This window comes from Nonomuraea sp. NPDC049419 (assembly GCF_040676995.1).
GTDB classification, from domain to species: domain Bacteria; phylum Actinomycetota; class Actinomycetes; order Streptosporangiales; family Streptosporangiaceae; genus Nonomuraea; species Nonomuraea salmonea.
Genome location: NZ_JBFAQB010000002.1, coordinates 170,619 through 396,694, shown reverse-complemented (window position 1 = coordinate 396,694; position 226,076 = coordinate 170,619). Strand labels below are relative to the sequence as shown.

General features: G+C 71.6%; 204 protein-coding genes, 7 tRNA genes, 2 pseudogenes and 1 riboswitch (2 of these 214 cut by a window edge). Of the genes and pseudogenes, 116 read left to right on the top strand and 97 right to left on the bottom strand.

The features are described from left to right. The 4 genes from AB0K12_RS07145 to AB0K12_RS07130 all read right to left on the bottom strand — a co-directional run. Positions 1 to 320 carry the beginning of a biotin carboxylase N-terminal domain-containing protein gene (locus AB0K12_RS07145; protein ID WP_364556362.1) on the bottom strand. 1,546 nt of this gene lie to the left of the window's left edge, so only the first 320 of its 1,866 coding nucleotides appear in the window; it begins with the start codon at positions 318 to 320; its stop codon lies beyond the left edge, outside the window. Further along, positions 317 to 1,852: a carboxyl transferase domain-containing protein gene (locus AB0K12_RS07140; RefSeq protein WP_364557727.1), complete on the bottom strand. Its 1,536-nt coding sequence runs from the start codon at positions 1,850 to 1,852 to the stop codon at positions 317 to 319. Before AB0K12_RS07140 ends, AB0K12_RS07145 begins: the two co-directional genes overlap by 4 nt. 132 nt (positions 1,853 to 1,984) lie before the next feature. Next, a complete protein-coding gene (locus AB0K12_RS07135; protein WP_364556360.1) occupies positions 1,985 to 4,555 on the bottom strand; it encodes a protein kinase in 2,571 nt (856 codons plus the stop codon). Between the two features lie 168 nt (positions 4,556 to 4,723). Next, positions 4,724 to 6,085 carry an FAD-linked oxidase C-terminal domain-containing protein gene (locus AB0K12_RS07130; protein WP_364556358.1) on the bottom strand — a complete coding sequence of 454 codons (1,362 nt, stop codon included), beginning with the start codon at positions 6,083 to 6,085 and terminating at the stop codon, positions 4,724 to 4,726. A 52-nt stretch (positions 6,086 to 6,137) separates the two neighbouring features. Between AB0K12_RS07130 and AB0K12_RS07125 the strand changes: the two genes are divergently transcribed. After that, complete coding sequence (locus AB0K12_RS07125) at positions 6,138 to 6,710, top strand: hypothetical protein (protein WP_345386892.1); 573 nt, start codon at positions 6,138 to 6,140, stop codon at positions 6,708 to 6,710. On the opposite strand, the gene AB0K12_RS07120 is transcribed toward AB0K12_RS07125, so the two are convergent. After that, positions 6,707 to 7,918 (bottom strand): aminotransferase class I/II-fold pyridoxal phosphate-dependent enzyme, encoded by a 1,212-nt coding sequence (locus AB0K12_RS07120; RefSeq protein ID WP_364556356.1) that lies wholly within the window; start codon positions 7,916 to 7,918, stop codon positions 6,707 to 6,709. The genes AB0K12_RS07125 and AB0K12_RS07120 overlap by 4 nt on opposite strands. Positions 7,919 to 8,191: 273 nt before the next feature. Between AB0K12_RS07120 and ctaD the strand changes: the two genes are divergently transcribed. The 8 genes from ctaD to AB0K12_RS07080 all read left to right on the top strand — a co-directional run bounded on the left by ctaD (position 8,192) and on the right by AB0K12_RS07080 (position 17,213). Continuing rightward, positions 8,192 to 9,835: a cytochrome c oxidase subunit I gene (gene ctaD / locus AB0K12_RS07115; protein ID WP_364557724.1), complete on the top strand. Its 1,644-nt coding sequence runs from the start codon at positions 8,192 to 8,194 to the stop codon at positions 9,833 to 9,835. A 32-nt stretch (positions 9,836 to 9,867) separates the two neighbouring features. After that, complete coding sequence (locus AB0K12_RS07110) at positions 9,868 to 10,101, top strand: hypothetical protein (protein WP_364556355.1); 234 nt, start codon at positions 9,868 to 9,870, stop codon at positions 10,099 to 10,101. 5 nt (positions 10,102 to 10,106) lie between these two features. After that, entirely contained in the window at positions 10,107 to 11,840 is a 1,734-nt protein-coding gene (frdA, locus tag AB0K12_RS07105; RefSeq protein WP_364556353.1) for a fumarate reductase (quinol) flavoprotein subunit, read from the top strand. Beyond that, positions 11,833 to 12,615 carry a succinate dehydrogenase iron-sulfur subunit gene (gene sdhB / locus AB0K12_RS07100; protein ID WP_364556351.1) on the top strand — a complete coding sequence of 261 codons (783 nt, stop codon included), beginning with the start codon at positions 11,833 to 11,835 and terminating at the stop codon, positions 12,613 to 12,615. Before frdA ends, sdhB begins: the two co-directional genes overlap by 8 nt. Beyond that, on the top strand, positions 12,612 to 13,019 hold the full coding sequence (locus AB0K12_RS07095; RefSeq protein WP_364556349.1) for a hypothetical protein: 408 nt from the start codon (positions 12,612 to 12,614) through the stop codon (positions 13,017 to 13,019). Before sdhB ends, AB0K12_RS07095 begins: the two co-directional genes overlap by 4 nt. Next, positions 13,016 to 13,357, top strand: a complete 342-nt coding sequence (frdD, locus tag AB0K12_RS07090; protein WP_364556346.1) for a fumarate reductase subunit FrdD — start codon at positions 13,016 to 13,018, stop codon at positions 13,355 to 13,357. Before AB0K12_RS07095 ends, frdD begins: the two co-directional genes overlap by 4 nt. Before the next feature lie 187 nt (positions 13,358 to 13,544). Beyond that, positions 13,545 to 16,226: an immune inhibitor A domain-containing protein gene (locus AB0K12_RS07085; protein WP_364556345.1), complete on the top strand. Its 2,682-nt coding sequence runs from the start codon at positions 13,545 to 13,547 to the stop codon at positions 16,224 to 16,226. Positions 16,227 to 16,274: 48 nt separating this feature from the next. Beyond that, positions 16,275 to 17,213 carry a diacylglycerol kinase family protein gene (locus AB0K12_RS07080; protein ID WP_364556343.1) on the top strand — a complete coding sequence of 313 codons (939 nt, stop codon included), beginning with the start codon at positions 16,275 to 16,277 and terminating at the stop codon, positions 17,211 to 17,213. A 90-nt stretch (positions 17,214 to 17,303) separates the two neighbouring features. On the opposite strand, the gene AB0K12_RS07075 is transcribed toward AB0K12_RS07080, so the two are convergent. Further along, the gene (locus tag AB0K12_RS07075; RefSeq protein ID WP_364556341.1) at positions 17,304 to 18,083 is read right to left on the bottom strand and encodes an SWIM zinc finger family protein; all 780 of its coding nucleotides are present in this window, start codon (positions 18,081 to 18,083) and stop codon (positions 17,304 to 17,306) included. Positions 18,084 to 18,085: 2 nt separating this feature from the next. Further along, positions 18,086 to 21,040, bottom strand: a complete 2,955-nt coding sequence (locus tag AB0K12_RS07070) for a DEAD/DEAH box helicase (protein WP_364556339.1) — start codon at positions 21,038 to 21,040, stop codon at positions 18,086 to 18,088. Between the two features lie 174 nt (positions 21,041 to 21,214). Here AB0K12_RS07070 and AB0K12_RS07065 point away from each other — a divergent pair, with 174 nt between their 5' ends. From AB0K12_RS07065 to AB0K12_RS07020, 10 genes are all read left to right on the top strand, one after another. Further along, complete coding sequence (locus AB0K12_RS07065) at positions 21,215 to 21,391, top strand: hypothetical protein (protein WP_364364290.1); 177 nt, start codon at positions 21,215 to 21,217, stop codon at positions 21,389 to 21,391. 79 nt (positions 21,392 to 21,470) lie between these two features. Further along, a complete protein-coding gene (locus AB0K12_RS07060; RefSeq protein ID WP_345386864.1) occupies positions 21,471 to 21,851 on the top strand; it encodes a phage holin family protein in 381 nt (126 codons plus the stop codon). Further along, on the top strand, positions 21,848 to 22,741 hold the full coding sequence (locus AB0K12_RS07055; protein WP_364556337.1) for a DUF3618 domain-containing protein: 894 nt from the start codon (positions 21,848 to 21,850) through the stop codon (positions 22,739 to 22,741). The genes AB0K12_RS07060 and AB0K12_RS07055 overlap by 4 nt, the downstream gene beginning before the upstream one ends. A gap of 49 nt (positions 22,742 to 22,790) precedes the next feature. Continuing rightward, on the top strand, positions 22,791 to 23,246 hold the full coding sequence (locus AB0K12_RS07050) for a protease inhibitor I42 family protein (RefSeq protein ID WP_364557721.1): 456 nt from the start codon (positions 22,791 to 22,793) through the stop codon (positions 23,244 to 23,246). Between the two features lie 10 nt (positions 23,247 to 23,256). Next, entirely contained in the window at positions 23,257 to 23,973 is a 717-nt protein-coding gene (locus AB0K12_RS07045) for a DUF1838 family protein (protein ID WP_364556335.1), read from the top strand. Then, positions 23,970 to 24,374 (top strand): HIT family protein, encoded by a 405-nt coding sequence (locus AB0K12_RS07040; protein WP_364556334.1) that lies wholly within the window; start codon positions 23,970 to 23,972, stop codon positions 24,372 to 24,374. Before AB0K12_RS07045 ends, AB0K12_RS07040 begins: the two co-directional genes overlap by 4 nt. 27 nt (positions 24,375 to 24,401) lie before the next feature. Continuing rightward, a complete protein-coding gene (locus AB0K12_RS07035) occupies positions 24,402 to 25,583 on the top strand; it encodes a histidine kinase (protein WP_364556333.1) in 1,182 nt (393 codons plus the stop codon). A 33-nt stretch (positions 25,584 to 25,616) separates the two neighbouring features. After that, entirely contained in the window at positions 25,617 to 26,366 is a 750-nt protein-coding gene (locus AB0K12_RS07030; protein WP_355430791.1) for a LytTR family DNA-binding domain-containing protein, read from the top strand. Continuing rightward, positions 26,363 to 26,839: a hypothetical protein gene (locus tag AB0K12_RS07025; protein ID WP_364556330.1), complete on the top strand. Its 477-nt coding sequence runs from the start codon at positions 26,363 to 26,365 to the stop codon at positions 26,837 to 26,839. Before AB0K12_RS07030 ends, AB0K12_RS07025 begins: the two co-directional genes overlap by 4 nt. 28 nt (positions 26,840 to 26,867) lie before the next feature. Next, positions 26,868 to 28,355, top strand: a complete 1,488-nt coding sequence (locus AB0K12_RS07020) for a cation acetate symporter (protein WP_364556328.1) — start codon at positions 26,868 to 26,870, stop codon at positions 28,353 to 28,355. 15 nt (positions 28,356 to 28,370) lie between these two features. Here the strand turns inward: AB0K12_RS07020 and AB0K12_RS07015 are convergent, their stop codons facing one another. The 3 genes from AB0K12_RS07015 to AB0K12_RS07005 all read right to left on the bottom strand — a co-directional run bounded on the left by AB0K12_RS07015 (position 28,371) and on the right by AB0K12_RS07005 (position 32,697). After that, positions 28,371 to 30,584 (bottom strand): helicase-associated domain-containing protein, encoded by a 2,214-nt coding sequence (locus AB0K12_RS07015; RefSeq protein WP_364556326.1) that lies wholly within the window; start codon positions 30,582 to 30,584, stop codon positions 28,371 to 28,373. A gap of 157 nt (positions 30,585 to 30,741) precedes the next feature. Then, the gene (locus AB0K12_RS07010; RefSeq protein ID WP_364556324.1) at positions 30,742 to 31,542 is read right to left on the bottom strand and encodes a hypothetical protein; all 801 of its coding nucleotides are present in this window, start codon (positions 31,540 to 31,542) and stop codon (positions 30,742 to 30,744) included. A gap of 108 nt (positions 31,543 to 31,650) precedes the next feature. Continuing rightward, positions 31,651 to 32,697, bottom strand: a complete 1,047-nt coding sequence (locus tag AB0K12_RS07005; protein ID WP_364556322.1) for a LacI family DNA-binding transcriptional regulator — start codon at positions 32,695 to 32,697, stop codon at positions 31,651 to 31,653. An 11-nt stretch (positions 32,698 to 32,708) separates the two neighbouring features. Between AB0K12_RS07005 and AB0K12_RS07000 the strand changes: the two genes are divergently transcribed. The 12 genes from AB0K12_RS07000 (at position 32,709) to AB0K12_RS06945 (ending at position 47,098) form a co-directional block, all read left to right on the top strand. Beyond that, the gene (locus tag AB0K12_RS07000; RefSeq protein WP_364556320.1) at positions 32,709 to 33,866 is read left to right on the top strand and encodes a PLP-dependent aspartate aminotransferase family protein; all 1,158 of its coding nucleotides are present in this window, start codon (positions 32,709 to 32,711) and stop codon (positions 33,864 to 33,866) included. Positions 33,867 to 34,027: 161 nt separating this feature from the next. Further along, positions 34,028 to 35,188 (top strand): sugar ABC transporter substrate-binding protein, encoded by a 1,161-nt coding sequence (locus AB0K12_RS06995; RefSeq protein WP_364556318.1) that lies wholly within the window; start codon positions 34,028 to 34,030, stop codon positions 35,186 to 35,188. Beyond that, positions 35,185 to 36,069, top strand: coding sequence for a sugar ABC transporter permease (locus tag AB0K12_RS06990; RefSeq protein WP_364556316.1), 885 nt, complete (start codon positions 35,185 to 35,187; stop codon positions 36,067 to 36,069). The genes AB0K12_RS06995 and AB0K12_RS06990 overlap by 4 nt, the downstream gene beginning before the upstream one ends. Next, a complete protein-coding gene (locus AB0K12_RS06985; protein WP_364556315.1) occupies positions 36,066 to 36,908 on the top strand; it encodes a carbohydrate ABC transporter permease in 843 nt (280 codons plus the stop codon). The genes AB0K12_RS06990 and AB0K12_RS06985 overlap by 4 nt, the downstream gene beginning before the upstream one ends. Before the next feature lie 180 nt (positions 36,909 to 37,088). Continuing rightward, the gene (locus AB0K12_RS06980) at positions 37,089 to 37,418 is read left to right on the top strand and encodes a DUF485 domain-containing protein (protein ID WP_345386835.1); all 330 of its coding nucleotides are present in this window, start codon (positions 37,089 to 37,091) and stop codon (positions 37,416 to 37,418) included. Positions 37,419 to 37,435: 17 nt separating this feature from the next. Beyond that, complete coding sequence (locus AB0K12_RS06975; RefSeq protein WP_364557718.1) at positions 37,436 to 39,034, top strand: cation acetate symporter; 1,599 nt, start codon at positions 37,436 to 37,438, stop codon at positions 39,032 to 39,034. Between the two features lie 347 nt (positions 39,035 to 39,381). Then, positions 39,382 to 40,773, top strand: a complete 1,392-nt coding sequence (locus tag AB0K12_RS06970; RefSeq protein WP_364556313.1) for a hypothetical protein — start codon at positions 39,382 to 39,384, stop codon at positions 40,771 to 40,773. A gap of 1 nt (position 40,774) precedes the next feature. After that, entirely contained in the window at positions 40,775 to 41,707 is a 933-nt protein-coding gene (locus AB0K12_RS06965) for a sugar ABC transporter permease (protein ID WP_364556311.1), read from the top strand. Continuing rightward, a complete protein-coding gene (locus AB0K12_RS06960; protein ID WP_364556309.1) occupies positions 41,704 to 42,531 on the top strand; it encodes a carbohydrate ABC transporter permease in 828 nt (275 codons plus the stop codon). Before AB0K12_RS06965 ends, AB0K12_RS06960 begins: the two co-directional genes overlap by 4 nt. After that, positions 42,528 to 43,874: a GH1 family beta-glucosidase gene (locus AB0K12_RS06955; RefSeq protein ID WP_364556307.1), complete on the top strand. Its 1,347-nt coding sequence runs from the start codon at positions 42,528 to 42,530 to the stop codon at positions 43,872 to 43,874. Before AB0K12_RS06960 ends, AB0K12_RS06955 begins: the two co-directional genes overlap by 4 nt. A gap of 3 nt (positions 43,875 to 43,877) precedes the next feature. Further along, entirely contained in the window at positions 43,878 to 45,587 is a 1,710-nt protein-coding gene (locus AB0K12_RS06950) for a hypothetical protein (protein WP_364556305.1), read from the top strand. Beyond that, on the top strand, positions 45,584 to 47,098 hold the full coding sequence (locus tag AB0K12_RS06945) for an FAD-dependent oxidoreductase (RefSeq protein ID WP_364556303.1): 1,515 nt from the start codon (positions 45,584 to 45,586) through the stop codon (positions 47,096 to 47,098). Before AB0K12_RS06950 ends, AB0K12_RS06945 begins: the two co-directional genes overlap by 4 nt. 123 nt (positions 47,099 to 47,221) lie before the next feature. Here AB0K12_RS06945 and AB0K12_RS06940 read toward each other — a convergent pair whose 3' ends face one another. After that, positions 47,222 to 48,862, bottom strand: coding sequence for a beta-N-acetylglucosaminidase domain-containing protein (locus tag AB0K12_RS06940; protein WP_364556301.1), 1,641 nt, complete (start codon positions 48,860 to 48,862; stop codon positions 47,222 to 47,224). Between the two features lie 38 nt (positions 48,863 to 48,900). Between AB0K12_RS06940 and AB0K12_RS06935 the strand changes: the two genes are divergently transcribed. The 7 genes from AB0K12_RS06935 to AB0K12_RS06905 all read left to right on the top strand — a co-directional run bounded on the left by AB0K12_RS06935 (position 48,901) and on the right by AB0K12_RS06905 (position 59,186). Beyond that, on the top strand, positions 48,901 to 50,742 hold the full coding sequence (locus AB0K12_RS06935) for an MBL fold metallo-hydrolase (protein ID WP_364557715.1): 1,842 nt from the start codon (positions 48,901 to 48,903) through the stop codon (positions 50,740 to 50,742). Further along, positions 50,739 to 51,782: a LacI family DNA-binding transcriptional regulator gene (locus AB0K12_RS06930; RefSeq protein WP_355430662.1), complete on the top strand. Its 1,044-nt coding sequence runs from the start codon at positions 50,739 to 50,741 to the stop codon at positions 51,780 to 51,782. The genes AB0K12_RS06935 and AB0K12_RS06930 overlap by 4 nt, the downstream gene beginning before the upstream one ends. 347 nt (positions 51,783 to 52,129) lie before the next feature. Beyond that, on the top strand, positions 52,130 to 53,083 hold the full coding sequence (locus tag AB0K12_RS06925) for an ROK family protein (protein ID WP_364556298.1): 954 nt from the start codon (positions 52,130 to 52,132) through the stop codon (positions 53,081 to 53,083). Between the two features lie 115 nt (positions 53,084 to 53,198). After that, positions 53,199 to 53,765 (top strand): SIS domain-containing protein, encoded by a 567-nt coding sequence (locus AB0K12_RS06920; RefSeq protein ID WP_364556297.1) that lies wholly within the window; start codon positions 53,199 to 53,201, stop codon positions 53,763 to 53,765. Then, the gene (locus tag AB0K12_RS06915) at positions 53,762 to 56,341 is read left to right on the top strand and encodes a glycoside hydrolase family 38 C-terminal domain-containing protein (protein WP_364556295.1); all 2,580 of its coding nucleotides are present in this window, start codon (positions 53,762 to 53,764) and stop codon (positions 56,339 to 56,341) included. The genes AB0K12_RS06920 and AB0K12_RS06915 overlap by 4 nt, the downstream gene beginning before the upstream one ends. Beyond that, positions 56,335 to 58,266 carry a hypothetical protein gene (locus AB0K12_RS06910; RefSeq protein WP_364556293.1) on the top strand — a complete coding sequence of 644 codons (1,932 nt, stop codon included), beginning with the start codon at positions 56,335 to 56,337 and terminating at the stop codon, positions 58,264 to 58,266. Before AB0K12_RS06915 ends, AB0K12_RS06910 begins: the two co-directional genes overlap by 7 nt. A gap of 206 nt (positions 58,267 to 58,472) precedes the next feature. Next, positions 58,473 to 59,186, top strand: coding sequence for a TioE family transcriptional regulator (locus AB0K12_RS06905; RefSeq protein WP_364556291.1), 714 nt, complete (start codon positions 58,473 to 58,475; stop codon positions 59,184 to 59,186). A 111-nt stretch (positions 59,187 to 59,297) separates the two neighbouring features. On the opposite strand, the gene AB0K12_RS06900 is transcribed toward AB0K12_RS06905, so the two are convergent. Genes AB0K12_RS06900 through AB0K12_RS06885 form a run of 4 tightly spaced genes read right to left on the bottom strand, consistent with a single transcriptional unit; the run spans position 59,298 to position 63,109 of the window. Next, positions 59,298 to 59,885: an ATP/GTP-binding protein gene (locus AB0K12_RS06900; protein ID WP_345386809.1), complete on the bottom strand. Its 588-nt coding sequence runs from the start codon at positions 59,883 to 59,885 to the stop codon at positions 59,298 to 59,300. Next, positions 59,866 to 60,246, bottom strand: a complete 381-nt coding sequence (locus AB0K12_RS06895) for a DUF742 domain-containing protein (RefSeq protein ID WP_345386806.1) — start codon at positions 60,244 to 60,246, stop codon at positions 59,866 to 59,868. The genes AB0K12_RS06900 and AB0K12_RS06895 overlap by 20 nt, the downstream gene beginning before the upstream one ends. Next, positions 60,243 to 60,662 carry a roadblock/LC7 domain-containing protein gene (locus AB0K12_RS06890; RefSeq protein ID WP_364556290.1) on the bottom strand — a complete coding sequence of 140 codons (420 nt, stop codon included), beginning with the start codon at positions 60,660 to 60,662 and terminating at the stop codon, positions 60,243 to 60,245. Before AB0K12_RS06890 ends, AB0K12_RS06895 begins: the two co-directional genes overlap by 4 nt. Then, complete coding sequence (locus AB0K12_RS06885; RefSeq protein WP_364556288.1) at positions 60,659 to 63,109, bottom strand: nitrate- and nitrite sensing domain-containing protein; 2,451 nt, start codon at positions 63,107 to 63,109, stop codon at positions 60,659 to 60,661. The genes AB0K12_RS06890 and AB0K12_RS06885 overlap by 4 nt, the downstream gene beginning before the upstream one ends. Positions 63,110 to 63,301: 192 nt before the next feature. Between AB0K12_RS06885 and AB0K12_RS06880 the strand changes: the two genes are divergently transcribed. Continuing rightward, positions 63,302 to 64,342 carry a terpene synthase family protein gene (locus tag AB0K12_RS06880; protein ID WP_364556286.1) on the top strand — a complete coding sequence of 347 codons (1,041 nt, stop codon included), beginning with the start codon at positions 63,302 to 63,304 and terminating at the stop codon, positions 64,340 to 64,342. Here the strand turns inward: AB0K12_RS06880 and AB0K12_RS06875 are convergent. Together AB0K12_RS06875 and AB0K12_RS06870 are read right to left on the bottom strand one after the other, a co-directional pair. Further along, on the bottom strand, positions 64,339 to 65,928 hold the full coding sequence (locus tag AB0K12_RS06875) for a prenyltransferase/squalene oxidase repeat-containing protein (RefSeq protein WP_364556284.1): 1,590 nt from the start codon (positions 65,926 to 65,928) through the stop codon (positions 64,339 to 64,341). The genes AB0K12_RS06880 and AB0K12_RS06875 overlap by 4 nt on opposite strands. Continuing rightward, entirely contained in the window at positions 65,886 to 67,238 is a 1,353-nt protein-coding gene (locus tag AB0K12_RS06870; RefSeq protein WP_364556283.1) for a cytochrome P450, read from the bottom strand. Before AB0K12_RS06870 ends, AB0K12_RS06875 begins: the two co-directional genes overlap by 43 nt. A 427-nt stretch (positions 67,239 to 67,665) precedes the next feature. Here AB0K12_RS06870 and AB0K12_RS06865 point away from each other — a divergent pair, with 427 nt between their 5' ends. Both AB0K12_RS06865 and AB0K12_RS06860 read left to right on the top strand, forming a co-directional pair. Then, positions 67,666 to 68,688 carry a polyprenyl synthetase family protein gene (locus tag AB0K12_RS06865; RefSeq protein WP_364556281.1) on the top strand — a complete coding sequence of 341 codons (1,023 nt, stop codon included), beginning with the start codon at positions 67,666 to 67,668 and terminating at the stop codon, positions 68,686 to 68,688. A 65-nt stretch (positions 68,689 to 68,753) separates the two neighbouring features. Beyond that, entirely contained in the window at positions 68,754 to 69,683 is a 930-nt protein-coding gene (locus tag AB0K12_RS06860; protein ID WP_364556279.1) for an aldo/keto reductase, read from the top strand. Positions 69,684 to 69,773: 90 nt separating this feature from the next. On the opposite strand, the pseudogene AB0K12_RS06855 reads toward AB0K12_RS06860, so the two are convergent. Beyond that, positions 69,774 to 70,112, bottom strand: a pseudogene (locus AB0K12_RS06855) (STAS domain-containing protein); the annotation flags it as partial. A gap of 144 nt (positions 70,113 to 70,256) precedes the next feature. Here AB0K12_RS06855 and AB0K12_RS06850 point away from each other — a divergent pair. Beyond that, positions 70,257 to 70,724: a helix-turn-helix transcriptional regulator gene (locus tag AB0K12_RS06850; protein WP_364556277.1), complete on the top strand. Its 468-nt coding sequence runs from the start codon at positions 70,257 to 70,259 to the stop codon at positions 70,722 to 70,724. Here the strand turns inward: AB0K12_RS06850 and AB0K12_RS06845 are convergent. Next, entirely contained in the window at positions 70,710 to 72,203 is a 1,494-nt protein-coding gene (locus AB0K12_RS06845) for an MFS transporter (protein WP_364556275.1), read from the bottom strand. The two genes, AB0K12_RS06850 and AB0K12_RS06845, sit on opposite strands and share 15 nt — an antisense overlap. Continuing rightward, positions 72,200 to 72,805 (bottom strand): helix-turn-helix domain-containing protein, encoded by a 606-nt coding sequence (locus AB0K12_RS06840; RefSeq protein WP_364556274.1) that lies wholly within the window; start codon positions 72,803 to 72,805, stop codon positions 72,200 to 72,202. Before AB0K12_RS06840 ends, AB0K12_RS06845 begins: the two co-directional genes overlap by 4 nt. A gap of 148 nt (positions 72,806 to 72,953) precedes the next feature. Between AB0K12_RS06840 and AB0K12_RS06835 the strand changes: the two genes are divergently transcribed. Continuing rightward, the gene (locus AB0K12_RS06835) at positions 72,954 to 73,499 is read left to right on the top strand and encodes a helix-turn-helix domain-containing protein (protein WP_364556273.1); all 546 of its coding nucleotides are present in this window, start codon (positions 72,954 to 72,956) and stop codon (positions 73,497 to 73,499) included. Here the strand turns inward: AB0K12_RS06835 and AB0K12_RS06830 are convergent. Then, positions 73,437 to 74,492: pseudogene (locus AB0K12_RS06830) on the bottom strand (wax ester/triacylglycerol synthase domain-containing protein). The gene AB0K12_RS06835 and the pseudogene AB0K12_RS06830 sit on opposite strands and share 63 nt — an antisense overlap. Before the next feature lie 109 nt (positions 74,493 to 74,601). Continuing rightward, on the bottom strand, positions 74,602 to 75,648 hold the full coding sequence (locus AB0K12_RS06825; RefSeq protein WP_364556271.1) for a sulfite oxidase: 1,047 nt from the start codon (positions 75,646 to 75,648) through the stop codon (positions 74,602 to 74,604). Between the two features lie 322 nt (positions 75,649 to 75,970). Between AB0K12_RS06825 and AB0K12_RS06820 the strand changes: the two genes are divergently transcribed. Beyond that, positions 75,971 to 76,396, top strand: a complete 426-nt coding sequence (locus AB0K12_RS06820; RefSeq protein ID WP_364556269.1) for a YkvA family protein — start codon at positions 75,971 to 75,973, stop codon at positions 76,394 to 76,396. Positions 76,397 to 76,642: 246 nt separating this feature from the next. Here the strand turns inward: AB0K12_RS06820 and polX are convergent, their stop codons facing one another. After that, on the bottom strand, positions 76,643 to 78,322 hold the full coding sequence (gene polX / locus AB0K12_RS06815) for a DNA polymerase/3'-5' exonuclease PolX (protein WP_364556267.1): 1,680 nt from the start codon (positions 78,320 to 78,322) through the stop codon (positions 76,643 to 76,645). Between the two features lie 64 nt (positions 78,323 to 78,386). Continuing rightward, positions 78,387 to 79,355, bottom strand: a complete 969-nt coding sequence (locus tag AB0K12_RS06810) for an aldo/keto reductase (RefSeq protein ID WP_364556266.1) — start codon at positions 79,353 to 79,355, stop codon at positions 78,387 to 78,389. Positions 79,356 to 79,399: 44 nt separating this feature from the next. On the opposite strand from AB0K12_RS06810, the gene AB0K12_RS06805 reads away from it, so the two are divergent. Continuing rightward, positions 79,400 to 79,888, top strand: a complete 489-nt coding sequence (locus AB0K12_RS06805) for a carboxymuconolactone decarboxylase family protein (protein ID WP_364556263.1) — start codon at positions 79,400 to 79,402, stop codon at positions 79,886 to 79,888. On the opposite strand, the gene AB0K12_RS06800 is transcribed toward AB0K12_RS06805, so the two are convergent. Further along, positions 79,866 to 80,903, bottom strand: coding sequence for a zinc-dependent alcohol dehydrogenase family protein (locus AB0K12_RS06800; RefSeq protein ID WP_364556262.1), 1,038 nt, complete (start codon positions 80,901 to 80,903; stop codon positions 79,866 to 79,868). The genes AB0K12_RS06805 and AB0K12_RS06800 overlap by 23 nt on opposite strands. A 145-nt stretch (positions 80,904 to 81,048) precedes the next feature. Here AB0K12_RS06800 and AB0K12_RS06795 point away from each other — a divergent pair, with 145 nt between their 5' ends. Beyond that, on the top strand, positions 81,049 to 82,446 hold the full coding sequence (locus tag AB0K12_RS06795; RefSeq protein WP_364556260.1) for a glutamate--cysteine ligase: 1,398 nt from the start codon (positions 81,049 to 81,051) through the stop codon (positions 82,444 to 82,446). A gap of 177 nt (positions 82,447 to 82,623) precedes the next feature. Then, positions 82,624 to 83,538: a hypothetical protein gene (locus AB0K12_RS06790; RefSeq protein ID WP_364556258.1), complete on the top strand. Its 915-nt coding sequence runs from the start codon at positions 82,624 to 82,626 to the stop codon at positions 83,536 to 83,538. On the opposite strand, the gene AB0K12_RS06785 is transcribed toward AB0K12_RS06790, so the two are convergent. Further along, the gene (locus AB0K12_RS06785; RefSeq protein WP_364556256.1) at positions 83,533 to 84,261 is read right to left on the bottom strand and encodes a PaaX family transcriptional regulator C-terminal domain-containing protein; all 729 of its coding nucleotides are present in this window, start codon (positions 84,259 to 84,261) and stop codon (positions 83,533 to 83,535) included. The two genes, AB0K12_RS06790 and AB0K12_RS06785, sit on opposite strands and share 6 nt — an antisense overlap. A gap of 31 nt (positions 84,262 to 84,292) precedes the next feature. Here AB0K12_RS06785 and AB0K12_RS06780 point away from each other — a divergent pair, with 31 nt between their 5' ends. After that, the gene (locus tag AB0K12_RS06780) at positions 84,293 to 85,954 is read left to right on the top strand and encodes an acyl-CoA dehydrogenase family protein (protein WP_364556254.1); all 1,662 of its coding nucleotides are present in this window, start codon (positions 84,293 to 84,295) and stop codon (positions 85,952 to 85,954) included. A 12-nt stretch (positions 85,955 to 85,966) separates the two neighbouring features. Here the strand turns inward: AB0K12_RS06780 and AB0K12_RS06775 are convergent, their stop codons facing one another. Further along, a complete protein-coding gene (locus AB0K12_RS06775) occupies positions 85,967 to 86,872 on the bottom strand; it encodes a hypothetical protein (protein ID WP_364556252.1) in 906 nt (301 codons plus the stop codon). Positions 86,873 to 87,155: 283 nt separating this feature from the next. Between AB0K12_RS06775 and ligD the strand changes: the two genes are divergently transcribed. Further along, positions 87,156 to 88,355, top strand: a complete 1,200-nt coding sequence (gene ligD / locus AB0K12_RS06770; protein WP_364556250.1) for a non-homologous end-joining DNA ligase — start codon at positions 87,156 to 87,158, stop codon at positions 88,353 to 88,355. Positions 88,356 to 88,450: 95 nt separating this feature from the next. Here the strand turns inward: ligD and AB0K12_RS06765 are convergent, their stop codons facing one another. After that, entirely contained in the window at positions 88,451 to 89,869 is a 1,419-nt protein-coding gene (locus tag AB0K12_RS06765; RefSeq protein ID WP_364557712.1) for an FAD-binding oxidoreductase, read from the bottom strand. Positions 89,870 to 89,941: 72 nt separating this feature from the next. Further along, on the bottom strand, positions 89,942 to 90,835 hold the full coding sequence (locus AB0K12_RS06760) for an NAD(P)H-binding protein (RefSeq protein WP_364556248.1): 894 nt from the start codon (positions 90,833 to 90,835) through the stop codon (positions 89,942 to 89,944). A gap of 82 nt (positions 90,836 to 90,917) precedes the next feature. Here AB0K12_RS06760 and AB0K12_RS06755 point away from each other — a divergent pair, with 82 nt between their 5' ends. Further along, on the top strand, positions 90,918 to 92,678 hold the full coding sequence (locus AB0K12_RS06755) for a thiamine pyrophosphate-dependent enzyme (protein ID WP_364556246.1): 1,761 nt from the start codon (positions 90,918 to 90,920) through the stop codon (positions 92,676 to 92,678). 5 nt (positions 92,679 to 92,683) lie between these two features. Here AB0K12_RS06755 and AB0K12_RS06750 read toward each other — a convergent pair whose 3' ends face one another. Further along, a complete protein-coding gene (locus AB0K12_RS06750) occupies positions 92,684 to 93,430 on the bottom strand; it encodes an IclR family transcriptional regulator (RefSeq protein ID WP_364556244.1) in 747 nt (248 codons plus the stop codon). A gap of 80 nt (positions 93,431 to 93,510) precedes the next feature. On the opposite strand from AB0K12_RS06750, the gene AB0K12_RS06745 reads away from it, so the two are divergent. Beyond that, a complete protein-coding gene (locus tag AB0K12_RS06745) occupies positions 93,511 to 94,668 on the top strand; it encodes a 4-hydroxybenzoate 3-monooxygenase (protein WP_364556242.1) in 1,158 nt (385 codons plus the stop codon). A 111-nt stretch (positions 94,669 to 94,779) separates the two neighbouring features. After that, positions 94,780 to 95,091, top strand: coding sequence for a DUF6401 family natural product biosynthesis protein (locus tag AB0K12_RS06740; RefSeq protein WP_364556240.1), 312 nt, complete (start codon positions 94,780 to 94,782; stop codon positions 95,089 to 95,091). A 97-nt stretch (positions 95,092 to 95,188) separates the two neighbouring features. Here AB0K12_RS06740 and AB0K12_RS06735 read toward each other — a convergent pair whose 3' ends face one another. Both AB0K12_RS06735 and AB0K12_RS06730 read right to left on the bottom strand, forming a co-directional pair. Further along, a complete protein-coding gene (locus AB0K12_RS06735; protein ID WP_364557709.1) occupies positions 95,189 to 95,971 on the bottom strand; it encodes a hypothetical protein in 783 nt (260 codons plus the stop codon). A gap of 167 nt (positions 95,972 to 96,138) precedes the next feature. Next, positions 96,139 to 96,903: an aldolase/citrate lyase family protein gene (locus AB0K12_RS06730; protein WP_364556238.1), complete on the bottom strand. Its 765-nt coding sequence runs from the start codon at positions 96,901 to 96,903 to the stop codon at positions 96,139 to 96,141. A 77-nt stretch (positions 96,904 to 96,980) separates the two neighbouring features. Here AB0K12_RS06730 and AB0K12_RS06725 point away from each other — a divergent pair, with 77 nt between their 5' ends. From AB0K12_RS06725 to AB0K12_RS06715, 3 genes are all read left to right on the top strand, one after another. Continuing rightward, positions 96,981 to 98,135 (top strand): four-carbon acid sugar kinase family protein, encoded by a 1,155-nt coding sequence (locus AB0K12_RS06725; RefSeq protein ID WP_364556236.1) that lies wholly within the window; start codon positions 96,981 to 96,983, stop codon positions 98,133 to 98,135. Further along, on the top strand, positions 98,132 to 99,130 hold the full coding sequence (gene pdxA, locus AB0K12_RS06720) for a 4-hydroxythreonine-4-phosphate dehydrogenase PdxA (protein ID WP_364556234.1): 999 nt from the start codon (positions 98,132 to 98,134) through the stop codon (positions 99,128 to 99,130). The genes AB0K12_RS06725 and pdxA overlap by 4 nt, the downstream gene beginning before the upstream one ends. Positions 99,131 to 99,249: 119 nt before the next feature. Continuing rightward, entirely contained in the window at positions 99,250 to 99,996 is a 747-nt protein-coding gene (locus AB0K12_RS06715; protein ID WP_364556232.1) for a DeoR/GlpR family DNA-binding transcription regulator, read from the top strand. Between the two features lie 141 nt (positions 99,997 to 100,137). On the opposite strand, the gene AB0K12_RS06710 is transcribed toward AB0K12_RS06715, so the two are convergent. The 5 genes from AB0K12_RS06710 to AB0K12_RS06690 all read right to left on the bottom strand — a co-directional run bounded on the left by AB0K12_RS06710 (position 100,138) and on the right by AB0K12_RS06690 (position 102,638). Further along, positions 100,138 to 100,209, bottom strand: a tRNA-Val gene (locus AB0K12_RS06710). Between the two features lie 19 nt (positions 100,210 to 100,228). Next, positions 100,229 to 100,300: transfer RNA gene (locus tag AB0K12_RS06705), tRNA-Gly, on the bottom strand. A gap of 49 nt (positions 100,301 to 100,349) precedes the next feature. Beyond that, positions 100,350 to 100,420 (bottom strand) — tRNA-Cys (locus tag AB0K12_RS06700). Between the two features lie 15 nt (positions 100,421 to 100,435). Then, positions 100,436 to 100,507, bottom strand: a tRNA-Gly gene (locus tag AB0K12_RS06695). A gap of 106 nt (positions 100,508 to 100,613) precedes the next feature. Further along, positions 100,614 to 102,638 (bottom strand): N-acetylmuramoyl-L-alanine amidase, encoded by a 2,025-nt coding sequence (locus tag AB0K12_RS06690; RefSeq protein ID WP_364556230.1) that lies wholly within the window; start codon positions 102,636 to 102,638, stop codon positions 100,614 to 100,616. Positions 102,639 to 102,844: 206 nt separating this feature from the next. Here AB0K12_RS06690 and AB0K12_RS06685 point away from each other — a divergent pair, with 206 nt between their 5' ends. The 8 genes from AB0K12_RS06685 (at position 102,845) to AB0K12_RS06650 (ending at position 112,111) form a co-directional block, all read left to right on the top strand. Continuing rightward, complete coding sequence (locus tag AB0K12_RS06685; protein WP_345386706.1) at positions 102,845 to 103,120, top strand: hypothetical protein; 276 nt, start codon at positions 102,845 to 102,847, stop codon at positions 103,118 to 103,120. 18 nt (positions 103,121 to 103,138) lie between these two features. Next, a complete protein-coding gene (gene glmS / locus AB0K12_RS06680; protein WP_364556228.1) occupies positions 103,139 to 104,959 on the top strand; it encodes a glutamine--fructose-6-phosphate transaminase (isomerizing) in 1,821 nt (606 codons plus the stop codon). Positions 104,960 to 105,017: 58 nt separating this feature from the next. Then, a complete protein-coding gene (locus AB0K12_RS06675; RefSeq protein ID WP_364556226.1) occupies positions 105,018 to 105,776 on the top strand; it encodes an SAM-dependent methyltransferase in 759 nt (252 codons plus the stop codon). A gap of 97 nt (positions 105,777 to 105,873) precedes the next feature. Beyond that, positions 105,874 to 106,830 (top strand): tripartite tricarboxylate transporter substrate-binding protein, encoded by a 957-nt coding sequence (locus AB0K12_RS06670; RefSeq protein WP_364556224.1) that lies wholly within the window; start codon positions 105,874 to 105,876, stop codon positions 106,828 to 106,830. A gap of 4 nt (positions 106,831 to 106,834) precedes the next feature. Further along, positions 106,835 to 107,039, top strand: a riboswitch (cobalamin riboswitch). 105 nt (positions 107,040 to 107,144) lie between these two features. Beyond that, positions 107,145 to 109,304, top strand: a complete 2,160-nt coding sequence (locus AB0K12_RS06665) for a ribonucleoside-diphosphate reductase subunit alpha (protein ID WP_364556221.1) — start codon at positions 107,145 to 107,147, stop codon at positions 109,302 to 109,304. 14 nt (positions 109,305 to 109,318) lie between these two features. After that, positions 109,319 to 110,314 (top strand): ribonucleotide-diphosphate reductase subunit beta, encoded by a 996-nt coding sequence (locus AB0K12_RS06660; RefSeq protein WP_364556219.1) that lies wholly within the window; start codon positions 109,319 to 109,321, stop codon positions 110,312 to 110,314. 19 nt (positions 110,315 to 110,333) lie between these two features. Next, the gene (locus tag AB0K12_RS06655; RefSeq protein WP_345386694.1) at positions 110,334 to 111,395 is read left to right on the top strand and encodes a mechanosensitive ion channel domain-containing protein; all 1,062 of its coding nucleotides are present in this window, start codon (positions 110,334 to 110,336) and stop codon (positions 111,393 to 111,395) included. Positions 111,396 to 111,646: 251 nt separating this feature from the next. After that, positions 111,647 to 112,111: a TspO/MBR family protein gene (locus tag AB0K12_RS06650; protein ID WP_364556216.1), complete on the top strand. Its 465-nt coding sequence runs from the start codon at positions 111,647 to 111,649 to the stop codon at positions 112,109 to 112,111. 1 nt (position 112,112) lies between these two features. Here AB0K12_RS06650 and AB0K12_RS06645 read toward each other — a convergent pair whose 3' ends face one another. The 5 genes from AB0K12_RS06645 to AB0K12_RS06625 form a co-directional block, all read right to left on the bottom strand. Then, positions 112,113 to 113,096 carry a DUF2804 domain-containing protein gene (locus AB0K12_RS06645; protein ID WP_364556214.1) on the bottom strand — a complete coding sequence of 328 codons (984 nt, stop codon included), beginning with the start codon at positions 113,094 to 113,096 and terminating at the stop codon, positions 112,113 to 112,115. Between the two features lie 70 nt (positions 113,097 to 113,166). Then, positions 113,167 to 114,078, bottom strand: a complete 912-nt coding sequence (locus AB0K12_RS06640; protein ID WP_364556212.1) for a CPBP family intramembrane glutamic endopeptidase — start codon at positions 114,076 to 114,078, stop codon at positions 113,167 to 113,169. Between the two features lie 190 nt (positions 114,079 to 114,268). Beyond that, a complete protein-coding gene (locus AB0K12_RS06635) occupies positions 114,269 to 114,508 on the bottom strand; it encodes a hypothetical protein (protein WP_364556210.1) in 240 nt (79 codons plus the stop codon). Positions 114,509 to 114,526: 18 nt separating this feature from the next. Next, positions 114,527 to 115,270: an SDR family oxidoreductase gene (locus AB0K12_RS06630; RefSeq protein WP_364556209.1), complete on the bottom strand. Its 744-nt coding sequence runs from the start codon at positions 115,268 to 115,270 to the stop codon at positions 114,527 to 114,529. A 109-nt stretch (positions 115,271 to 115,379) separates the two neighbouring features. Continuing rightward, positions 115,380 to 116,336 carry a zinc-binding dehydrogenase gene (locus AB0K12_RS06625; RefSeq protein ID WP_364556207.1) on the bottom strand — a complete coding sequence of 319 codons (957 nt, stop codon included), beginning with the start codon at positions 116,334 to 116,336 and terminating at the stop codon, positions 115,380 to 115,382. A 171-nt stretch (positions 116,337 to 116,507) separates the two neighbouring features. On the opposite strand from AB0K12_RS06625, the gene AB0K12_RS06620 reads away from it, so the two are divergent. Then, positions 116,508 to 117,035 carry a GNAT family protein gene (locus AB0K12_RS06620; RefSeq protein ID WP_355427313.1) on the top strand — a complete coding sequence of 176 codons (528 nt, stop codon included), beginning with the start codon at positions 116,508 to 116,510 and terminating at the stop codon, positions 117,033 to 117,035. On the opposite strand, the gene AB0K12_RS06615 is transcribed toward AB0K12_RS06620, so the two are convergent. Genes AB0K12_RS06615 through AB0K12_RS06600 form a run of 4 tightly spaced genes read right to left on the bottom strand, consistent with a single transcriptional unit; the run spans position 116,996 to position 120,600 of the window. Further along, positions 116,996 to 117,955 carry a serine hydrolase domain-containing protein gene (locus tag AB0K12_RS06615; protein WP_364556205.1) on the bottom strand — a complete coding sequence of 320 codons (960 nt, stop codon included), beginning with the start codon at positions 117,953 to 117,955 and terminating at the stop codon, positions 116,996 to 116,998. The genes AB0K12_RS06620 and AB0K12_RS06615 overlap by 40 nt on opposite strands. Positions 117,956 to 118,001: 46 nt before the next feature. Then, complete coding sequence (locus tag AB0K12_RS06610) at positions 118,002 to 118,541, bottom strand: TIGR00730 family Rossman fold protein (protein WP_364556203.1); 540 nt, start codon at positions 118,539 to 118,541, stop codon at positions 118,002 to 118,004. Between the two features lie 10 nt (positions 118,542 to 118,551). Continuing rightward, entirely contained in the window at positions 118,552 to 119,661 is a 1,110-nt protein-coding gene (locus tag AB0K12_RS06605; RefSeq protein ID WP_364556201.1) for a zinc-binding dehydrogenase, read from the bottom strand. A 21-nt stretch (positions 119,662 to 119,682) separates the two neighbouring features. Next, positions 119,683 to 120,600, bottom strand: coding sequence for a LysR family transcriptional regulator (locus AB0K12_RS06600; RefSeq protein ID WP_364556199.1), 918 nt, complete (start codon positions 120,598 to 120,600; stop codon positions 119,683 to 119,685). A 68-nt stretch (positions 120,601 to 120,668) separates the two neighbouring features. On the opposite strand from AB0K12_RS06600, the gene AB0K12_RS06595 reads away from it, so the two are divergent. The 4 genes from AB0K12_RS06595 to AB0K12_RS06580 all read left to right on the top strand — a co-directional run bounded on the left by AB0K12_RS06595 (position 120,669) and on the right by AB0K12_RS06580 (position 128,631). Next, positions 120,669 to 122,126, top strand: a complete 1,458-nt coding sequence (locus AB0K12_RS06595; RefSeq protein ID WP_364556197.1) for a HAMP domain-containing sensor histidine kinase — start codon at positions 120,669 to 120,671, stop codon at positions 122,124 to 122,126. 162 nt (positions 122,127 to 122,288) lie between these two features. Continuing rightward, positions 122,289 to 124,178 carry a cellulose binding domain-containing protein gene (locus tag AB0K12_RS06590; RefSeq protein ID WP_364556195.1) on the top strand — a complete coding sequence of 630 codons (1,890 nt, stop codon included), beginning with the start codon at positions 122,289 to 122,291 and terminating at the stop codon, positions 124,176 to 124,178. Positions 124,179 to 124,471: 293 nt separating this feature from the next. After that, positions 124,472 to 127,939 (top strand): DNA-directed RNA polymerase subunit beta, encoded by a 3,468-nt coding sequence (gene rpoB, locus AB0K12_RS06585; RefSeq protein WP_364556193.1) that lies wholly within the window; start codon positions 124,472 to 124,474, stop codon positions 127,937 to 127,939. Positions 127,940 to 127,992: 53 nt separating this feature from the next. Beyond that, positions 127,993 to 128,631: an AAA family ATPase gene (locus tag AB0K12_RS06580; protein ID WP_364556192.1), complete on the top strand. Its 639-nt coding sequence runs from the start codon at positions 127,993 to 127,995 to the stop codon at positions 128,629 to 128,631. Here AB0K12_RS06580 and AB0K12_RS06575 read toward each other — a convergent pair. The 7 genes from AB0K12_RS06575 to argG form a co-directional block, all read right to left on the bottom strand. Then, entirely contained in the window at positions 128,628 to 129,833 is a 1,206-nt protein-coding gene (locus AB0K12_RS06575; protein WP_364556190.1) for an MFS transporter, read from the bottom strand. The two genes, AB0K12_RS06580 and AB0K12_RS06575, sit on opposite strands and share 4 nt — an antisense overlap. 440 nt (positions 129,834 to 130,273) lie before the next feature. Further along, positions 130,274 to 131,530 (bottom strand): amidohydrolase, encoded by a 1,257-nt coding sequence (locus AB0K12_RS06570; RefSeq protein WP_364556188.1) that lies wholly within the window; start codon positions 131,528 to 131,530, stop codon positions 130,274 to 130,276. 121 nt (positions 131,531 to 131,651) lie between these two features. After that, positions 131,652 to 132,830 carry a glycosyltransferase family 4 protein gene (locus tag AB0K12_RS06565; protein WP_364556187.1) on the bottom strand — a complete coding sequence of 393 codons (1,179 nt, stop codon included), beginning with the start codon at positions 132,828 to 132,830 and terminating at the stop codon, positions 131,652 to 131,654. Beyond that, on the bottom strand, positions 132,827 to 133,699 hold the full coding sequence (locus AB0K12_RS06560) for a sulfotransferase (RefSeq protein ID WP_364556186.1): 873 nt from the start codon (positions 133,697 to 133,699) through the stop codon (positions 132,827 to 132,829). Before AB0K12_RS06560 ends, AB0K12_RS06565 begins: the two co-directional genes overlap by 4 nt. A gap of 87 nt (positions 133,700 to 133,786) precedes the next feature. After that, positions 133,787 to 134,191 carry an ATP-binding protein gene (locus AB0K12_RS06555; protein ID WP_364556185.1) on the bottom strand — a complete coding sequence of 135 codons (405 nt, stop codon included), beginning with the start codon at positions 134,189 to 134,191 and terminating at the stop codon, positions 133,787 to 133,789. Positions 134,192 to 134,301: 110 nt separating this feature from the next. Further along, a complete protein-coding gene (locus AB0K12_RS06550) occupies positions 134,302 to 135,111 on the bottom strand; it encodes an SAM-dependent methyltransferase (protein WP_364556183.1) in 810 nt (269 codons plus the stop codon). Between the two features lie 321 nt (positions 135,112 to 135,432). Further along, positions 135,433 to 136,902 (bottom strand): argininosuccinate synthase, encoded by a 1,470-nt coding sequence (gene argG / locus AB0K12_RS06545; RefSeq protein WP_364556181.1) that lies wholly within the window; start codon positions 136,900 to 136,902, stop codon positions 135,433 to 135,435. 270 nt (positions 136,903 to 137,172) lie between these two features. Here argG and AB0K12_RS06540 point away from each other — a divergent pair, with 270 nt between their 5' ends. The 4 genes from AB0K12_RS06540 (at position 137,173) to AB0K12_RS06525 (ending at position 139,960) form a co-directional block, all read left to right on the top strand. Further along, positions 137,173 to 137,832 carry a TetR family transcriptional regulator gene (locus AB0K12_RS06540; protein ID WP_364556179.1) on the top strand — a complete coding sequence of 220 codons (660 nt, stop codon included), beginning with the start codon at positions 137,173 to 137,175 and terminating at the stop codon, positions 137,830 to 137,832. After that, positions 137,829 to 138,029, top strand: a complete 201-nt coding sequence (locus AB0K12_RS06535) for a ferredoxin (RefSeq protein ID WP_345386644.1) — start codon at positions 137,829 to 137,831, stop codon at positions 138,027 to 138,029. The genes AB0K12_RS06540 and AB0K12_RS06535 overlap by 4 nt, the downstream gene beginning before the upstream one ends. Next, positions 138,026 to 139,249 (top strand): cytochrome P450, encoded by a 1,224-nt coding sequence (locus tag AB0K12_RS06530; RefSeq protein WP_364556177.1) that lies wholly within the window; start codon positions 138,026 to 138,028, stop codon positions 139,247 to 139,249. The genes AB0K12_RS06535 and AB0K12_RS06530 overlap by 4 nt, the downstream gene beginning before the upstream one ends. A 75-nt stretch (positions 139,250 to 139,324) precedes the next feature. Further along, positions 139,325 to 139,960 (top strand): nucleoside/nucleotide kinase family protein, encoded by a 636-nt coding sequence (locus AB0K12_RS06525; protein WP_364556175.1) that lies wholly within the window; start codon positions 139,325 to 139,327, stop codon positions 139,958 to 139,960. A 36-nt stretch (positions 139,961 to 139,996) separates the two neighbouring features. Here AB0K12_RS06525 and AB0K12_RS06520 read toward each other — a convergent pair whose 3' ends face one another. Then, positions 139,997 to 140,419 carry a hypothetical protein gene (locus AB0K12_RS06520; protein ID WP_364556174.1) on the bottom strand — a complete coding sequence of 141 codons (423 nt, stop codon included), beginning with the start codon at positions 140,417 to 140,419 and terminating at the stop codon, positions 139,997 to 139,999. A 223-nt stretch (positions 140,420 to 140,642) separates the two neighbouring features. Here AB0K12_RS06520 and AB0K12_RS06515 point away from each other — a divergent pair, with 223 nt between their 5' ends. Then, positions 140,643 to 141,107 (top strand): hydrogenase/urease maturation nickel metallochaperone HypA, encoded by a 465-nt coding sequence (locus AB0K12_RS06515; protein WP_364556172.1) that lies wholly within the window; start codon positions 140,643 to 140,645, stop codon positions 141,105 to 141,107. Here AB0K12_RS06515 and AB0K12_RS06510 read toward each other — a convergent pair. Then, the gene (locus tag AB0K12_RS06510) at positions 141,095 to 142,387 is read right to left on the bottom strand and encodes an ArsB/NhaD family transporter (RefSeq protein WP_364556170.1); all 1,293 of its coding nucleotides are present in this window, start codon (positions 142,385 to 142,387) and stop codon (positions 141,095 to 141,097) included. The two genes, AB0K12_RS06515 and AB0K12_RS06510, sit on opposite strands and share 13 nt — an antisense overlap. A 155-nt stretch (positions 142,388 to 142,542) precedes the next feature. Between AB0K12_RS06510 and AB0K12_RS06505 the strand changes: the two genes are divergently transcribed. The 5 genes from AB0K12_RS06505 (at position 142,543) to AB0K12_RS06485 (ending at position 147,205) form a co-directional block, all read left to right on the top strand. Then, positions 142,543 to 143,274 (top strand): class I SAM-dependent methyltransferase, encoded by a 732-nt coding sequence (locus AB0K12_RS06505; protein ID WP_364556168.1) that lies wholly within the window; start codon positions 142,543 to 142,545, stop codon positions 143,272 to 143,274. 162 nt (positions 143,275 to 143,436) lie between these two features. Continuing rightward, on the top strand, positions 143,437 to 143,913 hold the full coding sequence (locus tag AB0K12_RS06500; RefSeq protein ID WP_364556166.1) for a hypothetical protein: 477 nt from the start codon (positions 143,437 to 143,439) through the stop codon (positions 143,911 to 143,913). Positions 143,914 to 144,028: 115 nt separating this feature from the next. Next, positions 144,029 to 146,272, top strand: coding sequence for a protein translocase subunit SecD (secD, locus tag AB0K12_RS06495; RefSeq protein ID WP_364556164.1), 2,244 nt, complete (start codon positions 144,029 to 144,031; stop codon positions 146,270 to 146,272). A 69-nt stretch (positions 146,273 to 146,341) separates the two neighbouring features. Continuing rightward, entirely contained in the window at positions 146,342 to 146,725 is a 384-nt protein-coding gene (locus tag AB0K12_RS06490) for a VOC family protein (RefSeq protein WP_364556162.1), read from the top strand. 108 nt (positions 146,726 to 146,833) lie between these two features. Beyond that, positions 146,834 to 147,205, top strand: coding sequence for a hypothetical protein (locus AB0K12_RS06485; protein ID WP_364556160.1), 372 nt, complete (start codon positions 146,834 to 146,836; stop codon positions 147,203 to 147,205). Here AB0K12_RS06485 and AB0K12_RS06480 read toward each other — a convergent pair. Together AB0K12_RS06480 and AB0K12_RS06475 are read right to left on the bottom strand one after the other, a co-directional pair. Next, positions 147,202 to 149,292, bottom strand: a complete 2,091-nt coding sequence (locus tag AB0K12_RS06480) for a SpoIIE family protein phosphatase (RefSeq protein ID WP_364556158.1) — start codon at positions 149,290 to 149,292, stop codon at positions 147,202 to 147,204. The two genes, AB0K12_RS06485 and AB0K12_RS06480, sit on opposite strands and share 4 nt — an antisense overlap. A 93-nt stretch (positions 149,293 to 149,385) precedes the next feature. Further along, complete coding sequence (locus tag AB0K12_RS06475; protein WP_364556155.1) at positions 149,386 to 150,066, bottom strand: TetR/AcrR family transcriptional regulator; 681 nt, start codon at positions 150,064 to 150,066, stop codon at positions 149,386 to 149,388. 99 nt (positions 150,067 to 150,165) lie between these two features. On the opposite strand from AB0K12_RS06475, the gene AB0K12_RS06470 reads away from it, so the two are divergent. The 4 genes from AB0K12_RS06470 (at position 150,166) to AB0K12_RS06455 (ending at position 154,766) form a co-directional block, all read left to right on the top strand. After that, a complete protein-coding gene (locus AB0K12_RS06470) occupies positions 150,166 to 151,395 on the top strand; it encodes an SGNH/GDSL hydrolase family protein (protein WP_364556153.1) in 1,230 nt (409 codons plus the stop codon). A 144-nt stretch (positions 151,396 to 151,539) separates the two neighbouring features. Then, positions 151,540 to 152,928 carry a xylan 1,4-beta-xylosidase gene (locus tag AB0K12_RS06465; protein ID WP_364556151.1) on the top strand — a complete coding sequence of 463 codons (1,389 nt, stop codon included), beginning with the start codon at positions 151,540 to 151,542 and terminating at the stop codon, positions 152,926 to 152,928. A gap of 94 nt (positions 152,929 to 153,022) precedes the next feature. Then, the gene (locus AB0K12_RS06460) at positions 153,023 to 153,562 is read left to right on the top strand and encodes a VOC family protein (protein WP_364556149.1); all 540 of its coding nucleotides are present in this window, start codon (positions 153,023 to 153,025) and stop codon (positions 153,560 to 153,562) included. Between the two features lie 226 nt (positions 153,563 to 153,788). After that, positions 153,789 to 154,766, top strand: a complete 978-nt coding sequence (locus tag AB0K12_RS06455; protein WP_364556147.1) for a winged helix-turn-helix domain-containing protein — start codon at positions 153,789 to 153,791, stop codon at positions 154,764 to 154,766. 126 nt (positions 154,767 to 154,892) lie between these two features. On the opposite strand, the gene AB0K12_RS06450 is transcribed toward AB0K12_RS06455, so the two are convergent. After that, the gene (locus tag AB0K12_RS06450) at positions 154,893 to 156,371 is read right to left on the bottom strand and encodes an Nramp family divalent metal transporter (protein ID WP_364556145.1); all 1,479 of its coding nucleotides are present in this window, start codon (positions 156,369 to 156,371) and stop codon (positions 154,893 to 154,895) included. Between the two features lie 172 nt (positions 156,372 to 156,543). Between AB0K12_RS06450 and AB0K12_RS06445 the strand changes: the two genes are divergently transcribed. Further along, positions 156,544 to 156,915, top strand: coding sequence for a hypothetical protein (locus AB0K12_RS06445; RefSeq protein WP_364556143.1), 372 nt, complete (start codon positions 156,544 to 156,546; stop codon positions 156,913 to 156,915). 262 nt (positions 156,916 to 157,177) lie between these two features. Here AB0K12_RS06445 and glgC read toward each other — a convergent pair whose 3' ends face one another. Then, positions 157,178 to 158,413, bottom strand: coding sequence for a glucose-1-phosphate adenylyltransferase (glgC, locus tag AB0K12_RS06440; protein ID WP_345386598.1), 1,236 nt, complete (start codon positions 158,411 to 158,413; stop codon positions 157,178 to 157,180). Between the two features lie 158 nt (positions 158,414 to 158,571). Here glgC and glgA point away from each other — a divergent pair, with 158 nt between their 5' ends. Next, positions 158,572 to 159,744, top strand: a complete 1,173-nt coding sequence (glgA, locus tag AB0K12_RS06435; RefSeq protein ID WP_364556141.1) for a glycogen synthase — start codon at positions 158,572 to 158,574, stop codon at positions 159,742 to 159,744. On the opposite strand, the gene AB0K12_RS06430 is transcribed toward glgA, so the two are convergent. Then, positions 159,745 to 160,149 (bottom strand): nitroreductase family deazaflavin-dependent oxidoreductase, encoded by a 405-nt coding sequence (locus AB0K12_RS06430; RefSeq protein WP_364556139.1) that lies wholly within the window; start codon positions 160,147 to 160,149, stop codon positions 159,745 to 159,747. It abuts the gene before it with no gap. 80 nt (positions 160,150 to 160,229) lie between these two features. Here AB0K12_RS06430 and AB0K12_RS06425 point away from each other — a divergent pair, with 80 nt between their 5' ends. Then, the gene (locus AB0K12_RS06425) at positions 160,230 to 166,337 is read left to right on the top strand and encodes a CHAT domain-containing protein (protein ID WP_364556137.1); all 6,108 of its coding nucleotides are present in this window, start codon (positions 160,230 to 160,232) and stop codon (positions 166,335 to 166,337) included. Here AB0K12_RS06425 and AB0K12_RS06420 read toward each other — a convergent pair. From AB0K12_RS06420 to AB0K12_RS06400, 5 genes are all read right to left on the bottom strand, one after another. Then, on the bottom strand, positions 166,229 to 166,531 hold the full coding sequence (locus AB0K12_RS06420; RefSeq protein ID WP_364556135.1) for a hypothetical protein: 303 nt from the start codon (positions 166,529 to 166,531) through the stop codon (positions 166,229 to 166,231). The genes AB0K12_RS06425 and AB0K12_RS06420 overlap by 109 nt on opposite strands. A 33-nt stretch (positions 166,532 to 166,564) precedes the next feature. After that, positions 166,565 to 167,020 (bottom strand): hypothetical protein, encoded by a 456-nt coding sequence (locus AB0K12_RS06415; protein WP_364556133.1) that lies wholly within the window; start codon positions 167,018 to 167,020, stop codon positions 166,565 to 166,567. Positions 167,021 to 167,131: 111 nt separating this feature from the next. Continuing rightward, complete coding sequence (locus AB0K12_RS06410) at positions 167,132 to 167,680, bottom strand: GNAT family protein (protein WP_364556131.1); 549 nt, start codon at positions 167,678 to 167,680, stop codon at positions 167,132 to 167,134. A 43-nt stretch (positions 167,681 to 167,723) separates the two neighbouring features. Continuing rightward, on the bottom strand, positions 167,724 to 168,431 hold the full coding sequence (locus AB0K12_RS06405) for a hypothetical protein (protein ID WP_364556130.1): 708 nt from the start codon (positions 168,429 to 168,431) through the stop codon (positions 167,724 to 167,726). A gap of 219 nt (positions 168,432 to 168,650) precedes the next feature. Next, positions 168,651 to 169,976, bottom strand: a complete 1,326-nt coding sequence (locus tag AB0K12_RS06400) for an MFS transporter (protein WP_364556129.1) — start codon at positions 169,974 to 169,976, stop codon at positions 168,651 to 168,653. A 104-nt stretch (positions 169,977 to 170,080) separates the two neighbouring features. Here AB0K12_RS06400 and AB0K12_RS06395 point away from each other — a divergent pair, with 104 nt between their 5' ends. Beyond that, positions 170,081 to 170,752 (top strand): GntR family transcriptional regulator, encoded by a 672-nt coding sequence (locus tag AB0K12_RS06395; protein ID WP_364556128.1) that lies wholly within the window; start codon positions 170,081 to 170,083, stop codon positions 170,750 to 170,752. A gap of 11 nt (positions 170,753 to 170,763) precedes the next feature. After that, complete coding sequence (locus tag AB0K12_RS06390) at positions 170,764 to 171,123, top strand: DUF2203 domain-containing protein (protein WP_364556126.1); 360 nt, start codon at positions 170,764 to 170,766, stop codon at positions 171,121 to 171,123. Positions 171,124 to 171,129: 6 nt separating this feature from the next. On the opposite strand, the gene AB0K12_RS06385 is transcribed toward AB0K12_RS06390, so the two are convergent. Beyond that, positions 171,130 to 171,897, bottom strand: coding sequence for a VOC family protein (locus tag AB0K12_RS06385; protein ID WP_364556124.1), 768 nt, complete (start codon positions 171,895 to 171,897; stop codon positions 171,130 to 171,132). Between the two features lie 177 nt (positions 171,898 to 172,074). Between AB0K12_RS06385 and AB0K12_RS06380 the strand changes: the two genes are divergently transcribed. Next, positions 172,075 to 172,704, top strand: a complete 630-nt coding sequence (locus AB0K12_RS06380; protein WP_364556122.1) for an alpha-ketoglutarate-dependent dioxygenase AlkB — start codon at positions 172,075 to 172,077, stop codon at positions 172,702 to 172,704. Positions 172,705 to 172,707: 3 nt separating this feature from the next. Here AB0K12_RS06380 and AB0K12_RS06375 read toward each other — a convergent pair whose 3' ends face one another. Further along, complete coding sequence (locus AB0K12_RS06375) at positions 172,708 to 173,562, bottom strand: serine hydrolase (RefSeq protein WP_364556120.1); 855 nt, start codon at positions 173,560 to 173,562, stop codon at positions 172,708 to 172,710. A gap of 154 nt (positions 173,563 to 173,716) precedes the next feature. Beyond that, positions 173,717 to 174,895, bottom strand: coding sequence for a glycosyltransferase family 4 protein (locus AB0K12_RS06370; protein ID WP_364556118.1), 1,179 nt, complete (start codon positions 174,893 to 174,895; stop codon positions 173,717 to 173,719). A gap of 296 nt (positions 174,896 to 175,191) precedes the next feature. Between AB0K12_RS06370 and AB0K12_RS06365 the strand changes: the two genes are divergently transcribed. Beyond that, positions 175,192 to 176,232 (top strand): LacI family DNA-binding transcriptional regulator, encoded by a 1,041-nt coding sequence (locus tag AB0K12_RS06365; RefSeq protein ID WP_364556116.1) that lies wholly within the window; start codon positions 175,192 to 175,194, stop codon positions 176,230 to 176,232. A gap of 83 nt (positions 176,233 to 176,315) precedes the next feature. Here the strand turns inward: AB0K12_RS06365 and AB0K12_RS06360 are convergent, their stop codons facing one another. Next, positions 176,316 to 177,809 carry an alpha-N-arabinofuranosidase gene (locus AB0K12_RS06360; RefSeq protein ID WP_364556114.1) on the bottom strand — a complete coding sequence of 498 codons (1,494 nt, stop codon included), beginning with the start codon at positions 177,807 to 177,809 and terminating at the stop codon, positions 176,316 to 176,318. A 275-nt stretch (positions 177,810 to 178,084) separates the two neighbouring features. Between AB0K12_RS06360 and AB0K12_RS06355 the strand changes: the two genes are divergently transcribed. Genes AB0K12_RS06355 through AB0K12_RS06345 form a run of 3 tightly spaced genes read left to right on the top strand, consistent with a single transcriptional unit; the run spans position 178,085 to position 181,175 of the window. Further along, the gene (locus AB0K12_RS06355; RefSeq protein ID WP_364556113.1) at positions 178,085 to 179,428 is read left to right on the top strand and encodes an extracellular solute-binding protein; all 1,344 of its coding nucleotides are present in this window, start codon (positions 178,085 to 178,087) and stop codon (positions 179,426 to 179,428) included. Next, positions 179,425 to 180,345: a sugar ABC transporter permease gene (locus AB0K12_RS06350; RefSeq protein WP_364556111.1), complete on the top strand. Its 921-nt coding sequence runs from the start codon at positions 179,425 to 179,427 to the stop codon at positions 180,343 to 180,345. The genes AB0K12_RS06355 and AB0K12_RS06350 overlap by 4 nt, the downstream gene beginning before the upstream one ends. Further along, positions 180,342 to 181,175 (top strand): carbohydrate ABC transporter permease, encoded by an 834-nt coding sequence (locus AB0K12_RS06345; RefSeq protein WP_364556110.1) that lies wholly within the window; start codon positions 180,342 to 180,344, stop codon positions 181,173 to 181,175. Before AB0K12_RS06350 ends, AB0K12_RS06345 begins: the two co-directional genes overlap by 4 nt. Before the next feature lie 171 nt (positions 181,176 to 181,346). On the opposite strand, the gene AB0K12_RS06340 is transcribed toward AB0K12_RS06345, so the two are convergent. The 4 genes from AB0K12_RS06340 to AB0K12_RS06325 all read right to left on the bottom strand — a co-directional run bounded on the left by AB0K12_RS06340 (position 181,347) and on the right by AB0K12_RS06325 (position 182,264). Continuing rightward, a tRNA-Val gene (locus tag AB0K12_RS06340) sits at positions 181,347 to 181,421 on the bottom strand. Between the two features lies 1 nt (position 181,422). Continuing rightward, a tRNA-Cys gene (locus AB0K12_RS06335) sits at positions 181,423 to 181,496 on the bottom strand. A gap of 18 nt (positions 181,497 to 181,514) precedes the next feature. Beyond that, positions 181,515 to 181,586 (bottom strand) — tRNA-Gly (locus AB0K12_RS06330). Between the two features lie 42 nt (positions 181,587 to 181,628). Further along, complete coding sequence (locus tag AB0K12_RS06325) at positions 181,629 to 182,264, bottom strand: ACT domain-containing protein (RefSeq protein WP_364556108.1); 636 nt, start codon at positions 182,262 to 182,264, stop codon at positions 181,629 to 181,631. Positions 182,265 to 182,346: 82 nt separating this feature from the next. Between AB0K12_RS06325 and dusB the strand changes: the two genes are divergently transcribed. After that, complete coding sequence (dusB, locus tag AB0K12_RS06320; RefSeq protein ID WP_364556106.1) at positions 182,347 to 183,459, top strand: tRNA dihydrouridine synthase DusB; 1,113 nt, start codon at positions 182,347 to 182,349, stop codon at positions 183,457 to 183,459. A gap of 256 nt (positions 183,460 to 183,715) precedes the next feature. Continuing rightward, the gene (locus tag AB0K12_RS06315; RefSeq protein ID WP_364556104.1) at positions 183,716 to 185,242 is read left to right on the top strand and encodes an alkaline phosphatase D family protein; all 1,527 of its coding nucleotides are present in this window, start codon (positions 183,716 to 183,718) and stop codon (positions 185,240 to 185,242) included. An 8-nt stretch (positions 185,243 to 185,250) separates the two neighbouring features. Here AB0K12_RS06315 and AB0K12_RS06310 read toward each other — a convergent pair whose 3' ends face one another. The 4 genes from AB0K12_RS06310 to AB0K12_RS06295 all read right to left on the bottom strand — a co-directional run bounded on the left by AB0K12_RS06310 (position 185,251) and on the right by AB0K12_RS06295 (position 190,346). Continuing rightward, positions 185,251 to 185,745: a DUF2087 domain-containing protein gene (locus AB0K12_RS06310; protein ID WP_364556102.1), complete on the bottom strand. Its 495-nt coding sequence runs from the start codon at positions 185,743 to 185,745 to the stop codon at positions 185,251 to 185,253. Between the two features lie 228 nt (positions 185,746 to 185,973). Beyond that, entirely contained in the window at positions 185,974 to 188,472 is a 2,499-nt protein-coding gene (locus AB0K12_RS06305; RefSeq protein WP_364556100.1) for a DUF3516 domain-containing protein, read from the bottom strand. Between the two features lie 55 nt (positions 188,473 to 188,527). Further along, positions 188,528 to 189,031 (bottom strand): N-acetyltransferase family protein, encoded by a 504-nt coding sequence (locus tag AB0K12_RS06300; RefSeq protein ID WP_364556098.1) that lies wholly within the window; start codon positions 189,029 to 189,031, stop codon positions 188,528 to 188,530. Positions 189,032 to 189,077: 46 nt separating this feature from the next. Next, on the bottom strand, positions 189,078 to 190,346 hold the full coding sequence (locus AB0K12_RS06295) for an acyltransferase (RefSeq protein ID WP_364556096.1): 1,269 nt from the start codon (positions 190,344 to 190,346) through the stop codon (positions 189,078 to 189,080). A gap of 186 nt (positions 190,347 to 190,532) precedes the next feature. Between AB0K12_RS06295 and AB0K12_RS06290 the strand changes: the two genes are divergently transcribed. Both AB0K12_RS06290 and AB0K12_RS06285 read left to right on the top strand, forming a co-directional pair. Then, a complete protein-coding gene (locus tag AB0K12_RS06290) occupies positions 190,533 to 191,780 on the top strand; it encodes a sensor domain-containing protein (RefSeq protein ID WP_364556094.1) in 1,248 nt (415 codons plus the stop codon). Then, positions 191,771 to 192,418 (top strand): response regulator transcription factor, encoded by a 648-nt coding sequence (locus AB0K12_RS06285; RefSeq protein WP_364556092.1) that lies wholly within the window; start codon positions 191,771 to 191,773, stop codon positions 192,416 to 192,418. Before AB0K12_RS06290 ends, AB0K12_RS06285 begins: the two co-directional genes overlap by 10 nt. Positions 192,419 to 192,686: 268 nt before the next feature. Here the strand turns inward: AB0K12_RS06285 and mihF are convergent, their stop codons facing one another. Then, positions 192,687 to 192,992, bottom strand: coding sequence for an integration host factor, actinobacterial type (mihF, locus tag AB0K12_RS06280; RefSeq protein WP_043641121.1), 306 nt, complete (start codon positions 192,990 to 192,992; stop codon positions 192,687 to 192,689). 603 nt (positions 192,993 to 193,595) lie between these two features. Next, complete coding sequence (locus tag AB0K12_RS06275; RefSeq protein ID WP_364556090.1) at positions 193,596 to 194,849, bottom strand: ROK family protein; 1,254 nt, start codon at positions 194,847 to 194,849, stop codon at positions 193,596 to 193,598. A gap of 23 nt (positions 194,850 to 194,872) precedes the next feature. On the opposite strand from AB0K12_RS06275, the gene AB0K12_RS06270 reads away from it, so the two are divergent. The 10 genes from AB0K12_RS06270 (at position 194,873) to rbsK (ending at position 205,735) form a co-directional block, all read left to right on the top strand. Then, positions 194,873 to 196,174, top strand: a complete 1,302-nt coding sequence (locus AB0K12_RS06270) for an MFS transporter (protein ID WP_364556088.1) — start codon at positions 194,873 to 194,875, stop codon at positions 196,172 to 196,174. Positions 196,175 to 196,355: 181 nt separating this feature from the next. Continuing rightward, complete coding sequence (locus AB0K12_RS06265) at positions 196,356 to 197,396, top strand: LacI family DNA-binding transcriptional regulator (protein WP_364556086.1); 1,041 nt, start codon at positions 196,356 to 196,358, stop codon at positions 197,394 to 197,396. Continuing rightward, positions 197,393 to 198,307, top strand: coding sequence for a sugar ABC transporter permease (locus AB0K12_RS06260; protein ID WP_364556084.1), 915 nt, complete (start codon positions 197,393 to 197,395; stop codon positions 198,305 to 198,307). Before AB0K12_RS06265 ends, AB0K12_RS06260 begins: the two co-directional genes overlap by 4 nt. Beyond that, entirely contained in the window at positions 198,304 to 199,122 is an 819-nt protein-coding gene (locus AB0K12_RS06255; RefSeq protein WP_364556082.1) for a carbohydrate ABC transporter permease, read from the top strand. The genes AB0K12_RS06260 and AB0K12_RS06255 overlap by 4 nt, the downstream gene beginning before the upstream one ends. A 9-nt stretch (positions 199,123 to 199,131) precedes the next feature. Then, positions 199,132 to 200,430 carry a sugar ABC transporter substrate-binding protein gene (locus AB0K12_RS06250; RefSeq protein ID WP_364556080.1) on the top strand — a complete coding sequence of 433 codons (1,299 nt, stop codon included), beginning with the start codon at positions 199,132 to 199,134 and terminating at the stop codon, positions 200,428 to 200,430. Next, complete coding sequence (locus tag AB0K12_RS06245; RefSeq protein WP_364556078.1) at positions 200,427 to 201,377, top strand: ADP-ribosylglycohydrolase family protein; 951 nt, start codon at positions 200,427 to 200,429, stop codon at positions 201,375 to 201,377. The genes AB0K12_RS06250 and AB0K12_RS06245 overlap by 4 nt, the downstream gene beginning before the upstream one ends. 5 nt (positions 201,378 to 201,382) lie before the next feature. Next, positions 201,383 to 202,393 carry an ADP-ribosylglycohydrolase family protein gene (locus AB0K12_RS06240; protein WP_364556076.1) on the top strand — a complete coding sequence of 337 codons (1,011 nt, stop codon included), beginning with the start codon at positions 201,383 to 201,385 and terminating at the stop codon, positions 202,391 to 202,393. Beyond that, positions 202,390 to 203,526 carry an ADP-ribosylglycohydrolase family protein gene (locus tag AB0K12_RS06235; protein WP_364556074.1) on the top strand — a complete coding sequence of 379 codons (1,137 nt, stop codon included), beginning with the start codon at positions 202,390 to 202,392 and terminating at the stop codon, positions 203,524 to 203,526. The genes AB0K12_RS06240 and AB0K12_RS06235 overlap by 4 nt, the downstream gene beginning before the upstream one ends. After that, positions 203,523 to 204,854: an ADP-ribosylglycohydrolase family protein gene (locus tag AB0K12_RS06230; RefSeq protein WP_364556072.1), complete on the top strand. Its 1,332-nt coding sequence runs from the start codon at positions 203,523 to 203,525 to the stop codon at positions 204,852 to 204,854. Before AB0K12_RS06235 ends, AB0K12_RS06230 begins: the two co-directional genes overlap by 4 nt. Next, positions 204,851 to 205,735, top strand: coding sequence for a ribokinase (gene rbsK / locus AB0K12_RS06225; protein WP_364556070.1), 885 nt, complete (start codon positions 204,851 to 204,853; stop codon positions 205,733 to 205,735). Before AB0K12_RS06230 ends, rbsK begins: the two co-directional genes overlap by 4 nt. Positions 205,736 to 205,826: 91 nt before the next feature. Here rbsK and AB0K12_RS06220 read toward each other — a convergent pair whose 3' ends face one another. Continuing rightward, a complete protein-coding gene (locus AB0K12_RS06220; RefSeq protein ID WP_364556068.1) occupies positions 205,827 to 206,321 on the bottom strand; it encodes an NUDIX domain-containing protein in 495 nt (164 codons plus the stop codon). Between the two features lie 42 nt (positions 206,322 to 206,363). Here AB0K12_RS06220 and AB0K12_RS06215 point away from each other — a divergent pair, with 42 nt between their 5' ends. Further along, positions 206,364 to 206,573: a hypothetical protein gene (locus AB0K12_RS06215; protein WP_364556066.1), complete on the top strand. Its 210-nt coding sequence runs from the start codon at positions 206,364 to 206,366 to the stop codon at positions 206,571 to 206,573. A gap of 50 nt (positions 206,574 to 206,623) precedes the next feature. Here AB0K12_RS06215 and AB0K12_RS06210 read toward each other — a convergent pair whose 3' ends face one another. Then, positions 206,624 to 207,325: an FCD domain-containing protein gene (locus AB0K12_RS06210; RefSeq protein WP_364557706.1), complete on the bottom strand. Its 702-nt coding sequence runs from the start codon at positions 207,323 to 207,325 to the stop codon at positions 206,624 to 206,626. Between the two features lie 176 nt (positions 207,326 to 207,501). On the opposite strand from AB0K12_RS06210, the gene leuA reads away from it, so the two are divergent. After that, complete coding sequence (gene leuA / locus AB0K12_RS06205; RefSeq protein ID WP_364556064.1) at positions 207,502 to 209,217, top strand: 2-isopropylmalate synthase; 1,716 nt, start codon at positions 207,502 to 207,504, stop codon at positions 209,215 to 209,217. 54 nt (positions 209,218 to 209,271) lie between these two features. On the opposite strand, the gene pyrF is transcribed toward leuA, so the two are convergent. Then, entirely contained in the window at positions 209,272 to 210,096 is an 825-nt protein-coding gene (gene pyrF / locus AB0K12_RS06200) for an orotidine-5'-phosphate decarboxylase (protein WP_364556062.1), read from the bottom strand. Between the two features lie 138 nt (positions 210,097 to 210,234). Between pyrF and AB0K12_RS06195 the strand changes: the two genes are divergently transcribed. After that, positions 210,235 to 210,711 carry a DUF2283 domain-containing protein gene (locus AB0K12_RS06195; protein ID WP_364556060.1) on the top strand — a complete coding sequence of 159 codons (477 nt, stop codon included), beginning with the start codon at positions 210,235 to 210,237 and terminating at the stop codon, positions 210,709 to 210,711. Between the two features lie 102 nt (positions 210,712 to 210,813). On the opposite strand, the gene AB0K12_RS06190 is transcribed toward AB0K12_RS06195, so the two are convergent. Beyond that, positions 210,814 to 211,341, bottom strand: a complete 528-nt coding sequence (locus AB0K12_RS06190; protein WP_364556058.1) for a hypothetical protein — start codon at positions 211,339 to 211,341, stop codon at positions 210,814 to 210,816. Between the two features lie 160 nt (positions 211,342 to 211,501). Between AB0K12_RS06190 and AB0K12_RS06185 the strand changes: the two genes are divergently transcribed. Further along, positions 211,502 to 212,305, top strand: coding sequence for an HAD family hydrolase (locus AB0K12_RS06185; RefSeq protein ID WP_364556056.1), 804 nt, complete (start codon positions 211,502 to 211,504; stop codon positions 212,303 to 212,305). An 89-nt stretch (positions 212,306 to 212,394) separates the two neighbouring features. On the opposite strand, the gene AB0K12_RS06180 is transcribed toward AB0K12_RS06185, so the two are convergent. From AB0K12_RS06180 to AB0K12_RS06160, 5 genes are all read right to left on the bottom strand, one after another. Continuing rightward, the gene (locus tag AB0K12_RS06180) at positions 212,395 to 212,808 is read right to left on the bottom strand and encodes a hypothetical protein (protein WP_364556054.1); all 414 of its coding nucleotides are present in this window, start codon (positions 212,806 to 212,808) and stop codon (positions 212,395 to 212,397) included. A gap of 68 nt (positions 212,809 to 212,876) precedes the next feature. Then, on the bottom strand, positions 212,877 to 213,422 hold the full coding sequence (locus AB0K12_RS06175; RefSeq protein ID WP_364556052.1) for a TIGR00645 family protein: 546 nt from the start codon (positions 213,420 to 213,422) through the stop codon (positions 212,877 to 212,879). A gap of 74 nt (positions 213,423 to 213,496) precedes the next feature. Then, positions 213,497 to 213,643, bottom strand: coding sequence for a hypothetical protein (locus AB0K12_RS06170; protein WP_364556050.1), 147 nt, complete (start codon positions 213,641 to 213,643; stop codon positions 213,497 to 213,499). Between the two features lie 96 nt (positions 213,644 to 213,739). After that, positions 213,740 to 213,946: a hypothetical protein gene (locus AB0K12_RS06165; protein ID WP_364556048.1), complete on the bottom strand. Its 207-nt coding sequence runs from the start codon at positions 213,944 to 213,946 to the stop codon at positions 213,740 to 213,742. 82 nt (positions 213,947 to 214,028) lie between these two features. Continuing rightward, entirely contained in the window at positions 214,029 to 214,379 is a 351-nt protein-coding gene (locus AB0K12_RS06160; protein ID WP_364556046.1) for a helix-turn-helix domain-containing protein, read from the bottom strand. 105 nt (positions 214,380 to 214,484) lie between these two features. Here AB0K12_RS06160 and AB0K12_RS06155 point away from each other — a divergent pair, with 105 nt between their 5' ends. Beyond that, complete coding sequence (locus AB0K12_RS06155) at positions 214,485 to 215,243, top strand: NAD(P)-binding domain-containing protein (protein WP_364556044.1); 759 nt, start codon at positions 214,485 to 214,487, stop codon at positions 215,241 to 215,243. Positions 215,244 to 215,349: 106 nt separating this feature from the next. Beyond that, entirely contained in the window at positions 215,350 to 215,721 is a 372-nt protein-coding gene (locus AB0K12_RS06150) for a hypothetical protein (protein ID WP_364556042.1), read from the top strand. Between the two features lie 56 nt (positions 215,722 to 215,777). Here the strand turns inward: AB0K12_RS06150 and AB0K12_RS06145 are convergent, their stop codons facing one another. After that, complete coding sequence (locus AB0K12_RS06145) at positions 215,778 to 216,434, bottom strand: endonuclease V (RefSeq protein WP_364556040.1); 657 nt, start codon at positions 216,432 to 216,434, stop codon at positions 215,778 to 215,780. A gap of 36 nt (positions 216,435 to 216,470) precedes the next feature. On the opposite strand from AB0K12_RS06145, the gene AB0K12_RS06140 reads away from it, so the two are divergent. Continuing rightward, positions 216,471 to 217,607 (top strand): alpha/beta hydrolase, encoded by a 1,137-nt coding sequence (locus tag AB0K12_RS06140; RefSeq protein ID WP_364556038.1) that lies wholly within the window; start codon positions 216,471 to 216,473, stop codon positions 217,605 to 217,607. Here AB0K12_RS06140 and AB0K12_RS06135 read toward each other — a convergent pair. The 4 genes from AB0K12_RS06135 to AB0K12_RS06120 all read right to left on the bottom strand — a co-directional run bounded on the left by AB0K12_RS06135 (position 217,588) and on the right by AB0K12_RS06120 (position 220,658). Then, complete coding sequence (locus tag AB0K12_RS06135) at positions 217,588 to 218,307, bottom strand: type 1 glutamine amidotransferase (RefSeq protein WP_364557703.1); 720 nt, start codon at positions 218,305 to 218,307, stop codon at positions 217,588 to 217,590. The two genes, AB0K12_RS06140 and AB0K12_RS06135, sit on opposite strands and share 20 nt — an antisense overlap. Positions 218,308 to 218,555: 248 nt before the next feature. Next, positions 218,556 to 219,383: a bifunctional 5,10-methylenetetrahydrofolate dehydrogenase/5,10-methenyltetrahydrofolate cyclohydrolase gene (locus AB0K12_RS06130; protein ID WP_364556036.1), complete on the bottom strand. Its 828-nt coding sequence runs from the start codon at positions 219,381 to 219,383 to the stop codon at positions 218,556 to 218,558. A gap of 119 nt (positions 219,384 to 219,502) precedes the next feature. Then, the gene (locus tag AB0K12_RS06125; protein ID WP_364556034.1) at positions 219,503 to 220,108 is read right to left on the bottom strand and encodes a cyclodeaminase/cyclohydrolase family protein; all 606 of its coding nucleotides are present in this window, start codon (positions 220,106 to 220,108) and stop codon (positions 219,503 to 219,505) included. Between the two features lie 28 nt (positions 220,109 to 220,136). Further along, positions 220,137 to 220,658, bottom strand: coding sequence for a hypothetical protein (locus AB0K12_RS06120; RefSeq protein WP_364556032.1), 522 nt, complete (start codon positions 220,656 to 220,658; stop codon positions 220,137 to 220,139). 158 nt (positions 220,659 to 220,816) lie between these two features. Here AB0K12_RS06120 and AB0K12_RS06115 point away from each other — a divergent pair, with 158 nt between their 5' ends. Further along, complete coding sequence (locus AB0K12_RS06115) at positions 220,817 to 221,734, top strand: superoxide dismutase (RefSeq protein WP_364556030.1); 918 nt, start codon at positions 220,817 to 220,819, stop codon at positions 221,732 to 221,734. 31 nt (positions 221,735 to 221,765) lie between these two features. Here AB0K12_RS06115 and AB0K12_RS06110 read toward each other — a convergent pair whose 3' ends face one another. The 4 genes from AB0K12_RS06110 to AB0K12_RS06095 all read right to left on the bottom strand — a co-directional run bounded on the left by AB0K12_RS06110 (position 221,766) and on the right by AB0K12_RS06095 (position 224,997). Further along, positions 221,766 to 222,398 (bottom strand): FMN reductase, encoded by a 633-nt coding sequence (locus AB0K12_RS06110; protein WP_364556028.1) that lies wholly within the window; start codon positions 222,396 to 222,398, stop codon positions 221,766 to 221,768. A 36-nt stretch (positions 222,399 to 222,434) separates the two neighbouring features. Continuing rightward, a complete protein-coding gene (locus tag AB0K12_RS06105) occupies positions 222,435 to 223,529 on the bottom strand; it encodes an LLM class flavin-dependent oxidoreductase (RefSeq protein WP_364556026.1) in 1,095 nt (364 codons plus the stop codon). Between the two features lie 78 nt (positions 223,530 to 223,607). Beyond that, positions 223,608 to 224,258: an NAD(P)H-binding protein gene (locus tag AB0K12_RS06100; RefSeq protein WP_364556024.1), complete on the bottom strand. Its 651-nt coding sequence runs from the start codon at positions 224,256 to 224,258 to the stop codon at positions 223,608 to 223,610. 10 nt (positions 224,259 to 224,268) lie between these two features. Next, complete coding sequence (locus AB0K12_RS06095; protein WP_355414248.1) at positions 224,269 to 224,997, bottom strand: helix-turn-helix domain-containing protein; 729 nt, start codon at positions 224,995 to 224,997, stop codon at positions 224,269 to 224,271. A 71-nt stretch (positions 224,998 to 225,068) separates the two neighbouring features. On the opposite strand from AB0K12_RS06095, the gene AB0K12_RS06090 reads away from it, so the two are divergent. Together AB0K12_RS06090 and AB0K12_RS06085 are read left to right on the top strand one after the other, a co-directional pair. After that, positions 225,069 to 225,437 carry a metal-sulfur cluster assembly factor gene (locus AB0K12_RS06090; protein WP_364373537.1) on the top strand — a complete coding sequence of 123 codons (369 nt, stop codon included), beginning with the start codon at positions 225,069 to 225,071 and terminating at the stop codon, positions 225,435 to 225,437. Continuing rightward, positions 225,434 to 226,076, top strand: partial view of an amidohydrolase family protein gene (locus AB0K12_RS06085; protein ID WP_364556021.1) — the 5' portion only. It continues 341 nt past the right edge of the window; the window shows 643 of its 984 coding nt (coding positions 1–643); the start codon lies at positions 225,434 to 225,436; its stop codon lies beyond the right edge, outside the window. The genes AB0K12_RS06090 and AB0K12_RS06085 overlap by 4 nt, the downstream gene beginning before the upstream one ends.

Genomic DNA, 226,076 nt, shown 5'->3' with positions numbered 1-226,076 from the left:
GGCGGCGGCCCCACCCACACCAGACCGGCGTCCAGCACCGCCCGCGCGAAGGAGGCGTTCTCCGACAGGAACCCGTAACCGGGATGCACCGCGTCCGCCCCGCTCGCCCGGCAGGCCGCGAGGATCCGCTCGGCGTCCAGGTACGTCTCGGCCGCCGACACGCCCGGCAGGCGTACCGCCAGGTCGGCCTCGGCCACGTGCGGCGCGTCCGCGTCGGCGTCGGAGAAGACGGCGACCGTGGAGACGCCGAGCGAGCGGCAGGTACGGAACACGCGCCGGGCGATCTCACCCCGGTTCGCGACCAGCAGGCGGGTGATCACGGCCGGAACACTCCATATCCCGCCGGCTCGGGCACCGGCGCGCTGTTGATCGCCGACAGGCACAGGCCCAGCACCGTCCGCGTGTCACGCGGGTCGATCACGCCGTCGTCGTACAGGCGGCCCGACAGGAAGAACGCCGCCGACTCGGCCTCGATCTGCTGCTCCACCATGGCCCGCATGGCCGCGTCCGCCTCCTCGTCGTACGGCTGCCCCTTCGCCAGCGCCGACGCCCGGCCCACGATGGACAGCACCCCGGCGAGCTGCGCCGGGCCCATCACCGCCGACCTGGCGCTCGGCCAGCTGAACAGGAAGCGAGGCTCGTACGCGCGCCCGCACATGCCGTAGTTGCCCGCCCCGTACGAGGCGCCCATGACCACGGTCAGGTGCGGCACGGTCGAGTTGGACACCGCGTTGATCATCATGGCGCCGTGCTTGATGATGCCGCCCTGCTCGTAGTCCTTGCCGACCATGTAGCCGGTCGTGTTCTGCAGGAACAGCAGCGGGGTGCGGGTCTGGTTCGCGAGCTGGATGAACTGGGTCGCCTTCTGCGACTCCTCGCTGAACAGCACCCCGCGCGCGTTCGCCAGCACGCCCACCCGGTAGCCGTGCACGCTCGCCCACCCCGTCACCAGCGAGGCGCCGTAGAGCGGCTTGAACTCCTCGAACACGCTGCCGTCCACCACCCGGGCGATCACCTCGCGCGGGTCGAACGGCACCTTGAGGTCCTCAGGCACGATGCCGAGCAGCTCGTCCGCCGGGTACGCCGGCTCGCGCACCTCCCCGTCCGGCTCGCGGCCCAGCTTGCGCCAGCCGAGCGAGGCGACGATGCGCCGGCCGATGCGTAAGGCGTCGTACTCGTCCTGCGCCAGGTGGTCGGCCAGGCCGCTCACCCTGGCGTGCATCTCCGCGCCGCCCAGCGACTCGTCGTCGGACTCCTCGCCGGTCGCCATCCTCACCAGCGGCGGCCCGCCCAGGAACACCTTCGCGCGCTCCCTGACCATCACCACGTGGTCGCTCATGCCCGGCACGTACGCGCCGCCCGCCGTCGAGTTGCCGAACACCAGCGCCACCGTCGGCACCCCCGCCGCCGACAACCGCGTCAGGTCGCGGAAGACCTGCCCGCCGGGGATGAAGATGTCCTTCTGCGTCGGCAGGTCCGCGCCGCCGCTCTCGACCAGGTTCACGTACGGCAGGCGGTTGCGCAGGGCGATGTCGGCGGCGCGCAGGGTCTTGCGCAGCGTCCACGGGTTCGACGCCCCGCCGCGCACGGTCGGGTCGTTCGCCGTGATCACGCACTCGACGCCCTCGATCACGCCGATGCCCGAGACCAGGCTCGCGCCCACGGGGAACTCGGTGCCCCACCCCGCGAGCGGCGACAGCTCAAGGAACGGCGAGTCGGGGTCGACCAGCAGCTCGACACGCTCCCTGGCGGTCAGCTTGCCGCGGGCGCGGTGCCTGGTGACGTACCGCTCGCCGCCGCCCGCCACCGCCTTCGCCTGCTCGGCGTCCAGCTCGGCCAGCTTGGCGAGCATCGCCTCCCTGCGGGCACGGTGGTCGGCCGAGCCGGTGTCGAGCCTGCTGATGATCACGGGCGCCCTCCTCGTACGGAGCCGACGATCATGCCCACGCTAACGCAGGCCCGCCTCCCGTCACAGCCCGCGGGCTCAGCTGCAGTGGCTCCACTCCGACTTCCACACGTACGAGTTCCACGCGCCGCCCCAGATCACGCACTTCTTCTTGGCGGGCAGCCGCACCGGGCCCGCGTAGGCGGTGAACGAACCGGGGTCGTTCGCGCTGGCGCCGCCCTTGACCTGGAGCATGGCGCTCATGTTCACCTTGTTCGGGTGGACGTAACGGGAGATCGTGACCACGCAGTTCATCCCGGCGCCGGCGTTGTAGAGCAGGTAGACCGTGGCGTGGCCGGCCAGCGCGTGCGAATTGATGATCGCGTACCCGGCGCCGCACAGCGACGTGGCGCTGGCCGTGTTCGCCTTCAGCGACTTGCTCGGCTTGACCTCTTTCTTGCGGGTCGTGGTCGGCTTCGGGGTCTTGCCCGGCTCGTCGTCCGGGTCCACGACCGTCGTCTTGCGCGTCGGCCTGGGCGTCGGGCGGATCGACGGCGCCGTCGTCGTCACCGTCGGCACCTGCGCGATCGGCTCCTTGGTCGGCTTCGGCTTCTTCGTCTTCTCCGGCTCGATGTCCAGCGTCGGGACCGGCGCGGGGGAGCCCGTCGGGGCCGGCGTGGGCGAGTCGGACGTCGTGGGCGCCTCACCCTGGCCGGAGCCGCCGCCGTCGGCGTCGGTGTCGCTGGAGGACTTGCCCACGGCGACCACCGGGACCTCCTTGCCGGCGTTCGCCTGCACGACCACCGCCCCGGCCACCACCAGCAGCGCCGCGGCGGCAGCACCGGACAACGCCAGCGTCAGCGTCCGCCGCTGCTTCGCCCGCGCCCCATCACCGTCCTGCCCAGGCCCACCAGGCCCGCCGCGCCCACCGGCACCATGCCCACCGGCACCATGCGCACCGGCACCATGTCCACCGGCACTGGGCCCGCCAGCTCCGGGCGCACCAGCGCCGGGCCCAGCTGGGCCGTGCCCGCCGGGCCCGTTAGTGCCGGCCGGGCCGTTCTGGAACGGGCCGCCGGGGCCGCCGTGCTGCTGAGGCATCCCGGGCCCGCCCTGCGCAGGCCCGTGCGGACCCTGAGCGCCGGCGTGCGGGCCCATCTGACCGGGAACGCCCGGCCCTTGCGGTCCGAACGGCATCCCGCCCGGCCCTTGTGGCGCGCCCGGCTGCCCCTGCGCCGGTCCGCCCTGTCCAGGAACGCCCTGTCCAGGAACGCCCTGTCCTGGGACGCCCTGACCGGGTGCACCGGCCTGACCGGGCATACCGCCGTGCGCCGGGCCTCCGGGCACGTTGCCGGGGCCGCCGAGCGGCAGGGGGCCGGTGGTCTGCGGCATGCCGGGGTGCGGAGCGCCGTGCGGCGGATTGCCAGGAACCCCGCCCTGACCGGGCACGCTCTGTCCGGGCACGCTCTGTCCGGGACCGCCCGCCACGCCGCTCTGGCCGGGAACGCCGGGCTGGGCCTGAGGGCCGGTCTGGCCGGGGAGGCTGGAGCCGAGGTGGGCGGTGGCGGCCAGATGGCCGTAGTCGCCGGTTTGGGGAGGGGCCGTGCCCTGGGGGCCGCCCGCGAGGTACGGGCCGGTGGGCTGCGTCCAGGGGCCGGGGTAGTGGTCCTGGCCGGAGCCGTCTCCGCCGGCCCCGAAAGCCCCGGTGGCCCCTTGAGCCGCGGCGGCGGCCTGGGCTCCCGCGGCGGCCTGGTCGGCGGCGGTCTGCGGGACGCCGGTCTGCGTGGCGCCGGGCTGGGCGCCGGGCTGGGCGCCGGTCGGGGTGGAGCCGGTGACCGGCTCGATGGCGGCCTTCGGAGCGGGCTGGCCGGTGAGGTGGACGATCAGCTCGTCGGCGGTGGGCCGCAGCGACGGGTCCTTGGACAGGCAGGCGGCGACCAGCTCGCCCAGCATGCCGTCCATCGTCCCGAGCTCGGGCTCCTCGTTGAGGATCCGGTTCATCACGACGGGGATGGAGTCGGCGCCGAAGGCGGGCTTGCCGGTGGCGGCGAACACCATGGTGACGCCCCACGCGAACACGTCCGCCGCCTCGGACACGGCGGCCCCGCTGAGCTGCTCGGGCGCGAGGTACGAGGGGGTGCCCATGGCCATGCCGGTCGCGGTGGCGCCGGGCGAGTCGAGGGCGCGGGCGATGCCGAAGTCGATCACGACGGGACCCTCGGGCCCCATCAGCACGTTGGCGGGCTTGAAGTCCCGGTGCAGGATCCCGGCCCGGTGGATGGCCGCCAGGGCGGTGGCGGTGCTGATGGCCAGCCGTTCGAGCGCCGCGCCCCGTCGCGGTCCCTCGTTGATGACCAGCTCGCGCAGGGACGGCCCCGGCACGTACTCGCTGACGATGTACGGCCGGCTCCCGTCGAGGTCGGCGTGCAGCACGGGCGCGGTGCAGAACCGCGCCACCCGCTGCGCGACGGCGACCTCGCGCAGGAAGCGGGTCCTGGCGTCGGCGTCGGCCACGAGGGCGTTGTGCAGCAGCTTGACCGCGACCTGTTCCCCGGAGTCGCTCTTGCCGAGATAGACAACGCCCTGGCCGCCCTCGCCGAGCCGGGCGACGATGTCAAACGCCCCCAGCCGCCGCGGATCGTCCGCCGCCAACGGCTGGAACTGATTCACGTCGGACCCCCATAACAACCCAATAGATGAGGCAAAACGCTACCAGCGCTACGCTTGAGGCGTCTGCCGGACGTGTCAGAAGTTTCAGGTTTTGACGAGCAAAGTCAGCGTTCCTGTGCAGGTCGTGTCCGCCGCGAACCCCAAGGTCACGGCTTGGTCAACCGAAGATCAGATCGCTTTGCCCGGGTTCAGGATGCCGAGCGGGTCGAAGACGGCCTTGATCCCCCGCTGGAGCTCGGCCGCCACCGGCCCCGACTCCAGCTCGAGCCAGCGCCGTTTGAGCAGCCCCACGCCGTGCTCGCCGGTGAGCGTGCCGCCGAACTCCAGCGCGCGCCTGAACACCTCGTCCGCCGCCGCCCACACCTCGGCGGGCGGTTCGAGCGTCCCGTGCTCGAAGATGAAGACCGGGTGCAGGTTGCCGTCGCCGGCGTGCGCGACGGTCGCGATGCGCACGCCGTGCCGCACGCCCGCCTCCTCGATCGCGGTGATCATGTCAGGCAGGACGGACCTGGGCACGCACACGTCCTCGACCAGGCACGCGCCCAGCCGCTCCTTGGCTCCGTACGCCAGCCGCCGCAGCCCCACCAGCTCCTCGGCCTCGGCCGGGCTGGAGGAGACGGCCACGAACGAGGCGCCGTTCTCGGTGCAGATCCGCTCCATGCGCTCGACCACCGCCTGCCCGTCGGGCACGTCGGACTGCCCGATGAGCATGGCCTGCGTGCTCGCCTCCAGGCCGATGTTGCGCCAGTCGTCGATGGCCTGCAGCGTGGCCCGGTCGAGCAGCTCCATGAGGGACGGCTGGCAGCCCGCCGCCATGATCGCCGAGACGGCCGCACCCGCGTCGCGCAGCGAGCCGAACTCGGCGGCGAACGTCGCGGGCGGCGCGGCCGGCGCGCGGCGCAGCCGTACGGTGGCGGCGGTGATCACGCCGAGCGTGCCTTCCGAGCCGACGAACAGGCCGGTCAGGTCGTAGCCGGTGACGCCCTTCATCGTGCGCCGGCCGGTGTTCAGCACCCGGCCGTCGGCCAGCACCACTTCGAGGCCGAGCGCGGAGTCCCTGGTCACGCCGTACTTCACGCAGCGCAGCCCGCCGGCGTTGGTGGCCAGGTTCCCGCCGATCGTGGAGATCTCGTACGAGGAGGGGTCGGGCGCGTACATGAGCCCGTGCTCCCTCGCGGCCCTGTCGAGGTCGGCGGTGATGACGCCGGGCTCGACGACCGCGATCTCGTCGGCGGGCGACAGCTCCCTGATCGCGGTCATCCTGGCCAGCGACAGGATGATCGTGCCGTCGCCGGCGACGGACGCGCCCGCGAGGCCGGTTCCCCCGCCACGCGGCACCACCGGCACCCGGTGCTCGCTCGCCCACCTGAGGGTCGTCACCACGTCGTCGCGCGTGGTGGCCAGCACGGCGCCGAGCGGCTTGCCCGGCGCCAGAAACGTACGATCCCGGGCATAGGAGTCGATCACATCGGGGTCGGTCACGACACGCGCTTCGGGCAGGGCGTTCACCAAGGCATCAATCGGTCTCACATCTCGAAGCCTATGGTTTGCGCAGCGCGTTCCTTAAGGCCAGACTGCCCGGATGAACGTCGAGTGCCCGGTGTGCTCCAAGGATGACCAGGTCGTCGCGGTCCCTGGAGCGGTCGCGGCCGGGACCACGTACAAGATCGGCCGGGTGCGGTTACCGGGGGCGCGCGAGGTCGCCGATCTGCCCACGGCGGCGGCGCTCGGCGCGTCCAAACACGTGATGAGCCGGACGCAGCTCGCGGTCTGGCTGTCGTTCCCCAGCCGCCACTACACCGCGTGGACCAGGAACCAGGGCTACGTGCTGCTGCTCGTCGCGGCCCTGATGCACCTGGTCATGTCGCTGATCATCGCCATGGGGCAGGACCCGGCGTGGGGCGAGGTGCTGCTCGCCCCGTTCTGCCTGACGGGCCTGTTCTGGGGGTTCGGGCTGCTGAACGTGCTCGGCTCGTACGGCGCGCGCAAGCGCGACCGCGTCGAGGCCCCGGCCAGGGAGAAGGCCCTGGCCGTGTGGGAGAGCCTCTGTTACTGCGCCCGCGACAACGTCGCCTTCGAGCCGGGGGTCGGCGTCCCGTTCCATCCGAGCGAGACGCGCGAGTACATCTTCGGCTTCAGGAACGGCCAGCGCTAGCCGCGCTCCTCCGCCACCAGGCGGACGCACACGGCCAGGCCCTCGATGGCCTGCTCCAGCTCGTCGAGCTCGGGGAAGGTGGGCGCGATCCTGATCGTGCGGTCGCCCGGGTCCTTGCCGTAGGGGTGTGTCGCGCCCGCCGGGGTGAGCGCGATGCCGGCCGCCTTGGCCTTGGCGACGACCTCGGCCGCGTGGGGCACCTCAAGGCTGATGAAGTAGCCGCCCTTGGGGCTGGTCCAGGTGGCCAGGCCGCTCAGCCGCTCGCTCAGCACCTTGTCGACCAGCTCGAACTTGGGCCCGATCAGCTCCGCGTGGCGGCGCATGTGGGCCTCGACGCCGGCCGGGTCGCGCAGGAACTCGACGTGGCGCAGCTGGTTGATCTTGTCGGGGCCGATCGACTGCTTCGAGGTGTTGCCGAGGAACCACTCCACGTTGGCCGGCGAGGAGCCGAAGAACGACACGCCTGAGCCGGCGAGCGTCACCTTCGAGGTGGAGGCGTAGACGAACACGCGGTCGGCGTTGCCGTGCTCGGCGGCCAGCGTGAGGATGTCGGCCAGCTCGTCGGGGGTGTCGGTGAGGTGGTGGACGGCGTAGGCGTTGTCCCAGAAGATGCGGAAGTCGGGCGCGGCCGTCGGCATGGCGGCCAGCCTGCGCACGGTCTCGTCGCTGTAGGTGACGCCGGACGGGTTGCTGTACTTCGGCACGCACCACATGCCCTTGACGCTCGCGTCGGAGGAGACCAGCTGCTCCACGACGTCCATGTCGGGGCCCTCGGAGGTCATCGGCACCGCGACCATCTCGATGCCGAGCCGCTCGCAGATCGTGAAGTGCCGGTCGTAGCCGGGCACCGGGCACAGGAACGTGACCTTCGGCTCCTCGACCCACCGGCGGGCGGCGCCGGGGACCTTGCTGAGCAGCGCGTGCACGACCGTGTCGTGCATCAGCGCGAGGCTCGCGTTGCCGCCGACGACCAGCTGCCCGGCCGGGACCTGCAGCAGCGGCGCGAACAGCTCGCGCAGCTCGGCCAGGCCCTGGAGGTTGCCGTAGTTGCGGCCGTCGGTGCCGTCGGCCGCACGGTAGGACGTGGGCAGTTTCAGCAGGTCGTTGGAGAGGTCGAGCTGGCGCGGCGACGGCTTGCCCCTGGTCAGGTCGAGCGAGAGCCCTCGCTGGACGAGGTCGGCGTAGTCACGCTGGGCGGTCACGAGCATCTCCTCCGATTCGGTTCGCCTACGCAGGATAGAAGATGCCGCCGGCAGCACCGGCCCGCTTTCCGCCATCTGGACACCTCCGGCGGCCGTTCCCGCAAAGCTTTCGGCGGCGAATCCCAAAGAACGACTTCACGAGCGGCGGTCGTTGGCGTGCAATGGGTAGATCGGGGCAGGCACAACTCCGCGTCGGAGGGAGCAGCCGTGACGACCGTGCGGGAGACCTCGATCGAGCAGGTCCGGCGCCGTCGCACCGGGACGGTGATCGTCTCGTGGATGTCCACGACCGACCACAAGGTCATCGGATACCTGTATCTGATCACCTCTTTCGGCTTCTTCCTGGTCGCCGGCGTCATGGCGATGATCATCCGGGCGGAGCTGGTCGCGCCCGGCATGCAGCTCGTCAACCAGCAGCAGTACAACCAGCTGTTCACCATCCACGGCACGATCATGCTGCTGCTGTTCGCCACCCCGCTGTTCGCGGGCTTCGCGAACGTGGTCATGCCGCTGCAGATCGGCGCCCCCGACGTGGCCTTCCCCCGGCTGAACGCGGTGGCGTACTGGCTGTTCCTGTTCGGCGGGCTGATGGTGGTGGCCGGGTTCTTCACGCCGGGGGGCGCGGCCGACTTCGGGTGGTTCGCGTACACGCCGCTGGCGTCCTCGACGTTCTCGCCGCAGATCGGCGGCGACCTGTGGATCATGGGCCTCGCGCTGTCCGGCCTCGGGACGATCCTCGGCGCGGTCAACTTCATCACCACGATCATCGGCATGCGCGCGCCCGGCATGACCATGTTCCGCATGCCGCTGTTCACCTGGAACGTGCTGCTGACCAGCATGCTCGTGCTGATGGCGTTCCCGGTGCTGGCCGCCGCGCTGCTGGTGCTGGAGTCGGACCGCAAGCTCGGCACGCAGGTGTTCGTCGCCGGCAACGGCGGGCCGCTGCTGTGGCAGCACCTGTTCTGGTTCTTCGGCCATCCCGAGGTCTACATCATCGCGCTGCCGTTCTTCGGCATCATCACCGAGGTCATCCCGGTCTTCAGCCGCAAGCCGATCTTCGGCTACATGGGGCTGGTCGGCGCCACCATCGCGATCGCCGGGCTGTCGATGACCGTGTGGGCGCACCACATGTTCCCCACGGGGCAGGTGCTGCTGCCCTTCTTCTCGTTCATGACGTTCCTCATCGCCGTGCCGACCGGGGTGAAGTTCTTCAACTGGATCGGCACGATGTGGCGGGGTCACCTGACGTTCGAGTCGCCGATGCTGTTCGCCGTGGGCTTCCTGGTGACGTTCCTGCTCGGCGGGCTGACCGGCGTCATCCTGGCCTCGCCGCCGCTCGACTTCCACATCACCGACACCTATTTCGTCGTCGCCCACTTCCACTACGTCGTCTTCGGCACCGTCGTGTTCGCCATGTTCTCCGGCTTCTACTTCTGGTGGCCCAAGATGACCGGCAGGATGCTGGACGACCGGCTGGGCAAGGTGCACTTCTGGACGCTGTTCATCGGCTTCCACACGACCTTCCTCATCCAGCACGTGATCGGGCAGCTCGGCATGCCGAGGCGCTACGCCGACTACGGCGCGGGCGACGGCTTCACCACGCTCAACCAGATCTCCTCCGTCGGGGCGTTCCTGCTCGGCGCCTCGACGCTGCCGTTCCTCTACAACGTCTGGAAGACCGCAAGGCGCGCGCCCAAGGTCACCCTCGACGACCCGTGGGGCTACGGCAACTCCCTGGAGTGGGCGACGAGCTGCCCGCCGCCGCGGCACAACTTCACGTTCATGCCGCCCATCCGCTCAGAGCGGCCCGCCTTCGACCTGCACTATCCGCGTGAGGAGACGGCCGAGAGCCCCGCGCCGGACGAGATCTCCGGCGGGGACGACGCCCCCGAGGTGCCGCCGCGCGCCGACGCACCTGGCTGACCATGACATCTCGCCATCTAAGGAGATCGGCGATGACCGGCAGCAAGATCCCGTTCGACCCCGAGACGGCCCCCTGCGGGAAGAAGTCGGGCGGTGAACGTCTCGTCGACGACGACGGTTACGGCCTCGTCATCAGGGACCAGCTCTTCGACTGCGGCTGCCGCAGGATCCGCCACGAGTACCACGACGGCAGCATCCACCTGTCGGCCGTCCGCCACGACGGCAAGCGCGTCAAGGACCCCATCGAACCGGACAGGGGGAAGTGAGCGCCATGATCGACGTGCTCATCGTGGGGGGCGGCGGCGCGGGGTTACGCGCGGCCGTGGCGGTCGCCGAGACGGACCCGGCGCTCAAGGTGGCGGTCGTGTCGAAGGTCTATCCGATGCGCAGCCACACCGTCTCCGCCGAGGGCGGGGCCGCCGCGGTGATCGGCGTGGACGACACGCTCGACGAGCACTGCTACGACACGATTTCCGGCGGCGACTGGCTGTGCGACCAGGACGCGGTGGAGGCGTTCGTGGCCGAGGCGCCGGCCGAGCTGATCAGGCTGGAGCACTGGGGCTGCCCGTGGAGCAGGGAGCGCGACGGGCGGGTGGCGGTGCGGCCGTTCGGCGGCATGAAGAAGATGCGCACCTGGTACGCCGCCGACAAGACCGGCTTCCACCTGCTGCACACGCTCTTCCAGACCACCCTGAAATATCAGGACATATTGCGGTACGACGAGTGGTTCGTCACCAAGCTCCTCGTGGACGACGGCCGCGTCCACGGCGTGGTGGCCGTCGAGCTGCGCACCGGCCGCATCGAGACCGTCCACGCCAGGACCGTGATCCTCGCCACCGGCGGCTGCGGCCGGGTCTTCCCCTTCACCACGAACGCCGCCATCAAGACCGGCGACGGCATGGCGCTGGCCTACCGGGAGGGCGCGCCGCTCAAGGACATGGAGTTCGTCCAGTACCACCCCACCGGCCTGCCGTTCACCGGCATCCTCATCACCGAGGCGGCCAGGGCGGAGGGCGGCTGGCTGCTCAACAAGGACGGCTACCGCTACCTCCAGGACTACGACCTCGGCAGGCCGACGCCCACGCCCAAGCTGCGCAGCATGGAGCTGGGCCCGCGCGACCGGCTCTCGCAGGCGTTCGTGCACGAGCAGCGCAAGGGCCGCACCGTGGACACCCCGCACGGTCCCGTCGTCCACCTCGACCTGCGCCACCTCGGGGAGGGCAGGATCGAGGCCCGCATCCCGTTCGTCCGCGAGCTGTGCCGCAGCTACCAGAACCTCGACCCGGCCACCGACCTCATCCCGGTGCGCCCGGTCGTGCACTACATGATGGGCGGCGTCCACACCGACCTGAACGGCGCCACCCCGATCGCCGGGCTGTTCGCGGCGGGGGAGACGGCGTGCGTGAGCATCAACGGCGCCAACCGGCTCGGCTCGAACTCGCTGCCCGAGATCCTGGTGTTCGGCCGCCGGGCGGGCGTCGCGGCGGCGGAGTTCGCCAGGGAGCACCGTGAGCCGCAGCCGGCCGTCGCAGGAGCCCAGGGGGAGGACGAGCGGCGGCGGCTGCTCCGCGCGCGCGAGCGGCACGAGGGCGGCGAGCGGATCGCCGGCCTGCGCGAGCGCATGCAGCACACGCTGGAGGAGGCGGCCGGCATCTACCGGACCGGCGACGTCCTGGCCAAGGCCGCCGACACGCTCGCCGACCTGCGCGAACGCGCCGAGTACGCGCGGGTCGAGGACGACAGCGGCCCGTTCAACACCGAGCTGATCAGCCTCCAGGAGCTGCGCGGCATGCTGGAGATCGCCCAGACGATCGTGGCCTGCGCGCTCAACCGGCAGGAGTCGCGCGGCGCGCACCAGCGTACGGACCACACCGCCAGGGACGACGCGACCTACCTGGCGCACTCACTGGTGCACCGCGCGCCCGACGGCACGCCGTCCGTCGGCCTGCTGCCCGTGACGATCACCCGCTGGCCTCCGGGAGAAAGGGTGTACGGCCGTGACTGAGACGAGGCGGGAGATACGGCAGGCGGCACGGCAAGCGGAAGAGCAGGCGGGCACCCGCACGATCAGGATGGAGGTCGCCAGGTTCCGGCCCGGCGAGCACGACGCGCCCGTCATGCAGGGCTACGACGTGCCGGTGCGGCCCGGCTGGGCGGTGCTCGACGGGCTCAACCACATCAAGGACCGGCTCGACGGCAGCCTGTCCTACCGGTGGTCGTGCCGCATGGGGGTGTGCGGCTCGTGCGGCATGACGGTGAACGGCGAGCCGCGGCTGACCTGCGGCACGTTCCTCACCGAGTACGGCGAAGGCCCGGTCAGGATCGAGCCGCTGAAGGGCTTCCCGGTGATCAGGGACCTGGTGGTGGACATCGACGGCTTCCTGGCCAAGCTGTCGTCGGTGCGGCCGTGGCTGATCAGGCAGGGCGAGGAGCCGCCGCTGACCGCCGAGTACGCCCAGACGCCCGAGCAGCTGGAGGCGTACAAGCAGTACAGCATGTGCATCAACTGCCTGCTGTGCTACTCGGCCTGCCCGGTCTACGTGCTCGACCCCGACTTCCTCGGCCCCGCCGCGATCGCGCTGGCGCAGCGCTACAACCTCGACTCGCGCGACATGGGCGACCGGTTCGACGTGCTCAGCCAGGACGACGCGGTGTGGGGGTGCACGTTCGTCGGCGAGTGCACGAAGGTCTGCCCGAAGCACGTGGACCCGGCGGAGGCGATCCAGCGTTACAAGCTGACGGCGGCGCTGCGCTCGGTGCTGCCCTGGAGCAGGAGATGAAGGCCGGTGAGGAGGTCACCCCGGCCGTCTACCGGCCCGGGCGCGACCGGCTGTGGTTCACCCGCAGCCGCGGCTACGCGGTGTTCGTGCTGCGCGAGCTGACCAGCGTCTTCGTGGCGTGGGCCGTGGTGTTCCTGCTCATGCTGGCCGGCGCGGTGCTCGGCGGCCGCCTCGCGGAGTTCGCGGCGCTGGCGGCCCGCCCGTGGATGGTCGCGATCAACGTGGTGGCCCTGGTGGCGACCGCCTTCCACGCGGTCACGTTCCTCAACCTCGCGCCCAAGGCGACCGTCGTCCGGCTGGACGGCTACCGGCTGCCGGCCTGGCTGATCCAGGGCGGCAACCACTCGCTCTGGGCGGTCGTGTCGGCGGTCGTCGCGTTCTTCGTGCTGAGGGGGTTCGGGTGAGACGCCGGCTGGAGCCGTACCTGTGGCTGCTGTTCAGCGGCGGGGGAGTGGTGGCGGCGCTGCTGCTGCCGGTGCTCGTGCTGCTGTTCGGGGTGCTCATGCCGCTCGGCGTGCTGGAGTGGCCGGCGCCGGAGCACCTGAGCGGCCTGCTCGGCCACGTGCTGGTACGCGCGGCGTTCGTGGTGGTCGTCGTGCTCTGTCTCTTCCACGCCGCCCACCGTCTCCGCTTCACCAGCGAGGAGCTGCTCGGCATCGGCCGCTTCGACGTGCTCATCGCGATCCTGTGTTACGGGGCCGCGGTCGCGGGCGGTGTCGTGGCTGTGACCTTGATGGTGTGATTGTCGTATTTTGATCACGTTTCAACAACGCACTTTACGATCCGTTGACGCAGGCTCTAGCGTCCGGCATTGCACACCCCATGGCCATGCGCCCGGCGACCCCGGGCAGAGAGGGTTCCTGGTGCCCAGCACAAAGCGCCTGTTAGCTACAGTCCCGGCGGTCGCGCTCCTGAGCGCCGCCCTGTTCGTGCCCCCGGCGGCTCAGGCGACCTCCGTCGCCACCTATGAGCCCACGGCCGCGGACTTCTACATCAACTACGCCCCGCCGCAGGTCGAGAAGGACGTCAAGGAGCCGTCCCTCACCGGCGCGCAGGCCCGCTCGCTCACCCCCGCGCAGAAGTACGACCGCAAGTTCAGCAGCGGCAACCCGGCGGCGGGCCGCGTGCTCGCCGCCCGTGAGAACGAGGCCATCAGGACCGGGCGCAACCCGGCTGAATGGATCTTCAAGAAGTCGAAGCAGGCCCGCACGGCCAAGCTCCTGACCGTCCTCGTCGAGTTCGACGACCAGGCCAACGACGACTTCTCCGGCTTCAACCGCCTGCGCACGGTGAACAGCGCCCCCGACGACTGCGTGGTCGAGCCGGCCGGCACCCTGCTCAACGGCCCGCTGCACAACAACATCCCGGACCCGGCGACGCTGCCGTACAAGGACAACAACTCCTTCTGGGTCAAGGACTTCAGCACCGACCACTTCAACAAGATGCTCTACACCGACAAGGGCATCACGCAGCGCGTGCGTACGGACCTGAAGGACCCCCGCGACGGCAAGCGCGGCATCGACATCTCCGGCTTCACGATGAAGAAGATGTACGAGGAGATGTCGAAGGGCGCCTACTCCGTCACCGGCTCCGCGGTCGGCTGGATCAAGGTGCCGCACTCCGAGGCCTGGTACGGCGCCGCGGCCTGCGGCGGCGCGCCCCAGGACATGTCCGGCCACCCCGACAACGCGCGCGGCGCCCAGCAGCTGCCCATCGACACCATCGAGGCCCTGGCCAAGGCGCAGCCGGACTTCCCGTGGGCCGACTACGACGTCGAGGACGTCTCCGACGCCGACGGCGACGGCGACTTCGCCGAGCCCGACGGCGTCATCGACCACCTGGTGCTGGTGCACGCCGGCAAGGACAAGTCCTCCGACGGCGGCGCCGAGGGCACGTACGCGATCTGGGCCCACTCCAGCGCGGTCGCCGGCGGCTACAGGATCCCGGGCACCGACAAGAAGATCTCCAACTACATCGTGCAGCCCGAGGACTCCGGCGTCGGCGTCTTCGCCCACGAGTACGGCCACGACCTCGGCCTGCCCGACCTGTACGACACCTCGGGTCAGGCCAGCTCCGCCGTGGACTTCTGGGACCTGATGTCCAGTGGCTCCCACTCCGGCCCCATCTTCCAGTCGATGCCCAGCCACATGGGCCTGTGGGACAAGTGGGTGCTCGGCTGGGCCAACCCGAAGGTGTTCGAGCCGGGCGACAGGGCCGGGCTCGTCACCGTCGGGCAGTCCTCGCGCACGCCCAAGCTCACCCAGGACGGCGTCCGGGTCAACCTGAAGTCCACCCCGCTGAAGATGATCGACCCGCACAGCGGCTCGAACGCCTGGTGGAGCGGCCTCGACCAGGACTGGGCCAACCTCACGCTGACCCGCGACCTGCCCGTTCCCGCCGGCGGCGACCTCAAGCTGTGGATGTGGAACAACTACGAGATCGAGTCCGACTGGGACTTCGGCTTCGTGGAGGTCTCGACCGACGGCGGCGAGACGTGGACCCAGCAGAAGATGTTCGACGAGGCGGGCAACGAGGTCACCACGCCTGACGACTACCCCGACCCGAACAAGAACCTCGTCACCTTCGGCAACAAGAAGTACGGCATCACCGGCGGCACGGGCGGCGCCTGGCGGCACGACTACGTGGACCTGACGCCGTACGCCGGCCAGACGATCAAGTTCCGGCTGACGTTCAACTCCGACGCCGCCTACCAGGAGCGCGGCTGGCACGTCGACGACTTCGAGCTCACCAACGGCGGCACCGCCGTCTGGAGCGACGACGTCGAGAGCGACACCGGCTGGATCGCCGTCGGCGGCACCTTCACCAACACCAGCGGCCAGGGCTGGACCCGCAACAACGGCGAGCGCGAGATCTCCCGCTTCTACCTCGCCGAGTGGCGCAACTTCGACGGCTTCGACAAGGGCCTGGCCTACACCTACGACACCGACTACCTCCGCGACGGGGCGTGGAAGGTGCAGAAGGTGAAGTACAACGCGCCCGGCCTGCTGGTCTGGTACCGCGACTCGACGTTCATCAACAACAACATCGGCAGCACCCTGCAGCAGACGCCGAGCGTCGGGCCCAAGGGCAGCCTGCTCGTCGTGGACTCCCACTACGAGCCGCTGCGCCGCACCGGCCGCGCCGCCGAGCTGGACCCGACCCTGAACAAGAACCTTCAGGGCCGCGTCCAGACCTCCAACGCCGCGTTCGGGTTCGTCAAGACGTACCCGTTCAAGGAGTGCGTGGAGGCGCCGGACGAGCCGGCCAGCTCCTACTGCACGGACTTCCCCGCGCAGAAGCCGGTCAAGTCCTTCACCGACGCCAAGACCTGGTACCCGGGCATCGAGGTGATCGACGGCGGCCTGTACTACCGCGACTTCGACGCCTCGGTGGTCGTGCCGTCGAAGGGCGACCAGTCCTACACCACGCGCGTCGTCCACCAGGACGGCACCCCGGCCACGGAGCTGTACGGCCAGGTGGCCGCCGGCTCTGTGCTCGGCACCGGCGACCCCGGTGACGAGGGCAAGGCACTCGGCGTGCAGTTCAAGCTGGTCAGCCCGCTGCCCGGCAACCTCGGCGCGATCGTCCACGTGGTCCCGCCGAAGAAGTGATCCACAGGGGGCCGCCGGGCGTCCGGCGGCCCCCTACCATTGATGACCATGGCCGAATTGCGCACCAAAGACGAGCACACCGCGGCGATCCGCAGAGATCGCCGGGTGGCGGTGGTGGTCAACACTCGCTCGCGCCGTGGCCGACGCCACTACTTCGAGGTGATCGAGCAGATCCACAACCTCGGGTTCGAGCCGCTGGCGGAGCTGTCGGTCTACAACCCCAAGCGGCTGCGCGATCTGCTCGACACCGCCCTCGCCACCGACCCCGACCTGCTCATCGTCGGCGGCGGCGACGGCACCCTCTCCTCGGCCGTCCGCCACGTCGCCCACCGCGACGTCGCGCTCGGCGTGCTGCCGCTCGGCACCACCAACAACTTCGCGCGCAGCCTCGGCCTGCCGCTCGACCTCGCCGGCGCGATCAGGGTGTTCGACACCGGCAAGGTGGCCGACATCGACCTCGGCCTGGCCGACGACCGGCCGTTCGCCAACCTGGCCAGCTTCGGGGTGTCGGTCGAGGTGGCCGGCAAGGTCAAGCCGTGGCTCAAGCGCATCGTGGGCCGGCCCGCCTACCCCCTCACCGCGCTGACGATCCTGCCGGGACACCGGCCGTTCCGCGCGTACATCACGGTCGAGGGCGAGCGCCACGAGCTGCTCACCCACCAGCTCAACATCGCCAACGGCCGCTTCCACGGCGGCTGGCAGGTGGCGAAGGACATCAGCATCGACAACGGCATGCTGGTGGCCTACCAGCTCGGCTCGGGCAAGAAGCTGCGGCTGCTCGGCGAGACGCTCATCAGGGCGACCACCGGGCGGTGGCGCAGCCTCGCGGGCGGGCCGTTCGTGATGGGCAGGGAGATGCTGCTGGAGACCGACCCGCCGATGGCCGCCGACGTCGACGGAGAGGTGCGGCTGCGCACCCCGATCAGGCTCCGCGTGGTCCCTAACGGGGTGCGCGTGATGGTGCCCGCCGACTTCGAGGACCGCTGAGTCAGCGGCTCACGCCCAGGAGAATCCCATGTCTCCGCCCTTTCGTCGCGACTGTCCGTACACCTACGGTAAACGAGAGATCGCGCTGCGTCACGATGTCTCCAGCCGCCGGTACGCCTCGATGAGCGGGGCCGCCACCTCGCCGGGCGGCGGGAAGACGCGGGGCAGCAGGCCGGGCGCGACGGTGCCCGGGCGGCGCTCCGGGCGGTGCGCCGAGGCGCCAGAGGCGTAGAAGTCGGCCAGCCGGTCGGCGAACGGCACGTCCTCCACGGCCGGTGGGCCCGCCGCCGGCTCCTCCGCCAGCGAGCCGAGCAGCTGCTCGCGCGTCCGCCCCCGCCAGGCCAGCACCAGGAACGGGTCGTCGTCGAACGACTCGGCCAGCAGATAGAGCGCCGCCGACAGGTGCTTGCACGGGAAACCCCAGTCGGGGCACGAGCAGTCCATGTCGAGGTCGCGCGGGAACAGGTCGATGCCCATCGCGGCGAACAACTCCTCGATCTCCGGCGGCATCTCGCCGGCCAGCAGCCGCGCCCGGTGCACGGCCTGCGCGGCGATGCCCTCCTCGATGGCGCTCCAGCGCGCCTCGTCGTACGCCTCGATCCTGATCGTCACCCGGTACGGCTGCGGGCGCGAGCCCTGCACCGACGCCCTGACCTCGCCCGCTTCGAGGTCGATCGAGACCACCTGGCCCTTGCGGGCGTAGGCCCGGCCGCGCGAGAGGCGGCCCTTGTCGCAGACGCGCTCCAGGATGTCGATGAAGCGCCGCGACCACCAGGTGGAGCCGATGCTGCCGCGCTTCGAGCGCGCCCTGATGCCGCCCTCGACCTCGATCGGGCCGGCGCTGTCGTACCAGCCGGGGCGTTCCGCCACGATCAGTCCACCCCCTCGGCGCTCAGCCTGAACACCTCGCGCAGCTCCTGCGTGGACAGGCCGGTCAGCCAGTCCTCGCCGGTGCCGACCACCCGCTCCGCCAGCGCCTTCTTGCGCTCGATCATCTCGTCCACCCGCTCCTCCAGGGTGCCCGCGCAGATGAGCTTGCGGACCTGCACGTTCTTGCGCTGGCCGATGCGGAACGCGCGGTCGGTCGCCTGGTCCTCGACGGCCGGGTTCCACCAGCGGTCCACGTGGACGACGTGGTTGGCGGCCGTCAGGTTGAGCCCGACTCCGGCGGCCTTGAGCGACAGCACGAACAGCGCGGGCTCAGGGTCGTTCTGGAACCGGTCGACCAGGCGGTCGCGCGTCTTCTTCGGCAGGCCGCCGTGCAGGAACAGCACCGGGTGGTCGAGGCGCTGGGCGAGGTACGGCTGGAGCATGGTGCCGAACTCCGCGTATTGAGTGAAGAGCAGCGCTTTTTCACCCTCCGCCAGGATTTCCTCGGACAACTGCTCCAGTCGGGTGAGTTTTCCTGATCGGCCGGCGAGGCGGGAGCCGTCCTTGAGCAGGTGAGCCGGATGGTTGCAGACCTGCTTCAGCTTCGCCATCGCCGACAGCACCAGGCCGCGCCGCTCGATGCCCTCGCTGTCGTCGATCCTGCCCAGCATGTCGTCCACCACCGCCCGGTAGAGCGTGGCCTGCTCGGTGGTGAGCGAGCACCACTCCTTGACCTCCAGCTTCTCCGGCAGGTCGGAGATGATCGAGGTGTCGGTCTTGAGCCGGCGCAGGATGAACGGGCCCGTCGCCCTCCTGAGCGCCCGCGTCGCCTGCTCGTCCTGGCGGGCCTCGATCGGCTCCTGGAAGCGCGTCCTGAACCTGGCCCGCGGGCCCAGCAGGCCGGGGTTCGCGAACTCCATGATCGACCAGAGCTCGGCCAGGTGGTTCTCCACCGGCGTGCCGGTCAGCGCCAGCCTCGTGCCGGTCGGGATCGAGCGTACGGCCCTGGCCTGCAGCGTGCCGCTGTTCTTGATCGCCTGCGCCTCGTCGCACACCACCCGCCGCCAGGCGGGCTCTTTGAGCGTCTCCAGGTCGCGGTAGGCGGTGCCGTACGTGGTGATCACCAGGTCCGCGTCCGCGATCCCGGCGGGGTCGCGGCCGCTGCCGTGGTGCACGTACACGCGCAGGGCGGGCGCGAACCTGGCCGCCTCCCGCTGCCAGTTCCCGATCAGCGACATCGGGCAGACCAGCAAGGTGGGCTCCACGTCCTGCGCACCGGCGCGCTCGTGGACGAGCAGGGCCAGCGTGGTGATCGTCTTGCCCAGCCCCATGTCGTCGGCCAGCACCCCGCCGAGGCCCAGCTCCGACAGGAAGCTCAGCCAGGCGAGCCCCCGCTCCTGGTACGGCCGCAGCGTCGCGTCCAGGCCGGGCGGCGTGGCCAGCGGAGCCAGCCGCCGCTCCGCCTGCCCCGACAGCAGGTCGCCGAGCACCCCGTCGGCGTCCACCTCCAGCAGCGGCAGCTCCTCGTCGTCCCCCTGCACGACGTGGCGCAGGATGTCGGCGGCGCTCGCCTCTCCCGTACGGCTGCCCTCCACCGCCCGCAACGCCGCCTTGAGCTGCCGGTCGTCCAGCTCCACCCACTGGCCGCGCACCCGGACCAGCGGTACCTTGAGCCGGGCCAGCTCGGCCAGCTCCGCCTCGCTGATCGTCTCGCCGCCGACCGCGAGGTCCACCCGGAAGTTCACCAGGTCGGCCATCCCGAACCCCTGGCTCGCCGCCGCCGACTGCTTCTTCGTCCGCGTCGTCAGCTTCAGCCCCAGCCGGGTACGGCCCGCCCAGCGCGGCAGCTGCACCCCGAACCCGGCCGCCTGGAGCAGCGGCGCCGCCTGCCGCAGGAACCCGAACGCGCCCGCCGTGTCCAGCGCCAGCTCGCCCGGCTCCGGCACCCGCAGCGCCCGCTCCAGCTCCGGATAGAGCCGCACCGCCCGCCCCAGCCCCGCCAGCAGGTCCCGCTCGGGCCTGCCGGGCAGCCCCGTCACCCCGCTCCACACGGTGGCGGCGGGCACGTAGAGGCTCGGATCGTCCACCGCCTGCAACGCCAGCTCGACCCGCCATCCGGCCTCGGCGGCCTCGGCGGGCTGGGCGGGCTCGGCGGGCTGGGCGGGCTGGGCAGGCTCGGCGGGCTCGATGAGCCGGAAGCACACGCGCGTCGCGCCCTCGGCCGCCGTCACCGCCGCGTGCCACCGCTCCAGCTCGGCCCGCAGCTCGGGCACATCGGGACAGGCCGGGTCGGGCCCGGTCAGCGCGGCCAGCCACCTCTCCGCGGGGCTCGCGGCCTCCTTGGTGAGCAGGGGAGCAGTGAGCGTCTCGCGGATGATCGCGTCCGTGACCACCTCCAGCGCCTCGGCCTGCACCTCCGCCGACGCCCGCTCGACCTCGCCGGTACGGCAGGCGGGCGGCATGGCCAGCGCCAGCTCACGGAAGTACGCGGCGTCGGCCCCGGTCACCACGGGCCGCCACACGGCCCGCGACATGGCCAGCTGCGGGATGACGCGGCCCCGGCGCACGAGGTCGCGGGCGAAGGCGGCGACGGCGGCCCAGTGGCGCAGGGTGGCCGTGTCCGCATGCTCCTCCAGCACCCGCAGCGCGTCGCCGGGGGAGGGGAGGACGGCGGGCACCCGCCACGGACGCAGCCTGGGCCGCGTCACCTCCGCCAGCCGCCCGGTCTCCGGTGACGGCAGCGGCTCCTTGGCCGACCCCGGCAGCAACAACGTCAGCACCCGCGGCTGCGTCTCAGGGGAGGAGTCGGCCGCGCGGAGGAAGGCGGAGAGGGCGGAGGCCGGGGCGGCGTGGGGGTGGGTGCGGGGGGTCGTGCGGGACGGCGGGGTGGCGGGTGGGTCGGTGGTCTCCGCCCAGAACGCGAGACCGTCGCCCGCCCAGACCCCGTGTACCAGCACGTCGGCAGGCTACCGCCACTGCGGCGTACATCGGGCCAGGCCGCGGCGAGGATGCAGTCAGGACCGTGCGCGCGGGCGGAGCGGCTGGAGGAGCCGGCGGGTCGCCGTGCGGACCCTCCTCATTTGCCGGCGCTTTCCCTAACATGGCCGAAACCCGAAGAGTAGGCTGAAGGTATGAACACTCCCGGATCGTGGTGTGAGCGGCCCAAGCCGCAGGCTCCCTCGTGCGAGCTGCCCTCCCCGTGGAGCAAGCCACAGCAGCCCGACAACTGGTGCAAGAGCGACAAGCCGGGCAAGGATCCGGTGGTGTCCGTGCTGGGCTTCCTGTTCAAGGCCGCGACCAGGCGGTAGCGCGGCGGCCCCGCCCACGGGCGCGATAGAAGGCCATATGTGTGGGTAGTCGCCTTCCTCAGCGGAGGAGGCGAACGTCGTGAACGACACCCACAAGCTGGTCACCGACCTCTCCGAGCAGGTCTCCAGGCTCGTGAGGGATGAGCTCCGCCTGGCCAGGATGGAGCTGACCGCCAAGGGCAAGCGCGCGGGTCTCGGCGCCGGCATGTTCGGCGCGGCGGGTCTCGTCGCGTTCTTCGGCGCTGCCGCCCTTGTGGCCGCCGTCATCATGCTGCTCGCCCTGGTGCTGCCGGGCTGGGCGGCCGCCGCCATCGTGGCGGTGGTGCTGTTCCTCGTCGCGGCGGTGCTCGCGTACGCGGGCAGGACCGAGGTCAAGCGGGCCAAGCCGCCCGTCCCCGAGGAGACCATCGCGAGCGTCAGGGCCGACATCGACATGGTCAAGGAGAGTGCACGGCGATGAGCGAGACCGACCCCGGATACAGCGGACAGCACGCCGGTGACGTCGGCGCCCGCAGAGCGACCGTGGGCACGCCGACGGACCGCGAGTCCATGAACGTCCCCCAGACGCGTCCTGGCGCGGCGGAGAACGCGCACGAGGCCGAGCTGAAGCGCGAGGCGCACGAGACGTTCATCCCCGAGACCCCCATACGTGACGAACGCGCCGAGGCCGATATGAGCCACGGCACCGAGGAGGCGTCGCTGCGCGGCTCACGCGGCGGCCGGGAGCGGCGTACGTCCTCCCGCATGAGCACCCAGGGCGCGGCACGCGGGGACGGCGCGCGCGAGCGGCGCTCCGGCGGCGCGACCACGGAGGACGAGCTGCGCCGCGAGATCGAGGAGACCCGGCGCGAGCTGGGCGCGACCGTCGGGGCGCTGGCGGCCAAGGTCAACATGAGGAGCCGGGCCGGCCGCGCCAAGGACCGTGCCAAGGCCCGCGCCAAGGACCGCGCGGGGCACGCCGCGGAAGCGGCGAAAATACGCGCGGGCCACGCGGCCGAGGTGGCCAAGGAGCGTGCGGGACACGCGGCCGAGGTCACCAAGGAGCGCGCGGGCCACGCGGCCGAGCTGACCAGGGAGCGCGCGGGACACGCCGCCGAGGTCGCCAGGGAACGCGCCGATGTCGTCAAGGGCCGGGCGTCGCACCTGGCGGACCGAGCCAGGGACAGCGTGCCCGAGCCCGTCATGGACGTGGCGAAGGGACGGCGTCCCATGGTGCTGATCCTGGCGGCGGGCGCGATGACCGCGTTCGCCCTGCGCCGGATGATGACCGGCAGGGCGGCCTGCCGCCGCCGCGTGATCGAGGTCGGGCGGCACGGCGACCGCATCAGGATCGTCGTGCGACTCCCCTGACGCCCCCTTCCAGGGGACGGAGGAGCAGGGCCGATAACCTGCCAGGGTGATGCGTGGAACGGTGGCCGCCGCCCTGCTCGTCCCGCTGCTGGCGGCCGGGTGCGGCGCCGGGTCGTGGGTGAGCGACTACGGGAAGGTCGCCAAGGGGGCCAAGGGCGCGACCGTCCAGGTCGAGGTGACGCCGGGGCAGCGGTTCTCGCTGGCCGTGCCGGAGAACCCGTCCGTGGGCGACAGCTGGGACCTGGTGGCGGTGCCCGACACGAAGGTGGCCTCGTTCATCAGCGAGGAGCGCGAGAGCCAGGGCGACGAGCCGGGCTCGGGCGGCACGGCGTACTTCGTCTTCAACGGCAAGCACCCGGGCACCACCGAGATCAGGCTGTACGACTGCTGGCGCTGCGGCCAGGACAGGACGCCCGCCACCGAGGAGAGCAGGCGGCAGTCGGGCGAGGCGGTCTTCCAGGTGACCGTACGCGAGCGGCCGTCCTCCGGCATACCCGGTGGCTAGGCTCCCCGGCATGGACTTCATCCGGGTACGCGCGTCCGCCGACGGCGCGGAGACGATCTCGTACTGGACCGGCGACGTCTACGGCTGGCAGGACGACGACGGGCCGCACCACCTGTTCGGCTTCGAGGGGCTCAACGTGGCCAGGGCCGTCGAGACCGATGGCGGATGGCGGCTGCTAACCCGGGAGGCGGCGCTCTACCTCGACCCCCGCGACCGCCGGGTGCTCGACACCTGGGCCAACCCGTTCACCGGGCGCGAGGCCGAGGTGCAGCACGTCTTCAACGACCCCGTCAACCAGCGGCTGGGCGCCTACAAGGTGCCAGAGACGCGGCTCGGCGGGCAGGTCGTCTACAACGTGGACGTCCGGCTGGCCTACCCGTCGCCGCTCAAGGTGGCCGACTACCCGGAGAACTCGGCGAGCGACACCTACCGGGCGCTGGAGCTGTTCCAGTTCTTCGCCTCCGCCGCCGACCTGGAGTCGGGCGTGCCGGACGTGCCGTGCGTGTTCTCGTGGTGCCGGGTCTCGCCGTGGCTGCCGTGGATGGCGATGGGGCGGCGCGGCGGCGGGCTGGTCTACCACTGCAGGGGCGCGAAGGTGCCCGAGGTGCCCGTACGCCTGCGCGAAAGGGTCGGCGAGCACTTCCTGCACGCGCCTGAGCAGTGGTCGGAGCCCAACATGACGAGCTGGACGGCCTTCGCGGCCAGGGCCGGTAGGGTCGGCCCGTGAGCACCGACCTGTTCTGCGAGATCATCGCCGGTGAGCGGAGCGCCCACATGGTGAGCTCCGACGACGTGGCGCTCGCCTTCCTCGACATCCGCCCGGTCTTCAAGGGACACGTGCTGGTCGTCCCGCGCGTCCACGTCGAGACACTCACCGACCTCGCCGACGTCGGGCCGTTCTTCGCGCGGGTGCAGGCCGTGACGCGGGCCGTGGAGGAGGGGCTGCAGGCCGGCGGCACGTTCGTGGCGATGAACAACCGCGTCAGCCAGAGCGTCGCCCACCTGCACGTGCACGTCGTGCCGCGCAACAAGAAGGACGGCCTGCGCGGCTTCTTCTGGCCCCGCACCACGTACGACTCCGCCGACGAGGCCGCCTCCTACGCCGCCCGCATCGCCAAGGCCCTGTGAGCTCCCTATGAGCTAGGCTCTGGCCGCGTGGAGTACCTCGTCGGCTCGGCCGTCGTCGCGGTGCTCGTCGGCGTGCCCGGCGTCGTGCTGTGGCGGCTCATGCGCGGGCGCAGGGAGCTGGGCACCAGCCCGGCCGAGCGAGCCACGTTCGAGACCCTGCACACCGCCTCCCTGGCCGGGCCGCCGCTGCGGGCCGGGCTGACCGCCGACGGCGCCGAGCGCGCCTCCCGCCACCTGCGCACCCTGCTCGGCTCGGCCGCCCTGGCCATCACCGACGGCGAACGCCTGCTCGTCTACGACGGCGAGGGCGACGACCACCACGCCGACCAGGCGTTCGAGCACGCCGCCGCCACGCTCCAGGACGGCCGCACCCAGGTGCTCACCATCGACTGCGACCTGCTCGAATGCCCCATCAGGCACGCCGTGGTGGTGCCGCTGACCACCGACGACCGGGTGGTGGGCGCGCTCGCCGCGTACGGGCAGACCGCCTCGGCCGGGCTCGTCAGAGCCGCCCAGGAGGTGGCCGGCTGGGTGGACTCGCAGCTGGAGCTGGCCGAGCTGGACCGGTCACGCACGCTGCTCATGGAGGCCGAGGTGCGGGCGCTGCGCGCGCAGATCTCGCCGCACTTCATCTACAACTCGCTCACCACGATCGCCTCGTTCGTGCGCACCGACCCAGAGCGGGCCAGGGAGCTGCTGCTGGAGTTCGCCGACTTCACCCGCTACTCCTTCCGGCGGCACGGCGAGTTCACCACGCTGGCCGAGGAGCTGCGCTCGATCGACCGCTACCTGATCCTGGAGCGGGCGAGGTTCGGCGACCAGCTCCAGGTGACGCTGCGCATCGCGCCGGAGGTGCTGCCGGTCGCGGTGCCGTTCCTGTGCCTGCAGCCGCTGGTGGAGAACGCTGTGCGGCACGGCCTGGAGAGCAAGAACGGCGTCGGCCGCATCACGATCATCGCCGAGGACGCCGGCGCCGAGTGCCGCATCAGCGTCGAGGACGACGGCCTCGGCATGGACCCCGACAGGCTGCGCCGCATCCTCGCAGGTGAGATCGCCCCGGCGGGCGGCGTCGGGCTGGCGAACGTGGACGAGCGGCTGCGCCAGGTCTACGGCGACGAGTACGGCCTCGTGGTCGAGACGGCCGACGGCGCGGGCACCAAGGTCAACATCAGATTGCCGAAATATCACCCAGGCGTCTCCGCCCGTTGACCTCGATCTTCGTTGTCGGTTTCATCACTGTCTATGGCACAACTCCGGGTACTCGCGGTCGACGACGAGTTGCCCGCTCTGGAAGACCTGTCGTACCTGCTGCGCGCCGACCCCCGCATCGGCGAGGTCGCGACCGCGCGGGACGGCGCCGCCGCGCTGCGGCTGCTCGACCGCGCCATCGCCGAGGGGCGGCCGATCGATGCCGTGTTCCTCGACATCAGGATGCGCGGCCTCGACGGCGTGGTGCTCGGGCGGCTGCTGTCGCAGTTCGCGAACCCGCCCAGGGTGGTGTTCGTGACCGCGTACGAGGAGCACGCGGTCGACGCCTTCGAGATCAAGGCCGAGGACTACCTGCTCAAGCCGGTGCGCCCTGAGCGGCTCGCGGAGGCGATCAGGCGGGTCGCGGTCTCGGCCGACGTGCCCGCGGAGGGCGGCGAGAGCGACACGATCCCGGTCGAGCTGGGCGGGGTGACCCGGTTCGTCTCCAGCGCGGACGTCATCTACGTCGAGGCGCACGGCGACTACGCCCGCCTGCACACCGCCTCCGGCAGCCACCTGGTGCGCATCCCGCTCGCCACGCTGGAGGAGCGGTGGGCGTCGGCCGGGTTCGTCCGGGTGCACCGCAGCCACCTGGTGGCCGTGAAACACATCGAGGAGTTGCACATCGACTCGGGCAAGTGCACCGTACGCGTCGGTGACACCGAGCTACCGGTCAGCCGCCGGCACACGCGGGAGCTGCGTGACCTGCTGGTGCGGCGGGCCAGGAAGGGCAGGCAGGAATGAGCTCCGAGCCGCGTCAGGGCCGGCGCTCGCCGCTGCCCCGGCCCGAGCAGCCGCGCCGGTCGTCCGACGGCTCCAGGCGGGTCTCGGAGGGCTCGCGGCGCGGAGCGGACGCGCCACGCAGGATCGCCGTCACCAGCCCCCGCACGGCCGCCGCCCGCCGGCCCCGCTACCCGGCCACGCGGGAGATCGACGAGCAGACCACGCTCGGCGAGGTCTACATGCACTCGCTGCTGCGCACCCAGTTCCGGCTGGCGCTGTTCGTCTGCACGGTGCTGGCCTGCGTCGTCGGCGGGCTGCCGCTGCTGTTCCTGCTCATCCCCGAGCTGCGCGAGGTGCACCTGCTGGGCGTGCCGCTGCCGTGGGCGGTGCTGGCCGGGCTCATCTACCCCGCGTTCGTGATCGGGGCGTGGCTGTACGTCCGGCAGGCCGAGCGCAACGAGCGTCACTTCGCCGAACTGGTCGAGCGCCGGTGAACGGCCCCTCCACGGGCGCGGGTGCCGCATGAGCCTGACCGCGGTCCTGGTCGTCATGGTGGCGGCCGTGCTCATCGGGGCGTTCGGGATCAGGGTCTCCCGGACGACCTCCGACTTCTACGTCGCCTCCCGCACGGTCAGCCCGCTCTGGAACGCCTCCGCCATCGGTGGCGAGTACCTGTCGGCGGCCTCCTTCCTGGGCGTCGCCGGGCTCATCCTGTCCTTCGGCGTGGACATGCTGTGGCTGCCCGTCGGCTGGACCGGCGGCTACCTGGTGCTGCTGGTGCTGGTGTCGGCGCCGTTGCGGCGGTCGGGGGCGTACACGCTGCCCGACTTCGCCGAGGCGCGGCTGGAGTCGATGACCGTGCGCCGCACCGCGAGCGTGCTCGTCGTGCTGATCGGCTGGCTCTACCTCATGCCGCAGTTCCAGAGCGCGGGGCTGGTGCTGCGCACGATCACCGGCGCGCCCGTCTGGGTGGGCGGCCTGCTCGTCGCCGTCGTCGTGGCGGTCAACGTGCTGTCGGGCGGGATGCGGTCGATCACGTTCGTGCAGGCGTTCCAGTATTGGCTGAAGCTGACCGCGCTGGCCGTGCCGCTGGTGTTCCTGCTCATCGCCTGGCAGGGCGACGGCGCGCCCGGCCTCAGCGCCGCCGACGCCGCCACCTGGCAGGTGCCGCTGATGGGCGGCAAGGAGTACGGGCTGTACTCGACGTACTCGCTGATCCTCGCGACCTTCCTCGGCACCATGGGGCTGCCGCACGTGCTCGTGCGCTTCTACACCAACCCCGACGGGCGGGCCGCGCGCCGCACCACGCTCGTGGTGCTCACGCTGCTCGGCGCCTTCTACCTGCTCCCGGCCGTGTACGGCTGGCTCGGCCGCCTGTACGCCCCCGACCTCGTCCGCACCGACACGGTCGTGCTCACCCTCCCCAGCCGCATGATCGGCGGCACGCTCGGCGACGTGCTGACCGCGCTGGTCACCGCCGGCGCGTTCGCGGCGTTCCTGTCCACCTCGTCGGGGCTGACCGTGTCCGTGGCGGGCGTCATCGCCCAGGACCTGCTCAAGGGCGGGGTGCGCTCGTTCAGGGAGGCCACGTTGATGGCGGTCGCGGTGCCGCTGGCCCTCGCGCTGTGGGCGCGGGCGCTGCCGGTGGCGGACGTGGTGGGGCTGGCCTTCGCGGTGGCCGCGTCGTCGTTCTGCCCGCTGCTCGTGCTCGGCATCTGGTGGCGGCGCCTGTCGACGATCGGGGCGCTCGCCGGGCTGTTCGTCGGGGGCGGGCTGGCCAGCGGCGCCGTCCTCGTCACGATCGTCGCCGGGCCCCAGGGCGGGCTGGCGGGGGCGCTGCTCGCCCAGCCGGCGGCGTGGACGGTGCCCATCGCCTTCACCGTGATGATCGCGGTGTCGTTCCTCACCCCGCACCGCGTGCCGGCCGGGGTGGCGCGGACGATGGTCCGCCTGCACACCCCGGAGAACCTCGACCTCGACCGCGGCGACTGGCGGCCCCGCTCGTCCTAGGTCACTCGTCCTGGTTCAGAGGAGGTACGCCTTACTGATGCCGGCCCGGGGAATCCGGTGGACGTCGTCGCAGTCGTGGCAGTAGCCGATGACCGTGTCAGGACCGAACTCCAGGCCGTCCATGTAGTGCTCGCGCCGCCGCCAGACGATCACCACCACTTCGCCGGTCATGACCGCCGCCTCGATCGCCTCCTCCGCCGGGCCGCGCGCGGCCCGGTCCCGGCCGGCGAGCATGCGCAGCGCCGCGGCCTCGGCGTCGAATTCGGGCTCGTCGGTGGCCTGCTCGACGGCCAGGAGCCGGCGCTGGGATCGTTCGGCCTGGATCGTGCCGTCCGCGGCCACACCGGCCGGGGCGTGGCCGGCCTGCCGCAGCAGGCGCAACGTCTCCGCGGGAGGCAGCGCGCCGAGCGCCACCGTCGGCGCGATCTGCCGCAGGCCGGCCTTGCGCAGTGCCTTGGCGGCGCACAGCTCCGTGATGACGGCCGGGTCTTCGGCGATCACGACGGACGGGCCGGCGGCGACCTTGATGGTGCCGTGCTTACGGGCGGTGTCCTTGATCAGGTAGTCGAGCGGCTGGGGAACCGCCTTGGCGGAGAAGCGGGCGAGGCCGGCGAGCAGCGTCTCGGCGTCGGTGCCCGCGTCCAGCGCCCTGCGCACGGTCGGCTCGGAGAAGCGCCACACGCTGGCCCTGTCGCGCGACTCGATGTCGGCGGCCAGGTCGAGGAGGGCGGCCAGGTCGGGGGAGGGAACGCCGGACACGATGGCGGTCAGGTCGTTCTGGAGGGTCACGGTCGTGGTGGGTGCGGGGAAGAGGACGTCCACGTCGCCGGCGTCGAGCAGCGCCCGTCCCAGCGTCGTGAGCGCGCCGCCGGCCACGACGCCGAGCCACTCGCCCTCGCGCAGGGCCGCGGCCACGAACTCCTCGGCCGCCTTGGGAACCTCCGCCATCGCCCGCGTGCGCCAGGCCACCGCCGCCAGCACCGCGGCGGCCCCCGCGTTCGCGTCCGCGCCGCTCTGCGCGCCCGCGCCCATGCCGGGAGGCAGGGTGCTCAGGGTCTGGAGGACGGCGCGCCGGATGCGGCCCGCCTCGCACGCGAACTCGTATGGCGGAGGCTGCGGCGTCATGTGCTCCTCGCAGCACCCCACGACCCGGTGCGTGGGCGCCTGCGGCAACCCCATCCAGCACGCGGCCAGCAGCCGCCACCTCCGCCCTGCGGGCTGCCGCGGCCAGTCGTCCAGGTGCGTGGTGCCGATCAGCCGCTCGCCCTGCTCCGAGCCGATCAGGTCGGCCGCGAAGGCGAGGTCCAGGAAGAGCACCACCTCCTGCTCCGTCCGGCCGAGCGCCTTGGCCAGCCGCCTGACCTCGCGCACGCCCACGCCGCCGGACTTCAGCTCGGCGACGGACTCCGTCGCGGCCAGCTCCGCCAGGGCGTGCACGCGCTCGATCGTGGCCAGCGCGGCGTCCAGGCCGTCGCTCTGGGGGCTCGGACCGGCGGGCACGCCGGGCTGCCCGGTCAGCGCCGGCTTCCAGCCGTCGCCGCGCAGGGCCAGCGCGATCTCCCTGGGCAGCTCGTGATCCCAGCCGTCGCGGATCAGGAACCCGGCCTGGGCCAGGCGCTGGACGGGCCGTGCACCGGGGAGCGAGCCGTAGCCGAAGGGCTCGCCGTTCGCCACCGGGGGCCCGGCGGCCAGGGACTCCAGCAGGGCACGCTCTTGGCTCCCCAGCCGGGACACGCGCGCTCGTACGCGTTCGCCGTCGTCCAGCAGTTCCTCGGCCTGTCGCATCAGGTCGGCCCTGCGCCCCGCGGGCTGCCCGCCGAACGTCCTGACGATCGTCTTCAGAGTCTCGGCCGTGACCGCCTTCCCGAACTCCCGCAGCGGCCGGCCCAGCCCGAACGGGTGCGCCCACAGGCCGGCGGGATGGCGTGAGCGCACGATCTCGCCGTCGACCGTGATCAGGCCGTGGCCCGCCAGCACGTCGAGCACCTCGCCGAGCCGGTCGTGCGGGTCGTGCAACCGATCCGCCAGCGCGGCGCGCTTGCTCTCACCGCCCGCCTCCTGGATCGCCTGGCTGACGACGTGGCAGTCGGCGTCGAGGTCGAGCAGGGCGGGGATGGCCAGCCGGGGTTCGGCCAGCAGCCGTTCGAGCAGGTCGACGGAGGGTGTCCCGGCCAGCTCCGGCCTGTGGCGGAGGAGCCGGGTGAGATCAGGCAGAGAAAGGGCCACCATCCGACTGTAGTGTCATGCGGGACGCCCTTCGCCAGTGTCATGCGAGACGGTCCCTCGCCGTCGTCGGCCCTCGTCGTCGTCCCCCGGGTCGGTGAGCGCGGCGGCCACGCGGAAGTCGATGCGGACGTCCCGGTAGGTGACGCCGGGCTCCACCTGGTCAGGTAGGTTCGTCCGGTCGCTGCCCGAGAAGCACTCGCCATCCGGCTCGGCATGCGCGTGCACCTCCACCTTGGGCCGGTCGTGGAAGCGCAGCTCCTTCGCCTTCGCCGTGGCGCTGATCTCCACGTCCGGCTCCTGTGGGTGTTCCGGCTTCGGCATGATGCTCCTCCTGGTCGTGCGGTGTCCCGGCGCCTCCGGGCGGTGCGACCTCGCGCACCGCGCCCGTGGCGTCGCGTACGGTGTCGCCGGCGCTCGCGCCCACCTCGCGCACGGCTCCTCCGGCTCCTGCGCCGACGTCCTGCACGGCGCCGCCCGCGCCCGCGCCGACGTCCCGCACCGCGCCCCCGGCGCCCGCTCCCACGTCGCGCACGGCCCCACCGGCACCGGCTCCCACGTCCCGCACCGCCTCGCCCGCGCCCGCGCCGACGTCGCGGACCGCGTGGCCGGCGCCCAGGCCGATGTCCTCGACCGCGCGGCCGACGCCCCTGGTGAGATGCTCGAGGAGCTGCGGGTTGGTGTCGATGGTCTGCAGGACCCGGTCGATGATGCGGGCCACGTTGTCCAGCCTCACCTTCAGCAGCGCCTGCGCCTCCACCCCCTTGATGGTGAGGTTGACGCTGCCGAGGAAGACGTCCGCGCCGACGTTCAGCTTGAGCAGGTCGAGCACCTCGGCCTGGAGCGACACCCTGGCCCGCAGGTCCTGGACGTCGAGGGTGATCTCGTCCACCTTGACCTCGGGCACGTCGAGGTAGACGTCCGGGTCGGTGGTGACCCTGGCCTCCTCGGCGCCCTCGGACATGCTCTGCTCCCCGTCGGTCGAGACAGGGGTACCCGCTCATCCGCCGGGCGTGCGGGGCTTGTGCAGACGTGACCGGGTTTTGAGTGTCATGCGGGCGTCACCGGGGCGTCACGGGGGCGGCAGCTCGCCCGAGCCGCGCGGCACCAGCTCGATCGGCACCTTGACCATGCGGCCCGTGCGCGAGGGGTTGAGCAGCAGGTCCACGGCGGCCCTGGCGAGCCGCGCGGTGTCGTAGCGGACCACGGTGACGCCCGGGTTGAACACGCCGGCCAGCGCGAAGTCGTCGAACCCCACGTACGCGGGCCGCTCGGGCCGCTCGCGCAGCGCCTGGAGGATGCCGATCGCGGCCCGGTTGTTGGTGGCGAAGAACGCGGTGGGCGGGTCGGCCAGGTCGAGCAGCCTGGCGACCTCGCGGGCCACGCGGGCGGGGTCGTACACCGCGTGCACCACGAGCGTCTCGTCGGCGGGCACCCCGGCGGCGGCCAGGGCCGTACGGTGACCGGCGGCCCGGTCGTGCACCGAGCTGATGTCCTCGTCGTCGGAGATGAGCGCGATCCTGCGATGGCCGTGGGCCAGCAGGTGCTCGGTGGCCACCTGGCCGCCCCGCACGTCGTCGAGCAGCACCGCGTCGGCGGTCACCAGGCCGGGCGGCACCCGGTCCACGAACACCGTGGTGAGCCCGGCGTGCCTGGCCAGCCAGCCGTGGTCGGCGGCCGACGGCACGACGATGAGGGAGTCGACGCCGCGGGCGTACATCGACTCGATGAGCATGCGCTCCTTGTCGGCGCTCTCCTCGTACGAGCCGAACACGACGAGCGCCTCGTGCTCGGCGGCGGCGGCCTCCACGGCGGCGGCCAGGCGGCCGTAGAACTCGTTGGAGATGTTCTCCATGACCAGCCCGAGCGTCAGCATGGAGGCGCCCCTGGCGAGCCGGGCGGCGGCCTCGTTGCGGCGGTAGCCGAGCGCGTCGATGGCGGCCTGCACCCGCTGCTGCAGCGAGGCCCGCACGTGCGGCTCCTGGTTGACGACCCGGGAGACGGTCTTGAGGCTCACGCCCGCGTGCCGCGCGACGTCGGCCATGGTGGGCTTGCGCGTGGCGGCCTCCTGACCGTCGTTCAGCGAGACCACGAGGTCGCCGTTCTCCCGCGCTGTCATAGTGTGCCCCCATGGATGACGAATGGATCTGTGGCCGGTTGGGTGAGGACGAGCCTTGGGTGCTGGGCGCGGTCAATCCGCCGGTGTTCGAGAACTCGCTGTTCACGTTCGAGACGGCGGAGGAGCTGGGCGCGGCCGTCAAGGACGAGGACGAGCGTTACGTCTACTGGCGGGGGACCAACCCGACGGTGGATCTCGCCCAGCGTAAGCTGGCGGCGCTGGAGCGGGGAGAGCGCGCGAAGTGTTTCGGCTCGGGCATGGGCGCGATCTCGGCGACCATCTCCTCGCTCGTGTCGGCCGGCGATCACGTGCTGGTGCTGGGCGCGGTCTATGGGCCCACCACGCAGTTCCTGCGCTATCTGGAGAAGTTCGGGGTGTCGCATACGCACGTCGACGACCTCGCGGCAGGTGATAGCGCTATCAGGCCCAGCACCCGAATACTTTACTTCGAGTCGCCGTCGTACATGGCCTACCAGGTCGTGGACATCACGGAGGTGACGGACTGGGCGCGCGAGCGCGGGCTGCTGACGGTGATGGACAACACCTGGTCCACGCCGCTGTTCCAGAAGCCGCTGACGATGGGGGTGGACCTCGTCGTGCACTCGCTGTCGAAGTACATCGGCGGGCACAGCGACCTCGTGGGCGGCGTCGTCGTGGGGCCGTCGCGGCTGGTCAGGCCGCTGGCGTTGCAGGAGTACCAGCTGTACGGGGCGGCCATGTCGCCGCACGACGCGGCCAAGGTGATCAAGGGCCTGCGTACGCTGCCGGTGCGGATGGCGGCGCACCAGGAGCGCGGGCTGGCGGTGGCGGCGTTCCTGGAGGGCCATCCCGCGGTGCGCGAGGTGAACCACCCGGGCCTGCCGTCGCATCCCGGTCACGCGATCGCGCTGCGGCAGATGTCGGGCTTCTCCAGCCTGTTCAGCCTCGTGCTGGACACCGAGTCGCGGGAGCGGGTCGGCCGGTTCATCAACCAGCTGCGGCATTTCCGTATCGGGGTGTCGTGGGGCGGCTTCGAGAGCCTGGTGAACGCGCCCGCGCTGACCACCGAGGAGAGCGTCCGCGTCACCATGGGCATTCCCGTCGGCCTCGTCCGCCTGTCCGTCGGCCTGGAGCCCGCGGACACGCTGATCAAGGATCTCGGTCTGGCGCTGGAGGGCATGTCCGCCTAACGTGAAGGACAGCATCGTGATTGACAGCGCTGTCTGCCCTTCGCGGGAGGCTCGTCGTGCGAAATCCCCTCCTAGCAGCCACGGTCGCCGCCACGCTCGTCCTCGCGGGCTGCGGCTCCTCCTCCGGATCCTCCGGGTCCGGGGGAGAGGTGCGGCTCCGGATGATCGAGAGTCTGACCAGTCCAGAACGTACGAAGCTCATCAAGTCCCTCCTCGACGGATTCGAGCAGGCCAACCCCGGCGTCACCGTCGAGCTCGTCTCCCCGCCGCTCGACAGCGCCGACCAGAAGATCACCCAGATCCTGCAGACGAAGAAGGACCTGGACGTGCTGGAGGTGCGCGACCACACCGCCAAGTCCTTCTCCAACAACGGCTGGCTGGCCGAGCTGCCCACGACCGGCTGGGCCGGCTGGGCGGACCTGACCGAGCTGGCCCAGAAGAAGGCGGTCGAGGTGGGCGGCAAGGCGTACCTCATCCCGTACGGCTTCTACCAGCGCACGCTGTTCTACCGCACCGACCGCGGCCTGACGCGGCCGCCCGCCACCTGGCAGGAGCTGTACGAGGCCGGCAAGGCCCAGACCACCGGCGACCGCTACGGCTACTCCTTCCGCGGCGGCAAGGGCGGCGCCGACTACGCGGTGATGATGATCAGCGCGTACAACGGGGAGGCGCTCGACCCGGAGAAGTCGTTCTTCCTCAAGGACAAGCGGACGATCTTCGCCACGCCCGAGGCGGCGCAGGCGCTCGACCTGTTCGTCAAGATCTACCGTGAGGCGTCGCCGCCCGACTCCGTGGCCTGGGGCTTCCCCGAGATGGTGCAGGGCTTCACCTCGGGCGTCACCGGCATGCTCATCCAGGACCCCGAGGTCATCAAGACGGTCGAGGAGAGCGGCCTGACGAATTGGGCCACCGCCCCCATCCCGAAGGGCCCCACCGGGTACGCCTTCCAGCCGGTCGGCTACGCCGGCTGGGGCGTCACCTCCTTCAGCGCGCACCCGGAGCAGGCGGTCAAGCTGGTGCAGTACCTGTCGGAGGCGGAGCAGAGCATCGCCTTCGCCAAGGGCAACTCGCTGATCCCCATCTCGAAGCAGGCCCAGAGCGACCCGCAGTTCTCGCAGGGAGCGTGGAAGGCGTACCTGGAGGCGCAGCAGGACCCCAAGCAGGTCATCACGATCAGGCCGGTGGACTATCCGGGCTGGAGTCAGTTCCTGGTCGACTCCGACCGTGACGTGCAGGCCCTGATCACCGGCAAGAAGAGCACGGCCGAGGTGCTGAAGGCATGGGACGCGTTCTGGGCCGACCAGGCCAAGAAGGTCTCTTGAGGACGTTCACCGTCCGGCGGGCCCGGTTCATCGCGCTGTGCCTGCTGCCGGGCGTGGTGTTCGTCGCGCTGTTCACGTACTACCCGATGATCAGGGGCGCGGTCATCGCGTTCCAGCGGTACTCGCTGTTCGACCTGACCGCGACCCCGTTCACCGGCCTGGAGAACTTCCGCGCGGTGCTGGCGGAGGAGCGGTTCTGGACGGCGCTGCGCAACACCGGGACGTGGGTGGCGGTCTCGCTGTTCTTCCAGTTCTTCCTCGGCTTCGGCCTGGCGCTGCTGCTGCGCAGGCACTTCCGGGGGCGCGGGCTCTACCAGGCGTGGGTGTTCTTTCCGTGGGCGATGTCGGGGTTCCTGATCGGGCTGCTGTGGCGGTGGCTGTTCAACGGGCAGTTCGGCGTGATCAACGACCTGCTGCTCAAGGCGGGGATCATCGACGAGCGCATCGGGTTCCTCGCCACGCCCGGCTGGGCGATGACGTCGGTGATCGTGGCCAACATCTGGTATGGCGTCACGTTCTTCGCCATCATGATCATGGCCGCGCTGCAGTCGGTGCCGGGCGAGCTCTACGAGGCCGCGGCCGTGGACGGCGCCTCACGGTGGCGGCGGTTCTGGCACGTCACGCTGCCGCACATCAGGCCCACCCTGGCGCTGATCGTGCTGCTGCGGATCATCTGGATACTCAACTTCCCCGACCTGATCTACTCCATGACCGGCGGCGGCCCGGCCGGCAGCACGGACATCGTCACCACGTTCCTCATCCAGCAGGTGATCGGCGGCGACTACGGCAGGGCGGGCGCGGTCGGCCTGCTCGTGCTGGGGCTGCTGCTGGCGTTCAGCGTGTTCTACCTCAACGCCACGAGATTCGAGAAGGCCCGATGACCGCGCGCATGCCTCTGCGGCGCCTCGCCACGGCCGCCAAGGTGCTCGTGCTGGGCGTCTGGCTGCTGATCACGTTGTTCCCGCTGTACTGGATCGTCGTCACCTCGCTCAAGCCGCAGCCGGAGATCTTCTCGGTGCCGCTGCGCTACTGGCCGTCGAAGGTGACGTTCGAGCACTACGAGGAGCTGTTCTCGTTCGCCGACTTCGGCACGTACCTGCTGAACTCGCTGCTGGTGTCGCTCGTCTCCGCCGGGGTGGTGACGGCGATCGGCGTGCTCGGCGGCTACACGCTGGCCCGCTTCGCCTTTCCCGGGCGCGGGGCGCTGATGCTGGCGTTCCTGGTCACCCAGATGATCCCGCTGTTCATCGCGCTCGGGCCGCTCTACCTGCTGATGTCCGACCTCGACCTGCTCAACCGGCTGGCCGGGCTCATGCTGGTGTACGTCGCCATGCTGGTGCCCTTCTCGACGATCATCATGCGCGGCTTCTACGAGCGGGTGCCGGTGGCGCTGGAGGAGGCGGCCCAGGTGGACGGCGCCTCGCGCCTCGCGGCGATGGTGCGCGTGGTGATCCCGGTCATGCTGCCCGGCATCGCCGCGACGTTCATCTTCGCGTTCGTGCAGTGCTGGAACGAGCTGTTCCTCGCGATCACGTTCATCGACAGCGAGGACGCCAAGACGATCCCGGTCGCCATGAACTCCTTCATCACCCAGTACGACATCGACTGGGGCTCGATGGCGGCCGCCACCGTCGTCTCGGTGCTGCCGACGCTCGTGCTGTTCGCCGCCGTCCGCCGCTACATCGTGGAGGGGCTGACGGCGGGCGCGGTGAAGGGATGACCGGTAAGGGGGTGAAAGGGATAACCGACCGCTCATCGTGCCAGACAGACCTTTCGCCGCAAGCTCGTTCCAACTAAGCGCGGTGCATCAGCGGCTCGCCGAACAACCCTCCGGGGCATCTCCACGACAGGTAGGTTGCGCTCTTACGTTGGGCGTGATCCGCATCACAGTGGAGGTCTCGTGACGACACAAGAACATGACGCATCGGTCTATGAGCAAGTGCAGGAGAGCAGTGAGTTCCAGGACCTGAAGCGGCGCTTCCGCCGCTGGACGTTCCCCATGACCGTGGCGTTCCTCGTCTGGTACCTGCTGTATGTGGTGCTGTCGGGGTGGGCGCGCGACTTCATGGGCATCAAGCTGTTCGGCGAGATCAACGTCGGGCTGATCTTCGGATTGCTGCAGTTCGTGTCGACCTTCCTTATCGCGTGGGCCTACTCCAGGCACGCCGAGAAGCAGCTCGACCCGATCGCTGACAAGCTGCGGCACGAGGTGGAGGAGAAGACTCAGTGAGCTCGACGACCCTGGGGATGATCCTCTTCCTCACCTTCGTGGCCGCCACCCTGGCGATCACCGTCTGGGCGAGCCGCCAGACCAAGACGGCCGCCGACTACTACGCGGGCGGCCGGTCGTTCAGCGGCGTGCAGAACGGCTTGGCGATCGGCGGCGACTACATGTCGGCCGCCTCGTTCCTCGGCATCGCCGGCATCATCGCCCTGTCCGGATATGACGGGTTCCTCTACTCGATCGGCTTCCTCGTCGCCTGGCTGGTGGCGCTGCTGCTGGTGGCCGAGCTGATGCGGAACTCCGGCAAGTTCACCATGGCCGACGTGCTGGCCTTCCGCATGAGCCCGCGGCCCGTCCGCACGGCGGCGGGCGTCTCCACCATCGTGGTCAGCATCTTCTACCTGCTGGCCCAGATGGTCGGCGCGGGCGCGCTGGTCGGCCTGCTGCTCGGCATCACCGGCGAGGCCGGCAAGGCGTGGACGATCATCGGCGTCGGCGCCCTCATGATCGTGTACGTCGTCTTCGGCGGCATGAAGGGCACCACCTGGGTCCAGATCGTCAAGGCCGTGCTGCTGATGAGCGGCGCCGCGCTGGTGACGCTGCTGGTGCTCGGCAAGTTCGGCTTCAACCTCTCGGCGCTGCTCGGCCAGGCCGCCGCGACCAGCGGCCCCTCGGGCAACCCCGGCAACTTCCTGATCCCCGGCCTGAAGTACGGCACCGACGCGCAGGGCCTGGCCGGCAAGATCGACCTCATCAGCCTGGGCCTGGCGCTGGTGCTCGGCACCGCGGGCCTGCCGCACATCCTCATCCGCTTCTACACCGTGCCCACCGCCAAGGACGCCCGCAAGTCGGTGCTCTGGGGCATCGGCATCATCGGCGTCTTCTACCTGCTCACCCTGGTCCTCGGCTTCGGCGCGGCGGCCCTGGTCGGCAAGGACGCGATCGCCGCGGGCGACCCGGCGGGCAACACCGCGGCGCCCATGCTGGCACAGCGCATCGGTGAGGAGATCTTCGGCTCCGTCGGCGGCACGATCCTGCTGGCGCTGATCGGCGCGGTGGCGTTCGCCACGATCCTGGCCGTGGTGGCCGGCCTGACGCTGGCCTCCTCCTCCAGCTTCTCGCACGACCTGTACGCGCACGTCTTCAAGCGCGGCCAGGCCACCGAGCGGCAGGAGGTCGTCGTGGCCCGCATCTCCGCCCTCGTCATCGGCGCCATCGCGATCGGCCTGGGCATCCTCGCCCAGGGCCAGAACGTGGCGTTCCTGGTGGCGCTGGCGTTCGCGGTGGCGGCGTCGGGCAACCTGCCGGCGATCCTCTACAGCCTGTTCTGGAAGAGGTTCAACACCGCCGGCGCGGTCTCGGCCATCTACGGTGGTCTGATCTCCGCCCTGCTGCTGGTCATCTTCTCGCCGGTGGTCTCCGGCAGCAAGACGGCGCTGTTCCCGGGTGCCGACTTCGCCTGGTTCCCGCTGAGCAACCCCGGCATCGTCTCGATCCCGCTGGGCTTCCTGTGCGGCTGGATCGGCACCGTCCTCAGCAAGGAGTACAACGCCGCCAAGTACGCCGAGATCGAGGTCCGCTCGCTCACCGGCGTCGGCGCGGAGAAGGCGAGCACGCACTGATCCGGGGCTGACCCGCACGGGGCTTTCCCAGAAGGGCGCCCGACCCCCTGCCCCAGGGCGCCTGCACCAGAGGGCCCGGCCGATCGCTTCGGCCGGGCCCTCGCGCGTGTACGGGATCCCCGGCGGGGAAGGGGCTGTGGTCGTTCCCGACAGGTGTCCCAGTGGGGCGTCCCACACCCTTGGAGTTGTTAACGTCACCGAAACGCAGTGGATGGAGTGGTTGACGGGATTTCAGCGGTATGGGTACGTTCTCAGATGTGTGAACGTTGCCACACTGGCCTGGCGCCACGTGGCCGTCATCAGCATGCCTGATGCCCCGCTTGATCAGTGTGGAGGCGAAACCCCCAATGAGAACCCCACTTGTCCGCTGGTCCGTCCTGTCCGTGTCGCTCGCGCTGGCACTCACCTCGTGTGCCAAGGGCACCGGTGGAGCGGCCGACCCGACCCCGTCGGCAGGCCAGTACAACCCCAGTGCCTCCTATCAGGGCACGATCTCGGCCATGGGCTTCGGCGCGACCGACGAGATCGGGACCACCCGCGTCGATCTGGCCAAGAAGACGCTCGGCGGCGCCGACGTGAAGCTGATCGAGGGTGACCTGGACATCCAGCAGTTCCTGTCCTCGGTCGCGGCCGGCGACCCGCCGGACATCATCTACGCCAACCGCGACCAGATCGGCACTTTCGCCTCACGGGGTGCGATCATCCCCCTGACCGCCTGCATCCAGGGCGAGCAGATCGACACCTCCATGTACAACCCGAACGCCCTCGCCCAGGTGACCTTCGGCGACGAGATCTGGGCCATCCCCGAGTTCAACCAGGTCCAGATCACGATGGCCAACGCCGACCTGCTCAAGGAGGCCGGCCTGACCATCGACGACGTCAACGGCTCCAGCTGGGAGAAGATCACCGCCGCGACCAGGAAACTGGTCAAGGCGCCCGGCGGCAAGCTCAAGGTGATCGGCTTCGACAGCAAGCTGCCGGAGTTCCTGCCGCTGTGGGCCAAGTCGCTCGGCGCCGACCTGCTCTCGGCCGACGGCAGGACCGCCCAGCTCAACAGCCCCGAGGTGGTCAAGGCGCTGCAGTTCGCCGTCTCCATCTACGACGAGCAGGGCGGCTTCGCCAAGGTCAAGGCCGTGCGCGACTCGGCCGACTTCTTCGGCAAGGGCAACCAGTACGCCAAGAACGCCCTCGGCGCCATGCCGATGGAGCAGTGGTACGTCAACGTGCTCAACGACGTCTCACCCAAGGCGCCGATGGCCTTCGACACCTTCCGCACCCCGGAGGGCAAGGCGCTGGCCTACTCGTCGGGCTCGTCGTGGGCCATCCCCAAGGGCGCCAAGAACCCCGGCGCGGCCTGCCGCTTCGCCAAGGCCATGACCCTGGTCGACACCTGGAAGGCCGCCGCCCAGGCCCGCCTCGACAAGCGCAAGGACGAGGGCAAGCCGTTCACCGGCATCCTCACCGGCAACGTCAAGGCCGACGCCGAGATCGAGAAGATGCTCACCTCCGGCGGCGCCACCTGGGACGCCGGCGTCAAGGCGTTCTACGAGGCCAACAAGAACACCTTCAGCCTCCCCGCCAACCCGGCCGACAAGGAGTTCAAGGACGCCTGGCAGAACGCCGTGAACCGGGTGCTCAACGGCCAGGACGAGCCGCAGGCCGCCCTCGACAAGGCCCAGCAGGACGCCCAGGCGGCGTTGGACAAGGCATGGGCCGGCTGGACGAAGCGTACGAACTGAGATGTCCCCTTCCCGCACCCGAACACCACGACGGCGCAGCGCGCGCTTCATCGAGACCAGGGCGGCGCTGCTGTTCATCAGCCCCTGGATCATCGGCTTCGTCGTCTTCACCGCGTGGCCCGTCATCAACAGCGCCTACCTGTCGCTGACCGACTACGACGTCATCAATGACCCGAACTACGTTGGCTTCGACAACTACGTGCAGCTCTTCGAGGACCCGAAGGTGGGCCTGGCGCTGTGGAACACGTTCGTGTTCGCCGTGCTGTCGGTGCCGACCCACCTCGTCGTCGCACTGGGGCTGGCGCTGCTGCTCAACAGCGCCAGCAAGGCCACCGGCTTCTTCCGCACGGCGTTCTTCCTGCCGAAGATGACGCCGCCGGTCGCGATCGGCATCCTGTTGCTGCTGCTGTTCAACGGCCAGGACGGCCTGATCAACGCCTTCCTCGGCGTCTTCGGCATCGACGGCCCGGCGTGGACCACCGACCCGAACTGGGTCAAGCCGGCCCTCGTGCTGATGAACCTGTGGACGGTCGGCTCCTCGGTGGTCATCATCCTGGCCGCGCTGCGCGGCGTCCCGCAGGAGCTGTACGACTCCGCCCTCGTGGACGGCGCCGGCTGGTGGAAGCGGCTGCTGCGGATCACCGTGCCGATGATCAGCCCCACGCTGTTCTTCCTGTTCATCGTGGACAGCATCAACGCCCTGCAGTCGTTCACCGAGGCGTACACCGCCTTCTTCGGCGCCGGCAACACCACCTACAGCAACGACGCCGCGCTGTTCTACGCGATCTACCTGTTCCAGCAGGCCTTCGAGTTCCTGCACATGGGGTACGCCTCCGCGCTCGCCTGGCTGCTGTTCATCGTCATCATGGCGATCACGGCCGTGCAGATCGTGGTGACCAGGCGCTACGTCCACTACGAAGGGGGTAACCCATGAGACGCGCCGCGAAGATCCTGACCTGGGTCGCGCTGGGCGCGTTCACCGTCGCGTTCATCTACCCGTTCATCTGGCTGCTCAGCGCGTCCTTCAAGCCGCGCAGCGAGGTCTTCGACAACCGGCTCATCCCCGAGACGTTCACCTTCGACAACTACATCCAGGTGTGGCAGGAGGCCCCGCTCGGCCTCTGGATGGCCAACACGCTGCTGGTGACGGTGCTGGCGGCGGTGGCCGTGACGATCACCAGCGCGATGGTGGCCTGGGGGTTCGCCTACTTCCGTTTCCCCGGCAGGAACGCGTTGTTCGGCGTGGTGCTGGCGACGATGATGCTGCCGGGCGCGGTCACGATGATCCCGGTCTTCCTCATCTGGAACTCGCTCGGCGCGGTCGGCACGCTGACGCCGCTGTGGGCCCAGAACCTGTTCGGCAGTGCCTTCTACATCTTCCTGCTGCGGCAGTTCTTCATGGGCCTGCCGCGCGAGCCGTTCGAGGCGGCCAAGATCGACGGCGCGAACAACTGGAAGATCTTCACCCGCATCGCCCTGCCCTTGTGCAAGCCGGCGGTCGTGGTGACCCTGCTGTTCGAGTTCCAGGCCGCCTGGACCGACCTCATGCGGCCGCTCATCTACCTGCGCGACTCCGAGACCTTCACCGTGCCGCGCGGGCTGAAGGCGCTGCTCGACCAGTTCGGGTTCGGCGGTGAGTGGCACTGGGAGATCGTCATGACGGCCAGCGTCATCACCACCATCCCGATGATCATCCTGTTCTTCCTCGGCCAGAAGCACTTCATCAAGGGCATCGCGACGACGGGAAGCAAGGGATGAGCTTTCCTGACGGGTTCCTCTGGGGCGCGGGCACCTCGGCCTACCAGATCGAGGGACATCACGGCCGGGGCGAGTCGGTGTGGGACGCGTTCTGCCGCCGCCCCGGCGCGATCGAGGGCGGCGGCGACGGCTCGCGGGCCTGCGACTCGTACGTGCGCTGGCGCGAGGACATCGAGCTGATCAGGGAGCTGGGCCTGACCGCCTACCGCTTCTCGACCGGCTGGTCCCGCGTCATGCCCGGCGGCGCGCACCCCGACCCGAAGGCGCTCGACCACTACGAGCGGTTCACCGACGCGCTGCTGGAGGCGGGCGTCGAGCCGGTGCTGACGCTCAACCACTGGGACATGCCGGCCGGGCTGAGCTGGGCGGACCGCTCTTCCGTAAACGCTTTCACCGCGTACGCGCAGGCCGTCGCCGACCGCCTGGCCGACCGCGTCACCTGGTGGATCACCCAGAACGAGCCCTGGATCATCGCGCTGCTCGGCTACCAGCTCGGCCTGCACGCGCCCGGCGTCGCCGACCTCGGCACCGCTGTCAAGGCCGGGCACCACGTGCTGCTCGGCCACGGCGCCGCCGCCGACGTGCTGCACGCCCACCCCGGCGTCAAGGCCGGCTGCGCGCTCAGCCTCTTCCCCTGCGACCCCGCGACGGACAGCGACGAGGACCGCGCGGCGGCCGCCGGCTCCGACGGCTACGTCAACCGGTGGTACCTCGACCCGCTGCTCGGCGACGGCTACCCCGCCGACATGCGCGAGCACTGGGAACGGGCGCTCGGCCACCGCCTCGACTTCATCGCCGACGGCGACGAGGCCGCCATCGGCGGGCGCAGCGACTACCTCGGCATCAACTACTACACGCGCCGCGTCATGGCCGCCGCGCCGCCGGGCCCGTTCCCCTGGAAGGTGCTCGGACCGAGCGGCGACGTCGCGCGGACCGACGAGGGCTGGGAGATCAACCCCGGCGCGCTGCGCGACCTGCTCATCGGCCTGTCCCGCCGCTTCCCCGGCGTCCCCCTCATGATCACCGAGAACGGCGGGGTCTTCGGCGACGCCCCCACGCACGACGGCCGGGTCCATGACAACCGGCGCATCGCCTACCTGCGCGACCACGTCGCAGCCGTCGGCGCCGCCATCGACGCGGGCGCCGACGTGCGCGGCTACCTGCACTGGTCGCTCATGGACAACTTCGAGTGGGCCCTGGGCTACCGGCCCAGGTTCGGGCTCGTGCACGTCGACTACGCGAGCGGCGTGCGTACCATCAAGGACTCCGGGCGCTACTACGCCCGGCTCATCGCGGCGGGCGGCACGGCGCCCGCCACACCCAGGATCGAGGCTTTCGGCTAACCCATGCGGATCACCACCACGGACACCGCCCACTACGTGGACAGTGGCCACTACCGCCTGACCGTCTCCCGCACCGACGCCAGCGCCGAGCTCGAAGGGTGGCTGTCGGTCAACCTGCTGGCCTCGGTCAACACCAGGGGCGGGCGGGACGAGACGTACGAGACGCTGCCGCCCGTGCTCGCGGAGCGCGACGGCGTGGCCGTCTTCGACTTCCCCCAGCGCACCACCGAGTGGCAGAGCAAGACGGTCCGGCTGACCTGCACGCCCGAGACCATCGCGGTCGAGGTGCGGGTCGAGGGCGACGGCGTGCTCAGCGACGTGACGCTGCTCGGCGGCCGGGCCGTGCTCAACACCAGGGCGGCCGGCACGTTCCGCTCCGGGGTGCACGCGCGCGGCGTGTTCAGCCCCACGCCCGCCCATCCGGTGAACGTGGTGCGGCCGGTGTCCGCGCCGGTCGCCCTGACCGTCGTCGGCGACGCCTCCCCCGGGCGGCTGCACGCGGTCTTCTCGCCGCCGCCGCTGGTGCTGGCCTTCTGCAAGGACGCGCCCGCCGGGCCGACCGCGGTGCCGGACGGGCCGTGGCTGGGCGCCTCCGTACGCGCCGGGATCGCCGGCCTGACCTTCACCGAGCTGACGTACGAGCCGCTCGACGGCGGCGCCCTGCTGCGCTTCGACTACGAGGGCCACACCGAGGTACGCGGCTCGTGGACCTCGCCCGCCGTCGTGTTCCGCCTGGCCGGCTCGCCCTGGGAGGCGATCGGCCAGCACCGCGCCGACCTCGTCGAGCAGGGCCTCGCACCCCAGGGGCCGACGGGGGAGCGGGCCGCGTGGTGGCGCGAGCCGATCTTCTGCGGCTGGGGCGCCCAGTGCGCCAGGGCCGACGGCGTCTCGCCGGTCACGCTGTCCCGCCAGGACCTCTACGACGAGTGGCTGGGCAGGCTGGAGGAGCACGGCGTGGTGCCGGGCACGATCGTCATCGACGACCGCTGGCAGCTCACGTACGGCGACCTGGAGACCGACGAGGACAAGTGGCCCGACCTGCGCGCGTGGATCGCCGCCAGGCACGCCCGCGGGCAGCGCGTGCTGCTGTGGTGGCGAGCCTGGTCGGCCGACGGCCTGCCGGTCGAGGAGTGCGTGACCGACGCGGGCGGCCGGGCCGTGGCCGCCGACCCGTCGAACCCCGCCTACCGGCAGCGGGTCCGCGCCATCATGGAGCGCCTGCTCGGCGACCTCGACGCCGACGGGTTCAAGATCGACTTCACGCAGTGGTCGCCGAGCGGCTCCCACCTGAAGACGTACGGCTCCACCTGGGGCATCGCCCTCCTCCACGAGCTGCTGGCCGCCATGTACGACGCGGCCAAGCAGGTCAAACCCGACGCCCTCATGATCACCCACACCCCGCACCCGGCCTTCGCCGACGTCAGCGACATGATCAGGCTCAACGACGTGCTGGAGGTCGACGCGGCCGGCGACCCCGTGCCCGCCGTCGACCAGCTCCGCTACCGCCACGCCGTCGCCGCCGCCGCCATGCCGAACCACCTCATCGACACCGACCAGTGGCCGATGCCGAGCAGGGCCGACTGGCTCGCCTACGCCGAGGCGCAGCCCGGGCTGGGCGTGCCCGCGCTCTACTACGTCGAGTCCATCGACAGCAGCCGCGAGCCGATCACCGGCGACGACCTGCGGCGGATCGCCGCGTGGTGGCGGCGATGAGGCAGGCCGAGGTCGTCGTCTACGGCGCCACGTCGGCCGGCGTGTGCGCCGCCGTGGCCGCCGCGCGGCGCGGCCTGGACACCGTGCTGCTCGACCCGGGCAGGCACGTCGGCGGCATGACCTCGGGCGGGCTCGGCTACACCGACATCGGCGACGCCCGCGTGCTCGGCGGCATGGCGGCCGAGTTCCGCCAGGCCGTCGCCGACGCCTACGGGGTCGCGCCGGGCCACTACGCGGGCCCCGAGCCGCACGTCGCCGAGCGGATCTTCCTGTCCTGGCTGGAGCGGGCCGGGGTCGAGGTCGTCTTCGGCGCCGCCCTGCGCACCGTCGTCACCTCCGGCGAACGGATCTTCTCCGCCGCCACCCTGCGCGGCGACTACGCGGGCGGCGTCTTCGTGGACGCCAGCTACGAGGGCGACCTGATGGCCGCCGCGGGGGTGAGCTACCGGGTCGGCCGCGAGGACAGGGCCCTGCACGGCGAGCGGTTCGCCGGGCGGCGCGAGGTGGTGCCCGGCATGCACAACTTCCCGCCGTACATCTCGCCGTTCCGCGCCGACGGCACGCTGCTGCCGCAGGTCGCCGACGGCCCCATGGCCGAGGTGGGTGAGGGGGACGGCGGCGTCATGTCGTACGGCTACCGCGTCTGCATGTCCGCCGCGCCCGACCGCATCCCGTTCTCGCGACGGCCCGGCTACGACGACGAGCACTGGGAGCTCGGCCGCCGGCTCTTCCGCCACTGGCGCGAGCAGGGTGTCTCGCCGCGGGCCGGGCGGCTCGTCGGGCTGGAGCCGAACCTGCCGAACGGCAAGGCCGACGGCAACTCGCTCGGGCCGTTCTCGCTGAGCGTGCTCGACCGCTCCGCGTGGGCCTACCCCGACGCGGGGCCCGAGGAGCGCGAGCGCATCCGCCTGCACCACCTCCACCACGCCCAGGACCTGCTGTACTTCCTCTCCCACGACCCCGAGGTGCCCGCCGTCGTGCGGGCCGAGCTGGGCCGGTGGGGGCTGCCCGCCGACGAGTTCGCCGACACCGGGCACCTGCCGCACCAGCTCTACGTCCGCGAGGCGCGGCGCATGCTGGGCGAGGCGCACCTCACCGAGCACGACCTGGTCGAGGGGCGGCGGCATACCGACGTGGTCGCCATGGGGTCGTACCACCTCGACATCCGCGAGGTGCAGCGGACCTGGCGCTGGGTCTACGAGCATCCCGACCCCATCCCCATGGTGGTCACCGAGGGATACCTGTCGGTGGGGGTGGCGCCGTACCAGATCCCCTACCGGGCGCTGGTGCCGCGCAGGGAGGAGTGCGCGAACCTGGTGGTGCCGGTGTGCGTGTCGGCCTCGCACGTGGCGTTCTCCTCCATCCGGATGGAGGTCCAGTACCAGATGCTCGGCCACGCCGCCGGCCTCGCCGCCGCCCAGTCCGCGGCGACCGGCAAGGCGGTCCAGGACGTGGACGTCGCAGCCCTCCAGGAGACCCTGAAAAGCGCCGGCCAGGTCCTCTCCCTCTGACCCCGGCCCCGGGCCTTCCGGCCTGCGGCTCTGACCCTCCGGCCCCAGGCCCCTGCCCCCACCCCTTCCGAGGCCAGTGCGTGCCCGCCCCGGGATCCCTCTCCCGGGGCGGGCGTTCGCGTGTCAGGCCGAAGCGTCGGCGCGGGCGAGGACCTCGCGGACGAAGGGTGGGATGACGCGGCGCAGGACGTTCGCCTCGTGGGCCTCCGCGCGGGTCAGCGCCTCCGTCACCTGGGCAGGAGTGCGGTCCTGCACCCCTTCCAGCAGGTCCAGGGCGGCCAGGCCGGCGGCGGCCATGTCGTGGGCGGCCGGCACCCAGCGGGCCAGCTCACGTGCCGCGGCGCCAGGCACATCCGCGGGCAGAGCCGCCAACCGGCCCAGCTCCCCCCTCAGCCGGTCAGCGGCCCCGCCTTCGAGGACGGCTGTGCACAGGGCGGTCAGTTCGGGGCTTTGGTCGGCGCTCGGGGGCCAGGAGGAGCATGCCTCCACCAGGGGCAGCAGGTCGGCGGCTCCGGGCACCAGGCGTACCGCGCGCTCATGCGAGCGCGCCGGGTCGTACGCCGCCAGATGCCAGGCGTAGTCGGCGACCGTGGTCAGCGCGATGCGTGAGGCCGCCGCCTGCACCATGGGGTTGGCGGTGATGCCTTCGAGCGGCACACCGTCCAGCTCCGTCGAGCGCCCGATCAGCGGCCCGAGGAAGACCCGGGCGAAGTCGAAGTCGTTGACGGGGAAGTTGTCCCACAACGCCACCCGATGCCCGTAGGAGGCCGCCGCGGCCCGCATGTCGTCGGCGGAGATCGCGCCCACGACGATGTCGGACCCCGTCCACCAGACCAGCACGTCGGCGGGCAGCTCGGCCGCCAGCCGGTCGCGGTAGGCCGAGCGCGCGGTGCCCGCGTAGTCGGTGGGCACCATGGTCAGCGGCCGGTCGGCGCCGTGCGGGGCGAGGAAGTGCTCGGCGAAGTCGCGGCACACCGCCGCGTGGGCACTCGCGCTCGCGCCCTCAGCCGTGCCGAACGCCGCCTTGTCGGGCTCGTGGCCCAGCTCGGGCGGGATGTCGTCGAAGAGCAGCGCGTACTCCCTGACGCCGATCTGCCACACCTGCTCGGCCTTGGCCCGCAGCGCCGCCAGCTCGGCCGGGTCGGTGTAGACCATCGACAGGCCGGGGCTGAGCGCGAAGACGAACCTGACGTGCTGCGCCGCCGCCTCCGCGACCAGCTCGCCGAGCCTGGCCAGCTCCTCCTCCGGGTACGGCTCCCGCCACCGCTCCCGGTGGAAGGGGTCGTCCTTGGGCGCGTACACGTAGGTGTTGAGCTTGTGCCGCCCGGAGAAGCGCAGGTGCTCCATGCGCTCGGCGTGGCTCCACGGGGTGCCGTAGAAGCCCTCGATCGTGCCCCGGAGCGGCAGGTCGGGCCAGTCGCGCACGTCGCACTCCGGCACGCACCGCTCATGCGTCTCGCAGGGTGCGGCGGCCAGCGCGAGCAGGGTCTGCGCGCCGTAGAACGCCCCGGCGGGGCCGGCGCCGGTGATCACCACGCCGCCGGGTCCCGCGCTCAGCGTGTAGCCCTCCGGTGGCAGTCCGGCGTCCAGGCGTACGTCGATGGTGAGGGAGGCGGCTGCCGCGTCGCCCAGGGCGGTGGTGAGGGCGGCGACGGCGCGTACGGCGGCGGGGTCGCCCGTGATCCGGCAGGCGCTCAGAACCAGATGCTCGCTACCGATGGTGGCCTTTTTCGGACAGGGAACAATCCACTCCAGGGCATCCATTGTGGGAACGATACCGGATAGACTCCTGGCCCGTGGGTATGGAAGTAACCGAAGTCGCGCCCGGGGTGCTCCGCGTCGAGGACACCTGTAACGTCTACGTCATCAAGGCCCCGGGCGAGCCGGGAGAGCCGCGCACCGGCATCGCGATCGACTTCGGTTCCGGCCGGGTGCTCGACCTGCTGGGCGAGCTCGGCCTCGACCGCATCACCGACGTGCTGGTCACCCACCACCACCGCGACCAGGTGCAGGGGCTGCATCGGGCGGTCGAGGCGGGCGTCGCGATCCACGTGCCGCCGGTCGAGCGCGACCTGTTCGACAAGGTCGACGAGCTGTGGTCGGGCCGCCAGATCTCCAACGACTACGACCTGCGCGACGACCGGTTCTCGCTGCTGGAGCCGGTCGAGATCACCGGCGTGGTGCCCGAATATCGGACGGCCCGATACGGCGGCGTGGACGTACGCGTGCTGCCCACCCCCGGCCACACGCCCGGCTCGGTGACGTACGTCGTCGGCAGGACGGCCTTCACCGGCGACCTGATCTACGCGCCCGGCAAGGTGTGGTCGCTGGCCGCCACCCAGTGGTCCTACACCGAGAACGAGGGCCCCGCCATGGTGATCGTCAGCGCCGAGCTGCTCCAGCGCGAGGACCTCGATGTGCTGCTGCCCTCGCACGGCGACCCGATGACCGAGCCGCAGGACGCGCTGTCCAGGCTCTCGTCCGCCATGCAGCGGTATGTCGACTTCCGCCGCCCGCGCCCCTGGGACGTGCGCGGCCTGCTGGAGAACCCGTTCATCGAGGTCACGCCCCACCTGCTGATGAACAGGAGCAGCCAGTCCTACAGCTACGTGCTGCTGTCGGAGTCGGGCGCGGCCATGGTCTTCGACTTCGGCTACGACATGTGCACCGGCCTGGTGAAGAGCACCGCCCGCGAGGCGCGGCGGCCCTGGCTGGCCTCGCTGCCCGCGCTGCGCGAGCACTACGGCGTCACCGCCGTCGAGGTGGCCGTGCCGACCCACTACCACGACGACCACGTGGCCGGCATGCCGCTGCTGCGCGACGTCGAGGGCACGGAGATCTGGGCACCTTCCCACATCGCGCCCATCCTGGCCACGCCGCTCCACCACGACCTGCCGTGCACGTGGTTCGACCCCATCCCCGCCGACCGGGTGCTGGGGCTGGGGGAGAGCGTGCGGTGGCGGGAGTACGAGATCACGGTCCACGACCTGCCCGGGCACACGATGTTCGCGGCGGCGTACGCGTTCGAGGTGGACGGGCACCGGGTGCTGGTGACCGGCGACCAGCAGGACGGATTGGGCGTTCCGGGCGAACGACAGGAAATCCTGAATTTTCAGTACAAGAATAGGTTCCGGATCGAGGACTACCGGAAGAGCGCCGCGCTCTACAACCGGCTGCGCCCCGACCTCATGGTCAGCGGCCACTGGCGCCCCCGCTGGGTGGACGACGACTATCTGCACATGCTGACCGAACGAGGTGAGGAGCTGATCGCGCTGCACCACGACCTGCTCCCGTCCGGGCGGTTCGATCTCGGTGCCGACGGGGTGCTGTGCCGCCTGACGCCGTACTATACGAGCGTCCCCGCGGGCGGCGAGATCACGCTGACGGCCACCGTGCGCAACCCGTGGCCGGACAAGGCCGTGGCCACCATCGAGCCTGTGGTGCCGCCCGGCTGGCGGCGCGAGCCCGGATCTTTGACGCTTAGGCTGCCCGGAGGGGGTATGGAGCAGGTGCATCTGCGGCTCGGCGCGCCCGCGGAGCCGCGCCGCCGCGTACGCCTGGCAGTCGATCTGACCATCGGCGACCTGCGCCTCGGACAGCACGCCGAGGCGCTGGTCGACGTGGTCGTGGAAGGGAACCGATGACCGTAGAACGGCGCAGCACCCCCGTCAGCCGTTCCCGCCGTCCCACGATCAAAGACGTCGCCGAGGCCGCGGGCGTCTCGCGCTCCACGGTCTCCCGGGCGCTCACCGGGCGCGGTTACGCGGCCAGCGACGTACGCGAACGCGTGCTGCGCGCCGCCGAGGAGCTCGGCTACGTGCCCGACGTCATGGCCCGCACGCTCAAGCAGCAGGTCAGCCGGTCGGTCGGGGTGCTGGTCAGCGATCTGCGCAACCCGTTCTACGCCGAGCTGGCCGCCGGGGCGAGCAGCGCCGCCCGTGAGCGCGGCTACACCATGGTGCTGGCCGACACCAGCCTGTCCGGCGAGACCGAGAGCGAGGCCGCCGAGGCGCTGGTGGCGCTCCGGGTGGCCGGGGTGATCGTCACCCCCAACTCCTCCGCCGTGTCCACCTACCTGTCCTCCCACGGCATCCCGGTCGTCGAGGTCGACCGCCAGTTCGCGGCCGGCTCGACCGACGGGGTCGTGGTCGGCAACCGCGTCGGCGCCCGCACGGCCACCGCCCACCTCGTCAAGCTCGGCCACCGCCGCATCGCCCTGTTCATCGACGAGACCGACTGGACCACCGGTTACGAGCGCTACCAGGGCTACCTCGAGGCGCTGACGGCCGGGGGCATCACCGTCGACCCCGAGCTGGTCGTCTCCTCCGGCTGGGACGTCGCCGACTCCCGCCGCCGGGCCCTCGACATGCTGAGCGGCCCCGACCGTCCCACCGCCGTGTTCGCCGCCAACAACGTGCTCGCCGAGGGCGTCTGGCGGGCCATCCGCGAACGCGGCCTCGCCGTGCCGAGCGACATCAGCCTGGTCGCCTTCGACGACGCGCCCTGGATGAGCATGGTCTCGCCCCAGGTCACCGCCGTCTCCCAGGACACCTTCAACCTGGGCGCGACGGCCGTGCGCCGGCTGCACGAACGCATCGAGATGCCCGAGTCCGACTCGGTCACCACGGTGCTGAACGTCCACCTCATCGAACGCGAATCCACCACCCACCCCCCGGCCCTCTGACGGCGCTGAGGGTCCGGCGACTCTCGCGATCCGAAGACGCCGCCGCCCGGCGACCCGCCTCACGCCGGCACCGCAGACACGCTCACCGTGGCGGGCGCTCGGCGACCCGCGCCCGCGTCGCGCCCCGCGCCCCGCGCCCGCGTCAGACGCCCCGTGACCTGGTCGCGCCGGCCTTTCGCGACCTCCGGGATCCGCCGCATCCACCTCCGGAGCCCCCTGCGATCTGACATTTCTCCCGTGGCGTGCGTTGACCCGCGGGGAAAACTCGCCCTAGGATCCAGATGTGGGAACGATGTCATAGGCATGTGCGTCAGTCGTTCCCAGTCGGAGGCCCAATGGAGCACGATTTGCCCCCCGTTCTGTCGCTCGACATCGGCGGCACCAAACTCGCCGCGGGCGTGGTCACAGGCGATGGCCTGATCCACGGCTGGCAGCTCGCCCCCACCCACAGGGAGGAGGGGCCGCGAGCCGTCCTGACCAGGCTGTTCGACCTGGGCAGGAAGGCGATCGCGGAGGCCGGCCTGCCCGAGGTGGCCGCCGTGGGCATCTCCTGCGGCGGGCCGCTGAACACGGTGACCGGCGTGCTGGAGTGCCCGCCGCACCTCCCGGGCTGGGTCGACATCCCGATCTGCGCGCTGGCCACGGAGGCGTACGGCCTGCCCGCGGTCCTTGAGAACGATGCCACGGCCGCCGCGCTGGGCGAATTCCGTTACGGCGCGGGACGCGGCACCAGCACCATGCTCTACCTGACGATCTCCACGGGCGTCGGCGGCGGCTCGGTCATCGGCGGCCGGCTCCACCGCGGCGCGGCCGGCAACGGCGGCGAGCTGGGCCACGTCATGGTGCGTCCGGGCGGTCGCCGCTGCTCGTGCGGCCGGATGGGCTGCCTTGAGGCGTACGCGTCCGGCACCTCCATCGCCGAGCGCGCCAGGGAGGCGCTGGCCGCCGGCCGCGCCTCGTCCCTGTCCGCCATCGAGCGACCGACCGCCGAGGACGTCTCCCGCGCCGCCGAGGCGGGCGACCCGCTCGCGGCCGAGATCTGGGACGAGACCACATGGGCCCTGGGCAGCGCGCTCACCGACCTGGTGAACGCGTTCGAGCCGGAGCTCGTCGTGCTCGGGGGCGGCGTCACCCGTTCCGGCGCCCGGCTCCTCGACCCCGTCGCCGCGGCGGTCGCCAGAGACGCCATGCCGCCGGCCGCCCGCAGCGCGCGCATCGAGCTCGCCATGCTCGGCGCCGGCGTGTGCGTGGTCGGCGCCGGCGCCGTCGCCCACGACCTCGTCACCGGCGCCGCCCGCTGACGCACACCCAAGGCGAAGGCCCCGCCCCCGGAAGGACCGACAGGCCCTCGCCCCGACGGCGCCCGAACTGCACAGACCTAGCACCAGGAAAGACCAAATGCCCGACGTATCTCCCATGCCCGAGCTATTGGCGCAGCACGTCGACGGCCATCTCGCCGCCGCGCGCGGCATGGCGGCGCTGCTGCCCGCCGTCGAAGCCACCGCGGACCTGCTCATCGAGACCTTCACCCGGGGCGGCACCCTCTACACGGTGGGCAACGGCGGCAGCGCGGCCGACGCCCAGCACCTGACCGGTGAGCTGATCGGCCACTACCGGCGCGACCGCCGCCCGCTGCCCGCCGTGACGCTCACCACCGACGCCACGGTCATGACCTGCATCGCCAACGACTACGTCTACGACGACGTCTTCGCCCGCCAGGTCCAGGCGCTGGCCAGGCGGGGCGACGTGGTGGCCGCCTTCACCACCAGCGGAAACTCCCCGAACGTGGTCGGCGCCCTGCAGGCCGCACAGACCAATGGAGCGGTGACGGTACTCTTCGGCGGCGGCGACGGTGGCAAGGCCGCCGCGTACGCCGACCACCTCCTCCTCGCCCCCAGCACCGAGACCCCGCGCATCCAGGAGATCCACACACTGATGCTGCACATGATCAGCGACAAGGTCGACGCTTGGGCGGCCGCATGACCAGGCGTCCCTCCAGGCCGCGCGCCCCCATGGCGAACGCGCCCTCCGGCCCCCAGCCGCGCGACCTGCCCCGCGCACCCCGTCCGGTGGCCACCCCTGGCCGTACCCTGCACATGATCGGCAACGCCCACCTCGACCCGGTGTGGCTGTGGCCGTGGCAGGAGGGCTACCAGGAGGCGCGGGCCACGTTCTGGTCGGCGATCCACCGCATGGACGAGTACCCCGACTTCGTCTTCACCTGCGACCAGGTCGTGCTGCTCTCGTGGGTGGAGGAGTCCGACCCCGAACTGTTCGCCAGGATCCAGGAGAAGGTGGCCGAGGGCCGCTGGGTGATGACCGGCGGCTGGTGGGTGGAGCCCGACTGCAACATGCCCTCGGGCGAGTCGTTCGTCCGCCAGGGCCTGTACGGCCAGCGCTACCTCAAGGAGAAGTTCGGCGTCACCGCCACGGTCGGCATGAACGTCGACCCGTTCGGCCACAACGCCATGCTCCCCGCCATCCTGCGCGGCCAGGGCATGGACTCCTACACCTTCCTGCGCCCGGCCCCGCACGAGAGCGAGCTGCCCGGCACGATGTTCTGGTGGGAGGCGCCGGACGGCAGCCGCGTGCTGGCGTACCGCATCCCGTTCGAATACTGCAGCCCGCCCGGCGACGTCGGCGGGCAGACCGAGAAGGCGCTCGCCCAGCTCGACCGCTCGCTCGGCGACCTGATGATCTTCTACGGCGTGGGCAACCACGGCGGCGGCCCCACCAAGGCCAACATCGAGTCCATCCACCGCTACGACCGCATGGGCACGTACGGCGAGCTGACCCTGTCCTCGCCGCGCCGCTACTTCGACGAGATGGTCAAGCGGCTCGGCGAGCAGGGCCTGGCCGAGCTGCCCGTGTGGCGCGACGACCTGCAGCACCACGCGGCCGGCTGCTACTCGTCGCACTCCGGCATCAAGGCGTGGCAGCGCCGCGCCCAGGCGGCGGTGCTGTCGGCCGAGCGGTGGGCCGCGATCGCCGGCCACGACGCCCGCACCGACCTGGAACGGGCCTGGAAGCAGGTGCTGTTCAACCAGTTCCACGACGTGCTGCCCGGCTCGGCCATCGAGCCCGCCTACGACGACGCCCGCGACCAGCTCGGCGAGGCCGTCGCCATCTCCAAGCGCATCATCACCAGGGCGCACAACGTGATCGCCCGCGACGTGCAGGTGCCCGAGGAGACCGGCACCCAGCCGGTGATCGTGTTCAACCCGCACCCGTGGCCGGTCAGCACCCGCGTCGAGCTGCAGTACGGCGTCGCGCCCAACGGCGTGCACGTCGTGGACGCCGACGGCGCCGACGTGCCGTGCCAGCGCACCCAGTCCGTCGCCACCACCGACGACAAGGGCCGCGGCGCCACCGTGTTCAAGGCCGAGCTGCCGCCGCTGGGCTACCGCCTCTACCGGCTGCGCCAGGGCCCCGGCATGAACCCCGGCGGCACCCTGGAGGCGTCCGGGCACCACCTCGAGAACGACGTGCTGCGCCTGGAGCTCGACCCGGTCACCGGCTGGCTGTCCAGCCTGGTCGACAAGCGCACCGGCGTGGACCTCGTGGCGGGCGCGTCCGGAGAGCACACGCAGATCTGCGAGGACCCCACCGACACGTGGGGCCACCGCGTCGTCTCCTACGACTGGCCCGGCCAGCCCATGGCCGTCACCGACATCGTGCTGCGCGAGCACGGGCCGCTGCGCGCCCGCATCCGCGTCGAGCGGGAGTGGGGCCGCTCCACCATGGCCGAGGAGTTCATCCTCGGCGCCGGTGACGACGACGCGGTCGAGGTGCGGGTCACGCTCGACTGGCGGGAGCAGGCGCACCTGATGAAGCTGCGCTTCCCGGTCGGTCTGGAGAGCCCGGTGGCGACGTACGAGATCCCGTTCGCCCACCTCACCAGGCCCATCGACGGGGCCGAGGAGCCGGCGCAGTCGTGGGTGGACCTGTCGGGCTCGGTCAACGGCACCCGCGCGGGCCTCGCCGTGGTCAACAACGCCAAGCACGGCTACGACGTCGCGCCTCCCGGGCCCGGCCGCAGCCACAGCATCGGCATCACCGCCGTGCGCAGCCCGGTCTACTCCTGGCACGACCCCAGGCTGCTCGACCCCGACGGCTTCTACTCCTTCCAGGACCAGGGCGTGCAGCGGTTCTCGTACCTGCTGGTGCCGCATGCCGGCGACTGGCGCGCGGCCGGGCTGACCCGGCGCGCGGCGCTGCTCGGCTCGCCGGTGCGGGCCATGCTGGAGAGCTTCCACGACGGTCCGCTGCCCGGCTCGCGCGGCTACCTGGACGACGGCGGCGGCCAGGTGATGGTCACCGCCGTGAAGCTGCACGAGGACGCGCCGCGCGACCTGGTGGTCAGGGCCGTCGAGACCACCGGCCAGGCCGGGACGGCGACGCTGAACATCCCGGTCGCCGGCATCCGGCTCACCGCCGACTTCGGCCCCAGCCAGATCCGCACGTTCCGCATCCCGCTGGACGACCCGCTCTCGGCGGTGGAGACCGACCTGGTGGAGCTGGAGACCCGCAAGGGCGCGTTCACCGTGGAGCCGTGGTGACGAGCGCTTGCGACCCCGCCGGAGCGGCGGGGTCGCCGGCCCCGGGCGCCTCAAGCCTGATCGCCGTCCCCGATGGGGGAGAGGTGCGGGTCGAGGTGCTGGGTGCTGGGCCGTTCACGGTCGCGTACGGCTGGGGTGAGCGGCTGGCGAGCGGGCGGCGCGAGCTGCGGCTCGACGTCCGGTACGACGGCGCCGAACCCGCCGCCGCGACCGTGCGCGTCAGCAGGCCGGTCCCGTCGGAGGACGAGCCGTGGTGGCTGATCCCCGGCCTGTTCTACGGAGAGAACCGGCCGGCCGGCTGCCACCGCGTCTTCCCCCGCTTCGAGCCGGGCGCCGACCGTCCCGACGAGATGGTCTCGGCGTCGTGGGGCTTCCGCGCCGACCGGGCCGCCACCCCCGCCGTCCTGGTGTGGGGCGACGACGGCGGCGCCGCGCTGATCGCCGACGAGGTCTCGCCGCTCGGCATCACCGGCCTGGAGCTCTCCTACGACGACGGGCGGGCGACGGCCGCGCTGCTGTTCCCGTACCGGGAGCACCCGGTCACCTACTACGGCTCGGCGGACCCGCTCCCACCCCAGGCGGCCACCCACGTCTGGCAGCCGGGCGAGGCGCGCACGCTGACGCTCGCCACCGCGCCGCTGCCGGCCGACCGGCACGCGTACGCGCCGCTGCTGCGCGAGGATTGCGACCTGAGGCTGCCCGATGCGCCGATCGAGCCGTGGGAGGACGTCACCACCGCCGCCGACATCGCCGCCGAGGGCCTCTACCGCTGGCACTACGACCCCGACCCCGGCGTGCTGCTGGAGACCGTCGGGTTCGACAGGGAGGTGAGCGGCGGCGACGGGCAGCGCGTGGACCGGCAGGCCATGCACGTCGGCTGGGTGAGCGGCATCCCGTGGGCGGCGGCGCTCCTGGAGCACGGCCTGCGCACCGAGCGTCCCGAGCACGTCGCCGCCGCCGAGCGCGTCATCGGCTTCATCTGCGCGAACCTGTCGCCGTCCGGGACGTTCTGGGGCACCTGGTACCGCAAGACCGGCTGGGCACAGAGCTGGAGCCCGGTCAAGGGGGCGCTGCACGCGCGCACGCTCGGCGAGGCCACCCTGTTCCTGCTGCGCGCGCTGCGCCTGCGGCCGAACGCCGAGTGGGCGGCCGCAGCCCGCTCCAACCTGGACGTCATGGTCGCCCGGCAGCGCCCCGACGGCAACCTCGGAACCCTGCACCACGCCGCCACCGGCGAGGTGCTGTCGTGGTCGGGCGCGTCCGGCCTGACCTGGGTGGCCGCGCTCGCCGAGTCCGGCGACCCCGGCGACCTGCGGGCAGCCGAGCGGGCGGGGGAGTACTACGCGAGGTTCGTCGAGGACGAGTTCATCTACGGCGCGCCCGAGGACGTGGACCTCGCGCCCACCTCCGAGGACGGGTACGCGGCGGTGATGGCGTACATGGCGCTGCACCGGCGCACCGGCGCGGCCCGCTGGCTCGATCTCGCCCGCCGGGCCGCCGACTGGATGCTCACCTTCCGCTACACCTACAACGTGCGCTTCGGGCCGCGCACCCCGCTCGGCGTGTACGGCTTCGCCACCCGGGGCGCCGACCAGGCGTCGCCGTCGAACCAGCACCTGCACGCGTACGGGCTGGTGTGCACGGCGGAGCTGGCCGAGCTGTCGGAGGCGTTGGGGGATCCCTACTACGCGGAGCGGGCCGAGGAGACCCTCGACTGCTTCCGCCAGCTCCTCCCCGCGGCCGACGGCGACCTCAACGCCTACCGCGGCATGATCACCGAACGCTACTACCAGACGGACTGCTTCCAGCCGAAGGGCATGTACCTGACGCTGTCGCACGCCTGGAGCGCCGGCGTGCTGCTGCTGGCCTGCGAACAGGTCCTCGCCGCCAAACCGGGCGACGCCTACCGCGCGACCCCCGCCTGACGCCGGCCGCCCGGCGATCCGCCCGACGCCCGATGCCCGCCTGATGGCCCGATGCCCGCCCGACGCCGGACGCCCGCCCGACCCGGGGTGTCCGGCGCTCCCGGCCTCCGCTCGCTCGACGGTAGGGTTGGACGTCAGTTGAAGCTCTGACCCGGTGCCGCGCCGCATGGCGGTGCGGCACCCTCAAACGCGGCGAGGTGGCGTCGATGCCCGGTGGCCGACTGCGGCCGGTGGACCTGGCCCGGCGGCACGGCCTGTCCACGCAGGCGGTGCGCAACTACGAGGAGGCCGGCATCCTGCCCCCGGCCGCCCGCACGGAGAGCGGCTACCGGGCCTACACCGAGCGCCACGCCCAGGCCCTGGCCGCGTTCATCGCGCTGATCCCCGCCCACGGCCACCGCACGGCCACCGCGATCATGCAGGCGGTCAACAGGGGCGAGACGGACGCGGCGCTCAAGCTCATCGACGAGAGCCACGCCCAGCTCCTCGACGACCGCCGCACCCTCCAGGCCGTGGAGGAGGCGCTGCGCGCGCTGGTGCCCGCCAAGCCGGTCGCGTCAGGGGTGACGTTCATCGGCCCGCTGGCCAGGAAGCTCGGCATCCGTCCCGCCACCCTGCGCAAGTGGGAGCGCGCGGGGCTGGTACAGCCCGGCCGCGACCCGCGTACGGGCTACCGCGTCTACACGGGGGCCGACGTCCGCGACGCCCGGCTCGCCCACCAGCTCAGGCGCGGCGGCTACCTGCTGGAGCAGATCGCCCCGCTGATCGCCCAGGTCCGGGCGGCGGGCGGCCAGGAGCCGCTGGAGAGCGCCCTGCACGAGTGGCGCGGCCGCCTCTCGGCCCGCGGCCGCGCGATGATCAAAGGCGCCGCCGCCCTCGACGCCTACCTGACCGGCCACGTGGAGAAGCCCACCCCCTGAGCCCGCCCGAGACGCGAACGGGCGGACTCAGAGCCGGGCCCGCCGAGCGGGCCTGCGGAACGAAACTGAACCGGGGGTCGGCCGGAGCCGGCCGGGGGCCGGTGGGGTGGGTCAGCTGCCGACCGGCTCGGCGCGGAGCCGGGCCGAGTGCTTGACCAGCGTGATCAGCACCTCACGGCTGGAGTCGCGCTTGCGCGCGTCGCACATGATGATCGGCACGTCAGGCCCGAGCTGCAGCGCGAGGCGCACCTCTTCCAGCTCGAACGTCGGCGCGCCCTCGAAGCAGTTGACCGCCACCACGAACGGCGTGCCGCGCCGCTCGAAGTAGTCGACCGAGGGGAAGCAGTCGGCCAGCCGCCGGGTGTCGGCCAGGATGACCGCGCCAAGCGAGCCCTCGGCCAGCTCGTCCCACACGAACCAGAACCGCTCCTGGCCGGGCGTGCCGAACAGGTACAGGACGTAGTCGTTGCCGAGCGTGATGCGGCCGAAGTCCATCGCCACGGTGGTGGTGCGCTTGGCCTCCACCGAGGTGAGGTCGTCGACGCCGATGCCGCGATCGGTCAGCACCTCCTCGGTGCGCAACGGCCGGGTCTCGGAGACCGCGCCCACCATCGTCGTCTTGCCCGCGCCGAAGCCGCCCGCGATCAGGATCTTGATCGCCGTCGGGAGGCGCGGACGCTCAGAGCGAGCGAAGGCCATCGAGCACCGCCCTGTACATCTTCATGTCGTGCATGTCCACCTCGGATCGGGGTTCCTGGGCAGAGACGAGTTCGCGATCGAACAGGTCACCGAGCAGCACCCGGATCGTGCCGGCCGGCAGATCCAGGTAGGCGGCGATCTCGGCGACGGACTTGGGCTCGCGGCAGAGCTGCAGGATGCGCAGGTGCTCGGGGTCCAGCCCGGCGTCGGGCCCTGGCGGCGGGCCCACCGCCAGGGCCATGGAGATCAGGTCGAACCTGCCGTGGGCAGGCTGGGTACGGCCACGGGTCACGACGTAGGGGCGGATGATCTCCGGATCCACCCAGTGTTCGTCCGTGGGCTCGCCGTCCGGGGCTCTCACCGGTCGCTCCTGGCGACGGCCTCGGCGTTGCGGGCGCCGGAGGTGAGATATTGGCCGACCCTGGCGACCAGCATCGCCATCTCGTACGCCACCAGGCCGATGTCGGCGTGCTGCCCGCACAGGACGGCGAGGCAGGCGCGCTCACCGGCGGTGGTCACGATGAGGAACTGGCTCTTCCACTCGACGACCGTCTGCCTGACCTGGCCGCCTGAGATGTGGTCGGAGACGCCCTTGGCCAGGCTCTGGAGCCCGGAGGCGACGGCTGACAGGTGCTCGCCGTCGGTGCGCTGCAACGCGGCCGACGAGGCCATCAGCAGTCCGTCGGACGACAGCACGATGGCGTGCTCCGCATCCTTGATGCGGCCGACGAGGTCGTCGAGCAGCCAGTTGAGGTCGGTGCCGGCCGTGGGACTCATTCCTCACCTCCCGTGTGCTCATCCAGCATCTTGGCCGCGTCGGAGCGGCCGAGACGGGTGCCTGACTGCAGGGATCCCATCATCGCGCGGATCTCCTCCGGCGATCGCTCGTCATCGTCCTCCTCGATGTCGGGCTGCGTGGGGGTCTCGTCACGCAGCGCTGGCGCCAGGTTGGCCTGGGGCACCCGGAAGGGCAGCCCCGACGGTGTGAACTCGGTCACGGATTGCTGCTCCGGATCGGCCGGCGTTTCGGTCCGGGGTGGTTCTGGGGCGGGCTCGCGAACGGGCCTGCTCACGGGCTCGGGCCTGCTCGCGGGCTCCGGCCTGGTGGCGGGCTCCGGCCTGCTCGCGGGCTCGGGCGCCTTGCGGGGCTCCTTGACCTCGCGCACGGGGGTGGGGGCCGCGAGCGGGGCGGCCGACCGCGCCGACTTGAGCGTGCGGACGTTCTCCGCCATCGGCCTGGTCGCCGTGGCGACGCCCGCCTCCCTGCCGTTCTCCCTGCCGTTCTCGCGCCCGGGTTGCCGACGGGGCAGCCGCTCGCGGCCGTCGTCGCGGGGCTCGGGCGACGGGTCGAGCTGGACGAGCTCCTGCGGCAGCAGCACCACGACGGTCGTGCCGCCGTACGGGGACGACTTGAGCACCACCTGGATGTCGTGCCGCTTGGCGAGCTGGCTGACCACGTAGAGGCCCAGCTGGGCGGTGCCGGAGAGGCGGAACTCCGGCGGGTCGGCGATGCGCTCGTTGGCAGCGTCGAGGTCCTCGGGCTTCATGCCGAGCCCGCGGTCCTCGATCTCGATGACGTAGCCGTTGGCCACGAGCTGGCCGCTCACCTGCACGTTGGTGTAGGGCGGCGAGAACGACACGGCGTTCTCGATCAGCTCGGCGAGCAGGTGGATGACGTCACCGACGGCCCGGCCGGCCAGCACCACGTCGCCCATGGGCATGAGCGAGACGCGGGTGTAGTCCTCGACCTCGGCCAGGGCGCCGCGGACGACGTCCACCATGGGGACCGAGCGGCGCCACGTACGGGCGGGGGACGAGCCGGACAGGACGATGAGGTTCTCGGCGTTGCGCCGCATCCGGATGGCCAGGTGGTCGAGCCGGAACAGCTCCTTCAGCTCCTCCGGGTCGGTCTCGCGGCGCTCCATCACGTCGAGGACGGTCAGCTGGCGGTGCACCAGGCCCTGCGTCCTGCGGGCCAGGCTGAGCAGGATGTCGCGGATGCTGCGGCGCAGCTCGGCCTGCTCGGCGGCGACGGCGATGGCGGTGCGCTGCACGGTGTTGAACGCCTGGCCCACCTGCCCGATCTCGTCGTCACCGAAGTCGAGCGCGGGGGCCTCTCTGGCGACGTCGACCTTCTCGCCGCGGCCGATGCGCTCGACCACGCTCGGCAGGCGGTCGTCGGACAGCTCGTGCGCGGCGTCGCGCAGCTTCTGCAGCTGGGCGAACAGGGCGCGTGCGGTGGTGATCGACAGGATGATCGAGGCGATGACCGCGATCAGGCCGAGACCACCGGCCAGGACCAGCCGGACGATGACGTTGACGGCGACCGGGACCGAGCGGTCGACCAGGCGGTCACCGGCGCCGAGGACCATCGTGTTGAGGTCGTTGAGCGCGCGGTCGGTGGCCTGGCGCCAGGTCGAGGCGCTGAACGGCACGCTGCCGGTGTCGGGGCCCTGCTCGGCGACGAGCGTCTCCAGGTTGCGCAGCCGGGTGAACGACTGGCCGTTGATGACCTTCTCGTACTCGCCCTGGTCGAAGTCCGACAGCTCGGCGCCGGCCTGGTCGGCCACCACCTTCCATGCGCCGGTCGTGGCGACGAACTGCGCGTGCTCGGAGGCCGAGAGCCGTCCGTTGACCAGCGCGCCGGACAGCAGCGCGTCCTCCTTGGAGATGATGTCGCGGGCCCGGCTCAGCGCGAGCAGGTTACGGATGTCGCCGGCCAGGACCTTGTCGTCGAGCGTGGCCAGGGCGCCGTAGAGGTTGTAGATCGAGTCGATGACTTCGCTGTAGGCGTCGGTGGTCGACACCCGGTTCAGCCGGCCGGCATCGACGGCCTGGCGGGTCTGCTTGATCGTGTCGAGGCGGCGGAAGACCTCGTTGAGCCGCTCGGAGCCCTCTTCGTCGGTGGCCCAGCCGACGAGCGTGGCGGTGGCGGCCTCCTTGAAGGTGGCGAGCGTGCCGTCGGAGCGCTTGCGCTGGGCCTCGAGGTCCTTGCGGGAACGTGAGGTGGGGTCGCTCAGGTGGACGGCCGAGATCCGGCGCTCCTTCTGCAACTCGACGAGCAGAGGCTCACTGGGATCGACCACGCTGTCGTTGACCTGGGTGACCCACAGGAGGTTGACGCCCTCGCGTAGAGTGACCCATGCCGCGAAGACCCACAGCGCCGCCAGGGAGAGTAGCAGAGCCGTGACTTTGGTCCGCAGTCTCGTATTGCGGAAGCCCATTTTACCCACCCTGAGAAAGTGTTAATCGAGTGCTGGCCACCAGCTCGCTCGGCGGTGGCAACGGACGGTGTCGATCACGAAACTGTAGCGCAGGACAAAGTGCCCCTCAAGCAACTCCAAACCCTTTGCGCACAAATATCCGATTTTTGACAGATTTAGTCAGAAATCGTGCAAAATGGATATCCTGCGCGGGTGAGTGACCCTTCCTCCGCATACTTCGACATTCGCAATGACCTCGCGGATCGCCTGCTCAAAGCCTCCCACCAGCTCGCCGGGGTGCCCGAGCGCGACCGTGCGGCCGTCCTGACGGCAGCGCTCGACGCCGTGCCGGAGGCCGACCGGTTGCTGCGCCCCCACACCACCCTGTTCGCCGACGGCGACAGCGCCTCCAGCAGGCTCGCCTTCAGCTGCCTGTCCGCCGCCGCCACCTTCCCCGCCGCCACCCGCGACCAGATCGCCGACCTGGGCGCGCTGACCGCGGTCCTGTTCGGCATGGACGACATCGCCGACAGCATCGCGGGCGACTGGTCCGACGCCGACGTGGACGCGTTCTTCAGCCGCATCAAGGGTGTCCTGTCCGGCTCCGAGCCCGGCGGCGCCACCGGAGACGCCGGCCCGATGGCGGCCGCCCTGAGCGCGTGGCGGGCATGGTGCGCGCGCTTCCGCGCCCACCCGGGCGCCGCCGCGCACGCCCCCTCGCTGCTCGGGCAGCTCGACCTGGCCGGCGCCGCCATGGCGCTGGAGCGCCGGTGGGCGATCGGTGGCGAGCCGTGGCCCGGCTACGACCGCTACCTCGCCAACGGCGGCCTGACCATCCTCTACCGCACCTGGTGGGCGGCCGCCCTGGGCGTCTGCGGCCCCGAGCCGGCCCGCACCGAGCACTGGGCCGCGATCGAGCCGGCCACCGCGCTCGGCGCGGAGTGCATGCGCCTGGCCAACGACCTCAGGACGTTCGAGCGCGAGCGGCGCGAGGGCAAGCCGAACTCCGTGCTCATCCTCGAACGCGCGGGGACGCGCACGGAGGCCGCCGTGGAGCGGGTGAGCGCGCACATCGCCGAGCTGAACGCCGCGTTCGACGCCGAGCTGCGGCGGCTGCCCGCAGAACTGGCCGGCGTCGTCGAGGGACAGCGCAGGAGCGTCGCGTTCAACGGCGCCTGGTACATGGCCAGGGACACGCACGCCTACACCGTGCGTGAGCTGGCCGAGGACGCCAGGACGGAGTCGCACGGCTAGGACACCACGGCCGTCCGCGTCGCCAGGTACGACGAGGCGATGATCGCCGCGCGGGTGATGGCGAACGGCGCGTACAGGTCCTTGTCGTGCCAGAGCGGCGGGTGCTCGCCGCCCGTCGAGCCCACCAGGTAGGCGAGCCCCCGGTCCGCGGCCGCGACGCGCCGCGGATCGGCCCGCCCCTCGGTCAGCAGCAGCACCTGCATGGCGTACGCGGTCTCCTCCGCGGTGCCCTCCCAGCGGCCCCACGACCCGTCGGGCCGCTGGGTGGCCAGCACCCACTCGGCCGCCTCCGCCACGGCCGTCGCCACGGCGGGGCCGCCGAAGGCGTCCAGCGCCAGCGCGCAGCTCGCCGTGGCGTAGTAGGGCGAGGCGTGCCACCGGTCGGTCCAGCTCCCGTCGGGCTCCCTGCGCTCGGCGATCCAGGCCGACAGGTCGGCGATCGTCTCGGCGTAGCGGGGCGCGGCGTCGGGGCGGCGGGCGACGTACTGGCCGAAGGCGTCCAGAACGTGAGCGTTCACACTGACGGACGTGCCCTGCTCGCCCGGCCAGGTGGCGAAGTGCGTGCCGGAGCGGAAGCGCCACAGGCAGTCCGGCTCGTACGGCACCCCCGCGAGCGCCAGCGTGTAGAGCGCCACGGAGGTGGTGTCGGCGTCGGGCGGCAGGCCGTATCCGGCGGGCGTTCCCTCGGGCCCGATGGCGGCCCTGATGTCGGCCAGCATCTCGGGCGGCACCTCGACGGCCACCCCGGCGCGTACCAGCCAGCTCAGCACCCAGCTCCGCTCGAACACGGTGATGGGCAGCCCCACGGGCACCGGGCCGCCGTGCAGCCGGACGACGTCCTCCAGGTGCCGCCTGGCGGACTCGCCGTCCGCGCCGGTCTCCGAGCGGCCCAGCCAGGCGGCTGTGGCGGCGGGGGAGGCGCCGATCGTGCCGATCACCGTCGGGCGGATGCCGGGCGCGCCCGCCGCCTCCGCGCCGGCGATCTCCAGCGCGTGCAGCAGCTTCTCCGGTACCTCTGCCCCCGACCTGACCCACTCCCTGACGAGCGTGAGCGTGTCGTAGTTCATGCCCTCGGGCAGCGGCAGCGGCGCGTGACCCGCGCCGAGCGCGCCGAGGTGCTGGTTGATGAGCGCCACCAGCGACGGCACGATGTGCTCGATCGCCGGCATGTCGGGCAGGTCGAGCCGGCCCGCTAACCAGCCGCCGAGCACCGACAGGCCGCGCTCGGCCGTCTCCAGCAGCCGGGCCCGGTCGATGCCGGGGTCGCTCCGGGTGAGCGCGGCCAGGACGCCCTCGGTGGCGCTGAGCGTCGGCACCAGGCCGTAACCGTCGGGCGCGCCCCAGGAGCCGTCGTGGCGCTGGGTGCGGGCGAGGTAGCCGATGCGCTCGCCGTGGCCGGTCAGCCAGGGGGCGAGGGAGACGAGGCGGCCGGTCTCGTACACCGAGGGCGAGACCTGGCCCCAGGGACGCAGCATGAGGCTGGTGATCAGGTCGTTCGCGACCGCGGTGAGACCTTCCGGTCCGGTGGAGAGGTCCGCGGGGTTCACGCCGCCCGCCGCCGTTCGACGGGATGCAGGCGCAGCCACAGCTTCTCCTTCGGCCGTACGGACGCGCCCGGCAGCGGGGTGAGCCGCCGCGGGTTGGTCAGCTCCGGCCGGTAGCGGCTCAGCACGTTGGCGATGACCAGCGGCGCCTCGACGTAGAACAGGTGCTGGCCGAGGCACACGTGCGGGCCCGCGCCGAACGGGATGAAGGAGTAGCGGTGCTTGACCGCGGCCTTCTCGTCGGCCCACCGGTCGGGGTCGAACACCTCAGGCCGGTCCCAGAACTCCTCCAGCCGGTGTGTCGTGTACGGGCTGACCAGCACCTGTGAGCCGGCCTTGATCCGCATGCCGCCGATCTCGACGTCGTTGACCGCCTGCCGGGGGATGATCCAGGCCGACGGATAGACCCGCAGCAGCTCCTGCAGCACCATGCGCAGGTAGGGCAGCCGGCCGACGTGCTCGGGGCGCACCGGCTCGCCGCCCACCACGCTGTCGATCTCCGCGCGCAGCCGGGCGTTGACGTCCGGGTGGTCGTGCAGCACCGACCACAGCCAGGTCAGCGACATGGCGGTGGTCTCCGACGCGGCGCCGTAGATGCTGACCAGGTCGTCGCGCACCTGCTTGAGGTCGGCCTTGCCCTCCTGCTCCAGGCGGGCCGACAGCAGCTTGGAGACGACCTCCTTGCTGGAGGTGTCGCCCTCGCGCTGCGCCTGCTCGATGAGCGGGTAGACGATCTCGTCGATCTTCTGCGCCGAACGCAGGAAGGCCCGGTCGCCGGGCACCTTGACGGAGTACGGGGCGAAGGGGAACAGCAGCCGGAACCCGATCGACGTGGCGCACGTGGCGAACTCTGGAGCCAGCCGCTCGGCGGTGTCGCGCGAGATCCGGCCGCCGAACAGCACCTTGATGACGGCCTGGTTGACGATCGTGGTCATCTGGTGCCCGCCGTCGATGGGGCGGCCCGTGGCGGCGAAGTCCTCCAGCTCGACGATGCACTCGTCGATGATGTCGGCCATGTCGTCGGCCAGCGACGCGATGTAGCGCGAGGTGAACAGCGGCGCGAGGATCTTCCTCGTGGACGCCCACGTCTCGCCTTCGCCGAGGATGCTCTGGCCGGTCACGCGGTGCAGCGGCCGCCAGAACATGCCCTCACGGGCGAAGTTGGTCCAGTCGGTTTTGAGCACCTGCTCCACGTGCTCCGGATGGGAGACCAGATACGGTCGGAACGGGCCCAGATTCACCTGGACGATCCGGCCCTTGGCCTCGGTTCCCATGTTGGCCAGTTCCGTCACCGGGTCTTTCACCAGCCTCGGGAGGGCCCGGTAGAAGGGGACGACGTGGGGAGTGGACACGGAGGTTTCCGTGGGGTGCGGCATGGCGGCGATCCCCGATCAGAGAGCGTTATATAGCTAGAAGTCGGCTATGTGAGGATTTCTCACTCATTGAGTGATTATCGTACGAAAGTGCGTGTATGATCAAGCTTGGGCGAATGGTGAGATGTTGCCCATCTTGTTCATTCACGGAGGAATGATGGTGGTCGGTTCCACTCGTACTCCGGCTTCTGGCTCCCTCACCGACGTTCTCGACCAGTCGTTTCTCCCGGGTGCGATCGTGTGCGCCACCTCAAGGCCGCCTGTGCCGGCGGTGCTCGGGGCACGGGTCGGCTCTGTGGACATCCGTCTCACATAACGGACATGTAATGACGGATGTCAAATCCACAGTGGAGTATCACATGCTTCTGCATGGATTTTCAAGATCAACCGGAGGTAGGAGCACCCGATGAACGTCAGCCGGCCGGGCGTTCTGCCGCAGGGCGCCGACTCCCTGGCGCGCTACCGGAGCCTGCTCGAACCCGCACTGCGCGAGGCCGTCGGCGCGCTGCACCCCTGGGGCGCCAGCATGGCCGCGTTCACGCTGGGCTGGTCAGACGTGGACGGCAGCCCGCGGCAGGGCGGCGTCGGCAAGGGCGTCAGGCCCGCCCTGGTCATGCTCAGCGCCGAGGCGGTCGGCGGCAGCGCCGAGTCCGCGCTGCCCGGCGCCGTCGCGGTGGAGCTGGTGCACGCCTTCTCCCTGGCGCACGACGACATCATCGACCGCGACGAGCTGCGCAGGCACCGGGCCGCGCTGTGGAAGGCGTACGGCGTGGGGCCCGCGCTGCTGACCGGCGACGCGCTGCTGGCGCTGGCCGTCGGCCAGCTCGCCGGACGTCCCGAGGCGATGCCCTACCTGTCGGCGGCCCTGATCGAGCTGGTCCAGGGGCAGACCGCCGACATGGCCTTCGAGAACCGGCCGTGGCGGGGGCCGGGCGAGGTCACCGTGGACGAGTACGCCGAGATGGCGGCGGGCAAGACCGGCGGCCTGCTCGCCGCCGCCGCCGCGGCCGGCGTGGCCCTGGGCGGCGCGCCCGAGCTGGCCGGGCGCATGTGGGACATGGGACGCGACCTCGGCGTCGCCTTCCAGATCGCCGACGACATCCTCGGCATCTGGGGCGACCCGCGCATGACCGGCAAGCCCGTCCACAGCGACCTGCGGCGCGAGAAGAAGACCCTGCCCGTGCTCGCCGCGCTCGCCGGCGGCGGTCCCGCCGCCCGTGAGCTGTCCGACCTGCTCGTCTCCGGCGTGGACGGCGAGGAGTCCGCACGGCACGCCGCCCACCTGGTGGAGGCGGCCGGCGGCCGGGCCGGCGCCGAGGACCTGGCCCAGCGGTACGTCACCGCCGCGCTCGGCGTGCTGGACGAGTGCCTGCCGGACGCCGCGGACCTGCGCGCCCTGTGCGGCTCCCTGGTGCACCGGGCCAGCTGATCGGCCTTTGATCGGGTCAGGGGGCGGGTCGTTCCGCGTGGATGCGGCCTGACCATAATGGCGGGATGAGATCCATCGGCAATTCCGACCTGTCCGTTTTCCCGATTTCGCTCGGCACGAACGTGTTCGGCTGGACGGCGGACAAGGAGACCTCGTTCGCGGTGCTGGACGCCTACGTCGAGGGTGGCGGCAACTTCCTCGACACCGCCGACGTCTATCCGGCCTGGGAGACGGGGGAGTCCACGTCCGAGATCATCATCGGGGAGTGGCTGGCCGCGCGCGGCAACCGCGAGTCCGTCGTGCTGGCCACCAAGGTCGGCATGCTGGAGGGGCGCAAGGGCCTGGCCGAGGGCACGATCAGGGCGGCGGTCGAGGACTCGCTGCGGCGGCTGCGCACGGACTACATCGACCTCTACTGGGCGCACGTCGACGACCAGGAGACGCCGCTGGCGGAGACCCTGGGCGCCTTCGACGCGCTGGTCCGCGAGGGCAAGGTCCGTCACGTCGGGGCCTCCAACTACACCGCTCCCCGGCTGGCCGAGGCGCTCAAGATCTCCGACGAGGAGGGCCTGGCCAGGTACGTGGCGCTGCAGCAGCCGTACAACCTGGTCGAGCGCGGCTACGAGGGCGAGCTGCGGGACGTCGTGGCCCGCGAGGGGCTGTCGAGCACCCCGTACGCGGGGCTCGCCCGCGGCTTCCTGACCGGCAAGTACGCGCCGGGCGTCACCGTCGACAGCCCCCGCGCACCGAGGGCGGCCGAATATCTGGACACCCCGCGCGGCCCCAGGACGCTGGAGGCCCTGACTCAGGTGGCGGAGGGTCGCGGCGCGGCGCCCGCGACGATCGCGCTGGCCTGGCTGGCCGCCCAGCCGACGGTGGCGGCGCCGATCGCCAGCGCGCGCACCGTCGAGCAGTTGCGGCCTCTGCTGGCGGCGGCCGGGACGACGCTGACCGAAGAGGAGCTCACGCTCCTGGACGAGGCCTCACGTCCCTGACCGCCCGCCCGCTCAGGACAGGCCGTGCTCCCCGCACCATGCCTCGACACCGCCGGCCTCGCCCTCGACGACCTGCTTCCAGTGCGGGTCGGCGGTGATCGCCTCGCTGACGGAGGAGTGGGAGGCGAAGACGGCGGTGAGCCCGGTGATGCGGAAGATCTTGGAGATGCGCTCGGTGGTCATCACCAGCGCCAGCGAGCCGTCCAGCGTGCGCAGCCGCTTCAGGCCGCCGACCAGCACGCCGAGGCCGGTCGAGTCGAGGAACTCCACCGTGCTCAGGTCGGCGACGATGTGCACGACGCCCTGGCCCGCGAGGTTGACCACCTGCTCCCGCAGCTTCGGAGCGGTGAACACGTCGACCTCACCGGCGATCTTGAGCACGGCACAGTCGCCGACCGGTCCTACCACTTCGATGCGGATGTCTTGCATGTCGCGCCTCACCATCGGCCGTATCAGTCGGCCTGTCATCGGCAACATTGACGGGGAACTCTGTACATTGACGGTACTGCCGCGATCGCCCCGCCGTCAACGCTTGACTGTCGGTGTCATCGTGCAGAATGACACCTCGAAGGGGTGATCACATTGCGGGTCGAAGAGGCCATCGGCCGCCAGATCGCACGCCTGCGCGCCGAGCGTGGCATGTCACTGACCGAGCTGGGCGAGGCGCTGGGCCGCTACCTCGACCGCCCCTGGAGCCGCCAGGCCGTCCACCAGGCCGAGCGCGGCCAGCGCTCCTTCACCGCCGCCGAGCTGACCGCGCTCGCGCTCGTCCTCGACACCTCCGTCCCGGTGCTGTTCCGCGCCGAGAACGACCGCATCGAGCTGCCCGGCGGCGCTGTGTCCCCTGAGGACTACCGCGGCGTCCTGCTCAACCGAGAGCCCGACATGCCGCTCGACGGCGTCGAAGAGCTGATCATCGCCCTCCACGACATCGGCGAGGTCCTCTCCCGCCCCGCCCTCGCCCGCCTCGCCCGCATCGGCCGCGTAGCCGACCAGGTGGCCGGCCCCGACCCCACCTCTGACGGCTCAGTGACCGGCTGACACGTCCAGGTGGCGGGGGGTGAGGAGCCAGACCGCCACCGTGCCCGCCAGCATCAGCACGGCGCCCGCCGCGCTCGTCACCACCAGCGACTCGGTGAACGCCGCCCGCGCCTGCTCGGCCAGCGCCGCGCCCGCCGCGCCCAGTTCCCCGGCCACGCCGAGCGCCCCGCCTAGCGACTCCCTGGCCGCGGCGCCGGCCCCGCCGAGCGCGGGCGCGTCGAGCCCCGCCCGGTAGACGGCCGCCGCGACACTGCCCAGGACGGCCACCCCGAGCGCGCCGCCCACCTCGTAGCTGGTCTCCTCGATGGCCGCCGCACTGCCCGACTTCGCGGGCGGCGAGCCCGACATGATGGCCGCCGAGGCGATGGCGAGAGAGCCGTTCCCGAGGCCGATCAGCGCCAGCGCCACCGCGACCGGCCAGTAGCCGAGCGGGCTCGGCGCGGCGTACAGCAGCAGAAAGGCCAGCCCGGTCAGCGCCAGCCCGCCCGCCAGCACCGTACGCGCGCCGACTCGCCCCGCCAGCGAGGGCGCCAGCGGCGAGGCGACGACGGCGGCGAGCGCGGCGGGCAGCAGGCGTACGCCGGTCTCCAGCGGCCCGTACCCCTGCACGAGCTGCATCCACTGGGCGAGCAGCAGCAACACGGCCGCCATCGCGATGGACGTGGTCAGCGCCGTCACGACGCCCGCGGAGAACGGCGCGCTGCGAAACAGCCGCAGCTCAAGCAGCGGGTCGGGCCGCCGCAGGCAGCGCAGAGCGAACCACCCGAGCATCACCGCCGCGACCGCGCTCGCCGCCAGGGCGGGGGGCGCGGCGAGCCCGTCCTTGCCGAACGTCTTGACCGCGTACACCAGCGCCACCATGCCCGCCATCGACAGCACCGTGGCCAGGGCGTCCCACCGGCCGGGGGCGGGGTTCGCCGACTCGGGCAGCAGGAACACCCCGGCGCCGATCGCGACGGCCATGACCGGCACGTTCACCAGGAACGCGGCCTGCCAGCCGAAGTGCTCGAGCAGCAGCCCGCCGACGATCGGGCCGAGCGCGGCGCCGGTCGCCGCCATCGCCGCCCACACGCCCAGCGCCTTCGCACGCTCGCCCGGGTCGGTGAACAGGTGCCTGATCAGCGAGAGCGTGGACGGCATGATCATCGCGCCGCCGACGCCTAGCAGCGCCCGTACGGCGATCACCTCCGTCGCGCCGCCGGCGACGGTGACCGCCAGCGACGCCAGCCCGAACGCCGCGAACCCGGCGAGCAGCATGCGCTTGCGCCCCCACCGGTCGCCCAGCGCGCTCGCCGTGACGAGCAGTCCGGACAGCACCAGCGAGTACGCGTCGACCATCCACAGGAGCTGCACCGAGTCCGGCCGCAGCTCCTCGGAGATGGCGGGCAGCGCCACGTTGAGCACGGTCATGTCCATGACGACCATCAGCACGGACGCCGACAGCACGACGAGGGCGGCCCACCGCCGTCCCCGGCTCATCCCCGGCCGCCTTCCACCCGCTCACCCTCGCCCCCGCGGCCGTCCGCACCGGTGCCGTGCAGGAGCGTGGTCCGCAGCAGGCGGTGCACGTCGCGCCGGGCCACGTCGCCGCGGCGCAGGCTCTCCCTTACGGTCACCATCAGCCCGAACACCGTGTTGCTGACCCAGCGCACCGGCAGGTCGGCGCGGAGCACCCCGGCGCGCTGGGCGGCGGCGTAGAACGCCAGCTCGCGCTCCTCCAGCTCGTCGGCGCGCCGCCGCAGCTCGGGCTCGATGACGAGGGTGTAGTCGGTGAGGCCGAAGCCGTATTCGTCGGCGATCTCGACCATGCCGGCGACCAGCGCGTCCAGGGCCTCGGCGAGCGCGCCGGGGTCCCGCGAGCCGGTCGCCGCGACCAGCCCGCAACGCTCCTGCACGTGCTCCCACTGGTCGTGTGCGCGGTGCGCGAGCGCCAGCATCAGCTCCTCGCGGCTGCTGAAGTGGCGGTGCAGGGTCGCCCTGCTGACACCGACGGCCTCGGCGAGCTGGGCCATGGAGGCGATCGGGTTCTCGTTGAGGTGATGGATGGCGGCCTTCATGATCTGGTCGCGCGTCACAGCCATGGCGAAGCACCTGCGTTTCAAATGAGACATACTTGTCTCATAGGCTACATGACGGTGTCGCGTGTCGCGTACCGAGTGACACGTGCGACACCCCTCTCGTCCCGACGGCATGGCGAGGCACTTCCCCCCGGCATTAGGGTGCTGAGCTGTGGTGATCGGTGACGTCCGCACGCGCATCCTGGACGCGGCGGAGGAACTGTTCGCGGGCCGCGGCTACGAGGCGACCACGACCGCGGTCATAGCGAAACTTGCGAAAGTGCCCAAGCGGCTGATTGCTCAACACTTCCCCGACAAGATCGATCTGCTGGTCGCTCTCGTCAACGAACGCGCCGTCATCGAGGAGGGCCGCGAGGTCGACGCCGTGCCGGGCGACCTGGCCGGCACCCTCGCCCGGCTCGCCCGCGCCCTGCCCCTGCGGGCCTCGCCGGCCATGCGGCGCATCCTCTTCCGCGAGGCCGAGACCCACCGTTCGGTCAAGGAACGGCTCGGGCGGCTCAACGGCGAACTCGTCAGGCGGGCCAGGTTCGCGCTGGAGCTGGCCACGCCCGGGGCGCGCGGCGACGCGGTCAGGCTGGAGGTGGCGGCGGCCATGTTCGCCGCCGCCCTGCTCTACCAGGAGAACCTGTGCCAGCTAACCGGCCACCAGATCGACCCCGACGCCGTCGCGGAACTCATCGCCCACTCGCTCGTCTGACAGCTCGTCCAGCGCCGTGCGCAGGTGGCCGAGCAGGCTCCACACGTCGTCCACCCGCTCGGGGCAGGCGACGATGCCGAAGTCGAGCATGCCGTCGTACGAGAAGCAGGTGATGGTCAGGCCGCCGCTGACGTCGGTCAGCACCGACAGCGGGTAGTACGACAGCACGGCCGCCGCACAGGTACAGCGGGAACTGCGGGCCTGGCACGTTGCTGACGATCAGGTTGACCGGCGGGAAGGCCATGCCCGCCAGCCGGAAGATGGCGGGCGTGGCCAGGCTGGTGACCGGCGCGGGCAGCAGCGAGCACAGCTCGCCCGGCCACGTCGCCGGCGCCGGCGCGAACCTGCGCTTGGCCCGGCCCATCACCGCGCCCATGACTCGCAGGCGCTCCTTCGGGTCGGGGACGTTCGTCGGCACGGGCGCGATCATGGCCGAGATCTGGTTGCCGATGAGGCCCTTGCCGCCCGGCCCGCGCACCGCGACCGGCACCGCCACGATGAGCGGCTCGTCGGGCAGCGCGTCCCGCTCCCGCAGCCACGAGCGCAGCGCGGACGCGCACAGCGTCATCACCACGTCGTTGACGCTGATGCCGTTGGCCTTGGCGACCTGCTTGACGTCCTTGAGCGGCAGCGACCCGAATGACAGGTGACGCCGGGCACTGATGGGCCCGTTGAACGGCGTCCGCGGCACCGCGAGGCGGGGCAACTCCGGCCGATGCCGCCTGCCTCCGGGTGCACGCCCGGCTTCGCCTTCAGGCGTCGACCCGCTTGCGGGGCGGGAGGGGGCGAGGGGTGGCCCTGGCCGATGCCGTTCGGGGGGAGGTGGCCGTCCGGGGTGAGGTCGAGGAGGGCGGCGAGGGTTTCGGCGCCGGAGACGCCGTCGATGGCCGCGTGATGCACCTTCGTGTAGACCGCCACCCGCCCGCCCCGCAGGCCCTTGATCAGGTGCATCTCCCACAGCGGTCGCGTCCGGTCGAGCCGGCGGGCGTGGATCTCGGCGACCGCCTCGGCGAGCCGGCGGTCGTCGCCCGGCGCGGGCAGGGCGCGCCGGACCCGGCCTTTCCCGTAATCAAGGACGAGGCCGGGGATCGTTGCCTTTTCCCTAGTCGAGGACGACGTGCACGGGATGGCGCACGACCGCGTCGAAGTGGTAGCCGAAGGGGTGACGGGGCCGGCTGAGCGGCTGCGTGGCGCCGGTCTCGTCGGTGGCGCGGGCCATCAGCAGGCGGGTGCCGGTGTGCCGGGGCGTCCACTCCACGTGCCACGGCAGCCAGGCTTTCGCCAGGTGGTGGCCATGGTGCTCGGCCACGCGCCAGGTGAGGCCGCCGTCCATGCTCACCTCGACGCGGACGATCCTGCCCTGCCCCGACCATGACCGCCCGCGCAGGATCCGCGTCCCCGACAACGGCATTCGCGCATTCCACGCCACCTCGAAAGCACTCTTCACCGGCTGCGTGGTGACGTCCGGGTAAAAGACGGTGTTCCACGGAGTGAAGAGCGGAACGGTGGAGACTTCCAGCTCCCCGAGCCATTTGATGGACGCGATTCCCACCCATCCCGGCACCACCAGCCGCACCGGAAATCCATGGTCGGGAGGAAGCGGCACGCCGTTCATTTCGTAGGCCACGAGCACGTCGTCCATCGCCTTGTCGATGGGCAGCGGCCGGCGTACGTGCCCGTGCTCCTCGAACGGCGCGTCGAGCCCGATCGCCAGCACGTCCACCGCCTCGGGCAGCACTCCGACCTCCTTGAGCAGCTGCTTCAGCGGCACCCCGCGCCAGCGCGCCACCCCGATCCCGCCGAGGCCCCACTGGGTGCCGGGCGCGCCGTCGTGCTGCTGCGTCCGGTAGAAGCGCCGACCGTTGCCGGCGCACTCCAGCGCCACGTCATACGTACGGGACGGCATGGCCCGCAGCTCGTCATAAGTGAACGCCCGTGGCCGCCGCACCCCCGGGCCGTGCACCTGCAGCCGCCAGGTGGTGACGTCGATGAGGGGGGTGGAGGTGTGGTTGCGGACGAAGAACCGGTCGTTCGGCGTGTGGTAGCCCAGCCCGGCCATGGCCTCCCACCGCATCTCGGCGCTGTTGCCGTGCACCCGGAACAGGTGGTCGGGCAGCGGCTTGATGATCGGCGCCGTGGCTTGCCTCATGCAGCATCACCTCGTTGTGACTATTTCCTACCTGGAAACCATTTAATCTCCTGCGGCCGGCTCCGCGCGCCCTTCCTTGCCGAAATCTGCCTCACCTGGACCGGAACGTTCCACCCCCGGACACCTACCCGCCCCCACATCCCCCCACCAACCCTCACTGACAGGGACCTTCCTCTGATGTGCCGCCGATGCGTAACGACTGCACCGTCAGGGGTGGCCGTGTCGTCGATGGGAAGGTGAGGAAGCTTGCGGAGTTGCCGTCGATGCCTAGCGGCTGCACCGTAAGGGGGCCGGGCTGGTGAGCGGAGGGTGCTGAGCGGGCGTGAGCGAGGCGTGGTGGTGGGAGCTGCTCATAGGGGTGGCGGTGGCCGTGGTGGTTTCGTGGGCGGCGCTCGTGGTCGCGCTCGCCGTCGTCCGGCCGCGCGGCGGACTGCTGCGGGAGTCGTTGCGGCTGCTGCCTGACATGTTGCGGCTCGTCTGCCGCCTGGCCGCCGACCGGGACCTGCCCCGCGGCGTACGGGTCCGGCTCTGGCTGCTGGTGGCGTACCTGGCGATGCCGATCGACCTGATCCCGGATTTCATCCCGGTCCTCGGGTACGCCGACGACGCCATCATCGTCGCGGCCGTCCTGCGTTCGGTGGTGCGCCGGGCCGGCCTCGACGCGGTGAGGAGCCATTGGCCCGGCACCCCGGACGGCTTCACCGCGCTCACCCGCCTCACCGGCCTCCCGGCCGAGCGACCCCGGTAGCGAAAGGGTCAGCCGCGCCAGGGCTGGAGGCGGTCGCGCCACACCTACAGCCCCCTTGCGCTCACCCTCCTTTGAGCCGCACCCAGGGCTCGGGCCCGCGGCCCCACCGCGACGCAGGCGCAGGTGGCGCGGACGGGCTTCGTGGACGGGCTTCGTGGACGGGCTCCACGGACGGCGGCAGCTCCGCCCGCTTGTCGCTTGTCGTAGGTCGTGCCGGGCCCCGTACGGACGGGAGCCGGCCGTGCGTCACCGGCCCAGGAAGGCGAGCAGGCGATCGAGGGGCCAGGTGTTGATGACGTCGTCCGTGGTCAGCCAGGCCCGCTGCGCGATGCCGACCCCGAACCGCTGGTGGGCCAGGTGCGGGATGGCATGGGAGTCGCTGTCGATGGAGAACTTCACCCCGTGGTGCCGGGCGAGCCGCACGAGGTCGGACGGCAGGTCGGAGCGGTCGGGGTAGGAGTCGATCTCCATGGCGGTGCCGGTGCGCGCGGCGGCGCGGAAGACGGCGTCCCAGTCGGCGTCGACGGCGGGCCGCTTGCCGATCTTGCGGGTGGTGGGATGGCCGATGATGTCGACGTAGGGGTTTTCGCAGGCCGCGATGAACCGCCGGGTCATCTCGTCGCGCGACATCGTGAAGTGGGAGTGCACCGAGGCCACGCACACGTCGAACTCCCGCAGGATCTCCCCGGGCCAGTCGACCGAGCCGTCGGGCGCGATGTTGAGCTCGGTGCCGTGGAGCAGCCGCATGTCCGGATAGCGCGCCTGCAGCTCGGCCACCCGCCCCCGCTGCTCCAGCGCCTTGTCCAGGGTCATGCGCTGCATCGCGAGGTCGGGCGCGTGGTCGGTGACGGCGTAGTAGGAGTAGCCGCGGGCGTGACCGGCGGCCACCATGTCCTCCAGGCTCGCGATGCCGTCGGTGAGGTCGGTGTGGGTGTGCAGGTCGCCCTTGAGGTCGCTCAGCTCGACCAGCACCGGCAGCTCGCCCGCGAGCGCCGCCTTGACCTCGCCGCCGTCCTCGCGCAGCGGCGGTGGCACGTAGTGCATGCCGAGGGCGTGGTAGATGTCCTCCTCGGACTCGGCGGCGATCACCCGGTCGCCCTCGAACAGCCCGTATTCGGACAGCTTCCAGCCCTTCTTCACCGCCATCTCGCGGATGGCGACGTTGTGCTCCTTGGAGCCGGTGAAGTATTGCAGTGCCGCGCCCCATGACCCGGCCGGCACCACCCGCAGATCGACCTGGATGCCGGCGGTGGTGCGGATGGAGGTCTTCTTGTCGCCGGCGGCGATGACCTCGGCGACGTAGGGCTGGGCGCGGAAGTCGTCCATGATGGACTCGGGCGCGACGGCGAGGATGTCGATGTCGCCGATGGTGTCCTTCATGCGCCGCAGCGATCCGGCGTAGGCGATGCGCTCGGCCGTGAGCGACCCCATGACCTGCTCAGCCAGGGCCATCGCGATGCCGATGTGCACCCGGCGGCCCGACTGCTCGAGCTGCTCGACGCCCTTGAGCAGGTTGGCCAGCGTCTTGGGGCCGAGGCCCTTGACGCCGTCGAGGCGGCCCGAGGTGATGGCCTCGCTCAAGGCCACCGTGGAGTCGATGCCGAAGTCCTCGTACAGCATGATCGCGGTCTTGGGCCCCAGCGAGGGCACCTTGGTCAGCCGCCGCACGCCGTCGGGGACGCGCCCGCGCAGGTCGTCGAGCTGGCGGAAGCTCCCGCGCTGCAGGAACTCCTCCATCTTCTTCGCGATCGCCTCGCCGACCCCGGGGACCGACCGCACGTCGACGATCGAGATGTCCTCAGGGAAGCCCGCGATGGCCTTGGCCGCCTTCTGGTAACTGCGCACCCTGAAGGCGTCGCCGCCGGTGAGCGCGAACAGCTCCGCGTATTCCTGCAGCGCCGCCGCAGCCTCCTCGTTTGCCCGCATGCCCATACCTTAGGACCTCGCTCCGACAATCTTGCGCCCGCGAGCGAGGCCCCAGGGCAGGTGGCTAGAAGCGGACCTCGCGCGGCCGGTACGGCTGCTCCAGGAAGGCCGCCTCGTCGTCCGACAGCGTCACCGACACGGCGGCCAGCGCGTCGTCGACGTGCCGCTCCTTCGTGGCGCCGACGATGGGCGCGGTGATCTCCGAGCGCCGCAGCACCCAGGCCAGGGCGAGCTGCGCCGCGGGCACGCCGCGGTCGGCGGCGAGCTGCGCGACCCTGTCGATGATGAGCTTGTCGTTCTCGGGGTCGTACAGGGACGCGATGCGCTGGTCGGAGCCGGCCCTGGCGGTCTCGGTCGACGAGCCGGCCCTGGCCAGCACGCCGCGCGCCAGCGGGCTCCACGGGATGACGCCCACGCCCTGGTCGGCGCAGAGCGGCAGCATCTCGCGCTCCTCCTCGCGGTAGAGGAGGTTGTAGTGGTTCTGCATGGAGACGAACCGCGCCCAGCCGTTGACGGAGGCCACGTGCTGGGCCTTCGCGAACTGCCAGGCCCACATGCTGGAGGCGCCGATGTAGCGGGCCTTGCCCGCCCTGACGACGTCGTTCAGCGCCTCCATGGTCTCCTCGATGGGCGTCTCGGAGTCCCAGCGGTGGATCTGGTAGAGGTCCACGTAGTCGGTGCCGAGGCGGCGCAGCGAGGCGTCGATGCCGTCGAGGATGTGCTTACGTGACAGGCCGCGGTCGTTGGGGCCGTCGCCCACCTGCGAGTACACCTTGGTCGCCAGCACGTAGTCCTCCCGCCGGGGGAAGATCGCGCGCAGCGCCTTGCCGGTCACGACCTCGCTCTCGCCGGCGCTGTAGACGTCGGCGGTGTCGAAGAAGTTCACGCCGCCGTCGACCGCCCTGCGGATGAGCGGTTCGGCCTGGTCGAGCGGCAACGTCCAGGCCAGCTTGGCGGGATCGCCGTAGCTCATCATGCCGAGGCACACCCGGGAGACCTTCAGGCCGGTGTTACCAAGTCGCACATAGTCCATGAATCTCACCCTATGTCGGGCTGAGTGGGGGCATGTCTACCAGCATGAGACCTCGAGTGCGGCCGCTGCCACCCGACGAGTGGGACGACTTCACGAAGGCGAACCCGTACAACGTGTTCGCCACCCTCGCCCGCCACCCCGGCCTCTACCGCGCCTGGTTACGCTTCGGCGGCGCGCTGCTGGACGGCGCGCTCCCCGCCCGCGACCGCGAGCTGGTCATCCTGCGCACCGCCCACCACTGCCACAGCGCCTACGCGTGGGCCCAGCACGTCCGCACGGCCCGCCAGGCAGGGCTCACCGACCAGGAGATCGACTCCGTGCGCCGCCCCGACGCGCTCTGGCCGGTCGAGGACCTGCTCGTGCTGCAGGTGGCGGACGACCTGCACTACGCGGGCGATCTGACCGACGCGACCTGGGCGGCGCTGTGCGACCGCTATGACGAGCCGGCCAGGATCGAGCTGGTCATGCTGGTCGCCCACTACCGCATGCTGGCCCTGGTGCTCAGGACCTTCAGGGTGCAGATCGAGGAGTGATCACCGTGACGCCCGGCACCGAGCCCATCGAGGCCAGCGCCTTGCCGGCGTCGGCGAGCCCGATCGTGCGGGTGACGAGCTGGTCGGGGTGCAGGACGCCGGCCCTGATCATCTCCAGCATCGGCGGGTAGGCGTGGGCGGCCATGCCGTGGCTGCCGAGCAGCCGCAGCTCGTGGGCGATCACCCGGCCCATGGGGATCGGCGTCGGCCCGCCGGGCAGCAACCCGACCTGGACGTGGCGGCCGCGGCGGCGCAGGCTCTCGACGGAGGCCGCGCACGTCTGGGGGCTGCCCAGCGCGTCGAGCGAGACGTGCGCCCCGCCCCTGGTCAGCTCCCTGACCTGGGCGGCGGCGTCGCCGTCCGAGCCGTTGACGAAGTGGGTGGCGCCGGCCAGCTCGGCCAGGTGCAGCGCGTCGGTGCTGATGTCGACCGCGACCACCCTGGCGCCGGCCGCCGTGGCGATCATGATGGCCGACAGGCCGACGCCGCCGCAGCCGTGCACGGCCACCCACTCGCCGGGCCGCACCTCGGCGACCTGGGCCACCGCGCGGAACGCGGTGGCGAACCTGCAGCCCAGCCCGGCCGCCGTGGCGTAGGCCATGTCCTCAGGTACGGCGACCAGGTTGACGTCGGCGTGGTCGACGGCGACGTACTCGGCGAAGGAGCCCCAATGCGTGAAGCCCGGCTGCGTCTGCCGCTCGCAGACCTGCTGGTCGCCGGTCGCGCAGGCGGCGCAGGAGCCGCAGGCGCAGATGAACGGCACCGTGACCCGCGCCCCAGGCCGCCAGCCGCGCACGTCGGAGCCGACCGCCTCGACCACGCCGGCCAGCTCGTGGCCCGGCACGTGGGGCAGGACCTTGATGTCGGGGTCGTGCCCCTGCCAGCCGTGCCAGTCGGACCGGCACAAGCCCGTCGCCTCGACTCTGATCACCGCTCCGTGCGGGGCGGGGGAGGGGTCGGGCAGCTCACGTACGTCGAGCTCGCCACCGAAGATGTCAAAGGCAACCGCGCGCATCTCATGAGCTTAGAGCGCGTCGCCGCAGGTCGCGCAAGGCCCAGGGGGACGAAGGACGGATCCGTACAGGGTCGCGAATCCTGCCCTTGACCTGGAGGTTCACCAGAAAACGTGTTAACGGCGGCCTCCTGGACAGAAGACGGCGATGGGAAAGGATCTCGACAAGGAACGATTTACCGAGGCGGAGTTCACCCGCTTCGGCGAGCGTTGCGAGCAGCAGCTCGGCGTCCTGCGCGAGCTGCTCGCCACCCCCGGCTTCGGCGAGGGCCCGATCACGATCGGGGCCGAGCTGGAGCTCTTCCTGATCGACGAGGAAGGACGGCCGCTGCCGCGCAACAGCCAGGTGCGCGACGCTCTCGACGACCCCCGCGTGGTGCTGGAGCTGGGCCGCTACAACATAGAGGTCAACCTGACCCCGACGCCGCTGGCGGGCCGGCCGTTCGAGGCCATGGGCGCGGAGGTGCAGGAGACGATCACCAAGGTCGACGGCGCGGTGGCCGGTGGCGGCGCGCTGCCCATCGGCATCCTGCCGACGCTCGACACCGAGGACTTCACGCTGGGCGCGATGAGCGACCAGAACCGCTACCGCGCCATGAGCAGAGGGCTGCGGCGGCTGCGGCTCGAGCCGTTCCTGGTCAAGATCGACGACCTGGAGCTCTCCGTCGAGGACGTGATCCTGGAGAGCGCCAACACCTCCTGGCAGGTGCACATCCGCACCCCGCCGGAGCGCTTCGCCCGGCTGTTCAACGCGGCGCAGCTCGCGATCGGGCCGGTGCTCGCGGCGTGCGGCAACTCGCCGTTCTTCCTGGGCCGCGAGCTGTGGGAGGAGACGCGGATCGCGCTCATGGAGGAGGCCGCGGACGACCGCGACGTGCAGCGGCCCGAGCGCAGGGACGGGCGGGTGACGTTCGGCTCGGACTGGGTGCGCGAGGGCGCGCACGAGCTGTTCGAGCGGTACGTACGCGACTACGACCCCATCGTGCCCGACCTCACCGAGGGCGCCGACCCGCACGAGGTGCCCGAGCTGCGGCTGCACCAGGGCACGATCTGGCAGTGGAACCGCCCCGTCTACGACCCCGCCGACGGCGGTCACCTGCGCATCGAGATGCGCGCCCTGCCCGCCGGGCCCTCCTGCGCGGACATGGCCGCCAACACGGCGTTCCTGCTGGGGCTGACGTTGTCGCAGGCCGAGCGGGACCTGACCGGCTACCGCTTCGCGCAGGCGTACCAGAACTTCTACCGCGCGGCCATGGAGGGGCTGGACGCCAAGCTGTCCTGGCCCGGCAGGGAGGGCGAGCACGAGGCCGCTGAGCTGGTGCTGTCGCTGCTGCCCGAGGCACGGGAGGGGCTGCTGAGGGCGGGGGTGACGCCGTCCGACGCGGACCGGTCCCTTGACGTGATCGCGCAGCGCACCCGGCTGCGACGTACCGGGTCGGTGTGGCAGCGGGAGGCGCTCGCGCGCTTCGGCGGCGACCGGCGGCGCATGGTGCGGCGTTATCGCGAGCTGGCTCTGTCGGGGATGCCCGTGCATTTGTGGAAGTGACGGCAAACCATATTTCCCGCCCATCCGTCAAACTGGTCAAGAGACGGAAAAGGTGAGGAAGTTATGGCGGCATCGGGGATGGTATCCACCGATACAGCGCCTTTTGCGCTGAATCGGGCCACGGGCGATCTGGCGGAAGGAGCGGACAAACTCGCCGGAGAAATCGGCAGCACCGCCGTGGAGGCGGTGCTCGCCAACGCCAACAGGACAGGGAAGAACAAGGGCGCGGCGGCCGCGATGGGCTCGATGAAGCCCAGGCCGGACATCTGGTACGCCTTCGACGACAAAGACCAGGACACCGCCGACTGGTACCCCCAGGGCCTGACCGGCAGCGACGACTCGGGGAACATCGGCGTCCCGGCCTTCGTGATCAGCTGGTATTTCCGGCCGACGGCCGGCGAGCGGGGCATCAGGGTGTCGTTCCTCAGCCCCCAGACGCTCAAGTATCAGCACGCGCTGCTCGTGCTGGCCCAGCCCGACGGGTCGTACGGGCCGATCAACATCCACGCGGGCGGCGTCGCCTGCTTCGGCGACCTGCTCTATGTCGCCGACACCACGCGCGGCCTGCGCGTCTTCGACCTCAACAAGGTGCTCGACCTGCGTACGGCGCAGAAGGACCTCGGCGACGGCAACCGCGTCGGGCGGCACGGCGGCAAGCTGCACGCCTTCGGCTACCGCTACGTGATCCCCCAGACCGACTTCTGGCGGGTCGCCACGGCGGGGCCGCGCTTCTCGTACGTCGCGATCGACCGCAGCGGCGACACCCCCAGACTCGTCACCGGCGAATACCGCGACCCCGGCACGGACGGGTGGGTCGCGCGGTGGCCGCTCGACCTGGAGGGCGGGGCGCCCGAGGACGCCTACGCCACGGGGCACGCCAAGATCCAGGGTGCGGTGTCGTACGACGGGAAGTGGTACCTGAGCCAGGCCGTCAACTCCACCACCAACGGCAGGCTGCAGGTCTTCGACGGCGACACGGCGACGACCAGGCCGTTCCCCATCGGGCCCGAGGACCTCACCGTGCAGGGCGGCAAGCTGTGGAGCGTCACCGAGTTCCGGGGCAAGCGCACGGTCTTCGGCGTGCCCCTATAGCCGCAGGTGCTCCTGCAGGATCTCCCGGTAGCGGCGGTCGAAGTCGTCGTAGCGGGCCCGCAGCCCGGCGCCCGGCCAGCCCGCCGGCAGCAGCTCGTCCGGCAGCAGCGGATCGGCCAGCAGATGGCGCAGCACCGCGGCCGAGACCAGGAAGCCATCGGCCAGGTCGCCGGTGGCGAGCGCCCGGTCGAGCGCGCGCTCCAGCCGTGCCGCCGCCGCGGCCCAGCCGTCGAGGTCCCACAGCAGGGGAGTGGGGTCGTCGTGCGGGCGGCCGTCGATGAGCGTGCACTGCGCGGTGACGGTCTCGGGCCAGTCGCGCACCAGGTTCGCCGGACGCAGCCAGGTGCCCTCGCGCAGCTCCGCCAGGCGCAGCGCGGTCATCGTGTGACGGAACGCGGCCCGGTCGGCGGGCGCGCGGCGCTCGGCGGTGACCACGGCCACCTCCCACGTGCCGTCCCACGGCTTGACGTGCGGGTCACGGCTCTCGTCCTGCCTGGCCTGGCGCTCGACCAGGCGCTGCGACAGCGCGTACGCGCCGCCCTCCTGCACCAGGTCGCCCGCCGCGACCATGCGCGACAGGGCCACCCTGACGGTGCCCTCCGCGATGCCGAACAGCGCCCCGATGCGCACCAGGTGGCGGGCCGGCAGGCGGGGCGGGTGGCTGCCGAGCAGCGCGCTCAGCACCGCCGACCGGGCGCTCATCGTTCCGTTACGCTCTTCCATCGCGTGTCGAGTATATGTAACACTCGCGGGTATGGGCCGGTACCTCGTCGAGCCGTTCGACCACAGCGACCGTTACGCCACCGAGCGCTACCAGGGCGCGGAAGGCCGCAACTGGTGGCGCTGCGACCCCACGCTGCGGCTGCTCATGCGCCGCCGGCTGGGCGACGGCTACGCCTGGGCCGAGCCACACCTCGACCGGCTGGGCGCGCTGATGGGCGGGCTCGTCGCGCGCTCCGCCGAGGAGACCGATCGCAACCCGCCGCGGCTGGAGAAGTACGACAAGTGGGGCAGGGACGTCAGCCAGGTCGTCATGCCGCCGTCCTTCCACGCCGCCCGCGACGCGCTCATGGCCGACAACTTCACCTCGCCCGCCTTCGCCGAGCAGGCCAGGGCCCATGCGGCCGACCCGGCCGCGCTGGGGGCCGCGTGGACGTACCTGCTCGATCAGGCCGACATCGGGATGGGCTGTGCGCTCGGCACCGGCGGGGACATGGTGGTCTCGCTCGCCGAGAAGCACGCGCCCGCGGACGTACGCGACCGGGTCAGGGAGATCTTCGCCAACGGCTTCTACTCCGGCGAGGCCGCTCAGATGTTCACCGAGCGGACCGGCGGCTCCGACCTCGCCGCGCTGGAGACCGCCGCCACGCCCGCCGGGGACGCGTGGCTGCTGACCGGGCTGAAGTGGTTCGCCTCCAACGCCAACGGCTCCGCCTTCGTCGTGCTCGCCCGGCTGCCCGAGGGGGCGGTGGCGCCGTTCCTGGTGCTGTGGGAGCGGCGGGACGGCGGCCGCAACGGCGTACGGATCCGGCGGCTCAAGGACAAGCTCGGCACCCGGTCGGTGGCGTCGGCCGAGGTCGAGTTCACCAGTGCGGAAGCCTTCCTCCTCGCCGGATCAGGCTCAGGCTCCGGATCGGGGCTCGGCACGATGATGAAGCTCACGAACGCCTCCCGCCTCGGCGTCGCCATGATGGGCGTCGGCGTGGCCAGGCGGGCGCTCGTCGAGTCGATCTGCTACGCCGCCGCCCGCGAGGCGTTCGGCCGGCCGCTCATCGAGCAGCCTCTGATGCGCCGCAAGCTCGGCGAGCTCATCGTCGAGGTCGAGGCCGCACAGGCGATGGTCTTCGACGGCCACACCGGGCCCCGGTTGCGGCTCGGGCCCGCCCTCATCAAGCTGCGCGCCTCCCGGCTCGGCGTCACCGCCGCCAGCGACGCGATCGAGGTGCACGGGGGCAACGGTTACATCGAGCAGTGGCCCGTCGCCCGGCTGCTGCGCGACGCCCAGGTCAACCCGATCTGGGAGGGCGGCGACAACATCCTCTGCCTCGACGTGCGCAGGGCCATGGAGAAGGAGCAGGCCCACCTGCCCTTCCTCGCCCACCTGCGGACGCTCGCCACCTCCGACCTCGTCCGCACCCGCATCGAGGACCTCGCCAAGGCCGTCGAAGCCTGGTCGTCCCTCGACCGCGCCACCGCCGAGGCGAGGTTGTACCCCCTGGCTCAATTCATGGCCGACGTCTACGCCGCCGCACTCCTGGAGGACCAGGCCACCTGGGGCCTGGACGACGACCGCAAGGCCCTGGTCGCCCGCCTCTACGCGGAGAGGCATTTGACCGACCCCGGCCCCCTCCGCGGCCTCGACCGCCCCGCCACCGACCCTTTCGACACGTTGCTGGCAGGCGCCGTCACCCTCTGAGCCCCCTACGGGTCAGAGCGTCTTCTCACCGTCCTCGTCGAACAGCGCGTCGGCGGCGGGGGCGGTGTAGGAGCGGTTGAGCCAGGTCTCGAGCTGCATCAGGTCGGTGCAGGAGGAGATGCGCTCGCGAACGTCGTCGGGGACGTCGAGTTGCCGGAAGGCCAGCGTCGTCAGGATGGCCTTCGCCAGCCCTTCTGCCTTGCCTTCTGCCTTGCCTATGGCCTCGCCCTCCGCCTTTCCGCGCCCGTAGTGTTCCTTTGCGAAGGGGCTGAAAACCGGCCAGTAAGTGGACGACATGCTGATCTCCTTCAAGAGTCGCCGGGTCTCAGGCGTGGACATGTTGTATGCGTACTCATAGTACTTCGGACGGTGCTCGAACGGACTGTCGCGGATCGCTTCGGCGAACGTCTCGACGACCTTTCGATTTCGACCGTGCATCATGACGGACAGGGTCGCGAGCTCCAGATGATCGGCTGCCAGTTTTGAGTCGATAATGGGTGGAATGTCGTCGGGTCCCAGAACCTGTGCCTGGAGGCGATAGCCTGTCAGGCCGGATTCTATCGGCGCGGCGTAGTGTGCCGCGTCTTTCTGATTTGGGCAGATGACGAGAACGGTCACGTCGCACTGTTGCATCAGCCACAGCGCAGCGGCGTAGCGGGCCAGTTGTTTCGGCTCTTTGGAGCGATCGAACTGGGCCTCGACGATGATGGCGTGAAAGGCATGATCCGGTGCGCCCATTATGAGGACCAGATCGGCTGATATGTCGTCGGAGCGGCGGGTGCTGAAGGAAGGATTCTCCACGCGAATGAGTGGGGTCTCCGGAAGCTTGGCGCCCTTGAGGGTGCCCAGCAGTTCCACTGCGAGGGCCGGGCGTTCGGTCATCATTTTGACGAGAGCGTCATGGTTGGCTGACGGCATGGCGCCCATCATTGCACCAAGAGCCGGCAAAGTGATGGCCGTTCATCTTTACTCGCTGGAGTTTTTTTCTTAACCCAACAGAAGTCTGGGTGACATTTCTGACTTATTGTGTAATGGCCGCAAAGTGTCCGGGTTTTTCGTGGCTGCTCCGGGGCGGGGCGGGGGGCGTACGCTCGGGGTGTTCTCCGAGGAGTCCGCACGCTTGGCCGCCACGGCGCCTTCCCCTCCTGAGACCGGGTTCCGCCTTCCGGGGGTTGTCGGTGGTGGCGCGTATGGTGATCGCATGGCTGACATCGAGGTCGCCGGGCGTGAGGTCCGCATCACCAATCCCGACAAGGTGGTCTTTCCGCGGTCCGGGCACACCAAGCTCGACCTGGTCCGCTACTACCAGACGGTCGGTGAGGCGGCGTTGCGGGGCGTCCACGGGCGGCCGATGGTGCTCAAGCGGTTCGTGCGCGGCATCGAGGAAGAGGCGTTCTTCCAGAAGCGGGCCCCGGCCAAGCGGCCCGACTGGATCGAGGTGGCGGAGCTCAAATACCGCTCGGGGCTGAGCGCGGAGGAGGTCGTCTGCACCGACCTCGCGCAGCTCCTGTGGGTGATCAACTTGGGCTGCGTCGATCTCAACCCCCATCCCGTACGCTCCGACGACCTGTCACGGCCCGACGAGCTGCGCATCGACCTCGACCCCGTGCCGGGCGTCCCGTGGGGAGACGTGCTGGCCACGGCGCAGGTGGCGCGGGAGGTGCTGGCCGACCACGGCCTGGTCGCCTGGCCCAAGACATCGGGGTCGCGCGGCTTCCACGTCTATGCCCGGATCGAGCGGCGATGGCCGTTCTCGAAGGTGCGCAAGGCGGCCGAGACGGTGGCCAGAGAGGTCGAGCGGCGCGCCCCCGACCTGGCGACCAGCCGGTGGTGGAAGGAGGAGCGCCACGGGGTGTTCGTCGACTTCAACCAGAACGCCTACGACCGTACGGTGGCCTCCGCCTACTCCGTGCGCGCGGTCGAGGACGCCCGGGTGTCCACGCCGCTGACCTGGGACGAGGTGCCTGACTGCCATCCTGAGTCGTACACGATCGAGACCGTCCCCGCGCGGCTTTCCGAGCGCGGCGACCCGTGGGAGGACATCGACCTGCACCCCGGCTCCCTCGACGGCCTGCTTGAGCTGGCCGAGGAGCTGGGCCCCGCGCCCAAGCCGCCCAAGGGCACCGGGCGCAGGCGGCAGACCAAGCCGCTGATCGAGATCGCCAGGGCCGAGCACAAGGAGGAGGCGATGGCCGGGTTCGAGCGGTGGAAGGCCCGCCATCCCGGGGTCGCGGCCCGGCTGGAGCCCGCCGATGTGCTGGTCGACGGCATGCGCGGGCGCAGCAGCGTGTGGTACCGCATCCGGGTCAACCTGCAGCACGTGCCCGAGGACGAGCGGCCCCCGCAGGAGCCGCTCGAGGTCGACTACGACCCCTGGCACCCCTCAGGCTCGTCCGACTGACGGGCCGGCGGCCAAGGTCCTCGCCCGGAGCGGGGGTGAGCCGATCGGCTGCTCAAGGCCCTGGCACGAAGCGGGGTGCCGCGGGCCGAGGCTCGTCAGCGGCCTGAGATGAGGTTGGCGAGGTGGGCGTAGGCCGAGGTGCGGGTGCCGCGTTCGTTCTCGTGCCGGTCGGCCGCCCTGAACAACGCGTAGATGAGCTGCACGCCCACCCACCGCAGCGGCTCCGGCTCCCACTGCCGCACCTGCCGCCCCACCCACGGCAGCCCCGTCAGCGGGGTGTCGCGGCGCAGCACCAGGTCGCGCAGGGTGCGTCCGGCCAGGTTGGTGGTGGTGACGCCGCTGCCGACGTAGCCGCCGGCCCAGCCGAGCCCGCTGGCGTGGTCGAGGTGCACGGTCGAGCACCAGTCGCGGGGCACGCCGAGCACGCCGCACCACGCGTGCGCCACCGGCACGTCCACGGCGGCGGGGAAGAGCTTGACCAGCATCCGCCACAGCAGCGCGACGGTCTGCGCCTGGGTGGCCCCCCGCCGGTCGGTACGCGAGCCGAACCGGTACGGCACCCCCCGCCCGCCGATCGCGATGCGGTCGTCGGCGGTGCGCTGGGCGTAGATGTAGGCGTGGGCCTCGTCCTCCAGCAGTTCGCTGCCCTGCCAGCCGATGTGCTTCCACACGTCGGGCGGCAGCGGCTCTGTGACGATCATGGAGCTGTTCATCGGCAGCCACTGCCGGTGCTGCCCGGTCAGGCTGGCGGTGAAGCCCTCGGTGGCGCGGATGACGTAGTCGGCGGTGACGGTGCCGCGGGTGGTGACGGCCGCCGCCCTGCCGTCGCCCTGCCGGGGGAGGATCTCGGTGACGGTGGTGTCCTCGTAGATGTCCACGCCGAGCCGGTCCACGGTGGCGGCCAGCCCGACGGCCAGCTTGGCGGGCTGGATGCGGGCGCAGTGTGGCGAGTACGCGGCCTCCAGCGCGCCCGCCACCTGGACGCGTTCGCGCTGTTCGGCACGTTCCAGCAGCCGTATGTCACCCTCGCCGTAGCCCCATGTGCGCAGATCGGCGACCTCGGCGCGCAGCCGCCGCCGCTGGGCCGGGTTGGTGGCGACGTGGATCAGCCCGCTCTTGTGCACGTCGGCGTCGATGCCCTCGGTCCTGGCGACGTCGATGACCTCGTCGACCGCGGCGAACATGGCCCGCTGCAGCTCGATCATGGCCTGCCGGCCGCGCGCTTTGGCGTGCCGCTTGCGCGAGCCCGCGAACTCGGCCGACAGCCACCCGCCGTTGCGCCCCGACGCGCCGAACCCGGCGAACTCCTTCTCCAGGATCGCGATGCGCAGGCCAGGTTCGGCCCGCTTGAGGTAGTACGCGGTCCACAGGCCGGTGTAGCCGCCGCCGACGATGGCGACGTCGTAGTCTCGGGACCCGGGCAGCGCGGGCCGCCGCGCGGGCAGGCCGATCTGCCGGTACCAGAAGGAGACGTCGCCGTTGGCGAAGTCTCTGGTCAGCGGGATGCCTTTCATCACCGGACACATTGTCTAGTACGTCGCGCCAGACCAACAAGTCGGCGAAGTGTAACGAAACCGGACAAACCACTAGCTTCGTGTCGGACGTTCGTACCCGTCGTCGCCTCCGTATACGCGCAGGTCAGGGTCCAGTTCCGGCTGGGTCGCCGGGCTCGTGGGGGAGGCGGTGTGCTCGGTGGCGAAGTCGTCGGACAAGATCGGCTCGGGTGGCAGCAGATAGTCGTGCCAGCTGAGCTCACCCTTGGGCGCGGCGTCCGTGAGCAGGTGGCCGGCGCGCTGGGCGGCGTACAGGCGGCCCGGATACCGTACGGGAACGCACGGGCGGCGCAGCCCCGAGGCCCGCAACCACACCTTGACCAGCTCCTCCGTGGTGATCACCTGCGGCCCGCCGAACTCGATCTCCCGCTCGGCCGGCGCCGCGCTCAGCAGCGCGGCGGCCCGCGTGGCGACCTCGCCGGTGTGCACCGGCTGCCAGGGCAGCGAGCGGTCCACGGGCAGCACGGGCAGCGACGCCAGGTCGCTCAGCCGGCGGTGCAGCCACTGGTGGAACGGGGTGAGGCGGAGGATCGTCCAGCCGATGCCGCTCTCCATGACCAGCCGCTCGGCCTCCAGCTTGTGCCGCAGGTGCCCGTGCGCGGCCCTGTCGGCCCCGACCATCGAGGTGAACAGCACGTGCGGCACCCCCGCCGCGCGCGCGAGGATCAGCAGTGTCCTGGTGCCCGGCACGTCCACCGCGCCGCGCCCCTTCCGCCCGCTGGTGGCGAGGTGGGCGATGGCGTCCACGTCGCGTACGGCCTCCTCGACCCCGTTTCCGGAGATCAGGTCGCCCCAGATCCAGTCGACGTTGCCGCGGTCCTCCCGCTTGGCCCGGCTCAGCGCACGTACCTCGTGCCCCGCCTTGAGCAGAGCGGGCACCAGCGCCCCTCCGAGCGTGCCGGTGGCTCCCGTGACCAGAATCCGCATACCGGCCCCCTACCCGTCCACATGGAGAAATGTCCGCTGATCTGGGTGCCTGTCCGAGGCGGAGCGGGGTAGGGCGGGTCCCATGGCTCGAATAGCAGCGGAATCCTTGATCGACCGGCTCGCCGCGTGGGGCGTCGACACCGTCTTCGGGCTCCCGGGGGACGGCATCAACGGCATCATGGAGGGGCTACGCCGCCACCGCGACCGGGTGCGCTTCGTCCTCGTCCACCACGAGGAGGCCGCCGCCTTCATGGCCACCGGCTACGCCAAGGCCACCGGCCGCATCGGCGTCTGCCTCGCCACCTCAGGCCCCGGCGGCATCCACCTGCTCAACGGCCTGTACGACGCCAAACTCGACCACGTCCCCGTGCTGGCCATCACCGGCATGCAGGAGACGTCCGTGCTCGGCACCGGCTACCAGCAGGAGGTCCACCTGGACAAGCTGTTCGCCGACGTGGCCGAGTACAACATGATGATCAGCAACCCGGCGCAGCTCCCGTCCCTCGTGGACCTCGCCATCAGGACCTCCTACGCCCGGCGCGGCGTCTCCCACCTGACGCTGCCCAACGACATCCAGGTGGCGGAGGAGGGCGCGGACCCGTACCGGAAGGTCGCGCCCGCCCGCGCGCCCGAGACCGCGCCCATCTACCTGCAGCCGTCCGGCCTGCCCAGGCAGGAGGACCTGGAGTGGGCGGCCGAGGTGCTCAACCGGGCCGAGCGCCCGGCCATGCTGGTCGGGCAGGGCGCGCTGCACGCCAGGCAGGAGGTGCTCGAGGTGGCCGAGGCGCTCGGGGCGCCCGTCGTCAAGACGCTGCCCGGCAAGGCCGTCGTGCCCGACGACTCGCCGTACACGACGGGCGGGCTCGGGCTCCTCGGCACCCGGCCCAGCGAGGAGCTGATGGACGACGCCGACGTGCTGTTCATGGTCGGCACGAACTTCCCGTACTCCAAGTTCCTGCCCGAGGTGCACGACACCAGGGTGGTGCAGTTCGAGGCCGACCCGACCAGGGCGGGCGCGCGCATCGCGACCGACGTGCCGGTGGTCTGCGACGCCAAGGAGGGGCTGCGCGCCCTGCTGCCGCTGCTGCGCCGCAGGGAGAGCGACGGCCACCTGGCGAAGTACCAGAAGATGATGGCGAAGTGGCGCGCCGACATGGAGTCGCTGGAGAACCCCGACCGCGACCCCATCGCCCCGCAGTACGTCGTGTCCATCGTGGACGAGCTCGCCACCGACGACGCCATCATGACCTGCGACAGCGGCACGATCGCCACCTGGGCGGCGCGCCACTGGACGATCCGGGGCGAGCGCGAGTTCTACCTGTCGGGCACGCTCGCCTCCATGGCGAACGGCCTGCCGTACGCCATCGCCATGCAGCACGCCTTCCCCGGCCGGCAGATCATCGCCTACGTCGGCGACGGCGGCTTCTCGATGCTCATGGCCGAGTTCCTCACCGCCGTGCAGCACGGGCTGCCGGTCAAGGTGATCATCAACAACAACAACTCGCTCGGCCAGATCCTGTGGGAGCAGATGGTGCTCGGCTACCCCGAGCACGGCGTGCGCTACGCCGCCCCCGAAGCCGACTTCTCGGCCTGGGCCAGGTCGTGCGGCGGGTTCGGCGCCAAGGTGACCAAGGCCGAGGACGTCGCCCACGCCGTCGGCCAGGCGCTCTCGCACGACGGACCCGCGCTGGTGGACGTGGACGTCAACCCGAACGAGCCGCCCATGCCGGGCAAGGTCTCCTACGAGCAGGCCAAGAGCTTCGCGCAGGCGTTCCTCAAGGGGCAGCCGCACCGGGCGTCCATCGCCACCACCCTGTTCAAGGACCGCATCCAGAGGTTCTGAACGGCTCAGGCCATCGCCCTGGCGATCCCGGCGGCGGCGCCGCGCAGCGGCTCCACCAGCCGGGGCAGCTCGCGGGCCCGCCGCGAGGACAGCACGATGCCGAGCGCCGCCACCGCCCGCCCGTCCACCAGCACCGGTGCCGCCGCCGAGCACGAGCCGAGCGTCATCTCCTCGTACGTCAGCGCGTACCCCTGAACCCGCACCGCCGCCAGCTCCCTGGCCAGCCGGCCCGGCTCGGTGACCGTGTGGGCGGTGGGGCGTTCGAGCTTGCGGGCCAGGTAGGACTTGACGAACCAGTCCGGCTCGTACGCCAGCAGCGCCTTGCCCACGCCCGTCGGATGCATCGGCAGCCTGGCCCCGATCCGCGACACGATGGGCACTGCCCGCCTGCCGTACACCTTGTCCACGTACAGGACCTCGAGCCCGTCCCTGACCGCGAGGTGCACGTTCTCGCCCGTCGAGGCGAACAGCTCCTGCAGCCACGGATGCGCCAGCTCCTGCAGCCGGTTGGGGGCGAGCTGGCCCAGCTCCCACAACCGCGGGCCCACCCGCAGCCGCCCGTCGGGCCCGCGCCCCAGCGCCTGCCACGCCTCCAGCTCGCCCACCAGCCGGTGCGCGGTGCTCAGCGGCAGCCCGCTGCGGCGCGCCAGCTCCGTCAGCGTGAGCTGGGAATGCGCCGCGTCGAACGCGCCCAGGATGGCCAGCACCTTGGACGTCACCGAACGCCCCGCCTCGCGGGAACCGCCTGACATGAGGACGATCCTGCACCAGCTTTCCACTCAGCGGAAGACCGCTCTCGGCCTGATCCGCTCGAACCACCATGCTTTCCCTCATGCGAACTCAGGTCGGGATCATCGGGGCAGGCCCCGCTGGACTGCTGCTGTCACATCTGCTCCACCTGCGCGGCATCTCCTCCGTGGTGCTGGAGAAGCGCAGCCGCGACTACGTCGAGCGCCGGGTGCGGGCCGGCGTCCTGGAGCAGGGCACGGTGGACACGCTGGTCGAGGCCGGCGTCGGCGAGCGCATGCTGCGCGAGGGACTGCCGCATCACGGGATCGAGCTCAGGTACGGCGGCGCGGGCCACCGCATCGCCTTCGAGAAGCTGGTGCCCGGCAGGGCCATCACCGTGTACGGGCAGCAGGAGGTCGTCAAGGACCTCATCGCGGCCCGGCTCGCGGCGGGCGGCGACGTGCGGTTCGAGGTCGAGGACGTGGCCGTGCACGGGCTCGACTCGGAGCCCTATCTGACGTTCGGGGACGAGCGGCTCGACTGTGACGTCATCGCCGGCTGCGACGGCTTCCACGGCGTGTCCAGGCCGTCGATCCCCGAGGGCGTGCTGAGCGTCTTCGAGCGCGATTACCCCTTCGCCTGGCTCGGCATTCTCGCCCGCGTCGCGCCCTCGTCCGACGAGCTGATCTACACCAGGACCGAGCGCGGCTTCGCCCTGCACAGCATGCGCTCGCCCACCATCAGCCGCTTCTACCTCCAGGTGCCGCCGGACGCCCGCATGGAGGACTGGCCGGAGGAGCGCATCTGGGCCGAGCTGAAGGCCCGCCTGGAGACCGTGCCCGGCTTCTCGCTGGCCACCGGCGAGATCCTGGAGAGCGGCATCACGCCCATGCGGTCGTTCGTGGTCGAACCGATGCAGTACGGGCGGCTCTACCTGGCCGGCGACGCCGCCCACATCGTCCCGCCCACGGGTGCCAAGGGCCTCAACCTGGCCGTGGCCGACGTGCGGGTGCTCACGGAGGCGCTGGCGGCGTACTTCAAGGACGGCACGACCGACCTGCTCAACGGATACTCGCAGGCGTGCCTCAAGCGGGTGTGGCGAGCGCAACACTTCTCGTACTGGATGACGACCCTGCTGCACACTTTCGAGGAGGACGACGCCTACGCCCGCCGCCTGCAACTGTCCTACCTGGACTACGTCACCTCCTCAGAAGCCGCCGCCACCACCCTCGCCGAAAACTACGTCGGCCTCCCCTTCTAGGGAGCTGACCCTCTCCCTTTCCATGAGACCGTCGCCGCGACGGTGAGGAGGGGCCGGTGTTGAGATGCCCTATCAGGGGGTTGACCTTGGAGAATGCTTTAAAGTGTCCAGGTGGTCTTCGAGGATGGATGGGCGGTTTCGCCCCTGCGCTGGCTGATGAACGCACTGGGCGACGCCCAGCTCTCCCGCATGGGCCGTGACCCCGCTCTGGTGGCCGCTGTGGACCAGCACGCGGCGGAGCTGCGCGACGCCATCCCGCTCGACCGGGAGACACTGGGCGACTACCTGCTGGGCTTCCTCGACGAGCTGCGCCACCGCGGCTGGTCCTTCACCGGTGAGGCCGACGCCCCGTCCCTGCGGCTGACGGCGGTCTGCTACCTGACCCGCGAACTGGGCCTCCTGGAAGACGGCCACCCCGCCTGAGCGGGCTCGCCCGGGCGGACCGGCGCGGGCCCCAGGCGGTTCGCCCGGGGCTCGTGCCGATCGTGCCGGTGGCGCTCGCGTGGCGGGCGCCCCCAGGTCAGCCGGGAGGCATGTCGGAGCGGGTGGCACCGCCGCCGCGCGTGCTGCGCATCGGGGCCGTTTCCTCGCTCATCGACCGGGCGTCCTCCCGCCCGCGCTGATACGCCTCCGCATGCGCCCTGGCCTGCGGAGCCTCCTCCTCGATGCGGCCCAGCCAGCGCTCCCAGCGCTGCTGCATCGGCCGGATGAGCCCGCCGCCGATGCCGATCGCCGCGATCGCGCCGATGGTGGCCAGCACCGTGACCAGCACCGGTGTGGTGACGGTCGTCGCCACGCCGATCTGGTTGAGCGCCGCGATGATGCCGAGCGCCCAGATGAACACCGCCGCCGCCGTCGCGATCCAGCGACCGTACGACAGGCCGCCGAGCGCGCCGGACAGGATGTCCCTGACGGCCCTGGCCACGGCGCCCGCCACCACGATGATCACGATGGCCACGATCGCCAGCGGCAGCCAGCCCACCACCGCAGCAAGCAGCGCCGAGACCGGATTGGGCCCGAAGACGTTGAACGCTATCTGCAGGGTGATCAGCAGGATCGCATAAAAGACGATCTTGGCGATCAGGCTGCTCGCATCGTACTTGCTGCGCTCCAGCCAGCGCCGCATCCCGCTGCGCTCGACCGCCCGGTCGAAACCGACCCGTTCGAGCACCTTGTCGACGATCTTCTCCAGAGCCTTGGCCACGATCCACCCGATGATGAGAATCACGAGGAACGCGACCAGCTTCGGAACGAACGTCACTACTGACCGCCAGGCGTCCGATATGCCTTGGCCGAGGTCTATGTCCACGGTTTCCTCCTTTGAGGAGCCAATGTCTCGGCGCTACCCGGACAGAAACCGCCTATACACAGAGAGCCACCAAATACTTCACATTACGGCCAAAACTTCCTATATCACGTAAAGGCGCCTCCCGGCTCGACCTCGGCTTCCACCTCAGTGAGCCGGGCGGGTCAGGGGGAGGTGGCGGCTTTGAGGTGGGCGGCGGCGGACTGTTCCAGGTGGTTGAGGTCGCCGGCGACGGTGGCGAAGGTGAAGCCCTCCGCCAGCCGGCGCGCCGCCTGCTCGCCGCTCGGGTTGTGGATGCCGGCCGCGATGCCGGCGTCGGCCGCCGCCGTACGGATCCGCTCGAGTGCCGCCTCGAAGACGTCGGCGACCTCGGGGTCGTTCGGGAACCGGCCGCCCACGGCCAGGCACAGGTCGGACGGCCCGACGTACACGCCGTCCAGCCCGGGCGTGGCGCAGATCTCCTCGATGCCGGCCAGCCCCTCCGGCGTCTCGATCATCGCCAGGACGAGCACGGTCGCGTCCGCCTCGGCGGGCGTGGGGCCGATGCGCAGCATCGAGCGCATGGGCCCGTACGAGCGGCGCCCCGCACCGGGGTACCGCGCGGCGGAGACGGCGCGGGCGGCGTCCGCGGCGCTGTCCACGAGCGGCACGATGACGCCCGCCGCACCGAAGTCGAGCGCCCGGCCGATCACCGCCGGATCACCCGACTCCACCCTGACCAGCCCGGCGGACCGGCCGCCCGCGTCGATGGCCATGAGGTTGGCGAGCAGCCCCGACGTGCCGATGAAGCCGTGCTGGCCGTCGAGTGCCACGTAGTCGTACCCGAGCCGGGCCAGCCGCTCGGTGGCGACGGGCGCGTCCAGGACCACCCAGTAGCCGACGGCTCGTTCCCGATCGCGGATCTTCCTGGCGAACTCGGCTGCGGTCACGGGCCTCTCCTGACTCCTCGTGTACGCCCTTTCGCTCACTCTGGCATTATCTGCGCGTTTCGTGCAATGCTGATTGCGTGATTCGCGCACAGGCGGACGCGGTGCTCGTGCTCGCCGACGATCTGACCGGGGCGGCGGAGGCGGCCGCCGTGCTGATGCCCGCCGCCGGCGCCGCGCTGATCACGCTGTCCGGGCCGCCCTACGAGTCCGCGCCGCCGGTGCTGGTCGCCGACCTCGGCAGCCGGTACCACCCCGACACGAACGCCCTGGTACGTGCGGCACTCGCGCACGCGGGCGACCGCAGGGTCCTCGTCAAGATCGACTCCCTGCTGCGCGGGAACGTCGCCGCCACCATCGCCGCCTGCCTCGGCGCGCCCGTGGTGCTGGCCCACGCGCTGCCGTCCGCCGGACGCACGGTCGTGGGCGGAGTCCCGTACGTCGAAGGTGTCCCGCTGCGCGAAACACGCACCTGGCACATCGAGGCCCGCCCCGCACCCGCCACGGTCTCCGAAGCACTCGACGGCCACCCCTCCACCCTCATCCCCCTCGCCACGGTCCGCGCGGGGCACCCCGCGTTGACGCGAGCGCTCGACGGGACAGAGGGGGTGGCGATCTGCGACGCGGAGACGGACGGCGACCTCGACGCGATCGTGGCCGCCGCGCTCGCCGCCGACCCGCGTACCCGGCTGGCCGGTGCGGGCGGCCTCGCCGCGGCCCTCGCCCGCACCCTCGGCGGGACCGTCGCCGACGCGCCCCGTCCCGCTAAGCCGGCCGGCGACGCGCCCCTCCTGGTGGTCGTCGGCACCGCGCACCCGGGCGTGTCCGACCAGGTCGAGCTGCTGCTCCAGCACGGCGTCCAGCAGATCACACTGAGCGCGGACGAGCCGCAGGACATCGCGGCGCCGCGCCTGCGACGAGCCCTGGACACCGGGCCTGCCGTCCTCACCACCTCGGGCCCCTGGAATGGCGCTTTGGAGGGGATCGTCACGGGCGCCCTCGCAGGCCGTCCCGCGAACCTCGTCCTGACCGGCGGCGGGACGGCGAGGCGGGTGCTCGACGCGCTCGGCGTCCGCGAGCTGAGCCCCGTCGGACAGGTGCACCACGGTGCCGTCCACAGCCACACGCCTCAGGGTCACGCGGTCGTCACCAGGCCCGGTAGCTTCGGCGGCCGCGACAGCCTGCTGCGCATGGCCGCCCACCTCGCGCCTCACCACTTCGAAAGGCTGACATGAGCGCACCTCTGATCGCCCTCACCATGGGGGACGGCTCCGGCGTCGGTCCGGAGGTCATCGTCGGCGCCCTGCTGGCTCCCGAGCCGGCCGGGTTCTGCCGCCCGGTCGTCATCGGCGACGCGGGACGCCTGCGCCAGGCCGCCGCCGTCCTCGGCGTGTCCGCCAGGGTGGAGACGGTCGGCGGGGTGAGTGAGGCGGTGTTCGAGCCGGGCCGGATCAACGTCATCGACCCCGGCCTGCTGCCCGCCGACCTCCCGTGGGGCGAGGTGTCGGCGGTGGCGGGGAACGCGGCGTACGAGTACGTCCGGCTGGCCGGGTCGCTGGCGATGTCCGGGGAGGTGCAGGCGATCTGCACCGCTCCGCTCAACAAGGAGGCCCTGCACGCCGCAGGCCACATCTTTCCCGGCCACACCGAGCTGCTCGCCCACCTGACCGGCACCGAGGAGGTGTCGATGATGCTCTCGACCGCCAAGGTCAAGGTCATCCACGTCACCACCCACATCGGCCTCATCGACGCGGTCGCCCGCATCGAGCCCGGCCTGGTCGAGCGGACGATCCGGCGGGGCGCGGCGGCGATGCGCGGCTCCGGGCTGGAGCGTCCCAAGATCGGCGTGTGCGGGATCAACCCGCACGCGGGGGAGAACGGCCTGTTCGGGTACGGCGAGGAGGAGGAGAAGATCGTGCCCGCCCTCGATCGGCTGCGGGCCGAGGGCATGGACGTGCACGGCCCGCTCCCCGCCGACACCGCCTTCTTCCTGGCCGGACGCGGCGACTACGACCTCATCGTGGCCATGTACCACGACCAGGGCCACGGCCCCGTCAAGATCCTCGGCCTGGAGGCCGGCGTCAACATCACCGTCGGTCTCCCCGTCATCCGGACCTCGGTGGACCACGGCACGGCCTTCGACATCGCCGGCAAGGGCCTCGCCGACCCCGGCAGCATGCTCGAAGCCCTCCGCCAGGCCGCCGAACTCTCCCAGGCCCGACCCTCATGACGACCCCCTCCCCACACCGGGGAAAGGACGAGCGGCCTGCGAGAGAACGGGGCGCGGAGGAGCGAGCCGTTGGCAAGCGGGCGGCGAAGGGGCGGGGCGCGGGAGAGCGGGCGGCGGACGTGCGGCGGGAGGAGATCGTGCGGCTGGCCACCGAGACCGGCCTGGCCGGCGTCGAGGAGCTGGCGGCGCGGTTCGGCGTCACGCAGTCCACGATCCGGCGGGATCTGGCGCATCTGAAGGCGGCCGGGCTGCTGGCCCGCACGTACGGCGGCGCGATGGCGGTCGTCACGCACCCTGAGGCGTCGCTGCGGCAGCGGATCGGCGAGGCGTTCGAGGCCAAGCGGGCCATCGCGAGCTGGGCTGCGGCGCAGGTACGCCCGGGGGAGACGATCCTGCTGGACGCGGGCTCGACCACGGGTGCCCTGGCCCACGAGCTGCGGGACGCGGCCGACCTGACCGTGGCGACCACGGGACTGACCGCGCTGCAGGAGCTGGTGGGGACAGGCGTGCACGTCGAATGTCTGGGCGGCACGCTGCGGCACGTCAGCCAGGGCTTCGTGGGCCCGCTGGCGGAGGCGGCGCTGAGCCGGATGACGTTCGACCGCGCGTTCCTGGGCGCGGACGGGGTGACGGCGGAGGACGGGATCTGCGAGGCCAGCCTGCAGCAGACCGGCCTGAAGGAGCTGATGATGGCCCGCTCCCACCACGTCTACGTCCTGGTCCACGCCGCCAAGCTGGGCCGCCGCCCCTTCCATGCCTGGGCCCGCATGCCCGACCGCTGGACGCTGGTCACGGACACCTCCGCCACGGACGACCTCCTGGAGCCCTTCACGGCCAGGGGCGTGGAAACGGTGATCGCCATCTGACGTCCTCGACGAGACGGCTCTCAATAAGGCAGGGATGGCGTCATGGATCACCACCTGCCAGGAGTGCCGGAGGAGCTCCATCACCTGTCCGGACGACGAAAAGCCCCAGACCACGAGACTGTGGGCTGGGGCCAGAAGGGGTGGACGATACTGGGATTGAACCAGTGACCTCTTCCGTGTCAGGGAAGCGCTCTCCCGCTGAGCTAATCGTCCGTATTGAGTTGAGACTCAGAGCGGAAGACGGGATTCGAACCCGCGACCCTCACCTTGGCAAGGTGATGCTCTACCACTGAGCCACTTCCGCATGGCGCTGTTTTTACTTTAGCGGATCCCGGAGGGTCCGCCGGCCGCCGAGGTGGAGACGGGATTTGAACCCGTGTAGACGGCTTTGCAGGCCGCTGCCTCGCCTCTCGGCCACTCCACCAGGAGTCTTGCTCCGAGCGGAAGACGGGATTCGAACCCGCGACCCTCACCTTGGCAAGGTGATGCTCTACCACTGAGCCACTTCCGCGTGTCTGCCCCCGGCGGCGATGCGCCGGGTCCACGGGAAAACCATATCGTCTCCGCGGAGTGCCCGTGCGCATCGCAGGGGTTCATGGTCGAAACAAGAGCCGGGTTCAGGCGGACGGATGCACCAGCCGCACGTCCGAGGCCATCACGAACATCACCCGGTGACCGAGCTGGATCTGGTGGTAGCGGGTCTTGCCGGTGGTCGTGACGTGCCTGGAGGGGCGGTAGGCGTTGGCGGAGTAGTGGGTGCCGGTGATCGTGTCGCCCACCGTGTACGTCTGCCCCGGCGGGATCGTGTACTTGAGCGGCGTCAGCGGCTGCACCGACGCCTTCGAGTAGGCGGACTTCTCGGGATAGGCCCGCCCGTACACCTTGGCCGCCCCCGAGAGGGGCGTCACCAGCGGGCCCTTGGCGGGGATGGCGGTCGGGTTCGCGGCCGGATTGTGGAACCACGCCTTCTGTCCCAGGTACCAGATGGCCGTCCAGTCGCCCTTGCGCTCGGCGACGGCGTACCGCTGGCCCGTGGAGGCGCGGGCGCTGTGGTCGTACACGCTGTACGTGCTCGCCTTCCCCGGATGTTTGCCGATGTCGTCGACCAGGGGGGCGCTGTGGCTCGGCGACTTGTGCAGCCACACCGTGGAGGCTCCGTGCGGCGGGCACTTCTTGTCGGGCTTGGTGGTCTCGCAGCCGGTGAAGCGCGGCCGGTGCGTGGCGTAGTCGGGGCGGATGATGATGGAATCGCCGTTCTTGGCCGCCTTGAACGGTTTCTTCATCAGCTCGAAGTAGTGCGCCCAGTCCCAGTAGGGCCCGGGGTCCTCGTGCATGCCGGCCACGGTCGCGGGCGTCGTCCCTGGGACGTTGTCGTGGCCGAGGATGTGCGCCCGGTTGAGCGGGATGCGGTACTTGGCGGCGAGATAGCGCACCAGGCGGGCCGACGACCGGTACATCGCCTCGGTGTACCAGGTGCCGCCCTTGGCCAGGTAGCCCTCGTGCTCGATGCCGATCGAGCGGGTGTTGACGTCCCAGTTGCCGGCGTGCCAGGCGATGTCGTTGGTGGCGACGTGCTGGGCGACGTGCCCGTCGCGGGAGCGGATGGTGTAGTGCCAGCTCACGTACTTGGGGTTGCGGATGAGGGAGGGGATGCCCTGGTAGCCGCCCTCGGTGTCGTGGATGACGATGTAGTCGACCGAGCGCTTGCGCGACAGGCGGTCGTGGTTGCCGTAGTCGCGGTTCTTCTTCTTGCCGAAGCGCTTGAACGCGGCGGGCATCCACTCGCAGTGCAGCGAGGCGGGACACTCGGCCTTGCCGCCGGTGCCGCCGGTGCCGCCCCCGGTGTCGCCGGCCGTGTGGCCCTTCGGCGTGCTCGGCTGCTCCTGCTCCTGCTCGCCGGTCTCGGGGACGTCGTCGTCCCAGGCGAAGTCGTCGGGGTCGCCGAGGTGGGGGAACGTGTCAGGGTCCCAGGCCCTCGGGTCGGGCACGGGGTCGAGCTCCACCAGGTGCCCGTCGTCGGTACGCCGCCGCGCCCCCTCCCGCATCACCGAGAACACCTCGTCGGCGAACGCGTCGGCCGCCTTCGGGTCGTCGGTGCCGGCGTACTTGGCGACGGCGCCGTGCCAGTCGGCGGGGTCGGAGCTGGGCTCGTCCTGGTAGGAGGCGAGCAGGGCGGCGCCGGCGCGGATGTTGGCGGCCGGGTCGTCGCGCAGCAGCTCGGGCGGCAGCCCGGCGAGCCGGCCCGCCTCGGGCAGTGTGGTCTGCTGCTGAGCGTCGGAGACCCGCAGCGCCGCGTGCGCGTGGACGGGCGTCATCGGCCTGGTCTCGTCGCCGCGCGGGTCGCCGTGGGCGTCGCCGAGGTGCTCGTGGACGCCGGCGGGGAACGCGTCCACCAGGTGCATCGGCCCGTACCCGCCGGCGGTGCTGGGCCGGCCGCCGTTGGCGTCCCACCGCGACTCCAGGTACGACACCGCCAGCAGCACGCTCTCCGGCACCCCGTACTCGCGGGCGGCCGCGGCGAAGTCGGCCTGCCGTCCCCCAGGTGCTGTGGGGGCCGAGGCGGCGGGCGCGGACATGAGGGGGACGGTGGCCGGCGCGGTGAGGACGCCGGCGGCGAGGGCGGCGGCGAGCCAGAGCTGCATGAGCATCTCCCCAGGAACGTCACGATACGACTACTCACCGTAACCGTTCCCAGAAAGGGATGTGTCAGGCGGGTCGGATGATACGCATGTGATCGGTCGTGAACACGGCATCCCGATCAGCGAAGCGGTGCCATTGAGCGCATTTCCTGCCCGATATCGGGCAGGATGTTGGCGTGTCTCGCTCCAGAGCCGTAGGGTCCTCGTCTGTGTCCACGGCACGGCATCCGTACGAAGACCTCATCGCGCACCTCACGCGGACGAGCCCGCTCGGTCCAGGCGAGGCCGCCCGCGTGGTCGCCGACGTGCTCGCCTACTTCTCCGAGCCCGCCGAGGAGTTCGTCAGGCGGCGGCACGGCGAGCTCAAGGCGCGCGGCCTGACCAACGACGAGATCTTCCCCCGGATCGCCTCCGAGTTACGGAGCCGCAGGGTCGCGGCTCCGGAGCTGTCGCTCAGGCAGCTCCGCAGAATCGTCTACGGATGAGATGAAGAGGAGACCTCGATGTGCGGAATCGTGGCCTATGTCGGCCCCAAGGACGCCGCGCCCATCCTGCTGGAGGGGCTGCAGCGGCTGGAATACCGGGGCTACGACTCGGCCGGGGTCGTGGTGTCCAACAAAGGGCTGAAGGTACGCAAGGTCAAGGGCCGGGTCGCCGACCTGGCGAAGGTGGTGCCGGCGCGGTTCAAGGGCAGCCTCGGCATCGGCCACACCCGCTGGGCCACCCACGGCGTGCCGAGTGACGTCAACGCCCACCCCCACCTGTCGGCCGACGAGCGCATCGCCGTCGTCCACAACGGCATCATCGAGAACGCCGCCGAGTTGCGCGCCAAGCTGGAGGCCGACGGCGTGGTGTTCGCGTCGGAGACCGACACCGAGGTGCTGGCCCACCTGATCGCCAACGCCGCGGACGAGAACGACACGCTGGAAGAAGCCGTCAGGAAGACGCTCAAGAGCGTCGTCGGCACGTACGGCATCGCGGTGATCGACGCCGAGCGGCCCGGCGAGGTGGTCGTGGCCCGCAACGGCAGCCCGATCGTGCTCGGCATCGGCGAGAAGGAGATGTTCGCCGCCTCCGACGTCGCCGCGCTGGTCCGCTACACCCGCCAGGTCGTGCACCTGGAGGACGGCGAGCTGGCCGTGCTCAAGGCCGACGGCTTCCACACCTTCTCCAGCGACGCGCGCGAGACGGCCAAGGAGCCACTGACCGTCGACTGGGACGCCGGTCACTACGACACCGGGGGCTACGAGCACTACCTGCTCAAGGAGATCTCCGAGCAGCCCGAGACGATCACCCGTACGATGAGCGGCCGGCTCGACGAGCGTTTCCACGTGGCCCACCTGGGCGGGCTCAACATGGACGCCCGCGAGACGCGCGGCTTCCGCCGGGTGAAGATCATCGGATGCGGGTCGGCGTACTACTCGGGGCAGATCGGGGCGCAGCTCATCGAGGAGCTGGCGCGCATCCCGTCCGACGCCGAGCCGGCCAGCGAGTTCCGCTACCGCAACCCCGTGGTCGACCCCGACACCCTCTACGTCGCGATCAGCCAGTCCGGCGAGACCTACGACACGCTCGCCGCCGTGCAGGAGCTCAAGCGCAAGGGCGGCCGGGTCATCGGCATCGTCAACGCCGTCGGCAGCGCCATCGCCCGCGAGGTGGACGGCGGCATCTACCTGCACGCGGGGCCCGAGGTCTCGGTGGCATCGACGAAGGCGTTCACCTCGACGTGCCTGGCCTTCGCGCTGCTCGCGCTGCACCTCGGCCGGGTGCGCGACCTGTCGCCCGCCGACGGCCGCCGCATCGTCGAGGGCCTGCGCCGGCTGCCCGGCCAGATCGAGCAGATCCTCGGGCAGAGCGACCGCATCGCCGAGCTGGCCAAGAAGTACGCCCCGCACCCGAGCATGATGTTCGTCGGGCGCGTGCGCGGCTACCCGGTGGCCCGCGAGGGCGCGCAGAAGCTCAAGGAGATCTCGTACGTGCACGCCGAGGCGTATCCGGCCAGCGAGCTCAAGCACGGGCCGCTCGCGCTGATCGGCCCCGACATGCCGACGGTCGCGATCGTCCCCGACGACGAGCTGCTCGACAAGAACCTCACCACGCTCGGCGAGATCCGCGCCCGAGGCGGTCAGGTGCTCATGGTCGGCCACCGCGAGCCCGACGCCAAGCTGGCCGACGACGTGATCGTGCTCCCGAAGAACGAGATCGAGCTCGACCCGATCCTGCTGACGATCCCGCTGCAGCTCCTGGCCTACTACGCGGCCGTGGCGCTGGGCCGCGACGTTGACAAGCCACGCAATCTCGCCAAGAGCGTTACGGTTGAGTAGCTAATCCAAATTCGCCCAGACTATCGTTATCTCGGCGCGGAACGCATAAATTCAAAGGGTGCGGCAGTTCGACCATCGCAGGCCCCATCCCGCACGCATGTATGACTACATGCTCGGCGGGAAGGACAACTTCGCGGTCGATCGCCAGGCCCTCGATCAGCTCGCCGAGCTGATCCCGGAGGCGGTCCCGCTGGCCCGCGCGAACCGGGCCTTCCTTCAGCGTGCCGTGCGCTACGTCGCCCGCGCCGGGGTCGACCAGTTCCTCGACCTCGGCAGCGGCCTGCCCACGCAGGGCAGCGCGCACGAGGTGGCCCCGGACGCCAAGGTCGTCTACGTCGACAGCGATCCGGTGGTGGGGGCGCACGCGGCGGTCCTGCTCAGGCGCACTCCCGGCCGGGCCAGGTTCGTCCAGGCCGACCTGCTCGACACCGAGGACGTGCTGGCCGGCGCGGGGGAGTTCCTCGACTTCGAGCGGCCGGTCGGCGTGCTGCTGGTGTCGATCCTGCACTTCCTGCCCGACTCCGACGATCCGCAGGGCGCGGTGGCGGCGCTGCGCGAGCGGCTGGCGCCGGGAAGTTTCCTGGTCGTCTCGCACGCCACGACCTCTCGCGGCGAGGACGACGAGCCGCCGCGGGGCCGCGCGGGCAGCGGGACGGATCGCTCGCCGGCGCGCATCAGGGCGTTCTTCGGCGACTTCCCGATGGAGCCGCCGGGGCTGGTGCAGGCGACGGACTGGCGGCCGGACCGGCCCAAACTGGTGGGTGACTGGTCGCTCCCTTCGTCCCTTATGGCCGGAGTCGCCCGTAAAGCCGAATAAGCCCGAAAATCAAGAAAAAGCGCAACATATATCGATTTTGAATAGCGACCATGACCCCGGTGTATAGCCTGCCGTAATGGGTTAATAACCTAGAGTAATGGGGGTTTCGGGGGAGAAGCACATGCGCCGGCGGCGCTTTCTGGCCTGCGGGCTGGGAGTGGCCGCCGCCATCGCGGGCTGCGGCACGGAGCGGGCCGGCGGGCACGTGCCGATCACCGGGTTCACCCTCAAGCCGGACGGGCGGCGCTGGGAGCGGGTCGGGCAGGCGTTCGCGGGAGCGGCCCTCGCCGTCGGGTACGAGCCGGGCGGCGGCTTCGAGCTGGCCCTGAGCGGCCTGCCCGCGCTGGCCGCGGCCGAGCTGAACAACGGCCAGAGCATCATCGACACCGCCACCCCGCTCGCCAGGCTCAGCGGCGAGGCGCTGGTCGTGGTCGTCCCCGACTCCTCTCCGCTGAAGGACTTCGGCGACTTCGGCGCCCGGCTGCTGGCCGATCCAGGCCACACGATGCTGGCGGGCGGGTCACAGGGCGAGCCCGACCACCTGCTGTTCGGCCTGATCGCGCGGGCGCTCGGCGCCGACACCCGGCAGGTCGACTACACCAGCGGCCCCGAGGCCGTGGCCGCGCTGCTGTCCGGCAGGGCCGTGGCCGCCGCCGGGCCGCTGTCCGACTGGCGGCCGGGGCTCAAACGCGGGCGGATCAGGCCGCTCGCGGTCTCCTCGGCCGTCCGCGTGCCGGAGCTGGACGCGCCGACCCTGCTGGAGTGCGGCGTGCGGGTCGACTTCGCCGAGTGGGTGGGCGCGTTCGGGCCCGAGGACATGGACGAGGAGAGCCGCGAGGCGGCCGTGCGCCTGTGCGAGGAGGTGCTCGGCTCCGCCGCGTGGGAGGCCGCCTGCCGGGCCGCGGGCTGGCTGCCGATCCCGCTCGCGGGCGACGACTTCGCCCACTGGCTGGACACCGAGCTGGCTCGCACCCGCGCCGTGTTGCGGGATCTCGGCATGGTCGACACGACCAAAGCCACAACATGCTGGGGTAGTTGCGGGAACGGCCACTAGATGTAGGATCTCGGTCGTCGCTGGTTCGCCTCCTCGGAGGCGGAGCAAAAGGGAACCTGGTGCGATTCCGGGGCTGCCCCGCAGCGGTGAGCGGGAACGACCGCCGTCATGGAGCACTGGAGAGATCCGGGAAGCGACGGCCAGTAGGAGCTCCACGGAGGTGGAGCGGCCCGCGAGCCCGAAGACCTGCCAGCGGTGTGCAGTGTTCATGGCCTCGAGGGCGGGTCTGGCACACGCGGTCCGGCGCGCCTCGCGCCGCGCTCCGCCGTGCTCTCGCCTGCCCTCATGGGGAAGCTCGCGAGGAGAGAAAGCACGTGACCCAGATCGTTGAGGTTGACCGCCGCCTGGCCATCGAGGAGGCCGCCGCCCGGGTGATCGCCGATCCGGCCAACTCCCGGGTCGCCGCCCGGCTGCTGGCCGAGGAGATCGCCGACGAGGCGGCCGGGCACGGCGTGCGGACGTTCTCCGAGTCGATCGCCGCCACCCACGCGGCCGGGCTCGTCCAGGACCGCCTCGCCGCGTTCGTCGCCGCACACGCGGCCGAGCTGGACGCGCTGATCTCGGACGCGGCGGACGACCGGTTCGAGTACTTCGGGCTGCGCACGGTCTACGACCGCTACCTGCTGCGCCACCCCGAGACGCGCGCCGTGCTGGAGCGGCCCCAGCACTTCTTCCTGCGGGTGGCCTGCGGGCTGTCGGAGACCGTGGCCGAGGCGGCCGAGCTGTACGCGCTCATGTCCACGCTGTCGTACCTGCCCAGCTCGCCCACGCTGTTCAACTCCGGCTCGCGCCGCCCGCAGCTGTCGTCCTGCTTCCTGCTCGACTCGCCCCGCGACGAGCTGGAGGCCATCTACGACCGCTACGGCCAGGTGGCGCGGCTGTCGAAGTACGCCGGCGGCATCGGCATCGCGTGGACCAGGGTGCGTTCGCGCGGCTCGCTGATCAGGGGCACCAACGGCCACTCCAACGGCATCGTGCCGTGGCTGCGCACGCTCGACTCCTCGGTGGCGGCGGTCAACCAGGGCGGCCGGCGCAAGGGCGCGGCCTGCGTCTACCTGGAGACCTGGCACGCCGACATCGAGGAGTTCCTGGAGCTGCGCGACAACACCGGCGAGGACGCCCGCCGCACCCACAACCTCAACCTGGCCAACTGGGTGCCCGACGAGTTCATGCGCCGGGTCGAGGCGGACGAGATGTGGTCGCTGTTCGACCCGAAGGAGGTGCCCGACCTCACCGACCTGTACGGATCGGCGTTCGAAGCGAGATATCGCGCTTACGAGGCCGCCGGGCGATATGTCCGGCAGATTCCGGCCCGCACCCTCTACGGCCGCATGATGCGCACCCTCGCCCAGACCGGCAACGGCTGGATGACGTTCAAGGACGCCGCCAACCGCACCTCCAACCAGACCGCCCGCCCCGAGAACGTCATCCACCTGTCCAACCTGTGCACCGAGATCCTGGAGGTCACCAGCGACGCCGAGACCGCGGTGTGCAACCTCGGCTCGGTCAACCTGGCCGCCCACGTCTCCGGCGACGACCTGGACTGGGAACGGCTGCGCCGCACCGTGCGCACCGCCGTGCGCTTCCTCGACCGCACCATCGACCTCGGCTTCTACCCGACGCCGCAGGCCGAGGCGGCCAACAAGCGGTGGCGGCCGATCGGGCTCGGCGTGATGGGCCTGGCCGACGTGTTCTTCACGCTGCGGCTGCCGTTCGACTCGCCGCGGGCGCTTGAGCTGTCCACCCGGATCGCCGAGGAGATCGCGCTGGCCGCGTACGACACCTCGGCCGACCTCGCGGCCGAGCGCGGCAGGCACCCGTCGTACGACGAGACCAGGGCGGCCGGGGGAGTGCTGCACCCCGACCACTACGGCGCCGCCACCGGACCCCGCTGGGACGCGCTGCGCGCGAAGATCGCCACGACCGGCCTGCGCAACTCGCTCATGGTCGCCATCGCCCCGACCGCCACGATCGCCTCGATCGCCGGCTGCTACGAGTGCATCGAGCCGCAGGTGTCCAACGTGTTCAAGCGCGAGACCCTGTCGGGCGAGTTCCTTCAGGTCAACCGCTACCTGGTGGCCGACCTGCAGGCGCGCGGGCTGTGGACGGCGGCGCTGCGCGACGACCTCAAGCGGGCCGACGGCTCGGTGCAGCAGGTGCCCGGCGTGCCCGACGACCTCAAGCTGCTCTACCGCACGGCCTGGGAGCTGCCGCAGAAGGCGCTGATCGACCTGGCCGCCGCGCGGCAGCCGTACATCGACCAGTCGCAGTCGCTCAACCTGTTCATGGCCAGCCCGACCATCGGCAAGCTCTCCTCGATGTACGCCTACGCCTGGAAGAAGGGCCTGAAGACCACCTATTACCTGCGCTCGCGGCCCGCGACGCGCATCGCGCAGACCACGGTCGCCGCGCCTGCGGCGCAGGCGGTGGCCTGCTCGCTGGAGAACCCGGAAACCTGCGAAGCCTGCCAGTAAGGAGCCCCCGCGACATGCTGCTCGACCCCGGCATGGACCTCACCCTGAGGCCCATGCGCTACCCCGACTTCTACGAGCGCTACCGCGCCGCGATCCGCAACACCTGGACGGTCGAGGAGGCGGACCTGCACTCCGACCTCGCCGACCTGGCGAGGATGACGCCGCAGGAGCGGCACCTCATCAACCGGCTGGTCGCCTTCTTCGCCACCGGCGACTCGATCGTGGCCAACAACCTCGTGCTCAACCTCTACCAGCACGTCAACGCCCCCGAGGCGCGCCTGTACCTGAGCAGGCAGCTCTTCGAGGAGGCCGTGCACGTGCAGTTCTACCTGACGCTGCTCGACACCTACCTGCCCGACCCGGACGAGCGGGTCAAGGCGTTCGCCGCGATCGAGCACATCCCGTCGATCCGCGACAAGGCGGAGTTCTGCTTCAAGTGGATCGACTCGATCGGCGGCCTGCAGCGGCTGGAGACGGCCGCCGAGCGCCGCCAGTTCCTGCTGAACCTCATCTGCTTCGCCGCCTGCATCGAGGGCCTGTTCTTCTACGGCGCCTTCGCCTACGTCTACTGGTTCCGCTCGCGCGGGCTGCTCGGCGGCCTGGCCACCGGGACGAACTGGGTGTTCAGGGACGAGTCCATGCACATGGAGTTCGCCTTCAGCGTGGTGGACACCGTACGGGCCGAGGAGCCCGAGCTGTTCGACGACGAGCTGGGCAAGCAGGTCACCGAGATGCTGGAGGAGGCCGTGGCCGCCGAGCTGGCCTTCGCCGCCGACCTGTGCGGCGACGGCATGCCAGGCATGAGCGTGAGCCAGATGCGCCAATATCTTGAGTACGTCGCCGACCAGCGGCTCGCCCGGCTCGGCCTGCCCCGCAGGTACGGCTCGGCCAACCCCTTCGCGTTCATGGAGCTGCAGGACGTGCAGGAGCTGGCCAACTTCTTCGAACGGCGTGTCTCTGCGTACCAGGTGGCGGTTGAGGGCAATGTGAGTTTTGACGAGACGTTCTAAGACATAGGGGGCAAGAAACGTGCAGTCTCCAGCGGACTGGCCGATCCTTTTGATCTCGGTGGTCGGCTCGATCCTCCTGGTGGAAGTGGCCCGGCGCCTGCTCAACAGGGCCGGCCGCAAGTGGGCACTGGCCCAGCACCTCGTGGAGCACTGCACGTGGCCCGCCTTCCTGACGGCCGCGATCGTCGCGTTCAACCTCGTGTTCGGGCCCGGCATGTTCGGCGACTCGCCCTCCGAGCGGGCCCTCGGCGCGACCGTGCAACAGGCGCTCGGCCTCGTCACCATCGCCGTGGTCACCTGGCTCATCGTGCAGGCCGCGTACGCGCTGACCGACGTCATCCTCGACCGGCTCGTGCAGGTCGAGGGCGAGCGCAACCGGCGGGCCCGGCGCATCATGACGCAGATCGGGCTGGTGCGCCGCATCGCCGCCGCCGTCGTCATCGTCATCGCCCTCGGCGCGATGCTCTTCTCCTTCCCCCAGGTGCGGGCGCTCGGCGCCGGGCTGCTCGCCTCGGCCGGCATCGCGGGCGCCGTCGTCGGCATCGCCGCCCAGTCCACCATCGGCAACGTGCTGGCCGGGCTGCAGCTCGCCTTCAGCGACGCGCTGCGGCTGGACGACGTGGTCGTGGTGCAGAAGGAGTGGGGGCGCATCGAGGAGCTGACGCTGACGTACGTCGTGCTCAGGCTCTGGGACGAGCGCCGCCTGGTGCTGCCGGTCTCGTACTTCACCCAGAACCCGTTCGAGAACTGGACCCGCCACGGCAGCCGCGTGCTCGCCGTGGTGTACCTGCGGGTGGACTGGTCGGTGCCGGTGCCCAAGCTGCGTGAGGCCCTCTACGCCTTCCTCCAGGAGAACCCGCTGTGGGACCAGAAGGACTGGACGCTCCAGGTCACCGAGGTGCTGCCGAACGGACTGGTCGAGCTGCGGGCCCTGATGAGCGCCGCCGACTCGCCGTCGTCGTGGGACCTCAAGTGCGACGTGCGCGAGTTCCTCGTCAACTACGTCAGGGAGAACTTCCCCGAGTCGCTGCCGCGCTTCCGCGTGGAGACGCCGGAGAGCCGCGCCGGCGCCGGCGAATGACGCCCGCGAATATTCGGTGGCCGGGGCGACGAACGCCTGCCTATCGTGGAGATCGTCCAGCGTTGATCAGCTGTCTTCGCCCGGACGCGCGGCCCTGAAAGAAGAGGGCCGCCGGGCCACGGCCTGGCCGGTGGGAATGGCGACCCCCGGCCGGACCCCGCCCTCGCCCCGGGCCGGTTGACGCCGGCCGGGCCCGGGGCCCAGCCTCGACGGCGCGCGTCGAAGGGCGCCGGCGGGGCAGGGGCAACGCCATGAAAGGCAAAGTCCTCCTGAAGACCGCACTCGCGGTGACGGCGACCGCCGTCGCCGGCTCGCTTGGCACCGACCCGCGCTCCACCTGGTACCAACGGCTGAAGAAGCCGTCGTGGCAGCCGCCGCCCCAGGCGTTCCCGCTGGTCTGGACCCCGGTGTACGGACTCATCACGTACGCGGGCGCCCGTGCCGTCTCCCAGACCGGCCCCGAGCGCAGCCAGGCGTTCAAGCGGGCGCTGACCGCGAACCTGCTGCTCAACGCGGCCTGGCCGGCGCTGTTCTTCCGTACCCGCACCCCGAAGCTGGCGCTCGCCGAGATCCTCGTGCTCAACGCCTCCAACGCGCTGCTCATCCGCCGGACCTGGCCGGCCGACCGGCGCGCCGCGCTGGCCCTGCTGCCGTACGCGGGATGGACGGTCTTCGCCACCGCGCTCAACACCGCCATCGCCCGCCGCAACCCCTGACTCACCAGCGCTGGCGGGCCTCCTCCGCCCAGCCGGTCAGGCCGCCGAGATCGACCCAGGCGCCGTCGTCGGCCCGCGCCCGGCCGCTGAAGTGCCCGAAGCACTGGTGCGTCTCCGACCCCACCACGCCCAGCTCCGTGCGGGCGACCCGCTCGTGGAACGGCGTGAGCACCGCCTGCACCCGTTCTCCGGTGATGCGCCACGGCTTCGTCCAGTCGCCGCGGTCGTAGTGCCAGGCGAGCTCCTCGCCGATCTTGTGCAGTCTCCCGTCCACGAACAGGGCGTTCTCCGTCATCCCGGTGCCGTCGGTCCACTTGCCGCCGAGCTGGATCGCCCGTCCGGGCGCGCTGCCCGCCGCCCAGTTCCACACCGCGCGGTACGGCCAGCGCCCCCGCCCGTGGTCGAGCACCGCGAACGCCTCGCTCCCGCCGATCTCGTACGTGGCCGCGCCGAGCCTGAGCCGGCCGCGTACGGGACGGCCGACGTCCTTGACCGTGTACTGGAAACGCCGCGGCCCCCACGGCACCACCACGCCCAGCGACTCGTGCCCCTCGGGCAGCGGCACCTCCAGCTCCACCTCGGCCTGCGCGGTCACCGCCCTGATCGTGCTGCCGCCCGGCTCCTGCGCCAGGTCGACGGCCAGCCCGGCCGCGCGGGCCGACACCCGGCCCGTGCCGCTGCGCTCCGGCAGGACCGTCCCGCGCGCGAGCGGCGCCACCACGTCCTTGGCGTGCTCCTCGCCGGTCGCGCGGTCGAGCACGTACAGGCCGTGCACGCCCGCGTAGTCGAGCGAGGACACCACCAGGCCGATCACGTGCGAGGGGGTGACCACTCCCCAGTACTCCCAGCGCTTGGTCCTGCCCCAGCCGCGCAGGTTGGCGCGGTGCAGCGGGCGGCGCGTCCAGCCGACCGCGTGGGGGTCGAGCCGCCCGTCCGGCAGGCACAGGTCGACGGCCGTCGTGATCTCCCGCTCGTGCGTCACCATGATCGCAGCGTACGCGGGCGGGCGCGGCAGCCCCATCCGGCTGCCGCGCCCGCCCGGCGGTGCTGCGATCTCAGTGCTGCTGTTCGGCCTCCGGGCGGTAGCCGAGCTTGCCGCGCGTGGCGATCAGCACCACCAGGGCCCCGCCCAGACCGGCGAGCAGGGTGACCATGCTCGCGCTGTCGGGGTCGGTGATCGAGGGGAACATGTCGGAGTAGATGATCGACATGAAGTTGTTGGCGCTGACGTGCAGCACGATCACCAGGGGCAGGCTCTGGCCGCTGCGGTTGAACACCCAGGTGATGACGAAGCTGAAGGCGCTGGCGAAGATGACGAAGATGCCGATCCGCTGCCAGGTGACGTCCGGGTAGCCGCCCCACTCGGTGAGGTAGAGGGGCAGGTGCCACACGCCCCACAGCGGGCCGAGGACGGCGGTGGCGCGCAGCGGGCCGTACCTGCGCTGCATGCGGGCCAGCGCGAAGTCACGCCAGCCGGGCTCCTCGGCCAGACCCGTGGTGATCATCTGGAGCAGCAGGCCCGGGATGTACGCGACGAGCAGCACCATGGGCGGCACCTGCGCGGCGCCGTCGGAGACGGCCAGGGAGGCGACGATGAGGGCGGCGGGCACGCCCAGGGCGGCGCCCGCGTACCAGCCCCAGTGCACCCGCCACTTCGTCATGCGGCCGATCCAGCGGCGCACGCCCTCCTTGCCCTCGGTCAGCCGGGTCACCAGGTAGGCGGAGAAGATCGGGCCGAGGTAGGCGCCGGGCAGCACTCCGGCGAGCTGGGTCGTGCCGAGCAGGGCGGGGAAGTCGAAGTCCCAGACGCCCATGCCCTGGTTGGAGAGCGCGTACGGCAGCCATGCGACCCAGCTCAGCAGGTTGGCCAGGACGAAGTAGCCGGTCAGCGGGTAGCGGCGGATGAGCCCGCCCAGCCCGCCCTGGCGCGGCGGGGCCTGGAGACCGGGGGTGCTGTCGACAGCCATGTCTGTGAAATCCCTTGGGGAGGTGTGCTTGACGGACAGGACAAGCACACCAGCGGGGACCCTCTCCCGTCGTTCCCGCGTACGCCCCAATGGTGGTACAGCCAGAGGTACCGTTTCCTGACACGCGCCGTGACCGCCGGGCAGGCTCGCGCCCGCCCCCGGGCCGGCCTGGCGCCGCGGCACCTGACGGTCAGGTGGCGTCGTCCGGGGACTCGTCCTGAAGGAGGAGGTCCTCCAGGACCTCGACCGCGTCGCGGACGCCGCGCAGGCCGACTGCCGCGCGCTCGGCGTCCGCGGGGTCGAACAGCCACTCCTCGATCGGCAGGCGTTCCTCCTGCTCGGGATGGCTCGCCGCGACCTCGATCAGCTCGAGGTCGACCTCGGCGTGCAGCTCGTACAGGAACTCGCCCTCGCCGTCCTGGCCGTTCATCGCTTTTTCCTCCCCGGCCTAGCGGGCGGCCCAGTCGCGGTAGTGGATCTCGCCGAGCGCCGCCTCGCCGAGCGGGACCAGCGAGAGCTCCTCCAGTTCGCTGCCGAAGTAGCGGGCGTGCGGGTCGGTGACCACCTCGCGGGTGTCGCCCATCCCGGCCAGCGCTTGGCGGAAGAACTCGTCCATCCGGTACCGGTCGGGCCCGGCGATCTCGATCCGCCCGTTGACCGGCGCCCCGACGGCGGTCCTGCCGACGGCCGCCGCGACGTCGTCGCCCGCCATGGGCTGGAACTGCACGGGCGCGATGTGGGCGCGGCCGTCGTCGCGGGTGGCCTCGTCCGCGATGCCCTTCGTGAACTCGAAGAACTGCGTCGCGTGCACCAGCGAGAACGGGATGCCCGACTTCTCGATGAGCTGCTCCTGAGCGATCTTGGCGCGGAAGTAGCCGTTGTCCGGCAGCCGCTCCGTGCCGACGATCGAGACCGCCACGTGGTGCCCGACGCCCGCCTCCGCCTCGGCGGCGAGCAGGTTACGGGTGGAGGTCTCGAAGAAGGCCAGCACGGCGGCGGGCTCGAACGACGGCGAGTTCGACACGTCCACGACCACCTGAGCCCCGCGCAGCACCTCGGCCAGCCCCTCTCCGGTGAGGGTGTTGACGCCGGTGTTCGGCGAGGCCGCCACGGCTTCGTGGCCGTGCTCGCGCAGCTTGGCCACGAGCTTCGAGCCGATCAGGCCCGTTCCGCCGATGACGACGATCTTCATGCGGTTCCCTTTCGTCCTGCCGGCGGCTCCTCATGCCGTCCGGTCGCCAGCTAAGACAGGGTGGGACGCGCCCCTGTGACAGGAACCCGGAGAAATCTTCGGTGAAGAGTCAGCTCTTCGCGGGCGTGAGCACGATCCGGCCGAACACCTCGCCCGCGTCCATCGCGCGGTGCGCGCGTACCGCCTCCTCCAGGGGCAGCCGCTCGTGCACCACGGGGGTCAGCTCGCCGCGGCTCGCGGCGGCGAACTGCTCGCCGGTCAGGCGGAGCCGGTCGGCCTCCGGCACCGTGTTCGCGCTGAAGGTGGCGAACGACAGCGACCGCTGGAACGCCGCGAACATCTCCATGCCGAAGTCCGCCGGCGGCATGCCCGCCACCGCGCCGACCGCCACCATGCGTCCGTTGGGGTTGAGCCTGGCGAAGAACGCGGGCAGACCGGGGCCGGCGGCGACGTCGATGACGACGTCGAAGCCCGCGGGACCGTCCCCCTCGCCCGAGCGGTCGAGCACGTGCGTCGCGCCCAGCCGGCGCAGGCGCTCGCCGCGTTCCGGCGACGACGTCGTGACCGCCACCGCGCTCGCGCCGGCCTGCGCGGCTAGCTGCACCGTCATGATGCCGAGGCTGCCCGCCGCGCCGCGCACCAGCACCGACTCGCCGGGCTCGAAACGGGCGTGCCGCAGGCCGAAGTGGGCCACCACGCCGGCGTTGCCGAGCGCCACGGCGTCCACGGCCGACAGGTCGCCGGGCAGGGCGTGCAGCGCCGTGACCGGGACGGCGGCCCGCTCGACGTAGCCGCCGCCCACCCCGGTGAACGCCCATACGCGCCGCCCCACCCAGGACGCTTCGGCGCCGGGCCCTGCCGCGGTCACGGTGCCCGCGATCTCGCCGCCGGGGATGTGACCCTTCTCGAAGCCGGGGGCGCCCTTGCGGATGAAGACGTCGGCGCCGGCGACCCCGGTCGCCTCGATCTCGACCAGCACCTCTCCCCGGCCGGGGCTCGGGTCGGGCAGCTCGACGACCGCCATGCCCTCGGGCGCGCCGAACTCCTGGATCACGACTGCTTTCACGGAACGCATCTCCTTCGTGTTTCGTCCTGCTGATTCGAACACTAGTGGACGATGACATTCCGCTTAGTCGAAGTGAGAGCGGCGGGCACGGGTTCGTCTCACAAGAAAATGCGTTGTCCTCCTCCCTGGCTGGTTGGTAGACCTGGCGTTTTCGAACAGGAGGGGGTGGCGATGCTCACCGGTGAGCTCGTCAGGCTGCGGGCGCTCGAGCCCGCCGACAGCGAGGCGCTGTGGCGGTGGTACCACGATCCCGAGGTCGGCAGGTGGATGGGCAGCGATCCGCCGATCTCGCTGGCCCAGAACATGGAGAAGGGGCAGAACCGGCCGCGCAACACGTACGAGCTGATGCAGCTCGGCATCGAGACCCTCCAGGAGCAGACGTTCATCGGGTACGTCGTGCTCGGCGACACCGACTTCGTGCACGGGGAGGCCGTCCTGCAGAGCGTCGCCATCGGCGAGCGCGACTTCAGGGGCGGCGGCTACGGCACCGACGCCGTGCGGGTGATCAGCCGGTACGCCTTCGAGGAGATGGGCCTGCACCGGCTGATGCTGTGGGTGGTGGCGGACAACGCCGCGGCGGTGCGGGCGTACCGGAAGGTCGGGTTCGTGGAGGAGGGGCGGCGGCGTGAGGCGTTCCGGTCGAGGGGGAAGCGCTACGACTACCTGATGATGGGGCTGCTGGAGGGCGAGCTGAGGTAGGCGTCCAGCAGGCCGTCCATCAGCGTGACCCGGCGTTCGGTGCGGTCGTCGAGGGCGACGAGGGCCAGCGTCAGGCCGGGCGCGGGCACACGGGCGTGCAGGGCGCGCAGCCCCGGCCAGCCGCCGCCGTGCCGGTAGACGCGGTGGCCCGCGTGTTCGCGTACGCCGACGCCCCAGGCGTAGTCGAGCGGCGTGCCGTCGTCGAGCCGCCCCGGTGTCTGGACGAGCCGCGCTATGCCTGGCTCGTCGGCGTTGAGCGCCTGGCCCCAGCACAGGAGGTCGGTGAGCGTGGTCCACACCCCGCCGTCGCCGAGGGAGAGTGGCGCGGGACCGGCGACCGGCGCGACGCTCCCTGGCCCGTCCGGCGCGGGAGAGGGGCCGGGCCAGTAGCGGGTACGCGTCATGCGCAGCGGCGCGAACAGCCGCTCACGGGCGAAAGCGGGCAGCGGTCGCCCGGCACAACGCTCCACCGCGACGGCCAGGCACACGTACCCGGCGTTGGAGTACGCGTACGCGGTGCCGGGGCGGCGGGGCAGAGAAGGGAAGTGGGCAAGCGCCCGGAGGACCCCCGCCGTGGTGTGGCCGGCGTCGATGTCGCGGTCGTCAGGCAGCCCCGCCGTGTGGTGGACGAGGTGCCGAAGCCGCACGTCGGACGCCCACGCGGGCAACTCGGGCAGCCAGCGCGACAGCGGCGCGTCCACGTCCAGCACACCGTCCTCGACCAGCAGCGCCGCGCACGCGGCGGTCAGCTGCTTGGACAGGGACGCGGCGTAGACGAGGGTCGTGGTGGTGACCGGATCGCCGGCGGCGGTCGTCCCCTGGGCCAGGAGGACGGGCGGCGCGTCACGCCGCGCGACGCCTACCACGAGCGGCTCGTCGGGACGGTAATCGGCGGCGGAGACCAGGGACGATAAGGACATGAACGTCATGGTCGCAGAGGCGGACGTGCTCGGAGGCCGGGGTGGTCTAGCGGGTCCCGGCCTGTTCCTCCAGGTACGCCAGCGCCCCGACGCCCTCCTCGGCGAAGAACACCAGCTCGGTGAGCGGCACGGGCAGGAAGCCCTCGGCCTCCATGCGCTGGAACTGCTCCCTGAGCCCGTCGTAGAAGCCGGCCGTGTTGAGCAGCACCACGGGCTTGGTGTGCAGGCCGTGCTTCTTCAGCTCAAGGATCTCGGTGGCCTCGTCGAGCGTGCCGCTGCCGCCCACCATGATGACGAAGGCGTCGGCGCGGGCCAGCAGCTGCGCCTTGCGCTCGGCCAGGTCGCGGGTGACCACCATCTCGTCGGCGCCGGGCCGCGCCAGATGGGCGAGGAACTCCACCGAGACGCCCACCAGCCGGCCGCCCGCCTCCTGCACGCCGTCGGCCACCACCTTCATCAGCCCGGAGTCGGAGCCGCCCCACACCAGCGTGTGGCCGCCCTTGCCGAGCAGGCCGGCGAACTCGCGGGCGGGCACGGTGTAGCGGTCGTCGAGGTCGGCGGCGGAGCAGAAGACGCAGATGTTCACGCCCGGCAGTCTACGGCCGCCCCGCCCGGGGGACGATCAGCGCTTTGACCACCCGCTGCGCGGCCACGTCCTCCAAGGCGCGCTGCGCGTCGCGCAGGTCGTACTCGCCGCTGACCAGGCTCGCCCACGGGAACAGGCGCTGGTAGCGGGCCAGCACCTGGACGCCGCGCCAGAGGTGTCCCGCGTCACTGCCCCAGCAGCCGCGCACGTCCAGGTGGCGGCGGTTGAGGTCGCGGTGCGGGTTGAACGTGGCGTCGCCGGTGTCGGTGTACTGGCCTGCCACGACGTACCGGCCGGCGTCGCGGGTCAGGCGCATGCCCTCGGGCACCGCCGCCGGCACGCCGGTCGCCTCGATGGTCACGTCGGCGCCCCGGCCGCCCGTCACGTCCCTGACCGTCTCCAGGCGCTCGTCCGGCGTCATGGCGTCGATGTCGAGCACGAGGTCGGCGCCGAGCCGGCCGGCCGCCTGCAGCCGCACCCGCGAGCCGCCGATCGCGATCACCTGCCCGGCTCCGCGCAGCTGCGCCAGCGCCATCGCGCACAGCCCGACCGGCCCGGTGCCCTGCACGATCACGGTGTCGCCGAACGCGATCTCGCCGAGCGTGGCCGCGTGCAGCGCGGTCGGCAGGCCGCAGCCGCCCGCCAGGAAGGCCCGCCAGTCGAGGTCGGGCGGCAGGGCCACCACGTGCACGCCGGGCTTGAGGTGGACGTACTCGGCCCAGCCGCCGAACAGGCCCTCGTCGGCGGGCATCGTCACCCCGTAGACCTTGCGCTCGGGGCAGCGGGTGGTGGCGTGCGCGACCGTGCAGTACCAGCACTGGCCGCAGGTGCCGTGCACGTCGTGGAAGGTGACCGTCTGGCCGATCTCCAGCGGCTCGCCCCAGATGTCGCGCGCCGGAGCCCCGGGTCCCAGCTCCGCCACCTTGCCCACGGAGATGTGCCCGGGGATGATCGGGTACGGCACGCCGGCCAGCCGCCCTTCCCACAGGTGCACGTCGGTGCCGCACACCTCGCTGCCGAGCGTCCTGAGCAGCACCGCCCCCGGCTCCAGGTCGGGCCGCTCGTACGCGCGCGGCTCCAGCGGGGCGCCAGGCCCCGGCATGACGACGGCCGAGATCATCTCCGGTCTCCTTCCGTGACGCTAGTGACGTCCGCGCGCTCGCGACTGGACGACCATGGGCACCCGCTGCCGGGGCAGGCCGGGCGGCGCGGCGGTGTACAGCTCGCGGATCATCGCCAGCAGCGTGTCGAGGCATGGTGGCGGGTCGTCCTTCCACCAGGCCAGCCGCACGTCGATGCGGGGTGCGTCGGTGACCAGCCGGTAAGCGACTCCCGGGCGCGGGTTCTGGTTGGCGGTGGCCTCCGCCGTGACGCCGATGGCCTGGCCGCCGGCGATGATCGTCAGCCACTCGTCCACGCCGTCCACGGTCCTGGTCCGCGGGCGCGTGGTGGCCGGCCACAGCTCGGGCGTGGTGGTGCCGCTGCGCTTGTCGATCGCGACGGTGTAGCGGGCGAGCTGCTCCAGCCGTACGGAGCGGCGCCTGGCGAGCGGATGCTCGGTGTCCACGGCGGCGTAGCGGGCCTCGCAGCCCACCGAGGCCATGTCGAACCGCTCGTCGACGAGCGCGCGGCGGATGATGGCGATGTCCGCGATACCTTCGCTGAGCCCCGCCGTCGGCGTGTTGGACTGCACGAACATCAGCGGCACCGCCGGGTGGGCGACGGCCCACGCCTTCATCAGGTGCCGGGTGTGCTTGCCCAGGGCGGCGTAGGCGTAGCCTACGCGCAGCTCGGGGCGTGCCTCCTGGGCGATGCGTTCGAGGCGGTCGACCTCGTCGAGCACGCGTCTGGCGCGGGTGACGATCCGGCCGCCGGCGCCCGTGAGCGTGACGCGCTGGTTCGAGCGATCCAGCAGGCGGGTGCCGAGCGTGGCCTCCAGTCCTGCGACGGAACGAGAGACCGCGGCCTGCGAGACGCCGAGCAGGATCGCCGCGTCGGTGAAGGTGCCCTCGTCGACGACCGCGACGAAGGCGCGGAGCTGGCGTAGCTGCACGTCCATACGCCCAGCGTATAAAACGGACATAACGTGTATTGTGTTTGAAAAGGGATAATTATGACACTGTGGCTATGACCAGGTCGTGGAAGAACTCCATCCGGGCCAGGTACACGGTGGCCGCCGCCGTGTTCTCCCTCATCATCCTCGGCGCGCTCGGCGCGACGCTGGATCTCGTGGTCCGCAACCAGCTGCAGACCACCGCGTTCGAGCAGGTCGAACGGGTGGCCAGCCAGTGGAGCGCGACGGCGCGCGGCGGTGTGCTGCCGCGCCCCATCCCCGCGTACGCCCCCGTCGAGCTCATCCAGGTCGTCGACGCCCGCCACCGCGTGGTGGACGCCAGCAAGCAGGCGTCCTCGACCGTCCCGCTCAGCTGGAAGCGGCCGCCGCCCGACGACAGGTTTCAGCACTCCGTCGAATGCCGGCCGGAGGGCAACTGCCTGGCGTTGATGGCCATCAGGCTGACCCCCGAGGCCGACGCCGGAGTCGTCTACGCCGCCAGGCCCGAGGCCGAGCTGATCTCGGGAGGCGGCCTGGAGCTGGCCATCGGGAGCGCGATCGCGTTCCTGGTGGGCATGACGGCGTACCGGACCTGGACGCTGGTCGGGCGCACCCTGCGGCCCGTCGCGGCGATCAGGTCGCGCATCTCCGAGATCACGGTGAGCGACCTGAGCCTGCGGGTGCCCGTACCGCATGGGGACGACGAGATCGCCCAGCTCGCCACCACGGCCAACCAGACGCTCGCCCGCCTGGAGGACGCCGTCGAGCAGCAGCGCCGCTTCGCCTCCACCACCTCCCACGAGCTGCGCACCCCCATCGCGGGGCTGCGCACCCAACTGGAGGAGGCGGTCCACTATCCCGGCGACATCGACCCGCACGAGACGATCCGCAACGCGCTCGCCTCCACCGACCGGCTCGAGGCCATCGTGGACGACCTGCTGCAGCTGGCCCGCCTGCGCCAGGGCGACCCCGCACCGCCTGAGTCCGTCGATCTCGCCGACCTGATCCGCGCCGAGGTCGCCAACCTGCCCCGCCGCGTGCCCATCGCGGTCGAGGCGCAGCAAGAGGTCGTCGTCCGCGGGTCCCGCGTGCAACTCGCCAGGGTGCTCAACAACCTCCTGGCCAACGCGCAGCGCCACGCCGGCTCCGGGGTGGACGTGACCCTGACCGTGGGGGACGGCCAGGCCGTGCTCGCGGTCACCGACGACGGCCCCGGCGTCCCTCCCGCGCACCGCGAGCGCATCTTCGAACGCTTCGTCCGCCTGGACGACGGCCGCCGCCGCGATCCCGGCGGAAGCGGGCTCGGCCTCGCCATCTCCCGCGACATCGCGCACACCCACCACGGCAGCCTCCGGGTCGAGGACTCGCCGGCGGGCGCCAGGTTCGTGCTCCGCCTCCCGCTGGCCAAGCCGGCGGAGAGCCGCCCCGGCGACGGGCACGGCCGGGGAGGGCCCTCCGGGGAGCGGCTGCCCATGCGCTGCCTGAAGCCCAGCCGGCTGGTGGATCCGCAATCCGTCACTGACGCTCCTTAGTTTCACCTAATTTCCGATAATTTCGGTATCGGGAGCGACAGATAGGCAGGTCAGGGCAGCGGAGGAAGGCGTTGACGCCGAAACTTTTCGGGTGGTGATTGACACATTTCGGCGGCGTTCGCACACTGATCGCCAACACCCCACCCGGAAGGGAGCCCTCCAGTGATCACCAGCTTGGCCCGCTCCACGATCGGCTTCAGGATGGTCGCGCTGGCGCTGGCGGCCACGCTCGCCGCCGCGGGAGCGGTGGCGGCGACGCCCGCACCGGCCGTGGCGGCCGACGGAGCCGAGAACGAGGGCGCCGACTGCCAGGTCCCCGGCCTGCCCGACGCGGGCTCCTTACCCACCGTCTCCCGGCTGCCCGACCCCTTCACCAAGCTGAACGGCACCCGCATCACCACCAAGTCCGACTGGCGCTGCCGCCGCGAGGAGATCAAGAGGCTGGCGGAGAAGTTCGTCTACGGCGAGAAGCCGGCCAAGCCGTCCAGCGTGACGGGCACGGTGTCACGGACCGGCATCACCGTCAACGTCTCGCACAACGGCAGGAACGCCTCCTTCTCCGCGGGCGTGGACCTGCCGAGCGGCACGGGCCCCTTCCCCGCCGTCGTCGTGCTCGGCGGGTTCGGCGCCGACACCGCCGCGATCAAGGCCGCGGGCGCGGCCGTCATCACCTATGACCCCCTCGCCGTCGGCAGGGAGGGCACCCCGCGCAACAACAAACAGGGCGCCTTCTACACGATCTACGGCGCCAACAGCTCCACCGGCATACTCGCCGCCTGGGCCTGGGGCGTGAGCCGCATCATCGACGTGCTCGAACAGTCAGGCGGCGGCATCCTGCGGTCCGACGCGACCGGCGTCACAGGCTGCTCGCGCTACGGCAAGGGCGCGTTCGTCGTCGGCGCGTTCGACCAGCGCATCGCGCTCACCATGCCGATCGAGTCGGGCAGCGGCGGTGTGGCCGCCTTCCGCGCCATCCAGGGCGAGAGCGGCGCCCAGCCGCTGAGCAGCGCCTACTCCGAGCAGCCGTGGCTCGGGGACGCGTTCAGCTCGTTCACCGGCAGCCCCACACGGCTGCCCGTCGACACCCACTCGGTGGTCGGCATGATCGCGCCGCGCGGGCTGTTCATCATGGACAACCCGCACATCGACTGGCTCGCCGCCAGGTCCGCGAGCGTGGCCGCGCTCGGCGGCGCCGAGATCTACAAGGCGCTCGGGGCCGGGGGCAACATCACGTACTGGTCGGCCGTCCAGGACGGCACCCACTGCGCCAGCCGGTCGGAGTGGCGTACGCCGCTGCAGCAGAACATCCAGAAGTTCCTGCTCAACGCCGGCAGCTACACCGGCTCCATGCGGATCGCCGCCAACAAGAGCGGCAACCTGGCCGAGTGGCGCGACTGGCAGACGCCCACGCTCGGCGACGGCGGCGATGGCGGCGACGACACCACCCCGCCCACCGCCCCGGCCGGTCTCGTGGCGTCGGGCACCACGTCCACCGGGACCTCGCTCAGCTGGACGGCGGCCACCGACGACACGGGCGTGACCGGCTACGACGTCCTGCGCGCGACGGGCGCGAGCGGCGGCACGTTCGCGCAGGTCGGCACCTCGGCCACCCCCTCGTACGCCGACACGGGACTGACCCCCGCCACCACCTACCGCTACCAGGTCAGGGCCCGGGACGCGGCCGGCAACACCTCGCCGGTCTCCGGCACCGTGCAGGTCACCACCCAGCCGGGCTCGGGGGGCGGTGGCTGCACGGCGGTCCCGACCGTACAGACGCAGTGGAGCACCGGGTACGTCATCCAGCCCCTCACCATCACCAACACCGGCACCTCGGCGATGAACGGCTGGACGGTCACCTTCACCCTGCCCGCCGGGCACCAGCTCGCCGGCTCCTGGAACGGCACCACGACCGTCAGCGGTCAGACCGTCACCATCAGGAACGTCGCACACAACGGCGCCCTGGCTCCCGGCGCCTCCACCGGCAGCGCCGGCTTCCAGGTGAACCGCCCGTCCGGCGACACCGCACTCCCGTCCGGCTACACCTGCGCCTGACCTCGGCCCCTCCGGCCCGCCTCCTCAGGGCGGGCCGGAGCGCGGGCCGGAGCGCGGGCCGGAGGGGACACGCGACACGAACGCCGCCGCCGGTTGACGGGCCGACCCCGCCATGACATAGTGAAAGCGGCACGGAGGGTTGACACCATCACTAGTGGTGGACAGCCGTTTCCCTTTTGCGTTACGCTGCTTTCCTCACGCTGCCGTGACGTCCCGCTTTCGCCCTCGCGATCGACGGGGCGTTTGGCATGCGTGGAGCTCCTACCCATCCGTGCCCTTCGGAAGGACCTCACTTGGCAGCCTCGCGCACCTCCGCCCTGCCCACCGGTTCGCCCCGCCGCGTCTCCTTCGCCCGCATCCAGGAGCCTCTCGAAGTCCCCCATCTGCTCGCCCTGCAGACCGAGTCCTACGACTGGCTGGTCGGCAACGAGCGGTGGAGCGCCCGTGTCGAGGCGGCCCGTCAGGCCGGGCGCACCGACGTCCCCGCCCAGTCGGGCCTGCAGGAGATCTTCGACGAGATCAGCCCCATCGAGGACTTCTCGGGGACCATGTCGCTGTCGTTCCGCGACCACCGCTTCGAGCCGCCCAAGCACTCCGTGGACGAGTGCAAGGAGAAGGACATGACCTTCTCCGCCCCGATGTTCGTCACCGCCGAGTTCATCAACAACGCCACCGGTGAGATCAAGAGCCAGACGGTGTTCATGGGCGACTTCCCGCTCATGACGCCCAAGGGCACGTTCATCGTCAACGGCACGGAGCGCGTCGTGTCGTCGCAGCTCGTGCGCTCGCCGGGCGTCTACTTCGAGCGCAGCATCGACAAGACCTCCGACAAGGACCTGTTCGGCTGCCGGGTCATCCCGTCGCGGGGCGCCTGGCTGGAGTTCGAGATCGACAAGCGCGACAACGTCGCCGTACGCGTCGACCGCAAGCGCAAGCAGCCCGCCACGGTGCTGCTCAAGGCGCTCGGCTGGACGACCGAGCAGATCCTGGAGCGTTTCGGCCGGTACGAGTCGATGCGGGCCACCCTGGAGAAGGACCACACGGCCGGCCAGGACGACGCCCTGCTCGACATCTACCGCAAGCTGCGGCCCGGTGAGCCGCCGACCAAGGAGTCGGCGCAGACCCTGCTGGAGAACCTCTACTTCAACCCCAAGCGCTACGACCTCGCGAAGGTCGGCCGCTACAAGATCAACAAGAAGCTGGGCGTCGAGGCCGACATCACCCACGGCGCGCTCACCGTCGACGACATCGCCGCGATGATCGACTACCTGCTCCGCCTGCACGCGGGGGAGGAGTCGATGCCGGGGGCGCGGGGCGACGTGGTGGTCGAGACCGACGACATCGACCACTTCGGCAACCGCCGCCTGCGCAGCGTCGGCGAGCTCATCCAGAACCAGGTCCGGCTCGGGCTGGCCCGCATGGAGCGCGTCGTCCGCGAGCGCATGACCACGCAGGACGTCGAGGCCATCACGCCCCAGACGTTGATCAACATCCGGCCGCTGGTGGCGGCGCTCAAGGAGTTCTTCGGCACCTCGCAGCTGTCGGGGTTCATGGACCAGATCAACCCGCTGTCCGGGCTGACCCACCGGCGCCGCCTGTCCGCGCTGGGCCCCGGTGGTCTGTCGCGGGAGCGGGCCGGGTTCGAGGTCCGTGACGTGCACCCGTCCCACTACGGCCGGATGTGCCCGATCGAGACCCCCGAAGGGCCCAACATCGGCCTCATCGGCTACCTCGCCTGCTACGCCAGGATCAACCCGTTCGGCTTCGTCGAGACGCCCTACCGCAAGGTCGTCGACGGCCGGGTGACCGACCAGGTCGACTACCTCACCGCCGACGAGGAAGACCGTTTCGTCATCGCCCAGGCCAACACGGCGCTCACCGAGGACGGCGGTTTCGCCGAGCGGTACGTGTCGGTGCGGCGCAAGGGCGGCGAGTTCGAGCTGGCCAGGGCGGACGAGGTCGACTACATCGACGTCTCGCCGCGCCAGATGACGTCGGTGGCCACCGCGATGATCCCGTTCCTGGAGCACGACGACGCCAACAGGGCCCTCATGGGCGCGAACATGCAGCGCCAGGCCGTGCCGCTGATCAGGAGCGAGGCGCCGCTGGTCGGCACCGGCATGGAATACCGCGCCGCCACCGACACCGGCGACGTCATCCTCGCCGCCTCCGCCGGCGTGGTGGAGGAGGTGTGCGCCGACTACGTGACCGTGGCCAACGACGACGGCACCCACGTCACGTACCGGGTCGCCAAGTTCAAGCACTCCAACCAGGGCACCAGCTTCAACCAGAAGCCCATCGTCGCCGAGGGCCAGCGGGTGGAGGCGGGCCAGGTGATCGCCGACGGGCCCTGCACCGACGAGGGCGAGCTGGCGCTGGGCAAGAACCTGCTGGTGGCGTTCATGCCGTGGGAGGGCCACAACTACGAGGACGCGATCATCCTGTCGCAGCGGCTGGTGCAGGACGACGTGCTCTCCTCGATCCACATCGAGGAGTTCGAGGTGGACGCCCGCGACACCAAGCTCGGCCCTGAGGAGATCACCCGCGACATCCCCAACGTCTCGGAGGAGGCCCTCGCCGATCTGGACGAGCGCGGCATCATCCGCATCGGCGCCGAGGTGGTGCAGGGCGACATCCTCGTCGGGAAGGTGACGCCCAAGGGTGAGACCGAGCTGACGCCGGAGGAGCGGCTGCTGCGCGCGATCTTCGGTGAGAAGGCCCGCGAAGTGCGCGACACCTCGCTGAAGGTGCCGCACGGCGAGCAGGGCAAGGTCATCGGCGTGCGCGTGTTCTCCCGCGAGGAGGGTGACGAGCTGCCTCCGGGTGTCAACGAGCTGGTCCGCGTCTACGTGGCCCAGAAACGGAAGATCACCGACGGCGACAAGCTGGCCGGCCGGCACGGCAACAAGGGCGTCATCTCCAAGATCCTGCCCGTGGAGGACATGCCGTTCCTCGAGGACGGCACGCCGGTCGACATCATCCTCAACCCGCTGGGCGTGCCCGGCCGGATGAACGTCGGCCAGGTCCTGGAGACCCACCTCGGGTGGATCGCCGCCCGCGGCTGGGACATCTCCGGCATCGAGGAGGCATGGACCGAGCAGCTGCGCGACAAGGGCGTCGAGCGGGCCGAGCCGTGGACGAAGGTCGCCACGCCGGTCTTCGACGGCGCCAGCGAGCAGGAGATCATCGGGCTGCTCGGCAACACGCTGGTCAACCGCGACGGTGACCGGATGGTGCAGGCGACCGGTAAGGCGCAGCTGTTCGACGGGCGTTCCGGCGAGCCGTTCCCCTACCCGATCGCGGTGGGCTACATCTACATCCTGAAGCTGCTGCACCTGGTGGACGACAAGATCCACGCGCGGTCCACCGGCCCCTACTCGATGATCACGCAGCAGCCGCTGGGCGGTAAGGCCCAGTTCGGCGGCCAGCGGTTCGGCGAGATGGAGGTGTGGGCCCTGGAGGCCTACGGCGCCGCGTACGCGCTGCAGGAGCTGCTGACCATCAAGTCCGACGACGTTCTCGGCCGGGTGAAGGTCTACGAGGCCATCGTCAAGGGCGAGAACATCCCCGAGCCGGGCATCCCCGAGTCGTTCAAGGTGCTCATCAAGGAGATGCAGTCGCTGTGCCTCAACGTCGAGGTGCTCTCCAGCGACGGCATGTCCATCGAGATGCGCGACACCGACGAGGACGTCTTCCGCGCGGCGGAGGAGCTCGGCATCGACCTGTCCCGGCGCGAGCCGAGCAGCGTGGACGAGATCTGACCGCACACCCCGGGGTGGGCCGCCGCGCCCACCCCTGCGATCATGCGAGGACGATGCGTTACATTCTCACCGGCACCCCCGGGGCCGGGAAGACCACGATCCTGCGTGGCCTGGCCGCGCGCGGCCACGGCACCGTCGAGGAGGCGGCCACCGCGGTCATCGCGGCCGAGCAGGCTCGCGGCGACGCCGAGCCCTGGACCCGGCCGGCGTTCGTCGGCAAGGTCGCCGACCTGCAACGCCGCAGACAGGAGCAGGCGGACGCGGGCTCAGGCGGGCCTCCGGCCGAGGGCTCGGGTGGCGGCCCTGGCCCGGCCGCGGGCGCGGGTGGCCTGGACGGGGTCGCCGTGCGGTTCTTCGACCGGTCGCCCGTCTGCACGCACGCGCTCGCCATGTACGTCGGCCATCCCGTCCCGCCCGCCCTGACCGCCGAGATCGAGCGGATGGCCCGGGAAGGGGTCTACGACCGGCACGTCTTCTTCGTCCGCAACCTCGGCTTCTGCGAGCCGACCGACGCCCGCAGGATCACCTTCGAGGAGTCCCTGGAGTTCGAACGCCTCCACGAGGAGACCTACCGGGAGTTCGGCTACCACCTCATCGACGTGCCGGCCGGGCCGCCGGACGAGCGGGTCGCCCTGGTCGAGGAGACGGTGTCGAGGCTGGCGGCCGGGACGGGCTGCCCCGCCTGCCCTTAGGGCGTCACGGGGACGGCCTGGCGGACGGCGGGGGAGAGCCAGCTCAGGGCGAGCGCCGTCGTCGCGGCGCCCAGCGCGGTCAGGATCGGCAGGACGGCGGCGACCTCGTACAGGGCGGTGCCGAGCAGCGGGCCGACGATGAACGTGGTGCCGATCGTGGCGTTGACCAGCCCCGCCACCGAGGCGTGCTGGCCCGGCCCCGCCACCAGGGTCGGCGCGGCGGTGAAGCCCGGCGCCGCCAGCCCGAGCCCCAGCCCCAGCAGCACGAACGCGGCGACGGTGAGCCAGAGCGTGTCCGCCGCGGCGAGCAGCGCGAAGGACGCCGCCGTGAGCGGCGCGCCGGCCCGCATCAGCCGCAGCACCGGCCAGCGCAGCACCGGGATGAGCGCGCCCTGCACGGCCACGAGCACCAGCCCGGCCGCGACCAGCGTGACGCCCACCGCCCCCGCCGTCTCCTGCGGCCCCAGGTGGAGCCGGTCGGCCAGCAGGAAGCCGACGATCACCTGCACCAGGCCGAGCGACAGGTAGAGGCAGAAGCCGATCGCGAGCAGCGGCCACATGCGCGCGTCCCACGGACGCAGCCGCGCCACCGGCTGCTCGGGCGGGGGAGCGGGCGCCGCCGGCGGCCGTACGGTGACCAGCACCCACACCGTGAGCAGCAGGCACACGACAGGCGCCAGGTAGAGCGGCAGCATGAGCGAGACCACGGCCAGCGCGCCGCCGCCGGCCGGGCCGAGCACCAGGGAGAGCCCCTGCGCCGCGCCGATCAGCCCGGTGGCGCGGGTGCGCTCGGCCTGCGTGGTGGTGCTCGCGGCGGCGACGGCGAGCGTGGCCACCGGCAGCGCGGCCAGGCCCGCGCCGAAGATCAGGCTGCGGGTCACCAGCAGCAGGCCGAACAGCACGGGGGAGGACAGGTGGCCGTCGAGCCCCGCCGCGGCGACGACCCCGAACCCGGTCATGCCCGCCGTCGCCAGGCCGAGCCCGCACAGCAGCACCAGGCGTAAGCCGAGCCGCCGCAGCGCCATCCCCCACAGCGGGCTGGCGATGGTCAGGGACGTGGCGGCGGCGGTGACGACGAGCCCGAGCTGGGTCTCGGTCAGGTGCAGCTCGCGGGAGAGCGGGGCGAGGACGGGGGTGAGGAGTTGCTGGGCCGAGAACACCACCAGGATGGTGACAAGTAACGGGATCAGGGCCTTGCGCACCAGATGTCCTTTCTTTGAAAGGTCAGGGACAGCGTACGTGTGCGCGGCAATAACGACAATCATTTCCCGATAAGGCGGGCGTCGCGAGCGCAGCCACATTTACCGATTTTTCGGGACATGTGGCTTTTCATTTAGCGCGAAAATGGCCCTTCACGAGGACCTGCGAGCTGCTCCCAGCCGCGTCCGCCATCGGGCACCTTGCCCGCGACTTCCGGTATGACCAGGCATGATCGGCCAATAGCCGCTCCCCTCGCCAGCCTGGCCGCTGCCCAGCCCGGCCGCCGCCTGGCCTGGCGACGAGCGGCCTCAGGGGCGTTGAATCCAGAACTGGCCTGAGGCCGCGGTGCGGCCGATCTCGCCGTCCACGGCTTCCGTCGGCTAATTGGTTTTTGCTGGACTCTGTGGTGAAAGACGAGAAACGTCCAGGTGCTCTCGGCAGTTCAGCTTGTCGACGGGTCAGAAGCCAGCCAGGCGAGGGCCGCGACCACGGCCGCCTGCACGCCGGTGTCCAACGTGGGGCGGATCGGCGGGGCGAAGCGGGTGCTGTGGTTGCCGGGGACGTCGGCGGCGATCGTGTCGCGTCCGGCCGCCGCCTCGTACGCGGCCGGATCCGCCCCGCCGAACGCCCAGTACGTGTACGGCACCCCGAACGCGTCAGGGATCTCGCTGAAGTCCTCGCTGGCCGTCTGCAGGTCGAGCGGCACCGCCCGGCCGTCGAAGCAGGCGGAGAAGGCGGCGGCGACCTTCGCGGTGGCCGCCTCGTCGTTGACCGTGGGCGGGAACATGCCGAAGTGGTCGATCTCCGGCGGCCGAGGGGCGTCGGATGCGGCGCTCTCCGCGCGGGCGATGCGGGTGACGGCGTCCTTGACGCGCCGCCGCACGTCCTCCCGGTACGTCCGCACGTTGATCTGGATCTCGGCCCGCTCCGGGATGTTGCTGGGGTTCGTACCGGAATGGATGCTGCCGACCGTGAGCACCACCGGGGACAGCGCGCTCACCTCCCGCGCGACGACCGTCTGCAGCCGCACGACCAGCATCGAGGCCAGCACCACCGGATCGACGCCCCGGTCGGGGGTGGAGGCGTGGGCCGAGCGGCCGTACAGGGTGACGCGGTAGTCGTCGGCGGCCGACAGCACCGCGCCGGGGCGGGTCAGCACCTGGCCGGCGGGATAGGGCAGCACGTGCTGGGCCAGGCACACCTCCGGCCTGGGCACGCGCTCGGTCAGCCCGTCGGCGAGCATCGCGCGGGCGCCGTCGCCGGTCTCCTCGGCCGGCTGGAACAGCGCCACGTGCGTGCCCCGCCAGGCGCCGGTGGCCTGTGACAGCAAGCGGGCCGCGCCCAGGAGGCAGACCATGTGCAGGTCGTGGCCGCAGGCGTGCATGAGCGGGCGGCCGGTGTCGTCGGTCGCGGTGCTCGCGTACGGGAGGCCGGTCTCCTCCTCGACCGGAAGCGCGTCCAGCTCCGCGCGGGACAGCACGCACGGGCCCGCGCCGTTGCGCAGCACGCCCACGACGCCGGTGCCGCCGATGCCGCAGTGCACCTCGTAGCCGAGGGCGCGCAGCTCGTCGGCCACCTTGGCGGCGGTGCGGTGTTCCTGGTGGCTGAGTTCCGGGTGGGCGTGCAGGCCGCGGTAGAGCTCCTCCAGGCCGGGCCTGGCGGCGTCCAGACCGGCCAGCACCGTTTCGACGTTCCGCACACCGGGATGCTTTCCGCGAACGTCGCGTCAATGGCTATGGGCTCGCAAATGCTTCGGCAAGCCGTACAGACCGGCCGCACAGACCGGCTGCAGAGACCGGCCGCACAGGGCGGCCGGTCATTCAGCGGGCCGCCCAGGCGGGGTCCGTGAGCGGGGCGCCCGCCGCCAGCGCGGCGAAGAGCTTCTCCCAGAGGGGCATGACGACCTCGGGCGTGTAGCCGTGGGCGGTCTCCGCCGCGGCGGCGCCCAGGCGGACGCGCAGGTCGCGGTCGCCCATGACGTGGCTGAGCGACCGGGCGAGCGCGTCGACGTCTCTGGGCGGCACCAGGATGCCGTCCTTGCCGGGGGTCAGCACGTCGGCGGGCCCGGTGGGGCAGTCGAAGGCGACGATCGGCAGGGCGTGGCCCATGGCCTCGATCATGGCCATCGGCAGGCCCTCGATGCGCGAGCTGAGCGCGTACACGGACGACTTCGCCAGCTCCTCGTGGATGCGGTTGCTGCGTCCCATGAGCTTGATGCGGTCGCGCATGCCGCTCTCGTTGATCCGCTCCTGCAGCCGTTCCTTCGACGGCCCGGTGCCGAAGATGCGCAGCTTCCACCCCGGATGCTCGGCCGCCGCGGCGGCGAAGGCCGGGATGAGCATGTCGAAGCCCTTCTGCGGCACCAGCCGCCCCACCGCGATCACGATGGGGTTGCTCTGCTCGGTGTGCTTGCGCTGGTCCATGTGGACGGCATTGGGGATGCGGATCACAGGGGTGCCGGACAGCAGCTCCGTGTATTCGCGGCGGCTGGTCTCGGTGAGCACGGCGATGGCGTCGAAGCGGCCGTAGTGGCGGCCGATCTGCTCGCGTACGGCCTCGTGGTAGGAGGCGAGGTTCATGTGCTCCTGGGCCACCCGGATCACGCCGGCGTTGGCGCGGCGGGCGGCGATCAGGTTGAGCGCGGGGCGGGTGGTGACGAGGATGCCGTCGCGCAGCTCCGAGACGTAGTCGATGACCGCCCCCTCCACCCGCTCGGTGAAGTATTCGGCGGCGAACTCGCCGTACGGGACGATCTTGCCACGGGCGCGCCGCCACACCTTGCGGGCCAGCGAGTCGGCCGCGATGCCGTCGCGCTGGTCGACCAGCGCGGACAGCCGCACCCGCGGGTCGATGGCGAACTGCGGCTCGTCACGGCGGCGGACCACGCTGACGATCTCGACGTCGTGGCCCGCCTCGACCATGGCGTGCGCCTGGTTGACGACGGTGCGGATGGTGCCGCCCATGCCGTAGGCGTGCAGCAGCATGTAGCGGATCTTCACGAGAGGTACTCCCAGGTCCGGCACATGTCCTTGAGCACGTCGGGGATCTCGTCGGCGCCGGGCAGGTCGCGCCCGCGCTGCACGGTGCCCGACTGGATCTTGTCCTTCCAGTCGCCCAAGCCCTTGGTGACCACCTCGGGCTTGCCGTAGGACAGGAGCTGCGGCGACCACGGCACCGACAGGAAGTCGCAGATGCCGCGCCCGATCTTCTCCGGCTCGGCGGTCAGCTCCTCGTAGCGCACGGTCAGGCCGGACAGGGCCTTGCGGGCCCGTTGCACGGCCTTCATGTAGCGCAGGGCGTCGGCCGCCGCCTCGTCGCGGGTGCGTTTGCCCGGGCTGGCTTCGTACCAGGAGGCCGCGATGGAGGCGGGGTGGCGCAGCAGGAACACGAACCGCGCGTCCGGCCAGCAGGCCGCCAGCCGCTCGTACGCGAACGCGTTCGCCGGCGTCTTCTCCACGATGAACCGTTTGCCGCTGCGGACCAGCTCGCGGTGGAGCACGCGGTCCCACAGCAGGTGTTCGAGGTCGGCCCTGTTGTGCCCGAGGGCCTCCATGGCCTTCTCCGCCAGCGAGGTATCGAATTCCACGCGCAACCGGCGTACGTGCAGCTCATGGGGAGCGTGCAGGTCGGGGTGGGCGTTGAGCATCGCCCGCAGCAGCGTCGAGCCCGATCGCACCGGCGAGATGATGAACACCGGCGCCTTGACGAGGCGGTCGGTCTCGGGATCGGCGGGCGGGCGGAACGGCGACTGCGGCCGCCTCTCCGGGGCGGGCTTGGGCGCCGCCACTTGCCCCGCTTTACCTACTCGGTTGAGCTGGAATCCTGTGTACCTGGCCAGCGCTCCGTTGATTGTGCGCTGCCACTTCATGCCGAGCGAGGCTACCTGTCTTACCTGGAGATTGCCTGAAGGACCCTTGCAGCTTACCCGGTCAGCATGAGACGTGGCTCACAGTGTTCACGGCGTGACGCAGAACCACACGACCTTGCCGTTGTCCGTGGCCGTCACGCCCCAGGCGTCGGCGATCGCCCCGACGATCTGCAGCCCCCGCCCCGAGATCGCGTCCGTGTCCGCGGCCCGCGGGCGCGGCACGCCCTCGCCCGGGTCGAAGACCTCCCCGTAGACCTCGCCCGCGCGCTCTTCCAGGCGCAGGGCGTAGGCGGAGCCCCCGTAGCGTACGGCGTTGGTGACCAGCTCGCTGACGATGAGCAGGCAGTCGTCCACGATGTGCGCGAGTCCCCAGTCGGTCAGATCGGTCCTGATCAGCTCGCGGGCCCTGCCGACACCCGAGGGCACGGACGGCAGCAGGTATTCCACCATGCGGGCCGGTGGCGCTGACAGGGACCCCTGTTGGAGGGCCATACGCATCACATCTCTCGGTTTTGGGAGCGCTCCCAACTCCACGATAAACGCTCGCCCTCACTCTTGTGAATGCGCGCCGGAAAACTTTGCAAACGAGACTTGGCGTGCTTTCAGGGGATGCGGGCGACAGCGCCGTAGTTGCCGGACTTGCTGGGCTCCTCCTGGCAGGAGAGATCCTCGCCCAGCGGCCGCCACTCCGGTACCCAGACCAGGCCCGGCGCCACCAGATCGAGTCCCTCTAACAGGGCCGCCACTTCCTCCTTCGAGCGTACGGCCAGGTGGGGGAGCGTCATCGCGAGCAGGTCGTCGATGGCGGGCAGCAACTCCGGTGGGACGCCGTCGAACGTGGTGTGCAGAAGGGTGAGAAAACTACCGGCGGGAGCCGTGTGACGGAGTCGCTTGATGACATAGTGGGCATACTCCTCATCGTGCAGGCTGTAGGCCGACAGCAGGAGCACCGCCACCGGGCGGTCCCAGTCGATGAAGGTCCTGACCACGTGGTGGTTGAGCACCTCGTCGATCTCCCGCACGTCCCCCTCCACCACGCGCACCAGGTCGGTGAACGGCTCGATGGTGGCCTGCGCCAAGGTCACCACCATGGGGTTGTTCTCGACGTACAGGACTCTCGGGGCGGGCCCGCCCGGGTGCTTGGCCAGATCGTGCAGATTCCGCCCGGCGGACAGCCCGCTCGGAATTCCGCTGCCGACGATCAGGAATTGATCCACTTCTTCCTGCACCGCCAGATGACGGATCACCCGCGACAAGAACTCCAGCACCGCGTGGGCCGCGTTCGTCAGGGCCGGGGTGGCTTGATCGAAATGGCGCACCGCGTCCTTGTCGACCAGGAAGTTGTTCTTCCCGCCGGCGGCCGCGTCGAAGATACGCGTGATCCTGGCCTGCGTGGTCTCCAACTTGGCCAAATTCCGGACAGCACGCTGGTGCATGAGCGTTGCCCCTTTCCCCTCGCCGCCGACCCTTATTCGCGGTAAGCGATCTTTGGACCTCACTCAGGACTCGAACCATATGTTCCAACAATTCCAGTCAATGACAACCCGATAGACCGGTTATCTTGGGAAATGTTTGTTACCAGAATCATCGTGACAAGAAGCTCTGAGTGCGCCCCGGCAGGGCCGTAGGACGGCCCCCTGACGGCGGCGCCGGGCCTGAGCAGGGCGAACTCCCCCCAAGACGACGACACCCCGCGTGCTCGCGGGCACACGGGGCGGTCGAAGCGGGACGGATCAGTCAGTGCCGAACTCCATGGCGGCGTTGTCGAGCAGCACGTCGTCCTCGGGAACGTCCGAGCGGGACGTGATCGACTCGCCGCGGGCCGCGATGGCCTCGGCGCCGCCCTCGTCGAGGGAGCCGATGAGGCCGCTGGCCGCCGCCTGCGGAGCGCCGAGGAGCGACTGGTGGGGGCTGCCCACCATGCCGAGCCCGGCGTACTGCTCCAGCTTGGCGCGGGAGTCGGCGATGTCGAGGTTGCGCATGGTGAGCTGGCCGATGCGGTCGAGCGGGCCGAACGCGGCGTCCTCGGTGCGCTCCATCGACAGCTTGTCGGGGTGGTAGCTGAAGGCGGGGCCGGTGGTGTCGAGGATCGTGTAGTCCTCGCCGCGCCGCAGCCGCAGCGTGACCTCGCCAGTGACGGCCATGCCGACCCAGCGCTGCAGCGACTCGCGCAGCATCAGCGCCTGCGGGTCGAGCCAGCGGCCCTCGTAGAGCAGCCGGCCCAGCTTGCGGCCCTCGATGTAGTAGCTGGCCAGGGTGTCCTCGTTGTGGATGGCGTTGACCAGCCGCTCGTACGCGGCGTGCAGCAGCGCCATGCCGGGAGCCTCGTAGATGCCGCGGCTCTTGGCCTCGATGACGCGGTTCTCGATCTGGTCGGACATGCCGAGCCCGTGCCGCCCGCCGATGGCGTTGGCCTCCAGCACCAGGTCGACGGCCGAGGGGAACTCCTTGCCGTTGATGCTGACCGGACGCCCGCGCTCGAAGGCGATCGTGACGTCTTCGGCCGGGATCTCGACCTCAGGGTCCCAGAACCGCACGCCCATGATCGGCTCGACGATCTCGATGCCGGCGTCGAGGTGCTCGAGGGCCTTGGCCTCGTGGGTGGCGCCCCAGATGTTCGCGTCCGTCGAGTAGGCCTTCTCGGTGCTCGCGCGGTAGGGCAGGTCGCGGGCGAGCAGCCACTCCGACATCTCCTTGCGTCCGCCCAGCTCGCTGACGAAGTCGGCGTCGAGCCACGGCTTGTAGATGCGCAGGGACGGGTTGGCGAGCAGGCCGTAGCGGTAGAACCGCTCGATGTCGTTGCCCTTGAAGGTGGAGCCGTCGCCCCAGATGAGCACTTCGTCGTCGAGCATGGCGCGCACCAGCAGCGTGCCCGTGACGGCGCGGCCGAGCGGGGTGGTGTTGAAGTAGGTGCGGCCACCGGACCTGATGTGGAACGCCCCGCAGGCCAGCGCCGCCAGACCCTCCTCGACGAGGGCCTCCCGGCAGTCGACCAGGCGGGCGACCTCGGCGCCGTACTGCGTGGCACGCCCGGGCACCGACGCGATGTCGGGCTCGTCGTACTGGCCGATGTCGGCGGTGTAGGTGCAGGGCACCGCACCCTTCTCGCGCATCCACGCGACAGCCACGGAGGTGTCGAGGCCGCCGGAGAAGGCGATCCCGACGCGTTCGCCTACGGGGAGGGAGGTGAGCATCTTGGACACGAGTAGAAGTATATACACACGAATGCATGACCATTCAAAGCCGACCCCATGAAATGGCGTGATCGGGCGGAGAGTTGCCTGGTCAGTGGCGAGATGTCCGATTTGCGGCCGGATGGTGATGATCGCCACCGACGGCGGCCCCTTCGGTGGGCCGTCATGGCGGAGCAAAATTTAAAGCAGTCGCTTGACTTACGCCCACCTGCTTGATTGGCTGAATTCGCCCGAATCCGACAAGATCCAGTCAGGATCTGTCAGCGTGAGAGGTGGATCATGGCGGCCAGAACGGCCCGGGTCAACGCCACCCGCGAGCAGATCCTGAGCGCCGCCGAGCGGCTCTTCGCCGAGCACGGCGTGTACGCCGTCTCCAACCGCCAGGTCAGCGAGGCCGCGGGCCAGGGCAACAACGCCGCCGTGGGCTACCACTTCGGCACCAAGGCCGACCTGGTGCGCGCCATCGTGCGCAAGCACGCCGACCAGGTCGAACGGCAGCGCCGCCGCCTCCTGGCCGAGGTCGAGGGCTCGGCCGAGCCACGCGACTGGGTCGGCTGCCTCGTCCGCTCGCTCACCGGGCACCTGGCCGCACTCGGCACCCCCACCTGGTACGCCCGCTTCGCCGCCCAGGTCATGACCGACCCCGCACTGCGCAAGATCATGCGGGACGAGGCGCTCACCTCCCCGGCCCTCATGCGCGTCCTGGAGGGCCTGCGCCGCTGCCTGCCCGAGCTGCCCGCCGACGTACGTGCCGAGCGCGACGAGATGGCCAGCCAGCTCCTCGTCCACATGTGCGCCCAGCGCGAGCGCGCGCTCGCCGAGAACCTGCCCACCCCGCGCTCCACCTGGCACGACGCCGCGACGGGCCTGATCGACGCGATCACCGCGATCTGGACCGCCCCGGTCACCAGGGACGTCAAGGAAGGAAGAACGTCATGAAGGTCACCGTGGACCAGGACAAATGCTGCGGCGCCGGGCAGTGCGTGCTGCTCGCGCCCGACGTGTTCGACCAGGGCGAGGACGACGGCATCGTGCTGCTGCTCGACGCGGAGCCGCCCGAGGGGCTGCACGCCGCCGTACGCGAGGCCGCGGCCGTCTGCCCCGCAGGCGCCATCGACGTGAGCGAGGACGCATGAGCGGCACCGTGCACGAGACCGCAGGCCAGGAGCAGGTCCCGCAGTTCCCCGGCGTCAGGGCCGCGCGCTGCCCCTTCGACCCGCCGCCCGAGCTGCGGGCGCTGCAGGAGAGCGGGCCGCTGACGAAGGTGCGGCTCTGGGACGGCAGCACCCCCTGGTTCGTGACCCGGCACGCCGAGCAGAAGGCGCTGCTGAGCCATCCGAAGGTGAGCGCCGACGTCACCCGGCCCGGCTACCCCGTCCACACGCCCGCCGCCGGCGGCGGCTCGCTCAGCTTCATCCTCATGGACGACCCCGAGCACGCCAGGCTGCGCCGCATGGTGCAGGGGGCGTTCACGGTCCGGCGCGTCGAGGGCATGCGGCCGGCCGTCCAGCGCATCGTGGACGACCTCATCGACGAGCTGCTCGCCGGGCCGAAGCCGGTGGACCTGGTGGAGGCGTTCGCGCTGCCGGTGCCTTCCCTGGTCATCTGCGAGCTGCTCGGGGTGCCGTACGCGGATCACGCCTTCTTCCAGGACAACAGCAAGACGATCATCAAGCGGAGCGTCACGCCGGAGGACCGCGCCGTCGCCTTCGGCCGCCTGTACGAGTATCTGGACGGGCTCGTGGGCGAGAAGCTGGCGGGCCCCGCCGACGACCTGCTGTCGAAGGTGGCCGCCCGCGTGCGGGACGGCGAGCTGACCCGGCAGGAGGCCGCGCAGACGGGCGTGCTGCTGCTCATCGCCGGCCACGAGACCACCGCCAACATGATCGCCCTCGGCACCCTCGCCCTGCTCCAGAACCCCGCCCAGCTCGCCCTGCTGCGCGACTCCGACGACCCCAAGCTGGTCGCGGGAGCGGTCGAGGAGCTGCTGCGCTACCTCAACATCACCCACAGCGGACGCCGCCGCGTCGCGCTGGAGGACATCGAGATCGCCGGCCAGGTGATCCGCGCCGGTGAGGGCATCATCATGCCCAACGACATCGGCAACCGCGACCCCGACGTCTTCCCCGACCCCGACCGGCTCGACGTGCGGCGCGACGCCCGCCGGCACGTCGCCTTCGGCTTCGGCGTGCACCAGTGCCTCGGCCAGCCGCTGGCCAGGGTCGAGCTGCAGGTCGTGTACGGCACCCTCTACCGGCGCATCCCCACCCTCGCGGCGGCCGTGCCGATCGAGGAGATCCCGTTCAAGCACGACGGCCAGGTCTACGGCGTCTACGAGCTGCCCGTCACCTGGTAGCCGACCCCCATGAACGCCCCATGATGAACGCCCCATAATGAACTCGGCCATCCGGGCGGACGGGGGAGTGCGGTGATGGGTGAGGCGCTGGTCGAGCGGGTGCGCGGGTTGTGCGGCGGTGGGCAGCGGGTGATCGTCGGCATCGCCGGCTGCCCCGGCGCCGGCAAGTCGACGCTGGCTCGATGGCTGGCCGGGGCCCTCACCGGCGCCGGGCTGCCCGCCGTCCATGTGCCCATGGACGGCTACCACCTCGCCGACGTCGAGCTCGACCGCCTCGGCCGCCGAGGGCGTAAGGGCGCCATCGACACCTTCGACGCCCACGGCTACCTCGCGCTGCTGTGGCGGGCTCGCACCGAGACCGGCTCCATCGTGTACGCGCCGTCCTTCGACCGCGACATCGAGCAGCCCGTCGCCGGCGCCATCCCCGTCCCGCCCGGCACCCGCGTGGTCGTCAGCGAGGGCAACTACCTGCTCTCGCGCACCGACCCGTGGCCCGCCGTCCGGGCCGCCATGACCGAGGTCTGGTACGCCGACCTCGACGACCGTGTCCGGCTCGACCGGCTGACCAGGCGGCACGTCGAGTTCGGCAAGACGCCCGACGAGGCGGCCCGGTGGGTCGCCTCGGTGGACGAGCCCAACGCCGCCGCCATCCGCGCCACGCGTCACCTCGCCGACCTCCACATCGACATCGACGCTCTCACTCTGTCCTGACCGATTTCGCCGGACCGGTACGCCGCCTGCGCGAGGTCAATGGTGGGGGATACCGGAGATGAGGAGATACCGGTACACCTCGTACGCGACGAAGGCCAGCACCGGCAGCCCCGCCACGATCAACAACCGGCGCGGCAGCGGTGCGCGTACGGCGGGCCGCGGCACCGGCTCCACGGGCAGCGCCGGCACCCTGGCGGGCGGCAGCGGGTCGGCCGCCACCAGCTCGGGATGGCGGTCGAGGTAGCCGGGCGGGAACGAGGTCAGTGACGACGACCCGCAGGCCGGGCAGCACGGCCCCGACCACGGCGGCTGCACGGGCACCCCGTGCTTGAGCCAGACCTGGACGGTGCGGCCGCGGCCGTCGCCGAGGTGCCTGACGACGTAGTCCTCCTCCCAGACGTGCAGGCAGCGCAGGCACTCGAAGAGCCAGGACTCGCGGGTATCGAACCCGTCGCGCACGAGGAACCACCCCCGAAGCAGCTTCAGCGTTCGCCTCGAGTGTGCGCCGGGGGCCACGTCCTCCTTCAAGGCGCGGTCGCGACACTTTGCGCTACACAATGGTCACCGTTTGTCATGTTGCGTGGTCAAGTGTTCCCTTGGTCAGGCGCGTTTGTGCAGGTCATCCGTGCGGTATGGGCGCTTCTGGAAGCGGCCGGACGGCCGGCACAGGAGGAGGGGATGGATGCGGGGGTACGAGAGCGGGCTCTGCGCGGAATTCGTCGAGGTGATCCACCGCCAGGCGGCGGGGCGGCGGGTGTCCGCGGTGCGCGTACGCGTCGGGGCCAGGCACGCGGTGGCCGCCGAGACGTTCAGGCAGGCCTTCTGCCGGGCCGCCCGCGGCACGGCCGCGCAGGACGCGGCGGTCCACCTGGTCGTCTCCCCGGTGACGATCGACTGCGACGGCTGCGGCAGGCGTGCGGAGTCGATGGATCCGCCGCTCAGGACGACCGCCCGCGCCCGGGTCGCGGCCGGCACGGCCGGACCCGCGCCCGGCCCTTCGCTGGACGACTTGGACGAGCTGGATGAGCTGGACGGGACTTACGTGTGCCCGCGCTGCGCGGGCGGCCGCGTGACCGTCAGCGGCGGTGACGAGCTGGCGCTGGAGGCCGTCTGGTTCCGTACTCAGGCGAGCACTCAGACCAGGTAGCGCAGCCACAGGTACGGCGCGCACAGGGCGACCGTGACCACGGTGACGACCAGGCCATAGCGGGTGAACTGCCAGAAGCTGATCGGGGTGCCGTTGCGGGCGGCGATGCCGAGCACCACCACGTTGGCCGCCGCCCCGACGGCCGTGGCGTTGCCGCCCAGGTCGGCGCCGAACGCCAGCGCCCACCACAGCACCTGCGCGTGCTCGTTGCCGCCGCCCGCCTGGACGAGGTCGGCCACGATGGGGCTCATGGTGGCGACGTACGGGATGTTGTCCACGATCGCCGACAGCACGCCCGACGCGCCGAGCAGCACCATCGTGGTCAGCCCCAGCCGCCCCTCGGTCGCGTCGGCCGCGGCCTGCGACACCTGCTCGATCACGCCCGTGTGCACCAGCGCCCCGACCATGACGAACAGCCCGGCGAAGAACACCAGCGTCGGCCACTCCACCTCGCGGATCGCCTCCGACGTGGTGATCCTGGTGGCCGCCACCAGCACGCCGGCGCCCAGCACCGCCACCACGGACGGCTCGTAGTGCAGCACGGGATGCAGCACGAACGCCACCATGACCAGCGCCAGCACGGCCAGCGACTGCCACAGCAGCCGCCGGTCGGCGATCGCCTCGCGCTCGTCGAGCGCCATGACCTCGGCCGCGCGCTCCGGGTCGTAGACGAAGGACTTGCGGAACAGGAACCGGCACATGCCGATGAAGACGACCATCAGGACGACCACCATCGGCGCCATGTGCACGAGGAAGTCGTTGAAGCTCAGCCCGCCGCGGCTGGCGATGATGATGTTCGGCGGGTCGCCGACCAGCGTGGCCGCGCCGCCGATGTTCGACGCCATCGCCTCCGCGATCAGGAACGGCACCGCGTTGAGCGCCAGCCGCTCGCACACCAGGAACGTCACCGGCGCGATCAGCAGCACGGTCGTCACGTTGTCCAGCAGTGCCGAGGCCAGCGCGGTGATGACCACGAGCAGGACCATCAGCCGGTACGGCCGGCCCTTCGCCCGCTTGGCCGCCCAGATCGCGAGATATTCGAAGACCCCGGTCTGTTTCAGCACGCCGACGATGACCATCATCCCGAGCAGCAGGAAGATGACGTTCCAGTCGACGCCGGTCTCTTCCGAGAAGAACGCCGCCTGCGCGTCGGTGGCGTGGATCAGCAGCATGACCCCGGCCCCGCCGAGCGCCGCGGCCACGCGGTGCACCTTCTCGCTGGCGATCAGCGCGTACGCGAACAGGAACACCGCCACCGCGGCCCATGCGATGAACGTCACGAGCGGGCCTGCGGGGACAGCGTGCTGGGCATGCGGCGAGTGCCTCCTCAAGGAATGACGACGACCATCGCCGACCAGACTTCCCGGCACACCTGTCACCAACGTATCAAGCCGCGCCAAACACCACACCATCAGGAGCGGCGTAGCGTGATCGCATGGCCGACACACATTTCGAGCACCCCCGTCTCGCCGCCGTCTACGACCCCCTCGACCCCGATCGCAGCGACCTCGACGCCTATGCCGCCGTCGCCGCCGAGCTGGGGGCGCGCCGGGTGCTCGACGTCGGGTGCGGGACGGGCACGTTCGCGCTGCTGCTGGCCGGGCGCGGGCTCGACGTGACCGGCGTCGATCCCGCGGCGGCCTCGCTCGACGTGGCGCGGGCCAAGCCGGGCGCCGATCGGGTGCGGTGGATCCACGGCGACGCGACGGCCGTGCCGCCGATGTCGGCCGACCTGGCCACCATGACCGCGAACGTCGCCCAGGCGATCGCCGAGCCCGCCGGCTGGTCGGCCACCCTCGGCGCCGTGCACGCGGCCCTGCGGCCCGGCGGGCACCTGGTGTTCGAGACCCGCGACCCGGCCAGGCGGGCGTGGCTCGGCTGGAACCGGGAGGAGACGTACGTGCGGGCCGACATCCCGGGGGTGGGCGTGGTGGAGCACTGGGTGGACCTGCTCGACGTCAGCCTGCCGCTGGTCACCTTCCGCGGCACGTACGTGTTCGCCTCCGACGGCCAGGTGCTGACCTCGGACTCCACGCTGCGCTTCCGCGAACGCGACGAGGTCACGGCCGACCTCGCCGCCCACGGCTACACGCTCAAGGACGTCAGGGACGCCCCCGACCGCCCAGGCCGCGAGTTCGTCTTCCTCGCCGAACACCCCACCACCTGACGGCCCTCGCCACCTGACGGCCCTCGCCACCTGACGCCACCTGACCACCCCCCGCCCGGTCCGGCGGGCTCCCCCTTCACCCCCGCCCGCCTGACCTCTGCGCGGCGCGGTGCCGGGCGGGCCTGGGGCGGCTAGGGTGAGGCGCGAAGGGAGGGGAGCGTCATGCGTACTCGGCTGCCTGCCGCGCTGCTCCTTCTCCTGTCCTGGTTCCTGCCGCCCGCCGCCCACGCACAGGCCGTCCACGCACAGGCCGCCCACGCACAGGCCGCCCACGCACAGGCCGCCCACGCACAGGCCGCCCACGCACAGGCCGCCCACGCACAAGCGGCCCACGCGCAGGCCGTCCAGCACCTCGCCGCCCACGCGGCCGTTCAGGCGGCTGCCCATGCGGCTCCTGGGCGGGCCGAGCAGGACCACGCGGTGTTGCGGCAGGTGCCGCAGTTGCCGCCGGTCGTGCGGGTCTGGTCGCCGTTCTGGGCCGGCGGCGCGGTGCCGGGCGGGGTCGCCCCGCCGCAGCCTGAGCAGGGCGGATCCGGTGGCTCATGGGCGGTCGTCGTCCCGCGGGCCGCCTGCGGCGCTCCGGCGGGATGCCGGCCACCGGCGACGCCGCCTCGCGCGCCGCCTTCCACAGGGCACTGACGACGTCCCTTTCCTGACGACCCGCCCCCGCACGTCGCTCCCGCGATGCGCGCGACCCTCCCTGCCCGCTGGGCAGGTGTGGGCGGAGGGCGGGCCAAGCCCTGTGGAGGCTCCCATGAAACGTGCGCCGCTCTGGCGTGCGCTGGCGGCCTGTGCCGTCATCGTGATCTCAGTGATCGTCAGTTTCTCCGCCACGCCGCGTCTAGGACTCGACCTGCGTGGCGGCACCCAGCTCGTCTTCGAGACCAAGGACTCGCCCACGGTCAAGGCCGACGCCGCCGCCACCGACCGGGCGATCACCGTGCTGCGTCAGCGGGCCGACGCGCTCGGCGTGGTCGATCCCACCCTGGTCCGCTCAGGCGAGAAGCGGATCATCGTCGAGCTGCCGGGCGTGCTCGACCCCCGGCAGGCTGCCGAGGTCATCGGGCGTACCGCGCAGCTCACCTTCCACGCCGTGCTCGGCACGGCGGAGGAGGGCGACAAGTCGGCCGTACGCGATGAGAGCGGCGCGCCGCTCAAGATCGGCCCCGCCGTCATCACCGGCGACGGCGTCACCGACGCCGCCGAGCGCAGCGACCCCCAGCGCGGCCCGGGCTGGTGGGTCAGCATCGACTTCCGCGACGGCGCGGCGTGGGCGAAGCTCACCGGCGAGGCCGCCTGTCACCCGTACGGCGACCCGAAGCGCCGCGTCGCCATCGTGCTCGACAAGGAGGTCATCTCCTCGCCGTCGGTCGACCCGTCCGTGGCCTGCCGCGTCGGCATCCCCGGCGGCAGCACCGACATCACCGGGTCGTTCACCCACGAGGAGGCCCGCGACCTGGCCGTGCTGATCAAGGGCGGCGCGCTGCCCGTGCCGCTCGACCTGGTGGAGCAGCGCACGGTCGGCCCGACGCTCGGCGAGGCCGCCATCAAGGCCAGCGCCGAGGCCGCGGTGACCGGCCTGCTGCTGACCGCCGTCTTCATCGTGGCCGTCTATCGCCTGTCCGGCCTGCTGTCCACGATCGCCCTGCTCTGCTACGGCCTCATCTCCTACGCCGCGCTCGTCGCGATGGGCGCCACCTTCACCCTGCCGGGCCTGGCCGGGTTCGTGCTGGCCATCGGCATGGCCATCGACGCCAACGTGCTCGTCTTCGAACGCGCCAGAGAGGAGTACCAGCAGGCGCGGAAGAGAGGGCTGCGCGCGGCCCTCGTCCGCGGCTTCAGGAACGCGTGGAGCGCGATCGCCGACTCCAACATCACGACCCTGATCGCGGCCGGGCTGCTGTTCTGGCTCGCGTCGGGCCCGGTCAAGGGGTTCGGCGTGACGCTGGGCGTCGGCGTGATCGCCTCGCTCGTGTCGGCCATGGTCATCACCCGCGTGCTCACCGAGGCCGTCATGAACAGGGCGGGGCCGCGTGTGTCGGGGCTCGGCTCGCCCGGAGCCGTCAGGACGTGGCTCAACCGCAGGAACCCGCAGCTCATGCGAGGACGCAGACTGTGGCTGGCGATGGCCGGCGTGCTGGCGGCGGCGGCCGTCGCCGGGCTGGCCGTGCGCGGCCTGAACTTCGGCGTCGAGTTCACCGGCGGCCGGCTCGTCGAGTTCGGCACGTCCAGGCCGGTGTCCGCCGAGGCCGCCGGGCAGGCCGTCGCGCGGGCCGGGTTCCCCAGCGCCGTGGTGCAGACCGGCGACGACGGCGTCACCGTACGCGCCGCGCGGCTCGGCCTTGAGGAGACGGCCAGGATCGAGCAGGAGCTGAGGGCCGAGGCCGGCGAGGTGACCAAGCGGCGCGAGGAGTTCATCGGTCCCAGCCTGGGCGAGGAGCTGCGCCGCAACGCGCTCATCGCGCTCGGCATGGCCGTCGCCATGCAGCTGGCCTACCTCGCCTTCCGCTTCCGCTGGACGTTCGGCGCGGCGGCCGTGACCGCCCTGGGCGTGGACGTCGTGCTGGTGAGCGGGATGTTCGCCTGGCTGGGCAAGCCGATCGACGGCGTGTTCCTGGCCGCGATGCTGACCATCGTGGGCTACTCGGTCAACGACAAGGTGGTGGTGTTCGACCGGGTCAGGGAGCTGTGGGCGATCCGGCGCAAGGAGCCGTTCGCCTCGTCGGTGAACGGCGCGATCCTGCAGACCCTGCCGCGTACCGTCAACACCGGCCTCGGCGCGCTGTTCATCCTGGTCGCGCTCATGGCGTTCGGCGGCGACTCGCTGCGGGACTTCGCGATCGCGCTGGTGACGGGCATCGTGGTGGGCACGCTGTCGTCCGGCTTCGTTGCCGGTCCCGTGGCGATCCTGCTGTCCCGCTTCGACCGCAAGCCGCCGCCCGCGCCGCCCGCTCCGAAGGTCAAGCGCGAGCGCCGGGGCACGGGAGCCGTCGTGTGACGCCCGGGGGCGGGGGGCCTGGTCTCCCCGCCCCCGCATCTCGGGCGCTACGCGGGGAACAGGTCCGGAATGGAGGTGCTGAGCAGCCGTGTGCTGCTGCGTCCAGGTGACCTTGAGCGCAGCCGCCGCTTCTACGCCGAGACCCTCGGCCTGGCCGTCTACCGCGAGTTCGGGCCGCCCGACCATCCCGGCACGGTGTTCTTCCTCGGCGGAGGCTTCCTTGAGGTCTCCGGCCAGGACGCGCCGGACGGCTCGGCGCACACCCTGTGGCTGCAGGTACGCGACGTCGCCCGCGAGGAGCGGCGGCTCAGGGAGGCGGGCGTCACCGTGCTGCGCGAGGCGCGCAAGGAGCCGTGGGGCCTGGTCGAGCTGTGGATCGCCGACCCCGACGGCCACCGCGTGGTGCTGGTCGAGATCCCTGACGACCACCCCCTGCGCCGCGACACCCGCTGAGCCCCGGGACCGGTCCCGGGCCGGGCATCGCATACTGGGGCGGCTGACGGAAGGCATCCCCTTCCGTACGATCCGGTAAGCGATCAGCAGCGGAGAGCTAGGAGAGTCATGCCCGCCACGATCACCACCGCCCTGGCGGTGGCCGCGTCCCTCGCGTTCGCCCCCGCCTCCACGACGGCGGCCCCCGCCACCGTGGCCCATGCCGCGGCGAAGAAGCCGAACCTGCGGGCCTGCTACGACGGCAAGTGCACCCTCACCCTCACCAAGTCCGTCTCGTTCCGGGTCAGCTCCCGGTACGGCATCACCCGCCTGGCCATCTCCTTCTCCTCCTCCAGGGTCCACGTCAAGGGCACGGGCCCGGGGGTGACCTCGCAGGCCTGGCTCGGCAAGGGCACGTCGGGGTCGGTCAACAACATCGGCGTCAAGGTGGTCTCGCTGTCCTCGGGCAAGGCCGTGCTGCGGCTCGCGCCGCGCCGCTAACCGGGCTCCCAGGAGTTGCGCAGGAGCAGCACGGCGATGTCGTCGGGACGCTGCTCTATCGCGGCCGGATCGGTGAGCGCGTCGGCCAGGCCGTGCAGGGGCAGGCCGGGCTCGGGGCGGAAGCGGGCGGCCAGGGCGGCCATGGAGTCGCCCAGGTCGATGCCGGGCTCCTCGATGAGCCCGTCGGTGTAGAGGAGCAGCACCGAGCCGGGCGGCATCGGCAGGGGAGTGGTCGCGTAGGTGGCCTCGGGGTCCACGCCGAGCAGCGGGCCAGGCGTGGTGTCGACGACCTCGCCGGGGCCGTCGGGCCGGCCCAGCACCGGAGGCGGGTGCCCGGCGCTGGCCAGGTGCACGGTGTGCGCGCCGAGGTCAAGGCAGACGTACAGGCAGCTGGTGAAACGGTCGGGGCTCAGCTCGGTGAGCAGCCTGTTGGTGTGCGCGAGCACCTCGCCGGGGTCGGCGCAGGCCGTGGCGTGGGCGCGTACGGCGGTGCGTACCTGTCCCATGAGCGCGGCGGCGGTCACGTCGTGGCCCTGGACGTCGCCGATGACGGCGGCGGCCATGTCGTCGCCGAGGCTGATCAGGTCGTAGAAGTCGCCGCCGATGTCCATGCCGGGGGTGGCAGGGACGTACCGGGCGGCCACCTCCAGGCCGGTCACCCGGGGCAGGGTGTGCGGCAGCAACCGCGCCTGGAGACACTGCGCGAGCTGGTGCTTGACGTCGTAGAGCCGGGCTCGCTCGAACGCCTGCGCGATCAGCCCGGCGAGCGCGGTCAGCGTGGCGCGCTCGTCGGTGCCGAAGGAGCGCGGGCGGTCGTAGGCGAGGACACAGGAGCCGATGGGGCGGCCCGAGGTGATCAGCGGCAGGAACGCCCACGCGCACATGCCGTCGGAGCGCAGCGCGTCGGGAGAGGCCTCGTGCAGCTCCTCCCACGTCGAGAAGAAGGCAGGGCGGTCGCCTCCCGACGGCGTGGGCCCGATCTCCGGGCGGCCGTCGAACTCCTCCACCGCCCGCCTGCTGAAGCCGCGCGACGCGGCCACCCGCTTCCTGCCGCCCACGGAGGTGAGGATGGCCAGCGCCTGGACGTCGTAGACGGGCATGACGTGGTCGGCGACCAGGTCGATGACCTCCTGCGCGGTCACCGCGCGGGCCAGTGCGGCGGCGAGTTGCAGCATCTCGTGCACGGCGATGACGCGCGGCGGCCGGCCGCCGGAGGCGTGCACGTCCATGGCGGCCGTGATGCGCAGGGTGACGCCTGACGGGCCTGGGAACATGCGGAACGACAGGGCACGCCCGCCGGGTGCGCGGGTGGTGACGTCGGTGATCTCGCGGCCGACGATGGCGGCGCGGTAGGCGTCCTGGAACACGGGGTCGCGCAGCCACGGGAGCGCGTCCCACAGGCGTTCGCCGATCAGGTCGGTCGGTGAGCGGCCGAACAGGTCGGCGGCCGGCGCGCTGAGCAGGGTCACGTGGCCGTCGGTGTTGAGCGCGCAGTGGCCCTCGGGCAGGCGGTTGAGGCAGTCGAGGGCGACGAGGCGCGGGTCGGCCTGGTCCGGCGGTCGCGGGGGCAGGATGCGGGGCAGCGGGCCCGCGGTGACCGGCCGGCCCGCCCTGAGCGAACCGTTGATCAGGCGGCCGATCTCGTCGCAGGCCCGCTCGATGACCTCGTGCTGCCGCTCGGTCAGCTCGCGGGTGCGGCCGGCGGGCCACAGCATCATGATCCCGCCGCAGACCCGGCCGTCGGCGCAGACGGGGGACAGGGCGGCGGCGAAGTGGTACGGCAGGGCCAGCGCGGCCTCGGGGAACTCGCGGGCCAGGTGCTCGCGGCCGGTGATCCAGATCAGCCGCTGCTCGCGGACGGCGACGGCGATGGGGATGGGGTCGCCGGTGCGCACCCTGGACCAGGCGCGGGCGATCGGAGCGGGCAGGCCGGTCACGGCGGCCATCTGGAGGACCTGGCCGCCCTCGTCCAGCAGGTACGCGGCGCCGATGTGGGCGCCGGCTCCGGTGACGGCCTCGATCAGCAGGGCGTCGAGGCGAGACGACTCGTTCGCCGCGCCGCGCCTGTGACCGCGCTCTTCGAGCACGTGCTCAGCGCACCTCGCTCACGGTAGGTGACCATGACCACCAGAAGAAACCTCGCATAAGGGCAGAATACGCTCAGCAGGGGAAACAATCCGTCACGTTCCGCTAATCTCCCCCTCCGCCCCCTCCGCCGAGTCCGCCGGGCCGGTGGGGGCGCAGGCGTCCGGGAGGTGGAGGCCGCGGGCCAGGAGCTGGTGGAGGTGGGCGCGGAAGCGGGCCAGCTGGTCCGGGTCGTCGGCGCCTAGACGCCCGCCGGTGCCGTCGAGGACGCCGCTCAGCACGAAACCGTGGATGCACCAGATCACTGTGTACGTCGTGTGCAGCGCATCGGCCCCGGCCGGCTCGGCCGGCTCGGCCATGGCGTTGACGATGTGCTGGATCAGCGGCTGCGCGCTCCTGATCTCCAAGTCGACCACGTCGCTGGCGTCGGACAGCCAGCGGTGCATCCACAGCGCGGCGATCTCCGGGTGGGCCACGCAGCCGTCCAGATAGGCGTCGATGAAGTGGCGCAGCGCCTCGCCCCGCCGTTCGGGCGGCGCCGCCAGCAGTTCGTCGGCCCGCTCGTTGATGACCGCCGCCAAGCGGTCGCGGGCCCGCCGCATGACCTCGAGGTACAGCTCCCGCTTGGCCGGGAAGTGCGCGGCGACCTCCGCCGGGTCGAGGCCCGCCGCCTCGGCGATCTGCGCGGTGGAGGTGACGTCGTAGCCGAGCGCGGCGAACAGACGGGTCGCCGTTCGCAGGATCAGCTCCCGGCGCTCGCGATCAGGAGAGTCCATGAACGCGACCCTAGGCGCGAGGAGCGGCCATGACCACGAGGTGATCGGCAAGCGGCGGTAAAAGCCCACCCGGCCCCGCCAAAGGGCGAAAGGTTCGATATGGTGCCGAAAATTTCGATCTCTCGACGGGAGCGCGCCGACATGGGCCAGGAGCCGATCCGCCCCGCCCGGCACTGGGTGACGACCTGGACGGCCATGCCCCAGCTCACCGAGCCCCACAACATGCCGCCGCCCCCGTACGCCAAGGAGGGCCTGAGCCTGCCCGACACGACGCTGCGGCAGACCGTCCGGGTGTCGGCCGGCGGCAGGCGGATGCGGCTGCGGCTGTCGAACGCGTTCGGCGGCGCGCCCCTGCCGCTCACCCGCGTCTCCGTGGCCCTGCCGCGCGGCGGCGCGGCCGGCGGGAGCGCGATCCTGCCCGGCACCTCGCGGCCCGCGACGTTCTCAGGACGGGCGTCGGCCGTCGTGCCCATGGGCGCGCACGTGGTGTCGGACCCGGTGGAGCTGGACCTGGCGCCGGGGTCGGTGCTGACCGTGACCGTCCACCTGGCGGAGGGGCTGGCGTCGGGGGAGCTGACCTCGCATCCCGGCTCGCGTACCACCTCCCACCTGATCGGCGGCGACCACGTCACGGCCGATGACCTGCCCGGCGCCACGCCCGTCGACCACTGGTACCTGCTCAGCGCCGTCGAGGTGTGGGCCCCGGCCGGCGTCGGGACGCTGGTCGTGGTGGGCGACTCGCTGACCGACGGCAGGGGCTCCACGACCAACGGCAACGACCGCTGGCCCGACCTGCTGTTCGACCGCCTGCCCGGCATCGCGGTCGCCAACCAGGGCGCGGGCGGCAACCGGGTGCTGAACGACGGGCTCGGCCCGAGCGCGCTGGCCCGGCTCGACCGCGACGTGCTGGCGCAGAGCGGCGCTCGGTGGCTGGTCGTCTTCGAGGGCGTCAACGACCTCGGCACCGCCCCGGCCACCCGGGCGGCGCAGGAGGAGGTCGCGCGGGCGCTGATCGCCGCGTACGAGCAGATCGTCGTGCGGGCGCGGGCCAGGGACCTGCCGGTGTACGGGGCCACGCTGACGCCGTTCGGCGGGCACGACCCCTACGACGACCCCGACGGGCACCGGCAGGCCGCGCGGCGCCGGGTCAACGACTGGATCAGGACGGCGGGCCGGTTCGACGCGGTGATCGACTTCGACGCGGCGGTCCGTGACCCGGCCGCGCCGCACCGGCTGGGTGCCGCGTACGACGAGGGCGACCACCTGCACCTGAGCCCGGCCGGCTATCGCGCGCTGGCCGCCGCGGTCCCCGCAACCCTGTTCGACTGACGTTCGCGCTGCTCGGCGGGCCTTTGCGCATCGGTAACGATTGCCTGAGAAAAGTCTGAGAAATTCGGCCCCGGCATGTGACCCCTCGCCCACTCGTGGAACGCTACGAGCGGCATACACGCGGTTGAAGTCAGGTGAGCACGGGTGGTTACGGACAACGGGGGATCGTTCTGGCGCAGGCTGGGGAGGGCCGCGGGCGTCACAGCCCTGGCGGCCGTGGTCGCGAGCTGCGGCGCCACCGGCACCGGCGGGCAGGGGGCCCCGCAGGGGACGGCGCCGCAGGAGACCTCCGCCGCGCCGCGGACCCAGAGCGCCGCTCCGGACGGCGACGCCGTCAAGCCGCCGCCCGTGGCGCAGGACTGGCCGCGCTGGGGCTTCACGCACACCGGCGTCAGCGCCAACAACGTCACCCGGCGCTTCGAGCAGGTGGTGGCCGGTTCGCTGGAACGCACGCCGATGCTGCAGAACCAGCACATCATGGGCTTCGGCGCGACGAACCCCGAGCCGTACCCCGGTGAGTTCTTCTGGGAGGACCTCGACAGCCGGCTCAACCTCATGAAGATGTCGGGGGCCACGCCGGTCATCACGCTGTGCTGTGCCCCCGACTGGATGAAGGGCGGCCCGCAGGGGCCCACCGAGGAGTCGGCCTGGGCCGAGCACCTGGAGGACGCCCCCTACCCGCAGCACTTCGACGACTTCGCCAAGCTGTCGGCCGCGGTCGCCGAGCGCTACAGCGACGTCAAGTACTTCCTGGTGTGGAACGAGCTCAAGGGCTTCTGGAAGGACCACGCCAAGCCGGCCGACTACAAGGGCTACACCCAGCTCTACAACAAGGTGTACGACGCGGTGAAGAAGGTACGGCCGGACGCCATGATCGGCGGCCCGTACATCGGCTTCGACAGCAACCGCAAGGGCGACTCCGAGCTGCGCGGCGACTGGGGGGTGGTCAACCAGCACGTGATCGACGCCTTCGACTACTGGTTCGAGCACAAGAAGGGCGCCGACTTCATCGTGGTGGACGGCGCCTCGCCCACCGACGCGCACGAGCTGCTGCCCGACGAGTTCGGCGCGCTGGCGAAGTTCGCCGACGTCACCGAATGGCTGCGGAAGAAGACCGGCGACATGCCGATCTGGTGGTCGGAGTGGTACTTCGTGCCCGAGGACGGCACCCGCTGGAAGGAGCCGAGGAGGCTCGCCGTGCAGGCCGTGTCCATGATCGAGATGGCCCGCGGCGGCGTGTCCACCGCCCTCTACTGGAACCCGCAGGCCAAGGAGGGCGAGTGCGTGGGCTGCATGTGGGACCCGCGCAGCGGCGCCGAGACCCCGACGGGCCGGCTGGTCGCGAACTTCACCCGCTGGTTCCCGGCCGGCGCCGAGCTCGACCCCGTCACCTCATCCGACCCCGCCGTGCGGGTGCTGGCCCAGCCCGAGCAGCTGCTGCTGGTCAACACCTCGGACGCGGCCGTGACGACGACGGTGGACGGCAAGGAGTACCGGCTCAAGGCGTACGAGATCAAGTGGACCGGCCGCTAGAGCCTGTGCGGAGTCAGCTCTCGGGAGTTGCCCGCTCTTGAGTGAGCGAGGACACGATCGGTATGCCCGTGCCCCCGGTTCCACGACGATCGGAATGAACAGCGGCGGCCAAGGGTTGGGCACGGGGACACAGAACCTCACGTACCCGAAGGAGCCCCATGAGCGCCCCCAGGAGAGCAGCCCGGTCGTCCGCCAGCTCAGGCTGGTGGTGGAGGCGGAGGACTACGAGGCCGCCGTAGCCTTCTACCGCGACGTTCTCGGCCTGCCCGAGCAGGCGGCCTTCAGCGGCGGCGACGGGGCGCGGGTGGCGATCCTGGACGCCGGACGGGCTACGCTCGAGATCGCCAACCCGGCACAGAAGAAGATGATCGACGAGGTCGAGGTCGGACGGCAGGTGGCGCCCAAGTTCCGGGTGGCGTTCGAGGTGGATGACGCTCACGAGACCACCGGGCGGCTGGTCGCCGCGGGCGCGGACGAGGTCGCGCCGCCCACGGTCACCCCGTGGGAGTCGCTGAACGCCCGGCTCGACGCGCCCGGTGGCCTGCACATCACGATCTTCCAGGAGCTCAGCACCCTTGAGGAGCGCACGTCGCACGACGCCTTCGCCACGGACGCCGACCGCTCGGGAGACTAGGCGACGGGGACCAGGCGACGGGACCAGGCGACGGGACGGCGACGGGGACCAGGCGACGGGGGCTAGCCGCCGGGGGCGGTTCTTGTGCGTACGGCCAGATCAGCCGTACCGACAAAGCACCTTCAAACCCTGCAATCGCACTGTAAGTCAGGAGAAAGCGGCATGAATAGGTTGGCTCACTGTCCGTAAGAGCCGACCTCTAGGAGCCGACGTAACCAGCACGACTGTGGGGAGCGAGCTGCACCTCACCTCCACGCCTCAGCTGTCCCTCTCGATCTCGCCGCATCTCACGGCGCTCGCCTGGATCACCGACGCCCTCGCCGGCCGCCGCAGGGGCCTGCCCGACCTGTGGCGCAAGGCCATCGGCGCCCGCGTCTCCCGTCTCGGACACCAGGCCGTACGCCCGCTCGCCGCCCCGGGCGGCCACGTGGGGCCCGACTGCCTCGTGCCCCGCCCGCCGGGCGACGGTGACGTCCCGATCCAGGACCAGCTCGCCGCCCTGCGCGACCTGCCGCCAGAGCGTCTCGTCAGCGACCTGGAGCAGGCGTTCGGCAGCGGGCCGCTGCCCGTCCAGTGGCGCTCGGCCGCCGAGCGGCCCCGCCAGTGGCTGCACGGCTACGCCGGCGCCGTCGCCGACGTCTGGACCGCCGCCGAGCCCCTCTGGAAGCGCGCCCGCGCCCTGCTGGACAAGGAGGTCACCAGGGTCGGCGTGGCGGCCGTGCGCGGCGGCCCCGAGCTGCTGCTCGGCGCGCTCAGCGACCGCATCACCTGCGGCGACGGCGGGCTGCGCGTCACGGGGCTCGACGGCGGCAGGCACGAGCTGGGCGACCGGCGGATCGTGCTGGTGCCGATGCTGGCCGGCAAGGACGCGGTCATCGCCGGGCTCGACGGCCCCGAGGCCGTGTGGATCGCGTACCCGCTGCCGGGGGCGCAGACGTTGTGGAGCAGGCCCGCCGCCCCGGCGCTCGACGAGCTGTCGGCGCTGATGGGCCCGGTGCGGGCCGACCTGCTCTGCGCGATCGGCCGGCCGATGACCATGAGCATGCTGGCGGCCGACATGAAGGTGACGCCGAGCAGCATCACGTACCACTGCGACCGGCTCAGGGACGCCCGCCTCATCACCAGGGAGCGGCGCGGCCGCGAGGTCTGGGTGGGCCGCACCCACCGCGCCGAGGAGCTCCTGGAGCTCTACCACCGCCGCTGACACGGGAAAGGGGCGCGCCGGCCGCAGCAGTCCGGCACGCCCCCTGTCTCTGCGCACGCTAACAACGCCCGATCAGCCTCGGAGATCACTTCGGCTAACGTGAAAGCTTCCTCCCTGTACGTCCACTCAGAACGTCACCAGCGGATCGCCGACGAAGTCCGCGATGAAATTAATAAAGAAGAACCCGAAGAACAGCACGTTGAGCACCAGGATCACGTAGTGCCACGGCCGCGGCCTGGCGGGGCGCGGCAGCTTGCTGTTGAGGTACATCAGCAGGAACGGATAGAGCAGCGCCCCCAGGTTCGACATGTTCGCCGACCACTCCACCAGGCCCACCGGCAGCGACTGGAAGATGATGATCGAGATGATGACCAGCAGGAAGAGCATGAACGGGTAGTAGAAGCGGCGCGGGTCGCCCTCGATCAGCCGGCGCAGGCGCGGGCTGGTGGCGTTGGCCGCGTCGGTGGTGACCCGGACCATCGCCTCGAAGATGCCGAGCTGCGTCGAGAACAGCACCAGCACCCCGACCACCAGCGCGACGTAGAAGACCACCCTGCCGTACTCGTCGCCCAGCGCGGAGGCCACGAACGTCGGCACGTTCGCCCTGGTCGGCCGCTCGCCAGACAGGGTGACCGCCTGCGCCATGAGCAGCGTGGGCAGCAGCATGCCGAGGATCGCGCCGACGAAGAACACGCCCCACATGTCGACCAGGAGCAGCCGGTACCAGCGCCGCCACAGGCCGCGGTTCTTCTCGTCGTCGGGGAAGGTGACGCCGCTGGCCAGGATCGCCTTCCTGTCGCCGCGCAGGCCGGAGATGTAGCCGACCCGGTGGCCCATGCCGTAGCCCTTGTCGCGGTAGTGGCCCATGATGTACCAGTTCAGGCCCGAGGCCAGCGCCGTGAACCCGGCCAGCGCGCCGAGCTGGGTCGCGGTGATGCCGGCGGGCGGAGCGGCCGGGGTGAGGAAGCCCCGGATGCCCTCCCACCACTGGCTGATCGGCACCACCAGCAGGTCCACGGCCAGCAGCGCGATGAGGATGGCGCCGATCAGCACCCAGTTGACCAGCTCCAGGACCCGGCTGATCCGGCGCGCCGCCGCGGTGATGAGGAACACCAGCACCAGCAGGCCGATCGCCCACAGGCGCGGCTCGACCGCGTCGGCGGCCGGCGGGACGCCGTGCACGAGCGCGTACACGCCCTGGCCGGCCGACGCGGCCCAGCCGCCGGCGATGAACGAGAAGATCACGATGAGCACCGACAGCGGCACCCACAGCGGCCAGCCCGGCGGCACCCGCCCCCAGCCGACCACGGGGGCCTCGCCGGTGGCGACGACGTAGCGTGAGCACTCGACGTTGTAGAACGTCTGCAGCAGCGCCGACACCACGATGACCCAGCCGACCCCGACGAAGCCGTACTGGCCGACGCTGAGCGGGCCGAGCAGCCATTCGCCGCTGCCGATGGAGATGCCGAGGGCGATCAGGCTGGGGCCGACGGCGTACTTGAAGAGTTCCTTGGGGCCGATCCTGGAGACCTTGAAGACCTCCTCCGGCGTGGGCAGATCGGCGACTTCCAGGTCAGGACGGCTGACTCCGAGTGGGTGCGACATCTCACTGCCTCCTGCCGCCCAGCGTGATCCCGGACTGCCGTCACAACAAGACCCAATTAGTCGTTCACGCTCCCGTAAGGCCACGAGCGGGTCAGGCGTGGCGGTATTCCCACCAACCGGACCGATTACGTAGAGTGATTGTCGTTGTCACACGGTGACTACAGGGGGAGATATGAAAGGTAAGCTCATAGCGGTCGGCGGCGTGCTCGCCACCGCTGCCACGTTCTGTGCCATGGCCACACCGGCCGAGGCGGCCGACCGCTGCGACCTCAGCGTCGGCGACCGCACCCACACGCTGCGCATCACGCCGTGGGGCGTGCACGCGGGCAAGCGCGACGCCAAGGCGTGCCAGGCCAAGGAGAAGTTCGAGGACGAGGACGACGACGACAAGTTCGAGGACGACGACGAAGGCGACGAGGCGGAGTTCGGCGGCTGGAACAACGGGTTCGGCCCCGGCTACGGCTGGGACAACGGTTACGGCGCCGCGCGTCAGGGCGACTGGAACGGCTACAACTGGCCGGGCACCTGGTACGGCCAGGAGTGACATCACCGGCCGATCCTGACTCATAGGGCCGGCCGTCAAGCCCCGGGGCGCTTTTCACAGTGCCCCGGGCACCCCTCCACCCCCTGTAGTACCCGCCGGCCTCCTTGGAGGCCCGCCCCCTCCCATGACGTCTCGCTCTCGGCCCCGCTGTGTCCGCACGGCGGGGCCGTCGGCGTGCCCGTCTCGCGCCCCGTCTCGCGCCCCGTCTCGCGCCCCGGCAGGTCGCGCCCCGGCCCGGAGCCGTCTCGCGACCTGCCGGGGGTCAGCGGTCGACGATCTCGTTCTTGCCGATCACCACGACCCCGCCCCTCGTCAGCGCGAACCTGCTGCGGTCGTACTCGGGGTCGAAGCCGATGCGGGCGCCGTCGGGGATGACGACGTTCTTGTCGATGATCGCCTTGCGCACGACCGCGCCCCGCCCGACCTTGACGTTCTCCATCAGCACGGAGTCCTCCACCAGCGAGTGCGAGTGGAGCACCACCTTCGGCGACAGGATCGACCTGATCGCGGTGCCGCCGGAGACGATCACGCCGGGGGAGACCAGCGAGTCGATGGCCCGCCCCACCCGGTCGCCGTCGTTGTGCACGAACTTGGCGGGCGGCAGCGGGTCGTGCCCGGTGAAGATCGGCCACTTGTCGTTGTAGAGGTTGAACACCGGATGCGCCGAGATGAGGTCCATGTGGGCCTCGTAGTAGGCGTCCAGCGTCCCCACGTCGCGCCAGTAGCCGCGGTCGCGCTCGCTGGAGCCCGGCACGATGTTGTGGGCGAAGTCGTAGACGTCGGCGCCGCCCGACTTCACCAGCATCGGGATGATGTTTCCGCCGAGGTCGTGCTTGCTGGAGGGGTCGAGCGCGTCCTCGCGCAGGGCGTCGATCATCGCCTGCGTCTTGAACACGTAGTTGCCCATCGACGCGAACACCTCGTCGGGGGAGTCGGCCAGCCCCACCGCGTCCTTCGGCTTCTCCCTGAACGCCACGATGCGGCGCCCCTCGGGGTCGGTCTCGATCACGCCGAACTGGTCGGCCAGCGACAGCGGCTGCCTGATCGCCGCGACCGTCACGTCCGCACCGGAGTCCTCGTGCTGCTCGACCATCTGCCGGGGATCCATCCGGTAGATGTGGTCGGCGCCGAACACGATGACGTGCTCCGGCTCCTCGTCGTAAATCAGGTTCAGGTTCTGGAACAACGCGTCGGCCGAGCCGGAGAACCATCTCGGCCCCAGCCGCTGCTGCGCCGGAACCGGCGTGACGTAGTTGCCCAGCATCGCCGACAGCCGCCACGTACGCGAGACGTGCCGGTCGAGGCTGTGGTTCTTGTACTGCGTCAGCACGACGATCTTCAGGAACCCGCCGTTCGCGAGGTTGGACAGCACGAAATCGATGAGCCGGTACATCCCCCCGAACGGCACCGCCGGTTTCGCCCGATCCGCCGTGAGAGGCATGAGCCTCTTGCCCTCTCCACCTGCCAGCACAACCGCAAGCACCCTCCGGGACCTCATGCCCAGGACGCTACCCCCAAATGGCCGATCTATCGACGAAAGGCCGCAGCGGGATCCTCCCGTGTGTCGGTATTTGCGATGCAATGTACGAACCGGAGTTGCCGAGCTTTGGTTTGTCGCTGTGTTCGCTGTGCTCAACCAGCCCGTAGTGTCGTCTCATGCGCGTTGATCTGCTCAGCAGGGAATACCCGCCAGAGGTGTACGGCGGGGCAGGGGTGCACATGGAATACCTGGCCAGAGAGCTGCGGAAGCTGGCCGACGTCCACGTGCGCTGCTTCGGGGCGGCCCGCGTCGAGCCGGGCGTCTCCGCCTACCGCGTGCCCGACGGCCTGGCGGGCGCGAACGCGGCCCTGCAGGTGCTCGGCGTCGACCTCGAGATGGCGGCCGCGTGCGCGGGCGCGTCGGTCGTTCACTCCCATACTTGGTACGCCAATTTCGCCGGGCATGTCGCGAAGCTGCTCCACGGCGTGCCGCACGTCGTCACCACGCACAGTCTTGAGCCGCTGCGGCCGTGGAAGGCCGAGCAGCTCGGCGGCGGCTACGCGATCTCCTCGTGGGCCGAGCGCACCGCCCTGGCCGCAGCCGACACGGTCATCGCGGTCTCCGATGGCATGCGGCGCGACGTCCTGGCCGCCTACCCCGAGATCCCGCCCGAGCGGGTCAGCGTGATCCACAACGGCATCGACACCACCCAATACGCGCCCGACCGCGGCACCGACGTGCTGGAGAAGTACGGCGTCGATCCCACGCGGCCCTACGTCGTCTTCGTCGGCCGCATCACCCGCCAGAAGGGCCTGGTCCACCTGCTGCACGCGGCCCGCTCCTTCGACCCCGCGGCGCAGCTCGTGCTCTGCGCGGGCGCGCCCGACACGCCGGAGATCGCCGCCGAGGTGACCGAGCTCGTCGAAGGGCTCGACCGCGCGGGCGTGTTCTGGATCCAGGAGATGCTGCCCAAGCCCGAGGTCATCCAGCTCCTGACCCATGCCACGGTGTTCGTCTGCCCGTCGGTCTACGAGCCCATGGGCATCGTCAACCTCGAGGCGATGGCCTGCGAGACGGCCGTCGTGGCGACGGCGACGGGCGGCATCCCCGAGGTGGTCGCCGACGGCGAGACCGGCCTGCTGGTGCCGATCGCGCAGGCCGACGACGGCACGCCGCACGACCCGGAGCGGTTCGCCGCCGACCTCGCCGAGCGGGTCAACGCCCTGCTCGGCGACCCGGCGCGGGCACGGGCGATGGGCGAGGCGGGCCGGGCCCGCGCCATCGAGCACTTCTCCTGGGAACGGATCGCCCACCGCACCATGCGGCTGTACGAGACGCTGACCGGGTGATCAGCCCACGCGTTCGAGCACGACGACCGGGATCTCCCTGTCGGTCTTCTTCTGGTACTCGTCGTAATCGGGCCAGGTCCTGGCCATGACCTGCCACATCTCGGGCTTCTCCAACGCCCCGGCCGTACGCGCGCGGGCCCGGAACTTGTCGCCCTTGACCTGCACCTCGACCTCGGGCTCCGCCAGGAGGTTCTTGTACCACTGCGGATGCTCGGGGTCGCCGCCCTTCGACGCCACCACGAGATAGTCGTCGCCGAAGCGCTGGTAGATGAGCGGGGTGGTGAAGGGCTGCCCGGACTTGCGGCCCTTGGTGGTCAGGAGAAGGACGACGGTGTTGTTCCAGTCGTGGCCTTCGGCCCCGTCGGTCTCCTGATAACGCCGAACGTGTTCCTTGCCGTAGAGCATGCGAACGCTCCTACCCAGGACGCGCCCGACCTCACCGGGAGCCGCTGTACGAGGCGGCACGCCAATGAGAGTCTTTGCCCATGACCGATCCGGCCGGGGCGCTGGCCGCCCGCATCGAGCGGTTCGAACAGGCCGCGGATCCCGAGCTGGTCTGGGATCCCGCGGCGCTGTCCGAGGCCGAGCAGGCGATGCTGGCCTGCTCCGGCGACCGCTCCGACGCGGCCACCTGGCGGCTCATCGGCATGCTCCACCTGGCCCGCTACCGGCTCGACCCGCGCACCACGCGCGACGCGGCGGTGGCGGGCGCGTTCTTCGCCGCCGTGGCCGTCGTCGACCCCGGCCGGCTGCCGGAGAAGCTGCGCGGCTCCCAACTGCCTCCGGGCGAGTCGGCCGGCACCTGGGCGGGGCTGGTCGAGGAGGTGTTCAGGCACGTCGACCCGGGCGCGTACCGGCACGTGGGGTTGCTCATCCACGCCCTGGTCCGGCGGGCCATGGCCGAGCCGGTCGCGGAGGTGTCGGAGCGGCTCGGCGAGTTCCTGCTGCAGGAGTCCGTACGCTCGTCCGACCCCTCGTGGGCGCCCGGCGCGCTGGGGCCGCTCGGAGCCGGGCTCGTGCGGCTCCACGAGGCCACCGGCGAGCGCGAGATCATCGACGACGCCGTCCACATGCTGCTGCGCGCCGCCCTCGGCGAGCCCGCCTACACCCGCGACCTGGCCGCCGCCCTCCACCTCGCGGCGCCCGGCGACGACGAGCTGGCCGCCGCGTACCTCGCGGCCGCCGAGTCGGGGGAGCGGGACCGGTCGCGGGCGCTGCTCGCGCTCGTCGAGCTCACCCGTTCCCGCGCGGTCGCCTCCTGGGCCGACGACGACCTGCTGGCGTTCATCAGGGTCGGGCAGTGCGCCCTGGACTTCTGGCACGAGCGGTGGGCGCATCCGGGGGTGCTCGCGCCGTACGCGTCGGGGCTCATCGAGTGGTACGTCGTCACCGGCGACGAACGTTCGCTCGAAGCCGGCCTGGAGATGCTCGACGCGTTGCGCGTCACCCCCGACGAGGACGTACGCGACCTGCCCGACCCGCTCGTCCGGCTGCGCCTGCTCGGCGACCGCAGGATGCGCCGCCACGAGGTGAGCGGCGACCCCGCGGATCTGGAGTCCGCCGTCGAGGCCCGCCGCGACGCGCTCGCCATGGTCCCTGACGACCACCCCGCCAAGCCCGCCTTCCTCACCTCTTTGACCACCGCCCTGCTCGAACTGGCGGTCCTGACGGACGGCGACCCGGCCGCCCCGATCGCCGCGGCCCGCGCCGCCTTGTCCGCATACGGCGACCACGCCCCGCAACGCCCCGACACGCTCCTCCTCCTCGCCGAAGCCCTCACCCTCCCCCTGACGACCGGCCTGCCGGGCGACCCCCGGCCACTCTCCGATGCCGCCCCGCACGGCACCTCTCACCTGACGGCCGGCCCTGCACTGCCGGGCGACCACCGGTCGCGCTCCGGTGCCGCCCCTCACCCCGGCGACGAGGCCGTCTCCGTGTTGCGGGAGGCACTCGCGGCGGGTGAAGGACTGGCCCGGCGGGCCGAGGCGTACGGGCTGATGTCGGAGGTGCTGCGCCGGCGAGCCTCCAGCGCCGACGGCGACCGGCGTGCCGCCGATCTGCGGGAGGCCGTCCAAGCAGCCCGCCGGGCCGTCGAACTGGCCACGAAGGACGCACACGGCCAGGCCGGCGCCCGGCGCGCCCTGGTGGAGGCGCTGCTGGCGCGTCACACGGCGTACCAGGATCCCCGCGACCTCACCGAAGCACTGTCCTTGACCGGTGAGACCGGCCGAGAACCCGATGCCGCTTTAGACGCCGCTTTGGACGCCGCTTTGGACGCTGACTTGGACGCAGCCCTGGCGCGCGTGCTCGACAGGGCGGGGGAGGTGGATGAGCAGCTCGCGGCGACCGCGACCGAGCTGGCGCTGCGGTCGCCGCGCGAGGAGCGGGCGCTCGCGCTGCTCCGGGTGGCGGAGCGGCGGGCCGAGAGCGATGCGGAGCGCGGTGAGTTCCTCGCCGAGGCGGCGGGGCGGCTGGCCGAGGCCGGGCGGGCGGGCGTCGCGGGTCGCGTGCTGGAGCGGGCGGCGGAGGCGTTCGAGACGGCGGGAGAACGGTCCCGCGCCGCCGCCATGCTGTCCCGGCTGGGCGGGCTGGCCGAGCCCGAGCGGGCTTTGAAGGCGTACGCGCGGGCGGCGGACGTCCACCATGACCTCGGAGATCCCCGTGCGGAGGCGCAGGAGCTCACCCGCATGGGCCTGCTCCACCTCGCCGCCGGTGAGCCCGCCCGCGCCGCCGACCTTCACCGGCGGGCCGCCGCCCTGTGCGAGGACGCGATACTGCCGGCCGGCGAGGCCTCGCACCTCCGGCACGCCGCCGAAGCCCACCTCGCCGCCGGCGACCCGGCCGCCGCCGTCGAGTGCGCCGCCCGGGCCCGGGACCTGCACCTGAACGTGGGCGAACCCGTCCCCGCCGCGCTCGCCCTCGTCATCGCCGCCCGCGCCGCGATCGACCAGGACGACCTCACCGCCGCCGGCGAGCGCATCACCGCCTGCGCCATCGAGCTGGAGGCGGCCGGGGACTGGGAGGAGGCGTGCCGGGCGCTCGACGCGCACGCCGTCCTGCTCGCCGTACGCGGCCACCCCGGGCAGGCCGCCGCCTGCGAGACCCGGCTCGTGGAGATCGTGCGGCGGCACGGGCGGCGGCGCGAGCCGGCCGACGAGTGGTACCGGATCGCGCAGCGCCGCCGGGGCCGGGGTGACGCGGGTGGGGCCCGGGTCGCCTTCGAGCTGGCCGGACGCGAGTACGACGCCCTCGGCAACCCCGACGGCGCCGCCTCTGTGCGGTACAACCTGGGGGTTCTCGCGTACGGGGAGGGTGAGCCCGCGCAGGCGATGGAGGCGTTCGGGGTGGCGGCGGAGGCGTTCGCTCAGCTGGACAGCCCGGTCAAGGAGTCGCTGGCCCTGACCATGCGCGCCGCCTGCCTGACCGCCCTCGGACTCCCTGACGACGCCCTGACCGACCTCGACCGCGCACTCGAAACGGCTGCCTCCGACCCTTACGCCCTCCTGGTCGCCACCCTCGGCCGCGCGGCCGTGGACGTAGAGCTGGGCCGCCTCGGGGAGGCCGAGGAACGCCTCCACACAGCCCTCACGCTGGCGGGCGACGACCGGCTGGCCGAGGGTGTCGTGCAGGACCGCCTGGCAGCCTTACACGGCCGCACGGGCAACCTCAACGCCCAGGTCAGCGCCCTCGAAGCCGCCTTGTCCGCTTTCCAGACCACCGGCCACCCCCAACCAGCGGCCCTGATCGCCATCAAATTGGGCCTAGCCCTGGAACATCGCGGCGATTACCGCGCCGCCCGCCAGAGCCTGGAAACCGCCCTCAGTTCTTCGGGCGCTCAAGCGCTGAGCTCTGTGGGCGGTGCTGAGGGCGCTCCGGCAGAAGGCCCTGCGGGTGGGTCGGCGGGTGGCCCTGCGGGTGGCTCGGCGGGTGGCTCAGCTGCGGAACCGGTCGAGGAAGCGCCGTTTGAGCTCATCGCCGCGATGAACAGCGACATCGACGCCGCCGCCCTGTCCCGCCTGGCGACCCTCCACCTGACCCTCGGCGACCTCACCCGTGGCCGCGCCGCACTCACCGCCCTGCGGGCGGGCGGGCGCCGGAGCGATGCGGTGGCTCGCTTGGAGTTCTGGCTTCAGCTCGCCGAAGCGGAAGCGGCCGGCGACCTCGCCCAGGCCCGCGCCCTCGCCACCCAAGCCCTGACCGCCCCCACCCCATCCCCACCCACCGACACCGCCCCCGCATCGGGCGCTTCCGCACCTGGCACCCCCGCATCTGGCGCCTCTACGCAAAGCCGCGAATCAAAGGGCGGGGAGCTTCTCGCGGGGTTGGAGGCCGGAGATCGGTCGTATCTGCTGGTCAAGTTGTCGGGCTACTGCCGGGCCCTGGGCGACCTGCCTGCCGCCTATGCGTACGCCGCGCGAGGGTGTGAGTTGCGTGATGAGCGGGTGGGTGAGCATCTGCGGAACCTTGGGGCGGCGGCGCTGGAGCTGGGGCGGGCGGAGGAGGCGATCACGCACCTTGAGGCGGCCGTCGAGGCGGCCCGGGGTGCGGTGCCTGCGCAGCTTGCCGGGGCGCTCGCGCAGCTCGGGGCAGCCTTCACCGATGCGGCGAGGTGGAGGGAGGCCGGTGAAGCCTATGAGGAGGGGCTGGCGCTGACGGCGCCTTTCGTGTGGCGTTTCCTTCGCATTCCGCTCCTCATCGGGCGTGCCGCTCTTCACCTCAAGCTCGGTGAGCTGGACGAGGCTGCCGGCCGTTACCGTGACGCCATCGCGCTCGGTGAGGAGCTGGGCCGCCCCGCAGGCCGGCCCGCCGACCTCGCCGCCGCTTACGCGGACCTGGCTCTCGTTCACGAGCTTCGTGGTGATCTTGAAGGGGCCCGGCCTTTCGCCGAGCGTGCCCTGCACCTGCAACGCGCCCACGGTGATGCCCGCGGTACCGTCCTCGCCCTGGTGGCGCTCGGCCGTCTGACCGTCGAGCAGACCGACAGGATCCAGGCCGTCAGGTGGCTGGAGGAGGCCGTGGCGCTGGCGCAGGAGAGTGGGTTCAGGGCGGGGGAGGCGGTGGCGCAGTGCCGGCTCGCGGTCCTCGACCTGGGCTCAGGCGCGTACGACCGGGCCGGGCACCGCCTCCGCACGGCCATCGGCACCCTGACCGATCTGGGCCACGACATCGAGCTGCGCACGGCGTACCACCTGAGGTCGGTCGCCGCGGAAGAGCTGGGCGACCTCGCAGGAGCGCTGACCGACGCCGAGCGGGCCTGCGCGCTCGGTCACGGCCCTTCGCGCGAGAGAGCCGTCCGCCTGGCCGTCACCCTCGGACGGGGCGGGACGGCCTGGGAGCACGCCGAGCAGGCCAGGGTCGCCGCCCTCGCCGCGCACCTGGACGGCCGGCCCTGGCCGGCGCCCGAGGGTGTGCCCGCGAACCTCCTGGAGGCCGAGCAGCAGGCCCTGACCACCGTCCAGAGCCTGATGACGGCCGCGGGACACACCAGGGACCCGGACCGGGCCGCCCGCCTCATCCACCGCGCCCGCGCGGCCAGGGCCGACCTGGAGTCCGTGTGGCGTCGCATGGCCCCCTCGGCACCCCATCACGTGTCCCTGCGCCGGCGGTCCACCTCCGCCCCGGCGACGCGTGGGACGGTCGCCATGCTGGCGTTCCACCTGGACGAGCGCCTCGGCACCACGACCGTGCTGGCCCACCGTACGGGCCGGCCGGACCCCCGGGCCTTCACGACCACCGTCGGCCGGGAACTGCTCACAGACTTTCTGCACACCGCGTACGCCCCCAGACCAGGACTCCTCGACATCGACGCCCGCCGCCACCGCGCCGACGTCTGGCGGCGCATGGCCGACGGCCTGCTGGCCGAGGCCCTGCGGCACCTCGACCTCCAGAGCGGCGACCTGCTCCACCTGCTCCCAGGCCCAGGACTGCACGGCATCCCCCTGCACGCGCTCACACCCTCCGGCGGCCGGTCCCTGATCGAGCACGGCCCCGTCACCTACGCCCCCGCCACCACGACGGAGGGCCGGCCGCAGGCGCGGCGCGGCACACCGATGGTGATCGGCCAGGAGGAAGAGGCGGCGGCGCTGCTCGGCACCACCCCCGTCACCGCCACCGCGGCCGACCTGCGAGGCGTACGCCCCGTGCTGCACCTGGCGACCGACATGGTGCTGGACGAGAAGGACCCCTTCGGCTCCGGCGTCCTGCTGGCCGACGGCCTCCTGACCGCCCGCCGCCTGATGACCGTGAACGTGGCGGCGGACCTCGTCCTGCTCACCCCGCACACCGCGACGCCGGGAACGGGCGCGGCCGTGGCCGCGCTGGGTCAGGCGTTCCTGCACGCGGGCGCCCGCGCCGTGCTGCTTCCTCTCTGGCCGGTCGCCAAGGAGATCAGCCGGGCCCTCGTGCACGACCTCATCATGCGCCTGCGCGCGGGAGACGCCCCCGCCACGGCCCTGCGCGCCGCCGTGCTGGGGCTGCGCGAGCTCTACGGCTCGGCCGAGCCGGATCTCTGGGCGTCGTACGTGCTGATCGGCCCGCCGGGAGGCTCACCCGTCCACTTCGACCCCGGCATGAGGGTCACCAGCACCAGATAGCCGAAGAACGCCACCAGCAGCCCCACCGCGTAACCGCCGAACACCGAGGGCGCGGCGAGCAGCGCCACCACGAACCCGCCGCCCGCGACGGCCACCACCGCCGCCACGTCGGCAGCGGACGCGCGGCGCCGCAGCAGCCCGTGGGTGATCCAGCCGATGACCAGTCCGAAGCAGATCGCGCCGAGCACCGCCATGGGTTCACGATCGCACGAGCCGGGGAAGCGGGGCTAGAGGTAGGACCGGGTCGCGCTCACGAGCTCGCTGGCCCCGTCGCGGGTGTCGACGTAGATGGCCTTGCCGGGGGTGCGCTCGCGGACGTCGTGATCGCGGATGGCGAACACGGCGGGCGGCACGCCCACGTCGCCGTAGCGCGCGGTGACGGCGGCCCCGATCGCCCGCCGCACGTCGGACACCACCTCGCGCGGCCCCTGCCCGGAGCCGGAGGCCGCGAGATAGCCCAGCATGCCGGCGAAGCGCAGCTCGCCCTCGGCCGGCGGGCGCTGGCCGGGCAGCACGGGACGGTCGAGCCAGAACACGTTGCCCGCCAGGAACGCCGGATAGCCCGCCCCCTCGTCGCCGAGCGAGCGCGCGGTCTCGGCGAGCAGCTCGCCGAACTCGGCCAGGTCCGCCCCGGGCGGCAGGTCCGTGGTGACGAACAGGGGCACGATCAGCGAGTCGAGCATGTGACTATCCCTCCGTGAGAGGCCTCATCGTAGGATGCCGCACCGACAATCCCGGGACCCGCGACTCCGCCCGGACTTGACCCGGCGCTCACGAACCGCGGGAAGTGGGGGTCAGCGCTCGACCCACTCGTCCTCCAGCGCCGAGTGCACGATGGAGTCGCGCCAGCCGTTCGGCGTGGGCAGGTGGTGGCGGATGCGGCCCTCCTCGACCATCCCCGCGGTGAGCATGGCGAGCTGGGCCGGCAGGTTGGCGGGGGAGCGGGCGCCCCAGATGCGGTGCAGCCCGAGCTGCTTGAAGCCGAAGGACAGCAGCAGGCGTACGAGGTCGGTGCCGATGCCGCGCCCCCACTGCTCGGGATGGAGCCCGAACCCGATCTCGGCGCTGTGCGGCAGCTCGGCCTCGATGCGCAGCCGGGCGACGCCGACCACGTCGCGGCGGCCCGCGTCGAGCACGGCCAGCACGTAGAGCAGGCGCGGCTCGGCGGCGGTCGCCCGCACGGCCTCCTCGACGAGGCCGGTCACCTCCTGGAGGCTGCGCGGCGCGAAAGGCGCGTGCTGGGTGGCGACGGGATGGCCGTAGACGCCGTGCAGAGCGGCGATGTCCGCCTCCGTGACGTCACGGAGGCAGACGCGTTCGCCCTCGCAGACCACGCGGCGCATGCGCCGACCGTAACGCGAGTTCCGTGATCTTTACAAGCCCTTGTCAAGTCGCGAGTTGACTGCCGTAAGCGCGCGCGACAAGTTCGGCGACGGCGCTGTGCGAGCCGAGCGGCTCGGCGTGGCCGGCGTTGATCGCCGCCGCGGCCTGTTCGATCAGCGCGTACGGAGCCTCGTGGCCGATCATGCAGGGCGCGATGGCCAGCCGCTCGGCGCCCGCCGCCCGCAGCCGCTGGGCCGCGACCGGCACGCCGGGCTCGCTGTCCAGCGACGCCGCGACGACCGGCAGCGTGAGCCTGGACGCCAGCAGCACCGCGGTGGCCTGCACGGCGTGCACGGCGCGCTCTCCGCCCACGGTGCCGAGGATGACGGCGTCGACGGGGCTGGAGACGTTCAGCAGGCGGACCCGGTCGGCCCTGGCCAGGCCGCGCTCGGCCAGCCGGATGTGCAGGGCCTCGGCCAGCAGCGGATGCGGGCCGAGCGCCTCGGTGACGGCGGCCCCGGTGCCGGTGGCGGCGACGGCCTTGCCGATCTCCGCGAGGACGGCGGGATCGTCCCAGGTGAGGAGCGGTACGACGACGGCTTCGCGGCCGGAGGGCAGGGAGTCTGCCAGGTCGCTCACGCTCGTCAGGCGCACCTCGATCTGGGGGTTGTCGACGCGTACCACGGCCGCGATCTCCTCGGCCACGCCGTCCGTCGCGCCGGGAGTGGCGAGCACGAGCACGGGGGCGTCGGGCGGCAAGGACGTGGGCACGGGACGGCGGTGACGACCGCCGCCCGGCCGGGGGGAACGTTCTCGTACAGGCAGGCTCACAGGCGGGCAGTTTATGCCTATTCGGAGACGGTTGTTCTGTGAATCGATGGCGATACGGTCACAACCCTGTTGACTAGGGGCTTCCGCGCCCCGAAAAGCTCCGCGGGCGGTGTCGGCAGCCACCGCCCGCGGCTCTCGCGGCATCCCCTGCGAGGTCTGTCAGGCGAACGGGCCCACCTGCGGGGCCTTCCTGGCCTCTTCCGGCGTCTCGGCCAGGTCGACGTCGCGGGTCTCCGGCGCGATGGCCAGGCCCACGGCGGTGACGGCGAGGGCGGCGACGACGTACACGGAGACCGCGATCGTGGACTGGAAGGACTCGTACAGCTGCAGGGCGATGATCGGGGCGAGCGCGCCGCCCACCACCCCCGCCACCTGGTAGCCCATGGAGGCGCCGCTGTAGCGCAGGCGGGTGCTGAACAGCTCCGCGATGAACGCGGCCTGCGGTCCGTACATCGCGGCGTGGGTCACCAGCGCCACCACGGCGGCCAGCGCGATCAGCGGGAACGAGCCGGTGTCGAGCAGCGGGAAGAAGACGAACACCCACACCGCGGCGGCGACCACGCCGGCCAGGTAGACGGGGCGGCGGCCGTACCGGTCGGACAGCGCGCCCGCCAGCGGGATCAGCGCGAGCTGCAGCGCCGAGCCGATGAGCACGGCGTTCAGCGCGTACGAGCGCGGCAGGTTCAGCGTCCCGGTGATGTAGACGATGATGTACGCGGTGAAGGTGTAGAACGCCACGTCCACCCCGATGCGCGCGGTGAAGGCCGACAGCAGCGCGCGGGGGTGCGTCCGCAGCACCTCGATGAGCGGCATCTTGGCCGTCGCGCCCTGCTCGGAGACCTCGGCGAACAACGGCGACTCGGTGATCCGCATCCGCACCCACAGCCCGACGAAGACCAGCGCGCCCGACAGCAGGAACGGCACCCGCCAGCCCCACGACAGGAACGCGGCGTCCGACATGGTGAACGACATGATCGTCAGCAGGCCGGTGGCGAGCACGTAACCGGCGGGCACGCCCACCTGCGGCCAGCTCGCGTTGAAGCCGCGCCGGCGCCCGTCGCCGTGCTCCAGCGACATGATCACCGCGCCGCCCCACTCGCCGCCCAGCCCCAGCCCCTGCACGAACCTCAGCAGCGCGAGCAGGACCGGCGCCAGCACGCCGACGGCGGCGTAGCCGGGCAGCACGCCGATGAGGAACGTCGAGACGCCCATCATGAGGAGCGTCACCACCAGCACGGTCTTGCGGCCGACCCGGTCGCCGAAGTGGCCGAACACCACGCCGCCGAGCGGCCTGGCCACGAACGCCACCGCGTTGGTGGTCAGCGACGCCAGGATCGCGGTGAAGGGGTCGAGTGAGGGGAAGAACAGCTTGGGGAAGACCAGGGTCGCCGCAGTGGTGTAGAGGAAGAAGTCGTACCACTCCAGCGACGTGCCGATCAGGCTGGCGAGGATCACCCGCCGGGTCTGTTGCGTGGAGCCTGACATCCGATCGCTCCTTGTGTCGAATGGGGGGATAGTCTTCAACGTAAGGATCGTTGAACAATTCGACAAGAGGTTTGCTCCATGATTATCTGTCAAATGTGGATAACGTGGTTGCTGATCTCTCCCAGGACCGGCCCCGTCTGGGACGCAGCAGCACGGCCGAGCGGGTGGCCGACATCCTGCGTGACCGCATCAGCGAGGGCTTCTTCCAGCCCGGCCAGCGCCTGTCGGAGGAGTCGATCTCCGAGGCGCTCGGCGTCTCACGCAACACGCTGCGCGAGGCGTTCCGGCTGCTCGGCCACGAACGCCTGCTCGACCACCGCCTCAACAGGGGCGTCTTCGTCCGGCTCCCGTCCGCCGAGGACGTCTCCGACCTCTACCGCGTCCGCCGCGTGCTCGAAGGCGCCGCCGTGCGCCGCCCGCCGTCCGACCGCGCGCTGGCCCTGATCAAGGAGTCGCTCCAGGACGCCGAGCGCGCGGTCGCGCAGGACGACTGGCAGGGCGTCGGCACCGCCAACATCCGCTTCCACCAGGCGCTGGTCTCACTCAACGAGAGCCCCAGGATCGACGAGGCCATGCGCCAGCTCTTCGCCGAGCTGCGGCTCGTCTTCCACGTGATGGAGAACCCGCGCGCCTTCCACGAGCCGTTCGTCGAGCGCAACCACGTCCTGCTCGGCCTCATCGAGTCGGGGCGGCCCGACGAGGCCGCCGCCTACCTCGACAGCTATCTCGACGAGGCCGAACGCCTGCTCATCCACGCCTACGAGCCCAACCGCTAACGTTGTCGGGCATGGACCGGCTCTTCACCCTCGACGAGGCCCGCGCGCTGCTCCCCGGCGTCATCCACGACGCCGCCGAGGTCATCGCCGCCCGCGCCGACCTGGCCGAGATCGACTTCGCCCGCCGCTCGGGCAGCAGGTCGGAGCGGGGCGGGCTGCCCGAGCTGAAGGGGCTGCAGGCGCGCATCGAGGAGATCGTCAGCGGCTGGAGCGAGCAGGGCATCGAGGTCAAGGGCATCGCGCCCGTGCTCGTCGACTTCCCCGCCGTGCTCGACGGTGTCTCGGCGCGGCTGTGCTGGATCGAGGGCGAGCGCGAGCTGGGCTGGTATCACCGTACGGAGCTGGGCTTCGCCGGCCGCCGCCCGCTCTGACGCCGGTCAGGCGGAGCTGGTGATCACCGCGAACGCGGCGCCGAACGGGTCGGCGGCGAACGCCATCCGCCCGACCCCTTCCGTGGTCGTCGCGGGCCCCCGCAGCGTGCCGCCGAGCCGCTGCGCCAGCGCCGCCGTCGCGTCGCAGTCGGGCACCTCGAAGTACGGCAGCCAGTGCGCACGCTCGCCCTCCGGCAGCCGGACGATGCCCGCGACGGACGCCGACTCGTCACCCTCGGCCGGCGTGATCACCGGATAGGTCTCCCCGCCCATCGGCAGGTCCTCGATCCGCCAGCCGAACACGGCCCGGTAGAAGCCCCTGACCCCGCCCGGGTCGGGCGTGAACAGCTCGACCCAGCACAGCGACCCCTGCTCGGTGACCAGCCCGAGCCCTGGGGTGCCGCCCGGCTGCCAGACGGCGAACGACGCGCCCGCCGGGTCGGCGAACACCGCCATCCGCCCCTGCCCCTCGATGTCCCGCGGCGCGGCCAGCAGCCTGCCCCCGGCCTGCTCGACCCGCTTGGCGACGGCGTCGGCCTCGGGGGTGTGGAAGTAGGTCAGCCAGGCCGCCTGGCCGCCCGGCGGCAGGTGCGGGCTGATGCCGGCCACGGTGCGCCCGCCGGCCTGGCAGAAGCGGTAGTCCGAGTGGGCGGGGCCCAGCGACACGGAGTCCCAGCCGAACAGGCCGGTGTAGAAGGCGGTGGACGCCTCCAGGTCGGGGGTGGTGACGTCGAGCCAGGAGGGGGCGCCAGGCAGGTAGGCGGTGGTGAGCATGGCCTGCTCCTTCGCATGGGGGGAGAGCGGTGGGTGGCCTCCGCGCCTCGGCTGTGGTCTCGAAGGGGCGATGCCACTCATATCCGGCGGCTTCCAGCGTGACACCTCGGCGCCCCCGCGTACGGCACTTCCGCCCAAGTCGAATGCGTGTTTGAACAATGGCATACACTCGGCACCATGACAGCCGCGTTCCAAGCATCTTTGCTCGGCTTCGACGAGGAGCTCGGGCTGGGCCCCCTGGCGGGCTCGGTCCGCCGCACCCACCTCGGCCACGGCGCCTGGATCGACCTGCGGCCCGGCTGGCTGAGCGGCGCCGACACGCTGTTCGAGCGGCTGGCCGAACAGGTGCCCTGGCAGGCCGAGCGGCGCCGCATGTACGACCGAGTGGTCGACGTGCCGCGCCTGCTCGCGTTCTACGGCGAGGGCGACACCCTGCCCGACCCCGTGCTCGACGACGCCAGGCGCGCACTCGACGCCCACTACGGCGATGAGCTGGGCGAGCCGTTCCGCACCGCCGGGCTCTGCTTCTACCGCGACGGCCGCGACAGCGTGGCCTGGCACGGCGACACCATCGGCCGGGGCAGCACCGAGGACACCATGGTCGCGATCCTGTCGGTCGGCGACCCGCGCTCGCTCATGCTCCGCCCGCGCGGCGGCGGCCCCTCCATCCGCCACGACCTCGGCCACGGCGACCTCATCGTGATGGGCGGCAGCTGCCAGCGCACGTGGGAGCACGCCATCCCCAAGACGGGCCGCCCCGCGGGGCCCCGCATCAGCATCCAGTTCCGGCCCCGCGGCGTGCGCTGAGACTCAGGCGCGCTGCTGGGCGGCGCCCCAGGTCAGCAGCTCCTCGGCGGTGCCGAAGCGGCGGCTCGAGCTCGACTCGCCGAGCAGCACGCCCACCAGCGGCCGGCCGTCGCGCTCGCTCGCGAACGCCAGACAGTAGCCCGCCGCCCGGGTGAACCCCGTCTTGAGCCCGATCGCGTCCGAGGTGCCGATGAGGCGGTTGGTGTTGCGCCAGACGTACGAGCGGTGCTCGCCGGTGCCGTCGAGATGGTGCCGGCGGGTCCCGGCGACCTCCTTGATGAGCGGCACCTTCAGCGCGGCGGCGGCCAGCACGGCCTGGTCCCTGGCGGTGGAATATCCGTCGCCCGCCGGGGTGGGCAGGCCGTCGGCGTTGACGTACTCGGTGTCGTTCATGCCCAGCTCGCGGGCGGTCGCGTTCATCTTGGCGACGAAGCCCTTCACGCCCGGTCCGTACGTGCGGGCCAGCGCGTGGGCGGCGTCCGCGCCCGAGGGCAGCATCAGGCCGTACAGCAGCTCGCCGACCGTGATGCGGTCGCCGGGGCGCAGGTCCGCGGTGGTGCCGCCGCCGTCCTCCGCGTACGCGACGTCCGCCGCCTTGATCCGTACGACGTCGGTGGGCTTGGCGGTCTTCAGCACCACGTACGCGGTCATGGTCTTCGTGAGGCTGGCGATCGGCATGCGCTCTCCGCCGGCCTTGTCGAGCAGCACGTCGCCGGAGCTCGCGTCCATCAGGTACGCGGCCCGCCCGTACACGGCGGGAGCGTCCTGGCGGACGGCGGGAGAGGCGGGTGCGGCGGTGGTCGTGGTGGCCTGGGCCGGCGCCGTGAGCCCTGTGACCAGGGCAAGTGCGCCTGCCATGGCAGTCAGAAAAGCTTTCCGGTCACGCATGCGGCCCAGAGTGCCGCCCTCTTGGGCCTGCTTTTGCCGAAATGGGAGACGTTTTAGACAGACGTATCCAGAAACCCCGATTTTTCCGGGAAATCTGGGAGGTAAATCTTTTGCCGGAGGCGGGTCAGTGGGCCGGCCAGAAGGTGTCGCCGATTCGCTCGCCCGCCACCAGCTCCGCGAACAGGTCCTCCCACACCGGCATCACGTGCTCGGCCGCGTACGCCCGCGCGGTCCGCCGGGCCGCCTTCCCCATGCTCACCCGCAGCTCCCGGTCGGCGATCAGCCGGCGCAGCGCCTCGGCCAGCGCGTCCACGTCCTCGGGCGGCACCAGCAGGCCGTCCACCCCGTCGGTCAGCACGTCACCCGGCCCGGTGGGGCAGTCGAAGGCCGCGACGGGCAGCCCGTGCGCCATCGCCTCGATCATCGTCATCGGCAGCCCCTCGTACCGGGAGCTGACCGCGTAGACCGAGGCGCCGGCCAGCTCCTTGTCCATCCGCCCGGTACGCCCCGCCAGCGACACGTGCTCGGCCAGCCCGTGCTGCTCGATCAGGCCCGCCAGCTCGCCCTGGCGCGGCCCGGTGCCGAAGATCGACAGCCGCCACTCCTGATGCTCGGCCGCCACCTGCGCGAACGCCTTGATCAGCAGGTCGAACCCCTTCTGCGGCACCAGCCGCCCGGCCGCCACCACGACCGGCGCGCTCTGGCGCGATGGCGCACGCTTCGCGGTCGGCACGGCGTTGGGGATCCGCACGACCGGGGTGGTCGGCAGCAGACGCCGGAAGTCCCGCAGGTTCGCCTTGGTCAGCACGGCGATCGCGTCGAAGGCGGCGTAGTGGCGGGCGATCTCCCCGCGGATCGTCTCGGGATAGGCCGACAGGTTCATGTGCTCCTGGGCGACCTTGATCACCGGCTTGCGGGCGCGGCGGGCGGCGATCAGGCTGAGCGCGGGCCGGCTGGTGACGAGGATGCCATCGCGCAGCCCCGCGCAGTACTCCATCGCCGCCCACTCGACCCGCTCGGTGAAGTAGCCGGCCGCGAACTCGCCGCGCGGCACCACCTTCCCGCGCACCCGCCGCCAGGCCCGCCGGGCCAGCGAGTCCGGCGCCCGGCCGCCGCGCTGGTCCACCAGCGTGGTGACGGTGATCCGCGGATCGACGGCGAAGTGCGGCCGCTCGCGGCGGCGTACGAGGCTGACCAGCTCGACGTCGTGCCCGGCGGCGGCCATCGCGTTCGCCTGGCTGATCACGGTCTTGACCGTGCCGCCCATGCCGTACGCGTCCAGCATGAGGTAGCGGATCCTCATCTGCCGCACCCCCGGCCGCAGACAGGGCCGCAGACAGGGCCGCAGACAGGGCCGCAGACAGGGCCGCAGACAGGGCCGGAGCTCTCGCCGCGGCGTCGCGCACCGCGCCTCAGGGCCGTGACCAGCACATTGTTCGTCCTCCTTGGCGCATCCATGCCGACGCAGGTTACTCTCCGTTCCTGGTAGTTAGCTGAGAACGCCCGGCGGAGCGGGATAGGACCCCCTCATGACGCGGAGGATGCGTTCGCGCGTTCGCGCGTTCCGCCTGTTAGCGTTACCGCTAAGGGGGGTGAGCCGTGGTGAAATCCAAACCCGGCCGGCCTGCGGTGCTCATGGACGTCGCCGTGCTCGCCGGTGTCTCCACCATGACCGTCTCACGGGTGCTCAACACACCCGACCGCGTACGCGCCGAGACCAGGGCCCGCGTCCTGGCCGCCGTACGCGAGCTGGACTACCGCCCCAACCAGGCGGCCCGCCAGCTCGTCACAGGACGCTCAGGTGTGCTCGGCGTGGTCAGCATCGACACCACGCTCTACGGCCCGGCCACCACGCTCTACTGCATCGAGCAGGCCGCCCGCCACGCCGGCTACAACGTCTCCATCGCCAGCCTCAGCTCGCTCAACCGCACCTCCATGGAGGAGGGCGTGCAGCGGCTGCGCACCCAGGCGGTCGACGGCGTGATCATCGTCGCGCCGCACGAGTCGGCCGCCGACGGGCTGCGCGACCTGCCGCCCGAGATGCCGGTCGTCGCGGTCGACGCCGCCGACGACATCCCCGTCCCGGTGGCGAAGGTCGACCAGGTCGCCGGCGCCGCCCGCGTCACCCGCCACCTGCTCGACCTCGGCCACCGCACGGTGTGGCACGTCGCGGGCCCGGCCGACTGGCTCGACGCCAACGGCCGCATCGACGGCTGGCGCGGCGTGCTGGAGGCGGCCGGGCGGCCGGTGCCCGAGGTGCTGCGCGGCGACTGGAGCGCCAGATCCGGCTATCAGCTCGGCCGCCGCCTGGCCGAGGAGGCCGAGGTCACGGCCGTGTTCGTGGCCAACGACCAGATGGCGCTCGGCGTGCTGCGGGCGCTGCGCGAGGCGGGCAGGCGAGTGCCTGAGGACGTCAGCGTGGCGGGCTTCGACGACATCCCCGAGTCCGCCTACTTCTGGCCACCGCTGACCACCGTGCGGCAGGACTTCCGCGAGGTCGGCAGGCACGCCTTCCACATGCTGCTCGACCGCATGGCCGGGGCCGAGCCCGAGAGCCGCCGCCTGATCGAGCCCGAGCTGGTGGTCCGCGACAGCACCGCGACAGCACCGCGCCCGCCGAGGCCGCCTGAGCCCGCCTGAGCCCGCCTGGGCCCGGCTCGGGTCCGCCACGGGTCCGCCACGGGTCCGCCACTGCGCCCCTTCCCGCCTGAGGCGGCGGGCGCTCAGGAGGCCAGGCGGATCACGTTCCAGGAGACCGGCGGCAGCAGCACGCGCAGCGGGTCCTGTTCGACGTCCCGGTTCGGCCTGGGCGTGATCCGGTCCGGCTCGTCGGCGGTGTTGCGGGCGTAGACGTCGGGGTCGGTCAGCGTGGTCGCCTCGACGACCCGCACCGCGCCCAGTGCCCGCGCGTCGATCTCCAGCGACAGCGGCCCGTCCGTCGAGCGGTTGACGGCGAACAGCGTCGTGCCGTCCGCGTCGTGCGTGGCCACCGCGTGCACCAGCGGCACCTCCCCGTACGCCGCCGTCTCGTACAGGGGCGACACCGGCTCCACCCGCAGCACGTCGCCGGCCGCGTACCGGGAGGCCTGCGCGAACGGGTGGAACGTGGTCTGCCGCCAGGACCGCCCGCCCGGCTCGGTCATGATGGGCGCGATCACGTTGACGAGCTGGGCCAGCGAGGCGGCGGTCACCCGGTCGCTGTTGCGCAGCAGCGTGATCAGCAGCCCGCCGAACGTCACCGCGTCGGCCAGGTGGTAGTGGTCCTCCAGCAGCGGCGGTGCGACCGGCCAGTCGTCGGGGGTGCCGGCGTCCCTGAAGCGGGACTGGTACCACACGTTCCACTCGTCGAAGGACAGGTCGATCCGCTTGCGCGACTTCAGCCGCGCCCCGACGTGGTCGGCGGTGGCCACCACCGAGGAGATGAAGTACTGCATGTCGGTGTCGCTGGCCAGGAAGCTGCCGAGGTCGCCGCCGTGCTCCTCGTAGTAGGCGTGGCAGGAGATGTAGTCGACCAGCTCGTACGTCTCCTCCAGCACCTCCGCCTCCCACGCGCCGAACGTCGGCATGCTGGAGCTGGAACTGCCGCACGCCACCAGCTCGAGCCCCGGGTCCACCATGCGCATCGCGCGGGCGGTCTCGGCGGCCAGCCGGCCGTACTCGCGGGCCGTCTTGTGGCCGGTCTGCCAGGGCCCGTCCAGCTCGTTGCCCAGGCACCACATCCTGATGCCGTGCGGCTCCTTGGCGCCGTGGCTCACCCGCAGGTCCGACAGGGTCGTGCCGGACGGGTGGTTGCAGTATTCGAGCAGGTCGAGCGCCTCGGCGATGCCGCGCGTGCCGAGGTTGAGCGCCATCATGGGCTCCACCCCCGCCTTACGGCACCACAGGACGAACTCGTCCACGCCCACCTCGTTGGTCTCCGTGCTGCGCCAGGCCAGGTCGAGCCGGCGGGGCCGCCGGTCCTTGGGGCCGATGCCGTCCTCCCAGCGGTAGCCGGAGACGAAGTTGCCGCCGGGGTAGCGGACGGTGGACACGCCCAGCTCCCTGGTCAGCTCCAGGACGTCGCGGCGGAAGCCGTCGTCGTCGGCCAGCGGGTGCCCGGGCTCGTAGATGCCGGTGTAGACGCACCGCCCGAGGTGCTCCACGAACGTGCCGAACGTGCGGCGGCGCACGGGGGCGACCTTGAAGGCCGGGTCGAGGGTGAGGCTGGCGTGGTGCACGGGGGAGACTCCCTGGGTTTCCGCGACGTTACGTGCCTCCCGATTGTTAGCGCTATCACAGGCCAGGTCAAGAGCTGGTAAGCGGTTGCCTGAGGGCCCTTGACAGGCCGCTTGTTACCGCTAACACTCGGGTAACCCCGGCGTAACACCGGGGTGCGCACGGCGGCCGCCGCGATCCGGACGTGCCGCCCGTCCGCCTCCGACGGGAGGCCCCTTCTGCTGCCCTCACCCGCTCTTTCCACGACCACAGCTCGGTGTAAGGAAGAGGCCATCCAGTGCACGGTCCCCCTCACATCAACCGCCGGCACCTCCTAGGCGGCGGCCTCGCCCTGATCGCCGCCGCCGCGTCGGGATGCGCGCTCCCCGTGGGGTTCGGCTCGTCCCAGACCCGCATCAGATACTGGCACTTCCTCGGCGCCAGCGACGGCATCACGATGAACGGGATGGTCAACGCGTTCGGCAAGGAGAACCCCGACGTCTTCGTCGAGGAGAACGTGCTCCAGTGGGGCGAGCCCTACTACACGAAGATCGCCATGGCCGGCGCCGGCGGACGCTCGCCCGACCTCGCCACGTTCCACCTCGCCCGGCTGGCCGGCATCGGCGCCGGGCGCATCCTCGACCCCATCGACACGAAACTGCTGGAGGAGGCCGGCCTGAAGGCCGCCGACTTCAGCCCGCCCATCTGGGAACGGGCCCACCTCGACGGCGTCCTGTACGCCGTCCCGCTCGACGCCCACCCGATGGTGCAGTACTACAACACCGACGTCTGCGAGAAGGCCGGGCTGCTCGGCGCGGACGGCAAGCTGCGGCCCACCACGGGCGTGGACGAGCTGATCGCCATGCTGGCCAAGGCCAAGGAGGCCATGGGCGGCAAACCGCCGCTCACCATGGACGCGCTCGGCCTCGGCACGGTCGGCCCGTGGCGGGTGTGGTATTCGCTCTACGGGCAGAGCGGCGGCACGCTGCTGACGCCCGACAACACGGCGATCGCCATCGACGACGCCAAGGCGCTGGACGCGCTGCGGCTGATGCAGCGGCTCGGGCAGGAAGGGCTGTGCGACCCGCGTACGGACTACGGCGCCTCCGTCGCCAAGTTCACCAACGGCGAGGCGGCGTTCCTGTGGAACGGCGACTGGGAGATCACCGGGCTGAAGGAGCGCGGCACGCCGTTCAGCATGACCCGTTTCCCCAGCGTCTTCGGCAGCGGCGCGGCGCAGGCCGACTGCCATGCGTTCGTCCTGCCCCACCAGCGCAGCAGGGACCCCGAGACCGAGCGGGCCACCTACCGCTTCATCGCCTACCTGGTCAAGAACAGCGCCGACTGGGCCGTCGCCGGGCACGTGCCGGCGTATCTGCCGGCGCTGGAGGAGCCCGACTACCTGGCGCTGGACCCGCAGTCGGAGTACCGCTCGGTCATCACGGAGGTCGCGCTGGACCCGCAGGCGTGGTTCGCCGGCTCGGCCTCGCGCATGTGGATCGAGTTCGGCGAGGCGTTCTCGCCCGTCATCAGTGGCGAGCGCAGCCCCGAGCAGGGCCTGGCCGCCGCCAAGGCGTCGCTGAACCGGCTGCTGTCGGCCCCGAACCCCTTCCCCGCCGAGGACGCCGAGGAGCGCTCATGACCGCCACCGTCGCGCCCACCGCGACCGCCGTCGCGGCCGTGAAGTCGAAGGTCCGGCGCGGCTGGACGGAGCACGGCCTGCTGTTCGTGGCCCCGTTCCTGCTGATCTACCTGGTCTTCCTGGTCTGGCCGACGCTGCTCGGCTTCCAGATGAGCTTCTCCAGCGTCAACGTCGCGGGCGGCAACGACCACTTCATCGGCTTCGGCAACTACGCCGAGGCGTTCGCCGACCCGCGCATGTGGCGCTCGCTGTGGAACACGCTCGTCTTCACCGTGCTCAGCACGATCCCGCTGGTCCTGCTCGGCCTGGTGCTCGCGCTGCTGGTGCACCACCTGCGGTTCATGCAGTGGCTGTGGCGGCTGTCGTTCTTCGGGCCGTTCCTGCTGCCGTCGGCCGTGGTGTCGATCCTGTGGCTGCAGATGATCTACCCGCCCGAGTACGGCCTGATCAACGGCACGCTCGGCACCGACATCGTGTGGCTGGGCGACCCGTCGCTGGCCATGTGGTCGGTGGTGCTGACCACCGTGTGGTGGACGGTGGGCTTCAACTTCCTGCTCTATCTCGCCGCCCTGCAGTCCATCCCCCAGCACCTGTACGAGGCCGCCGCCATCGACGGCGCCAACGCCTGGGACAAGCTGCGCTCGATCACCCTGCCGATGCTCCGCCGCACCACCGCGCTCATCGTGGTGCTGCAGCTCGTGGCCTCGCTGAAGGTGTTCGACCAGATCTACCTGATGACCGGCGGCGGCCCCGAGGACGCCACCCGTTCGATCATCGAGTACGCCTACGACATCGGCTTCACCGGCTACCGCACCGGTTACGCCTCGGCCGTGTCGTACATCCTGTTCGCCCTCATCGTCATCGTCTCCCTGGCGCAGCTCCGGCTGTTCCGCAAGCGCGAGGAGGTCGCGTCGTGACCAAGCGGTTCAGCTTCAGCCAGTTCGTCCTGCTGGTGGCCGCGCTGGTGCTGGCGGTGCTGTGGCTCGCCCCGATCGCGTGGGCGGTGGCCACGTCGCTCAAGCCGGAGTCGGAGACCACGAAGCTGCCGCTGGAGTGGTTCGGCAGCACGCTCACGCTGGAGTCGTACGAGCTGGTCCTCGGCACCGGCGGGATCGTCAAATGGGCCGTCAACTCGACGGTCACGGCGGTGGCGGTGACGTTCCTGACCGTGCTGTTCTCGGCGATGGCGGCGTACGGGTTCGCGCGCACGCGGTTCAAGGGGCGGCGGGCGCTGCTCGGCCTCATCCTGGCGGGCATCATGGTGCCGCCGCAGGTCCTGATCGCGCCGCTGTTCGCCGAGATGGTCGCCTTCGGCCTGGTGGACACCTGGTGGGCGATCATCCTGCCGCAGGTGGCCGCGCCGCTGATCGTCTACATCCTGGTCAAGTTCTTCCAGGACGTGCCTGAGGAGCTGGAGCAGGCGGCGTTCGTGGACGGGGCGGGGCGGTGGCGGGTGTTCTTCACCATCGTGCTGCCGCTGTCGCGGCCGGTGCTGGCGGCGGTGTCGATCTTCACGTTCATCAGCACCTGGAACAACTTCCTCTGGCCGTTCCTCGTCTCCACCGACCCGAACACGATGACGCTCCCGGTGGGCCTGGCGAACGTCGTGCAGGGCACCTTCGGCCTGCGGTACGCGCAGATCATGGCCTCGGTGGTGCTGGCCGGGCTGCCGCTCCTTATCGTCTTCGTGCTCTTCCAGCGCCAGATCATCCGCGGCGTCGCCCACACCGGCCTCGCCGGCCAGTGACCCCGGGGGAGACCCCATGCGGTGGGCTCGGGCGCCCCCTCCCACCGCCGCAGGACAGACCCCGCGCGGCGGGCATCCCCCTCCCGCCGCCGCGGGAAAGATCACGCGGCGGACGCGCCCCTCCCACGAGAAAACCCCCGGCCGCCGAGCGGCCGGGGGTTTTCTGAGAGGTGGTGGACGATACTGGGATTGAACCAGTGACCTCTTCCGTGTCAGGGAAGCGCTCTCCCGCTGAGCTAATCGTCCTTGGAGGTGGCGACGGGATTTGAACCCGTGTGGACGGCTTTGCAGGCCGCTGCCTCGCCTCTCGGCCACGCCACCGAGTCAAACCCCTCTCCGAGCGGAAGACGGGATTCGAACCCGCGACCCTCACCTTGGCAAGGTGATGCTCTACCACTGAGCCACTTCCGCGCTGTTGCGTGGTTAACAATAGCGCGTTTCCGGACCGGATGCTTACTTGCGGAGCTGGCGGGCCACACGTCGCTCGGTCGCGGGGAGGCTCAGGAAGATCTCGAGGATCCTCGTGAGGCGGTGGACCTCGATGCGGTGGAAGGCGGGACCCTCGCTGCGGCCGAGGATGAGGGAGAGCGCCAGCGGCGGCAGCGGCGCGTGGATCAGGTGCAGGCCGCCCTCGACGGTCAGCGCCGCCGGCCGCGCGGGCGTCTCGGCGGGGACGGTGAAGTCCTCGGGCGCGCGCCAGCTCGCGTACACGATGCGGCCCTCGGCGGCGGTGGCCGCCCAGTCGGCGCTGAACAGCACGGGCAGCGAGTCGATCAGCGTGGTCAGCGCCCGGTCGCCTGCCGTGGTGATGTATTTGAGTATCTCCAGCTCCGGGTAGGTGCCGGGCGCCTCGCGGGTGGGCCAGACGCCGTCGACGGCCACGCCGTCGAGGCTTTCGAGGCTCTTGACCAGCTCCTGCCTGGAGGTGTCGTCGGGGCAGTAGACCGTGATGTCGTCGACCGCCCGGCCGTCGCCCCGTTCGAGCACGGTCACCTGGGTGATGTCGGCCCCCGACGCACCCAGGGCCCTGGTCACCTGCGCCAGCGAGCCCGGCCTGTCGGGCAGCGTGAGGCGTACGCGAAGAAGCATCCATCCCCCTCAACCGAAGATGCCGATCACAGACTATCGGCGGAATACCGGTTACGGCCTGACCTGCGCTACAACTGACGGGGTGAAGATTGGGCCGATCGGGGTGTGGCCCCCGGTGGTGCTGGCGCCGATGGCGGGCATCACGAACGCGCCGTTCCGCGTGCTCTGCCGCGAGCAGGGCGCGGGGTTGTTCGTGTGCGAGATGATCACCACGCGGGCGCTGGTCGAGCGCAATCCGAAGACGTTGCGGATGATCAGGTTCGCCGAGTCGGAGCGGCCCAGGAGCATCCAGCTCTACGGCGTCGATCCGGCCGTGGTCGGGCGGGCGGTCCGGATGATCGCCGAGGAGGACCTCGCCGACCACGTCGATCTCAACTTCGGCTGCCCGGTGCCCAAGGTGACGCGGCGGGGCGGCGGGTCGGCGCTGCCGTACAAGCGGAATCTGCTGCGGCGCATCCTGCGCGAGGCGGTCGCGAACGCCGGGTCGCTGCCCGTGACGATGAAGATGCGCAAGGGCATCGACGACGACCACCTCACCTACCTCGACGCCGGCCGGATCGCCGCCGAGGAGGGGGTGGCGGCCATCGCGCTGCACGCCCGCACGGCCCGGCAGCACTACGGCGGCGTCGCCGACTGGGAGGCCATCGCCCGGCTGAAGGAGGCGGTGCGGGAGATCCCCGTGCTGGGCAACGGCGACATCTGGTGCGCCGACGACGCGCTCAGGATGGTGGCCCGCACCGGCTGCGACGGCGTCGTGGTGGGGCGCGGCTGCCTGGGGCGGCCCTGGTTGTTCCGCGACCTCGACAACGCCTTCAACGGCAGCTCCGAGCGGGCCACGCCGACGCTGGGCGAGGTCGCCGACGTCATGGAGCGGCACGCCGAGGGCCTGACGGAGTGCTTCGACATCGAGCGCTACGCCGTGGCCGACTTCCGCAAGCACGTCGGCTGGTACCTCAAGGGGTTCACGGTCGGCGGCGAGCTGCGGCGCGAGCTGGCCACGGCCGAGTCGCTCGACGGGCTGCGCGCCGGGCTGGCGAAGCTGGAGCGCGACCAGCCGTGGCCGCTCAACACCGACACGCCGCGCGGCAAGTCGGGGGAGCGGTCGAAGGTGCTGCTGCCCGACGGCTGGCTGGACGACCCGTGGGACTGCCCGATCCCCGGCGCCGACGCCGAGTCCGACATCTCCGGCGGCTGACGCCCCCCGTGGGGCCGGCGCTCAGTGAGGGCCGGTGGCCTGCGCGCGTCGAGCAGGTGAAGCAGGGCCGTCGCGTTCACCTGGTGGGGATGCACCGGTGAAGGGCCGCTCGTCCTTGCCCCGCCGGTCACGTCCGCGCTTCGGGGCAAAGCTTCATCAGCTCTTCAGCGAGCCGTACCTCGGAGAACTCTTTCCGCACCAGGGGCCCGGCCAGGCTGTCGCCGCAGGCAACGCCACCGTCGAGTAAGGACCCTCATTGATCACCCGGCGTGCTCTTCTCGCCGGGGGCGTCGGCCTGGGCATGTCCGCCGCGCTGGGGATCACCCCCGCGCGCGCCGCAGCCCGGCGCGCCCCTCTCTCCGACCCCTTCCAGCTCGGCGTCGCCTCCGGCGAGCCCACCCCTGACGGGGTCGTGCTGTGGACCCGCCTGGCAGTGGACCCGGTCGCGCTCGACGGCCGCGGCGGCATGCCGGACCGGCCGGTGCCGGTCCAGTGGCAGCTCGCCGCGGACGAGAACTTCCGCACCGTCGTCAGGCGCGGCACCGCGACCGCTCGCCCCGAGTCCGCCCACAGCGTGCACGTCGAGCTCGAAGGGCTCGAACCCGGCGCCGAGTACTTCTACCGGTTCAAGGCGGGCGCCGAGCTGAGCCCCGCCGGCCGCACCCTCACCGCGCCCGCGCCCGGCACCCGGTCGAGGGCGCTGAACCTGTCGTTCACGTCCTGCGCCGACTACCAGACGGGCTGGTTCACCGCCTACCGCAGGATGGCCGAGGACCAGCCCGACCTGATCGCCTTCCTCGGCGACTACATCTACGAGTACGGCGCCTACGACCACCCCGTACGCGACCAGGCCGGCGGCGAGTGCCTCGACCTGGCCGGCTACCGGCTGCGGCACGCCCAGCACAAGGCCGACCCCGATCTGCGGCTCGCCCACGCCGTCGCCCCCTGGGCGGTGGTGTGGGACGACCACGACGTCGAGAACGCCTGGGCCGGGGACCGGCCTTCCCTCGCCCGCCGGGCCGCCGCCTTCCAGGCGTACTACGAGAACATGCCGCTGCGCCGCGCCCAGAAGCCGCACGGGGCGGCGCTGCGGCTCCACCGCAGCATCCGCTGGGGCCGGGTCGCCAACCTGCACCTGCTCGACACCCGCCAGTACCGCGACCCGTACGCCTGCACCGGCGGGAGCGGCACCGTCGGCCCCGGCTGCGTGCAGCGCTTCGAGCCCAGCCGCACCATCCTCGGCCAGGAGCAGGAGACCTGGCTCGACGGCGAGCTCAGGCGGTCCGAGGCCACCTGGGACCTGCTCGGCCAGCAGGTCTTCCTGATGGAGATGGACTGGACGAACGGCGAGGGCAGGGGCTACTCCAACGAGGGCTGGGACGGCTACGTCGCCTCCCGCGACCGGCTGACCGCCGCCATCGACGCCTACAAGCGCAACGCGGTCGTGCTCACCGGCGACGTGCACTCGCACTGGGCCGGCGAGGTCAAGCGCGACCACCAGGACCCCGAGTCGAAGCCGGTGGCCGTCGAGCTGGTCACCACCTCGGTGACGAGCGCGGGCGACGGCATGGACGTCTACCCCGACACGGCGGATCTGCTCCGGGAGAACCCGCACGTGACGTTCTGCAACGGCCGGCGCGGCTACGTACGGACCCGGATCACTGAGCGCGAGATGCGGGTCGACTTCCGCTCGCTGCCGTGCGTCACCGAGCCGGGCGCCCCGGCCCGCACCTCCGGCTCCTTCGTCATCGAGCCGGGCAGCCCCACGCTCAACCCCGCGTGACCGGTGCCTCAGATCTCCACGGGGCCGCCGCTGCGCCAGTACACGTTGCCCTCGCGCGACAGCAACCCCTCGTCCACCAGGTAGCGGCGCAGCGCCGCGTGGTCGTCGTGGAAGGCGCGCAGGGCGACGTCGACGTCCTTCTCCGGGTAGCGGACGCCGGGCTCGAAGACGCGCGAGACGTAGCGCAGCAGGATGAGCCGCTTGTCGCGGCTCATCGTCAGGGTCGTCAGCCGCCCGTCCACCAGGAACGTGCGCAGCACCCGCTCCTCCTGGCTCAGCTGCGCGGCCGGCTCGGCGCGCGAGCGCAGCAGGTCGCGGAAGCGCTCAGGGGTGGCGTGCCACTTGCCGCTCTCGTCGCACGCGGCCAGCCCGCCGGCCGCCAGCTTGCGCAGCGCCTCGGGGGAGTGGCCGTCGGGATGCCCCAGCACGAGTGAGGCGAACGTACGCAACGTGTCGTCCTGGTAGAGCAGCCCGAGGACACGCCTGATCTCTTCGTCGTTCACCGGCCCATTTTGTCGTGGATCGTGACGCCGCCGCCACGCCTTATCACCGGCCCGACCTGGAAGATCGCACTATCGGCGACCGGCCGATGCGGGGAATGTCTCGATCTTGGGACATGATGATGACACATCCCCGACCTTTTCCGACCGACACTGAAAGTGACAGGCCGGTGCCGGGGCGCCCTTGCCAGTCCGTTCCGGCACACGGCTTGTTCTCATCTCCCGGCCCTTCTACAGCCGGTTGAGCCCCTGAACGTGCAGGACCGCCCGGCCCTCCTCATCGGATGCGGCCAGATCGACCTGGGCGTCGATGCCCCAGTCGCCGTCGCCGGCCGGATCCTTGATCGTCTGGCGTACCTTCCACAGCCCGCTCTCCTCCTCGATGCGCAGCAGCGCGGGCCCGCGGGCGTCGGCGTCGGTGTGGATCTCCTCGTGCTCGCCGTAGTACGCGTCGAGCGCCGCACCCCAGTCGACGTCGGGAGCCAGCTCCTCCAGCTCCTCCTCCTTCTCCAGCGCGCACAGCTCGACCAGCCGGAACATCGCGTTGCGCACCAGCACCCTGAAGGCCCGCGGGTTGCCGGTGACCGGCCGCACCTTGGCCTCGAGCTGCTGCTGCTCCTCCAGCGCCGCCGCCGGGTTGGTCAGCTTCTCCCACTCGTCGATCAGCGAGGAGTCGACCTGCCGCACCAGCTCGCCCAGCCACTCGATGAGGTCGACCAGGTCGTCGGTCTTGAGGTGCTCGGGCACCGTACGCGACAACGTGCGGTAGGCGTCGGCGAGGTAGCGCAGCACCGTGCCCTCGGAGCGGGCCAGCTCGTAGAACTGGATGTACTCGGCGAACGTCATCGCCCGCTCGTACATGTCGCGCACCACCGACTTCGGGCTGACCGTGTAGTCGGCCACCCACGGGTGCCCGCGCCGGTAGGTCTCGTAGGCCCCGAGCAGCAGGTCGTCGAGCGGCATCGGGTACATGACCTCGGCCAGCTGCTCCATGCGCTCTTCGTACTCGATGCCGTCGGCCTTCATCTGCGCGACGGCCTCGCCCCTGGCCTTCTTCAGCTGGGCCGACAGGATCTGGCGCGGGTCGTCGAGGATGGACTCGACGATGGAGACCATGTCGAGCGCGTACGCCGGCGACTCGCGGTCGAGCAGCTCGAACGCCGCCAGCGCGAACGTGGACAGCGCCTGGTTGAGCGCGAAGTCCTCCTGCAGCTCGATCGTCAGCCTGGCCCTGCGGCCCTGCTCGTCGGGCTCGGGGAACTGCTGGACGATGCCGCCCGCCAGCAGCGACCGGTAGATCGCGATGGCCTGGCTGATGTGCCGCCGCTGCCACTTGCGGTCTTCGTGGTTGTCGGTCAGCAGGTGCTTCATCGCCTGGAAGCAGTCGCCCGGCCGGTTGATGACCGCGAGCAGCATCGCGTTGCTCACCTTGAAGCGCGAGGTGAGCGGCTCGGGCTCGGCCTCCTGGAGCTTGACGAACGTCTCCTCGCTCCAGCCCACGAACCCCTCCGGCGGCTTCTTGCGGGCGTAGCCGCGCCGCCGCTTGGGGTCGTCGCCGATCTTGGCCAGCGCCTTGGCGTTCTCGATGTCGTGCTCGGGGGCCTGGCAGGCGACATAGCCGATGGTGTCGAAGCCCGCGCGCCCGGCCCGGCCGGCGATCTGGTGGAACTCGCGGGCCCGCAGCCTGCGCACCTTGTTGCCGTCGTACTTCGACAGGGCGGTGAACAGCACCGTGCGGATCGGCACGTTGACGCCCACGCCCAGCGTGTCGGTGCCGCAGATGACCTTGAGCAGCCCGGCCTGGGCCAGCCGCTCGACGAGGCGCCGGTATTTCGGCAGCATGCCGGCGTGGTGGACGCCGATGCCGTGGCGCACCAGCCGCGACAGCGCCCGGCCGAAGCGGGTGGTGAAGCGGAAGCCGCCGATCATCGCGGCGATCGCGTCCTTCTCCTCGCGGGTCGCCATGTTGATCGACATCAGCGCCTGGGCCCGCTCCATCGCCGCGGCCTGCGTGAAGTGCACGACGTAGACGGGCGCCTGGCCGGTGCTGAGCATCTCTTCGAGCGTCTCGTGCAGCGGCGTCATGCGGTAGGAGTAGACCAGCGGGACCGGCCGCTCGGCGTGCTTGACCACCGCGGTCTCCCGCCCGGTGCGGCGGGTCAGGTCGTCCTTGAACATCGTGACGTCGCCGAGCGTGGCCGACATCAGCACGAACTGCACGTTGGGCAGCTCGAGCAGCGGCACCTGCCAGGCCCAGCCGCGGTCGGGCTCGGCGTAGAAGTGGAACTCGTCCATCACGACCTGGCCGATGTCGGCCGCGGCGCCGTCGCGCAGCGCCACGTTGGCGAGGATCTCGGCCGTGCAGCAGATGATCGGCGCGCCCGGGTTGACGCTGGCGTCGCCGGTCATCATGCCGACGTTCTCGGTGCCGAAGATGGCGCACAGGTCGAAGAACTTCTCCGACACCAGGGCCTTGATCGGTGCGGTGTAGAACGTGCGCATGTCGCGCGTCAGCGCCGTGAAGTGGGCGCCCGCCGCCACCAGCGACTTGCCCGACCCCGTCGGCGTGGCCAGGATCAGGTTGTTGCCGGAGACCACCTCGATGAGGGCCTCTTCCTGGGCGGGATAGAGGGTGAGCCCCCGCTCGGCGTTCCACGCGACGAACGCGTCGAAGATGGCGTCGGGATCGGCGTCGAGGTCTTCGGGCAGGCGGTCAACGAGTAGGCTCACACCCCTATCCTGCCGAAGTTTGCCGGGTGGTCGGACCGCCCCGGGCCCAAGTGAGTCAGGTGGCGCGCAGATCCAGCTGGAAGAGCGCGGTGTCGACCCAGCGGCCCAGCTTGAATCCCACCCCGTTCAGCCGGCCCGCCGCGCGGAAGCCGCACCTCTCGTGCAGCCGCGCCGACGCCGGGTCGCCCGCGTCCGCGATCACTGCGACGAGCTGCCTGGCGTGCGTCTCGCGGGCCCGCCCGATCAGCTCGCCCAGCAGCCGCCCGCCCAGGCCCTTGCCCGTGTACTCGGGGGCCAGGTAGATGCTGTCCTCCAAGGTGTGGCGGTAGGCGGGCTTCGGGCGGTATTGGGCGAGGTAGGCGTACCCGGCGACCTCGCCGCCCACCTCGGCCACCAGGAACGGCAGCCCCGCCGCCGCGACGGCCGCCGCCTTGGCCCGCCAGTCGGCGAGCTCAGGGGGCGTCTCGTCGAACGTCACCGCGGTCGCCGTCACGTAGTGGGCGTAAATGCCGGCGACGGCCGGCAGGTCCTTGTCCTCAAGAGGGCGAATCGTCGTCATGGCGTCATTGTCGTGATCGGCGGATGACATCCGTGTTTCCTGATCGTCACGCGCGCAGCCTCGGCGCCGTCATCAGCAGACCGGCGAGCAGCGCCAGCACCGCCAGGAACGGTCCCGCGCCGGGCGCGAACCCGCCCACCGTCAGCGTCAGCACCCCGGCGCCGACCAGGCCCGACGCCACCAGCATGCCGCCCTGCCCGGCCGTGCCGTACGGCAGCGCGGGCGGCGCCTCGAACCGGGCGAACCCCTTCAGCAGCGGCCACATGACCAGGCACAGCAGCCCGAACCAGACCGGCCACCCGGCGAACCACAACACGCTGCCCGGCCGCGGCGTGTCCACGCCCAGCAGCACCACGACCACCCCGGTCACCGCGAACAGGGCCGGCATGTGCCACAGGTACACCGTCATGACGCGCGGCCCGGCCCAGTCCAGCAGGCGGGCCAGCGGCAGCCGCATCAGGGCGGGACGCAGCAGCACGGCCAGCCCGATCTGGCCCAGGCCGACCGCCAGCATGGCGAGCGTGGGCGGCGCCATGTTCGACACCTCCGCGCCGGGCAGGCCGATCATGCTGCCCGGGTACGGCCCGTACGCCACCAGCAGCGCCGCCGCCCCGAACCCGCCCGCCGCCAGCAGGCCCGCCCCGCGCAGCCGGCCCTCGGCGTAGAAGAAGCCGAGCTGGTGCACGGCCAGCCAGACGAACACCACGTTCACGTACCCCACTGCGTCGAACCCCGTCGAGAACCGCGCCACGTCCGTCACCACCGCACCGAGCGCCAGCACGACCGGCACCCGCCGGCCGTGGCGCTCGTGCAGCCGCAGCGCGTACGGGGTGGCGACCACCGCCAGCAGATACACCGCGAGGAACCACAACAACTGCCCGGTCAGCCTCGCCCCCACCTCCAGCGGCTGCGCCGGCACGCCCAAAGTGAGCAGCAGTTGCGGCAGCGGGATCCACACCGCCGCCAGCGGCAGCAGCGGCCAGGCCAGCCGCCGCAGCCGCACCGCCTGCCACGCCGGCACCGCCGTCCCGGCTCGCCGCGCGCGGGCGAAGCCGATCGCGTTGGCCGCGCCGCCCGCGAAGAACACCAGCGGCATCACCTGGCTCAGCCACGTCACCACCCACACGCCCGGCGTGGACAGCGCGTTGCCGGTCGTCAGCCGGCCGTCCTCGTAGTCGAGCACCGGGATCGTCCAGTGCTGGAGGACGACCAGCGCCATGCCGGCCACCCGCAACAGGTCGATGAAGTGGTCACGGCGCGCGGGCGCGGGCGGCGCGGGTGCCGCGACGGCCGGGCGGTCCAGCAAGACGGTCATGGGGGAGCCTCATCTCATGGGGAAGCGAACGCACTCAAGGCTCCCGCCGTACGGCTGCGCGCACATTGACGCGAGCAGCAGTCCTCAGGTCGGCGTGCCACCACCCCGGGGGGTAGGGCCAGCCCTACCAAGGGACACCGGCGCACCCGCTCGTCCGGGCCCGCCCCACGACCTACCGTGGTCACCATGCGCTCCCTGACGAGGCGTGTCCTCCTCGACACCCGTTACACACTGGTCGGCTTCCCGACGACCCTGATCGGCTTCGTGCTCATGCTCCCCGGCTTCGCCGCCGCGCTGGGCACGATGGTCATCTGGGTCGGGGTGCCGCTGCTGGCCGGCACGCTGCTGATCGCGCGCGGGTTCGCGGACGCCGAGCGGGGCTGGCTGTCGGACGTGCTGCGCAGGCCGCCCGTACGGCCCCGCTACAAGCCCGCGCCACCGGGCGCCGGCCGTTTCCGCCGCCTCGTCAACCCCTTGATGAGCGGACAGTCCTGGCTCGACCTGCTGCACGGCATCATCAACCTGCCGTTCGCGATCCTCGCGTTCGTGCTGACCGTCGTGTTCTGGGCGGTGCCGCTCGCCGGCCTCACCTGGCCGCTCTACGGCATCGTCACCTCGCGCATCCCCGGGAACGTCGAGCTGCCCGAGCTGCTCGGCCTGGGCGACGGCTACGTCGTCAACGCGGCCTTCTACTTCCTCGTCGGCCTGCTCTTCCTGCTGCTGATGCCGCTCGTCATCCGCGGCGCCGCGCTCCTGCGCGCCGGGCTCGGGCGGGCGCTGCTGACCGGCGTGGCCGAGCTGCACGAGCGCATCGACGACCTGGCGCAGGGCCGGGCCGCCGCCGTCTCCGCCGAGGCCAACGCGCTGCGCAAGCTGGAGCGCGACATCCACGACGGGCCGCAGCAGCGGCTGGTCTCGCTCGCCATGGAGCTGTCCAGGGCGCAGCGGCAGCTCGCCAAGGACCCCGAGGCGGCCCAGGCCACGCTCAAGTCGGCCATCAGCGCGACCCGCGAGACCCTCGACGAGCTGCGGGCTCTCTCGCGCGGCATCGCACCGCCCATCCTGTCCGACCGCGGCCTCGCGCCCGCGCTGGCCGCGCTGGCCGGCCGGTGCACGGTCCCGGTCGACCTCGACGTGCAGACCGTGGAGCGCTACCAGGCGGCCGTCGAGAACGCCATCTACTTCGTCTGCGCCGAGACCCTCACGAACGTGGCCAAGCACAGCCGCGCGACCGTCTGCACCGTGCAGCTCGTCCGGCTCGGTGACGTCCTCATGCTGACGATCGGGGATGATGGGGTCGGCGGCGCACACGTCGCCAAGGGACATGGGCTCGCCGGGCTGGCCGACCGGCTGCGCGCCGTGGACGGTGAGCTGACCGTCCAGTCGCCCGGCGGCGGGCCCACGGTGATCGTGGCGGAGGTTCCGTGCGGGTAGTCGTGGCCGATGACGCGGTGCTGATCAGGGAGGGCCTGGTCAGGCTGCTCGAAGAGTTCGGTTGCGAGGTGGTGGCGACCGTCGGCGACGGCGACGCCCTCGTGGAGGCGGTCTCGAAGCACGAGCCCGACGTGTCGGTGGTCGACGTGCGCATGCCGCCGTCGTTCACCGACGAGGGGCTGCGGGCCGCCGTCGAGGCCCGCCGCCGGGTGCCCGGCACGCCGGTGCTGATCCTGTCGCAGTACGTCGAGGTCTCCTACGCCGACGACCTGCTGGCCGACGCCAGGGGCGCGGTGGGCTACCTGCTGAAGGACCGCGTGGTGGACGTCGACGAGTTCCTGGAGGGCCTGCGGCGGGTGGCCGCGGGCGGCACGGTCTTCGATCCCCAGGTGGTGTCCCAGTTGATGGTGCGCAGGCGCAAGGACGATCCGCTGGCCCAGCTCACGCCGCGCGAGCGCGAGGTGCTCGGGCTCATGGCCGAGGGCCGCTCCAACCCGGCGATCGGCCGGCAGCTCGTGATCAGCGACGGCGCCGTGGAGAAGCACATCAGGAGCATCTTCAACAAGCTCGGCCTCTACGCCGAGGACACCGACCAGCACCGCCGCGTCCTCGCCGTCCTGACCTACCTACGCTCCTGACCGGCGTGCGCTCCTGGCGGGCCGACGTCATGGAGCCGCCCGCGTTCTGCCGAGTTGCGGTGGTGACCGGCCTGCGGGCCTGGGGGATCGTGCTGTGGGGGGTGGGGGTGACCCCTCTGGGCGGGCCGGGGGTGGGGGTTCCGTGGGACGCCCGCCGGTCGAGCGGGGCGGCTCCGCTCGCCGGGCCCTGCCTGGCTGCGAGTGGCCGGGCTGTGAGGGGTCGCCGGCCGGTCCGCGCGGCGCTGCGCGCGGACCTGGCCGCCCGGCCTTAGCCGAGCGCGTCGACCAGCTTCTTGCGCTGCTGGGCGCCCAGGCCGCCGAGGCGGCGCTTCTCGTCGACGCCCGCCTCCTCCATCAGCGCGGTGGCCTTGGCCGGACCCACGCCCTTGACGGCGCGCAGCGCCTGCGACACCTTGATCTTCTTCGCGATGTCGTCGTCACGCTCCAGCAGCTGAGCGAACGTCAGCTCGCCCGCCTTGACCTTCGCCAGCAGGGCCGTGCGGGCGGCACGGGCCTCGGCGGCCTTGGCCAGAGCGGCTTGACGCTGCTCGGGGGTGAGAGTGGGAAGTGCCATCTCAGTTCTCTCCTCGGGGAGTTTTACGTTCGGGTTCTGTTACCCGTGGTGCAGTGGCTAATCATGGCGGATACCAGCGGTTCGTGTTGCGGAAAGCGCCCTGTCAACGTGCCTCCCGCAGCGATGCGGCGGCCCCCGCACACGTCACGCCCGGCAGGACGGTGCCCCCGCTGACCCCTATGCCGCCGACCACGCGTTCTGTCACACCGTAGCCCGAAAAGAGCGGCATGCCGCTTTCTGCGGGGCGAATCCGGCACCCGCCGGACCCGCCTGCCCGCCCCTGCCTCCGGCGCCTCCGCCGGTCTTCCTGAGCGCCCGCCGACGCCTTGGGCGCGTCACCCGCCGGCGTCGGCCCGGCGATCTCGTGACCTGTCATGAGCTGGGCGGACGCCGGGCCCGCCACCCCGTCCACCGCCGGGACCAGGATCGCTGAGCGTCGTCGAACCCCAGCTCGACGGCCGCCTCGCCCGTGCGGGGCACGGGCCCGCGACGTACGGGCACATGCCCCGGGGCCGGGACGGGTGAGGCGGCTACGGACGGTTCCGTCCCGGCTTCCGGCTCTCTGGCCTGGCAAGATCGCCTACAGGGCCCTTGGGGGAGGCGTTATAGCGGCCTATCCCCGTCCGGGGTGGAATGCGTCACACTTTGCCGGTCGGGCGTGTCGCGGGCCTGGTCAGGGTGGTTGTTGCGCCACAGTTCAAGGCCCTCGACGGTCAGGAAGGCGTCGAACACCGACTCCATCGCTCCCAGCAGCGCGCCCCGCCAGCCGAGCGCCGACCCCTCGATGCGCGGCGGCCGCTCCCGGCGGATCGCCATCAGGTACGGCTCGCCGGCCGCCAGGAGCGCCGCCCCCGCCCGCTCGAACAACTCGGGGCCGTGGCCCGACAGGGTGACCACCTCGGGGTCGTGCGCGTTCACCAGGGCGGCGATGCCCCGGCCCAGCATCCGCGAGGTCGCCTCGACCGCCGCCGCGTCGGTGGCGAGCACGTGCTCGGCCTGCTCGCGTCCCCGGCCGCCACCGTGGGCCAGGCCGGCGTGCCGCAGCAGGGCGTTGGCGCCCACGTCGGCGCCCCAGCAGCCGAGGGCGCCGCACGCGCACGGCCGCCGGCTCTCCGTCAGCGGCATGTGGCCGAACTCGGCGCCGACCCCGCCCGCCCCGGCGACCGGCCGCCCGTCCACCATCAGGACGCCGCCCAGGTCGAAGTCCACATGCAGATGCAGGCCCACCCGCACGTCCCGGAGCCGCCCCCGCCGCGCCTCCGCCACCGCCGCGAACGCGGTGTCGTTCCCCACGACCGGCGTCCCGGCCGGGGGGCCCGCCTCATCCCGGTCGCCGGCCGCCAGCAGGGCGGGGACGTCGACCCCGTGCCAGTCCAGATGGGCGATGTCCACGAGGCCGCCGTGGCGTACCGGGCCGGCCAGGGCCACGCCCGTGCCGACGACCCGGCGGCCGAGGCGGTCGCGGTGGGCGGCCAGGGCCTCGCCCAGCGGGCGGAGCGCGCCTTCCGGGGTGCCGTCGTGCGGGCGTACCTCAAGGACCGTGACCCGGCCGCCCAGCTCGCACTCCGCCAGCTCCCACGCGTCCTCGCGCACGTCCACGGCCAGCGCGACCGGCCCGTACGGATGCGGCCCAGGCACCTGCGTCGGCCGTCCGCGTACGTGCTCACGCGCCGGCTCCTCGTGCAGCAGCTCGTCCTCGGCCAGCCCCGCCACCAGGACCGAGGCCGTGCCCCTGGCCAGCCGCAGGTCGCGGGTGAGCTGGGACCTGGTGCGGGTGGCCCCGCAGTCGTGCACGGCGCGCAGCAGCCTGACCCGGTTGTGCGCGCGCAGCTCGCCACTCGTCGTAGCACCATTCACGTTTCACAGTTTATGCTCTAGCCGTGAACAAAAGCGCCACTGTCGCCAGACGGGCTCGTGTCGGAGTTTTCGGATTCTTCTTCCTCGCCGGTCTTGTCATGGGGTTGTGGGCGGCCGGGCTGCCCTCGCTCAACGACCGGCTCGACCTCGGGCCCGCCCTGCTCGGCCGGGTCCTGCTGCTGATCTCCGCCGGTGCGCTGGCGTCGATGCTGCTCGCCGGGCGGCTGGTGGACCGGTGGGGGAGCAGGCGGTTGTGCTGGATCGCCGGGCCGCTGTCCGGGGTGGCCCTGCTCGGGCCCGCGCTGGCGCCGTCGGCCTGGGTGCTGATGGCGCTGGCGGTGGTGTTCGGGATGGGGCTCGGGGTGATGGAGATCGCCATGAACGCCCACTCCGTGGAGGTCGAGCGCTGCTACGGCCGGCCCGTCATCTCCGCCTTCCACGGCACCTGGAGCCTGGGCGGCGCGGCCGGCGGCGGCATCACCTCGCTGGTGCTCCAGGCCGGGCTGGACGCGCAGGGGCTGCTGGTGGTGGCGGCGATCGTGGTGCCCTTCCTGTATGTGCCCGCCGCCCGCCTCCTCCTCCCCGACGCCTACACCCGCCCCGCCCCGCAGAACGCGGCCGAGGGCGTCGAGGCGGGGAAGCCCGCAGAGAGCGCCGGAGGCGCCGGTGCCGCTGCCGGCGGCTCAGGTGGTGGGTCGCTCAAGTGGGGGCTCATCGCGCTGCTCGGGGTGGCGGCATTCGCGGGGCATCTGAGCGAGGGCGCGGCCATCGACTGGGCGGCGCTGCACGCCAGGATGGTGCTGGAGACCGATCCCGCGCTGGCGCCGCTGGCGTACACGATCTTCTCGATCGCCATGACCACCGTGCGGCTGCTCGGCGACCCGATCAGGGCCCGGCTGGGCTCGGTGCTGACGATCAGGCTCGCGGGCGTGCTCGCCACCGCCGGGTACGTCCTGGTGCTGGTCTCGCCGCTGCTGGGCGACCCGCTGCGGGTGGTGTGCGCGTGGACCGGGTGGGCGCTGGCCGGGGTGGGGCTGGCGACGGTGGTGCCGGTGCTGTTCAGCGCGGTGGGCGCGGCCGGCGGCCGGGTCGGCAGGGCGCTGGCCATGGTGACCGCCTTCGGCTACACCGGCCTGCTGCTGGGCCCGGCGGTGCTGGGCTTCGTGGCGGAGGCGGCGTCCCTGCCGGTGGCGCTGTTCATCCCGGCCGTGCTGGCGGCCGTCGTCACGGCGGCCGGCTCCCCGGCCATCCGCGCCCTGCTCGCCCTTCCCGCCGCCAGCCCGTCCCCGGAGACGAGCCCGGCCCCCGCTTCCGTGCGCGACTGAAAAGCCGAAGGCCGCCCCGCCGCTCTCCGGCAGGGCGGCCGGTTTGCGTTCACCTACTCTGACCTGGTGTTATGCGATCGTGACTTGACCTGCAAGTTACATCCAGGTTTCATGTGGCCCACGCCGTAAACGTTTACAGCAGATCATTCGTAAACGTTTACACCACGAGGGAAGGACAGCCTTGGGCGACGGACCCACGATCACCACCATCGCCGAGCGCGCCGGTGTCTCGATCGCCTCCGTGTCGCGGGTCCTGAACGGCCTGCCGACCAGGCAGGAGACCGTGCGCAAGGTGATGGCGGCCGCCGACGAGCTGGGCTACGTGCGCAACGCCGTGGCGAGGTCGCTCAAGTCGCGCCGCACCCACCAGATCGCGTTCGCCATGGCCGACGTCGGCAACCCCGCCTACCTGGCGATGCTGCGGGAGATCCAGCCGGTGCTGAAGGCGGCCGGCTACCGGCTCGTGCTGCACTCCACCGACGCCGTGGTGGCCGACGAGATCGACGTGCTGCACAGCCTCGGCGAGCGGTACGTCGACGGCCTCATCATGAGCCCCCTGCGCGTCACCGACACCCACCTGCAGATGCTGGCCACGGCCAGGGCCCCCGTCGTGATCATCGGATCGGTGCCCGACGGGACGCGGGTGGACAACGTACGCGCCGACTCCCGCACGGGCGTCCGGCTGGCCGTCGACCACCTCTACGCGCTCGGCCGCCGCCGCATCGCCATGGTCAACGGCCCGCTCGACACGGTGCCCGGCGCCGCGCGCGGGGCCGCGTACCGGGAGGCGCTGACGGACCTCGGGCTGCCCTACGACGAGAACCTCGTGCAGATCGGCGACTTCTACCGCGAGGAGGGCCGCCGCGCGGTGGCCGAGCTGCTCGCGCGGGCCCCCGAGGTGGACGCGCTGATGTGCGCCAACGACCTGATCGCGCTCGGCGCGCTCGACGTGCTGCGCGCGAAGGGCCGGCGGGTGCCCGAGGACGTGGCGGTCGTCGGCATGGACGACACCGACCTGGCGGCGGCCTCATGGCCGTCGCTGACCAGCGTCTCGCTCGGGTCGGCCGAGCGCGGCAAGGCGGCGGCGGAGCTGCTGCTGGAGCGGCTGCAGGGCGACGACGGCGACCCCAAGCGGGTCACCGTGGCGCCCAGGCTGGCGATCCGCGCCTCCACGGCCGGCCCCGGCTACGAGCGAACCCAGAGGAAGGAGGGCGGCGCGTGACGGCGACCGTGACGCGATCCGCGCCCCCGCGGCGGCCGGGAGCCCGGCGCCGGGCGGCGTCGCGGCAGCGGCGCGAGATGTGGCTGCTGATGCTGCCGGCGATGGTGCCGGTGGTGCTGTTCAGCGTGGGCCCGCTGCTCTACGGCATCGGCCTGGCGTTCACCGACGCCCGCAACACCCGTAACCACCAGACCGAGTTCGTGGGCCTGGAGAACTTCACCCGGCTGATGACGGACGACGAGTTCTGGGCGTCGTTCCAGATCGGCGCGATCTGGTCGGTGTCGGTGACGGTGCTGCAGTTCGTGGCCGCGCTCGGCCTGGCGCTGCTGCTCAACGAGAAGCTCAGGGGCCGCGGCGTGGCCAGGGTGCTGTCGGTGGTGCCGTGGGCGATGCCGCCGGTGGTGGTCGGCCTGATGTGGAAGCTCGTCTACCACCCCGACGCAGGCGTCCTCAACGACCTGCTCGGCACCGACATCAACTGGCTGGCCGACTTCTCGCTGGCGCTGCCGGCGATCATCGTGGTCGGCGTCTGGGCGGGCATGCCGCAGACGACGGTCGTGCTGCTCGCGGGCCTGCAGAACGTCCCGAAGGAGCTGTACGAGGCCGGCGCGATGGACGGCGCGGGCACCTGGCGCCGCTTCTGGAACATCACGCTGCCGCAGCTCCGCCCGGTGATCGTGGCGATCACCTCGCTCGACTTCGTGTGGAACATCAACCAGTTCGGCCTGGTCTACGTGCTTACGCAGGGCGGACCCGGCGGGCGCACCCGGCTGCCGATGTTGTTCGCCTACGAGGAGGCGTTCAGGTATCGCATGGCCGGTTACGCCTCGATGCTCGGCCTCGCCATGGCCATCGTCGTGCTCGCGGTGCTCGGTCTCTACCTGTGGCGCCAGATGAGGGAGGCCAGGTGAAGCGCGTCTCACAGTACGTCGCCCTGCTCGCGTACGTCGTCTTCCTGGCGTTCCCGCTGCTGTGGCTGCTGTCCACGGCGCTGAAGACGCCGCAGGAGATGGCGCTGACCGAGCCGACGTGGATCCCGCGCGAGCCGACGCTGGCCAACTTCGGCGCCGCGTTCGGCGAGCAGGACCTGGTCGGCGCGTCGCTGCGCAGCCTGGTGGTGGCGTTGTTCGCCAGCGTGATCACGGTGCTGATCTCGCTGCCCGCCTCCTACGCGATGGCCCGCTACCGGGGCCTGGTCAACAAGATCGCGATCGGGTGGGTGCTGGTCAGCCAGGTGTTCCCGTTCATCCTGATCATCATCCCGCTCTTCATGATCCTGCGTGACCTGGAGCTGGTGAACACGCTGCCCGGTCTGGTGCTCGTGCACGTCACGTTCACGCTGCCGTTCGCGCTGTGGATGCTGCAGGGGTACGTGCGCGCGGTGCCGCCCGAGCTGGAGGAGGCCGCGGCGGTGGACGGCGCCTCGCGGCTGCGCTCGATCGCGTCCGTGGTGGCCCCGCTGCTCGCGCCCGGCGTGGTGGCGACGCTGCTGTTCTCCTTCATCTCGTCCTGGAACGAGTTCATGTTCGCGCTCGTCATCCTCCAGGACCCCGACGTCATGACACTCCCGCTGACGCTGGTGCGCTTCACCGGCCCGGAGGGGGTGGCCAGGCTCGGCCCGCTGGCCGCGGCGTCGCTCATGGCGACGATCCCGAGCCTGATCTTCTTTTCGATCATCCAGCGGCGTTTGAAGTCCGGCCTGATGGCCGGCGCCGTCAAGGGCTAGGAGGCTCATATGCGTATCACGTCCGCTCTGGCGGTGGCGGCGGTCCTCACGCTGGCCGCCGCGTGCGGCGGGGGAGGCGGCGAGTCGCCGGCTCCCGGCGAGCCGGTCACGATCGATTTCCTCAGCCTGGCGTGGCAGAAGGAGTCGGTGGCCGCGAACAAGCAGCTCGTGGACGAGTGGAACAAGGCCAACCCGGACATCCAGGTGACCTACGTCCAGGGCAGCTGGGACAACGTCAACGACCAGCTCGTCACCCAGTTCTCCGGCGGCACGGCCCCCGACGTCATCCACAACGACTCGCCCGCGCTGTCCGGTTTCGCCTCCGACGGCTACCTGATGGACCTGAAGGACAAGCTGCCCGCCGAGCTGAAGAGCGACATTCCGCAGTCGGCCTGGGACACCGTCACCTTCGACGACGGCCAGGGCGGCCAGGGCGTGTACGGCGTGCCGTTCCTGCAGGAATCGCAGGTCATCATCGCCAACAAGAAGCTGCTCGACGCCGCCGACGTCCGCGTGCCCACCCCGGACGACCCGTGGACGTGGGACGAGTTCTCCGCGGCGGCCAAGAAGATGACCAAGGGCGGCACGTACGGCGTGGCCTGGCCGATGAAGTCGCCGGTCAACAAGACGCTCAACCTGGCGCTCAACTTCGGCGGCACGTTCTTCCAGACCACCGACGGCAAGACCACCGTCAAGGTCGGCCCCGAGGAGCGCGAGGTGCTCCAGCGCATCCACGACCAGCTCTACAAGGACAAGTCGGCCGACCCGGCCGCGCTCGGCCAGGGCACCGCCGATCCGCTGCCCGCCTTCTACCAGGGCAAGTTCGCGATGCTGCCGACCGGCGTCTACCTGCGCCAGCAGGTGGCCGAGCAGGCCCCCGACGACTTCGAGTGGGTCACGCTGCCCGCGCCCAAGGGCACCAGCGCCTCGCAGGGCGCGGTCTCGCAGACGCTGTCGATCGCGCAGGACAGCAAGCACCCGGACGAGGCGATGAAGTTCATCGCGTTCTTCCTGAACGGCGCCAACCAGGCCAAGCTCGCCAAGGGCGACTGGCTGCTGCCGACCTCGCAGCAGGCCGCCGCCGACCCCGCCATCACCACCAAGGAGAACGGCTGGGACGTGGCGACCGCCTCCGCCAAGGACCTGGTCGTCGCGCCGTTCCTGAAGGTGAACGGGTTCGACGAGTGGAAGACCAAGGTCGCCACGCCGGTGCTGCAGGAGTACTTCGCCGACAAGATCTCCCTCGACGACGCGGCCAAGCGGCTGGTCGAGGACGGCAACAAGGTGCTGGAGCGGTACTACCGGTGATCTCACCACGCGACAGGGCCCGGGGGTGCCTGCTCGGCCTGGCGGCCGGCGACGCCCTCGGCGCCCCTGCCGAGAACCTGACCCCGGAGGAGATCCGCCGCCGGTGGGGCCGGCTCACCGAGATCGAGGGCGGCGGCACCGACGACACCGAGTACGCCATCTTCGCCGCCTCCCTGCTGGTCCGCCACGGCCACGCGCTCACCGCGGCCGACGTGGCGGCGGCCTACCGGGCCGAGGTCATCCCCAGCGTGCAGGGGCCGATGCGCGGCGCCGGGTTCTCCGAGCTGGGGACCGTCGAAGCGCTTCGCCGCGGCCTCGAACCGCCGCTGACCGGGCTGGTGCACGCGCACGGCTGGTCCGACGGCCTGGCCATGCGGGCGGCGCCGTACGGGATCTTCTGCCCGGGCGACCCGGCCGAGGCGGCCCGGTTGATGGAACAGGACGGGCTGGTCAGCGGGTCGGGCGAGGGCATCATGGGCGGCCGGGCGGTCGCCGGCGGGGTGGCCGCCGCCATGGGCGGCGCCTCTCCCGGCGAGGTCGTCGACGCGGCGCTCTCGGTCGTCCCGGCCGACTCGTGGACCGCGCGGAACGTCACACGAGCCAGGGACGCCCTCAAGACCGGCGATCCCGCCGCGCTGCACGAGGCCGTCGTCGTCAGGCACTACCCGTGGACCGACGTCGCGCCCGAGGCCGTGGCGCTGGCGATGGCCGCGTTCCTCGCCGGGAACGGCGAGGTCGAGGCGGCCGTGACGTACGGCGTGGGCCTCGGCAGGGACGCCGACACGATCGGCGCCATCGCCGGCGCGCTGGCCGGAGCCTCCCAGGGAGAGGGCGGCGTGCCGGCGCGCTGGGCCGCGCGGATCGGGCCCGTGACGGGCAAATGCCTGCCCGTCGTGGCGGGAAGACACGTGCTGGACGTCGCCGACGAGCTGGCGGAAGGACTGTAGATCACATGTCGGGGGACAGAATCAGGGGAGCCTTCGCCGGGCTCGCCGCCGGTGACGCCGCGGGCTGGCCCGCGACCCGGCACCGCTCGGCCCGGCACGCGCCCTGGAGCCGCCGCCTGCACCGCGAGCTCGACGCGTTCGCCGAGGAGCATCGGGTGACCACGCTGCCGGTGCCGTTCGCGCTGAACCAGCCGGTCGCGCCGCTGCGGCTCGGCCCGTCGGACGACGCGGAATGGCTGGCCTGGACGGCGCTCACCATCGGCAGGCCGCGCGCGGAGGCGTACGGGGAGCTGGTGCCCGTTCGCCCTGGCACCGGGCCGGAGAGCATCAGGGCCCGCATCTCCGTCGCGACCGCGCTGGACAACCTGGCCAAGGGGGTCGCGCCGCCCGCGTCGGGCCACGACAACCCCCACCACTTCGACGACGCCGCCGCCGTCAGGGCGGTCGCGTACGGGGCTGTCGGCCGCGACCCGACCCCCGACGCGCAGGTGACGAACGCGGGCGACGGCGTGCTGGCCGCCCGCGCGATGGCCGCCGCCGTGACCGCCGCCGTAACCGAGGCCGTCGCGTCGGGACGGGTGGGCGCGGCGGTCGAGGCGGCGCTGGCCGAGCTGCCCGAGGACACCGCGATCGGGCACAACGCCCGGCTCGCGCTGGCCGTCGCGCGGAAGGCGGGCGACGCGTTCTCCGCCGTCCCCGCGCTGGACGCGGCCCTGGTCGACCACGTCTACAGCTACGGCGTCGGCGCCGCGCAGACCGTGCCGGCCGCACTCGCGCTGGCCGAGGCGGCGGGCGGCGACCTCACCCGCGCCGTGCCGGCGGCGGCCTGCCTGGCCGCGCTGGCCGACTCGGCGCCCGCGCTCACCGGAGCGCTCACCGGAGCCTGCGGCGGGTACGAGGCGGTCCCGGAGGGGTGGACCGCCTCGTCCCGCACGCTCACCGGCTGCTGCCTGCCCGACCTGGCGGGCCGAGACTTGATCGAAATAGCGGACACACTTTCGGAGGGAATCGCATGACGCCGCTTGAGGACAGGGCGACTGGCTGCGTGGCGGGGGCGGCGGTCGGTGACGCGCTGGGCGGCGCCACCGAGGGCTGGACCGCCGAACAGATCGTGGAACGTTACGGGGGCCGCGTCGAGGGCATCGTGCCGCCGTACAACGCCGACTGGCGCAACGCCAGGCCCATCGCCCCCTACCACAAGGGCGACGGCCACATCACCGACGACACCCTGATGACGCACGCGCTGATCCGCGTCTACGAGAAGGCCGGACGGCACCTGGACGCGTACGCGGTGGCCGAGCACCTCGTGCCCGAGCTGATGGGCGAGAAGCGCTGGATCCCCGAGCTGGAGGCCGAGGCGCTGCCGCTGCAGCGCATCTTCCTGGCCGAGAAGTGGATCGTGACCCGCCTGCACTACGGCCACGCCGACCCGCGCGAGGCCGGCGTCGGCAACATCGTCAACTGCGGCGCCGCCATGTACGTCGCCCCCGTCGGCATCGTCAACGCCGCCGACCCCGACGCCGCCTACGCCGAGGCGCTCGACCTGGCCGGCGCCCACCAGTCCAGCTACGGCCGCGAGGCCGCGGGCGTGATGGCCGCCGCCGTCGCCGAGGCCATGCGGCCGGACGCCACCGCGGACTCCGTGGTCGGCGCCTGCCTGCGCCTGGCCAAGGACGGCACCAGGGCCGCCATCGAGGCCGTCTGCGAGACCGCTTCGGGGCTCGGCCACTGGGAGGGCTCGTTCGAGGCGCTGCGCGCGGCCGTCCGCCCGTACGACACGGTCGCCGACACCTACCGCGACCAGGGGCTGGGTGCGCGCAGGCCGAGCCGGGTGCACAGCATCGAGGAACTGCCGCTGGCCCTCGCCTTCCTGGTGATCGCCAAGGGCGACTACCGCGACACCGTGCTCGGCGGCGTCAACTACGGCCGCGACGCCGACTCGATCGCCTCCATGGGCGGCGCCATCGCGGGCGCGCTCGGCGGGCTGTCCAGTGTGCCGGCCGAGTGGGTCGAGCAGGTCGGCACGGCCAGCCGTACGGACCTGGTGGCCCCCGGACGGGCCATCGCCGAGGTCGCGCGCCGCCTGCACGCCGCCGACGTCGCCCGCCGCCGCGCCCACGAGGCGGCCTTCGCCGAGCTCGACGCATGATCCGGCTCACCTGGGTCCAGCCCGAGGACCTGATCGGGCACGAGCTGCGCCAGGCCGCCGAGGACGGCCGCGACGCCCGCGAGATCGCCGCCCGCTGGCACGCCGCCGGCGGCCACGACGCGCCGCCGCGCGCCGGCGCGTCCGAGCCTGCCGCGGCCCGGCTGCGCCGCCTCGCCGAGGAACTGCTGGACGAGCTGGCCGCACTCCCGGTGCCGCCCGGCGAGCCGTCCGACCTGGACGGCATCATCGCCGCCTGCCCCGACTGGCCCGCGCCCCGGCAGGGGAGCGCCGCCGTGGACCCGGATCGAGTGCTGGGCGCCTGGCTCGGCAGGGCCGCCGGATGCGTGCTCGGCAAGCCCGTCGAGAAGATCCCGCGCGAGGGCATCAGGGAGATCGCCGAGTCCACCGGCAACTGGCCGATCACCGGCTGGTTCACCGCCAAGGGGCTGCCGGACGACGTCGCCCGCCGCTGGCCGTGGAACCGCCGCAGCGCCGTCAACTCCCTGGCCGAGAACATCGACGGCGTCCCCGAGGACGACGACCTCAACTACCCGCTGCTCGCCCTGTCCGTGCTGGAGCGCCACGGGCGCGGCTTCACCACCGACGACGTCGCCAAGCTCTGGCTGGACGAGCTGCCGGCCGGGCGCACGTTCACCGCCGAGCGGGTCGCGTACCGCAACCTCCTCGACGGCGTCGAGCCGCCCGCCACCGCCAGCCGGCGCAACCCGTTCAGGGAGTGGATCGGCGCGCTCATCAGGGCCGATGTGTACGGCTGGGTCAACCCGGGCGACCCGGCCACCGCCGCCGAGTACGCCTGGCGCGACGCCCGCCTCACCCACACCGCAAACGGCGTCTACGGGGCCATGTTCACGGCCGCGATGTGCGCCGCCTCGCTGGTCGCCACGTCGGCCGACGAGGTCGTCCAGGCCGGGCTGTCCGTGGTGCCCGCCGGGTCGCGGCTGCACGAGGCCGTCACCCTCGCCGTCGCCGACGCCCGGAGCGAGCCCGACTTCGAGCGGGTCATCGACCGCCTGCACGAACGCCACGGGCACCTCCACTGGGTGCACACCGTCAACAACGCCGCCCTCGTCGCCGCCACCCTCGTGCACGGCCACGGCGACTTCACCGCCACCGTCGCGGGCGCGGTCGCCGGCGGCTGGGACACCGACTCCGCGGGAGCCACCGCGGGATCCGTGGCAGGCGCGCTGGGCGGCGGCGTGCCCGAGCGCTGGCGCATGCGCGACAGCCTGGCCAGCAGCCTGACCGGCTTCGACGGGGTGGGTCTTGCCGAGCTGGCCGCGCGTACACAGGAGATGATGGCGTCATGATCTCGGTTTTCGGCAGCGCCAACATGGACCTCGTCGCGTACGTCTCCCAGGCACCCCGGCGTGGTGAGACCGTCACCGGCCACCGCTTCCGCACCGTGCCCGGCGGCAAGGGCGCCAACCAGGCGATCGCCGCTGCGCGGGCGGGCGGTGAGGTGGCGTTCCTGGGGGCCGTGGGCGACGACGGGTTCGGCGCCGAGATGCGGGCCACGCTCGCCGACGCCGGAGTCGACGTACGCGGGCTGCGCCAGGTGCCGGGGCCCAGCGGCATCGCGCACATCGTGGTGGACGACTCGGGCGGCAACTCGATCATCGTCGTCCCCGGCGCCAACGGCACGGTCACCGGGCCGTCCGGCACCGACCTGGCCGCCATCGCGAGCTCCCAGGCGCTGCTGCTCCAGCTGGAGCTGCCCATGGAGGCCGTCGCCGGGGCCGCGCAGGCCGCCCGGGTGTCGGCCGTCCACGTCTACCTCACCCCGGCGCCCGCCCAGCCGCTGCCGGCCGAGCTGCTCGAGGCCGTCACCACGATCGTCCCGAACGAGCACGAGGCGGCCGCCATCACCGGCGTCTCCGCTCCCGACGGCGCCCTCGACGCGCTGCTCGAACTCGTGCCCGAGGCCGTCATCACGCTCGGCTCGGAAGGCGCGCTCTATGGGGCGCGTTCGGGGGAGCGGCACCGGGTGCCCGCCGTCAAGGTGAACGCCGTGGACACGACCGCGGCCGGTGACACGTTCGTCGGCGCGCTCGCCGTCGCCAGGTCCGAGGGGATGGCGGTGCCGCGGGCACTGGAGTTCGCCTCGGCGGCGGCCGCCCTGTCGGTCCAGCGAGAGGGCGCAAGCACCTCAATGCCCTCCCGCCGCGACATAGAAGACACCCTCATCTGAACGCCCGCCGCATTCGCCCGCGCCGACCCCGGGGCTTGCCCGCGCCGACCCCGGGGTTTGCCTGCACCGCCCCGGGTGGCGGCCGAGCGGGTCACCAGCCGAGCTTGACCGGTTCCGCCGGTCTGTCGCCGGCGAGCAGGGCGGGCAGGATGCCGGCCAGGCCAGGCGGGAAGACCGGCTCCTGGGAGGCGGCCAGGTCGTCGGCGCGCCACCACTGGTGTCCCCTCGCCAGCTCCTCCACCTCGTAGTCCTCCAGGGCGCCCGGCTCGAGCGTCGCGGCCTGGACCCGGGCGAAGAAGTAGGTGTGGACGCTGTAGTAGTGGCGTCCCAGGTGCGACCAGGGTCCCTCGTTGGTCGCCACCGGTGCGCCCAGGGTCCGCGGGTCCAGCACGTGGCCGGTCTCCTCCCACGCCTCCCGTACGGCGGCGTCGGCCGCGCTCTCACCCGGCTCGATGCCGCCGCCGGGCAGGTGCCAGGAGAGCACGTGCGGCCAGGGATCCGGCGGGACCAACCGGAGCATCAGCACCCGGTCGCCGGGCTCGGCCAGGATGACGCGGGCGGTGGGACGCTGCGTGCGTAAGGGCATGACCGGAAGGTAGCAAACCGGGCATCAGGGCAGGTGGGGGACATGAGGAAGCTATCCGATGAGCTGCCGGAAGCGGTCGGCGGTGTGGACGGAGAGAGCGACGTGGTGGCCGAACGCTCCGGCTGCAGCACTCCGCGCACCCGCCGCCCGGTGTCCGCCGACCCACCTGACGAGCAGGACGAGCCAGAACCCGAAGAACTGGTCGACGAGGAAGAGGACATCATCCGCCCCGACATCGGCCCCACCGGCTGACTCGTCGCCGCTGCCATGGCGGGTGTGATCACTCCACCCAACTTTCATGGTCAGGTGCCGGTGTTGTGGGTGTGGAGGTGGGTCAGGGTGTGTTGCAACTCGGTGTGGAGGATCGTGGCGGCGGCGTCGGCGTCGCCGTCCCTGATCGCGGCCACCAGCGCCGCGTGCGTGTCGTGCCCTGTGTTGGGGTCGTGCTCGCGCAGCGACAGGAGCTCCACCAGGGAGATCAGCCCTTCCCTGAGCACGGGCGCGAATTCCTCGAACAGGTCGGTGAGCACGGGGTTGCGGGCCGCCGCCACCACTGCCGCGTGCAGCGCGATGTCGGCGGCGACGAAGGCGGCGTCGTCGCCATCCGCCGCACGGGCGCGGGCGGCCAGCGCGCCCTCCAGGGCCGCCACGTCCTCCTCGGTACGCCGCTCCGCCGCCAGCCGCGCCGCCTGGGTCTCGACGATGACGCGGACCTCGTACACGTCGGTGATGGCGGCCCGCCGCAGCCGGGCGGGCCAGTCCTCGGCCGGCTCGGTGGCGATCACGTAGACACCGGACCCCTGCCGCGCCTGCACCAGCCCGGCGCCGGCGAGCGCCCGCAACGCCTCGCGCACGGTCGAGCGCCCCACGCCGAGCGTCTTGGCCAGCGCGTTCTCCCCGGGCAGCCGGGTGCCGACCGGCCACTCTCCCTGGGTGATCTGCTCGCGCAGATGCTCGGTGGCCTGCTCGACGAGCGGGCTGGGGCGAAGGGAGCCGAGCGGCATGGATGTCAACCTCTCAGGTTGTCTGAGGACCTGTGATGTGGTTAGTCTAGCCCGCATGTCGTCGTACGGTCTGCTGCTTCTCGGCCGCCGCGGCGGGGCCTGACCGGACCGGCACCCCGCCGCGGTGGTCAGGGTGCCCGCCGGTCCCCCGAAGAGCGACCGAAGGACAAAGAGAGATGGACGACTGGAACCGGCAGCGCCCGAGCGCGATGCCGTACCACCGCTACCGCCCCGCCCACGACCGCGTCGAGGTGCCGGCGGCGGACCGCGCCTGGCCCGCTCGGCGCATCACCGAGGCGCCCCTGTGGGTCCCGGTGGACCTGCGCGACGGCAACCAGGCCCTGGCCGAGCCGATGGACCCGGCACGCAAGCGCCGCATGTTCGAGCTGCTCACCACGATGGGCTACAAGGAGATCGAGGTCGGCTACCCCTCGGCCAGCCAGACCGACTTCGACTTCGTCCGCCACCTGGCCACCCCGGGCGTCGTGCCGGACGACGTGAGCGTGGTGGTGTTCACGGCGGCGAGGCGCGACCTGATCGAGCGTACGTTCGCCGCCATCGAGGGCATGTCCCGCGTGGTCGTGCACCTCTACACGGCCACCGCGCCGACCTGGCGCGAGGTCGTGCTCGGCCACGACAGGGCCGAGCTGCACGCCCTGATCAGGGACGCCGCCGAGCACGTCGCCCGCCTGGCGGGCGACCGCGACATCCGCTTCCAGTTCTCGCCGGAGGTGTTCAACCTCACCGAGCCGGACTACGTCCTGGACGTCTGCAACAGCCTGACGGCCCTGTGGGAGGCCTCGCCCGACCGCCCGGTGATCCACAACCTGCCGGCGACGGTCGAGGTGGCGACGCCCAACGTGTACGCCGACCAGATCGAGTACATGCACCGCCACCTCGACCGCAGGGAGGCGGTGATCCTGTCCGTGCACCCGCACAACGACCGCGGCACCGGCGTGGCCTGCGCCGAGCTGGCCGTGCTGGCGGGGGCCCAGCGGGTGGAGGGCTGCCTGTTCGGCAACGGCGAGCGCACCGGCAACGTAGACCTGGTGACGCTGGCGCTCAACCTGCACTCCCAGGGCGTCGACCCGATGGTGGACCTGTCGGACATCGACGAGGTGCGCCGGGTGGTCGAGCACTGCAACAGGCTGCCGGTGCCCGACCGCCACCCCTACGCGGGCGACCTCGTCTACACCGCCTTCTCCGGCACCCACCAGGACGCCATCAACAAGGGCCTGGCTCACCACGCCAAGCGGGCCGCCGACATGGGCGTGCCGCCCGAGCGGGCGCCGTGGGAGGTGCCGTACCTGCCGATCGACCCGGCCGACGTGGGCCGCGACTACCAGGCGGTCATCCGCGTCAACAGCCAGTCGGGCAAGGGCGGCGTCGCGTACCTGCTGCACACCCGCTACGGCCTGGAACTGCCGCGCCGCCTGCAGATCGACTTCTCATCGGTCGTGCAGCGGGCCACCGACGGCAGCGGCGAGGAGATCACCGCCGAGCAACTGTGGGAGCTGTTCCACGCCACCTACGTCGCACCGGGCGAGAGCGCCGCGCCGGTGGAGTGGAAGACGGTCGAGACGGCTCCCGGGGTGCACGCGTTCGAAGGGACGCTGCCCGGCGGGCGCCGCCTGCACGGCACCGGCAACGGCCCGCTGGCCGCGCTCACGGCGGCGCTCGGCGCCGGCGGAACGGAGGTGGACATCCTGCACTACGCCGAGCACGCGCTCGACCCCGGCAGGGGCGGCAGAGCCATCGCGTACGTCGAGGTGCGCGCGGGCGGCGTCACCCGCTGGGGCGCGGCCCAGGACACCTCGGTGCTGACGGCGTCGGTGCACGCTGTCATGGCCGCGGTCGAGCGGGCCCGCGAGGCGACAGCCGCTCAGGTTTGAGCAGCCCTGGGGGAGCCGCCGTTCAGAACTGAGCGGCCCCGAGGGAGTCGCCGTTCAAAGGTGAGCGGCGGTCTGAGGTGACAGGTGGGCGGCGCATTCGTCGCGGTAGCGCAGCACGCGGGCGCGCAGCCGCTTCGGGTCGGCGAGCACGGCACGGGAGACGGACGGCACGACGGCGTGGCGTACCGGCCCGAACAGCCGCGCCACGTCGGCCGGCGTCGCCCCCTGGACGCCCATCCCCGGCGCCAGGATGGGGCCGTTGAGATCGTCGAGCGGCAGGTCGAGCTGCCGCAGCGTCGCCCCGATCACCAGGCCGACCGGCCCGAACGGCGAGTGCCCCGCGTTCGCCGCCACGGCGCCCGCCAGCACCTGCCCGGCCACCGGCCGCTGGAAGTCCGCCGACTCGGGGTTGGAGGTGCGCGTCACCACGAACACGGCCGCGTCGTTGGCCGCCGCCGACGTGATCGCGCCCTCCAGCGACCCGAACCCCTGATACGGGCTCAGCGTCACCGCGTCGGCCGCGAGCGGGCTGCCCCGGTCGAGGTAGGCCTCCGCGTAGGCGGTCATGGTGCTGCCGACGTCGCCGCGCTTGGCGTCGAGCAGCACCAGCGTGCCCGCCTCGCGCAGGTCGGCGATGGTGCGCTCCAGCACGGCGATGCCGCGGCTGCCCCAGCGCTCGAAGAAGGCCGACTGCGGCTTGACGACGGCGGCGACGTCCGCGACGGACTCGACGACCGTGCGGCTGAACTGCTCGATCCCGGCCGGCGCGTCGTCGAGCTCCCAGGCGTGCAGCAGCGCGGGGCTGGGATCGATGCCGACACAGAGCGGCCCGTACGCGTCGAGCCTGGCGCGAAGGCGGGTCCCGAACGACTCGTTCATGGAGGCTTCCTCACGGCCGCGACGGCGGCGGCCCCTGGGCGGCGTGGCACGAATGGTTCCCCGGCGACGATAAGGCACGCAGCCCGGCGTTGCCTAACCGAGTCTTCCGCGCGCGGCCCTATGGGTAGATCACCAGACATGTACGAGATCGCCCAACGGGTGCTGGCGTTGCGTACCGATCCGCCGGGTGACGTCGTCGTCACCATCGGCCTGCCGTACGAGGAGCCCACCGGCGAGTGGTCGTGCCCGTACCGGATCGACGGGCTGGAGGGCTGGGAGCACGAGCGGAAGGTGACGGGGCTCGACTCGCTGGAGGCGGTCGAGCGGGCGATGGTCATGGTGCGGGCGGCGCTGGCGGGCTCGCACGAGGCCAAGGAGGGGCTGCTGTCGTGGGAGGGCGTGCCGGGCGGTCAGCGGGCCCAGACGGTGTACGTCACCGTGGACGACGAACGGAACATCGCCTATATCGCGATGAAGGACGAAATAGTGCCAGGTGAGGTGGTTCGTCAGGTCGCCGCGGAAGGTGTGGTCCTCGACTACGGCGACTCCGGCCGCCTCCTCGGCCTGGAACTCTCCGACGCCGCCGGCCTCCTCCCGCCGGGGATGCGCATCTGAATCCGGCGAGGGCTGCGGGCTTGGCCGGCCGGGGGGCCTGGGTCAGCGTGGCCTGGGTCAGCGTGGCCTGGGTCAGCGTGGCCTGGGTCAGCGTGGCCTGGGTCAGCGTGGCCTGGGTGCGCGCGACAGCAGCCACCGCCAGCGCGGCAGCTCCAGCACCACCGTCACCACCGCCAGCACCGTGACCACCGCGGCCGCCACGGCGTGCCACACCGTCCACGCCGCCGCCACGGCGGCCACGAACTGCAGAAGGACCAGCCCGATCGTCACGAACCCCGGCACCGCCACGACCACGTGCCGCTTGTCGCCGGGGGTGGCGAAGAACGTCGGCAACCCGATCAGCAGCACCACGGAGAGCGCGGCCAGCGGGAGCGAATACCCGACCAGCGCCCACGGGACAGCAACCCAGGCCACCAGCTCGACGGCGAACCGGAACACCGACGCCGGCCGATCGGCCGGCCGGTCCACCGCGAGCAGGGAGGGCCGGGGCGGCGGGGAGAATGCGTCCGCGTCCGCGAACGGCGTGTGCCCGGACGGCGTGTGCTCGGATGGCGTGTGCTCGGACGGCGCGTCCGCATACGGCACGTTTCCGGACGGCGTGTGCTCGGACGGCGCGTCTGCATACGGCACGTTCCTGGACGGCGTGTTCGAGGTCGGTGGATCCCCGGAAGGGCTCGCCCAGGACGAGCCGTCGGACGGGGGGTTCGAAGGGGGCGTGTTCGAGGACACGTGCGTACCATAACAATGCCGAGCAGGTGATCTAGGGATGGAAGTCGGGATAATCACGTTCGTGACTCCCGCACCGTTCCCGCGCATCGTGGCCACCGACCTCGACGGCACCCTCCTCACGTCAGACGGCACCGTCAGCCCGCGTACCAGGCAGGCGTTGCGCGCGGCCCGAGCCGCCGGCGCCGAGATCGTTTTCGTCACCGCGCGGGCCCCGCGCGGCGTCAGGGAGATCGCCGCGCGGACCGGCGTGGACGGCACCGCCATCTGCAGCAACGGCGCCATCGTGTACGACGTCGCCACCGACGAGATCACCCACAGCAGCCCGCTCACCCCGTCGGCCGCCCGCGAGGTCGCCGAGACCCTGGCCCAGGTGCTGCCCGGCGTCGGCCTGGCCGTCGAGACGGGCAGGAACGTGCTGGCCGAGTCCGCCTACACCCGGCGAATCGAGGCGGACATGGCCTTCTACCGGGAGGTCGTCTCGGTGTTCGACGCCGGCCAGCCCATCGTCAAGCTGCTCGCCATGTCGGCCGCGCACACGGCGGACGACATGTACGCCGCCGCGGCCGACGCCATCGGTGACCTGGCGGAGGTCACGTACTCGGGAGTGGAGGGGCTGCTGGAGATCAGCGCGGCCGGGGTGACGAAGGCGGCCACGCTGGACCGGATCTGCCAGGAGCGGGGGATCGACGCCGGGGAGGTGGTGGCGTTCGGCGACATGCCCAACGACCTGGCCGTCCTCATGTACGCGGGCGCGGGCTACGCGATGGCCAACGCGCATCCGCTCGTGCTGGCGGCGGCCCGGCACCGCACGCTGTCGAACGACGAGGACGGCGTCGCCGCCGCCCTGGAGGCGCTCTTCCCCTGAGCCTCGGTCGCGGGATCCCGCGACGGTGACGGGGTGAGGCGTGCCCGCCCGTACGGAGGGCGGGCACGTACGTCCTCACGCGTCCCTCTTCAGGCGTCGTCGTCCGATACCCGCGAAGCGCCCGGGCAGGACCCGGGTGCCTTGCTGAGCAGCGGCACCAGCCCGCCGCAGGTCGTCACGGGCAGTGACACCGGCTCGACGATCTCGTCATTGAAGATGATGACGTTGCCGATCAGGGACCCGCCGGTCTTGGGCGGCGCCTCGGCCGCCTCAGGGGGCTCCGCCGGTTCGGCGGGCTGCGCGGCTTCGGCGGGCTGTGCGGGCTCGGCGGGCTGCGGTTCTGCGGGTTGAGCGGGTCCGGCGGCGTTGGCGGCCGGCTGCGCCGGGGGCGGCTGCACGGCGTGGGCGGGGCCGCCGAGCAGCGCCATCGCCACGACCGCGATCCCGGCCGCACCCCCCAGCCGAACGACCCGCCGCCCACCCGGGGTGACCGCCGTCGTCACTGCCGCCGTCGCCCCTGCAGCGTTCGCCCCTGCGGTCGCGTCAGGGAGCCGTGCCCCGTCCGGCCGCTTTAGGCGGCCATCCGCTGCTGCGGCATCTGGCCCGAGTCTTCGCTGCTGCCGGTGCCGTGGCTGGGACGCCCGCCCGCCATGATGCGGTCGATCATGGCGAGCGCCAGGGCCGAGACCACGAAGGTCAGGTGGATCAGCGTCTTCCATATGAGCTCCCTGTCGGTGATCTCGGGACGTGCCGCGTTGATGAATATCTGGAGGAGGTGGATGGAGGAGATGCCGATGATCGCCATCGCCAGCTTGACCTTCAGCACGTTGGCGTTCACGTGCGAGAGCCATTGCGGCTGGTCGGGATGTCCCTCGATGCGCAATCGGGAGACGAACGTCTCGTAGCCGCCGATGATGACCATGATGAGCAGGTTCGAGATCATCACGACGTCCACGAGCCCGAGGACGATCAGCATCACGGTGGTCTCCGCCGGCGTGCCGCCGAAGCCCAGGTGGACCAGATGGACCAGCTCCGCCATGAAGCGCCACACGTAGACGACCTGGGCCACGATCAGCCCGAGGTAGAGCGGCACCTGGATCCATCGGCTGAGGAACATGACGTAACCGACACGCCGGAGCGGGGACACTGGCCCGGCCGGCGTGTCGGTCACGGGCACCTGCGCGAGACGCACTACGACGTCAGGATGTTGATGTGCTGGACGAAGGTCTGCATCTCAATGAGTGGGGGATCCAACGAGCCGAGAGTGTCGAGGACGATAGGGGGCGTACCGGACGCCATCGCCAGGGCGGCGACGGCGAGCAGGACTCGTGCCTTCAACGGAACTCCTTGCTGCTGCGCTTCGATGGCTGGGACCGGGCGGCGTGGGGGCGCCGTCCGTGCCGTGTCGAGAGGTGGTCCCTTACCTGTGTCGCGTCAGGGCGCGAGGCAGCCCGTCAGGGGCAGCTCGGCCGGCAGCCCGGGAGCGGCGGGGTCGATCAGCGTGGTGAGTTCGGTGGCGGTGGAGACGCAGTCGAGCACGAGGGCGGGATCGACGACGGCGTGCGACGCGGGTGCGGCCAGCAGCGTGAGACCACCGGCGACGACGGCGGCGACGGCTGCCCTGCGCAAAGCGATGTACATGGAACCTCCTGGGAGTTGGTGAGGAACAACCTCCAACTAGCTACCCAGAGTAGTTATTCAGTAACACTGCGTCTAAGTGAACTCAGGGAAAACGGGTGCCGTCCATCCGGTCCTGCGCGTCCAGCACCTCGTCGGCGTGGTCGAAGGCCCATTCGCCGAACGCCGCGATCGGGGGCAGCAGGGAGCGGCCGAGCTCGGTGAGCTCGTACTCGACCCTGGGCGGGGCCTCGGCGTACGCGTGACGGGTCACCAGGCCGTTGTACTCCAGGCGGCGCAGAGTCTCGGTCAGCACCTTGGTGCTGATGCCGCCGATCGTGTCCCGCAGCTCTCCCGGCCGGCGCGGGCCGTGCCGCAGCGCCCACAGCACGACCGCGTTCCACGTGTTGCCCAGCAGGTCGAAGGCCAGCCTGGCCTGGCAGTCGGCGAGGAACAACAGCGGCCTCCGTTAGGCACCGAATGGTGTGCGACGAGCTTTCTAGTGTCCTCCTATCACGGTAAAGCCCCACACCGGGGGACTTATGGCTGGAAGGCGGGACATATGCGGATCGGGATCCTGGGCGCGGGCGGCATGGCGGACGCCCTGGGCACGCAGTGGGCACGTGCCGGACACGAGGTGATGGTCAGCGGCCGGGACGAGTCGAGCGGCGCCACACGCGCGAAGACCATGATCGCCGCCCTCACCGCCACGCCGGGCGAGGTGCGGCCAACCTCCCCTGGCGGGCCGGAGGAGGTGCAGCCCGGATCGTCCGGAGGGCCGGAGGAGGTGCGGACGGGATCGTCCGGAGGGCCGGGGGAGGTGCGAAGTGGGTCGTTCGCGGAGGTGGCCGCGTTCAGCGAGGTCGTCGTGGTGGCGGTCAGGGAGGCGGGCCTGCTCGACACGCTCAGAGCCACCGGTACGGCCCTGCGTGGCAAGCCGCTCATCGACCTCGTCAACACCGCCGACATCTTCGCCTACGACCCCACCCGCCCCATCGCCCGCCTGATCGCCGACGTCACCGGCGGCCACGTGGTGAAGGCGTTCAACCTGTGCAACGTGGACGTGTGGCGGATGACGCCGCCGGTGTTCGACGGCCGTCCGCTGGCGGTGCCCCTGTGCGGCGACGACCAGGAGGCGCTGGACGCCGCCCGTACGCTGGTCACCGCCCTCGGCTGCACCCCCGTGGACGGCGGCGGCCTCGACCGGGCGATGCTGCTGGAGGCGACGGCCGCGTTCGTGATCGGCCTGTGGTTCGGCGGCGCTGACGCGCAGGCGATCCTGCCGCCGCTGGTCTCATCAGGTGAGCACCGCTGCAGCTGATACATCAGCGGGCGTAGACAGGACCGCGACGTACGGCGGATGCCCGCCCGATCTCCCGCCGACATGCTGAAGACCTTCGTCCACAGCGGTCAGAGGGAGAAGTCGAGTGGTCACCGAGGTCGCCGGCAGGACCGGATACCCCACCACGTTCAAGGTCGTCACCGTGCTCAACACGCTGGCCGTGCTGCTCCAGGCGGTGACGGCCGGGCAGCTCATGAGCGGGGGAGCGGCGGGCCTGCACGGCATGGGGGCGAGCGCGGTGCACCTGCTGGGGCTGGTGCAGCTCGTCGTCGCCGTGCTGCTGTGGCGGCCGGGGCGGGGCGCCGGGTGGCCGGCGGTGGTGAGCGCGGGGGTGCTGCTGCTCGGGTTCGTCCAGTCGATGCTGGGCGGGTCGGGGGCGGTGGCGGCGCACGTACCGCTCGGGATGGCGCTCTTCGGGCTCAGCGTCTGGCTGCTCGTCTGGGCCTGGCGACGCTGACCCGCCGGCCGGGGGCTCGGCCGCCCGGCCGGCGCGGGGGCCGGGCCCGGCGATCGTTACGGGTGTCTGGCGAGGTGGTCGGCGTGGCGGATCGGCTCCGGCAGGCGGTAGCGGGCCGCCAGGCTCAGGACCTGCTCGGCGGCGACGTCCAGCGAGATGCGGTGGCCCTGGGAGACGTACACCGGCTTGACGCCCCGCTGTGTGCGCAGGGCACGGCCCACCGTCGCGCCCTCGTGGACGATGGGCGTCCAGGAGCCGCGCTCGTCTCCGGGCGGCTCGTGCGTGCCGACGAACGGCGTCTTGCCCACTCCGAGTGACGGCAGCCCGGTCAGCACGCCCAGGTGACATGCCAGGCCGAAACCGCGGGGGTGCGCGAGTCCGTACCCGTCGCAGACGAGCAGGTCGGGCGTGGCCCTGAGTCGTTCGAGCGCCGTCACGAGCGCGGGCAGCTCGCGGAAGGCGAACAGCCCCGGCACGTACGGGAACGCCGCCTTCCCGTGCGCCACGACCTGCTCCACCGGCTCCAGCGTGCCCGCGTCCAGCACGACCACGGCCGCCGTCAGCGCGTCGTCGCCGCGATAGTGCACGTCGAGCCCCGCGATCAGCTCGAACGTGGACGGCCCGTCCAGCTCGACCCTGGACCTGAGCCGATCCTGGATGGCCTCCGCCTCGGGAACGCTCGACGGCCAGGGATGAAGCTGTTCCACATGCACCCGCCCAAGCTATCCCGTTCTGTAAGGTCGGGGATCATGAGCGAGGTCCTGGTCGTGGTCGGTCCCGGGGTGGTGGCGGACACCCGGCTGCTCAGGGAGATCGCCGACCGCGAGTTCGCGGCCCAAGCTGTGACGGGGGCCGTCGCGTTCGCCGAAGACCCCACCCACCTGCAGGTCCTGCTCGGGACGTGCGAGGCCGCCGTGGTCCTCGATCGACCCACCGGCCAGGTGACGACCCCACCGGTGACCGTCTGGGTGGACCTCGAACGCACGGACTCCGGGGAGGGCGTGCGGCGTATCCAAGGGCGCGGCGTCCAGGGGCTGGCGTGGGGCATCCGACACGCTGTGCACCGCATGCGCCACCCGGGCATCAGACGCGTCACCTACGGAACCGAGCCCGACCAGTGGGCCGACCTGTACGCGCCGGAAACGCGCCGCCATGAGGACGGACGTGACGGGGCGCAGGAGCCGTGGACCACCACCGAGACCGGCCTCCCGGTGGTGGCGCTGATCCACGGCGGCTACTGGCGCTCGATCTGGGCCGCCGACCTGATGGAGCCGCTCTGCGCCGACCTCCTCGGACGCGGCTTCGCCGTGTGGAACATCGAGTACCGCCGCCCCGACCTGCACGGCTGGGACGCCACGACCAGCGACATCGCCACCGCCCTTTCCACCCTCCACGACACGGGCGCCACCGGCGCGGCGGGGCTGGACCTGAGCAGGGTGGCCGTCGTCGGCCATTCGGCAGGAGGGCAACTCGCCTTGCGGGCAGCGGCGGACGGGGCCCTCGTGTCGCTGGCCGTGTCACTGGCGGGCGTACTCGACCTCGAAGCAGGCGACCGCCGCTGGCTCAGCGCCGGCGCAGTCGCCGCCGCCCTGGGCCACCCGTCAAGATCCCCGCTCGGCCGGCCGCCGGGGCCTGCGCGGGCCGACCGGTACGCGGAGTCGTCGCCTCTCCGGCGCGTGCCGCTGGGCGTGCCGCAGCTCATCGTCCAGGGGGCCGAGGACGATCTGGACCTGGTCGACTTCTCCCGCCGTTACGCCGTGGCGGCCAGGGCGGCGGGGGACGACGTGACGTACCTGGAGTTGCCCGGCGGGCACTTCGACGTCATCGCGCCCACGGCCCCGATCTGGCGTGCCGCCGTGAGCGCCATCACGGACGCGCTCCGCTGACCGAGCGGCGCCGCTCGCCCGGCCCGGGGGCGGCGGCCAGGGCGGCGAAACGGCCGGCCACCTGCCGCCAGACCGGCGTGGACACCGGCTCGTCGGCCACGGCCTGCGCATAGACCTCGTCGGGGTCGAACCCGTCGACCTCCCACTGACGTATGCGCGCCGGCACCACCTCCGGATGGAACTGCACCCCCCACGCCCGCGCGCCCACCCGGAACGCCTGGTACGGGCAGCGCTCGGTCTCGGCGAGGTGCACGGCGCCGCCGGGGAGCCGGGTGACGGCGTCCTTGTGGTGCTCGATGGCGGGCACGACGGGCGGCAGGCCGTGGAACAGCGGGTCGGCGGCCGCCTCGGCCCTGATGGTGACGGGGAGGCTGCCGTTCTCGGGCAGGCCGGTGTCGCCGGTCACCTCGCCGCCCGCCACCTCGGCCAGCATCTGCCCGCCCAGGCAGATGCCGAACACCGGCACCTCATCGGCCAGCGCCTGCCCCATGAGCCGGCGGGCGTCCCGCAACCAGGGCGCACGGTGGTCCTCACTCGGGAGATAACCGCCGCCGAGCATGATCAGGGCATCATGCCGCAACCGCTCGGGCAACGCGGCCCCCTCGTGGGCGAGCACGACGTCGGGCCGCAACCCGGACGCGGCCAGCCAGTCGCCCAGACGGCCGGGACCGCCGCTCCTGCTGTTCTGGATGATGAGCACGTCAGGCAACGCCGGCCTCCACGAGATAGGAAAGAGGAACGATCAAGGCTGGTGGACGATCTGCGCAAGGGAGCAGCTCAACGAAGGACCCTCACCACACAACCGGGGCACCGGTCGCCGCGGACCTGCGCCACATGACCGGGGCGCTGGTCGTTGCGGGCCTGCGCTGGATGAGCGCTGCCGCGGGGCGCGGCCCTCCGCCCGGTGGGCGCGGCAAGGAGCGGGGTTGAGCGTGGTTCGGGGGGAGGTCACGGGAGGTTGGCGGCCCTGGCGGTGTGGCGGAGGAGGAGGGCGGTGGTGACCGGGCCGACGCCGCCGGGCACCGGGGTGAGGGCGGCGGCCACGTCCGCGACGGCGGCGGCGTCGACGTCGCCCGTGAGGCCGCCGTCGTCGGTGGGGTTGGTGCCGACGTCGATGACCACGGCGCCGGGGGCCACGTGGTCGCGGCCGATCAGGCCGGCGCGTCCGGCGGCGGCGACCAGCACCTCGGCCCGCGCGGTGACGGAGGCGAGGTCGCGGGTGCGCGAGTGGGCGACGGTGACCGTGGCGTGCCGGTCGAGCAGCAGGTGGGCGAGCGGCTTGCCGACCACGGTCGAGCGGCCGACCACCACGGCCCGCCGCCCCTCCAGCGGCACCTCGTAGTGGTCGAGCAGCGCCATCACGGCGGCCGCCGTGGCGGGCGGGAACGCGGGCAGCCCGGCGGCCAGCCGGCCGAGCGAGAGCGGGTTGGCGCCGTCGACGTCCTTACGCGGGTCGATGGCGGCGGCCAGCTGCTGCGCCGACGCGCCCGGGGGCAGCGGGGTCTGGAGCATGACGCCGTGGACGTCGGGCGCGGCGGAGAGCCTGGCCAGCGTCTCGGCGATCTGGTCGGGGGCGGCATCGGGGCCGAGGTCGACGACGTCACAGGCGATGCCGACGCCGGCCGCCGCCTTGGCGATCGAGCGGACGTACCACAGGCTCGCCTCGTCGGCGGTGGCCACCACCACGGCCAGTCGCGGCGGCGCCCCCGCGGCGGCCTCCGCCTGCGTCTGCGCCCTGATCGCGGCCGCCAGGTCCTTGCCGGTCAGTGTCTTCAACGGTCGTCCTGCCCCCTGCTGTCGGGCGGATGCCCCCACCGGGCCCGCCACCTGTCCTCACGCGCCGCCGCGATCACCGCTCAGCTCGCTCCGCGCTGCCAGGCCGCCGCCATCCGATCTCACGGCTTGATCTGTTCGCGCACTTCGGCGGTCACCCAGTCTGCCCTGGCGACGGCGGCGTCGACACCGGACATGCGGATGTTCAGCTCCTCGCGTACCCGCTCGTCCTTGATGCCGCCGAGGTTGATCTCGACGTTGACGCGGCCCGTGGTGAGGGCGGCGCGGGCCGCGTCCGCCGCGGCGGCCACGTCGCTGAGGACGTTGCGGTTGCAGATCGGCAGCAGCAGCTCGCACAGCTCGACCACGCGCGCGGCGGCCTCGATGACGCGGGCGGGCGGCTCGGCCGCCCCGGCCAGGGCCCTGGCGATGGTGGCGGTGCGCTCCTCGCCCTTGGGCAGCCGGTACGCGTCGGTGACGGCGGTGAAGGCGGCCGCGTCCTCCTCGGCCAGCCGCAGCGCCCGCGCCCGCAACGTGTCGGTCTCGGCGATCATGGCGCCGACGGTCTTGGCGTGGGCGGCGTACTTCTCGCCCGTGGTGTAGCGGGCCACCATGCCGAGCAGCGCGGCGCCCTGGGCCGCGTGCAGGGCCGCCGTGGCGCCGCCGCCGGGCGCGGGCACCCGGTCGGCCAGCCGGCTCAGGAAGTCGTCGATCGTCGTGTCGCGCATGGCGGCATTCTGTCAGGCCTGGGCAGGTTCACTCGCGGTACATCGGGCGCGTGGCGTCCTCGGGCCGCCCGGTGGGCGGCGGCAGGTAGGGGGAGGGTCCCGGCTGCCACTGCCCCTCGTACGGGTCCACGGCCCGCGCCCGCCCCCGCCAGCGCGACGGGAACGCCGACACGACCAGCAGTGCCACGCCGAGCAGGAACTGCAGCCCCGAGTACGTCAACGTCATGAACCCGCTCTGCAGGGAGGACGGCAGCAACGCGTCGGGCAGCAGCCGCGTCCCCGTGCTGATCTCGGCGAACGGCAGCACGCCCAGCCCCGTGTACGCCAGCCCGCCGAGCAGCGAGGCGACGGGCGACAGCCGCGAGCCGGCCAGGAAGGCGAGGAGGATCCCCGAGACGGCCAGCACCCCGAGGGCGACCCAGGAGACGCGCAGCTCTCGCTGGGCGGTGACGGACAGCTCGCCCACGCCGTACCAGAGGCCGGCGGCGAGCAGGGCGGGCAGGAGCAGCCCGGCGAGCACTCCCAGAGCGTGACGGGCACTATTTGTCATGATCTACCCCGTTTGCTTGGCTCTGTCCCAACCTACTCGCTGGGCCCGCCCGCCGCAGGACCCACGAAGCATCACCGATGGGGCGGACAATCTGAGAAGTATCTGAGAAGCCGCGAACGGGTCTTTGCCGCAGAAGATCCCGCGGGCATCGTGGGCGCATGAGATCCGCGATCCAGAAGACCGCACTCAGCGCACTCGCCGCGGTCCTGCTCGGCGCCACGCTCCACGGCCCCGCGCAGGCGGCGACGAGAACCGACACGTTCCCCCTGCCTGACGGCTTCCAGCCGGAGGGCATCGCGATCGCCGGCGACCACGCCTACTTCGGCTCGCGCGCCACCGGCGACATCTACCGCGCCGACCTGCGTACCGGCAGGGGGAGGGTGATCAGCAAGGGTCCCGGCACGCCGTCGCTCGGCCTGGAGACCGACGGCCGCGGGCGGCTGTTCGTGGCGGGCGGCAACGCGGGCGACGCTCGGGTGATCGACCTGCGCACCGGAAGGGTGCTCAAGTCGTACCGGCTCGCCACCGGCACGTCGTTCGTCAACGACGTGATCATCGCCGGCCGGTCCGCCTACTTCACCGACTCCAGCAACCCCGTCCTGTACAAGCTGGACCTCGGCCGCCGCGGCAGGCTGCCCGCCAAGGCCGTCAAGATCCGGCTCAGAGGAGACATCAAGTACGGCGAGGGCATCAACGCCAACGGCATCGTCGCCAGCCCCGACGGCCGCTCGCTACTCGTCGTCCAGTCGAACACCGGCAAGCTCTTCGAGGTCAACCCGCGGTCCGGGTTCACCGAGGAGGTCAGGCTGCGCGGCACGAACCTGACCAACGGCGACGGCCTGCTGCTGGAGGGCCGCACCCTGTACGCCGTCCAGAACAGGGACAACCGGATCGCGGTGATCAGGCTGTCCCGTGACGGCGAATCGGGCAGGCTCGTCAAGCGCATCACTCACCGCGAGTTCGACGTGCCCACGACGGTCGCCGCCCACGGCCCCCGCCTCTACCTCCCCAACGCCCGCTTCAGCACGACCCCGGCCCCCGACACGAAGTACGACGTCGTCTCGGTCAAGCGCTGATCATCCGCCCCGGGGCACCGCCCCGGGGCGTTCACCCCCTTTGGTCGGAGTCGGCCGGGCGCAGCGCGGCGAGCTGCTGCTCGAACGGCACGACCTCCTCCGGCTCGGCCCGCCGCGGCACGCGGTGCAGCAGCAGCGCGGCCAGCTCCTCGGCGGCGCGCTCGATGCGCTCGCCCAGCCCGTCGGTGAAGGCGTCCCTGCCGCCGCCCCAGTCCTCGGAGGCCGCGTACACGGCGGTCGGCACGACCACGGCCCGCAGGTACGCGAACAGCGGCCGCAGCGCGTGCTCCAGCGCCAGCGAGTGCCGCGCGGTGCCGCCGGTGGCCGCGATGAGCACCGGCTTACCGGTCAGCGCGGTGTTGTCGACCACGTCGAAGAACGACTTGAACAGCCCGCTGTAGGACCCGCTGAAGATCGGCGTGACCGCGATGAGCGCGTCCGCCGCCGTCACGGTCTCGATGGCCGCGCGCAGCCGGCCGTTGGGGAAGCCGGTGACGAAGGCGTTGGCGATGTCCACGGCGAGGTCGCGCAGCTCCACGGTCTCGGCCTTCACGGCTTCTGCCCGGGGCGCGACCGCCTGGGCGACCGCCTCGCCCAGGCGGTCGCCGAGCAGGCGGGTGGAGGAGGGCTGGGTCAATCCCGCCGTGACGACGACGAGCTTCATGAGGGGAGGTCTCCTTTCGCAGCGAAGGAAGGCAGGTCAGGCGCCGACGGGAGCGGACGCGTCCCGCGCCGCCAGCAGCGACGCGTGCGTGGGCGCGCCGGGCACCTCGGCGGGGCGGTCCTTGGCGAACTCCTTGCGCAGCACCGGCACGACCTCCTCGCCGAGGATGTCGAGCTGCTCCAGCACGGTCTTCAGCGGCAGGCCCGCGTGGTCCATGAGGAAGAGCTGGCGCTGGTAGTCGCCGAAGAACTCCCTGAACTCGAGCGTCCTGTCGATGACCTGCTGCGGGCTGCCCACGGTGAGCGGCGTCTCGGCCATGAACTCCTCCAGCGAGGGGCCGTGGCCGTAGACGGGGGCGTTGTCGAAGTAGGGGCGGAACTCGCGTACCGCGTCCTGGGAGTTCTTGCGGATGAACACCTGCCCGCCGAGCCCCACGACGGCCTGCTCGGGCGTGCCGTGGCCGTAGTGGGCGTAGCGCTGCCGGTAGAGGCTGATCAGGCGCATGAAGTGCTCCTTCGGCCAGAAGATGTTGTTGGCGAAGAAGCCGTCGCCGTAGTAGGCGGCCTGCTCGGCGATCTCGGGGCTGCGGATCGAGCCGTGCCACACGAACGGCGGCACGCCGTCGAGCGGGCGCGGGGTGCTGGTGAAGCCCTGCAGCGGCGTACGGAAGCGGCCCTCCCAGTCGACGACGTCCTCGCGCCACAGCCGGTGCAGCAGCGCGTAGTTCTCGATGGCCAGCGGGATGCCCTGCCTGATGTCCTGCCCGAACCACGGGTAGACGGGCCCCGTGTTGCCGCGCCCCAGCATGAGGTCCACCCGGCCGTCGGCGAGGTGCTGCAGCATGGCGAAGTCTTCGGCGATCTTCACGGGGTCGTTGGTCGTGATCAGCGTCGTGGCCGTGGACAGCTGCAGGCGCTCGGTCCTGGCCGCGATGTAGCCCAGCATGGTGGTGGGCGAGGACGGCACGAAGGGCGGGTTGTGGTGCTCGCCGGTCGCGAAGACGTCGAGGCCGACCTCCTCCGCCTTGAGCGCGATCGCCACCATCGCCTTGATCCGCTCGTGCTCCGAGGGGGTTGTGCCGGTGGTGGGGTCGGTGGTGACGTCACCCACGCTGAAGATGCCGAACTGCACTTTAGTCACCATCCATGACTGTTGAATATTTGACGAGTACGGTAGCGCCAGAGCACGCCGGGTTATTCCATCATCAGTTCAGAGCGCGTTGATGTCCGCGGGCCCGAGTATCCGCTTCGGCGCCCCGCGCTCGGCCACCGCGATCATCGCCTGCCCGATCCGCTCCGTCGTGGTCACCTGCGCGGCGAACAGCCGCCGCAGGATCGGGTAGAGCGGCCTGGTCACCATGTACGCCAACCGGTAGAGCGCCGTGCGCGAGGTCACCCCGTGCACCGGCTGGATGTAGCCGGGCCGGAACATGTACGCCTCCAGCGGCAGCGCCAGCAGCGCGTTCTCGGTCTCGCCCTTCACCCGGGCCCACATGGCCCGCCCGCCGGCGTCGGCGCCCATGCCCGAGACGTACACGAAGGTCGATCCTGGGCTGAGCCTGGCCAGCGTCCGCCCGGCCGCCAGCGCGAAGTCGTAGGTGACCCGGCGGTAGCCGGGCTCCCGCATGCCCGCCGACGACACCCCGAGGCAGAAGAAGCAGGCGTCGTGGCCGCGCAGCTCGTCCTCGATCGGGCTCAGGTCGTCGAGCGCCGCGTGCCTGACCTCGCGCAGCTTCGGGTGCGTGACCCCCGTGGGGGCGCGGCCGACCGCCAGCACGGCCGTCACCCGCTCGTCGGCCAGGCACTCCCTGAGCACGCCGCGCCCGATCATGCCGGTCGCCCCGAACAGGATCACCTTCATGCCGTTCCTCTCACGTCAGGTCGCCGACGGCCTCCTCCAGGCGGGCGCGGGCCCGGGCGGGGATGGTCAGGCCGCGGGCGGAGATGCCGATGGCCCACGACGTGCCCGGCACCACCGCGCCCGCGCAGGCCACCTCGTCCCTGAACTGCCCGTGCTCCTCCACCACCTGCCCCGGGGATAAGCCCGCCAGCTCCTCCTCGACGTCCTCCACGCTGGCGGGAGTGGAGGAGGTGAAGCGGCGCAGGCCGTACTCGGTCAATATGTCACGCCGCGTCCGCTGCGGGAGCGAGAGCAGCAGCGCCTTGCCGAGCGCGGTGGCGTGCGGCGCGGTGTCCAGGCCCGCCTGCAGGTCCTCAAGCCAGGGGGAGCGCGGCCCCTCGGCGACGTCCAGCACGATCAGCCGGCCGCCGAGCAGCTGCGCGAGGTACGCGGTGTGCCCCGTCACCGCCGACAGGTGGCGCAGCACGACCGAGGCGCGGGGCGGGCGGTCGAAGGCGTCGATCATCTCGTGGAAGCGCTCGGCGACCTGGGTGCCCGGCAGGTAGTCGCCGTCCGGGCAGCGGTACAGGTAGCCCTCGTAGCACAGGGTGCGGACGAGGTGGTAGGAGGTCGACAGGTTGAGCCCGCACCGCCGTGCGATGACCTTGACCGACAGCGGCCGGTCGGCGCGCGAGACCTCCTCCAGGACGCGAAGGGCACGGGAGACGCTGCGTATCAGATCGCTCGGTTCTTCGGTCATCCCTCAAGCATGTGCGCTATCTGAAAATCGGACGCCTACCCCAGGCGGCACACCCGTCCGACGATGAGGCCATGCCGGAGATACCGCAGTGGGCCAGTGAGGCGCTGTCGGGGGTCTACGACCCGTGCTGCCGGGAGAAGGGCATCTCCGTCGTGGAGATGGGCCTCGTCAGGTCCGTCGAGGTGCGCGACGGGCGGGCCAGGGTGGAGCTGCTGCTGACGTCGGGCTGGTGCCCGTTCGCCGCCCGCGTGCTGTCGGAGGTGCGCGAGCGCATCGAGGAGCAGCCGGGCGTCCGCGAGGCCGAGGTCGAGATCGTCTGGGACGAGGTGTGGACGACGGAGCGGCTCTCCCCGAGGGCGGACCGCCTGCTGCGCTTCCTGCCCGACCCCGCGCAGGTGCCCGACAAAGCCGCCTACATCGCGAGAAGGGAACGACGGTGATCGACGACTTCTTCGTGTTCGACAGCGTGGCGCACGTGTTCAACTTCGAGCCCAAGAACGCCTTCGGCGACCCGGGCCGGATGTTCTCCAACCACCTGTACGCCTTCCACACCACCCTCACCCCGGAGGGCGAGCCCAAGCTGCCGCCCGAGGAGTTCCTGCGGCAGTGGACGATCGACGACATCCACCGCATGGTCTTCGACGAGTCCGGCACCGACATGCTCGTCGCCATGCCGCTGCCGCTCACCGACCTCTACCACGACGGCCTGTCGCCCTGGCAGGAGTGCGCCGAGCTGGCCGCCCGCGACCCCGATCGGGTCGTCTTCTGGGGCTCGGTCAATCCGCTGGAGGGCCGCAAGGCGCTGGACCTGATGGAACGCCAGGTGGGGGAGTACAACGCGCGGGCGTTCAAGCTCTACAACGTCCGCTACGACTACGGCTCGCCGTACCCGTGGCGGATGGACGACCCCCGGGTGGCCTTTCCCATCTTCGAGAAGGCCCGCGACCTCGGCGTCAACCTGATCGGCGTGCACAAGGGCGTCCCGCTGGGGCCGCAGCCGATCGAGCACACCCAGACGTGGGACATGGACGGCGCCGCCGCCAGCTTCCCCGACATCAACTTCGTCATCTTCCACGTCG

Bases quoted from the DNA above. Each gene is read 5' to 3' on its own strand.
- AB0K12_RS06415 (WP_364556133.1), bottom strand. From the start codon at position 167,020: ATGCTCGACTCGCTGATCGTGCCCCTGTTCGTCACCACGGACCTGCCG.
- AB0K12_RS06605 (WP_364556201.1), bottom strand. From the start codon at position 119,661: ATGATCTCGGCCGTCGTCATGCCGGGGCCTGGCGCCCCGCTGGAGCCG.
- AB0K12_RS06560 (WP_364556186.1), bottom strand. From the start codon at position 133,699: ATGAAGTGGCAGCGCACAATCAACGGAGCGCTGGCCAGGTACACAGGA.
- AB0K12_RS06140 (WP_364556038.1), top strand. From the start codon at position 216,471: ATGAGCGAGGTCCTGGTCGTGGTCGGTCCCGGGGTGGTGGCGGACACC.
- AB0K12_RS06745 (WP_364556242.1), top strand. From the start codon at position 93,511: ATGCGAACTCAGGTCGGGATCATCGGGGCAGGCCCCGCTGGACTGCTG.
- AB0K12_RS06430 (WP_364556139.1), bottom strand. From the start codon at position 160,149: ATGCTCTACGGCAAGGAACACGTTCGGCGTTATCAGGAGACCGACGGG.
- AB0K12_RS06350 (WP_364556111.1), top strand. From the start codon at position 179,425: ATGACCGCCACCGTCGCGCCCACCGCGACCGCCGTCGCGGCCGTGAAG.
- AB0K12_RS06120 (WP_364556032.1), bottom strand. From the start codon at position 220,658: ATGACAAATAGTGCCCGTCACGCTCTGGGAGTGCTCGCCGGGCTGCTC.
- AB0K12_RS07065 (WP_364364290.1), top strand. From the start codon at position 21,215: ATGAACACTCCCGGATCGTGGTGTGAGCGGCCCAAGCCGCAGGCTCCC.
- AB0K12_RS07025 (WP_364556330.1), top strand. From the start codon at position 26,363: ATGAGCTCCGAGCCGCGTCAGGGCCGGCGCTCGCCGCTGCCCCGGCCC.
- AB0K12_RS06460 (WP_364556149.1), top strand. From the start codon at position 153,023: ATGAACAGCGGCGGCCAAGGGTTGGGCACGGGGACACAGAACCTCACG.
- glgC (WP_345386598.1), bottom strand. From the start codon at position 158,413: ATGAGGTCCCGGAGGGTGCTTGCGGTTGTGCTGGCAGGTGGAGAGGGC.
- AB0K12_RS06865 (WP_364556281.1), top strand. From the start codon at position 67,666: ATGAACGTCAGCCGGCCGGGCGTTCTGCCGCAGGGCGCCGACTCCCTG.
- AB0K12_RS06840 (WP_364556274.1), bottom strand. From the start codon at position 72,805: ATGGCTGTGACGCGCGACCAGATCATGAAGGCCGCCATCCATCACCTC.
- AB0K12_RS06825 (WP_364556271.1), bottom strand. From the start codon at position 75,648: ATGAGGCAAGCCACGGCGCCGATCATCAAGCCGCTGCCCGACCACCTG.
- AB0K12_RS06975 (WP_364557718.1), top strand. From the start codon at position 37,436: ATGATCCTCTTCCTCACCTTCGTGGCCGCCACCCTGGCGATCACCGTC.
- AB0K12_RS06780 (WP_364556254.1), top strand. From the start codon at position 84,293: ATGGGCCGGTACCTCGTCGAGCCGTTCGACCACAGCGACCGTTACGCC.
- AB0K12_RS07125 (WP_345386892.1), top strand. From the start codon at position 6,138: ATGAACGTCGAGTGCCCGGTGTGCTCCAAGGATGACCAGGTCGTCGCG.
- AB0K12_RS06915 (WP_364556295.1), top strand. From the start codon at position 53,762: ATGACCAGGCGTCCCTCCAGGCCGCGCGCCCCCATGGCGAACGCGCCC.
- AB0K12_RS06420 (WP_364556135.1), bottom strand. From the start codon at position 166,531: ATGGCGGTGCTCGGCGCGATCTGCTTCGGACTGGTCATCGGCTGGATC.
- AB0K12_RS06860 (WP_364556279.1), top strand. From the start codon at position 68,754: ATGAGATCCATCGGCAATTCCGACCTGTCCGTTTTCCCGATTTCGCTC.
- AB0K12_RS06940 (WP_364556301.1), bottom strand. From the start codon at position 48,862: ATGGATGCCCTGGAGTGGATTGTTCCCTGTCCGAAAAAGGCCACCATC.
- AB0K12_RS06595 (WP_364556197.1), top strand. From the start codon at position 120,669: ATGACCAGGTCGTGGAAGAACTCCATCCGGGCCAGGTACACGGTGGCC.
- AB0K12_RS07120 (WP_364556356.1), bottom strand. From the start codon at position 7,918: ATGCTCGTGACCGCCCAGCGTGACTACGCCGACCTCGTCCAGCGAGGG.
- AB0K12_RS06515 (WP_364556172.1), top strand. From the start codon at position 140,643: ATGCGGGGGTACGAGAGCGGGCTCTGCGCGGAATTCGTCGAGGTGATC.
- AB0K12_RS06810 (WP_364556266.1), bottom strand. From the start codon at position 79,355: ATGGACTATGTGCGACTTGGTAACACCGGCCTGAAGGTCTCCCGGGTG.
- AB0K12_RS06115 (WP_364556030.1), top strand. From the start codon at position 220,817: ATGAGATCCGCGATCCAGAAGACCGCACTCAGCGCACTCGCCGCGGTC.
- AB0K12_RS06325 (WP_364556108.1), bottom strand. From the start codon at position 182,264: ATGCTTCTTCGCGTACGCCTCACGCTGCCCGACAGGCCGGGCTCGCTG.
- AB0K12_RS06960 (WP_364556309.1), top strand. From the start codon at position 41,704: ATGAGACGCGCCGCGAAGATCCTGACCTGGGTCGCGCTGGGCGCGTTC.
- AB0K12_RS06615 (WP_364556205.1), bottom strand. From the start codon at position 117,955: ATGTCCTTATCGTCCCTGGTCTCCGCCGCCGATTACCGTCCCGACGAG.
- polX (WP_364556267.1), bottom strand. From the start codon at position 78,322: ATGCGGGCAAACGAGGAGGCTGCGGCGGCGCTGCAGGAATACGCGGAG.
- AB0K12_RS06100 (WP_364556024.1), bottom strand. From the start codon at position 224,258: ATGAAGGTGATCCTGTTCGGGGCGACCGGCATGATCGGGCGCGGCGTG.
- glgA (WP_364556141.1), top strand. From the start codon at position 158,572: ATGCGCGTTGATCTGCTCAGCAGGGAATACCCGCCAGAGGTGTACGGC.
- AB0K12_RS07015 (WP_364556326.1), bottom strand. From the start codon at position 30,584: ATGGTGGCCCTTTCTCTGCCTGATCTCACCCGGCTCCTCCGCCACAGG.
- AB0K12_RS06525 (WP_364556175.1), top strand. From the start codon at position 139,325: ATGGGTGAGGCGCTGGTCGAGCGGGTGCGCGGGTTGTGCGGCGGTGGG.
- AB0K12_RS06485 (WP_364556160.1), top strand. From the start codon at position 146,834: ATGCCCGCCACGATCACCACCGCCCTGGCGGTGGCCGCGTCCCTCGCG.
- AB0K12_RS06635 (WP_364556210.1), bottom strand. From the start codon at position 114,508: ATGAACGGCCAGGACGGCGAGGGCGAGTTCCTGTACGAGCTGCACGCC.
- pdxA (WP_364556234.1), top strand. From the start codon at position 98,132: ATGAGCGCACCTCTGATCGCCCTCACCATGGGGGACGGCTCCGGCGTC.
- AB0K12_RS06970 (WP_364556313.1), top strand. From the start codon at position 39,382: ATGAGAACCCCACTTGTCCGCTGGTCCGTCCTGTCCGTGTCGCTCGCG.
- AB0K12_RS06890 (WP_364556290.1), bottom strand. From the start codon at position 60,662: ATGAGTCCCACGGCCGGCACCGACCTCAACTGGCTGCTCGACGACCTC.
- AB0K12_RS06930 (WP_355430662.1), top strand. From the start codon at position 50,739: ATGACCGTAGAACGGCGCAGCACCCCCGTCAGCCGTTCCCGCCGTCCC.
- AB0K12_RS07140 (WP_364557727.1), bottom strand. From the start codon at position 1,852: ATGCTCGCCAAGCTGGCCGAGCTGGACGCCGAGCAGGCGAAGGCGGTG.
- AB0K12_RS07050 (WP_364557721.1), top strand. From the start codon at position 22,791: ATGCGTGGAACGGTGGCCGCCGCCCTGCTCGTCCCGCTGCTGGCGGCC.
- AB0K12_RS06090 (WP_364373537.1), top strand. From the start codon at position 225,069: ATGCCGGAGATACCGCAGTGGGCCAGTGAGGCGCTGTCGGGGGTCTAC.
- AB0K12_RS07095 (WP_364556349.1), top strand. From the start codon at position 12,612: ATGAAGGCCGGTGAGGAGGTCACCCCGGCCGTCTACCGGCCCGGGCGC.
- AB0K12_RS06885 (WP_364556288.1), bottom strand. From the start codon at position 63,109: ATGGGCTTCCGCAATACGAGACTGCGGACCAAAGTCACGGCTCTGCTA.
- AB0K12_RS06645 (WP_364556214.1), bottom strand. From the start codon at position 113,096: ATGGTGACGCACGAGCGGGAGATCACGACGGCCGTCGACCTGTGCCTG.
- AB0K12_RS06630 (WP_364556209.1), bottom strand. From the start codon at position 115,270: ATGAAGATCGTCGTCATCGGCGGAACGGGCCTGATCGGCTCGAAGCTC.
- AB0K12_RS06155 (WP_364556044.1), top strand. From the start codon at position 214,485: ATGCGGATCGGGATCCTGGGCGCGGGCGGCATGGCGGACGCCCTGGGC.
- AB0K12_RS06215 (WP_364556066.1), top strand. From the start codon at position 206,364: ATGAGGAAGCTATCCGATGAGCTGCCGGAAGCGGTCGGCGGTGTGGAC.
- AB0K12_RS07080 (WP_364556343.1), top strand. From the start codon at position 16,275: ATGGCCGAATTGCGCACCAAAGACGAGCACACCGCGGCGATCCGCAGA.
- AB0K12_RS06650 (WP_364556216.1), top strand. From the start codon at position 111,647: ATGAAAGGCAAAGTCCTCCTGAAGACCGCACTCGCGGTGACGGCGACC.
- pyrF (WP_364556062.1), bottom strand. From the start codon at position 210,096: ATGAACGAGTCGTTCGGGACCCGCCTTCGCGCCAGGCTCGACGCGTAC.
- AB0K12_RS06295 (WP_364556096.1), bottom strand. From the start codon at position 190,346: ATGACCGTCTTGCTGGACCGCCCGGCCGTCGCGGCACCCGCGCCGCCC.
- AB0K12_RS06445 (WP_364556143.1), top strand. From the start codon at position 156,544: ATGAAAGGTAAGCTCATAGCGGTCGGCGGCGTGCTCGCCACCGCTGCC.
- AB0K12_RS06300 (WP_364556098.1), bottom strand. From the start codon at position 189,031: ATGACGACGATTCGCCCTCTTGAGGACAAGGACCTGCCGGCCGTCGCC.
- glmS (WP_364556228.1), top strand. From the start codon at position 103,139: ATGTGCGGAATCGTGGCCTATGTCGGCCCCAAGGACGCCGCGCCCATC.
- AB0K12_RS06995 (WP_364556318.1), top strand. From the start codon at position 34,028: ATGATCGAGAGTCTGACCAGTCCAGAACGTACGAAGCTCATCAAGTCC.
- AB0K12_RS06785 (WP_364556256.1), bottom strand. From the start codon at position 84,261: ATGGAAGAGCGTAACGGAACGATGAGCGCCCGGTCGGCGGTGCTGAGC.
- AB0K12_RS06905 (WP_364556291.1), top strand. From the start codon at position 58,473: ATGCCCGGTGGCCGACTGCGGCCGGTGGACCTGGCCCGGCGGCACGGC.
- AB0K12_RS07045 (WP_364556335.1), top strand. From the start codon at position 23,257: ATGGACTTCATCCGGGTACGCGCGTCCGCCGACGGCGCGGAGACGATC.
- AB0K12_RS06580 (WP_364556192.1), top strand. From the start codon at position 127,993: ATGCGTTACATTCTCACCGGCACCCCCGGGGCCGGGAAGACCACGATC.
- AB0K12_RS06235 (WP_364556074.1), top strand. From the start codon at position 202,390: ATGACGCCGCTTGAGGACAGGGCGACTGGCTGCGTGGCGGGGGCGGCG.
- AB0K12_RS06220 (WP_364556068.1), bottom strand. From the start codon at position 206,321: ATGCCCTTACGCACGCAGCGTCCCACCGCCCGCGTCATCCTGGCCGAG.
- AB0K12_RS06620 (WP_355427313.1), top strand. From the start codon at position 116,508: ATGCTCACCGGTGAGCTCGTCAGGCTGCGGGCGCTCGAGCCCGCCGAC.
- AB0K12_RS06805 (WP_364556263.1), top strand. From the start codon at position 79,400: ATGAGACCTCGAGTGCGGCCGCTGCCACCCGACGAGTGGGACGACTTC.
- AB0K12_RS06760 (WP_364556248.1), bottom strand. From the start codon at position 90,835: ATGCGGATTCTGGTCACGGGAGCCACCGGCACGCTCGGAGGGGCGCTG.
- AB0K12_RS06555 (WP_364556185.1), bottom strand. From the start codon at position 134,191: ATGGCCCTCCAACAGGGGTCCCTGTCAGCGCCACCGGCCCGCATGGTG.
- secD (WP_364556164.1), top strand. From the start codon at position 144,029: ATGAAACGTGCGCCGCTCTGGCGTGCGCTGGCGGCCTGTGCCGTCATC.
- AB0K12_RS06500 (WP_364556166.1), top strand. From the start codon at position 143,437: ATGCGTACTCGGCTGCCTGCCGCGCTGCTCCTTCTCCTGTCCTGGTTC.
- AB0K12_RS06450 (WP_364556145.1), bottom strand. From the start codon at position 156,371: ATGTCGCACCCACTCGGAGTCAGCCGTCCTGACCTGGAAGTCGCCGAT.
- AB0K12_RS06250 (WP_364556080.1), top strand. From the start codon at position 199,132: ATGCGTATCACGTCCGCTCTGGCGGTGGCGGCGGTCCTCACGCTGGCC.
- AB0K12_RS06380 (WP_364556122.1), top strand. From the start codon at position 172,075: ATGACAGCCGCGTTCCAAGCATCTTTGCTCGGCTTCGACGAGGAGCTC.
- AB0K12_RS06755 (WP_364556246.1), top strand. From the start codon at position 90,918: ATGGCTCGAATAGCAGCGGAATCCTTGATCGACCGGCTCGCCGCGTGG.
- AB0K12_RS06690 (WP_364556230.1), bottom strand. From the start codon at position 102,638: ATGCAGCTCTGGCTCGCCGCCGCCCTCGCCGCCGGCGTCCTCACCGCG.
- rbsK (WP_364556070.1), top strand. From the start codon at position 204,851: ATGATCTCGGTTTTCGGCAGCGCCAACATGGACCTCGTCGCGTACGTC.
- AB0K12_RS06950 (WP_364556305.1), top strand. From the start codon at position 43,878: ATGCGGATCACCACCACGGACACCGCCCACTACGTGGACAGTGGCCAC.
- AB0K12_RS06845 (WP_364556275.1), bottom strand. From the start codon at position 72,203: ATGAGCCGGGGACGGCGGTGGGCCGCCCTCGTCGTGCTGTCGGCGTCC.
- frdA (WP_364556353.1), top strand. From the start codon at position 10,107: ATGATCGACGTGCTCATCGTGGGGGGCGGCGGCGCGGGGTTACGCGCG.
- AB0K12_RS06370 (WP_364556118.1), bottom strand. From the start codon at position 174,895: ATGAGGATCCGCTACCTCATGCTGGACGCGTACGGCATGGGCGGCACG.
- AB0K12_RS06410 (WP_364556131.1), bottom strand. From the start codon at position 167,680: ATGCGCCGCGTGGTCTGCGAGGGCGAACGCGTCTGCCTCCGTGACGTC.
- AB0K12_RS07010 (WP_364556324.1), bottom strand. From the start codon at position 31,542: ATGTCCGAGGGCGCCGAGGAGGCCAGGGTCACCACCGACCCGGACGTC.
- AB0K12_RS07055 (WP_364556337.1), top strand. From the start codon at position 21,848: ATGAGCGAGACCGACCCCGGATACAGCGGACAGCACGCCGGTGACGTC.
- AB0K12_RS07005 (WP_364556322.1), bottom strand. From the start codon at position 32,697: ATGACAGCGCGGGAGAACGGCGACCTCGTGGTCTCGCTGAACGACGGT.
- AB0K12_RS06955 (WP_364556307.1), top strand. From the start codon at position 42,528: ATGAGCTTTCCTGACGGGTTCCTCTGGGGCGCGGGCACCTCGGCCTAC.
- AB0K12_RS06400 (WP_364556129.1), bottom strand. From the start codon at position 169,976: ATGTCAGGCTCCACGCAACAGACCCGGCGGGTGATCCTCGCCAGCCTG.
- AB0K12_RS06095 (WP_355414248.1), bottom strand. From the start codon at position 224,997: ATGACCGAAGAACCGAGCGATCTGATACGCAGCGTCTCCCGTGCCCTT.
- AB0K12_RS06165 (WP_364556048.1), bottom strand. From the start codon at position 213,946: ATGTACATCGCTTTGCGCAGGGCAGCCGTCGCCGCCGTCGTCGCCGGT.
- AB0K12_RS06900 (WP_345386809.1), bottom strand. From the start codon at position 59,885: ATGGCCTTCGCTCGCTCTGAGCGTCCGCGCCTCCCGACGGCGATCAAG.
- AB0K12_RS06505 (WP_364556168.1), top strand. From the start codon at position 142,543: ATGGCCGACACACATTTCGAGCACCCCCGTCTCGCCGCCGTCTACGAC.
- AB0K12_RS06535 (WP_345386644.1), top strand. From the start codon at position 137,829: ATGAAGGTCACCGTGGACCAGGACAAATGCTGCGGCGCCGGGCAGTGC.
- AB0K12_RS06530 (WP_364556177.1), top strand. From the start codon at position 138,026: ATGAGCGGCACCGTGCACGAGACCGCAGGCCAGGAGCAGGTCCCGCAG.
- AB0K12_RS06385 (WP_364556124.1), bottom strand. From the start codon at position 171,897: ATGCTCACCACCGCCTACCTGCCTGGCGCCCCCTCCTGGCTCGACGTC.
- AB0K12_RS06375 (WP_364556120.1), bottom strand. From the start codon at position 173,562: ATGGCAGGCGCACTTGCCCTGGTCACAGGGCTCACGGCGCCGGCCCAG.
- ligD (WP_364556250.1), top strand. From the start codon at position 87,156: ATGGCTGACATCGAGGTCGCCGGGCGTGAGGTCCGCATCACCAATCCC.
- AB0K12_RS06110 (WP_364556028.1), bottom strand. From the start codon at position 222,398: ATGAAGCTCGTCGTCGTCACGGCGGGATTGACCCAGCCCTCCTCCACC.
- AB0K12_RS06945 (WP_364556303.1), top strand. From the start codon at position 45,584: ATGAGGCAGGCCGAGGTCGTCGTCTACGGCGCCACGTCGGCCGGCGTG.
- AB0K12_RS06670 (WP_364556224.1), top strand. From the start codon at position 105,874: ATGGGGGTTTCGGGGGAGAAGCACATGCGCCGGCGGCGCTTTCTGGCC.
- AB0K12_RS06470 (WP_364556153.1), top strand. From the start codon at position 150,166: ATGGTGCCGAAAATTTCGATCTCTCGACGGGAGCGCGCCGACATGGGC.
- AB0K12_RS07000 (WP_364556320.1), top strand. From the start codon at position 32,709: ATGGATGACGAATGGATCTGTGGCCGGTTGGGTGAGGACGAGCCTTGG.
- AB0K12_RS06390 (WP_364556126.1), top strand. From the start codon at position 170,764: ATGGACCGGCTCTTCACCCTCGACGAGGCCCGCGCGCTGCTCCCCGGC.
- AB0K12_RS06795 (WP_364556260.1), top strand. From the start codon at position 81,049: ATGGGAAAGGATCTCGACAAGGAACGATTTACCGAGGCGGAGTTCACC.
- AB0K12_RS06640 (WP_364556212.1), bottom strand. From the start codon at position 114,078: ATGGCTGTCGACAGCACCCCCGGTCTCCAGGCCCCGCCGCGCCAGGGC.
- AB0K12_RS06125 (WP_364556034.1), bottom strand. From the start codon at position 220,108: ATGCGCGACACGACGATCGACGACTTCCTGAGCCGGCTGGCCGACCGG.
- AB0K12_RS06920 (WP_364556297.1), top strand. From the start codon at position 53,199: ATGCCCGAGCTATTGGCGCAGCACGTCGACGGCCATCTCGCCGCCGCG.
- AB0K12_RS06600 (WP_364556199.1), bottom strand. From the start codon at position 120,600: ATGGACGTGCAGCTACGCCAGCTCCGCGCCTTCGTCGCGGTCGTCGAC.
- leuA (WP_364556064.1), top strand. From the start codon at position 207,502: ATGGACGACTGGAACCGGCAGCGCCCGAGCGCGATGCCGTACCACCGC.
- AB0K12_RS07110 (WP_364556355.1), top strand. From the start codon at position 9,868: ATGACCGGCAGCAAGATCCCGTTCGACCCCGAGACGGCCCCCTGCGGG.
- AB0K12_RS06660 (WP_364556219.1), top strand. From the start codon at position 109,319: ATGCTGCTCGACCCCGGCATGGACCTCACCCTGAGGCCCATGCGCTAC.
- ctaD (WP_364557724.1), top strand. From the start codon at position 8,192: ATGTCCACGACCGACCACAAGGTCATCGGATACCTGTATCTGATCACC.
- AB0K12_RS06290 (WP_364556094.1), top strand. From the start codon at position 190,533: ATGCGCTCCCTGACGAGGCGTGTCCTCCTCGACACCCGTTACACACTG.
- AB0K12_RS06425 (WP_364556137.1), top strand. From the start codon at position 160,230: ATGACCGATCCGGCCGGGGCGCTGGCCGCCCGCATCGAGCGGTTCGAA.
- AB0K12_RS06750 (WP_364556244.1), bottom strand. From the start codon at position 93,430: ATGTCAGGCGGTTCCCGCGAGGCGGGGCGTTCGGTGACGTCCAAGGTG.
- mihF (WP_043641121.1), bottom strand. From the start codon at position 192,992: ATGGCACTTCCCACTCTCACCCCCGAGCAGCGTCAAGCCGCTCTGGCC.
- AB0K12_RS06935 (WP_364557715.1), top strand. From the start codon at position 48,901: ATGGAAGTAACCGAAGTCGCGCCCGGGGTGCTCCGCGTCGAGGACACC.
- AB0K12_RS06240 (WP_364556076.1), top strand. From the start codon at position 201,383: ATGTCGGGGGACAGAATCAGGGGAGCCTTCGCCGGGCTCGCCGCCGGT.
- AB0K12_RS06490 (WP_364556162.1), top strand. From the start codon at position 146,342: ATGGAGGTGCTGAGCAGCCGTGTGCTGCTGCGTCCAGGTGACCTTGAG.
- AB0K12_RS06475 (WP_364556155.1), bottom strand. From the start codon at position 150,066: ATGGACTCTCCTGATCGCGAGCGCCGGGAGCTGATCCTGCGAACGGCG.
- AB0K12_RS06230 (WP_364556072.1), top strand. From the start codon at position 203,523: ATGATCCGGCTCACCTGGGTCCAGCCCGAGGACCTGATCGGGCACGAG.
- AB0K12_RS07030 (WP_355430791.1), top strand. From the start codon at position 25,617: ATGGCACAACTCCGGGTACTCGCGGTCGACGACGAGTTGCCCGCTCTG.
- AB0K12_RS06540 (WP_364556179.1), top strand. From the start codon at position 137,173: ATGGCGGCCAGAACGGCCCGGGTCAACGCCACCCGCGAGCAGATCCTG.
- AB0K12_RS06765 (WP_364557712.1), bottom strand. From the start codon at position 89,869: ATGAAAGGCATCCCGCTGACCAGAGACTTCGCCAACGGCGACGTCTCC.
- AB0K12_RS07020 (WP_364556328.1), top strand. From the start codon at position 26,868: ATGAGCCTGACCGCGGTCCTGGTCGTCATGGTGGCGGCCGTGCTCATC.
- AB0K12_RS06210 (WP_364557706.1), bottom strand. From the start codon at position 207,325: ATGCCGCTCGGCTCCCTTCGCCCCAGCCCGCTCGTCGAGCAGGCCACC.
- AB0K12_RS06195 (WP_364556060.1), top strand. From the start codon at position 210,235: ATGTACGAGATCGCCCAACGGGTGCTGGCGTTGCGTACCGATCCGCCG.
- AB0K12_RS06175 (WP_364556052.1), bottom strand. From the start codon at position 213,422: ATGTTCCTCAGCCGATGGATCCAGGTGCCGCTCTACCTCGGGCTGATC.
- AB0K12_RS06800 (WP_364556262.1), bottom strand. From the start codon at position 80,903: ATGCGCGCGGTTGCCTTTGACATCTTCGGTGGCGAGCTCGACGTACGT.
- AB0K12_RS06775 (WP_364556252.1), bottom strand. From the start codon at position 86,872: ATGCCGTCAGCCAACCATGACGCTCTCGTCAAAATGATGACCGAACGC.
- AB0K12_RS06985 (WP_364556315.1), top strand. From the start codon at position 36,066: ATGACCGCGCGCATGCCTCTGCGGCGCCTCGCCACGGCCGCCAAGGTG.
- AB0K12_RS06965 (WP_364556311.1), top strand. From the start codon at position 40,775: ATGTCCCCTTCCCGCACCCGAACACCACGACGGCGCAGCGCGCGCTTC.